We start from the raw sequence: 183,387 nt of genomic DNA on the forward strand, positions 1-183,387 counted from the left end.
CTGCCAGCAGCTCCTCCGCCGGCTCCGCTGCCAGCAGCTCCTCCGCCGGCTTCTCTGCCGGTGGCTCCTCTGCCGGTGCGAGGATCCTCGTCGCCGATGACGACGCGCGGCATGCCGAGGGGATCCGGCGCTACCTCGTCGCCGACGGGCACGACGCCGCCGTCGTCCACGACGGGCGGGCCGCCCTCGACGTCGCCCGCCGGGACCGGCCCGACCTGATCGTCCTGGACGTGATGATGCCCGGCCTGGACGGCCTGCACGTGTGCCGCACCCTGCGCGAGGAGTCGGACGTGCTGGTGCTGATGCTCACCGCCCGCAGCACCGAGAACGACATGCTGCTCGGCCTGGAACTGGGCGCCGACGACTACCTCACCAAACCGGTCAGCCCGCGCGAACTGGTGGCCCGCGTCCGTACCCTCCTGAGGCGCGCCTCCCGCGGAGACCCGGACGCCCCCGCCCGCCGCATCCGGCGCATCGGACGGGTCGGCATCGATCCGGCCGGCCATCGGGTGACCGTCGACGACCAGCCGGTCGACTGCACCCGCGGCGAGTTCGCGATCCTTGCCGCCCTGTCCGAGCAGCCCGGCCGGGTCCTCACCCGGGCGCAGCTGCTGCACCACACCCGGGGCATCGACCGCAGCTCCACCGAGCGCACCATCGACGTGTACGTGGTGAACCTGCGCCGCAAGATCGAGGCCGACCCGCGGCGGCCCCGGCTGCTGCTCACCGTGCACGGCGTGGGATACAAGATGGCGGCCGATCCCGGTGACCGCTGACCGTGTCCCGGTCCGGCACAGCCTGATCACCCGCCTGCTGATCACCTCGATGGTGATCGCGGTGGCGGCCATCGCGTCCACGGCGTGGCTGGCCGCGACCACCACCACCCGCGCGATCAGCCACGAGCAGGGTGGCGCGGCCGCCGATCAGCGAGCCGTCTACCAGGCGCTGCTCGGCTACGCGGCCACCCACCACGACTGGTCCGGCGCGGCCACCATGGTCCACTCCCGAGCCGAGGAGATCGGCCGCCGGATCACCCTGACCACCGACGACCGCCGGGTCATCCTCGACTCGCACACCGGCCCGGTGCCGGAGAACAGCCTCCCGGCGGCCGCCGTCGACCCGCTCGACGTCGACCTGGGCCTGACCGGCGGCGTCGAGCGCATCGACGAGCGGGCGGTCGGCCCCTACGTGGTGCCCGGCGAGGACCGGTACGTGATGAACGAGGAGGCCGAGAGCGCGCTCAGCTGCTTCCGCAAACTCGGCTACCGCGGGGTCGTCGACGTCGCGCCCACCGGCCGGCCCAGCATCCTGCTCACCAGCGCCGGCTCCCGATTCGGGACACCGGTGCCCGACCACTCCCTGGAGAGCTGCTCGACCGGCCTGGACAGCCTGGTCAGCGCCGGCGAGAAGAAGGCCCTGCAGGAGCTGGAGCAGATGACCGCCCGCTGCCTCGGCCTCGGCGACCGCGCCGACCGGCTGCGCATCACCCCGACCTTCCAGGCCTACCTCGGGACGAAACCGGTGGTCCGGACCAGGAACGACGACATCAGGTGGGCGATGCCGTCACAGCTGCGGCCGGCCGGTCCCGCCGACGTCGTGGAGCCGTGCGTCGCCTCGGCACGGCGCATGCAACTGCGGCCGTACGTGGCGCCGCGTGTCCTGCTGTTCGTCACCACGCCGGGCGACGACCGTACGACGCTGAGCCTGTCCGGCGCCGGGATCCGGCGGATCGCCGCGGTGGCCGCCGTCGTCCTGCTCGGCACCGTCGTGGTGACCGTGCTGGCCGGGTGGCGACTGGTCCGGCCGTTGCGCACGCTCACCGACGCGGCGGCGGCGCACGTGCCGGCCACGGTGTCCTCCCGCGATGAGATCGGCCGGCTGGCCCGCGCCCTGAACGACGCCACCCGCCGTCGCGAACAGGCCGACGAACAGCGCCGCACCATGGTCAACGACGTGGCGCACGAGCTGCGCACCCCGCTCGGCAACATCCGCACCTGGCTGGAGGCGGCCCAGGACGACCTCGCGCCCACCGACGCCCAGCTGCTCGCGCTGCTGCACGAGGAGGCGCTGCAGTTGCAGCACATCATCGACGACCTGGGCGACCTGGCCGCCGCCGACGCCGGCACGCTGCGCGTCGAGATGGAGCCGATCCCGCTGCGCGACGTGATCGTGCAGGTGGTCGACAGCCAGCAGGGCAGCGCCTACGCGGCCGGGGTGCGGCTGGAGGCGGACGTCACCGGCGATCCGGTGGTCACCGCCGACCAGGCCCGCCTGCGACAGGTGGTCGGCAACCTGGTCTCCAACGCGATCCGCTACACGGCGCCCGGCGGCTCGGTCACGGTCGGCGCGGCGGACACCACGATCTCGGTACGCGACACCGGCGCCGGCATCGCCCCGGACGATCTGCCGAAGATCTTCGACCGGTTCTGGCGTGCCGACGGCTCCCGCAGCCGGGCCACCGGCGGCAGCGGCCTCGGCCTGGCGATCGCCCGCCAGCTGACCGAGGCCCACGGCGGCACGATCGAGGTCGAGAGCGAGCCGGGCCGGGGCACCGTGTTCACCGTCCACCTGCCCGACCCGGCCGGGGCCTGACGTGGTTGGTGAGGGTCCACCCGACGGTGGACCTTCACCGGCAGGACGTCAGCCGAAGTCCTCGATCCGGGTGGTGACGCCCTTGAGCGGGTGCTCGCCGGTCAGCACCGGCTCGGCGCGGGTGTCGCCCTGCAACGCGTACGCATAGAAGGCCGTGAGGTAGTCGACCGCGAAACCCTGCTGCTGTGCCGCGGTCGGCCGGCCCTGTGCCGTGGGGCATTCGGTGTCGTCGCCGTCGCTCGGGCCGGGGCCGGTGGTCCACTCGGTGTTGAAGTAGTTGTGGTTGGCCTTGGCGATGTCGACCAGGAAACCGCGGGTGCCGTGGTGGTCCTTGGCCGCCTGGTAGAAGGCGTGGTCGCCGTCGCCCCAGCACTCGGCGGAGAGCACGGCCACCGGCGCCGTGGTGACGGTGATGTCGTTCATCCTGCTGTTGCGGGCGGCGACGGCGACGACACCCCGGATGCGTACGCCCGCGGGCAGTTCCCGGCGATGGGCGTCGGCCGCCTGGTAGTAGACGCCCTCACCGGCGACCGAGTGGCCGAGTGTCCCCACCCGTGTCAGGTCGAGGTGGCCGCGGAAGTCGACGGTGGACCGGCGTCCGGTGGCGGCGTCGGTGAACCGGCCGGCCAACGGTCCCCGCCCGGTGGTGGTCAGCTGCTGGAGCATCGTCAGGTGCCGGTTGAGCAGGTGGGCGCGTTCGGGGGCGGTGCCCATGTTCGCGTTGAGGCCGTTCGCGCTCACCGACACGACCACGAATCCCTTACGGACCAGCGCGTCGGCGAGGTAGTCGTAGCCGCGGTGACTGGGGTACGGCCGGACGCCGCGCGGGCACGGCCACTCCCAGTCGTCCTCGTCGGCGGAGTAGCAGCTCAGCTGCTGGCCGTGGAGCATGACGACGACGGGCAGCTTCCCGGCCATCCGGTCCGGGTAGTGCACGATCGCCTTCAGCTCCGAGGTGCCGCCCCAGTCCGGCGCGTCGGTGAAGGCGGCGATTCCCAGGTCGTACTCGACGGCGCGCACGGTGGTGGCAGCCGCTGTGGCCTCCGCCTCCGGCCCCCGTATCGCCATGACCGTGACCGCTGCCGCCGCGCTCAGCGCCAGCACCACCGCACCGGCGATCTTCCGTTTCCTCATGACGTCTCCCACGGATCATGGATCGATTCGCGGCAGACGGTAGAGCTCATTTGTCATGAAACTGTTTGCCCGGCCGGATCCGGGGAGGCGGGCAGCCGCAAGGTGAAGGTCGCGCCGTGTCCCGGCGTGCTGACCAGGGTGACGGTGCCGCCGTGTGCCTCCACCAGCTTGCGTACGATCGGCAGCCCGAGGCCGCTGCCCCCGGTCTGCCGGCTGCGTGACTTCTCCGCGCGCCAGAACCGCTCGAAGACCAGGGCCTGCTGGTCGACGGGGATGCCCGGGCCGGTGTCGGTCACGTCGATCACGAGCTGGTCGGCCTCCCGCCGGGCGTGCACGGTCACCGTGCCGCCCGCCGGGGTGTGCCGGACCGCGTTGCCGACCAGGTTGCCGACCGCCTGGCGCAGCCTGATCGGGTCGGCCGTGCACGAGCCCGCCCCGTCGGCCGAGACCAGCAGGGTCACCCGCCCGGGCGCCACCCCGGACACCGCCGCGTGCAGCAGCTCCCCGACGTCCACCGGCCGCAGGGTCAGGCGCAGCTCACCGGCGTCGGCGGCGGCCAGGTCCCGCAGGTCGTCGATCACGTGCTGCAGCAGCACCGCCTCCTCGAGCAGCGACGACACCAGCTCGGCGTCCAGCGGCACCACCCCCTCGTCGGCGGCCTCCAGCCAGCCGCGGATGTTCGTCAGCGGGGAGCGCATCTCGTGGGCGATGTCGTTGACCATGGCGCGCCGCAGCTCCTCGACGTGCCGGCGCTGCTCGGCCATGGCGTTGAAGGCGCTGCCCAGCCGCGCGATCTCGTCGTGCCCGCGCACCTCGACCCGGGTCGTCACCTCCCCGGCACGCATCCGGCCGGCCGCCGCGGTCAGCTCGTGCAACGGCCGGACCAGCCGCCGGCCGACCAGCACGGTCACCCCGATCGCCGCCAGCAGCACGAGCGCCGTGACGCCGGCGATGCGGGCCCGGCCGGCGGGGGAGAGGTCGAAGTGGCGGGTGTCCCGGGTGGCGTCCGCGTCGAGGAGGAACAGCCACGCGGCCGGCGCCACGTACCCGGTCAGCTGCTCGCGCTTCGCACCGGCCAGACAGGACTCGACGCTCCGGCCGTACTCGGCGGATCGGCTGTCCGACCGGGTGGTGACCCAGCCGCCGTCGAGGGTGATCGCGACGGCCGCCATGCCCTGCCGGGTCAGGCACGCGTTCGTGAGTGTCCGGAGCCGGTCCAGCGCCGCCTCCTCGGTGCCGGTCGGCTCGGCCAGCGCCCGCAGCTGCCCGGCGCAGACGCCGGGTTCGCCGTCGGAGGTCCGCACGTCGGGCCGCCCGCTCGGCCGGTACACGATCTCGGCTTGCGCCGCGGCGGGCACCGCACGGGTGGGGGCGGCGGGGGTCGCCGGGTGACCGCGCAGGCAGGAGAGGGCGTCGGCGGCGAGCGTGCCGAGCGCGGCCCGTTCGGTGTCCGGCAGCAGGAACGGCCCCACCGCACGCTGGTCGACACCGCCCGGCGACACGAGCGCGTCGACGGCGAGCGCGTCGAGCGGCGCCGACGCCTCGGCCGGCAACGGTCCGGCGTCCGTCGCCGCGGGGGAGGCGAGCAGCGTACGGCGGTCGCGATCGGTGATGACGATCCGGCGGCCGGTGTTCGCCGCCAGCGACTCGACGAGCGGCCCGGCTCCGGTCCAGTCGCGGTGCGTGGCGGCGTACCCGATCAAGGTGTCGTAGATCCTCGCGTCGTCGACCAGGACCCGGCCGGGCTGCTGCCGGATCGCGCTCGTGGTCGCGCGGACCGTCAGCCAGGCGGTCGCCGCCACGGACAGCATCGACACCACCGCGGAGACGGCGAGCAGCCGCAGGACCAGGCTGCTGCGGGGCCTAGCCATCGGCGAGCTTGTAGCCGACGCCCCACACGGTGAGCAGCCGTTTCGGCGCGGAGGGATCCGCTTCGATCTTCCGGCGCAGATTCAGGACGTGTACGTCCACGGTGCGCGCTGTCACGTCGGAGCCGAACCCGTGCAGCCGGCGCAGCAGCTGGTCGCGGGTGAACACCCGGCCCGGCTCGGCGGCCATCATCTCCAGCAGCAGGAACTCGCCCGGCGTACAGATGACCTCGACGCCGTCGGCCCACACCTCGTGCCGTGCCGGGTCGACCCGCAGCCGGCCCGCCCGCGGGTCCGGGACGCCCGTCCGCCGCAGCAGCGCGCGGACCCGGGCGGCGAGTTCCCGCGGGCGGTACGGCTTGGTCAGGTAGTCGTCGGCGCCCAGGTCCAGGCCGAGCAGCAGGTCCTCCTCGGCGCCGCGCGCGGTCAGCATCAGCACCGGCAGCCCGCTGTCGCGGCGCAGCACCCGGCACACCTCGAACCCGTCGATCCCCGGCATCATCACGTCGAGCACGAGCAGGTCGGGTGGCTGCCGCCGCACCAGGGCGAGGGCCGCCCGCCCGTCCGTCGCCACCGTCACCGTGTGCCCCTCGTGTTCGAGGTAGCGGCGCAGCAGCTCAGCCTGCTTCGGATCGTCTTCGGCGACGAGGACCTTGGCGTTCACGGCGGCGAGTGTAGGGCCGTCGTGCAGGGCGGGACCCGCTACGCGGGAAGAACCAGCGCCGAGTGCTCCGGGCGGGCGGCCTCGGCCGGCATCGCGGTCAGGCCGCGCAGCATGACGTTGCGTGCGGCCAGGGCCTCCGCGGTGGCCGGGAACAGGACCGAGCTGCCCTCGCCGGCCAGATTCTGGTTCAGCTCGACGAACGGCCGGGTGCTTCGTTCGTACTCCGCGAAGGCCGTTGCATGATCGGGCGCGGTGGCCAGCGCCCGGGCGAGCATGTAGGCGCCGGCCAGGCCCAGGCTCGTGCCCTGGCCGGTGAGGAACGACGGTGCGTAGGCGGCGTCGCCGACCAGCGCCACCCGGCCGGCCGACCAGCGCGGCAGCCGGATCTGGCTCACCACGTCGAAGAACAGGTCGTCGGCCGCCCGCATGACGGTGACCATGCGCGGGATCTGCCAGCCGGCTCCCTCGAAGACCGAGGCGACCAGGTCACGCTGCGCCGCCGGGTCGCGGAAGGCGTCGTACGGCGGGTCCGCCCGGTCGAACGTCAGGAATCCGTGGACCCGGTCACCGTCGCGGACGGCGTAGAGGGCGGCGCCCCGTCCCGGCTCGCACCAGGTGACACCCTCGTGGGAGAGTCCCAGGTCGTTGGGCATGGTGAAGCCGGCGAAGCAGTGCCCCAGGTACCGGTGATACTGCTCTTCCGGACCGAGGACCAGACCGCGGGTGTACGAGTGAAGCCCGTCAGCGCCGACGACCAGGTCGAAGGTGCGCTGCACGCCGCTGCGGAAGGTCACGTCGACCCCGTCGGGCCGGTCGTCGAGGGTGTCGATGCTGTCGCCGAAGAGGAACTCGACGTCGTCGCGGACCGTGCCGTACAGGATCCCGGTCAGATCGCCCCGCGGGATCTCCAGGTCGTGGCCCTCGACCCCGCGGACCACGGCGTCGGGTTTGATCGCGGTGATCAGGCTGCCGTCCGGGTTGAGGAAGGTGAGCCGTTCGGTGTTGATGTGCGCCTCCCGCAGCCGGGGGAGCAGGCCCATCCGCCGGACCACCTCGATCGCGGTGCCGCGGATGTCGATGGGGTATCCGCCGCCGCGTACGCCCGCCGCCTTCTCCACGACGGTTACCTCGAAACCGTGCCTGTGCAGCCAGTACGCCAGCGCGGGCCCGGCGATGCTCGCCCCGGAGACCAGTACCCTGTGCATGAGGTTCCTCCCTAGATGTGCCGTGCTCGTGCCCTGACCAAAATATATACCTAACTTAGGTATCGAATTGAGTGTGATGACCGACACCTCGAATGACGGCGAACTCGACCTGCTCGCCGTCCTGCCCCGGCTCTCCCAGCTCGGCACCGTCCTGAACCGCAGCCGGCTGATCGACCGGGCCACCGAGAGCGCCGGGCTCGGCCTGGACCGTCCTGGGCTTGGGGTGCTGGTCACGTTGCAGACCGGCGGGGGCCCGCTGCGGGTGGGGGAGATCGCCCGGCGCATGCAGGTCGTCGGCCCCCACGTGACCCGCCACGTTAACGAGCTGGAACGGCGCGGCCTGGTCCAGCGCGTCGCCGACCCGGACGATCGCCGCGCCCGCCTGGTCGAGCTGACCCCCGCCGGCAGCGAAGCGGTCGGCCGCTACATGCAGACGGTCCTCAGCACCCTCGGCGAGGCCCTCGCCGGCTGGTCCCCCGAGGACCGCCGCACGTTCGGCCGCCTGCTCGACCGCTTCGCCACCGACCTGACCACCCGCCTCAGCACCCTCGACGACTGACCCCCGCGCCCTCCGGTGTGGCGACCGGGCCCCGTGAAGACCGTCACCCGCGGGTGGTCCGGCGCAATCGCTCATCTACCGGGCCGGCCCGGCCGATGTGTGCAGGCGTCACACGGCCGACGAAGGGGGACCGCGATGGGCAAGTCCACTGCCGCGATCGCGCGCCGGATGCCCGGCCCGGCCGGTATCTGCGCGTTTCTCGCGCTCATGGCCCTGGTGGCCACCGCTGTCAACCTGGAGCATCAGCGCACGCCCACGGTGCTGCTGTGGATCACCCTGCCGGTCTCGGCGCTGATCGCCCTGGCCTCGCTGGTGGCGATCGCCCGCCGCGACGATCTCACCCCGGTCGCCCGGCGGTTCTGGCGGCACACGGCGATCGGCACCGCGTTCGCGGCGGTGGGCGCCACCGTCAACGCGTACGACTGTGTGGTCGGCGGCGCCGCGGCGGCGGACGTGTCGGTGGTCGCCGGCATCGGCTACGCCGGGGCGATCGTCGGGAACCTGTGGGCCATGGCGCGCCTGCCGCTGAAGGTCTCCGGCCGGGGCAGCATGCTGCGGGTGGGCCTGGACGGCCTGGTCGTGCTGCTCGCCACCGGCTCCTACTCCTGGCACTTCGTGACCCGCCCGGTCGTGCAGGAGGCCGGCTTCACCCCCGCCGCACTGGTCAGCGGGACGGTGTTCCTGGCGCTGAACCTGCTGGCCCTGATGGCCTTCGGCAAGGTCGCCCTCGCCGGGCGCAGCCACCTGGCCCCGGGTGTGCTGCCGATGATGGCGCTCGGCATGGCCTCCGGCATGGTGAGTTCGCTGCTGCTGCAGAAGTACGCCGTCGACCGCCCGTGGCTGGCCGCGTCGCAGGTGTCCGTCCCGGTGGCGATGCTCTGCGCGGTGCTGGCCGGTCGCGCGCAGCTCCGGGCGGTCGCCCGCGGCGCCGGGCCGACGCGGGCCGTGCGCCGGCTGCCGGTGTGGCTGCCGTACCTGGCGATCGTCGCGGTGTACGCCCTGCTGGTCCACATGGTCGCGGTCGGCGACTCGGACGCGCTGCTGTTCGTGGTGCTGGCCGGCGTGCTGACCGCCCTGGTCGCGACCCGGCAGCAGACGGTCTTCCGGGAGAACGCGAACCTGGTCGCCCGCCTCGACCACGGCGCCACCCACGACACCCTCACCGGGCTGCCCAACCGGGCCCTGTTCACCGAACGCCTCGACGAGGCGCTCGCGGCCAGCCACACCGGGCGGCCGGTCAGCGTCGCCCTGATCGACCTCGACGACTTCAAGGCCGTCAACGACACCCTCGGCCACGGCGTCGGCGACGCGCTGCTGATCGCGGTCGCCGACCGGCTGGCCGCCGCCGTCCGCAAGGAGGACACGGTGGCCCGGCTCGGCGGTGACGAGTTCGTGGTGGTGCTGGACGGCATGGACCCGGACAACGCCTCGGCGGCGGCCGGCCGGCTGATCGCCGCGCTGGCCGAGCCGGTGGTGGCCGGCGACCACGAGCTGCTGGTCCGTGCCAGCATCGGCGTCGCGGGCGGGCACAGCGGGGAGAACGCCGCGGACCTGCTGCGGCGCGCCGACATCGCGATGTACGCCGCCAAGCACCACGGTGGCAGCAACGTCGAGCAGTACACCGAGGGCATGGCCGCCTCGATCGCCGACTCCGCCGCCATCGGCGCCCAGTTGCAGCACGCCATCAACGAGGGCCAGATGTTCCTCGAGTACCAGCCGATCGTCACCCTCGACGGGGGCCGGCTCAAGGGCGTCGAGGCGCTCGTCCGCTGGAACCACCCGGCTCGCGGGATCGTGCCGCCGATCGAGTTCATCCCGGTCGCCGAGCGCACCGGCCTGATCGTCCCGCTCGGCGACTGGGTGCTGCTCGAAGCCTGCCGGCAGCTGGCCGCGTGGCGCGACGAGCTCGGCGACCTCGGCCCGGGCATCGTCAACGTCAACGTCAGCGCCCGGCAGCTGCGCGACCCCGGCTACGTCGGCCGGGTGGCCGCGACGCTCTCCGAGACCGGCCTGCCGCCGCACCGGCTCACCCTGGAGATCACCGAGAGCACCGCCGTCGCGCTCGGCGAGTCGGTCGGCGCGCTCGACGACCTGCGCCGGATGGGCATCCGGATCGCGCTCGACGACTTCGGCACCGGCCAGTCGACGCTCACCCTGCTCCACGAGCTGCCGGTGGACCAGCTGAAACTGGACCGCTCGTTCACCCAGGGCACCGACACCGGACGCCGTGACACCATGCCGTCCGCGGTGATCGCGCTGGCCGAGGCGGTCGGCCTGGACCTGGTCGCCGAGGGTGTGGAGAACCGGGACCAGGCGGATCGGCTGGCCGTTCTCGGATACCAGTACGCGCAGGGCTACCACTTCGCCCGGCCGCTGTCGCCGGACGCCGTCACCGCGATGGTGGCCGCGCTGCCCAAGCCGTCATCCGGCGAGACGGGCGCCGCGGACCTGACCGCCGCGCTCGTGTAGCAGCCACGTGTGGGTGGTGGTCTCCCAGACGGTGACGTCCGGGGCGGCCACCACCTCGACCAGCCGGTGCCCGGCGCCGTCGCGGCGCAGGGCCTCCACCACGGAGGTCACGCCGGTGGTGCGGCGGCCGTCCGGCCAGCACACGGTGGCCTGGTGGGACCAGCGGGCCCGGACGGGGTACGGCAGCGGCCCGCCCGCCAGGATCGCCGACGCCTCGGCATGGCGCAGGGTGGTCAGCGCCGCCGACTCGGCGTGCCGCTCGTCGCGGACCCGCGGCAGGATCGCCGCCAGTTGCCGCCGGGCCTCGCTGAGCCGGCTGCGGACCGTGCCGACCGGGATCACGCACAGGCCGGCGATCCGCTCGTAGGAGTTGCGCTCGGTGAAGTACCGCAACATCGTCACCGGCCGCAGCGCGGGCGACAGCCGGGCCATCGCGTGCCGCACCCAGTCGCGGTCGGCATACCGGTCCAGGTCGGCGTCGGCCCCGACGACCGGCTCCTCACCGGCGGCCTCCAGCGGCACGGCCCGCGGCTCCCGCAGCCGGGACCGGCAGATGTTGCGCACGATCGCGTGCAGCCAGAACCGCACGGCCGCCGGGTCGCGCAGCTGGCCGATCCGGGTGAGCGCCGTGATCGCCGCCTCCTGGCACACGTCGTCGGCGTCCGGCCCGGGTCCCAGGATCTGGCACGCCACCGACCGCATTCCGGCGTAGTGCGCCTGGAACAGCGTGGTGAGGCTGGCCACGTCACCCCGCTGGGCGGCGCGCACGAGCAGTTCGGTGTCCATGGCGCTCGAACCTAGGGACAGCCACTGGAGGATTTGTTGACGTCACGGACCGAACTTTCCGCTTCCACGGCCCGTCTGGTGGACGTGAACAATCCGCCCCCCGCCGCACACGTCCACTACGACAACGATGCCGACCTGTCGATCATCCAGGGCCGCAAGGTCGCGGTGATCGGCTACGGCAGCCAGGGCCACGCGCACGCCCTGTCGCTGCGTGACTCCGGCGCCGACGTCGTCGTCGGCCTCCCCGAGGGCTCGAGGAGCCGCCCGAAAGCCGAGGAGCAGGGCCTGCCGGTCCGGACCTCCGCCGGGGCCGCCGCCTGGGCCGACGTCATCATGCTGCTCGCACCGGACACCGCCCAGCGTGCCATCTACGCCGAGTCGATCGCCCCGCACCTGACCGCCGGCAAGGCGCTGTTCTTCGGCCACGGCCTCAACATCAGGTTCGAGCTGATCAAGCCGCCCGCCGACGTCACCGTCGCGATGGTCGCGCCGAAAGGGCCGGGACATCTGGTACGCCGCCAGTTCGCCGACGGCAAGGGCGTGCCCTGTCTCGTCGCCGTCGAGCAGGACCCCACCGGCGACGGCCTGGCCCTGGCGCTGTCGTACGCCAAGGCGATCGGCGGCACCCGCGCCGGCGTGATCGAGACGACGTTCACCGAGGAGACCGAGACCGACCTGTTCGGGGAACAGGCGGTGCTCGCCGGCGGGGTCAGCGCCCTCGTGCAGACCGGCTTCGAGGTGCTCACCGAGGCCGGCTACGCCCCGGAGATCGCCTACTTCGAGTGCCTGCACGAGCTGAAACTGATCGTCGACCTGATGTACGAGGGCGGCCTGGCCCGGATGCGGTACAGCGTCTCGGACACCGCCGAGTTCGGGGACTACGTCTCCGGCCCGCGCGTGATCAACGCGGCCGTCAAGGAGGAGATGCGGCGGATCCTCGACGACATCCGCTCCGGCGAGTTCACCCGGCAGCTGATCGCCGACGACGACGCGGGGCGGCCGCTGCTCACCGGGTTCCGCGAGCGGGCCGCCGAACACCCGATCGAGATCACCGGCGATCGGCTGCGGGCCATGATGAGCTGGGTGAACCGGCCGATCAGCGAGACGGCCCCGGCATGACCGGCACCTGCTTCGTCACCGTCGGCGGCACGCGTCTGGCGTACCACGTCGCCGGTGACGGCCCGGTGATGATCGTCCACCCGGGCGGCCCCGGCGTCGAGTACTCCTACCTGCGGGTCCCGCAGCTGGAGGAGACCTTCACCATGGTGTACGTGGAACCGGCCGGCACCGGCGCATCGGACCCGTTGCCGGAGCACGCCACCTACGCCGACACCTACGCCGACCTGCTGCACGGGCTCGTCGAGCACCTCGGCGTCCCGGCCGTGCACCTGCTCGGCCACTCGCACGGCGGGGTCGTCGCCCAGCGGTACGCGCTGCGCCACCCCGACCGGGTCGCCGGGCTCGTCCTCTACAGCTCCACCCCGGTCACCGACGCCGCGTTCTGGGCCGAGGGCACCCGGCAGGGGGCCGCCTACCCGCGGCGTCACCCGGAGATCCCGGAGGCGGCGGCCGCGGCCGCCGCCCTGGAGGAGCCCCCGACGGAGCAGACCGAGGCCGCCAAGTCGGCGTGGATGAGCGCCGTCCTGCCGGTGTACTTCGCCGACTTCTGGGGACGCCGCGCCGAGTTCGAGCCGTTGCGTGCCGGCATCCGGTCGTGGCCGGTCGACGTCGACTCGACGGCTGTCGACTTCCGGCCGCGACTGCCGGAGATCACCGCGCCGACCCTGGTGGTGACCGGTCGGCACGACTTCATCTGCGGACCCGGGTGGGCGGCGATGCTGCACGACGGCATCGCCGGGTCCCGGCTGGTGATCCTGCCGGACAGCGGGCACTTCGGGCACCTGGAGGAGCCGGAGGCGTTCGCCGCCGCGGTCCGCGAGCTGCGCGACGAGAGCTTCCGGGCCGGTGTGCGCGGCGCGTTCCGGCGGGGGGACACCGCCGAGGCGCGGCGGCTGGCCGAGGAGGAGCTGCGGCGGGACGGCGAGCCGGCGGGGCGGGTCGAGGCGTTGTACGCGCTGGCCCGTCTCGCCCTGCGCGACGGCGACCTGCCCGCCGCCGAGCGGCTGGCCTCCGCCGCCCTGGACATCGCCGTGGAAACCGGCGACCGCGCCCTCCAGGAGCGGCCCCGGCACGTGCTCGCCGCGGTGGCCCGGCTCGCCGGCGACCTCGACCTGGCCCGGGAACGCTACCTGGCCAGCATCGAGCTCAACGACGAGCTGAACCGGCCCGAGGTGGTCAACTCGGAGTTCTACAACCTGGCCTTCGTCGAGCTGCGCCGCGGCGACGTGGACCTGGCACGGGAGTTGTTCGCCGAGGTCGGGCAGCGGGTGTTCGCCAACGGCTGGCGCTCGTTCGTGCCCTACCTGGGTATCGCCGCCGCCGCGCTGGCCGCCGCCGACGGCGACCACACCCGGGCGGCCCGGATGATCGGGTTCACCGACAGCGCCTACGCCACGATCGGGCAGGTGCCGGACCCCGACGACGCGGTGGAGCTTAGCCGGGCCCGGGACGCCGCCGTCGCCGCGCTCGGCGAGGACCGGTTCGCGTTCGCCTACGCGGACGGGGCGGTGCTGGAGCCCGGGGCGGCGTTCGGTCTCGACTGGAGTGACGCCCGCACGTAGCGGGCGGCGTCGCCGGCGACCGAGGGGTGCGCAAGCCGCAGAGCACCGGCCAGCGACCAGGCGGTGTCCGCGTCACCACGGTCGGCTGCCACCCGTACCGCCTCGGTCAGCTCCTGCCGGTGTCCCGCGAACCAGGCGGCGGCCCGCTCCACGGTGACCGGGATGTCCGGTCGCGTGCCGGCCGGGACCGATCCGGTCCCGGCCGGTGCGAGCGCCGCCTGCGCGTCGAGGCCCGCGTCGAGGTAATGCCGCAGCAGCCGGCCCACCGCCGCCTCCCGCTCGGCCGGGCCGTCCACCGTGTCGAGAAGCTCCTCGGCGTACGCCCGGACCAGCACATGGACCACGAAACGCCCGTCGTCGTGCTCGTCGATCAGCGCCGCCGCGGCCAGCTCCTCCAGATCGGACCGGGTACGGGACGGATCGTCGCCGGTGAGCCCGGCGGCCGTCCCGGCGGTGACCGCCGGAGTGAACGCCGCCGACAGCAACCGGAACAGCCGGGCCGCACCCGCGCTGAGCTGCCGGTACGACCAGGCGAACGCGGTACGCGGGTCGGGCGTCCCGGTGCCGGCCGGGAAGGCCTGCAGCCGCCGGTCGCTGTCGCGCAGCTCGGCGGCGACCGACTCCAGTGACAGGGTGGGCCGGGCGGCCAGCCGCGCGGCCAGAATCGCCAGGGCCAGCGGCAGCCGCCCGCACAGCTCGGCGATCTCGTCCACCAGGTCCGCCGGCGCCGGGCCGGGAAGCCGCCGCAGCACCAACTCCTGCGCCGACGCCGGATCCGGCACGTCGACGCGGAGCAGGTGCGCGCCGTCGAAGGCGGCCAGCCCCAGCAGCGGGCTGCGGCTGGTCAGCAGCACCAGGCTGTGCGCCGAGTTCGGCAGCAGCGGGCGGACCTGGGCCGGATCGTGCACATTGTCCAGCAGCACCAGGATCCGCCGGCCCGCCGTCAGGCTGCGGTAGGCGCCCACCCGCGCGTCGAACGTCCCCGGCAGCTGCGCGGTGGGCACGCCCAGCCCGTACAGCAGGGCGGCCAGCGCGTCCCCGGCCAGCAGATCCTCGTCGTCGAGGTCGCCGCGCAGGTCCAGATAGAGCTGCCCGTCGGTGAACCGGCCGGCGTGCCGGTGCGCGACGTGCGCGGCCAGGGTCGACTTGCCGACGCCGCCCATCCCGTCGAGCGCCACGATCAGCGGGGCGGTACGGCCGTCACGGTCCATCCCGGCGACCAGCGTGTCGAGGGTGGCGATCTCCGGGGCGCGGCCCGCGAACGACGGCAGATCCGGTGGCAGCTGCGCCGGGCGTACCAGATGGGGGATCTCCCGGCCCGGAGGGCTGTCCGCCGGCGCGGGCAGATCCTGGGTGAGCACCCGCCGGTGCGCCTCCTCCAGAGTCTGGCCGGGATCGATGCCGAGGTCGTCGGCGAGGCGCTGCCGGATGGTGCGGTAGGTGCTCAGCGCCTCGGCCTGGCGCCCGGCCATGGCCAGCGCGGTGATCAGCCGGGCGTGCACGAACTCGTTCAGGGTGCCCAGCGTGGCGGCCAGCCGCAGCGGCCCGAGCACCGGCGCGGGCCGCCGCAACCGGAACGCGACGTCGGCTGCCGCGATCGCCGCGTCACAGAACTCGCCGTCGATCGCCGCGAACGTGGCCGCCGCCCCGGCGCTCTCGGCCAGCGCGTCACCGGCCGGGCCGTGGCACAGGCGCAGCGCGTCGGCGTAGCGGTCCAGCGCCTCCCCGGGCCGGTCCGTGCCGTCCAGCGCCCGGCTCTCGGCGATCAGCTCGCGGAACGCGGCCAGGTCGAGGACTTCCGGCCCGGCCGCGAGGCGATATCCGCCGGCGGTGCGCAACAGATAGGAGCCGGGGGTACGCAACGCCAGCTCCGGTTCGAGCAGACGACGCAGCGCGCCCACGTACTTGTGGATGACGTTCACGGCGCTCGGCGGCGCGCTGAGGCCCCAGATCGACGCGGTCAGGTCCGCCACGCTCACCGGATGGCCGACGTTCGCCAGCAGCACCGCGAGCAGGCAGCGCTGCTGACGCGGCCCCAGATCGATCTCCAGGTCGCCGCGCCACACCCGCAGCGGGCCCATGATCTGCAGTCGCAGCCCGGTCAACCGGTGAACTCCCTCAGCAGATGCGCGAACCGCTGCGGCTCCTCCAGATGCGCGAACCGGCCGCTGTCCTCGAAGATCGCGACCCGCGCGCCGGGCACCCCGGCCCGCAGCGCGGCCGCCGCCTCCGGCCCGAACACGACGTCCCGCGCCCCGGCCAGGATCAGCGTGGGCACGGTGATCGACGCGAGCCGCCCGCGCAGGTCCACGGCGGCGAAGTCGGACGCCGGCCGTGGCCAGCACCGGACCGCCGCCACCACCGGCGCGAACTCCGCCTCCCGCTCCCGGTAGTGCGCGAAGTGCGACGGCAGCACGCCGCGCAGCCGCCGGGTCGCCGACTCCTCGTCGTGCACGTCCTCGTCCGCGTCCCGGTGCAGGTTCCAGCGGGCCTGCGCCAGCATCTGCGCGTCGGCGACCGGGCCGGTCGCGTACAGGATCAGGCCGGCCACCCCGTCCGGCAGCCCGGCCACATAGCTCTGCGTGATGAAGCCGCCGTGCCCGTGCCCGAGCACGAACACCGGCTCGTCGGCGAACGCCCGCACCACCGCGTCCAGGTGAGAAACGTAGGTGTCCAGGTCGTAGGCGGCCCCGTCGGGCAGCGAGCCGGACGCCCCGGTGCCGGCCGGCTCCACGTAGATCATCGTGTGGTCGCGTTCGGCCAGCGGCATCCGCAGGTACTCCCAGTGCATGCCGGGGCCGGCCGGATGCGCCACGCATCGGGGACCACGCCCGCGGACATGACAGACCAGCGACAGGTCACCGACCCGGACCACGTGCCGGCTCTCCGTTCGCGTCACGCCGTCGATCATGCCCGACACGAGTGGAGGAACACTTGATCACGTACGGTCATCCGCCGGGGATGGTCCGTGCACGGCGGCGACCGGTGAGCCTGCCACCCGGGGAATTCCCGCACGAGGCCCGCTCGCACGGCACCCGCATCAGTTAAGACAGCGCCCGGAACCTCACATCGGGGGCCGCGCGGCCGACGGTAGGGCCATGGGAAATGGGGCCTGCCGATGAACCGCCTGCCGGTGCTGGTGTCGCCGTACGGCGCCTACGCAGGCCTTGCCCTGCACGTGCACGACCTGACGATCCGGGGTCACCACACGGAGACGCTGAGCGCCGCCGACGAGGCCGAGGCGATCCTGACGCAGCTCGGCGACCGGCGTACGCACCGGATCAGCCGGCTGGGGCGGATGTACGCGCTGAACGCGCTCGGCCGCCTCGACGAGGCGCTGCAGATCGGTGAGGAGCTGATCGCCGACCAGGAGTCGCTGGGCGGCCCCAAAGCCACCGATGCCAAAATCCTCGCCGACGTCGCCCGGGTGCTGATCCACCTCGGCCGCATCGACGACGGCCTGCACCACGTCGCGAGCGCGATGGCGCTGCTGGACGTGGCGCCGCGCAAGGGGCCCCGCTACTTCTCGGCGATGTCGTCGCTGGGCGAGGCGGCCCGCAGCGCCGACCTGTTCGAACTCTCCGACGAGGCGATGCGCCGCTGCCTGGAGTCGTTCGACTCGCCGGACGTGCTGTACCGGTCGGCCGCCGAGCTGACCCACACCGAGCTGTGGGTGGAGTGGGCGCTGCGCCTGGAGCAGGTCGGCCGGGACGAGGAGGCGGCCGGACTGATCAGCAGGAGCACGGCGGTCCTGGAGTTCTGGCTCAAGGAGGGCCTGGAGTCGCCGCTCGGCACCGCGCTGCTGGCCGTCTGCCACGCCAAGAGCGGCCGGATCGACGAGGCGCTGGCCATCATCGACGAGCTGCTGCCGCGGATGCACGCGGCCGGCCAGCACCACGAGTCCCGGCTGCTGCACCTGGCGCAGGGGCTGGCCATGCGCGCCACCGGCCAGTGGCGGGCCGCGCACCGCGAGTTCCGGGCCGGCCTGCAGCTCGCCGCCCTCAAGGCCGAACGGCTGCTCTTCCAGTACGAACTGGCGGTCACCGCCGCCCTAGAGGTGCCCGGCGAGGCCACCCAGGCGATGCTGGAGGCGCTGCGCACCCACGTCGAGGCGCTGTGGCAGCTGCGGCTGGACCGGCGCACCATGCTGCGCCAGGCGTACCGCCGGGTCGAGCTGGAGGCGGCGCGGACCTCCGCCGACCTGGCCGCCGCCTCGGACGCGCTGACCGGCCTCGGCAACCGGCGGATGTTCGACCGCCGGATCAACACCGTCGTCGACGGCGGCACCCTGCTGCTCATCGACGTCGACCACTTCAAGGACATCAACGACCGCTACTCGCACGGTGTCGGCGACCGGGTGCTCGGCGAGATCGCCGCGGTGCTGCGCTCGCACTGCCGTCACGACGAGGTGGCGATCCGCTTCGGCGGCGACGAGTTCGCCCTGTTCCTGGCCACCGGCGAGGCCGAGGCCCGCAAGGTCGCCGAGCGGATCCGCCGGGTCATCCAGGCCCGCGACTGGAACACGATCATGCCCGGCCTGAAGGTCACCCTCAGCATGGGCCTGGCCGCGTGCCGCCCCGGCGAGGCCGGCCGCGAGCTGTACGACCGGGCCGACGCGCACCTGTACGTCGCCAAACGCTCCGGCCGCGACCAGCTGGCCGCCGCCGCGGCCTGACCTACAGGCGCGCGCTGATCACCGGGGCGAGCCGGTCGGTGATCGCCTGGTGGCCCTTGTCGTTCGGGTGCACCGAGTCGCTCAGGCCGTCGGAGGGCAGCCAGCCGGTCGTGTCCACGTAGTACACCGCGGTGTCCCCGGCCCCGGCGCGGGCCTGCACCGCGGCCTGCGTCTCGGCGGCGTACCGGCCGATGAACGTGCGCAGCGCGAAGATCTTCGCGTTCGGGTACACCGAGCGGATCCGGGTCAGGAAGGCGGTGTACTTCGCCTGGAAGTTCGGGCCGGTCACGCCGTGGCTGCGGTCGTTGGTGCCCAGGTTGATCACCACCGCGTCGGCGGTGTAGCGGCTGAAGTCCCAGGCGGCGGTGCCGGCCTGGCCGCCGCTGGCCATCCAGTAGCGGGTCTCGTGCGCCCAGCACCCGTCGGACGTCTCGGACAGGCACATGCCGCCGATCGCGATCTGGGTGTGGTTCTGGCCGAGCCGTTCGCCGGTCTTGAAGCCGTAACCGGTGACCGCCAGCTGGCTGCTCGTCGTCCCGGCGGTGATCGAGTCGCCGATGAACTCGATCAGCCTGGTCCGGGCGGGCGGTTTGAACGTGGCCGCGCCGGCGTCGAGGGTGAGGCCCTGGAAGACGGCGTCGCCGGTGTACGAGCCGGCCACCTGCCGGTAGCTGACGATCAGCGTGTGGTTGCCCGCGGCCAGCGCCGTGGGGGTCAGGTTGATCGTGCCGGAGCCCTTGAAGGCGGTGAACGGCCCGCCGTCGATGGAGGCCCAGAGGTCGACGGTGTTGCGCTGACGCAGTTTCACGGTGCGGCCGGTGAAACCGGTCCGTAGGTAGGCCCCGGCCCAGTACGGCACGTAGGCCGAGGCGTTCGAGGTGTTCCAGCGCCCGGCGAAGCTGATGTTGGGGTCGCCCGGCGTGCCGTCACCGGCCGCGGCCCGGACGGGCGCCGACGGGGCGAGAAGGCCGCCGGTGACCAGCGCGACGACGAGCACGGCTGCGCGCAGACGACCTCGCATGACGACCCCTTTCGACGGGAGCGCTCCCAGTCAGGGTCGTATCGTCACTCGCGCGGCGATTGATGTCAATCAATGCATCACGGGCGAGCGGCGGGTCGGCGACGGCTGTGTGGACAGCCGGTGCGCGGCGGAGTTCGCCCGGTAGGCGGCCTTCGACGGCGCCCGCGCCGGGACGGTGACCGGCGCGGCCGGTGCGGCGGGTGGTGTCGCGGGCCGGGCCGGCGCGGGCGCCGCTTTTCGCCTGCGGTGCAGCCAGCGCAGTGCGGCGGTGACCGCGAACAGTGGCCGGCGGATCAGAGAAACAGAGATGACCTTCACGGTACGGCTACCTTCCGGTGATTGCACAGCGCCACGATTGGAAAGAACCGTAAGCTCTTACGGCTCTTTCAGTAATCGCTCGGAAGGGGCACGGTCGAGTGGATCTGTGCGACGGGTGCGGCAATGTCACAACAGACCCGAACATTTCTCATCGTCGCAGGTGAAGCCAGGTTGGGGCTTTCTACGAGACGGCTCGACGGTTCGTACTAACCCATTCGAATAATCCATTGAAGAAGGCTTGCCGGGCTATTCCTGAGCGCTGCTCGGGCGCTATACGGTGACCCGCGCCGCCGAGACAGGATTACCGGCATCCGACGAAAGACCGAAGGACTGACAAGTGTCGAAATCACGTCGAGCACCGTTCGCCGTCGCCCTGGTCGCCGTAGTGGCCGGCTCCATAGGGCTGGCCTCCACGATGAACGCCGGAGCGGAGGAGGTCCCGGAGCCGGCCCCCAGCGTCTCGTCCACCGGGTCCCCGGCGCCGGAGGAGTCCGAGGAGCCGGAGCTCAGCCCGCCGCCGACGCTGCCCTGGGGACAGACGCCGAACGACCTGGAGACCGGCTCCGACGGCGCCAGCAGCCAGGAACTCGGATCGGCCGGCCTGGACGCGGCCGCGCCCGACGACGAGCCCGAGGGGGGCCTCGGCGAATACGCCCCGAAAGGGAACTCCTCCCGATCCGGCGTCCTGGGATCGACGTCGACCGAACTCATTCCTCCCAAGCCGCCTGCCGTGAACCCGGCGAGCCAGGCGAAGCAGGCCGACCAGACCGTTCTCTTCCACTACAACGTCGGTTCCCAGGCCGCGGTTACTGACGGTGCCTATGCCAACTTCTCCATCAACAAGCCCAGCCTGGCCCTGACCGACTTCCACACCCTCGCCGAGCTGGCCGTGCAGTCCAGCAACGGAAATCAGATCGTCGAGGTCGGCTGGACCGTGGACCGGCTGGTCAACGGCGACTCCGACCCGCACCTGTTCGTCTACCACTGGGTCAACGGCGTGCCCACCTGCTACAACGGCTGCGGCTTCGTCCAGTACAGCGCGAACATCAGCCCCGGGGACACGCTCCCGGAGAACGCCACCAAGCGGCTCGGCATCCAGTACTACAGCGGCGCGTGGTGGATCGCCTACGACACCGAGTGGGTCGGCTACTTCCCGGGCACCCTGTGGTCCGGGAACTTCACCCAGAGCGGCATGATCCAGGCCTTCGGCGAGGTGGCCGGCATCAGCCTGCTGCCCTGCACCGACATGGGCAACGGCCTGAACGGCGCCACCAACAGCTCGGCGGCCCGCATCGGCAGCGTCAGCTACATCAACGGCCCCGCCGTCGACCTGTACGTCCGCAGCACCAGCCCCCACTACGACGTCGCCAAACTGAGCGGCCGAACCTTCCGCTACGGCGGAGACGGCGCCTGCTGACCCGGCCGGCCGGAGGACCGATGCCCGCTCCCGTCCCGGAGCGGGCATCGGGGCGGGCCGCACCCGGGCGCCGGATTGCTACGGTCGGGCGGGTGAGAGCCGTCGTCCACGACCGGTACGGACCGCCTGACGTGCTGCGCCTCGAAGACCTCCCCGTCCCGGCGCCCGCCGCCGGCCAGGTGCTGATCCGGGTCGCCGCGACCTCGATCAACCTCAGCGACTGGGAGACCCTGCGCGGCACCCCCTTCTACTCCCGGCTCGGCGGCCTGCGCGCCCCGGCCCGCCCGGTCCTCGGCTCGGACATCGCCGGCCGGGTGGAGGCGACCGGGCCCGGCGTCACCCGGTTCCGGGCCGGTGACGAGGTGTACGGCGACAACCTCGCCCTCAAGGGCGGATTCGCCGAGTACGCCGTCGCTCCCGAGCGCATGCTCGCCCACAAGCCGCCGGAGCTGGGGTTCGCCGAGGCGTCCACGATCCCGCAGGCCGGCGTGATCGCGATGCAGGGCGTGGCCGGCGCGCGGCCCGGGCAGCGCGTCCTGATCAACGGCGCGGGCGGCGGCTCCGGCGCCTTCGCGATCCAGCTCGCCAAAGCGGCCGGCGCCGAGGTGACCGGCGTCGACAACGGCGACAAGCTCGACTTCATGCGTACGGTCGGCGCCGACCACGTGATCGACTACCGGCGCGACGACTTCACCCGTACCGGACCGTACGATCTGATCCTCGATCTCGTCGCCCACCGCTCCGTCCTCGCCTACCGCCGGGCGGTGGCCCCCGGCGGCCGTTATCGCTGTGTCGGCGGATCGACGCGGACGCTGCTGCGCGTGCTGGCCCTGGGCCGTCTCACCGGCCGCCGCCTCGGCGTGCTGGCGGTCAAGCCGGGACCGGCGCACTTCACCCCGGTCGCCGACCGGTGCGTCGCCGGTGACCTGGCCGTCCACATCGACCGCACGTTCACCCTCGACCAGGTGCCCGCGGCGCTGGAACACGTCGGCGCCGGACGGGCTCTCGGCAAGGTCGTGATCATCCCGCGACCGTAGAAGTGCACCATCCTGGACTATTCTCTTGTGGTCCGATAGGGAATGGCCGGGGAGACGAGACATGCTGGGACGCACGGGAAAGGCGGCGCTTCTCGCGGCCGCCATGACGCTGGCCATCACGGGCTGCGCCAAGGAGGACACCGGCGGCACCACCGCGAGCGGTGTGCCGCTGATCAAGACCGGGGCGCTGACCACCTGCACCCACCTGCCGTATGCGCCGTTCCAGTCCAAGGACACGGCCGGCAAGGTGGTCGGCTTCGACGTCGCGCTGATCGACCTGGTCGCCACCAAGCTCGGCGTCACCCAGGAGATCGTGGACACGCCGTTCGAGGGCATCAAGTCCGGCGCCGACCTCAACTCCGGCAAGTGTGACGTCGCCGCGGCCGGCATGACGATCACCGACGAGCGCAAGAAGGTCCTGGACTTCTCCGACCCGTATTTCGACGCCACCCAGGCGCTCGCCGTGGTCACCGGCAAGGAGGTCACGACCCTCGAGCAGCTGGCCGGCAAGCGCCTCGGCGTGCAGGGCGGCACCACCGGCGAGGACTACATCAAGGCCCAGGTCGCCGAGAAGAAGCTGGACATCGAGGTGGTCTCCTTCAAGGACCTGGCCGCGCTGCAGCAGGCGCTCGCGACCAACCAGGTCGAGGCGGCCGTCAACGACCTGCCGGTCTGGAACGAGTACATCAAGGCCAACCCGGGCAAGGTCGCCGTCGCCGCCGGCTTCGACACCGGCGAGCAGTACGGCTTCGCCGTCAAGAAGGGCAACGCGGCGCTGCTCAAGGCGGTCAACGAGGCCATCAGCAAGGCCAAGTCCGACGGTACGTACGACAAGCTCTACGCCACCTGGATCGGGGCCAAGCCCGCAGCATGAGCATGAGTCCACGACGCCGGCGGCAGGTCTTCCGTGTCGCCGGCTACGTCCTGTTCGCCGCGGTCCTCGTCGCCGTGGCCGCCGCCGCCGACTGGGGGCGCCTGTCCGAGGCGTTCTTCCGGCTCGACGTCGCCCGGAGCATGTTCCCCGACGCGATCACCGTGGCGCTGCGCAACACGATCGTCTACACCCTGCTGGCCTTCGTCTTCGGCCTGACCCTGGGGCTCGTGCTGGCCCTCATGCGCCTGTCGTCGATCCTGCCGTACCGGTGGTTCGCGACGGCGTACATCGAGCTGTTCCGGGGACTGCCGGCCCTGCTCGTGCTCTTCATGGTCGGGTACGGCGTACCCCTGGCGTTCCCCGACCGGGAGATCCCCGGCGGCGTCTACGGCTCGGTGACCGTCGGCCTCGGCCTGACCGCCGCCGCCTACATGGCCGAGACCATCCGCGCCGGCATCCAGGCCGTCCCCAAGGGACAGCTGGAGGCCGCCCGCACCCTCGGCATGTCGCACCCCCGCGCGATGGTCTCGATCATCCTGCCGCAGGCGTTCCGGATCGTCATCCCGCCGCTCACCAACGAGATCATCCTGCTGACCAAGGACACCTCCCTGGTGTACGTGCTGGGTGTCACCTCGACCACGATCGAGCTGACCAAGTTCGCCGGTGACAGCCTCAACACCCGGGTCAACCCGACCCCGCTGGTGGTCGCCGGCCTGCTCTACCTGGTGATCACCCTGCCGTTGTCGCAGCTGGTCCGCGGGCTGGAACGCCGTGCCCGGAAGGAGAGGTGACATGTCGACCATCGAGATCAGCGGCCTGCACAAGTCGTTCGGCGCCCTGGAGGTGCTGCGCGGCATCGACCTGTCCGTCGAGGCCGGCGAGGTGGTGTGCGTCATCGGGCCCTCCGGCTCGGGCAAGTCGACGCTGCTGCGCTGCGTGAACCTGCTGGAGGAGCCGACGTCCGGCACGATCCGGGTGGCCGGGACCGAGGTCACCGACCCGGACTGCGACATCGACGCCGTACGCCGCGGGATCGGCATGGTGTTCCAGCAGTTCAACCTGTTCGGCCACCTGACCGTGCGGGAGAACGTGACGATCGCCCAGCGGCGGGTCCTCAGGCGCAGCCGCGCCGAGGCGGAGCGGGTCGCCACCGCCAACCTGTCCCGTGTCGGCCTGCTCGACAAGGCCGGGGCCTATCCGGCGCAGCTGTCCGGCGGGCAGCAGCAACGGGTCGCCATCGCGCGGGCCCTGGCCATGGACCCGCAGCTGATGCTCTTCGACGAGCCGACCAGCGCCCTCGACCCGGAGCTCGTCGGCGAGGTGCTCGCCGTCATGCGCGGGCTCGCCGCCGAGGGCATGACCATGCTCGTGGTCACCCACGAGATGGCGTTCGCGCGTGAGGTCGCCCACCGGGTGGTGTTCATGGACGGCGGTGTCGTCGTCGAGCAGGGGCCGCCGGCCGAGGTGTTCGGCTCGCCCCGTGAGGAGCGCACCCGCACCTTCCTGCACCGGGTTCTCGAACCGGCCCGGGTCAGTGAGAACGAGATCGGCGTCCAGCGCAAGGAGTGACGGGCAATCTGAGACGGCCGTCGCGCGAAACGGCGGCCGTTGAGCCTTCCCGCAGCTCCCGCCGTACCCCACACCGCATACCCATGGCGGAAAGGGTGAGGCAGATGGCTACAAAGAGTAGGCGTGTCGTGCTGTTCGGGATCAGTGCGGCGGTCGTCGTCGCGGGGGCGGTGGTGACGCCCCAGGCGTTCGCCGCCACCACCCCGGGCTTCGGCAGATTCGGGTTCTTCGGGTCCCGCAACAACGCGGGCGCCGGAAACAACGCCGGAGCCGGCAACAACGCGGGCGGCGGCGCCGCGGCGGGCAACGGCGACTGCACCGACGTGCAGCTCGTCTTCGCCCGCGGCACCGGCGAACCGCAGGGCCTCGGCATCGTCGGCCGGCCCCTGGCCCAGGCGCTCGCCTCCGAGCTGCCCGGCAGGACGGTCAGCTCGTTCGCGGTCGTCTACGCGGCGGCGGCCAACCAGCGCAGCGCCGGCCCCGGCGCGACGAACATGAGCCAGCACATCGCATCGGTCGCCGCGGCCTGCCCGGAGACACAGTTCGTCATCGGCGGCTACTCCCAGGGCGCCAGCGTCACCGACATCGCGATGGGCATCCGCGGCGCCGGGACGGCGGGCGAGGCGATCGACGCCGACCTGACCGGCCGGGTGTCCGCGGTGGTGGTCTTCGGCAACCCGCTCGGGCTGCAGCGGCGCACCATCGCCGGCAGCAGCGCCGAGTTCGGCCCGAAGGCCAAGGAGTTCTGCAACAACGGCGATCCGGTCTGCGGTGGCGGCAACAACTTCGCGGCCCACCTGGCGTACCCGCGTAACGGCACGGTCCAGCAGGCCGCCGAGTTCGCCGCCGGAAAGGTCGGCTGACCCTCTTCGCGGAGCCGGTGGGCCTTGCTGCGGGTTCACCGGTTTCGCATGGAGCGAGAGCGAGAGGCGCACGCCCGGATCGGCCGTACCCTCTTCGGCAAACTCCCGCCCCAGCGGCCGCCGCCCGCGGCGCCGCGCCGCGCATCGCCCCGAAGCCGTTTCACCCGGTGAGCGACGGCTGACGGAACGCGACCGGGCGGCCGCGCCGGTCAGCACTTACGATGGGCGTCGATTCGCGGGAGGCGCACAGTGAGTGCTGAGGTGTTCCGACGTCCGCCACGTCAGGCGGGGCCTCCGCCACCGGGTGCGGAGATGCTGCTGGAGTCGCGGGACCACCTGCGGTTCCTCGCCCAGCAGCGGACCGCTCTGCTGTGGCGGCATCCCGAGCCGGACACGCTCGCGTCGGTGGCCGCCTCCCCGCGGATGTGGGAGCGACGGCCCGGCGACGACGATTTCGCCGAGGTCCGCATCGCCGTCGACAGCCACCGGCTGCCGGCCGGCCTCGTCCTCCCCGAGGCCGCGCCGGCCGCCACCGGGCCGCTGCCGGGCCTGCCGGTGGCGGTGCGGCTGCGCGAGTTCCGCCGGCTGCTGCTGCGCGGCGACCGGGAGCCGGTGACCGGCCTGGCCAGGGCCGTGCTCGCCCAGCTCGCCACCCTGCACTCGCCGGACGAGCTGCGGCTCGCCGTGGTCGCCGCCCCCGAGCGGCGCGCCGGCTGGGACTGGGTGCTGTGGCTGCCGCACACCCGCGCCGACCCGACCGGCGGGCGCCTCGTCTTCGACTCCATGACCGATCTCGATCAGGCCCTCGCGGCCGAGGCCACGCCCGTGGTGGTCGTCCTGGACGGCGCCGCCCGCCCCGCCGAGATCCCGCAGACCATGACGGTGGTCGAGCTTTCCGGTCCGCCGACCGAGGATCAGAACCCGCGGTGGTACGAGGACGCGCGCTCCCTGCTACGACTCGACGTCGCCCCGTCGTCCCTCACCGTCGACACCGGCCTGTGGATCACCTCGCTGGGCCGCCCCGACGCCCTGACCACGATGCAGGCCGAGCGTACGGCGCAGGAGATCGCCCTCAACCACCTCTCCGACCCCTCCGCCGCCACCGCGGGTCCTTCCGCTACGTCCGGTCCCTCCGTTCCCGCCGCCCTCGAAGAGCCTCCGGTGGCGCCCTACGAGGACCTTTCGCCGGATCGCGAGCCGCTGCCACCGATCCCCGAAGACCCGTCGCTGGTCGTGGACCCCTCGCCCTCGGTGCCGCCGGTGGTGGAGCCCTCACCCTCGGTGCCGCCGGTCGCGGAGTCCTCATCCCCGCTGCTGGTCGCGGAGCCGCCGCCGCTGCGCAACGAGCTGACCGACCTCCTGAGCCTCGGTGATCTCGCCGACCTCGACCCCACCACCGTCCGCCGGGGCCGCGACGGGCTGCGCCTGCCGCTCGGCCTCGCACCGGACGGCGGCGTCGTCGAGCTCGACCTGGACACCATGGGCCCGCACGGCCTCGTCGTCGGCGCCACCGGCTCCGGCAAGAGCGAGCTGCTGCGTACCGTCGTCACCGCCCTCGCCGTGATCAACCGGTCCGAGGACTTCACCTTCGTCCTGGTCGACCACCGGGGCGGTGCGGCCTTCACCACCTTCGAGAAGCTGCCGCACATCAGCGCGATCATGGGCCACACCGACGAGCCGGCCGCCGTCGCCCGTCTCCACGACGCCCTCGCCGGTGAGCTGGCCCGCCGCGAGAGGGCGCTCGACGACGGGATCACGCTGCCCCGGCTGCTGGTGATCTGCGACGAGTTCACCGAGCTGCTGGAGCGGAGCCCGGACCTCGCCGACCTGTTCACCGAGATCGGCCGGACCGGGGCGGCGCTCGGCGTACACCTGCTGCTCGCCGCGCAGCGCCTGGAGGAGGGCCGCCTGCGTGGCCTCGACGGCCACCTGTCGTACCGCATCGCCCTGCGCACCTTCTCCGCCACCGAGAGCCGGATCGCCCTCGGTGTCCCCGACGCCTACGACCTGCCCCGGCGGCCGGGAACCGGCCTGCTGAAGGCCGGCGACGGCCCGCTCGTTGCGTTCCGTGCCGCCTACGTCTCCGGCCCTTACGTTCCTGACGCCGAACCTGACGCCCATGTCTCCGGCGCTTACGTTCCCGGCGCCTCTCCGGGCGCGGCCGCCTTCGACGCCGGTGCTGACGCCTATGTCCCCGGCGGCCGTCCCGGTGATGACCGGCGCAGCGTCGCCGAGGTGATCGTCGACCGGCTCGCCGGGCACGGGCGGCCCGCGCACCAGGTGTGGCTGCCGCCGCTGACCGACCCGGCGAGCCTCGGTGACCTGCTCGGTGACCTGCACGTCGTCGAGGGCCGCGGCCTGGTCGCCGAGAGCTGGCCGGGCGCCGGGCGACTGACCGTGCCGCTCGGTGTCGTCGACCGGCCGTTCGAGCAGCGCCGCGACACGTTCGTCCTGGAGATCGGCAACCTGGCCGTCGCCGGCGGCCCGCAGTCCGGCAAGAGCACCCTGCTGCGTACCGTGATCAGCGCTCTCGCTCTCACCCACAGCCCTCGCGAGGTGCAGTTCTTCTGCCTCGACTTCGGCGGAGGGGGACTGCACCGCCTCGACGGCCTGCCGCACCTGGCCGGCGTCGCCGCCCGCACCGAGGGCGACACCGTGCGCCGCATCGTCGCCGAGGTCGCGCAGCTGATCGAGGACCGCGATGCGCGCCGGATCGAGTCGATCGCCGCCTACCGGCGCAGCCGCGCGTCCGGCGAGGTGACCGACGACCCGTTCGGTGACGTGTTCCTGGTCATCGACGGGTGGGCGACGCTGCGCCGCGACTTCGAGGAACTGGAGCAGGCCGTCATCGAGATCGCCCTGCGCGGCCCCGGCCTCGGCGTCCACGTCGTGGTCAGCGCGGGCCGGTGGGCCGACGTCCGCCCCGCCATGCAGCCGCTGTTCGGCGCCCGGCTCGAACTGCACCTCGGCGAGCCCGGCGACTCGGTCATCGACCGCCGCGCCGCCGCCGACGTCCCCGCCGGAGCGCCCGGCCGCGGCCTGACCCCGGACCGGCTGCACTTCCTCACCGCCCTGCCCCGCATCGACGGCTCCACCGACGTGTCCGACCTCGCCGAGGGCGTCACCGACCTCGCCGGTCAGGTGAAGGCGGCCTGGCCGGACGACCCGGCGCCGCGGGTCCGGCTGCTGCCCGCCCTGATCCCGGCTGCTGACCTGGCCGGCGCACCCGGCCTGCCGATCGGCCTGAACGAGGCGAACCTGGCGCCGGTCTCCCTCGACCCGGCCGCCGACCGGCACCTGGTGATCTTCGGCGACGGCGCGTGCGGCAAGACCAACCTGCTGCGGCTGATCGCCCGTGGCGTCGTGGCGACCCATTCGCTGGCCGAGGCCCGGCTGGTGCTCGTCGACTACCGGCGGGGCCTGCGCGGCGCGATCGACGGCGAGCACCTGCTGGTCCACGCGACCACCAGCCAGCACCTGGCCGACAACATCGAGTCGATCCACGCCGCCATGTCCCGGCGGCTGCCCGGCCCCGACGTCACCGCCGAGCAGCTGCGCAACCGCAGCTGGTGGTCCGGTCCCGACCTGTACATCCTGGTCGACGACTACGACCTGGTCAGCGCCGGTGGCCACAACCCCCTGGCCCGGCTCGCCGAGCTGCTGCCGTACGCCCACGACATCGGCCTCCACCTGATCATCGCGAGGCGTTCCGGCGGCGCCGGCCGGGCCATGTACGAGCCACTGCTGCACCGCCTCCGCGAACTGGCCGTACCCGCGCTGATCATGTCCGGCGACCGGGAGGAGGGCCGCCTCTTCGGCAGTGTGCGACCAAGCCCACAGCCGCCCGGCCGGGGCTTCCTGGTGCGCCGCAGCGACGACGTCACCCTGGTCCAGACCGCCTGGAGCGACCCCGACACCCCGGCATAGCGAGACTGGAATCGATCAAAGAAGCGCGCTCCGGTAGCGCAAAGACGATGCATGTGGTTCGATTTGCAGTGAAAGGCCGGGCATCTTCCCCCGTGGATGCCCGGCCTTTTCTATGCACGATCCGCGGGGAAGGCAGGCCTCATGACAGTCCCCGGCAACCTCCACGCACAGCTCACCGGCAACGCCCCGCCCCGCCGCACGCAGCTGCCCGACGGCTCCCCGGTCTGGCTGGTCACCCGCTACGCCGACGTCCGCGCGCTGCTCGCCGACCCGCGTCTGTCGGTCGACAAGGCCAACGGTGACGGCTCCTGGCGCGGTTTCTCCCTGCCGCCGGCCCTCGACGCGAACCTGCTCAACATGGACCCGCCCCACCACACCCGCATCCGGCGCCTGGTCTCGCAGGCGTTCACCCCAGGCCGCGTCGAGGGTCTGCGCCGTTACCTCTCAGTGCGCTTTAGTTAGCACACGGTTGGTAGTCCTGCCTTGCGGTAGGACGGTCCCGGTCTGACCCGCTGGTGCGGTGCCGGGTTCACGCTTCACGGCCACCTGCCCGCTTGCGCGGGTCTTCTGGTCGGCTCCACGTGCTGCCACCGGGCCACTCCCGGCGGTGTCGAACTCGGCCGCGAGGGCGGCCAGGTTCAGTGCGGCGTTGCGGTCCCGGTCGATGACCAGGCCGCACGCCGCGCATTGGTATTCACGCTCGTGCTGGGCCAGCTTGGTTTTCACCGTGCCGCATGCCGAGCAGGTTTTCGAGGACGGATACCAGCGGTCAGCCACCAGCAACCGGCCGCCGTTCCACGAGGTTTTGTACGCCAACTGCCGACGGATCTCGGCGAAGCCGGCGTCGGCGATGTGCCGGGCCAGCTTGCGGTTGGCCAGCATGCCGGTCACGTTGAGGTCTTCCACCACGACCGTGCCATGCTCGGCCGCGAGGCGGGTGGTGAGCTTGTGCAGGCCATCACGGCGCAGGCTCGCCACTCGCGCGTGCGCGCGGCCGAGCCGGGCAGCCGAACGCTCCCAGCGTTTCGATGCCCGTCGCCCGGTACGCCGATCGGGGCCGGTCTTGCGTGACAGTGCCCGGCCGAGAGCGCGCATCCGCCGCTGCGCGGCCACGAGGTGACGCGGGTTGTCTACCAGCTCCCCGGTGGACAGCACCGCAAGGTGCTTGATCCCGACGTCCACACCGACCACCGATCCGGGCCGGGCCGGGGTGCGCTCGGCCCGCTCGACCTCGACGGTGAACGACACGTGCCACCGGCCGCCGTCGCGCCGCACGGTCGCGGACATGATCCGCGCGGTGTCGTTGTCCAGGCGGCGGGCCAGTTTGCGGGCTGACTCGTGCAGCTTCAACCGGCCCAGCCTCGGGAGAACCACGTGTATCTGGTCCGGCTCGACCCGGATCGCCCCGGTCGTGAACCGCACCGACGGTGTGGTGCGGCGGCGGGACTTAAACCGGGGAAACCCAACCGGCCGTCCTGCCCGTGTGCCTTTGCGGGAGCCGGCCCAGTTCTTCAACCCCCGGGCCAGGGCGTCCAGGCCGGTGTTGAAAGCCTCCTTGGACACCTCGCCCCACCACGGCGCAACCTGCGGTTTCGCCGCGTTCCATGCCTTACGCAGACCGGCTAGGGACCAGGACAGCGACGGCGTCAACTGCTCGTCGGGCACGCCGTAAGATCGTTCGGCGGCCCGCTGGTCCATGACCGCCTTGACCCGGGCCAGAGCCCAGTTGTGCGCGACCCGGGCGGCACCGGCGTGCGCCAGCACGTCGCGTTCCTGACCGGCGGTGAGGTCGAGGGCGAACCGGTACGCCTGGATCGTCTTCACGCCGGGTCCTCGGTCACGGCTTCGACGGCCCGGCGAACACGGTTCGCGGCGCGACGGCCGTACAGGCGGGCGCAGAGCGAGGTCAGGATCTCGGTCACGTCGCGGACTAGGTCGTCATCGACCTCGGCCGGGTCGACCACCAGCAGGCGCCGTCCCTGCGCGGTCAGCGCGGCTTCGACGTACTCGGCGCCGAACCGGGCGAACCGGTCCCGGTGCTCAACCACAATCGTCGACACGGCCGGATCACGAAGCAGCGCAAGAAACTTCTTCCGGTGCCCGTTGAGTGCTGATCCGACCTCGGTGACCACCCGGTCGACGCCGAGTTTCTGCCCGGTGGCCCACACGGTGACCCGGGCGACCTGCCGATCCAGATCCGATTTCTGATCAGCCGACGACACGCGGGCATACACCACGATCTGCCCCGTCCCGGCCGACGTCGCGGTGACCGGTTTGCCAACCATGATCAGACGGCCAATCCGGTAGGTGGGAACGGGCAGCGTCCCGGCCGCGTACTGCCGCCGAGCGGTGATGTACGCGATCCCGGTCGACGCCGCCCATTCCTTGAGGTTCACACGAGCACCATAGCTGCCCTAAGAGCGCTAAAGATGCATGACCCGCCAACAGTTGCCTACCCCCTGATCCGGCAGACCGCGGACACCCTCCTCGACCGCATCGCCGCCACCGTGGACACCCGTTCCGCACCCGGCGGCGAGGCCGATCTGATCCGCGACTACGCCGGCCCGCTGCCGGTCACCGTCATCTCCGAGCTGCTCGGCATCCCGGCGGCCGACCGCGACGCCTTCCGGGACTGGACCGGCACGATGCTGCTCCCGCCGGGCGGCGACCGGGCCGCGGCCGCCCGTGCGATCGGCGCGATCCACGCCTACCTGCAGCAGCTCATCGCCGCCAAACGCGCCGAACCCGCCGACGACCTGCTCTCCGCGCTGATCGCGGCCCGCGACGACGGCGACCGGCTCGACGAGGACGAGCTGACGTCCCTGGCGTTCCTGCTGCTGCTCGCCGGTTACGAGAACACCGTCCACGCCATCGGCACCGGCATCCTGACCATGCTGAGCCACCCCGGCCTGCCGCTCGACGTCGAGGAACTGCTCCGGCACGACCCACCGGCGACCGTCCTGCTGCGCCGGTTCCCCACCGAGGACGTCGAGGTGCCCGGTGCCGTGCTGCCGCGCGGGGAGACCGTACTGCTCGTGGCCGGCGCCGCCAACCACGACCCGGAGACCTTCGCCGACCCCGGCGAGTTCCGTCCCGGCCGCGCCGCCGGCCACCTCAGCTTCGGCCACGGCATCCACTACTGCGTGGCCGCCCCGCTGGCCCGCATCGAGCTGGAGATCGCCATCGGCGCCGTGCTGCGCCGCTTCCCGGCCCTGCGCCTGGCCGTTCCCGCCGCCGACCTGCCGTGGCTGCCGTCGTTCCGCGCCCGCGGCCTGGCCGCCCTCCCGGTCCTGCTCACGTGACCCTGCCGGTCAACCGGTTCGGCGGGGCGTGGGGCCGGGCCGGTCGCTGATGCGCCCGGCCGGTCAGGACCGCCACGGACTCGCGGCATGCCGCTCAGTCGCAGCAGCCGCGACGAGTACCCGGATCCCGCCGGTGAGAACGCGTGGGGAAGATCGACTGATGTTCAGAGGTCGCCTCGAACGCCGTCGCTCGGCCGGCGAAAGCCTTGGTCGTCGCCCGACCTCTACCGGGAGATCTCCCTCTTTGAAGAAGTGCCTACAGCAACCGCAGGAGAGCGTCCTGCCACTGGATGGAGTCGTCATTGGACAGCGCGACGAGGCCGGCGCCGTCAGGAAACCAGCCCACCAGTGACTTGTAGCCCGGGTTGTCGCCGGTGTGTAGCGCAGCGGGACGGCCGTCGAGGCTGCCGATGTAGTGTCCGTAGCCATAACCGGTCAGCTCGAGCCGCCTGTCGGGACTGCGGTCGGGCTCGAGGAATGTCGAGTGCTGGGTGCGCATCAGCGCCAGCGAGTCATGGGAGACGAGCTTGCCGGCGCGCAACGCGTCGGCGTATGCGATCAGATCCTCAGAGGTCGAGCAGATGTCGCCTCCTCCGATCATCGATGCAAGGTCACACGGCTCTACCGGATCGCCGGCGTGATGGCCTGCTACCACGACCTGGGGGCGGGACCCGCTGGCGGTCGATGTCAGGCCCAGTGGCTGGAGGATTTTCTCGGAGAGCAGTTCCGCATACGGCTTGCCTGTTGCCCGTTCCGCGACGATGCCGACGACGATGAAGGCCGGAGTGGAGTAGTGGAACCGCGTGCCCGGCTCGAACTGAAGGGGGGCTCGCACGATGAGCTGCAGCTGATCGTCTCGGGTCACTGCCACGGACGGGTCCAGGCCGGGCACCTCGGTCCCATGACCGATGCCCGAGCTATTGCTGAGGAGATGATGCAGAGTAACGGCATGCCATGACGGAGGCGCCTCGGGCAGCCAGTAGCCGATCGGCTGGTGAAGGTCGAGCAGGCCCTCTTCAACGAGCATCATCGTGAGCGTCGAGGTGAAGTTCTTGCTTACCGAGGCGATCTGGAATCGAGTCTTGGGTGTGCAGCCACCGCCCGCGATCGTGGTGACCGGCCGGCCGTCATGCGTGATGGTGACGACCCCGGACAGTCCTTCAATCTCTGGCACGCACGCGAGCCTAGCAATGCCCGTTGCACAAGGGCCCTGACAGCTCGCTGGCTGGTCAGTCAGCGGAGTTCGGGCGAACCGACCTCGGGATGCAGGTGGCGGAACGCCGTCAGCCGGGGGAACTTCCGGTCGATGATTTCTGGATCTCTTAGGTCCGTGCGCTCACCGATCAGGTCCTCGGGACCATCCGGGTCGTATCCCAACGGCCAGGTGCCGCTGACGACGATGTGTGCTTCGGTCATGAACTCGTCGAACCACAGCGCTCGGGCGTTGCTCGCGTCCGCGGCGAGTTCGACGAGGTTGTCCGAGTCCTCGATGATCCCTTCGACCGCTGTACGGCCGTACGAGATGATCCAGTCCTGGATCTGACACAGGTCTTCTTCTTCGACTGAGCCGAGCAGCAGGCAGACCGCATCGGTCACCGGCCATGAGGACAGGCGGGATCGTGCTCGTTCCCAGAGCCGGACGAACTCGGTCACGTCGGCGGGACTCAATGATCGGAGACGACGGAACAGGATGCGCGACGCCAGCTCGGTGTCGTTCGCGCTTTCCCGCCGGCAATCGGCGACGACTGCCCAGAACGTCTCCTCGTTCACCGACGTACCGTAGCAGCGGAGCGAATCGCCGCGGCTGTTGTCCATTGCGACCAGCCGCGGGGGCGCCGAGCGATCGGCTGTCAGAAGCGGACGCCGCCGTGGCGGTAGCCGCCCAGGGTGTCGGCGGTTTTGGCGACCAGGGCCGCCCCCAGGTCGACGCCCAGGTATTCGGAGAGTTCCAGGGTGCGGATCAGGATGTCGGCGAGTTCCAGGCTCAGCGCGTCGTCCGGCCGCCGGGCCGCCGGATCCAGATCGACCGTCCGATCGCGGATCTCCTGCAGCGCCTCCGCCACCTCGCTCTGCAGCAGCGCCATCCGGGTCGCCGCCACGTAGGCCCGCCCGCTCGGGTGGGCCCGCTCCACCTCGCCGGCTCCGGAGAACAGGTCGATCTCCCGGGCGTACGCGTGGGCGCTGCGCTGTGCCTCCGGGAGCAGCCGGGCCAGCGCCTCGATGTGCCGTAGAGCCTCGCTCACCAGGCGTCACCGTCCGTTTCCTGAGCATCCGCCGGTCGTCTTGGTCACAAACCGCTACCCACCTCGGGCATATCCACTTCAGCGGCTAGGTGGACATGAGGGCCGCTCGTATGATCCTCGCCATGTCAAACCCGCCCCACCTCGACGCGGCGACCGAGAAGATCCCGCTGCCGGAGCAAGAGCCGCAGCAGACGCAGGAGCCGCCCGCCAAGCACAAGAAGCCGAGCAGGCGCATGCGCTACGCCCTGATCGCTCTGCTGGTCGTCGTGCTGCTCGGCGTGGGTGGCGCGGTCGCCGGCGGTTTCTACCTGCGTTCCGTCGAGAAGGGCATCGAGCGTGTCGACGCCTTCGACGGCGTCCCGGAGCAGGAGCGCCCGCAGAAGGAGGCGACCGAGGCCCGCAACATCCTGATCCTCGGCAGCGACTCCCGCGACCCGGAGAACACCGGCGGCTCCCGCAGCGACACCCTCATCGTCGCGCACCTGCCGGCCGACCGGTCCAGCGCGCAGCTCATCTCGATCCCGCGGGACACCTGGGTGGAGGTGCCGAAGAGCAAGGACGGCAAGCACGGCGGCACCGAGGCGAAGATCAACGCGGCGTACGCCTGGGGCGGTGTCCCGCTGGTCGTGCAGACCGTCGAGAAGTTCACCGGCGTCCGGATCGACAACGTGGCGATCATCGACTTCGCCGGCTTCCAGGACATCGTCGACGCGGTCGGCGGGGTGGACATCGACGTGCCGCAGGATTTCACGTCCATTCACGAGCCGTTCCGCCGGTTCCGGGCGGGGGTGCAGCACATGGACGGCGCCACCGCCCTCGACTACGCCCGCCAGCGCAAGCAGTTCCCGGACGGCGACTTCGCCCGCATCCGCCACCAGCAGCAGGTGATCAAGGGCGTGCTGAACAAGGCCGTGTCCGCCGGCACCCTCACCAACCCGGGCCTGCTCACCGACCTGATCGAGGCCACCGCCGACGCCGTCTCGGTCGACAAGACCCTGTCGATCATCGACACCGCCACCGAGATGAGCGGCCTGCGCGGCGGCGACCTCTCCTTCATGACCAACCCCACCAGCGGCACCGGCACGGTGGGCACCGAGAGCGTCGTCTTCCCCGACGAGGACAGGACCAAGCAGTTGTACGCCGCCGTCAAGCGCGACTCCGTCCCCGACATCCTGAAGGCAGCGGGGGAGTGACGGGTCAGCCCCGGGATCTCGCCGCGGTCCGGTGCGCGTCGGCCACCTGAAGCACGAGCTGCCCGGCGAACTCGAGCGCCCCGACCCGTACCGCGAGGGCCCGGGTCGGGTGCGGGTGACCGTTGCGGGTGAGCCGGGCCAGCCAGCGTTTCTCCAGCTTGCGCCGGCCCACGACGGCCGCCACGGTGAGGCCGAGCAGCGCCGCGCCCACGACGGCCTTGCGCTTGTCGAACGGCACGGCCGGCTCGTCGCCACCGGACACCGGCTGCGGCTCGGACACGAGGAACGGCCGGTCGCCGACCACCAGCTCCCGCGTCTCCGGCTCCGCCTCGGTCTCGTCCGGCTCCGGTTCCTTCGGTGAGGTGACCCAGCCGATCGTGGTCACGGCGGCGGCCGTGCCGAACCGGGCCAGGCGTCGTTTCGCCGGGGGGAGTTCCCGCGCGGCGATCCAGGCGATGCTGAGTGCTGCCTGCATCGCCGCGACCGCGACGGCACGCTGATAGGAGACGGTAGCCATGGCGAAACGGTAGCCCCGCCGGTCAACGCGGCTGCGCTTCACCGTCGGCCTCCCCCAGGTCTGCGTCCCGGAGAGCGGCGGCGCGCACCGGGTTTCCGGCATCCGCTTCCGGAACCTCACGGTCGGCAACGTCACCCGCAACAACTCCATGCTGAGAATCAAAATCAGGATTCGGTACGGGTCTGCAGAGAACCGTGAGCCACACCGCGACGCAGGTGGCCCACCGGACCGCGACGCGGCCGCCGGGCTCATGCGGTGGTGACGGTGTGACCGGTTCCGCGGAGGGGACGGGTCACGCCCGTCCGGTCGTTCGTCGGGTGTCAATGGACTTACCGGCGCGCGTGTGAATCGGATAGCGGACATCCGATGAATGATGGTCATCGCATCGAATCCGGTAATGATGCATGCGGCGTACCGTTCGTTGAATGATCATTCGGAGATCGCATTCATGGCCGCTGACCTCAGCACCTCCGCCCGCCAGGCTCTGCTCACCCTGCTGGTGCGCGCGGACCGGGTGTCGAATCCGGAGCTCCGCAAGGATTACCGGATCGAGATCACGAAATCGGCCCGCGAGGAGCTCGCCGCCGCCAAACTGATCGTTTTCGGAAAAGGCCCACGGAATGCGATCTTCTACGAATTGACCGACCTGGGCTGGGCCCGCGCCCGCGCCGAGTTCCGCTCGCCCCCACCGGACCGGGTCGCCGGCGCCTGGCTGCTGCACTACGCCACCCTGCGTCACCTGGCCGCCCACCTGGACCGCACCGACCATCAGCTGGCCGACGTGTTCGCCGAGCCCGACCCGGGCCCATCCACCGGCGACACTTCCACCGACGGACCGGACACCGGCGGACCGGACAGCGGCGGACCGGACGGTGCGGGCTCTGTCGAGGACCGGATCCGCAGCGCGTACCACGAACTCGCCGCGGCCCCCGGCGACCTGGTCGCGCTCGCCGCGATCCGGCAGCGCCTGACCGGCGTCGACCGCACCGACCAGGACCGGGCACTGACCGACCTGGACCGCCGCCGCGAGATCCACCTCGACCCCGACCCGGCCCGTCACCAGCTCACCCCCGACGCCCGGGACGCGGCGATCCTCATCGGCGGCGAGGCCAAGCACCTGATCACGATCGGCCGCCCGTGATCGAGCAGGACCAGCGGCGCGCGCTGACCGAGCTGCGGCGTCTCGACTGGGCGCCCACCCCCGAGGACGTGTGGACCGACCTCGACGTGCACCTCGACGAGCTGAACGGGACCGCCGGCGCTGCGGTGCTGCAGGCTTTCGAGGAGGCCGAGGCCCGCCGCACCGGCAGCCCGCTGGGCCTGGTCGTCGAGGGCCAGCACGGCTCCGGCAAGACGCACCTGCTGCGCTGGGCGCGGGAGAAGGTCCAGCAGCGGGAGGGCTACTTCTTCCTGATGGGCATCGCCGACGGGCGCACCTTCTGGCCGAACATCGTGCACACCCTGCTGCGCGGGCTGCGCCGCTCCGGCTACTACCGGCACACCCAGCTCGCCATGTTCCTGGAGCGTCTCAGCGAGCGGGCGGAGATCCCGAGCGCGTTGCGCCGGCAGATCCGCGGGCAGGCGCCGCTCACCCCGGCCGCCCTCGACGCCTTCGTCACCGGGGTGCGGGTCGCCGATCCGGAGGCCGGCCGGGACTGCCGGTTCACGCTGCGCGCCCTGGTCCTGCTGGCGGCCACCGACCCCGAGGTCGCCGACCTGGGCGAGTCGTGGCTGCTGTCACTGGCCGAGCCGACGCCCGCCGACGCCGAGCGGTGGGGCCTGCCCCGGGTCGGCAAGTCCGAACAGGACGTGGCCGTGGAGATCTCCCGGCTGCTCGCCCTCACCGGCCCGAGCATGCTGGCGGTCGACCAGATCGACGTCATCTTCGCGCAGAGCGACCCCGGCCGTACCGCCGCGATCGCCGCCGACCTCGGCCACGGATTGATGGACCTGCGGGAGAAGCTGTTCCGGACGGTGACCGTGGTCGCCTGTCTCCCGACCTCGTGGGAACGGATCCGGCACGGCGCCCCCGGCGGCCGTTTCCGTCAGGAGAGCCGGCTGCGGCGGCTGCCGTCGCGGGACGTCGGGGAGCGGCTGATCGCCGCCCGGTTCGCGCCGCTCTTCGAGGCCGCCGAGTTCAAGCCGCCCTACTTCACCTGGCCGATCCTGCCGGAGGCGTTCGACGCCGCCCCCGACCACACGCCGCGGCAGCTGATCGAACGCGCCGACGAGCACGTCCGCTACTGCCTGGCCCGCGACGAGGTCGTGCCGCTGGCCGATCTCGCCGCGCACCGGGAGAGCGAGGCGCCGCCCGCCCGCCCGGCCGGCGGTGAGCAGCTCTCCCGCCTGGACGATCGGCTGCGGCAGCTCCGCGACGCCGCCGACGTGACCGCCGCGCTGGACCCGTCGACCGAGGACGTGGTCATGTCGCGGCTGCTGGAGGCCGGGTTACGGGCGTGGGCGGTCGAGCGGGGCGGCGGCCGGTACGCCGTGCAGCCGGTCGAGCAGGGCAACCCGTCGGCGCACGCCTGGCTCTGCGAGACCCTGGACTCGGAGATCGAGGACGAGGCCCACTGGTACTTCCGTGGTCTGGCGCACTCCAACGCCCGTGCGGTCCAGGCCCGGCTGGCCCGGTTGCGCAGCCTCGCCGGCCTCGACCCCGCGGTGAGCAAGCGGCGCGCGATCCTGCTCCGCAACGGCGACTGGCCGACCGGGCCGGTCAGCGCCCGGATGCGCACCGAGTTCCTCGGCCTCGGCGGCGTCATCACCCCCGTCGACCCGGCCGACCTGCGCACCTTCGCGGCCCTGGCCGTCCTGCTGGAGGAGAACGACCCGGCCCTGCCCGACTTCCTGCGCACCCGGCGCCCGGCGGGCCGGACCACCCTGTTCAGCGACGTTCTCGGCTCGCCCGCCACCGACGTGCCGCCACCGTCCGCCGTTCCCTCCGCCGCCACTGTCTCATCGGCCGCCGCCGTTCCCTCCGCCGCCGAGGTCTCCCCGATCCTCGCCGGTTCCGCCGCGGTCGCCGGTCCGCCCGCCGCCACTGTTCCACCCGGTGTCGCCGTCCCGCCTCCCACCGCACTCCCGGGCGCCGGGGTCGCGGAGGCGCCGGCCGGGGAGCCGTCGGTCCGGGCCGGTGTGGTCACCGAGTCCGGCGCGGCCGTCGAGCTGACCCTGGAGTCGCTGCGCAAGCACACCGTGATCTTCGCGGGCTCCGGCTCCGGCAAGACCGTGCTGATCCGGCGGCTCGTCGAGGAGTGCGCCCTGCACGGGGTGTCGGCGATCGTCCTGGACCCCAACAACGACCTGGCCCGCCTCGGCGACGCCTGGCCGCAGCCACCCGACTCGTGGACCGGCGACGACGCGGCCCGCGCCCGCGCCTACCTGGACGGCACCGACGTCGTCGTCTGGACCCCGCGCCGCGAGTCCGGCCGTCCGCTGACCCTGCAGCCGCTGCCCGACTTCGCCGCCGTCCTCGACGAGCCCGACGAGTTCGCGCTGGCCCTGGACGCGGCCGTCGCCACGCTCGCCCCGCGCGCCCGGATGGCCGCGAGCACCGCCAAGGCCGACCGCGGCCGGGCCGTGCTGCGCAAGGCTCTGGAGCACTTCGGGCGTGCCGGCGGGCGGGGTCTCGGCGACTTCACCGACCTGCTCACCGACCTGCCCGACGAGGCCACCACCCTGGGCCGGGCCCGGGAACTGGCCGCCGAGATGGCCGAGACCCTGAAGGCCGCCATGGTCAACGACCCGCTCCTGGCGGGCACCGGCACACCCCTGGACCCGGGCGTCCTGCTCACCCCGCCGGCCGGCCGCCGCGCACGGGTCTCGGTGATCAACCTGATCGGGCTGAACAACGACGACCAGCGGCAGAGCTTCGTCAACCAGCTGCAGATGGCGCTCTTCTCCTGGATCAAACGCCACCCGGCCGGTGACCGTCCGCTCGGCGGCCTGTTCGTGATGGACGAGGCGCAGACGTTCGCCCCGTCCGGCGCGCAGACCGCCTGCACCGAGAGCACGCTCGCCCTGGCCGGTCAGGCACGCAAGTACGGCCTGGGACTGATCTTCGCCACCCAGGCGCCCAAGGGCATCCACAACCGCATCGTCGGCAACGCCGCCACCCAGTTCTTCGGGTTCCTGAACAGCCCCGCCCAGATCGCCGCCGCCCGGGAGGTGGCCCAGGCCAAGGGCAGCGCCGTCCTGGACATCTCCCGCCTGCGGACCGGCCAGTTCTACGCCGTCACCGAGGGCCGCCCGTTCCGGAAGATCTCCACCGCGATGTGCCTGACCCATCACCCGAAGAGCGCCCTCACCACCGAGGAGGTACTCCGTCGCGCCCGGCCCTGACGCACAGCGACGGAGCGTACCGTCGACATCGTGCGCAAATTGGCCGTACCGCTGATCCTCGGTCTTCTGATCCTCGCCGGCGTCCCACTGCTGCGGAGGACCCCGGCCGACAGCGGCGTCGCGGCCCGGACGACCGTCGCGGCGGCCGCCCCGGCCGTCCGCAACGTCATCTTCGTCAACGGCGACGGCATGGCGGCCGCGCACCGGGAGGCCGGGCGGCTCTTCCTCGCCGGGCCCGGCGGCAGCCTCACCATGGACCGGTTCCCGTATTCGGGGCAGCTCAGCACCAGCCCCGCCGACCCGGCGTCGATCGTCACCGACTCGGCCGCCGGGGCCAGCGCGTGGGCCACCGGCAAACGCACCTACAACGGCGCGATCAGCGTGGACACCGGCGGCAAGGCGCTGCCGGCGCTGGGCGCCCAGGCGAAGAAGGCGGGCCGGGCCACCGGGCTGGTCACCACCTCACAGGTCACCGACGCCAGCCCGGCCGCGTTCTTCGCCAACGCCGTCGACCGGGACGCCGAGGACGACATCGCCCGTCAGTACCTGGAGGTGTCGAAGCCGGACGTGATCCTCGGCGGCGGCGAGGACTGGTGGCTGCCCAAGGGCAGGCCCGGCGCGTACCCCGACCGGCCCGCCGCCGACCCCACCGAGTTCAGCGTCGGCACCAAGGGCGACCTGATCGCGAAGGCCCGCAAGAACGGCTACCAGTACGTGTCGACCGCCGCCCAGCTCGCCGCGGCGAAACCCGGCAAGCTGCTCGGACTGTTCGCCAACGAGGAGATGTTCCAGCAGCGGAGCGAGGGCCGGGGCGACGTCTACCAGCCGGTCGTCGGCCTCGCCACGATGACGCAGAAGGCCCTCGGCGCCCTCTCCACCGACCCCGACGGGTTCTTCCTGCTGGTCGAGGAGGAGGCGATCGACGAGTTCGCGCACGCCAACAACGGCCGCCGGGTCCTGCAGGCGATGGGCGAGCTGGAGCGGACCGTCGCCGTCGTCCAGTCGTTCGCCGCCGCCCACCCCGGCACCCTCGTCGTCGTCACCGGCGACCACGAGACCGGCGGCCTGGCCGTCGCCGACCCGACCGGCGTCACCGGCGAGGACGGCCCGTTCCCGGTCAAGGGCACCGGACTCCGCTTCGCCATGAAGTGGACCACCGGCGGCCACACCGCACAGGACGTGCCGGTCTCCGCCTACGGCCCGCTCGCCGAGAAGTTCACCGGCAAGCACCCCAACACGTACGTCCACGAGGTCCTCGCCCCGATCCTGACCGGCTGAGGCGGCCCGCAGGCGGCGATCGGCGTCGCCCTCGCCGGACGAGGGCGAGACCCCCGACTGATCAGATCGTGAATCCGCCGTCCACGTTGACGGTGGCCCCGGTGATGTAGGCCGCCCGCGGACCGGCCAGGAACGCCACCGTCGCCGCCACGTCGTCCGGCTCCGCGTACCGGCCGAGCGCCGTGAACCCGGTGATGGTGGCGGCGTCGGGCCCGTCGGCCGGGTTCAGGTCGGTGTCGGTCGGGCCGGGGTTCACCAGGTTCACCGTGATCGAACGGGGGCCGAGCTCCCGGCCGAGCGACTTGGTCAGCCCGATCAGCGCGGTCTTGCTCGTCGCGTACAGGGAGAAGCCAGGGAAGACCGCCCGCTCGGCCATGTTGCTGCCGATGTTGACGATCCGCCCGCCGGCCGGCATGTGCCGGACCGCCGCCTGCGACGCCACGAACGGCGCCCGCACGTTCACGGCGATGGTCTGCTCGAATGCGTCCAGGCCCAGCTCCTCCAGCGGTCCCAGCAGGAACGTGCCGGCATTGTTGACCAGCACGTCGAGCCGCCCCGACCGGCCGGCGGCACGGTCCACGGCGGCGACCATCGCCGCGGGGTCGGCGCTGTCGGCCCGTACCGCGGTCGCCCGCCCGCCCGTCGCGCGGATCCGCCGTACCGTCTCGTCGGCGCTCCGCTCGTCCTGCTGGAATGTCAGCACCACGTCGGCGCCTTCCCGCGCCAGCCGTAGCGCCACGGCCGCGCCGATGCCGCGGCCACCTCCGGTGACCAGTGCGACCTTGCCCTCGAGCATGTTGTCCATGATTAGAGCCTGGTCGATGCCGGCGCCGTCGTCTGGCGGGGAACGGACGCCGCGTTCGGCGTTCACCAGGAGAACGGCCGGCCGTCGCCGTCGTAGCCGATCCGGTTGAGGCCGGCCGGCCCCTGGCAGCACTTTTCGAACGACACCCACAGGTAATGGTGGTCGCCGTGCCTGGTCAGGTAGGTCACCTCGGTCGCGGTGTCATCGCGGGCCGCCAGCCGGCCGGCGTCCCCGACGGGCGGCCGGGCGCCACGACCGCGGCGGAGCCGGCTGCGGGCGCACCCCGTCGCGCGCCCGCAGCGCCACCATGCCCGCCGCCACGGTGGCCACCAGCACGGCTGCGGCCAGGGCTCTTCGGCTCAGGGACAGTGCCAAGATGTTAACGGTCACATTGCCGCCGTCAAGGCTCCGGTGTGACCGGCTCTATATTTACGAACGGTCGGTCGTTTTGTAGGTTGGAGGGTATGACACAGGACGGCAGGCTGGTACGCGGGGAGCGGACCCGCAGCGCGGTGCTCGAGCAGGCTCTGCTGCTGGCCACCGTCTCCGGGCTCGACGGGCTGTCGCTGAGCCAGGTCGCCGACGCGCTCGGGGTCAGCAAGTCCGGGCTCTTCGCACATTGGCGGTCCAAGGAGGCGCTGCAGCTCGCCGTCATCGACCAGGCCCGCCGGCAGTGGACCGAGCTGGTCATCCGCCCGGCCATGACCGCCCCCGCCGGGGTGCGCCGGCTGTGGGCCGTGCACGACAGCCGGCTCGCCTTCTACGAGTCCGGCGTGCTGCCCGGCGGCTGCTTCTTCGCCAACGCCCACTTCGAGTTCAACGCCCGCCCGGGTGTCGTCCGCGACCGGCTCGCCGCCGAGCTGACCGACTGGATGACCTTCCTGACCGGGCTCGCCGCCGAGGCCGTCACGATCGGCGACCTGCCCGCCGGCGTCGACCCGGGGCGGCTCGCCTATCAGATCGAGGCGCTCGGGGTCTGCGCCGTCATGCAGTCCCCGGTCCTCGGCGCCGAGACCACCTGCCGCCAGGCGCGCAACTCCCTGCTGGAGCACCTGCGCACCGTCGCCACCGACCCCACGACACTCCCGGAGCCGCAATGACCACGCCGACCATCACCCACGGGGCCGTCGAGCACACCCCGGTTCACTTCGACGACCTGGACGCCATGGGCATCCTGCACAACTCCCGCTACGCGGTCCTGGTCGAGCGGGCCGTCGGCCAGTGGTGGGCCGACCGCGGCGTCTCCTTCACCGGCGGCCGTCCCACCTCACCCGACGCGTTCAACGCCGTCCGCGAGTACGGGATCACCTTCCACCGGCCGGTGACCTCGGTCGGCGACATCGCGGTCCACTTCTGGCTGGCCAAACTCGGCACCACCAGCGCCGACTACCGGTTCCGCGTGACCTCCCTCGACGGCGCCGACGTCTACGCCGAGGGCCGCCGCGTCAACATCCGCCTCGACCCGGCCACCATGCGCCCGGCCCCGTGGACCGACCACGCCCGCGGGCTCGCCGCCGCCCTGCTCGGCGCCTGACCCGCTACCGTCTCCCTCTCCGTACGGCCACCGCCACTGCGGCGATCACCAGCACGACGACGAGACAACAGAGCATCTCCCACGGTTTGATCGCTGTCACGCCTGCTGACCGTACCGACGGCGGTCAATATCGCCGGGCTCGGTCGCGATCGTGTCCACCTTTGCCGAGCCGGTCAGCTACGCCTCCAGGCCGATCGAGGCCGTCGGCTGACGGCTCTCCGGTCCCCTCGTCCGCGCCGGTTGCCGCCGGCTCGTCTGCCTCGGCTGTCGACTCCACCTTCACGACCGGTGGGCCGGCCTGTTCGTCCTCGGCGAGAGGGCGCGGGTCCCCGAAGTGATCGGCATGCTCCGCCTCGTCGAGGAGACCGAGGTGCAGGGCGCCCGTGCACCACCCCTCACGATGCCAGGGTGCGGCCGAGGGACGCCGTCGGTCCGATCGAGCGGCCTGCGGTGCTGACCGGAGGGCCGGCGGCGGGCAGGACCACGACCGGGGGCTGCTCGCACCCGCCACGTCGGCGATCTGCCGCCGGATGCTCCGCACTTGTCTGATGGTCCACCATCTCGGCGGGGCCCGGAACAGGGGGCCCGCGGCTACCGCCTCCGTCGCGTCACGGCCACCGCCACCCCGGCGATGACCAGCACGACAACGAGACAGAGGAGCAGTTGGTACGGCTTGATCGCGCCCATGGCCACGGACCGTACCGTGAATGGTCAAGGCGGACCACCGACCCGCCGGGCGCGCGGGGTCAGGGGCGCGAGGGCGCCGGATGGTCGTCGGGGCGGCGGCGGCCCCGTGCGAGCAGGCAGCCCAGTCCGCCGAAGGCCGCGAAGACCGGCGTCATGAGGATCGGGTAGAGGAATCCGAACACGATCAGCGGGTCGTTCCAGCCGCCGGCGATGTCCCGCAGTGCCACCAGCGCGGCCAGGACGAACTGGGGGACCGCCGCGCTCAGGATGATCCGGCTGGTGATCGCCGGTGAGTGCCAGCAGGCCACGGCGACCGGTACGGCCAGCAGGAACCCGGCCGGCCACAGATTCGGGTCGGCGAGTTCGACGTGGAAGTCGGACGGGCCGGTTCGGGTGACTCCGCTCGCGGCTGCAAGTGTTGTCACCACGTGGGCGACGGAGAGCGCGAACACCACGGTGAGCGCGGGCGGCCGGGTGCGGAGGTCGCGAAACATCCGGTCATCGTTGCAGGCCGTCGTCGATGGAGTCCACATTTCGGGGAGACGGGTGCGGGATGGGATCATGGCGCGATGACGGCTGGAGGGGAGCGCCCGTGACGCAGGTGGACGTGGCCGAGGCCGGCGCCGGAGTGCCGCGTGGGTGGATCAGGGCGGTGGTCGGCGTCCAGCTGTACGTGCTGGTGTCGTACGTGGCCACCGCTGTCGTTCCGTATCTGTGGGCGCCCCGGGCGTACCCGCCGCTCTGGCTCTGGGTTGTTCCCGGGTGGCTGCTCGGTGTGCCGGGCTACTTCATCACGACCGCGGGGGCCGTCCTCGCCGTGCCGCTGGCGGTGCTCGGTGTGGCCGTCGCGGTGGCCGCCCGGCGGCGGGGGTCGGCGCGCCTGGCCGGCTGGAGCGCCGGGGCCGCCGTCCTGACCACGCTGTACGCGATCTTCAGCCTGACCCCGCCGGGGCTGTACCTGATCGGGTTCGTGGCCGACTGACAGCGGATCGCGGACACCCCGGCGGTCGCGCCGCGGCCGGGACGGACCGCGGTGGTCGCGTCGTGGCCTGGGGAGCGGCGTGGGTCGTACCCCATCTCCGGCTTTGACCGGGCGCGGCGGAAACCGCGCCCGGCCCGCTGATCAGATGCGGTCGGCGGCGATGAGCAGGTAGTGGAAGCTGTTCTCCCGGTAGGCGGTCAGGAACGACTCCTCGATGCCGGTGGCGACGCCGGAGCGTGCGCGCAGCTCCCAGTACGGGATGGTCGCCGCGGTCAGGTCGATCACGTTGATCGGGACGAGGCCGTTCGCTGCGAGGGCCTTGAAGTACTGGCTGCGCGGGTGGATGTCGCACGTGTAGTGCTCGTTGATCCGGCTGACCGCCTTGGAGCGCAGGCCGGTCACGTCGTTGGCGCAGCCGGTGATGCACACGTAGCGGCCGCCGAAGCGGAGCAGGCGGGCGAACTCGGCGTACAGGTCGAAGAGATCGACGTACATCGTGGTCTCGTTGGTCCAGATCGCCTGCCGGGTGTTGCCGGGCAGCTGGGTCTCCAGCATGTTGCGGAAGTGGAAGCGGACCTTGTCGGCGATGCCGCGCCGCGCGGCCTGCTCGTTGGCGAAGCCGACCTGGTATTCAGAAATGGACACGCCGTCGACCTCGCAGCCGAACCGCTGGTGGGCCATGAAGCTGGTGCCGCCGCGGCCGGAGCCGCCGTCCAGGATCAGCTGCTCGGGGCCGACCGGGCCGAGATGGTCGAGCAGCAGGTCGGCCTGGGCGCTCTCCAGGCGGTGCAGCTCGGCGATGATCCGCTGCTCACGGGTGTCGGCCGGGCCGTCCAGCACGGTGGGGTCGTACGGGCCCACGCCGTAGTGGTGGTGGTAGAGGTCGTCGACCTCGCCGAGACGCAGGTTCACCGGGTCGTCCCGGTTGGTGTTCCAGTACGCGGCGACGGACTTCTCGAAGTCGGTGCGGAGGATCGTGCTGGTCATCTCAACTCCTCTGGTGGTATCGGCCGGTGGTGGCGTGCCAGCGCCGGCTGCCGCCGAGCCAGGCCCAGGTGTCCGCGAGGAACCGCCGCAGGTTCGGCGATCCGGTGGCGCTGAGCCGGCCCGCCAGGCCGACGAAGGTGTGCATCAGCTCGTTGTGGATCTCGACGGTGCGGGCCGTCGCTTCCCGGTGGCTCAGGCCCTCGTTGATCTGCAGCACCCGCGGCAGGTTGAAGTCGGTGTCCGACTCGGCCGGGCCGGAGTGCAGGTCGTTGACGAGGACCGCGGCGTTGCCCGCGGTGGTGTAGGCGCGCCGCACGTCCGGCAGGTAGAACTCGTGCGCCGGCAGCTCGTAGCCGGCCAGCACGTCGACCAGGATGATCGGCGGCAGATAGCTGTTGAGATGCCGCTGCACCAGGTACTCCCAGACCGGTGGGGTGCGCCGGTTGACGTGCCAGTCGGCCTCCTGTGTCCAGGCCAGGAAGAGGATCGCCATCTGGTGCTGGAAACGTCCGTACTGGGCCGGCGACGCGTAGACCGCCAGGTGCTCCATGGCCGTGCGGAACGCCTCCGAGATGGGCTGCAGCCGGTGGTAGGCGGCCATGTCGGTGGCGTACCGCGGGACCATCTGGGCCGGGTCGACCACCGAGATCAGCCGGGCCAGCCGCGACCCGACCACGGTGGGCTCGGCGCCCAGCTCCACCTCGTCGACGTAGTAGTCGTCCGCCGCCCACTCGGCGACCAGGCATTTCGTGGCCATGAGCAGGCGGTCGGCGTCGTGGACGGCGGGATGGGCGAGCATCATGAAACGGCCGAAGCCGTACGACCGGAGTTTGTCCAGCCGGCCGGGGTAGATGCCGACGTCTCTGGCCCAGGCGATCAGCGCGTCGTCGACGGCTTCGCCGAGTGCCGGATCGTCCCGGATCGCGTCCGGACAGAACAGCCGGCCCTCGGCGGGCGGCGTGATCAGCGGGCCCAGGAACGCGCGGGCCGCGGACATGCCCAGGGCGGGCAGGAACGAGCGGAGATCCGGCGACGGCGCATCACGCATATCAGAAATTACCGACATGTCAGTGCGAAAGTTCGACGTGGTCGAGGATGCCGAGCGCGTCCGGCACCAGCACGGCCGCCGAATAATAAGCACTGACCAGGTACGACATGACGGCCTGATCGTTGATGCCCATGAACCGCACGTTGAGCCCCGGCTGGTACTCGTCCGGGATACCGGTCTGGTGCAGGCCGATCACGCCCTGGTTCGACTCCCCGATCCGCATCGCCAGGATCGAGGTGGTGTGCGTGTGGCTGATCGGGATCTTGCCGGACGGCAGGATCGGCACGCCACGCCACGACGGAACCGTGTGCCCGTCCATGTCGACGGTCGGCGGGTAGATGCCACGTTTGGTGCACTCGCGGCCGAACGCGGCGATCGCCTGCGGGTGTGCCAGAAAGAACCGGGTGTTACGCCGCATGCTCAGCAGCTCGTCCAGGTCGTCGGGGGTGGGCGGGCCGCTGCGGGTGTGGATGCGCTGGCGCAGGTCGGCGTTGTGCAGCAGGCCGAACTCCCGGTTGTTGACCAGCTCGTACTCCTGCCGCTCGCGCAGCGCCTCGACGGTGAGCCGCAGCTGCTGCTCCAGCTGGTCCATCGGGTCGTTGAACAGGTCGGCGACCCGGGTATGGATCTTCAGGATCGTCTGGGCGACGCTCAGTTCGTACTCGCGCGGGTTGGTCTCGTAGTCGACGTAGGTGCCGGCCAGGGTGGGTTCGCCGGAGTGGCCGGCCGCCACGGCGATCGCCGCCTCGCCGTGCTTGTTCTGCGGGCGGCGCGACTTGTCCCGGAAACCCTCGACGTGCTCGCGGAGGTTCTCGCTGCGCGACGTCAGCTCGGCGAACGCCGTCCGGGGCAGCGCCAGGACGGTCACCGCGGTCATCGCCTTGGCGGTGTACGCCCAGATCGGGTCCTCGGCGACGAGCACCTGCTCGCCGAACGTCTCCCCGTCGGCGAGCACACCCAGGCTGAGCGGGTCGCCGTACGCGCCGACGCCGACCTTGTCCACCTTGCCGTGCGCGATCAGGTAGAGGTGGTCGGCGATCGACCCGAACTCGACGATCACCTCACCCGGCTGGTACTCCTGCTGGACGAACCGGTCGGCGATGCCGCGCAGCAGCTCCTCGTCCTCGATCCCGGCGAGCACCTCGATCTCCCGCAGCTCGCTCGGCACCACCCGTACCGCGGCGCCGGTGTTGGTGAAGGTCAGCCGGCCGTCGCCGAGCCGGTAGGTCATCCGCCGGTTCACCCGGTACGAGCCGCCCTTCACCTCGACCCAGGGCAGGGCGCGCAGCAGCCACCGGGAGGTGATCTCCTGCATCTGCGGGACCGACTTGGTGGTGTGGGTCAGGTTCCGCGCGGCGACGGTGCTGAGGCTCTGCCGGTACTCCTGGTCCTGTTCCTCACGGGTCTTGGCCGGTTTCACTGAACTGGTCACGGTTGTCAACGCCCCGTTTCATCCCGGAATATGGCTTACATCTAGCCCGTTTTATCCCAGAAAAACGCAGGTCAACGCAGGTTTGACGGTTTTGCCGAGTATCCGCCGCCCGGGGTCGTGCCCGGGCACCGGCCAGGGACTCACCCTGGGGCGACCCCGGGCGCCCGCGAGCGACAGTCGTCGGCGTAAGCGAACCAGCTAGGGAGCTGACGATGGTGGACTTCAAGATCGAGGTCGTGGTTCTGCCGGTCGCCGACGTGGACCGGTCCCGTGACTTCTACAAGAGCATCGACTTTCGCGAGGACGTCGACTTCACCGGCCCGGACGGCTTCCGGGTCGTACACCTCACCCCGCCCGGATCGGCCGCGTCGATCATCATCGGCGCCGGGGTCACCGACGCCGAGCCCGGCTCCGCCCGCGGCGTGCACCTGATCGTCGACGACATCGTCGCCGCCCACGACCTCCTGGTCGCGCACGGGGTGCCGGTCAGCGAGGTGTTCCACGACGCCGGCGGGGTCTTCCACCACGCCGGGACCACCGCCCGCGTCGGCGGCCCGCACCCCGGCCGGCAGTCCTACGGCTCGTTCCTGTCCTTCACCGACCCGGACGGCAACGAGTTCTTCCTGCAGGAGGTCACCGAACGCCGCCCCGGCCGGATCAGCCACGTCGTCTACGACTCGGCCGCCGCGGTCGAGGCGGCGCTGCGCGACGCGGCCATCGCCCACGGGGAGTACGAGGCCACCGTGCTCGACGGCAAACACGACGAGGACTGGCCGGCCTGGTATGCCGCGCACATGGCCCGGGCCGCCGGACTATGATGGCCGGAACCCGAATCACCGGTCCGGGAACCATGTCGCAGATGGGCCGGTGACCTCGACGAAACGAGGAGGGATGGGCGGCGCACCTGTTGCTGCCCACCTTTCGAAAGGTTCGTCATGGACATCGGTCTGGGTCTGCCCGTCGGCGCCCCCGAGCAGCTGCTCGACTGGGCCCGCGCCGCCGAGGCCCACGGTTTCAGCACGGTCGCCCTGCTGGACCGCCTCACCTACCACAATCCCGAGCCGCTGACCGCGCTCGCTGTCCTGGCCGGCGCCACCCGCCGCGTCCGCCTGCAGACCGAGGTGCTGCTCGCGCCGCTGCGGGAGACGGCACTGCTGGCCAAACAGGTCGCCACCCTCGACCGGATGTCCGGTGGCCGGTTCGTCCTCGGCGTCGGCATCGGTGGCCGCGACGACGACCACCGCGCCGCCGGAACCCCGATCAACCAGCGGGGACGCCTGCTCGACGCGCAGCTCGCCGCGGTGCGGCAGATCTGGGACGGGCAGCCGTACCGCGACACCGTCATCGGACCGCGACCGTCCACGCCGGGCGGGCCGCCGATCCTCATCGGCGGCTTCGCCCCGGCCGCGCTGCGCCGGATCGCCCGCCACGCCGACGGGTTCCTCTGCGCGGCCGCGCTCAGCTGGGCCGGCCCGCTCGTCGACCAGGTCCGTGAACAGTGGGCCGCGGCCGGCCGCCCCGGCCGACCCCGCCTGGTCACCCAGGTCAACGTCGCCGCCGGCAGCGCCGCCACGATCGAGCAGGCCCGGCGGGCCGTCGCCGGCTACTACGCCTTCACCGGCCGGCCCGGCTGGGGCGAGCCGATCAGCGACCCGGCCGAACTCGCCGACACGATCGCCGCACACCGCGAATTCGGCGCCGACGAGTTGATGCTCTACTGCTGGGGCGACGACCCCGGCCAGGTCGAACACCTGGCGGCTGTCGTGGGCTGACGACCGGCCCGGAACAACCGGCGCGCTGCTGAACAGCTCGCGCATCTGCGGGACCAGGTGCAGGTCGTGGAGGACGCGGGTCTCCACGACCGACTGTGGTTCAGACCTCGCGGCACCACATCGATCAGAGTTCTCTGTGGTCAATTCCGGGCCTCGACGGCCTTGATGGTCTGGTCCAGGGCCTTGCCGAGGAACGGCTTGGCCACCGTGCCCAGCAGGAACCCGACGATCCGGCCCTTGAGGTTCTTGCCGTCGCGTACCACCACCGCGTCCAGGACCGTGCCGCCGTCCGGCTGCCGGGTCAGGGTGTACGTGTGACCCGACGCCCCGCCCCACACGTTCGAGTCGGTGGTCCGCATCACCACCCGGTACGGGTCGGACCAGTCGTAGCTGAGCCGCTCCCAGACGCCGCCCCCGCCCTCGGTCACGTCCGCGTGCGTCGGCCCCAGGTCGTGCACCGTCAGGAACGCGTCCGAACTGTTGGCGAAGACCTTCTCCCGGCCCGGCCCGAAGTCGGTGATCGCGGCGACGAACTGCTCGGGGCTGACCGACATGGTCCTGTGGAAGTGAATCGTTGACATGTGACGAGCCTCGCCGGAAACGGCGGCGGTCGAACCCGGGGGAGACCCTGGCGGGCACCCTGGCCCCGGTAGTGTCCGGGCGGACACCGCCGGGGAAGGACGACATGGCACTCGAACTGCGGGGGCGGCACCGCGAGCGGGAGACCCTCGACCGGCTGCTCCGCGATGTACGGTCCGGGCGCAGCCGGGTGCTGGTGCTGCGCGGTGAGGCCGGGGTCGGCAAGACCGCGCTGCTCGACTACCTGGCCGAGCACGCCCCGGCCGGCCGGGTGGTCCGCTCCGCCGGGGTCGAGCCGGAGACCGAGCTCGCCTACTCGGCGCTGCAGCAGCTCTGCGCGCCGCTGCTGGAGCACCTCGGCCGGCTTCCCGAGCCGCAGCGTGACGCGCTGTCCACGGCGTTCGGCCTGAGCAGCGGCCGCCCGCCGGAGGGCCTGGTCATCGGGCTCGCGGTGCTCGGGCTGCTCGCCGAGGCGGCCGCCGAGCAGCCGCTGATCTGCGTCGTCGACGACGCCCAGTGGCTGGACCGGATGTCCGAGGTGATCCTCACCTTCGTGGCCCGGCGGCTGGACTCCGAGTCGGTCGCCCTGATCTTCGCGGTCCGTGGCCAGGTCCTCGACGGCCTGCCCGACCTGCGCCTCGACGGGCTGCCCGACGCCGACGCCCGCGCCCTGCTCGACTCGGTGCTGCCCGGCCTGGTCGACGCCCGGGTCCGGGACCGGATCGTCGCCGAGACCCGCGGCAACCCGCTCGCCCTGCTCGAACTGCCCCGCGACCTGTCCCCGGCCGAGCTGGCCTTCGGGTTCGGGGGACAGCCCGGCAGCGTCCCGGGGCGGGTCGAGGAGACCTTCCAGCGCCGGATCGCCGCCCTCCCCGAGGACTCCCGCACACTGCTGCTCGTCGCCGCCGTCGAACCGGTCGGCGACGTGCCGCTGCTGTGGCGGGCCGCCGCGCTGCTCGGCGTCGGCCCGGAGGCGGCCGGGCCGGCCGAGGCGGCGGGGCTCGTCGAGTTCGGGGCGCGGATCCGGTTCCGGCATCCGCTGGTCCGCTCGGCCGCGCACCGATCGGCCGGGCCCGCCCGGTTGCGGGCCGTGCACCAGGCGCTCGCCGAGGTCACCGACGCCGCCCGCGACCCCGACCGGCGCGCCTGGCACCGGGCGCATGCCGCGATCGGCCCGGACGAGCGGGTCGCCGCCGAGCTGGAGCACTCCGCGGGCCGGGCGCTGGCCCGGGGCGGACGGGCCGCCGCCGCGTCGTTCCTGGAACGGGCGGCCGAGCTCACCCTCGACCCGGAGGCGCGCGCCGCCCGTACCATCGCGGCCGCCCGTGCCCGTTTCGCCTCCGGCGGCGTCGCCGCCGTCCCCGAGCTGCTCGCCGCCGCCGAGCTGGGCCCCTACGATCCGGTACGGCAGGCCGAGATCGAACGGCTCCGGGCCCGTGTCGCGTTCGCCGTGAACTCCGGCCGCGCCGCCGTCGCCCCCCTGCTCGAAGCCGCCGGCCGGCTGTCCGCGCTGGACCCGGCGGCGGCGCGGGCCACCTACCTGTCGGCGATCGGCGCGGCCGTCAACGCGGGCCGGCTCGGCAGCGACGACCTGCGCCGCGCCGCCGAGGCCGCCCGCACCGTCCCGCCCGGCGACGAGCCGGCCGGCCGGCTGCTCACCGCGTTCACCACGTGGAGTCTCGACGGGCACACCGCCGCGGCGCCGCTGTTCCGCCGGGCCGTCGCGTCGATCACCGCGGAGAACGACCTCGACCTGCACTGGCTCGCCGGGATGGCCGAGCACGAGATCTTCGACGACACCGCGTTCCTGACCCGCACCGAGAAGGCGGTCGCGTTCGCCCGCCGCGAAGGGCTCCTCGCGCTGCTGCCCAGCGCCCTCACCTTCCGGGCCACCGCGCTGATCTATTCCGGACGGTTCGCCGACGCGTCCGACCTGCTCGACGAGGCCGAGGCGCTCGCGTACGCCACCGGGCCGTCACCGCACCCGGCCACCGCCGCGATCCTCGCCGCCCACCGCGGCCGGACCGGGCCCGCCCTCGAGGCGATCGACTCGCTGCGCGCCGACGCGCGGGCCGGCGGGGTCGGGTGGCTGCTCGGCGTCGCCGGGTACGCGCGGGCGGTGCTGCACAACGGGCACGGCGACTACCCGGCCGCGCTCGCCGCCGCCCGGGAGGCCACCGGGCACGAGGACCTCGCGGTGCTCCAGTGGGGGCTCGGGGAACTCGTCGAGGCGGCTGCCCGTACCCAGGAGATGGATCTTGCCAAGGCCGCGCGGGACCGCCTCGCCGAGCGGGCTGCCGCCTCCGGCAGCGGATGGGCCCGCGGCACGCTGGCCCTCGCCGACGCGCTCGTCGGAGCCGACGCCGAAACCGCCTACCGGGAGGCGATCGAGCAGCTCGCGGGCACCCGGCTCGACCTGCAGACGGCCCGCGCGCGGCTGCTCTACGGCGAATGGCTGCGCCGGGAGAACCGCCGGGCCGACGCCCGGCTCCAGCTGCGGCCGGCCCACGACGCCTTCGCGACGATGGGGGCGGAGGGCTTCGCCGAGCGGGCCTCGCGGGAGCTGCTCGCCACCGGCGAGACGGTGCGCAAGAGGACGACGGGGGTACGGGAGGAGCTCACCGCCCAGGAGGGGCAGATCGCCCGGCTCGCCGCCGCCGGCCGGACGAACCCGGAGATCGGCGCGGTCCTGTTCCTCAGCCCCCGCACGGTCGAGTGGCACCTGCGCAAGATCTTCGCCAAGCTCGGCGTCACGTCCCGCCGCGAGCTGGCCGCCACCGTCTGACCGGCGGGCACTGATCGCCGGCCCTCAGCGCGGAGAGCCGGCCGGGTTCGCAGAGCGGTGCGCGCTACGTGAGGAAGTCCTCGGTCAGTTTGCGGAACAGGTCGGGCTGCTCCACCCAGGGGCGGTGCCCGGATTCGGTCATCAGCTCGAAGCGGGCGTACGGGTGGGCGGCCGCCACCACGCGGGCCGGAGCGGTGCCGATCATGCCGTCCGAGGCGCCGGCGATCACCAGCACGGGGGCCAGGACCGGGCCCGGGCGGGCGGTGCCGGCGTAGAACTCGTCGCGGAGCCACGGCAGGCGGTTGGCGTGGCCGGGGACGTACTCGGTACGGCGTTCCGGTGTCCAGCGGTGCCAGTGGAACGGCGCCATCAGGGCCTGCGCGAACGGGCCCCGGGCGGTGGCGGCCTGCGGGTACCAGGGTTCGGCGGAGCGGGACTCACGGATCCGGGCCACCTCGGCCGGGTCGATGTCACGGCCGGCCCGGCCGATCGGGGTCACCAGGATCAGGCGGCGGATCCGGTCCGGGTGGGTGACGGCGTACTCCTGGGCGGTCAGGGTCCCGGCCGAGTGGGCCAGGACGTCCAGCCGCTCCAGGCCCAGGTGGCGGCGCAGGGCCTCCAGGTCGCGGGCCTGCGCGGTGAACGACACCGTGGAACGGTCGGCCGGCACCTCCGAGCGTCCGCCGGCGCGGGCGTCGGCCCGGATCAGCCGCCGGGTCGCCGACAGCCCGCCCAGGTCGCCGAGGTAGCGCACGTCCATGCCGGGGCCGCCCGGGAGCACCACGAGCGGCGGCCCGTCCCCGGCCACGTCGTAGAACAGGCGCAGGCCGTCGGGGGCGGCGTAGTACGGCATCCGGAGATCGTGCCACGCGTCCCGCGTACCGCCGAGGGGTCGTGACAATGAGCCGGATCGCGGGACGGCGGGGGAAGCGGGACGGCGGACGGCTGCGGCCGGGGGACGGATCCGGGGAGGTGGGGGAGGCGGTGGATTAGAGGCGGCGGCGTCGGGCAATCTTGGGAGGGTGAACTGGCTCGAATTCGCTCTGCTGCACGTGGACGAGGCCTGCACCGTGAAGGTGGAGGCGCCGGGACGGCGTGCGGTTCCCGTCGGTCCCTGTGTGATCGCCCGGCGGCCCGACGGGTTCACGGTGCTGTGCCCGCCGGACACGGTGGCGCCGCCCGGGTCGCGGGTCACCCTGCCCGCCGGGGACACCGTCGAGGTGGTGACCACGGTGTATCTGCCCGCGCACGGCACCCGGCTGCCCGAGCATCAGCAGCTCGACGTCGCCGGGCGGCCGGTGGGCCGGCGGTCCTGCCGCGCCACCGGACGGGCCGGCTGACCCGGGCGAGACGGGGGTAACACTCAAGACCGGTGGCCGGGTTCCGATAGGTCGGGCGTGTGGCGCCGATCGTTGTTCGCGGAGACGGCACGCCGTGAGCGCGTGGCGTGGTGGGTGCTCGGAGTCCTGGCGATCATCCAGGCGGTCCTCTACTTCGTGGGGCTCGACGACGGCCCGGCCGCCGGGCTGCTGCACAACATCCTGTACCTGATGCCGGGCCTGCTGGTGGTGTCCGCCGCCGGACGCGCGTCCGGCCGGGCCCGTACCGCCTGGGTGTTGCTCGCCGTGGCCCTGATCGCCTACGGCCTGGGCAATCTCTACTGGTGGCTGTTCGTCCGCGCCCTCGAACCGGAGCCGCTGCTCACCCCCGCGGACCTGTTGTTCCTCACCTTCTACCCGTGCGTGGCGGCCGCCGTGATGGTGATGCTGCGGCATCGGATGCCCCGGCTCAGCGCCACCGCCTGGCTGGACGGGGTGATCGCGGCCACCGCCGTCGCGTCGCTGGTGTCGGTGCCGGTCCTCGCCGTGGTCGAACCGGCCCCTCAGTCGACGCTGTTCGGGGTCGTGGTGAACGCCCTCTACCCGATCGCCGACATCGCGGTCACCGGCTGTCTGCTCGGGGTGTGGGCGATGCGCGGCTGGCGCGCCGACCGGGCCCTGGGGCTGCTGACCTCGGGGATGACGCTGTTCGCCGCCGCCGACACGGTCAGCATGGTGCTGCTCTGGGAGGGCGTCGAGGTCCCGGACGGCGTCGACATGACGTGGATTCTCGGCCTGTCCCTGCTGGCTCTGGCGACCCGGCAGCCGGTCGTGGCCGAGGCGCGACGGCCCAGCCTGTGGCTGAGCACCGCGGTTCCGGCCGTTCTGGCGGTCGGCTCGATGGGTCTGCTGCTGTGGGCGGCGTTGACCCGGGCGGCTATCGCGCCGGTCAGCAGCCTGCTCGCCGGGACGGCGGTGGCGGCGGCGATCGTACGGATGATGGTCAGCGTCCGCAGTGCGGAGGCGCTCGGCGCGGCCCGTCGCCTGGCCCGCACCGACGAGCTGACCGGGCTGGCGAACCGGCGGTTCTTCGTCGAGCGCCTGGAGCAGGAACTGGACCGGCCCGATCCGGCGCCGGCCGTCGCCTACGTGGACCTGGACCGGTTCAAGGAGGTCAACGACAGCTTCGGCCACGACGTCGGGGACACCCTGCTGCGGCTGGTCGGGGCCCGGATGCGCGCGTCGCTCGGCCCGGACGTGCTGCTGGCCCGGCTCGGCGGCGACGAGTTCGGGCTGATCATGCCGGACACCGGCCGGGAGCGGGCCGCCGAGATCGTCGCCGGGGTGCTGGCCACGCTACGGGAGCCGTTCGTGCTGCCGGAGGTGGATCTGCACGTCGACGCGAGCGTCGGCATCGCGGTCTGTCCCGACGACGGCGCCGACCGGTCGACGCTGCTGCGCCGCGCCGACGTGGCGATGTACGCGGCGAAGACCGGTCACGGCGGCGGCCCCGTTTTCGCGACCGGCCTCGACGACCACGCCCGGACCCGGCTCACCATGCTGGAGGAGCTGCGGGCCGGGCTGGACCGGGGTGAGCTGGTGCTGCACTACCAGCCGAAGGTGACGGTCGACGCGTCCGCCCGGGTCACCGGCGTCGAGGCGCTGGTCCGCTGGCAGCACCCGGTGCGGGGGCTGGTCTATCCGGACGCGTTCCTCTACACCGCGGAGAGCGCCGACCTGATGGGCCGGATCACCACGGTGGTGCTGGACCTGGCCTGCCGGCAGAGCCGCGCCTGGCACGATCAGGGCCTGCCGGTGTCGGTGGCGGTGAACCTGTCGGTGTCGAACCTGCGTGACCCCGGTTTCCCGGAGCAGGTCGGCGAGCTGCTGCGCCGCTACGATCTGCCGCCCGCCGCGCTGGAGCTGGAGGTCACCGAGAGTGTGCTGATGACCGACGCCGACAACGCGCTGCTGCTGCTCGGCCGGCTGCGGGACCTGGGCATCCGGCTGGCCGTCGACGACTACGGCACCGGCTATTCGAGTCTCAGCTATCTGCAGGTGCTGCCGGTCGACGACCTGAAACTGGACCGGGCGTTCGTGAGCCGCTGCGTCGTCGACCCGCGCAGCGCCGCGATCGTGCACAGCACGGTGCAACTGGCCCATTCGCTGGGCATGCAGATCGTCGCCGAAGGGGTGGAGGACGACGAGGTCTTCGATCGGCTGCGCGGGTACGGCTGCGACCTGGCCCAGGGCTACGGGATCGCCCGCCCGCAGGACGCCGGGTCGACCACCGGGTGGCTGCAGCAGCGGGAGATCGCCCACCGGGCCACGGTCTGAGCCACCGGATGCGGCCCCGGAAGATCGGGGCTAGGGTCGGTTCATGGGTGTCCGCACCTGGATCGAGGGCTGGCCGGTCTACCGGCAGCTGACCGGCACCGACCCGCTGGGCCGGGGCGCCGCCGCGCAGTCGCCGCGCTCCCGCGACCTGTCGGCGCGCACCGGGTCCGCGGACTCGATGGCCAGGTCGGTGTGCCCGTATTGTGCGGTCGGCTGCGGGCAGCGGATCTTCGTCAAGGACGGCGAGGTCGTCCAGATCGAGGGCGACCCGGACAGCCCGATCTCCCGGGGCCGGCTCTGCCCCAAGGGGTCGGCCAGCAAGAGCCTGGTCACCAGCGACCGGCGGGTGCGCGGCGTGCTCTACCGGCGGCCGTTCGGCACCGACTGGGAGGAGCTCGACCTCGACACGGCGATGGGCATGATCGCCGACCGGGTCGTCGCCGCGCGCGCCGCGACGTGGGAGGACGCCGACGAGGAGGGTCGTCCGCTGAACCGGACGCTCGGCATCGCCAGCCTCGGCGGCGCGACCCTGGACAACGAAGAGAACTACCTGATCAAGAAGCTGTTCACCGCGCTCGGCGCCCTCCAGATCGAGAACCAGGCGCGTATTTGACACTCCGCCACCGTTCCCGGTCTGGGGACCAGCTTCGGCCGTGGCGGGGCCACCGGATTCCTTCAGGATCTGGCCAACGCCGACTGCATCGTCATCCAGGGCTCCAACATGGCGGAGGCCCACCCGGTGGGGTTCCAGTACGTGGTGGAGGCGAAGAACCGGGGCGCCACGGTGATCCACATCGATCCGCGGTTCACCCGGACCAGCGCGCTCGCGCACACGTACGTGCCGATGCGGGCCGGGGCGGACATCGCGTTCCTGGGCGGGGTGGTCAACTACATCCTCAGCAACGAGAAGGACTTCCGGGAGTACGTGGTCGCGTACACCAACGCGTCGATGATCGTCGGCGAGGGGTTCCGGGACACCGAGGATCTCGACGGGCTGTTCTCCGGCTACGACCCCGAGCTGAACGTGTACGACCAGTCGAGCTGGCAGTACGAGGGGCAGAGCGACGAGGGCCAGCAGGAGGGTGAGGCGCACGCCGACCGGGAGACCGCGTCCGGCCTGGAGCAGGAGTCGCACGGCCCGCCCGTCCCCGCCGACGTGCCGCGGGATCCGACCCTCCGGCATCCGCGCTGCGTCTACCAGATCCTGAAACGGCACTACGCCCGCTACACCCCGGAGATGGTCGAGCGCGTGTGCGGCGTACCCCCGGAGAAGTTCCTGGAGGTGTGTGCGGCCTGGACCCGGAACTCGGGCCGGGAGCGGACGACCGCGCTGGTCTACTCGGTGGGGTGGACGCAGCACAGCGTCGGCGTGCAGTACATCCGCACCGGCGCGATCATCCAGCTGCTGCTCGGCAACATGGGCCGGCCCGGCGGTGGGGTGATGGCGTTGCGCGGGCACGCCAGCATCCAGGGGTCGACCGACATCCCGACCCTGTTCAACCTGCTGCCCGGCTACCTCCCGATGCCGCACCACCGGCAGCACGAGACGTTCCGGCAGTGGGTGGACGCGATCCGGCACCCGGAGCAGAAGGGCTTCTGGGCGAACGCCGAGGCCTACGCGGTGAGCCTGCTCAAGGCGTACTTCGGCGACGCGGCGACCGAGCAGAACGACTGGGGGTACGGCTGGCTGCCTCGCCTGACCGGCGACCACGGCACGTACCAGCAGGTCCTCGACATGATCGACGGCAAGATCAAGGGCTACTTCCTGCTCGGGCAGAACCCGGCCGTCGGGTCGGCGCACGGCCGGGCCCAGCGGCTCGGCATGGCCAACCTGGACTGGCTGGTGGTGCGTGACCTGTTCGCCATCGAGAGCGCCACGTTCTGGAAGGACGGGCCGGAGGTCGCCACCGGCGAGATCGTCCCCGAGCAGTGCCGCACCGAGGTGTTCCTGATGCCGGCCGCCTCGCACGCCGAGAAGGAGGGCACCTTCACCCAGACCCAGCGGCTGCTGCAGTGGCGGGAGAAGGCCCTCGACCCGCCCGGCGACTGCCGGTCCGAGCTGTGGTTCTTCCACCACCTGGGCCGGCTGGTCCGGGAGCGGCTGGCCGGGTCCACGCTGCCGCGCGACCAGGCGGTCCTGCGCCTGAACTGGCCGGACGAGGAGCCGTCCGGGGAGGACGTGCTGCGCGAGATCAACGGCTACGACGTGGCCACCGGCGCGGCGCTGTCCAATTTCACCGATCTGGCGGCCGACGGCACCACCGCCTGCGGCTGCTGGATCTACTCCGGTGTGTTCAAGGACGGCGTCAACCAGGCCGCCCGCCGCAAGCCGGGTGCCGAGCAGGACTGGGTGGCCCGCGAGTGGGGCTGGGCGTGGCCGTCGGACCGGCGCACCCTCTACAACCGGGCCTCCGCCGACCCCGAGGGCCGGCCCTGGTCGGAGCGGAAGAAATACGTGTGGTGGGACCCGGCCGCGGGGGAGTGGACCGGGTACGACGTGCCCGACTTCGAGAAGACGAAGCCGCCGTCCTACCGGCCGCCGGAGGGCGCGAGCGGCGTCGAGGCGATCGCCGGCGACGACGCGTTCATCATGCAGGGCGACGGGAAGGGCTGGCTGTACGCGCCGAGCGGTCTCATCGACGGCCCGATGCCGACCCACTACGAGCCGGCCGAGTCACCGATCGGCAACCCGCTCTACGGGCAGGGGGCCAACCCGGCACGCAAGCGGTACGACCGGGACGACAACCCGCTCAACCCGGCGTCCCCGGTGTACCCGTACGTGTTCAGCACCAGCCGGCTGACCGAGCACCACACCGCGGGCGGCATGAGCCGGCAGCTGGCGTACCTGTCGGAGCTGCAGCCGGAGATGTTCGTCGAGGTGTCGCCCGCCCTGGCCGCCGAGCGCGGGCTGGAGCATCACGGCTGGGCGCACGTGATCACCAGCCGCGCCGCGATTGAGGCCCGGGTGCTGGTCACCGACCGGCTGCGGCCGCTGCGCGTGGACGGCCGGGTCATCCACCAGATCTGGATGCCGTACCACTGGGGCAGCTCCGGCCTGGTCACCGGCGACTCGGCGAACGACCTGATCGGCATCGTCCTGGACCCGAACGTGCTGATCCAGGAGAGCAAGGTCGGCACCTGCGACATCCGGCCCGGCCGCCGGCCGGCCGGTGCGGACCTGCTGGCGTACGTGGAGGACTACCGCAGACGGGCGGAGGGCCATGACGGCTGACAACCTGGGTGGCTGGCCCGACCCGCAGCCGCGGATGGGGTTCTTCACCGACACCAGCGTCTGCATCGGCTGCAAGGCGTGCGAGGTGGCGTGCAAGGAGTGGAACGCGGTTCCCGACGACGGGTTCGAGCTGCTCGGGCACTCCTACGACAACACCGGCGGCCTGTCCGCGAACTCGTGGCGGCACGTGGCGTTCATCGAGCAGCCGGTGCCCACCGACGTGCTGGCCGAGGCCGAGGCCGGTCCGGGAGACATGCGCTGGCTGATGATGTCGAACGTGTGCAAGCACTGCACGCACGCCGGGTGCCTCGACGTGTGCCCGACCGGGTCGCTGTTCCGCACCGAGTTCGGCACCGTCGTGGTGCAGGAGGACATCTGCAACGGCTGCGGCTACTGCATCCCGGCCTGCCCGTACGGGGTCATCGACCAGCGTAAGGACGACGGGCGGGCGTGGAAGTGCACGCTCTGCTACGACCGGGTCGGCGACGGCCTGACCCCCGCCTGCGCCCAGGCCTGCCCCACCCGGTCCATCCAGTTCGGCGAGGTCGGCGAGCTGCGCGAACGGGCCGCCGCCCGGGTGGAGGCGCTGCACGGGCAGGGAGTGGGCGAGGCCCGGCTCTACGGCCACGACCCGGACGACGGCGTCGGCGGCAACGGCGCGTTCTTCCTGCTGCTCGACGAGCCCGAGGTGTACGGCCTGCCACCGGACCCGATCGTGCCGACGCGTGACCTGCCGGCCATGTGGCGGCGCGCCGGACTGGCCGGGCTCGCGATGGCCGCCGCCGTGGTGGTGTCCTTTCTGGGAGGTAGACCGTGAAAGAACGGGCCATGGTGCCGGAGGCCGACTTCCGGTCCTATTACGGCCGTCCTGTCGTACGGCCCCCGGTGTGGCGCCACGACATCGCCGCGTACCTGTTCACCGGCGGTCTGGCTGCCGGGTCGGCGCTGCTGGCCGCGGGCGGTGACGCCACCGGCCGTCCCGCGCTGCGCCGCGCCGGGCGCACCACCGCCCTCGGCGCTCTGATCGCCAGCACCTACTTCCTGATCAACGACCTGGGCCGGCCGTCGCGATTTCACCACATGCTGCGCGTCGCCAAGCCGACCTCGCCGATGTCGACGGGCACCTGGATCCTCAGCGCGTTCGGCGGCGCCGCCGGCGCGGCCGCGGTCGCCGAGGCCGCCCCGCTGCTGCCCGGCCCGCTGCGCCGCCCGGTGACCGTGCTGGGCACGGCCGGGCAGTACGGCGCCGCCGCGCTCGCGCCCGCGCTGGCCACGTACACGGCCGTGCTGCTCGCCGATACCGCCACGCCGAGCTGGCACGCGGCGTACCCCGACCTGCCGTTGATCTTCGCGGGCAGCGCCCTGGCCAGCGGCGCCGGTGTCGGGCTGATCGCCGCCCCGCCCGCGCAGACCGGCCCGGCCCGGCGGATGGCGGTGCTCGGCGCCGCGCTGGAGCTGTACGGCGCCCACCGCGTCGAGACCTCGAAGGGCATCCTCAGCGAGCCGTACACCACGGGCCGCGCCGGGCGGCTGCTGCGTGCCGGGCGGACGCTGACCGCGCTCGGTGTGGCCGGGGCGCTGCTGGGCCGGCGCAGCCGGGTGGTGTCGGCGCTGTCCGGGGCGTCACTGCTGGCCGCCGCCCTGGCCACCCGCTTCGGCATCTTCGACGGCGGCGTCGCCTCGGCGAAGGACCCGCGCTACACGATCGTCCCGCAGCGGGAGCGCCTGGCCGGTTCCTCGGGCTGAGACGGACGGCAGCCTGGCCGGCTCCTCACAGTGATACGGCCAGCGGCCTGGCCGGCTCCTCACAGTGGGACGGACGGCGGCCTGGCCGGCTTCTCACAGTGAGACGGCCGGCAGGCGGACGGTGAACGTGGTCGTCCCCGCCGCGGTGTCGTCCAGGGTGAGCGTGCCGCCGTGCTGCTCGACCACGGCCCGGGCCAGGCTCAGGCCCAGCCCGGCGCCCGGCACACCCCGGCGGCGGGCGTCGGTGCCCCGGTAGAACAGGTCGAACAGTCGGTCCCGTTCGTCGTCGCGGACCGCCGGCCCCACGTTGGACACCGACACCGACAGGGCCGTGCCCGGTGACCCCGCCGACAGCCGGACCCGCACCGGCGAGCCGTCCTCCGCCCACGCCCGCGCGTTGTCCAGCAGCTCGTCGACGACCTGCCGGAGCCGGACCGGGTCACCGTCGACCGGCGCCGTGGCCGGGGCGTCGACGCGGATCGGCCGGTCGCCGCGGCCCGCCGCCTCCCGGACGATCACCGCCAGGTCGGCGCGCTGCACGATCATGTCGAGGCGCCCGGACCGCAGCGCCGCGACGTCGAGCAGTTTCAGCACCACCGCGCGCAGCCCGGCCGCGTTGCGTTCGATCACGGTCAGCATGTGTCGCTGGTCGTCGGTCAGGCCCGGCTCGTCGAGCAGCAGGTCGGTGTAGGACTGGATGCTGGTGAGCGGGGTGCGCAGCTCGTGCCCGGCCAGCGCGATGTACTGGTCGTGGGCGCGGTCCAGCTCGGCCGCGAGCCGTTCGGCCCGGCGGCGCTCCAGGTAGGCGCCGACGCTCGGGGCGACCCCGGCGGCCAGGCCGGTCCGGACGTCGTCCGGGATGTCGCCGTCCGTGCGGCACACCAGCACCCCGAGCACGTGCGACCCGCTGGGCAGCGGCACGGCCAGCGCCGCCGGCTCGGTGGTGGTGGCGCCGTCCCGCCAGGCGCGGGCCGGCAGCTCCCGGTCCGGGGAGCCGTCCGGTGTCGTGGCCGCCGGGTCGGCCCACCGGGCGGTGAGCTGCGGCTGGCCCACGATGTCGTCACACGTCCAGAACTCGGCGACGGTGAACCCGATCGTCGTGCCGATCAGCTCGACCGCCTCGCTCAGCACCCGTTCGCCGGGCCCGCCGGCGGCCATCGCCTTCGCCACGGCCAGCTCGCACTCCCGCAGCCGGGCCGCCCGCCGCGACCGGGTGATCTCGTGGATGGCCACGACCGCGGCGACCTCCGAGCCGTCGACCGGCCGGCTGTGGACGCGGAACACCCGCTGGGCCCGGCCGGGTGCGCGGCGGACCACCTCGGCGTCGCGGACCCGCTCGCCGCGCAGCGCGCGCAGCAGCGGCAGATCGCCGCCGATCGGGCTGCCGTCCGGGTGCCGCAGGTGCAGCCGCTGCCCCCACTGGTCGGCCGGCATCTCGGCGATCCGGTCGCCGATCAGCGCCCGGGCCGCGTCGTTGTACAGCACCGGCAGGCCGCCCGCGTCGCTGCCGATCACGGCCACGTCGAGACTGTCGACGACCGCCTCCAGCACCTGCCGGCGTTCCTCCAGGCGCAGCCGGGCGAACATCTCCGCCTGGATCCGCTCGTCGCCCTCCTGGCCGGCGTGCACCCACGGGGTGACGTCCTCGACCCGGTGGACGATCCAGCGCAGCCGCCCGTCCGGCCCGAGGACCGGCGCGTTCAACGGCGCCCACCAGCGGGCCTCGAAGCCGCCGCCGGGCTCGGGGATGTCGTACCGCTGGATCGCCATCACGTCGGTGACATGCTCGGTGCGGACCCGGTCGAGCGAGGCGCCGAGCACCGCCACGCCGCTGGCGTCCGGGTCGTCCGGGTTGTCGGGGAACGCGGCGAAGATCGGGCGGCCCACCAGCGCCTCGCGGGTGGTCCCGGTGGCCGTCAGGTAGGCGTCGGTGGCCTCCACGATGTGCAGCTCCGGGTCGACGACCAGCATGGCGGCCGGAGCGCAGGCGAAAAGACCTCGATAGTCCACTTTTTCCGACATATCGCCCACGTCGTGACTTTACCTCGGCTGACCGTCGATCACGGGCAGACCGACGGCTCCTGGCCCTCGACGTGCCCGCCCTGCAGCACCTTCTCCACACACGCCGACAGCTCCCGCGGCACGAACGGCTTGAACAGCACCGCCGTCACCTGCGCCTGCACCGGCCGGGTGTCGCCCGGAGCCAGGCTCCCGCTGACGAACACGACCGGCAGCTCCCGGGTGGCCGGCTCGGCCCGCAGCGCCCGGGACAGCTCGACCCCCGACATCCGCGGCATGTCGATGTCACTCACCAGAATGTCCGGACGCTGCTCCCGGACCGCCTCCAGAGCCGCCGCTCCGTCATCCGTCTCCACCACGGTGTGCCCCGCGCGTCGCAGCACCCGTGTCATCACCTCGCGGATGTCCCGGTCGTCCTCGGCCACCACGATGAGCGCCATCGCACCGTCCAAATCCTCGCCGCCTGAACCTGCCGCACCCCAGATCGGCACCCGGCCCGCACCACTGAGGCGCTAGAGAATCACCGTCACGCCGTCGCGCGCGGGCAGCAGCTCGCCGATCACCGGATACCCCGGAACCTCACCGGCAATCAGCAGACCTCCGGACGTCTGGGCGTCGGCGAGCAGCAGCAACTCGTCCTCCGGCACGCTTCCGGGGTCGGTGTGCGGCAGCACCCACGCCAGGTTCCGGCGGGTGCCGCCACTGACGTACCCGTCCCGCAGCGCCTCCCGCGCCCCGTCCAGACAGGGCACCGCCGCCGGGTCGATCCGCGCGGTCACCCCACTGGCCCGGGCCAGCTTGTGCAGATGGCCCAGCAGCCCGAACCCGGTCACATCGGTGGCGCACACCGCGCCCGCCGCCAGCGCCGCCTCCGCCGCGGCCCGGTTCAGCGTCGTCATCGCCGCGACCGCCTGGCCGAACACCTCGCCGGTGGCCTTGTGCCGGCTGTTGAGCACGCCGATCCCCAGCGGCTTGGTCAGCGTCAGCGGCACCCCCGGCACGCCCGCGTCGTTGCGCATCAGCCGGGCCGGGTCGGCGACGCCGGTGACCGCCATGCCGTACTTCGGCTCCGGATCGTCGACACTGTGCCCGCCGGCCACGTGACAGCCGGCCTCCCGCGCCACCGCCAGGCCACCGCGCAGCACCTCGGCCGCCAGCTCCATCGGCAGCACGTCACGCGGCCAGCCCAGCAGGTTCACCGCGACCACCGGGGCGCCGCCCATCGCGTAGACGTCGGAGAGCGCGTTGGCCGCCGCGATCCGCCCCCAGTCGTAGGCGTCGTCGACCACCGGCGTGAAGAAGTCCGCGGTCGCCACCACCGCGGTGCCGGCCGCGATCCGCACGACCGCCGCGTCGTCCCCGGTGTCCAGGCCGACCAGCAGCTCACCCGGCCCGCGCGGCGGCTCGCCACCGACCAGCCCGGCCACCACGTCCTCCAGCTCGCCGGGCGGGATCTTGCAGGCACAGCCGCCGCCGTGCGCGTACTGCGTGAGCCGGACCGCCGCCGTCTGCGTCATGCCTCGCACTCTCGCACAGATGACGCGAACCGGCCCGGCGAGCGCGAATCGGGCAACGGGGATACGGTGATCGGCGGAGGCGTTCAGGTTGCTGGTGCTCCTCGCGGTCTTCAACACCGACGTGGCCCGGGATCCGGGTCAGGCGGGTTCGATTCCCGTCCGCCTCCGCCTTCGCGTTCTTCGACGATCAACACCCCTGCGGAGGTACGGGTGGAGCACGGCACCGTGGATCCCCGGCGGCGGGTCCCCCGTACCGACGAGGTCCTGAACGACCCCCGCCTGATCGCCGCCGCCGACCGCCTCGGCCGAGCCCCGGTCAAGGCCGCGGTGACCGCCGCTCAGCAACGCGCGCGGTCCGGTGACCTCGACCCCGCCGCCGTGGCCGGCGCCGCGCTCGCCGCCCTGCCCGGGTCGCCCGGCGGCCTGATCCCGGTCCTCAACGCCACCGGCGCCGTCCTGCACACCAACCTGGGGCGGGCCGCCCTGTCCGCCGCCGCCGTCGAGGCGATCACCGCCGCGAGCGGCCACACCGACGTCGAGTACGACCTGGCCACCGGACGCCGTGCCCGCCGCGGCCGGGCCACCCTCGCCGCGCTGGCCGCCGCCGTCCCCGGCGCCGAGGCCGTCCACGTGGTCAACAACGGCGCCGCCGCGCTCGTGCTCGCCGCGACCGCGCTCGCCGCCGGCCGCGAGATCGTCGTCAGCCGCGGCGAGATGGTGGAGATCGGCGACGGGTTCCGGCTGCCCGACCTGCTCGAGTCGACCGGGGCCCGGCTGCGGGAGGTCGGCGCCACCAACCGCACGACGGCCGCCGACTACGCCGCCGCGGTGGGTCCGGCCACCGGCTTCATCCTCAAGGTGCACCCGTCCAACTTCGTGGTCCGCGGCTTCACCGGCGCCGCCGGCATCGGCGAACTGACCGGTCTCGGTGTGCCCGTCGTCGCCGACATCGGCTCCGGCCTGCTCGCCCCCGACCCGCTGCTGCCCGCCGAACCGCACGCCGCCGGTGCCCTCAGCGCCGGCGCCGCCCTCGTCGTGGCCAGCGGCGACAAACTGCTCGGCGGCCCGCAGGCCGGACTCCTGCTCGGCGAGGAGGGCCTGATCGAACGGTTGCGCCGGCACCCGCTGGCCCGCGCCCTGCGGGTCGGCAAACTCACCCTCGCCGCCCTGCACGCCACCCTCGACGGGCCGGCCACCCCGACCCGGCAGGCGCTGCACGCCGACCCCGACGCCCTACGGGAACGCACCGACCGCCTTTGCGCACGGGTGGCCGCCGCCGGGGCCGATGCCACCGTCGTCGTGTCGGACGCGGTCGTCGGGGGCGGCGGGGCTCCGGAGGTCACGCTGGCGTCGTGGGCGCTGTCGCTGCCCGAACGGTACGCGGCCGCCCTGCGCACCGGCCGTCCCCCGGTGGCCGGGCGGGTCGAGAGGGGACGGCTGCTGCTCGACCTGCGCTGCGTCCCGCCCTCCGCCGACGACACGGTGGCCGCCGCGATCCTCGCCGCCCTCCCGCCGGCCGGACGCTGACGTGCGCGCCGCCGCCGTCCTCGCCGCGGGGTTCTGAGGATGCACGTCGTCGCGACCGCCGGGCATGTCGACCATGGCAAGTCGACACTGGTCCGGGCTCTGACCGGGATGGAGCCCGACCGGTGGGCCGAGGAGCGCCGCCGCGGCATGACCATCGATCTCGGGTTCGCCTGGACCACGCTGCCCTCCGGGGCGTCCGTCGCGTTCGTCGACGTGCCCGGCCACGAACGGTTCGTGCCGAACATGCTCGCCGGGATCGGCCCGGTCCCGGCCGCGATGATCGTGGTCGCCGCCGACGAGGGCTGGAAACCCCAGTCCGCGGAGCACCTGGCCGCCCTGGACGCGCTCGGGGTCCGGCACGGGCTGCTCGTGGTCACCCGCAGCGACCTGGCCGGCCCCGGCTCGGCTCTGGCCGACGCCACCGCCCGGATCGCCGCCACCTCCCTCGGCACGGTCGAGGCGGTCGCGGTCAGCGGGCACACCGGCGCGGGCCTCGACGACCTGCGTGCCGCCCTCGACCGGCTGACCGCCGCACTGCCCGCATCGGACACCACCGCCCCGGTCCGGCTCTGGATCGACCGGGCGTTCACCATCCGCGGCGCCGGCACCGTCGTCACCGGCACCCTCGGCGCCGGGCTGCTGCGCACCGGCGACGAACTGGAACTCACCGGCGCGGGCCCGCTGCGCACCGGTGGCGACCTGAAGCGCGGCGGCGCCGGCCGGCTGCGCAGCGACGACGACCTGAGGCTCAGCGGCCCTCCCCGGCGCGTCCGCGTCCGTGGCCTGCAGTCCCTCGGCGCGCCGGCCGGCGAGGTCGCCGCCGTCGCCCGGGTCGCCGTCAACCTGCGCGGCGTCGACCGCGACTCGGTCACCCGGGGCGCGGCGCTGCTCACGCCCGGCCGGTTCCGGCTCACCGGCCTCGTCGACGTGCGCGTCCACGGTGACGCCGTCGCCGACCTGCCCGCCACCGTCACCCTGCACACCGGCTCGGCGGCGGTCCCGGTCCGGGTCCGGCCGCTCGGCACGGACACCGCCCGGCTGCGGCTGGGCCGCCCGCTGCCGCTGCGCCTCGGTGACCGGGCGCTGCTGCGCGACCCGGGCCGTCACCACGTCGCCGGTGGCGTCACCGTCCTCGACGCCGACCCGCCCACGCTGGGCCGCCGGGGCGCCGCCGCCGGCCGCGCCGCCGACCTGACCGGCATGGGCGCCACCGCCGACCCGGCCGGTGAGCTGCGCCGTCGCCGTCTGATCCGCCGCGAGGACCTGCTGCGCCTGGGTGTGCCCGCCGACGTGGAGCCGGTCGCCGGGGACTGGCTCGCCGACCCGGCCCACTGGGACGAACTCCGCCGCCGTCTCGCCGACGAGGTCGCCCGGCACGCCACCGATCACCCGCTCGAACCGGGCGCGCCCCTCGACGCGCTGCGCCACCGGCTCGGGCTGCCCGACCGCGCGCTCGTCGAAGCCCTGGTCCAGCCACCACTGCGTCTCCGCGACGGCCGGGTCACCGCCGGCGACCCCGGCGTGCCGGCCGCTCTCGCCGGCGCGGTCCGGCGGGCCTTCGCCGACCTCACCGACCGGCCGTTCACCGCACCCGAGGCACACCGGCTCACCGAGCTGGGCCTCGGAACCCGCGAGGTGGGCGCCGCCGTCCGGGCCGGCCTCGCGGTCCGGCTCGACGGCAACGTCCTGCTTCCCCCGGACACCCCCACCCTGGCGGTACGGGTCCTGGCCGCCCTGCCCCAGCCGTTCACCCTGAGCGAGGCCCGCCGCGCCCTGGACACCACCCGCCGCGTCGCCGTCCCCCTGCTGGAGCTGCTGGACCGTACCGGCGTCACCGAGCGTCTCCCCGACGACCGCCGCCGGATCCGCCCCGCCGTCGGCCCTCAGTGATGCCGGCCTCCGGTGATGCCGGCCTTCGGTGATGCCGGCCTTCGGCGATGCCAGCCTTCCGTGACGCCCGGCTTTTCGTGACGTGACGCCGGTTGATTCGCCGTCGCACGGGTAGTCGGCGGGCATGGCGACGGAGCAGACGGTCTCGGACGTGGTGGTGCAACGGCTCACGGCCTGGGGTGTGCCACGGGTCTTCGGCTACTCCGGCGACGGCATCGACGGGGTTCTCGGCGCGTTGCGGCGGGCCGGGAAGCCGGAGTTCGTGCAGGCCCGCCACGAGGAGGCGGCCGCGTTCATGGCCGTCGGGCACGCCAAGTACACCGGTGGCGTGGGTGTCTGCCTGTCCACTCAGGGCCCCGGCGCCGTGCACCTGCTCAACGGCCTCTACGACGCGCGGCTCGACTCCCAGCCGGTCGTCGCGATCGTCGGGCAGCAGATGACCACGGTTCTCGGCAGCGCCTACCAGCAGGAGATCGACCTGGTCCGGCTCTTCGGTGACGTGTGTGCCCAGTTCGTGCAGGCCGCGCACACCGCCGAGCAGGTGCCGATGCTGCTCGACCGGGCGTTCCGTACCGCGCTGGCCACCCGCAGTCCGACCTGCGTGATCCTGCCGCACGACGTGCAGCAGGCGCCGGCGCCCGACCCGGAGGCCCAGGAGCACGGCGTGCTGGTGACCAGCCCCGGCCTGCGGCCCGCCCGCGTCGTGCCCCGCGACGAGGATCTGCAGGAGGCCGCGGCCGTGCTCGCCGCCGGCGAACGGGTGGCGATCATGGTGGGGCAGGGCGCGTACCGGGCCGCGGCGGAGATCGGCGAACTGGCCGACCGGCTCGGGGCGGGCATCACCGCGTCGCTGCTCGGCAAGCCGGTCCTCGACGAGAGCCTGCCCCGGCACACCGGCGTGATGGGGCACCTCGGCACCACCGCCAGCGACCAGCTGATGCGGCACTGCGACACGCTGCTGCTGATCGGCACCAACGACCCGTGGACCGAGTTCTACCCGAAGCCGGGCCAGGCGCGCGCCGTGCAGATCGACATCGACGGGCGGCGGCTCGGCATCCGTTACCCGGTCGAGGTGCCGCTGCTCGGGGACGCCGCGGAGACGGTACGCGCCCTGCTCGCCCTGCTGCCCGCCCGGGAACCCGGCGCCTGGGCCGGCCGGGTCGAGGAGTGGACCCGCCGCTGGCACATGATCGGCGCGTCCCGGGCCGCCGCCGTCGCCGAGCCGGTCAACCCGCAGCACGTGGTCCGGTCGCTGTCCGGGCGGCTGCCCGCCGACGCGCAGGTCGCCGTCGACGTCGGATCCGTCGTCTACTGGTACGCCCGGCACCTGTGCCTGCCCCGCGGCGTCCCGGCCCACCTGTCCAGCACGCTCGCGTCGATGGGGTGCGGGATCCCGTACGGCCTGGCCGCCAAGCTCGCCGAACCCGGCCGGCCGGTGGTCGTGCTCTCCGGTGACGGGGCGATGCAGATGAGCGGGATCGCCGAGCTCGTCACCGTCGCCGACCGGTGGCGGGACTGGGCCGATCCCCGGTTCGTGGTGTGCGTGCTCGACAACGGCGACCTGGCCGAGGTGAGCTGGGAGCAGCGGGAGACCGAGGGCGAGCCCCGGTTCCCCGGCTCGCAGCGGCTGCCCGGAGTTCCGTACGCGCGGTGGGCCGACCTTCTCGGTCTTCGCGGCGTGCGTGTCACCGGTCCGGACGAGATGGCCGCGGCGTGGGAGGACGCCCTCGGCGCCGACCGTCCCGTCGTCATCGAGGCCGTCACCGACCCGGCCGTGCCACTGCTTCCGCCGGGCCGGCCGTACGAGCAGGTGAAAGCGATGTATCAGGGCCTGGCCGCGGAGTCCGGGCCGATCGCCCGCCGCGCCGAGGCGCATCTGCGCCGGGAGCGGGCCGACGAGGGCTTCGACGACCCGGCCCTCACCGGCGCCGGACAGTGAGACGCCCCCGGCGTCGGCCGGGGGCGCCGCCCGGTCAGCCGACCGGGACGTTGCGGAGCTGGTGCTCGATCAGGCGGTTCGCGAAGATGACGACCTCCGCGTCGCGGCCCGCCGGGCTGAAGTCCCGGCCGGGCTGCCACTCGGCGACCCAGCGCTCCGACCGCTCCACCATCTTCAGCAGGTCGGTGACCGCGCCCGGGTGCCGCCGGCACAGGTCGACGGCGATCCGCAGCCGGCGCTCCGGGACGCCGCGCAGGAACTCCGGCATGCCGGCCCTCCAGGCGAGCGGGTGGACCAGGTAGCCGGCCGGCAGGTTGCCGGGGCCGCCCATCGGCGCCAGGATCCGCAGTGGATCGACGCGCAGCGGCGGCGCGGTGACCCCCATCCAGGCGAGACCGGCGAGGGCCAGCACGATCACCGCGAAGATCGCGGCGAGCGGGTTGCCGGTGCCCATCGCCAGGACGATCCCGAAACCGACCAGCACCAGGCCGCCGCCGATGATCGTCCCGCTGTTGCCGGTCCGGTCGCAGGCCTCCCGCTCGGCTTCGTCGATGTACTTCCGGATCACGTTCTCGAGTAGAGGGTTCGACGGCTTCCAGCGGTCTGCCCGTACCAGAAGGACGTTCGGTGGTGATGAGGTCATGGGGATTCGAGTCCTTCCCGCTCTTCCGTGTGCGGTTTCGCAGACCACGAGGCCCGGCCGTCCGTGGCCGGGCCTTCTCCGGTGGTGCCGCGAGAATCGGCACCCCGGCGCGGGACTTTAGGGTTGTCGCCCCACCCGGGTCAGACCAGCGGCTCGCTGCCGGGAACCGCCGTCGGCAGGCCCCGGCGGGACCGCTCGGCACGGACCGCCACCTCGGCGATGTCGTAGAGCGCACCGGCCACCGCGATGACGATGACGATGCCGGTCAGCCAGCGCAGCGGGTCGGCGCCGTCCCAGCTCAGGGTGGCCAGCCAGGCCGGGTTGAAGAACCGCTCGGTCGCGGCCAGCCAGACGATCGGCCCGGCCGACAGGACGGCCAGGGCGGCGTTGACCACGGTCACCGTCCGCGACCAGGCGCCGCGCCGCGACAGCCAGACCGCATAGAGAGCCTCGAAGATCAGGACCGCGATGAGGTACGGCCACCAGAACGACCAGTTCGCCGGATCCAGCACGGGCTCGGAGGTGAACGTGAACTGCTGCAGGACCAGGGCGGCGATCAGCAGCACCGGCCAGATGATCATCGACCACAGCTGGGCCGGCGTCAGGAAACCCGGCTCGTAACGGGGCAGGTCGTCCAGCGTCCACGGCCGGCGCGGCAGCCCCGCCCGGGTCACTCCGCCCCGCTCCAGCAGGGCGAACGTCAGCGTCGACCAGAACGCCATGTGCGCGCCGACGGTCAGGATCGTGGTGACGGCCGAGCCGACCACCTCGCCGAACGTGGCGTCGCCCAGCGCCCGCACCACCACCGTGAGCAGCACCACGATCGGCAGCACGACGGAGAGCAGCATGGTGATCAGCCGTTTCCACGCCGGGTAGACGGCCGGGCCGATCAGGTATCGGGGCCGGTCGGCGTAACCGTCGGCCAGCCGGTCGGGGTCGCCGAGCTCGGTCAGCGTCTGCTCGACGGCGGTGTCGTGGGCGGCCCCGGCGCCGACCCGGGCGTCGACCGCGTCGTCGATGGAGGTGCGCAGCTCGCGCTCGATGTCGGATCGCTGCTGCTCGGGAACCCGGCGCAGCACGGTGAAGACGTAGCGGTCGATGAGGGTGGTCACAGGTCGCTCCCTGATTCGGTGCCGGCGGGGGTGTCCAGGTCGCCGATCGCTCGGTCCAGCCGCGCCCACTCGCCGCGCAGCGCCGCCGCGATGGCGTCGCCCTGCTCGGTGGTGCGGTAGAACTTCCGCGGCCGTGCCTCGTCGGTGTTCCACTCACTGGTCAGCAGGCCCTGGGCCTCCAGGCGCCGCAGCAGGGGGTAGAGCGTGTTGGCCTCCACCTCGAAGCCGGCCGCGCTCAACGTCTCGAGCAGCGAGTACCCATACCCCGGCTCCCGGAGCACGGTGAGGCTCGCGACGACGACCGTGCCACGGCGCAGCTCCTGCAGATGCCCGGTGAGCGTCGCATCCATTGTCATGTCACTCACCATACTGTGTCTCACACACCATCGCAAGCCGCACAGTGTTGTGGGTCCGGTGGTGGACCGCCGCACCCGTGAGGCGCCTTGCGGTCCGGGCGTTCCGCACCGGTCGCGGGGCGCCCGCGGGACGGGATCGGTGCGGGTGGGGGAGGGTCTGTGCCGTACCGAAAATGGGCTGTGGTGTGCCTCGGGGTCGAGGAAGTTTCACTAGTAGGCTCGGGGCCGTTGTGATACCGGGGTTGGGCAGAGGGACGGATATGAGTGACGAGGCCGAGTTCCACGCGGACCGGACGCAGGAGTTCTACCTGCCGGCCGTGGTCCCGGCCGTGCCGCCGCAGCACGGTGGCGCCGAGGTGATCGAGGTCGCGGCGTTCCGGGGGGAGACCAAGTTCGAGCGGGAGGTGATCGAGAAGATCGCCTCGGCGGCGGCTCGGTCGGTGCCCGGCGTCGTGGAGCTCGGTGGCGATGTGGCCCGGTTCTTCAACTCGGTGCTCGACAAGATCGGCCTGGACAAGGTCGGCGACTCCACCCGCGGCGTGTGGGCCAAGGTGGACGGCACCGACGTGGAGATCACGGTGATCCTGGTGATCTCGGCGGGCGAGGTCGTCGCGGACGTCACCGCGGCGGTGCGCACGGTGGTGATCGAGGCGGTCGAGCGGTATGGGCTGCACGTCAGCGAGTGCACGGTCAAGGTCGACGACATCCGCTTGCCGGAGCACTGACAGTCCCGATCGTTTCCCGGGCGCGAGGCCGGTCGCGAGGCCGGGGCCGGGGCCGGGGCCGGGTGCGGGGCCGGGGCCGGGTGCGGGGCCGGGGCCGGGTGCGGGAAGCGGTTGGTGTCCCGGCATTTCGGATATTCCGGGAAACGCCGTTCGTGGGCCGGTAACGTGCGGTTCGTCGACGGCGTTTCACCGGGGGGAATGATGATCACCGTGCCGGCGGGGAGCAGTCTGACGCTGCGCTGCCCTGGTACGCAGCCGATCGTCCTGGTCTCCCTCGCCGAGGTGGCCGCGCCGTTCCTGGCCGACCTGCCGCCGATCCCGGTCCTCAGCCTCGACGGTCCCGGAGTCCGCCGCATCGGCATCCTGGAGCTGGTCACCTCCTCCGGCGTGACCTGGGTCGAGACCGAGCTCCGCAACGACCAGCTCACCGTGATCGGCGACGCCCCCACCGATGTCGTCCAGCGCCGCGCGTCGACCCGGCGCCCCGGCACCTACCCCGCCGTGGGCACCGCCCAGATCGAGAACCTCGACGGCCGCCACCTGATCCCGGTCACCGGCCGTGTCGAGGACATCTCCACCTCGGGCCTGCTGCTGCGCGCCACCACGGAGGACAATCTGCCGTCCCTGCCGTACGGCATAGAGCGAACCCTCCTGCACGTGACCATGCCGTGGGGCGAGCTGACCGCCGCGGTGACCACCGTCGACCAGCGGGCCGACCTGCTGCGCGGCACCTTCGAGTGGATAGACCCGAACGCCTCGGACGAGCTGCACCGCTTCTGCGGCACCCGCTGACACTCAGCCCGTCCCGGTCGCCCGCCGGATCCAGGCTCCCGGCACACCGATGTCGAAGTGCGCGGCCCGCAGGAGCGTCAGTTGGGCGGTGCGATCGCGGATGAGGTCGTCGAAGGCGGTTACCACCTCGTCGGCGAACGCCTGCTCGGTCCGGGCGCCGAGCGTCCCCTCCGCGATCTCGACCTGCCAGCGCGCGGCGCCGGAGAGGCTGATCCGCACCGCGTGGCCGGCGGATCGGCCGGCACACTCCAGCCGGCGCAGCTGCTCGGCGAACTCGCGTCGGCCCGGATCGTCATGACGCTGCCGGCTCTGCTCCGCCTCGCTGCGGCTCCGGCCCGACGCGAGCCGGATGACCTCCTCGCGCTGCCGGATCCAGGCCACCCACGTGACGGTGCCGAGGCCCGACAGCTGGCGGGACAGCCCGCGCTCGTCGTACCACCGATAGGTCCCCGGGCGGAAGCGCAGCGACAGCCGGTTGTCCCCGGTGACCGTCGCCCGGATGCCGCCGTCCGGGGATGTGGCGGTCACCGTCAGCGCGCGTAGCCGTTCGCCGAGATCGACCTCGCCGTTCCACATGTGATCCACGTTCTCCCAGCTTGATCAACACTTTTCATCGATTCAGGTGAACCTACCGGCGGGTTCCAGTGGTACACCTCGAATGTGATGAGGAAACGTGCCGCCGCCTTGGCGACTCTGGCGGCCCTGGCGCTCGGGGCGCCGGGTCCGGCGTTCGCGCAACCCGGCGGCGCCGCGCCGACGCTGGTGGCCGGTGCGGGGCGTGCCGCGTTCAGCGGAGACGGCGGGCCGGCCACCGAAGCCGCGCTGAACAAGCCGACGGCTGCCGTGGTCGGCGCCGACGGGACCCTGTACGTCGCCGACATGGTCAATCGCCGGGTCCGCGCGATCGGCCGGGACGGCGTCATCCGTACGGTGGCCGGGAACGGCACGTCCACGGTGCCGAAGCTGCCGCTGACGCCCGGCGCGACCGGCATCGGCATCGGCCTGGGATCCCCCAACGCGATCGCTCTCGCCGGTGACGGCACGCTCTTCATCGCCGACAGCACGGTGTCGCGGGTCTACGCGCTGGCCCCGGATGGCGCCGTCACCGTCCGCGCGGATCCCGGCGTCCTCGGAGGGCCGATCAACACCATCAACGGGCTCGCGGTGACCGGCGACGGCGTCCTCTGCCTAACCGACCGGGAGAACAATCGCATCGTCGAGCTTCCGCCCGGCGCCGGCAGCCGGCCGGTCTCCACACCCGTCGGCCTCCCCGTCGGCCTGGCCGCCGACGCTTCCGGCGACGTCTGGATCGTCAGCGCGTCGTCCATGCTGAGCCGCCTGCACGGTGGGAGAGTCGCGACGATCGTCGAGTCGGCGGGCGCCGGCTGGAGGGCCGACGAGGCTCGGCCGAACGCGTCGCCGTTCGGCGCCATCGCGGTCAGCGCCGGTGCGGACGGCGTCTACCTCGTCGACAACGCACGGCGGGCGGTCCGGCGGCTGCACGCCGACGGCACGGTCAGCACGGTGGCGGACCTGCCGGCGGATCCCTTCGGCGCCCGCGATCCGCTCGCCGTCGCCGCCGGCGCGGCACCGGCCGGCCCGCTCTACCTGGTCGACACCGTCGGCAGCCGGATCTTCTCGACGCCGGTCACGGCTTCCGGCCCGGCCGGCGACGAGGAGGCCGCCGGACCGATGTGGCGATGGGCGGCCGGCGGTGCGCTGGCGATCGTGCTCGTGGCTCTCCTCATCTGGATCGTCCGCCGGCGGCGGGCCTGACTGATCGAACGGGGTGACGACGACATGGCGGCCGAAGTGACCGGTGGTGATCTGTTCCGCCTGTGGCGGGTGTCGGAGGTGCATCTGCCGCGGGTGGCCGACGTCTTCTACGACGCCAACCGTCTGCTCGGTGGGTCGCGGGGCGGCGCCGGCACGTTCCGGGCGGGTGCGCCCGCCCATCCCGGTTCGAGTGTCATGACCAGCGCGATCGGCGGCGCCTGGGAGGTGATGCGCGCGGAGCTCCAGGCCATGACCGAGCACGTGGGGACCACGGTGCTGGACGCCGCCCAGGGAGTGCGCAACGCGACCCAGGCCTACCTCGACATGGACATCGCCAACGCCGATCTGCTGCGCGAGCACCTCGCCGATCCGCGGAATCTCGACACGGCGGATCCGGCCTCCAACCCGCCGCTGGCGGGTTCGGGCGAGGACCCCGGCGCGCCCTACCCGACGGCCTGAGCCGGACACGACCGGCCCGAAGGAGGCGTCATGGCGACAACCGATCTGGTCACCCCGGCCGACCTCGCCGGGCAGGCATTCGAGCGGGCGGTACGCGACAGGGCCGGCAAACTGAAGCGGGAGCTGATCCGCCAGACGCTCGAGGACGCCACGTCGTGGGCGCGGGCGGTGAACGACAAATGGGCGAACGCACACCCCGGTGAGTGGGACGGCATCCCGATCGACACGGCCGAGGTCGACCGGTACCGGCAGCAGGTCTCCACCCAGGACTACGAGTGGGTGGTGCCGTCGTTCGAGCGGTTCCTGGCACCCGACCCGGACGCGCTCGACCCGATCATCGACGCCCTCGCCACGATCGAGGGGTCACTGGACGGCGCCGCCAACGCCAACGGAGCCTGGACCGGGACCTCCCCGGCGCTCGCGCGGATCAACGACGTCCGCGACGACCTGAAGTTCTGGGACGGGGCGTTCAAGGACAACTTCATCGACAACTTCGTCACCCCGCTGGAGACGGTGATACCCAACCACCGAGAGGTGATCAGGTGCACGCGCCAGGCGATCGAGGGCGCGAAGATCATCCACATCCGGATGCGCCGCTCGGTGCTGAACATGCTCGATACCGGCATCAAGGCGACCCAGCAGCTCAGCAACGGCGCCTGTACCGGCGCCGACGTGATGAAGTGGGCCTCCATCGCGATGTGCGCGGTGGGCACCGCCGTCGGCGGGTTGGTGACCGGTCCCGCCGCGGTGCTGGCCGGCGCCGTGATCGTCGATGTCAGCGGAACCATCCTGAACGGCCTGGTGCCCCGGACGAGGAGAAGACGAAGCTGGAGCTGGCCGCGGAGACGGCCACGGGCGTCGCCGCCAACATCCTGAACGCCCAGAGCGTCCTCGGGAACGACACCTACATCGCGGAGGAGGACGTCGCCCGGTCCCTGCGAAGCCTGCACCGGCTCGTCGTCGAGGGGCGGCAGCCGACGCTCACATCGAACCGGTCGGGCCCGTTCGGGGTCGCCACGCCGGCGCTGGCCGACGCCACGCCCGCGCAGGTCACCGGCGGCTATTTCCGGCCGGTCCCCCGGTCCTGAGCCGAGTCAGGTCGGGGCGGCCGCCCGGGTGGCGGACGGTCAGGCCGGCGGCCCGCACCGCGAACCCCGCCGCCTCCTCCGGCGGGTCGCCGCGCAGCAGCGCCGCGGTCAGGGCCGCGGTGAAAGCGTCGCCCGCGCCGGTGGTGTCGGCCACCTTCTCGTCGGTGAGTGGCAGCACCAGCTCGCCGGCGCCCCACCGGCGGTCCCGCCAGGCGAACAGGTTGCCGTCCGGCAGGCCCAGCGCCACCAGGCCCGGGCCGGCGTCCAGCAGGTCGTGCGCCGCCGCCCGCAGGGCCTCGCGATCGTCGGCGCCGGTCAGCAGCCGGGCCTCCTGCTCGTCGGCACGGAGCACATCGGAGAGGGGCAAGAGCTTCTCATCGGGTACGCCGTCCAGCACCACGAGCGCATCCCCGGCCCGCCCGTGGCCGGCGGCGGCCGACACCGCCTCCGCGGGCTGCTGCAACTGGACGAGCACGGCCCGTGCCGACCGGAGCCGTCCGGCGGCGCGGTCGACGTCGGCGGCGGTGAGCAGTTCCGGCAGATGCTGCAGGTAGCGCCACTGCCCGTCGCTGTCGAGCGCCTCCACGATCAGCGCGGTCGTGGTGCCCGGGCGGCGTGTCACCGCCGACACGTCGACACCGTCCCGTACGGCCTGGGCCAGCAGCTCGTCGCCGGCCCGGTCGTCGCCGCAGACCGCGACGAGCGCCACCGGCACACCGAGCTGGGCGAGGCCGACGGCCTGGTTGGCGCCTTTGCCGCCGAGCATCTCCCGGCGCAGCCGCACGTCGGCGGCGGCCCCGGCCGGGGGCATCTCGTCGACTTGCAGCACCAGGTCGCGGGCCAGCTGCCCGACCACCACCACGTCCGGGGTCACGGCGAACGGCGTACCCGGGGAGGCCGCCCGGAAACGCGGTGATGGTGTGGTCACCCTGGGTTGCCATGGAGGGGCGGGAGGCCTATGGTGACCGCGTGTTGTCGACTGGTGTCGATATGTATTCGAGGCGCCGTGAGGTCCGGGCCGGCGGCGAGATCTTCTCTGTGCGGGCGTTCGACGAGGTCGTCGCGCTGGACGAGGGCTACCGGGTGCTGCGTGCGGACGCGCGGCAGGGCAGCGGGCGGGGCCGCGAGGTACGGCTCGTCCGGCTCGACGTGTTCCGGGGTGCGCCCGGCGCCGATCAGCGGCGGGCCGAGCTGAAGGTGGAGGCCCGTCTGCACGGCGAGGTGGCGGGGCTGCCGCGGGTCGTGTTCCGGTTCGAGGAGCGGGACGCGTTCACGTTCGCCACCGCGGTGCCGCCCGGGGTGGCGCTGACCGAGCTGTACGGGCGGCCGCCGCTGCCGGGGCGGGCCCTCGCCGCGGTGCTGCGTGGGTTTGCGCTGGTCGGGCGTACCCTCGAAGGTCTTCATCGAACGGGACGAGCGCATCGCGCGCTGCGACCGGAGGTGCTGTTCGCGTCGCGGGACCGGATGTGGCTGCGGGACGCGGGGCTGGCGGCGGCGCCGCCGGAGGCCGGCGAGGGTGTCGATGCCTACCGGGCGCCGGAGCAGCGACGCGCGGTGGTCGGTCCGGCGACCGATGTCCACCAGCTCGCGGCGATCGCCTATCACCTCGTGACCGGGGAGGCTCCGGGCGCGGACCCCCTGCCGGTGGCGCTGCTGCGGCCGGAGTGGGGCCGCCTGGACGAGATGCTGGCGGGGGCGCTCCACCCCGATCCGCGGCGTCGGCCCGCCCTCGGCGACCTCACGGCCGCACTCGCCCGCGCCGCATGAGGTTTCGGTGATTCGACCCACGGTGGCGGTGACGGGATGGCGGGCATCCGGCGACGTACCGTTGGCCGCGTGAGTGACGTATCCGCACCCGTCGTCGCCCTCGGCCACCGCTTCGCCGACGAGCTGCCCGAGATGGCGGTGTCCTGGCAGGCCGCGCCGGTGGCCGAGCCACGGCTGCTCGTGCTCAACGACGCGCTCGCCGTCGAGCTCGGCCTCGACCCCGCGTGGCTGCGCACCGGTGACGGGCTCGCGTTCCTCACCGGCAACCGGCTGCCGGAGGGCGCCGTTCCGGTCGCGCAGGCCTACGCCGGGCACCAGTTCGGTGGATATTCGCCACGTCTCGGCGACGGGCGGGCGCTGCTGCTCGGCGAGATCGGCGGCCGTGACCTGCACCTCAAGGGCTCGGGGCGGACACCGTTCGCCCGTGGCGGCGACGGGCTCGCGGCGGTCGGGCCGATGCTGCGCGAGTATGTGGTCAGCGAGGCCATGCACGCGCTCGGCATCCCGACGACCCGGTCGCTCGCGGTGATCGCGACGGGCCGGAGCATCGTCCGGGAAAATCTGGCGCCCGGCGCGATCCTGGTGCGCGTCGCGGCGAGCCACCTGCGGGTCGGCAGTTTCCAGTTCGCCCGCGCCACCGGTGACGACGCCCTGCTCGGGCGGCTGGTCGCGCACGCCGTGGACCGGCACCACCCGGAGGCGGGGGACGCGCTCGGGCTCTACCGGGCGGTCGTCGGCGCGCAGGCCGAGCTGATCGCGCGCTGGATGCTGACCGGGTTCATCCACGGCGTCATGAACACCGACAACATGACCATCTCCGGGGAGACCATCGACTACGGCCCGTGCGCGTTCATGGATGCGTTCGATCCGGCCACGGTGTTCAGCTCGATCGACGAGGGCGGCCGGTATGCCTACGGCAATCAGCCCGCCATCGCCCAGTGGAACCTCGCCCGCCTGGCGGAGGCCCTGCTCCCGCTCCTCGACGACGATCCGGAGCAGGCGATCACCAAGGCCACCGGGGCGCTGGAGGAGTTCCGCGGCCGGTATGCGTCGGCCACGCTCCACGGGTTCCGCGCCAAGCTGGGCCTGACCGGGAGTGCGATCGACGATGCCGCGCTGACGTCGCTCACCGAGGATCTGCTGGCGCTGCTCAAGGCCCACCGGACCGATTTCACGTCGTTCTTCCGCAACCCGGATGCGGCCGGCGACGAGTTCGGCGACTGGATCCGGCGGTGGCGGAGCCTCGACCCCGACACCGAGGCCATGAAACGCGTCAACCCGGTCTACATCCCGCGTAATCACCTGGTCGAGGAGGCCCTGGCCGCGGCCACGGACGGTGACCTCGGCCCGCTCCACCGGCTCCTCGACGCGATCACCTCACCGTTCGACGAGCGGCCCGGCCTTGCCCGTTTCGCGGAGCCGGCGCCACCGGAGTTCGGCACGTATCGCACGTTCTGCGGGACCTGATCCGGCCGGTCGGCGGGCGCAGCGGAGGCTCAGGTGTGGCGCCACCGCCGTGCCTGGCCGGCCGATGGCCGTCGGCCAGCGACGTCGAGGTTCCGGTGTGGCGTCACCGCCACGCCGGCCGGCCGATGTCGCCGGTCAGGCGCGGTAGAGGTTCAGGTACTCCGCGGCCACCGCCGGTAGTTCGTCCTCGTCGTCCTCGGCGAAGAAGATCTCGTTCTCCAGCCAGTAACGGCAGATGAACGCCTCGAACGACTCCGCACAGAACTCGATCTCGTCGGGATCCCCGGCCGGTTCCTCGCCGTGCTCGTAGAGGTCGACAGTGCAGACCACCGCGTGTTCGGAGCCGTCCTCGGTGAGGTAGAGATACCAGTACAGGCAGCCCTGCTGGTCGGCGAGGAACCGGACGAGGTGCCCCTTCCCGGTCGGTGACGGCACCGGGCCGACGTCCAGGTCCAGGTAGCAGGCGGTGGACGACCGGACTCGCTCCTGCAGGTGCGGGTCGCTCATGAACCGTACGAAGGAATCCGGCAGCGCCGGCCCGGCAGCCTCGCACGCGGACCGCAGAAGCGGAAGCTCCTCCTCCGTCCCGCCGTCGGCGTTGATCGCCCACTCCTCGTGGGCCCTCTGTTCGCGCAGCCACCCGAAGTCACCGCTCAACGCGAACGGCAGCGGCGGCAACTCCGCGAACGAGTACTTCCCGTAGGTCCCCACGTCGGGCCGGGCCGCCACGCCCGCCGACGCCATCCCGGTACCCCACCACGACGCCGGAAACGGCGCCTCCTCAGCCTTCATGCCCGCCATCCTGCCCGAGCCCGCCCGCGCCCCGGCGCCCCGGAGTCGCCGTTCCCCGTCGCACCTCCGCCGGCCCCGGTCGTGCCGCCCGAAGGCGATGACGGCTCGTTGCCCTCGGCCGGTTTGCCGTCGGAAGTGGTGGTGATTCGTTCCGGGCCGGGCGATGGGGTGTGTGGTGGTCTGCCGCGGTTCGCTGATCTCGGCCACCGGGGCGGTGGGCCGGCTGGGGCCGGGTGGCCCGACGGGTCGTGGCCGGCCGGGGTGTGCACCGGGTTCGATCACCGGGCGTGGTGCTGAATTGGTCAAGGCCGGGTGACCGGGACGACCGTGGCCAGGCGGCGGACGGCTTCGTCCATGGCGGACGGGGGCGCGGCGGCGTAGGTGAGGCGCAGGTGGGGGCCCGGGGGCTCGGCGGCGTGCCAGGGACGGCCGGGGAGGACGACCACGCCGGCGGTGGCTGCGGCGGTGGCCACGGCCACGTCGTCGGCTCCGGTGGGGAGTGGGGTCCACAGGTGCAGGCCGCCCGCGGGGACGGTGGGCGGGACCAGGTGCGGCAGGTGGCGGTGGAGGGCGGTGAGCAGGGCGTCGCGGCGGGTGCGGAGTTCGGTCCGTAGCGTGCGGCGGTGACGATGCCAGGCGGGGCTCGTGACGAATTCGAGGGTGGCCTGCTGCAACGGGCCCGCCACGAAGAAGTCGTCGAGGAGGCGGGCGGCGCGCAGGCGGGCGCCGGCCGGGCCGCGGGCGCCCAGCGCGGCGACCCGGAGGCCGGGAGCCGCCGACTTGGTGAGCGAACGCAGGTAGATCACGTGGCCGCCGGGGTCGGAAGCGGCCAGCGGCGGTGGCGGGTCGCCGTCGATCGTCAGGTCGCGGGCGTAGTCGTCCTCGATGAGGAACGCCCCGGCCTCCCGGAGGGCGGCCAGCACCGCGGGCCGCCGGGCCGGGGACAGGGTGGCGCCGGTCGGGTTGGCATACAGCGGCTGGCAGTAGAAGAGCCGCGCACCGGTCCGGGTGAACGCCGCCGCCAGCTGATCCGGTAGCACCCCGTCGCGGTCGGCGGGGACGGGAACCACCCGCAGCCCGGCGGCGTGCGCGGCGGCCAGCGCGCCGAGATAGGTGGGCGACTCGACGAGCAGCGTGTCGCCGGGCTCGGTCAGCGCACGCAACGTGGACGACAGCGCCGCCTGCCCACCGGAGCAGATCACCATGTCCTCCGCCCGGAGCCCGGGATCGGAGGGGATTGGGGTGGGTGCGGAGGTTTCGCGGGCGAACCAGGACCGGAGGTCTTCCCGGCCCTCGACGGGGCCCCGCTGCCAGGCGGCCGGCTGGCGGGCGGCCCGGGCGAGCGCCGCGCCCAGGGCGGCCGCCGGCTGAAGGTGCGCGTCCAGATAGCCGCCGGTCAACGGGATCGCGCCGGACGGCGGTAACGCCAGTAACGCCTGCATCTCCTCCTCGCCGAAGCGGCGGGGACCGAGCGCCACCGTCTGCCACGACATGTCCGGCGGTGACGACGGCGCGGCGGAGCGGGCCGCGACGAACGTCCCCCGCCCGGAACGTGTCTCCACCAGCCCTTCAGCAACCAGCTGGCGGATCGCGGCGGCGACGGTGACGGGCGAGGCCTGGTGTCGTGCGGTCAGCTCGCGCACCGACGGCAGTCGTGTCCCGGCCGGCGCGGCCCCCGCGAGGCCGCGCAGCTCTTGGACGACCCGCGCGGCTGCGTTACTGTTGAACATGAGAGACAAGAGTAGCGCTACCGCCGCCAGTGCGATAACACTCGGCGCGCTGGGAGTGCTCGCGTTCAGCATGTCGCTGCCGATGACCCGGGTCGCGGTGCAGCAGCTCGATCCGTGGTTCGTGGCGTTCGGGCGGGCGGTCGGGGCCGCCGCTCTGGCCGCGGGATACCTGTGGCTCAGCCGTGCGCCCCGGCCCACCCGGGCGCAGTGGCGACGCCTGACGGTCGTGGCGCTCGGGGTGGTGGCCGGGTTCCCGCTGTTCACGTCGCTGGCGCTGACCAGTCAGACCTCGGCGCACGGCGCGGTCGTCATCGCCCTGCTGCCGGCCACCACGGCGGTGCTGGCCGTGCTCCGGGCGGGGGAGCGGCCACGGCCGCTGTTCTGGCTCGCGAGCGGCGGCGGACTCGGCGCGGTGCTGACGTTCCTGCTGCTCAGCGGCACGGTACGCGGCGGCGTGACGGTCACCGACCTCTTTCTTCTCACGGCGGTCGGCCTGTGCGGGCTGGGTTACGCCGAGGGTGGCGTGCTGGCCCGGGAGCTGGGCGGCGCCCGTACCATCTGCTGGGCTCTGATCGTGGCACTGCCGGTGACCGTGCCGCTGACGCTCGCCGCGACCGCCGCCCGCCCGCCCCATGCCGGCCCGGCCGGCTGGGCGGCGTTCGGCTACCTCACCGTGGTGTCGATGTTCCTCGGTTTCTTCGCCTGGTATGCGGGGCTCGCCCGGGGCGGGATCGCCCGGGTCGGCCAGATCCAGCTGGCGCAGCCGGTGCTCACCCTGCTCTGGTCGGCGCTGTTGCTGAACGAGCGGGTCGGCCTCGCATCGGTCGCGGCGGCGCTGATCGTGCTGGTCTTCGTCGTGCTGACCCAGCGGTCCCGGGCGGTCCGGCCGGATGAGCCGGTGACGGTCGATGTCCGTCCGGGCACTGATCACCAGGTCGGGTCCGCCGCGTGACAGGACCTGCTGCAGCCGGTCCACTACCGGCGGATGCCGGAGGCGTGCGGGCATCGGGCCGCCGAACCCCGCGGGGCGATCTGCGGCCCGGAGCAACGGCATGCGGCGGCCCGGCCGGGCGATCCGGTCGCCGCCCGGCGACTGCTCGACCACACCGAGGACGGCGTACGGGCGACGCGCGCCGTCCGCCGATGGCTTAGGGTGCGGGAGTGAACCCGGTCCAGGCCATCGCCGCCGCCTACGCGCGGTGGATGACGCCTGACCTGCCGCTGTACGGCAACGACCACGACCGGGCCGACTTCGCTCCCTGACGCGCGCGCTGTTCCCCGCCACCCGTCAGCGTCGAATCTCCCGGAGCCGTCCGTCATGTCCCCACTCGGCATCGTGCTGCGCGCGAAACACGTGCGTGCCCTGCTCGTCTCCAGCCAGACCGGCCGTCTGCCGATGGCCGCCGCCCCGCTCGCCCTGCTCCTGCACGCCCGCGAGGCGCACGGCCTCACCCTCGCCGGGCTGGTCGTCGCGGCGTACACCGCGGGCATGGCGGTCAGCGCCCCGCTGCTCGCCCGGATCGTCGACCGGTGGCGGCAACCGCCGGTGCTGTGGGGGTCCGCGCTGCTGTCCGCGGCCGGGTTCGCCGCCGTCGCCGCGAGCGGCCACCACATCCCGGTCATGATCGGGGGCGCGATCGTCGCCGGGTTCGGGACACCGCCGCTGGAGGCGTGCCTGCGCGCCCTCTGGCCGGCGCTGGTCCCCGGCGAGCACGTGGCCGCGGCGTACTCGCTGGACCTGGCCGTCCAGGAGGTCATCTACGTGACCGGACCGCTGGTCACGCTCGCCGCCGCCGGTCTCGCCGGCCCGGCCGCCGGGCTCCTGGTGATGGCCGTGCTCCAGCTCGCCGGTGTCGCCGGGTTCGCCCTGACGCCCGTGGTGCGGACCTGGCGCGGCGAGGCGGGCGCCCGGCACTGGGCCGGGCCGCTGCGGGTGCCCCGGTTCGCCGTCATCGTCGCCGGGGTCGTCTGCGCGGGCGCCGCCGTCGGCAGCCTGCCGGTCGTCGTCACCGGTTACGCCGAGGCCGCCGGGAACCGTTCGCTCAGCGGTTGGCTGCTCGCCGCGCAGGCCGTGGGCGCCCTGACCGGTGGCCTGCTCTACACCCGGGTCCGGCCGGGCGGCCCGGGCCGGCTGCCGTTGACCGCGGCCGCGTTCGCCGCCGGATACCTGCCGCTGCTGCTCGTGCCGGGACCGGCGCCGATGGCGGTGCTGCTCGCGGTCAGCGGGTTGTCCCTGCCGCCGCTGCTCACCGCGGTCTTCCTCAGCGCCGACCGGCTCACCCCGCCGGGCACCGCCGTCGAGGCCTTCGCCTGGATCATCACCGCGTTCACGGTGGGCAGCGCGGCCGGAGCGGCCGTGGTCGGGCCGCTGGCCGGAGAGGGCCTCCGGCACGCGTTCGCCTTCGCCCCGCTGGCCGGCGCGGTGGCGGTGCTGGCGATGTCGGCGGCCTCGCTCCGCTCGTCCGCCCGGGACCGGCACAGGACGCCGGGCGGCCGGTCACGGGGTTGACGTGCGGCGTATCCGTGGATGTCACTGACCCGCTGCCCGCAGCTGCGAGCGTTCGACAGCGGTGGGGTTCGACGGCAGTGGGGGAGGAGCCGATGCCGCACGTCGATCTTCCGGCCCTGGGCGGCTGGGCGCTGGTGGCCGTGTTCACGCTCGTCGTGCTGGACGCGTTGCTGCCGTTCATGCCGGGCGAGACGATCGTGGTGGCCGGCGGGGTGGCGATGGCCGGGAACGGACGGCCGGTCCAGGTCCTGGCGCTGCTGGCGGCCGCGACCGCCGGAGTGCTCGGGGGCGACCTTCTGGCGTACCGCATCGGGGGTCGCAGTGGGCCGGCGGTGACCCGCCGCCTGCGGCGAGGCCGCCGCGGCGCCGCACTGCACGACGGGGTGGTCGCGGTGATGCGGCGGCACGGCCCGCTTCTGCTGGTCTTCGGCCGACATCTTCCGGGGGTACGATCGGTGGCCGCCTACACCGCCGGCGCGGTCGCCTTCCCGGTCCCGAGGTTCGTGGCGTGCACCCTGGCCGGCGGTCTGCTCTGGACCTGCCAGGCGGTGCTGCTCGGCTATCTGGGCGGTGTCGCGTTCGCCGGCAGTCCCCTCGCCGGCCTGTGCGCGGGCTGGCTGGCCGCGGCGGTGCTGACCGGCGCCGCGGTGCCGGCCCAGCGCCTGCTGGGCCGCCGTGCCGCCGAAAAGGTCGGCGGCGGGGTTTGACCTGGAGCGCGCTCCAGGTCCTAGCGTCGATGCCATGAGCACAACGCGTATCGGAACCATCGAACTGGGACGGACCGGCGAGCAGGTCAGCAGCCTGGCGCTCGGGGCGATGCAGATGGGCAGCGCCACCGCGGAGCCGGAGGCGGTCCGGATCCTGGATCGCTACCGGGAGCTGGGCGGTTCGTTCCTCGACACCGCGGACTGCTACGAGTGGTGGTCGACGCCGGGCAGCCGGGGCGGTGAGAGCGAGGAGCTGCTGGGCCGCTGGATGCGGGCGCGCGGCAACCGGGACGAGATCTTCCTGGCCACCAAGGGTTCGGCGGTGCCGGAGTTCTCGCCCGAGCTGTGGGCGGCCGACGGCACGGCGAACTGGGAGCTGGCGCGACGGACCTTCGCCGGCGCCGGGGCGGACACGCTGCGGCACGCGCTGGACGGGAGCCTGCGGCGGCTCGGGGTCGACCACGTGGACCTCTATTACGTGCACGTCGACGACCGGGCGACACCGCTGGAGGAGACGCTGGAGGCGCTGGCCGGCCTGGTGTCCGCCGGCAAGGTGCGCCACCTGGGCTGGTCGAACGTGCGGACCTGGCGGCTGGAGCGGATCCGGCAGCTGTGCGACCGGCACGGCTGGCCGGCGCCGGTGGCGCTGCAGCAGCAGCACTCCTACCTGCGGCGCCGGGCGGGCCTGAGCACCGCGTCGATCGTCGACGACGAGCAGATGGACTACCTGACCGAGCACCGTGACCTGACGCTGGTCGCCTACTCGCCGATCGTGAAGGGCATCTACGACGATCCGGCGCGGCGGGCCGAGCACTGGATGATGGAGTCCTACGCGGGCCCGGACGCCGACGCCCGCCTGCGGGTCGTCACCGAGCTGGCCGCCGAGCTGGGGATCACCCCGAACCAGCTGGTGCTGGCGTGGCTGCTGCACCGGTCGGAGCCGCCGGTGCTGCCGCTGATCGGGCCGCGTACCCCGGAGCAGTTCGAAAACCTGGTGCCCGCGCTGGGGGTGAAGCTCGACGCCGCCCAGTTGACGCGTCTCGACGAGGCGGGAGCCTGAATTTCCAGGTTTCGGCAGAGATTTCGGTATTGACTGGATACCGGGGGTGGGCCGATGGCGCGCAAGGGTGGCTGGGCTGATCTGCCGGTTCTGATGAAGGTGCTGTGCACGGTGCTGGTCGCCGCATTCGCGGCGGCCGTCGCCGGCACGGTCGGTGTCATCAAGCTGGGCGAGGTCGACGAGGCCGGTGGCGGCATCTTCGAGCGCAACCTGATCCCGGCGGTACGGCTGGCCGACGTCGACGGCCTCGCCAACGAGGTCCGGGCGACGATCCTGCGGCACGTCATCGCGACCGACCCGGCGGAGATGGCCGAGCGGGACCAGGAGATCACCCAGTTCCGTGAGGAACTGGAGACGGCGTGGTCCGAATACCTCAAGACGCCGGCCGCAGAGGGTGAGGCGGCGGTCCGGGAGCAGTTCGAGTCCGCGCTCGCCGAGATGTACGCGGCGGCCGACGACCAGGTGCTGCCGGCCAGCCGGGAGCAGCGGACCGCCGACGCGGCGAAGGCCGAGAACACCGTCTTCGACCCGGCTTTCGACAAGGTCAGTGACGCCCTCGGCGCGCTGGGGGAGATCCAGAAGAAGGAGGGCACGGCCGGCGCCGACCAGGCCCAGGCGGCGTACCTGTCGGCGCGTACGCAGTTGATCGTCATCCTGGTCGTCGGCATGGTGCTGGCGCTGGGAATCGGCTTCTACGTGGCCCGGTCGGTGAGCGGCGGGCTGTCCCGGGTGGTGGCCGCGCTGCGCCGGGTCGAGCAGGGCGACCTGACGGCGACCGTCGACGTGCACTCGAAGGATGAGGTGGGGCAGCTCGCCGCCGCCCTGAACGCGACCACCGGCCGGCTGCGGTCGGTGATCGGCGTCGACATGTCCCGGACCGCGGTCAGCCTGTCGGCGGCGGCCGAGGAGTTGGCCGCGGTGGCCGCGCAGCTGCAGGCCGGCGCGGGGGACGCGGCGAGCAAGGCGACCCACGCGTCGCGGGCCTCCGAGGAGGTCAACGCGGGGGTGCAGTCGATCGCGGCGGGCGCCGACGAGATGAGCGCCTCGATCACCGAGATCGCCTCGAACGCGGGGCAGGCCGCGCAGGTCGCCACCAAGGCGATGTCGGTGGCGGAGCGGACCAACGCGCAGGTCGCCGAGCTGGGGGAGGCGAGCGCCGAGATCGGTGAGGTGGTCAAGCTGATCACCAGCATCGCCGAGCAGACGAACCTGCTGGCCCTGAACGCGACGATCGAGGCGGCCCGCGCCGGTGAGCTGGGCAAGGGGTTCGCGGTGGTGGCCGGCGAGGTCAAGGAGCTGGCCCAGCAGACCGCGAAGGCGACCGAGGAGATCACCGCCCGGATCTCGGCGATCCAGTCGTCCAGCAGCGCCGCGGCCACCGCGATCGCGGAGATCACCGAGGTGATCGGGCTGATCGGGGACTACACGACCACGATCGCGTCGGCGGTGGAGGAGCAGACCGCGACGACGGCCGAGATGAGCCGGTCGGTGGCGGAGGCGGCCGGCAACAGCGGCGACGTGGCGGTCACCGTCGGCGGGGTCGCCGACGTGGCGGCCGCCACCGCGGACGGGGCCCGGACCACGCAGCAGGCGGCGGACGAGCTGACCCGGCTGGCGTCGGAGCTGACCGCGATCGTCGGCGGGTTCAGGCACTGACCGCGTCGGCCGCGGCGGCAGCGGTCAGGATCTCCAGGATCCCGGCGGCGTCGACCGGGTGGGAGAGCAGGTAGCCCTGGGCGTACTCGCAGCCGAGCTCGGCCAGGACGGCCAGGTCGTCGCCGTCGTCGACCCCCTCGGCCAGGGAGGACATGCCGAGCGCGTGGGCCATCCCGATCATGGCGTCGGCCAGGGCGCGGCGGGCCGGGTCGGCGGCTATGCCGTTCACCACCGTCTGGTCGATCTTGACGGTGTCCCAGGCGTGGTCGGCGACCCGGGACATCGACGAGTACCCGGTGCCGAAGTCGTCGACGGCGATCTGCACACCGGCGCGGCGCAGCGGGCCGAGCGCGGCCTCGACCGTCTCCGGCATGGCCAGGCCCATCTCGGTGAGCTCCAGGGTGAGCGCGGACGCCGGTGACCCGGCCCGGTCGAGGGCGGCCAGGACCACCTCGGCGGTGCCGGCGTCGAGCTGGCGCGGCGACAGGTTGACCGCGATCGGCACCCAGCGTCCGGTCCGGTTGTACCAGGTCCGCTGCTCGTGCAGGGACTCGTCGAGGACGACCGCGAACAGCTGGCCGACCGTGCCGGTGGCCTCGGCGACGCCGACGAACGCGGCCGGCGGCAGGACGCCCTCGGCCGGGTGCTGCCAGCGGGCCAGCGCCTCGACCGAGCTGAGGCTGCCGTCGTCGACCCGGAACACCGGCTGGTAGACGCAGAACAGCTCGCCCGGATGGGCCAGCGCCCGGCGGAAGTCGGCGTCCCGGCGCAGCCGCTGGGTGGCCTCGGTCCGGCTCTGCACGTCGAAGCGGATCATCCGGCCCCGTCCGGCCGCCTTGGCCTGGTACATCGCGGTGTCGGCGTCCTGGAGCAGGGCCTCCGGGTCGGCGTTGAGTTCGCCGGTGGTGCGCAGCCCGACGGAGAGCGACGCGAAGAACTCGCTGCCGTCGGCGAGGCGCATCGGCTGGGCCATCTCGGCGGCGACCCGCTCGGCGATCGCGGCGGCCTCGTCCTCGCCGACCGACGGCATCAGGATGACGAACTCGTCGCCGCCCAGCCGGCAGGCCACGTCACCGGGGCGGATCGCGTCCTGCAGCCGGTCGGCGATGGCGACGAGCAACTGGTCGCCGGCGTCGTGGCCGAGGCTGTCGTTGACGTTCTTGAAGTGGTCGAGGTCGCAGAAGAGCAGGCCGACCCGGGCCGGGCCGCCGACCGGCAGCGACGCGAGCGCCAGCGCCAGCCGGTCCATCAGCAGCGCCCGGTTCGCCAGGCCGGTGAGCGCGTCGTGGCCGACCCGGCGGGCCAGGTCGTGGATCGGGGTGATCAGCCGCAACGCGACCAGCGCGACCGACGCCCAGGTGCCGGCCACCAGCGGCAGGTCGTCGGCCGGCTCCCAGAACACGTGCAGGGTGGGCAGCAGCAGGGCCGCGCCGAAGAGGGTGACCGCCCGGGTCACGGTGAGCGTGGTGACGGTCGACCGGCGGGGCGTGGCGTAGACCATCGACGGGTGCAGGCCGGCCGTGGCGATCAGGATCGGCATGGCCATCCAGCCCAGGTCGATCAGCCGGCCCTCGACGTAGGTGCCGGTCAGGCTCTGGTGGGTGTAGAGGGCGTCCGAGACGAACCAGGCGATCAGGCCGCCGAGCAGCCAGCGCACGCCGGGGGCACGCAGCTCCACGCCGAGGGCCAGCGCCAGCGAGCAGTAGAGCACCACCAGGGTGCTGGCCGGGGCGGCCACCGCGACGAACTGTGCGAGCGGGGTGCCGTTGGTGCCGACCAGCGGGTTCACCACGAGCAGCCAGGCGATGCTGGCGAACGGGGCGAGGATGACCGCCGAGTCGAGGAAGGCGGTGCGCCCGGAGCGGGCGGCGAGCAGCGCGGCGCCGGCCGCGATGGCCAGGTGGGCGGCCAGGTAGAGCGCGTCGGCCACCGACGGGAAGGGCGCGTGCTCGCCCCGGGCGGTGTAGGACGCGAAGACGATGTCGCCGAGCCCGGAGAGCGCCAGCCCGGCCACGATGATCTGCCATCCGAGCCGCCGTTTGGGCGCGTTGCGGGTGAGCCCGATCCAGGTGGCGATCGGGGCGGTGCAGTTGAGCAGCACGTAGACCCAGCGGGTGGCGGCGTTGAACGGGGTCAGCACGTAGGCCGCGGCCGCCGCCGAGGCGAGGACCAGGTAGATCCACCACAGGTGGCGGAGGAACCCGCTCATACGCATGGTGGTCTGATCGGCCGCCGGACGGCCGAGACGAGGACTTCACGCCATCGACTGCCAGGCGGTGATCAGGGACTGGCGGAAGTCCGCGGCCTGCTCCGCGGTCAGTTTGGTGATCATCCGGGACTCCAGGTCACGGACCGGGGCGTCGACCGCCGCGAGCAGCGCCCGCCCCGCGCCGGTGAGGTGGATGAGCAGCTCGCGCCGGTTGGCCGGGTTGCGCTCGCGGCGGATCAGGCCGCGCGTCTCCAGGGCCCGGACCAGGTCGGCGATGGACTGGGCGGTGACGAACGAGTCGCGGGCCAGCTGGGCCGCGGACAAGCCGTCGTGCCGCTCCAGGACGGTGAGCGCCGTGTACTGCAGGGCGGTGATGCCGTGCCCGCGGACCACCTCGTCGAGGCGGGCGCGCACCGCGAGTTCGAGCTGTTTTACGAGGTAGAGCAGAGACGGCATGGGCGGCACGCTACACCATTGACAGGAAACCTGATCGTCCTCCAGGATCGGATCGGCAGGATTCCTGTTGATTGAGGAACCGAAGAATCCGTGAGAGGTTGATGAGCATGGATCTGACCGGCAGGGTTGCCGTCGTCACCGGCAGCGGCCGCGGGCTCGGCCTGGCCTACGCCGAGGCGCTCGCCGCGGCCGGCGCGTCCGTCGTCGTCAACGACGTGGACCAGGCCGTGGTCGACGCGGCGGTGGAGCGGGCCGGCGGGGCGACCATCGGCGTCGCGGCGACGGTCGGCGACACCGCGAGCGCCGAGCGGCTGGTGGCCGCGGCGGTCGAGGCGTTCGGCCGGCTCGACGTGCTGATCACCAACGCCGGCATCCTCCGCGACCGGGTGCTCTGGAAGATGACCGACGACGACTTCGACGACGTCGTCCGGGTGCACCTGCGCGGCACCTTCACCTGCGCCCGCGCGGCCGCGATCCGGATGCGGGAGCAGGGCCACGGCGGCCGGATCATCCTGGTCGGCTCGCCCGCCGGACAACGCGGCAACTTCGGGCAGACCAACTACGCCGCAGCGAAGGCCGGGATCGCGGCGATGGCCCGGACCTGGGCGCTCGAACTGGCCCGCAGCGAGATCACCGTGAACGCCGTGATCCCGATCGCCGCCACCGAGATGACCCGGACGATCCCGGCGTTCGGGCCGATCATCGAGGAGGCCGAGCGCGCCGGCACGCCGTACCCCGCCTGGCTCCGGCACGACGAGGGCCTCGGCACCGTGGCGGACGTCACCGGCCTGATCACGTTCCTCGCCTCGGACGCCGCGAAGGGCATCACCGGCCAGGCGATCGGCGTCGGCGGCGACCGGCTGGCCCTCTGGTCGCACCCCGCGGAGAAATCGGTCAAGTTCAAGGACGGCGGCTGGTCCGCCGAGGCGATCGAGGCGGAGTGGGACTTCGAGCAGGAGACCTACGGCATCCCGGCGCCGAAGGGGCAGTGATGGACGTTTCGCAACTGGTCGCCATCGACGTTCACACGCACGCCGAGGTCAGCCGGGACGGCCACGACTCGCTGAGCCCGGAGCTGCTCGCCGCCTCCGCCGACTACTTCAAGGCGCACGGCCACCGCCGGCCGACCATCGACGAGACCGCCGCCTACTACGCCGAGCGGAGGATGGCCGCCGTCGTCTTCACCGTCGACGCCGAGCACGCCACCGGCCACCCGCGGATCGCCAACGAGGAGATCGCCGAGGACTGCGCGAAGCACCCGGACACACTGATCCCGTTCGCGAGCATCGACCCGCACAAGGGCCGGGCCGGCGTCCGCGAGGCCCGCCGCCTGGTCGAGCGGTACGGCGTACGCGGCTTCAAGTTCCACCCGAGCATCCAGGGTTTCGCCCCCGACGACCGGCTCGCCTACCCGCTCTACGAGGCGATCGAGGAACTCGGCGCGGTCGCGCTGTTCCACACCGGGCAGACCGGCATCGGCGCCCGGGTCCGCGGCGGCGGCGGGATCCGCCTGAAGTACTCGAACCCGATGCTCGTCGACGACGTGGCCGTGGACTTCCCGGACCTGCGGATCATCCTGGCCCACCCGTCGTTCCCGTGGCAGGACGAGGCCCTGGCCGTCGCCACCCACAAGGAGCACGTCCACATCGACCTGTCCGGCTGGTCGCCGAAGTACTTCCCGCCGCAGCTCGTCCGGTACGCGAACAGCCTGCTGCAGGACAAGGTGCTGTTCGGCTCGGACTACCCGGTGATCACCCCGGACCGCTGGCTCGCCGACTTCGCGAAACTCGACGTCAAGGACACCGTCCGGCCCAGGATCCTCAAGGACAACGCCGCCCGCCTACTACTCCGGGAGCAGCCATGACCACCACCGTGAACGGACTCGACGGACTCCGGAGCCTGGCCGGCAAGGATCTCGGCCACAGCGACTGGCTGGAGATCACCCAGGAGCGGGTGAACACGTTCGCCGACGCCACCGGCGACCACCAGTGGATCCACGTCGACGTCGAGCGCGCCACGGCCGGGCCGTTCGGCGCCCCGATCGCGCACGGCTATCTCACGCTGTCGCTGGTCATCCCGCTCTTCACCCAGCTGCTGCAGGTGGAGGGCATCACGATGGGCGTCAACTACGGGCTGGAGAAGGTCCGTTTCCCCAGCCCGGTGAAGGTCGGCGCGCGGATCCGGCTGGCCGCCTCCGTGGTCGGCGTCGAGGACGTGGCCGGCAACGGCGTGCAGAGCGTCTTCGACTTCACCGTCGAGGTCGAGGGCTCGGCCAAGCCGGCCTGTGTGGCACGCCCGGTCTACCGCCACTACGCCTGATGCGGGACGCGGGCCTGGGATCGTGGCCGCGACGCCGGGCGGCCATGTCACCCGATGCGGTCGCCCTGATCTTCGCGGGACGGCGTACGACGTACGCCGAACTGCATGAACGCACCTCGCGCCTGGCCGCGGCCCTGCGTGCCGCCGGCATTCGCGACGGTGACCGGGTCGCCTACCTCGGCCCCAACCATCCGTCGTTCGTCGAGACGATGTTCGCGACCTGGATGCTCGGCGCGATCTTCGTGCCGCTCAACTTCCGGCTCACCCCACCGGAGATCGACTACCAGCTGCGGCACAGCGGGGCGGTGGCGCTGATCTCCGCGGCGCCGCACGACGCCGACCTCGGGATCCGGGTCGCCGTCGCCGATCTCGAGACGTTCGCGGCGGGGCGGGAACCCGTGGAGGCGACGCCCGCCGGGCTCGACGACGTCGCCCTCATCCTCTACACGTCGGGCACCACCGGGCATCCCAAGGGCGCGATGCTCACCCACGGCAACCTCCTCTGGAACTGCTACAACCTGCTCGTCTGCGTCGACGTCGCCGGCGACGAGATGACCCTGGTCAGCGCGCCGCTCTTCCACGTGGCGGCGCTCAACCAATGCCTGCTGCCGACGTTCCTCAAGGGCGGCACGTCGGTGATCATGCCGGGCTGGGACGTCGACGGCTGCTTCGACGCGATCGCCGAGCACCGGATCACCTGGATGTTCGGCGTCTCGCAGATGTTCGCCGGCCTCGTCCGGTCGCCCCGCTGGCCGGACGCCGACCTGACCTCGGTGCGCTGCCTGATGACCGGCGGCGCGCCCGTCCCGGAGGCGCTGATCCGTGCCTACCAGGAGCGGGGGCTGGCGTTCTGCCAGGGTTACGGCATGACCGAGACGGCGCCCGGCGCGACGTTCCTGGAGGCCCGGGAGAGCCGGGCGCACATCGGCTCGGCGGGCCTTCCGGTCTTTTTCACGGAGGTACGGGTGACCCGCCCCGATCTCACGCCGGCCGATCCCGGCGAACCCGGTGAGGTGCTGGTCCGCGGCCCGAACGTGACCCCGGGGTACTGGAACGACCCGGCGGCGACCGCGGCCGCGCTGACCGGCGACGGCTGGTTCCGCTCCGGCGACCTGGCGATCGTCGACGAAGCGGGCCACTTCCGGATCGTCGACCGCACCAAGGACATGTACATCTCCGGCGGCGAGAACGTGTACCCGGCCGAGGTGGAGGCGGCCATCTTCGAGCACCCGGGGGTCGCCGAGGCGGCGGTCGTCGGCGTGCCCGACGCGACGTGGGGCGAGGTCGGCCGCGCGTTCGTCGTCCCGGCGCCCGGCGCGTCGCTGACCCCCGGCGACATCCCGGAGTTCCTGACCGGCCGGCTCGCCCGCTACAAGATCCCGGTCTACGTCGACGTGGTCGACGACCTGCCGCGCACCGGCTCCGGCAAGGTGCGCAAGGGCCCGCTCAGGACCCGGCTGCTGCCCGCTCCGGCCAGGCCGCGCTGACCAGCTCGGGCAGCACGACCGCCGCGCTGCCGTGCAGGTTGATGGTGGCGACCGCGTCCAGCGGGGTGGGCTGCGGGTTCACCTGGATCACCGTGCCGCCGAACATCGACGCCACCTTCGGGATCTCGGCCGCCGGGTAGACCACCCCCGACGTGCCGACCGTCAGCAGCACGTCGCAGTCGGTCGCCGCCTGCACCGCCTCCTCCAGAGCCTCCTCGGGCAGCGCCTCGCCGAACCACACCACGCCGGGCCGGATCGCCCCGCCGCACCCGCAGCGCGGCGGGGCCAGCCGGCGGCCCTCCTCCGGCTCGTCGCCCGGACCCGGCTCGGCCGGCCGGGAGCAGGCGGCACAGCGCGGCGTGAACAGGCTGCCGTGCAGGTGGATCGGCGCCCGCGAACCGGCGCGCTCGTGCAGGTCGTCGACGTTCTGGGTGACGACGAGGGCGTGCGGGGCGTGGGCCTCGATCGCGGCGACCGCCTCGTGCCCCGGGTTCGGGTGGACCCGCCGGATCAGGCTGCGACGCCACTCGTACCACCCCCACACCAGGTCCGGGTCGTCCTCGAACGCCTGCGGGGTGGCCAGCGCCTGCGCGTCGTACCGCTCCCAGAGGCCGGTCAGCGCGTCCCGGAAGGTGGGCACCCCGCTCTCCGCCGAGATGCCGGCCCCGGTGAACACCACCACCCGCCGCGCTCCGGCCAGTGCCTTCGCCGCCTCACGCACGTCAACCATTCGTCTCCCCCAAGCCCGAATCCACCAGCACGGAAGAGTGTCCCAGAGTCCATTCCGCCGTTGGCTCGTTGAGCGGTCGAGTATGGAGGTGAAGGTTGTCGTCGTCGTCCCACCGGGAGAACGCCCGTCGCCGCCTGCGTCACGCCGGCGACCGGCTGCTGACCGTGGTCGGCGACTGGACCGCGCCGGGCGAGCGGCCCGCGTTCTCCGACAACAGCCTGAGCACCCTGGTCCGCACGGTGACCCTGGCCGCCGGCGGCGTCTTCCTGATCGCCATGCTGATCATCTGGCTGGTGCGCTGAGCACCGTCCGCGGCGTGGCGGTCGTGTGCTCAGTCGACCTTCCAGTCACCCGCCGCGGGCTCCCCGTAGCCGTTGCCCACGCGGACCAGATGGGGCCGCGCGTGCTCGTAGACCTGGAACACCACCCGGTGATCGAACTGCGCATCCGCGTCGATCCCGATCGCCCCGCCGTTCAGAGCCTGGGTCAGCCTGACATCGTGTTCGTACCAGGTGCCGTCCTCGTCGCACAGCCAGATCCTCGCGTTCTCGGTCAGCAGATACCCACCTCGCCCGCTGATGTCGTGCTCGCGCACCTCCACCGACACGAGTCGCCGTCCGGCTGACGGCTGCAGATTCGTGTCCGGCTCCATGTCGTTCGTACCCGTACCGAAACCTCGCGCGCCGCTTCGGAGGTGAAGGTGTCGCGGAGCTCGGCGACCTCGCCGACCGTGATTCGCGGTCCGCGGCGGGGCAGACTCTCGACCCGCGGCACGCGCCTCATTCCGGGCACGTCGGTGGGCGTCGTGGCCGGGGCCATCACCGGGCTCGACAGGCAGGCGTATCCGTCCAGCTCGCCGGCCACGACAGCGATGGTGCCGCCGGTGACGACCAGGACGGAGACGGCCAGTAGCACCCGCCGCCACGGGCGACGACGGAGTGCGGGCGTTGCCGGCGGCTCCACCACCGCCGGTGGCGGCTCGGGCTCCGGGGGCTGCGTGGGGCGGGCGCGCCGGCCCGCCCGGATCGCCAGCGCGACGGCGGAAGCAGCCACGGCTGCGTAGCCGAGGCGGCGTAACGTTCGGTTGCTGGGCCGGGGCACGGCCGCCGTCATCGGCGTACCCCGCCTCGACCTGAGGTTTTGTTCGGCTCGCCGCTCGGAAGCCCTGATCCGGCTCTCGGTCGGAAGGCGTCCACGCGCTGTCGTCTGGGCTCGGGCATCACGGCGTCCATGGACTCCGTCCCTGAGGTGCCCGGAACGCGTGAGGGCGCCGCGCCGTACGGCCCTGGTAAGGAGCGCTGTCCCGGTCGCGGCGGTCATCCGGCCGGTGGCGTCAGTGCGGCGAGGCATGCGGCCGGGTCGTCGGCGAACGGCAGGTGGCCGCAACCCGTCAGGGTGACGTGGCGGGCGTCCGGGAGCAGGGCGCGGGCCTGGCGCGACTGGGCGAAGGGGAGCACGGCGTCACGGGTGCCCCACGCGATCGTGACCGGGTGGCTCGTCCGCTCGTACGCCCAGGGGATCAGATCGCCGAAGGCGTCGCGGGCCGCGTCGAAACCGGGCGCCGCCGCCAGCGCGCGGGCCGCGGCCACCGCATCGCCCGGATCGAGCCGCCGCGGGCGGGCGTAGAACAGCGAGCAGAACGCGGCCCGGCCGGCCGGCGCCGCCATGATCGACGGGAGCCGGCGGTCGAGGCGCCCGGCGGCGATCCGGGCCGCGGTGACCACGCTCTGACACCAGCGGCGGCCCGCGCCGGACCAGAACCCGATCGGCGCGAACGCGGTGACGGCCGCGGCCCGGCCCCGGCGCCCCAGCTCCAGGGCGATGCCGCCGCCCAGCGAGCTGCCCGCGATCCCGGCGGTCGCGATGCCGAGCCGGTCCAGGAAGGACTCGACCTGGTCGGCGAGGTGGGCGACCGAGCCGGCGTGCGGGGCCGGCGCCCAGAGCGGTGACGCGCCGAAACCCGGCAGATCGACGGCGATCACGTCGTGGTGCCGCGCCAGGTCGCCGAGGATCGGTGTCCACACCTGGCGGTGGCTGCCCAGCCCGTGGATCAGCACCAGCGGCGGGCCGGATCCGCGGCGTTCGTACGACAGCTCGGTCATCCGTTCTTTATGAGACCGATTCGCGCTGGGCGCAAGACCCGGGAACACGTTGTTGACATGTTGCCAATAACGGTGTGATGGTACGGCGATGTCGTACGACTACGACGTCCTCGTCATCGGCTCCGGGTTCGGTGGCAGCGTGACAGCGCTGCGCCTGACCGAGAAGGGCTACCGCGTCGGCGTCCTCGAAGCCGGCCGCCGGTTCACCGACGAGCAGTTCGCCAGGACGTCCTGGCGGCTGCGCGACTACATCTGGGCGCCCGCGCTCGGTTGCTACGGCATCCTGCGCCTCACCCTCCTGAAAGACGTGATGATCATGTCCGGGGTGGGCGTCGGAGGTGGATCGCTCGGCTACGCGTGCACCCTCTACGAGCCGCCGGACACCTTCTACGCCGACCCGCAGTGGTCCGGCGTCACCGACTGGAAGACCGAGCTGGCCCCCTACTACGACCAGGCGAAACGCATGCTCGGCGTGACCGTCAACCCGGTCCCGACGGCTGCCGACGCCGTCTTGCGCACCGTCGCGGACGACCTCGGCGTCGGCCACACGTTCCGCCACACCCCGGTCGGTGTCCTCTTCGGCGACACCCCCGGCGCCCCGGTGGCCGACCCGTTCTTCGGCGGGGCGGGGCCGGACCGGCACACCTGCACGATGTGCGGCTCATGCATGACCGGCTGCCGCGGCAACGCCAAGAACACCCTGGTCAAAAACTATCTGTACCTGGCCGAGAAGGCCGGGGCCGAGGTGCACGAACGCACCGCCGTCCGGGAGGTGCGGCCCCTGCCGGACGGCGGCTACGCGGTCGGCACGCGGGGGCGGACGTTCACCGCCGAGCAGGTCGTCCTCGCCGGTGGGGCGCTCGGCACCCAGCGGCTGCTGCACCGGATGCGCGACCGGGGACACCTGCCGCACCTCTCGCCGCGGCTGGGCGAGCTGAGCCGTACCAACTCCGAATCGATCCTCGGCGCCCGCACCCGCCGCCGGGACCGTGACTACACGCACGGCGTCGCGATCACCTCGTCGATCCACCCCGACCCGGTCACCCACGTCGAGCCCGTCCGGTACGGCCCCGGCAGCAACCTGCTGGCCCTGCTCGCCACCGTCCTCGTCGACGAGGGCCGCCCCCGCTGGTGGCACGCCCTCAAGACACTCGCCAGAGCCGGCCGTGACCTGCGGCTCTACACGTCCCCGCGGAACTGGTCGAAGGAGACCATCGTCCTGCTCGCCATGCAGCCGCTGGACAACTCGATCACCGTGCACACCCGGCGCGGCCTGTTCGGGCGGCGGCTCAGCAGCCGGCCCGGCATCGGCGAGCCCAACCCGGTGTGGGTGCCGGCCGCCCACGACGTGGCCCGGCGGGTCGCGGCCCAGATCGACGGGGTGCCGACCGGCGCGTTCACCGAGATCGTCAACCGGCCGGTCACCGGGCACTTCATCGGCGGCTGCGCGATCGGCGCCACACCCGAGACGGGCGTCGTCGACCCGTACCACCGGCTCTTCGGCCATCCCGGCCTGCACGTCATCGACGGCTCGACGGTCGCCGCGAACCTCGGCGTCAACCCGTCGCTCACCATCACCGCGCTGGCCGAACGGGCGGTGGCGCTGTGGCCCAACGCGGGCGACGCCGACCCCCGGCCCCCGATGCACGACGGCTTCGTGCCGGTCGCCCCGGTGGCGCCCCGCAACCCGGTCGTCCCGGCCACGGCGCCCGGCGCGCTGCGACTCACCCTCGGAAGGCGGCCATGACCAGGGTCGCGATCATCGGCGCCGGCTTCGGCGGGGTGGCGGCCGCCGTCGAACTGCTCGCGGCCGGGTTCGGCGACATCGTGATCCTGGAGAAGGCGGACCGGGTCGGCGGGGTGTGGCGCGACAACACGTACCCCGGCTGCGCCTGCGACGTGCCCGCCCCGCTCTACTCGTTCTCGTTCGCGCTCAACCCCGACTGGTCCCGCCGCTACCCGCCGCACCACGAGATCCTCGCCTACCTGCAGCGGGTCGCCGACGAGAAGGGCGTGACCCCGCTCGTCCGGTTCGGCGCCGAGGTCGCCGCCGCCGACTGGGACGGCAGGTGGCGGATCACCCTGACCGGCGGCGGCACGATCGACGCCGACGTGCTGATCCCCGCCGTCGGCCAGCTGTCCCGCCCGGCGATCCCGCTGCTGCCCGGCGCCGAGACGTTCGAAGGCGTCGCCGTCCACACCGCACACTGGACGCCCGGCATCCCGATCGACGGCCGGCGGGTCGCCGTCATCGGCACCGGCGCCAGCGCCATCCAGCTGGTCCCCGCGATCGCCGGCCGTGCCGCGCACATCACCGTCTTCCAGCGCACCGCCCCCTGGACGGTGCCGAAACCCGACCGCCGCTACGGCCGGATCCGCCGCGCCCTGTCCCGCCGCGTACCCGCCCTGATGCGGCTGTCCCGGGGCGCGACGTGGCTGCTCACCCTGGTGCCCGGCGCTGCCCTGCACGGCAACCGGACGGTCAACGCGGGCGTCCGCGGATACGCCTGGATCCAGCGCCGCTGGCAGGTCCGCGACCCCACGCTGCTGGCCAAGGTGACCCCCGACGAGCCGATCGGCTGCAAACGGCTCCTCTTCACCAACGCGTGGCTGCCCACCCTCGCCCGCCCCGACGTCGACCTGGTCACCGAGAAGATCGTCACGGTCACCCCGTCCGGCGTACGCACCGCCGACGGCGCCGACCACCCGTGCGACGTCCTCGTCTACGGCACCGGTTTCGCCGCCACCGAGTTCCTCGTCCCGATCCGCGTCACCGGCCGCGACGGCCGCACACTGTCCGGCGAGTGGAGCGAGGGCGCCCACGCCTACCTGGGCCTGGCCGTCCCCGGCTTCCCCAACATGTTCCTGGTCTACGGCCCCAACACCAACACCGGCAACACCTCGGTCATCTACTTCCACGAGGCCCAGGCCCGATGGATCGCGCAGGCGGTGCGTGCGGTCGCCGCAGGCGACGATCTGGAGGTACGCCCGGAGGTGTCCGCCACCTACGACAGCGAGATCCAGTCCCGCTTGTCGACATCCGTCTGGACGGCGTGCCAGTCCTGGTACCGAACCGCCACCGGCCGCATCGTCACCAACTGGCCGGGCAGGGCAGCCGAATACCGCCGCCGAACCAGATCCCTGAACCGCTCCGACTTCCTGCCCCGCTGATCACCGTCGCCGAATGCGGAAGACAGAGCGCACATAGGCATGCAGGAGCATGATGGAGAATATGCCCGGCACCACCGCGATCAGGCCGACCAGTCCGCCGATCCAGGTGAACCACGGCCGGTGGGGCGTGTCCTCGCGAGCTAGCTCCAGGGTGTATCTGTGGGTGCCCAGATAGCCGACACGAACCGGGCTGCCGATGTCCGAGGACGTGAACGTGCCGTCGTCGGTCAGCCGGGTCGCCGTCCCGTCGTCCCATCCGATGGTGACCGTGCAACGCTCCCGGTAGCCGAGACCGCGATTGGTCACGGGGCCTCGCCTGTCGCAGGATTCCACGGTCGCCGAGCCGGTTCGCTGAGCGTCCCGGAAATCACGGCCCGCCATGCCGATCAAGGTCGTCGAGACGCCGACCAGCAGGAGACTCAGTACGACTATCCCGGCCAGGAACGCGGTGTCGCGTAGCCGGCTGGGCCTGCGCCGGTCGCCAGCTGCCGATCCATCTCCGGATACCGGGCCTTCGTGTTCAGCTCTCTCTTGCGCGAGTTCGGCTTCGACGGCCTCGAACTTCGCGCGATGCCTGGCGATCCTGTCCTCGTGGGAGCCCATTGTCTGTCCTGCCTCAAGACGGTAGGTCGATGGGTTTCGGGTCGGAGTTGTTCTTCGGGATGCTGTCGATCGTCGAACCGCTGTTCTGCGCGCTGTTCGACTCGGCCGCGGCCCGGCCGGTATTGATGAACACCTGGTGCGGAGCGCCGTAGACCCGGAAGTCGCCCAGGAAGAGATTCCCGAGACCTTTCGCGGGTCCGAACCAGCCCTCCCGCATCGATTCTGCAGCTGCGCTCCGGTGCGAGACGAGGCGCAGGACGTCCTGGTTGGCCTTGCCGATCCTGCTGAGCAGGAACTTCATCGTACTGACGGCCTTTCCGGCTTCACTGATCTTCGTGAATAGGCCTTTCAGTAGCCCGAGGATCTTCCGACTGGTGTCGAAAGCCAGGTTCGCCACCTTGACGAGGGCGCTCGGTATCAGGACGCCGGTGACCGCCTGCAGACCGATGGAGATGAGAGACCCGGCGAATTGCGCAAGTATGTCGCGGATCGTGTTACGAACCACGCCGACCAGGGCGCCCAGGCCATAGGTCAGCAAACTCATGCTGTCCGCGATCTTGCCCATCGACTGGAGGTTCAGCGCATGGTCGTGTGCACGTCGCTGATAAGCATCCGCCGACGCGGCCGTCCAGCCGGCTGTGGTGCCCTTGACCGCCATCACGTACCGGTCCGCGATCTCGTAGATGCGCGCCTCGATCCGCTTCCAGCTCTCGGCTTGACCCTCGATGGCTTTGGGATTGCCCAACAGCTTGTCGAACGGCTCACGGACGAAGTCCACATGCTCGATCAGCCAGCCGACACCGGCCGAGAACACGGTCTGCAGAGGGTCGGTGATCGCGCCGAGCGCCCCGAGCCCGGTCGCGACCAGGTTGCCGGTGGCGCCGCCGTAGTCCTGCTTGGCGATCCCCTCGGTCAGCCCGCAGACCGATTCGAAGATCCCCGCGCCTTCATAGACCTTCCGGTCGGCGTCCGGAGCGACCAATCCACCGTAGACGTCGCTCATCGTTCCGTCTCCCGATACCCGAGCAGGTGCGCGGCCTCGGCGTCCGTGAGGCTGATGTCGATGGTCAGCGCTCGCAGCAGATCCGCCAGGTGAGAGGTTGCGTCCGTTCCGGTGCGCATTTCGTGGACGGCGTTCTCCTGAGCGTCGTCGAGAAAGGGCAGGATCAGCTTGCTCGGCCACTCGCCGTAGGCGCCGTCCTGCCGGCCGAGGTGTGCTGCGGCAGCTGTCACCTCGGACAGTCTCTCCGCCATCGCGTCGACCTCGCCGGCATGACGGGTCACGGCATCGACATCGAGGTGGAGTCCGGGCTCGGCCATCACCGATCACGCCCCTGGCGGTCGTCGTCGGGGCGGGTCGAGAACTGCTTGGTGTAGGCGTCGGCTATGAAGGCCGTGGTGGGGGAGTCCCAGCCGTACAGGTTCTGGACCAGGTCGGACATGTTCTCGGCCAGACGCGACTGGGCCTGCCGGGTGGTCGCGAGGATCAGATCGGCCAGTTCGCCGGGAGGCCGCCGCAGCGCCTCCTCGGTCAGGGCCAACGCGGTCATGCCACCGGAATGATCGACGGTCACCGTCACGTCGCGGTCGGCGGACCGCGCGGTGGCGTCGACCCGTTCCATCCGGCGGCTCAGTTCCAGTGTGGCCTCGGTTCGCTGCTGGACACGCCACTGCCAGTCGGCGAGCAGGTCTTCCGGATCCTGTGGCATGACCCCTCCCCGCGGGGTGCGTACCGGCCGTGAGCCGGTGCCGGCTCCGGGGACGCGTGCGGCGTCCACATCGGTACACACCGCTCGGGCGCGGCTGGTTCAGGGCGGCGGGTGTCGTACCGCTGACATGCCGGAGGCCGCGCAGGCCCGGAGGGGACCGCGCGGCCGGGAGTGGGCAGGGGTTTTCAGGCGGGGGTGAGCGGGGCCGTGGGGATGCCGGGCAGGGTCGGGATGACGTCGGGGGGCTGGGGGCGGTTGAGGCCGAAACCCTGCAGCAGGTCGACGCCGGCGGTGGCCAGGTCGCGGGCGGTGGGCTCGTCCTCGACTCCCTCGGCCACGACGGTCAGGCCGAGGGCCTTCGCGATGGCGATCACCGAGTCGATGATCGTGGCGTGGGCGGGGGAGTCGTGCATGCGGATGACGAACGAGCGGTCGATCTTCAGCTCGTCGATGGGGAGCTGGGGGAGCAGGCCCAGGGACGTGTAACCGGTGCCGAAGTCGTCGATGGCGACCCGGATGCCGCGGGCTCGTAGCTGGGCCAGCTGGGCGGCCACCTGTTCCTGGTTGGTGAGGACGGCGGTCTCGGTGATCTCGACGGTGAGCATGGTGGCGGGCACCTGCTCCAGGTCGAGGAGGGTGAGGATGGTGCCGACGGCACGGTCCTGGGCCAGGTATGCCGGGGGCAGGTTGACCGACACCGGCAGGTGACAGCCCCGCGCGTGCCAGGCGGCGGCCTGGCGCAGCGCCTCGGCCAGCACCCAGTCGGTGAGTTCGAGGATGACGTCGGAGCGTTCCGCGTCGGGGAGGAACACGCCCGGGGGCAGCAGGCCGCGCTGCGGGTGCTGCCAGCGGACCAGCGCCTCCACGCCGTGCACGACGCGGCTGCCGGCGTCGTGCAGCGGCTGGTAGTGCAGGCGCAGGTGGCCGGAGCGCAGACCGGTACGCAATTCGGTGAGCTGCCGCAGGTCGACCCGCTGGTTGGTGTCGAGTTTCGGGGTCCACTCGACGACGCCGGTGCGCTCGTGTTTGGCACGGCGCATGGCGGCGGCCGCCCGGCGCATCAGCACCGTGACGTCGTGGTGGTCGGCGTGGCTGATGCCGATGCTGGCCTCGACGCTGATCGGCAGGCCGTCGACCGGGTGCGGGCCGCGGATGCCGGCGGCCAGGCGGCGGCCGACACTGTGTACGGTCTGGCCGGCCGGCAGCTCGGAGAGGAGCACCACGAACTGGTCGCCGTCGAGGCGGGCGGCCATGTTGCCGGCGCCCCGGGCGGCGCCGAGGGCGGTCGCGACCCGGTGCAGCAGGGTGTCGGCGCCGTGGTGACCGAGCACGTCGTTGGCGTCCTGGAAACGGTCCAGTCCCAGGTGGACGACCGCGATCAGGTCACCGTCGTCGAGGCGGCGCTGGCCCTCGGCCTGGATGGTGGCCCGGTTCGGCAGGCCGGTCAGCGGGTCGGTCCGGGACAGCCTCGCGAACCGCCCGGCCATCGCGGCGAGCAGGTCGACGATCGGCGCGATGCCGTGCCGGCCGTCCGGCCAGGACACCAGGACCGGCTCCTCGCGTTCCGCGGCCGGCCGGGCCAGGGCGGCCTCGGCGGCCACGTCGATGTCGGTGTCGGCGGGCAGCTCCAGTCCACCGGGCGCGGAGCCGGCGAGTTCCTCGGTGGTCAGGCCGGCCGCGCGGGCACGGTCGATCATCGCCCGGCTCAGCAGCAGGTATCCGTCTCCGGCGGAGACGATGACGCCGGGGGCGAGGCCGTCGGCGGCCAGCCCGGCCTCGATCTCGGCGATCGGGGTGGTGGTCGTCAACGGGCTCATCGGGATGCCGATCTCGCCCAGTTTGCGGGGCAGGCGGGGGCCGCTGGGCGCGGTCACGCCGGTCCGTCCAGCCGGAAGCAGGCGATGCTGATCTCGTCGGCGCCGCGGGGGCGAAGCCGGACGAGCAGGCGGCCGTCCCGCCCGGCGAGGATGCCGTCGGCCCGTTCGCGGCGCAGTGCCATGCGCCACAGGTCGCCCAGGGCTTCCTGATCGTCGTCGGTCACCAGTTGGGCGAGGGGGCGGGCCGGCTCGGTCTCGGCGGGCGCCGTGGCGGACAGGACGGCGAGGCGGTCGACCAGGTCGGCGAGATCGTGGCGAACGGCTTCCAGGTCGAGTTCGGTGTGGCGTTCCCTGGTCCGGTCGAGGAGCATGCCGTCCCAGACGACGGCGCCGTCCGCGTCGCGGTGCGGGCGGGAGACCCCGTACAGCCAGCGATGGGTGCCGTCCGGCAGGATCACGCTGCCGCGCCAGTCCCACGGCTCCAGGGTGCGTGCCGACTCGGCGACGCTGGCGGCGAAGCCCTCCCGGTCCTCCTCGACGATCCGGTCGAGGACCGTGCTCGCCGACGCGACGATCTGCTCGGGTTCGAGCTGGTAGATGTCCCGGCAGCCGTCGGAGACGAACGTGAACGAGGACTCGCCGGTCGGTTCCATGCGGAACTGGTAGAGCATGCCGGGCGCGTTGTTGACGGTGTTCCAGAACCGCTGCTCGCCGGCCTTGATCACGGCCTCGTCGCGGCGCCGCCGGGTGTCGTCGATGGCGATGGTGCACACCCCGTGGACGGAGCCGTCCGGGTCGGTCAGCGGCACCCGGGTGACCACGTACTGGCGGATCTCGTCACCGAACGGGAGCTCCTCCAGCACCGTCTTGGCGGCGCCGGACGCGATGACCTGCTCGTCGTGGCCGCGGCCGACGGCGGCGACCGAGGCGGACACCAGGTCGGCCTCGGCACGGCCCACCACGTCGGCGGCGGTGACCTGGAAGACGCGCTCGTACTCGCCGTTGACGAACAGGTAGCGGCCGTCCAGGTCCTTCGCCGAGATCATCGCCGTGGTGTGCTGCAGGATCGCGGTGATCAGGGTGTTGCTGCGCTGCAGCTCCTGCTGGGCCCGGTGCCCGTCGGTCCGGTCCGAGATGAACGCGAAGAACCCCTCGTCGCCGAGCGCGTCGACGGTCATCGAGATGCTCAGCTCGGAGCCGTCCCGGTGGACGGCCGGCACCTCCATCGGGTGGCCGAGGCCGCCGCTGTCGCCGCTGACCAGCCGGCGGGCGAACCCGGCGTTGTGCGCGGACCGCAGCGGCGCCGGGATGATCGTGTCCGCGAGGCGCCGGCCGACGATCTCGTCGCGGGTCCAGCCGAACAGCTTCTCGGCGGCCGGGTTCCAGTCCCGGATCACCCCGGAGCGGTCGATCTGGAGAAAGGCCAGGGCCGACGCGTCCACGGCACGGTCCCGGAGGCCGGCCGCCGGCGGGGCGGTGATCTGGGGGGCTTCGACGGTGAACACGCCCCGCTCTATCGACCCGGCGGCGACCGACTTGAGGGACCGGTGGGACAGCCGGAACGGTCAGACGGCGGCCGGAGCCGGGGCGGGCCGCCACTGCTCGGAGCCGAACACCTCGTACCGGATGCGCTCGTCCGGGATGCCGCGCAGGTGCAGGCCGGCACGGACCGCCTGCATGAACGGCGCCGGGCCGCACAGGTACACCTCGGCGTCCGGGTGGACCGGGATGAGGTCGGTGTCGATCCGGCCGGGGAACGTGTCCGGCTCACCGGACGGCTGCTCGTACCAGTACAGGCTGCGGAAGGCCCGCAGCCGGGCGCCGTTGGCGTTCATGTCGGCGCGCAGCGGGTGCCGGTCGGGGCTGCGGTCGGCGTGCACCGCGGTCACCTCCCGGGTCGGCTGGGTACGCGCGACGTGCTCCAGGATCGACGCCATCGGAGTGACCCCCACCCCGGCGCTGACCAGCAGCAACGGCGACGTCCCCGGGCGGAGCGTGAGATCGCCGTAGGGCCGGCTGAGCCGCAGCGTGTCCCCGGTGGCGACGTGGTCGTGCAGGAACCCGGAGACCACTCCGTCGGGCGCTCCGCCGGCGCCGCGCACCCGCCGGACGGTGATCCGCAGCGTGCCCCCGGTCGCGGCCTGCGACAGCGAGTACTGCCGGAGCTGGCGGCCGGTGCCGGGCAGGTCGGCGGCGACCGTCACATACTGCCCGGGGTGGAAGCCGGGGGCCGCCCCGCCGTCCGCCGGGACCAGCACGAACGACACCGTGTCGTGCGCCTCGGCGATCCGCTGGGCGACGGTGAACCCGCGCCACGGGTCGTCGCCGTCCACCCCCGCCTCGGCGTAGATTCGCGCCTCACGGCCGATCAGCCGGGCCGCGAACAGCCAATACACCTCGTCCCAGGCGGCGGCGACCGGTGGCGTGACGGCGTCGCCGAGCACCGTGCCGACCGCGCCGAGCAGGTAGCGGCCGACCATCGTGTACTGCTCGGGGCGGATGCCGAGAGCGCAGTGCCGGTGGGCGATCCGCTCGACGATGTGCTCGAACGCGGGCCCGTCCGGGCCGGCGCCGATCAGATGCATGGCGTACGCCGCGACGGCCCCGGAGAGGGAGCTGCGCTGCTCGCCGGTGGCCTGCGCGCTGCGGCTGAACAGGTTCAGCAGATCCGGGTTCTCCCCGATCATCGTCCGGTAGAAGACGTCGGAGATCTCCTCGAGGTGCTCGCCGACGACCGGCAGGGTGGCCTCGATGATCGGGGCGCTGGATGCGGACAGCATGAGGGATCTCCTCTACGAGAGTGTGAGCAGGACCTGGCGGACCGGTGGGGCGGCCAGGTCGCCGATCGTGATGGGGTCGAGCGAGGCGTAGAACGCCTCCTGTGCGGCGCGCAACGCTCCGCGCAGCCGGCAGCCGGCGTTGAGCGGGCAGGGGACGTCCCCGCCGCACTCCACGACCTCGGTGTCGCCCTCCAGGTCGCGGACCAGCCCGCCGACCGAGGCCTCGGACGCGCCGGCTGCGAGCCGGACACCGCCGTTGCGGCCGCGGACGGTCTCCAGCAGGCCGAGATGCTGCAGCCGCTGGACGACCTTGGCGAGGTGGCTGCGGGGGACCGCCACGGCGGAGGCCAGCCCTTCGATCGTGAGCAGATCGCCGGATCGGGCGGCGGCGAGCATGAGGACCCGGAGACCGATGTCGGTGGAGCGGTTCAGTCGCACGGGTCGACGGTACTAAAAGAGGAATATACAAGTCCTCTTTTGAGCCATAAATCACGGGGAGGGTCTGCACCCTCCCCGTGATCGGTCAGCTGAGCCTGAACACCGTGGCCCGGTCGGCCACGGTGAGCGCCCCGTTGCGGTGCTGCAGGAACCGGCCGGGCGCCACCCGTACCGTCACGCCGTCCTTGACCGCGATCCGGGTCACCGGGGTGCCCGTCGTGCTCAGGGACACCGAGCCGCCGCTGACGGTCAGGTACTTCGCGGGCTGGTCGACCGACTGGACCGTCTCGGTGCCGTCGGCCGCCTTGACGAACCGGAACTGGGTCAGCTCCAGCTCCCGCGGCGCGTGGTCGACCTGGAACGCGTCGCCCACGTGCTTGACGAACGAGCGCGGCCGGTCCGCCGGCGACAGGCGCACGATCGGCCCGCCCGAGCCAACCGGGACCCCGAACAGCGGCGTCCCGTCCTCGTGCCAGTACAGCTTCTGCACCCGGGTGTGCCGGTTGGGGTCGTAGAGCGGGTCGCCGGTGATCTGCTTGTAGTCACGGGCATGGTAGACGAGCACGTCCGTCCCGTCGGGGGTGACGGTGAAGGAGTTGTGCCCCGGCCCGAATCGGGAGGTGGCGTCATGGGTGGTGAAGATCGGATCGGGGCTCTTCGTCCAGCTCTCCCGGGCGAGGAGGTCGGCGGAGGCCGAGGCGGTGAGCAGGCCCATGCAGTAGTTGGCGTCGGTGGCGCTGGCCGAGTAGGTGATGAACACCCGGCCGTTGCGGATCAGCACCGCCGGCCCCTCGTTGACCTTGTACCCGATGATCTCCCAGCTCTTCGTGGGAGTGGTGATCCGGGTCGGTTTGGTCTTCAGCGTCCACGGGTTCGCCATCTCGGCGATGTAGAGGCTGGTGTTGACCGCGATCTCCGGTTCGCTCTGCGCCCACACCAGGTACTGCTTCCCGCGGTGGGTGAAGCTGGTGGCGTCCAGGGTGAACCCGTCCCACTCGGTGAGCAGCTGGCCCTTGAGGACCCAGCCGGCCGGGTCACGCGGGTCGTCGAGCGCCGACTCCATCACGTAGGTGCGGATCCGGAACACCTCACCGGCGTCACCGGCGGCGAAGTAGATGTACCACCGCCCGCCGATGCGGTGCAGCTCCGGCGCCCAGATGTGGCCGCCCATCCGCCCGCCGGCCGGGCGGCGCCAGATGACGCTCTCCTCGGCGGTGGCCAGGCCCTCGATGGTCGGCGCGCCCCGCACGACCAGGCGGTCGTACTCGGGTACCGAGCCGGTGAAGTAGTACTGCCCGTTCACCGGCTTGGTGATCCACGGGTCGGCACGCTGGCTGATCAGCGGATCCACGGTCGGCACGCCGTAGATCTCGGCATCGGGCCGGGCCTTCACGACAGGGGCGCCCTCGGCGCCCACGGGCAGGACGACGGCCATGGCGCCCACGGCGCCACCCGCCAGCACGGTTCGTCGGTTCATGAGCGGGCCCCTTACCGGGTCTTGATGCGGAGGAAGGTGACCGAGTTCGCCGGGAACTCACGGGTGAAGACCGGCGAGATGCCGTGCACGGTCGAGGTGACCGGCTGGATCGGCTCGGCCGAGCGGGTGTTCTGCTCGCCCGGGTCACCGGTGATCACGATCTGCTTCGCGGTACGCGCCACCTTGCGCCCACCCAGGTCGACCTTCGTGACCGCCGGGCTGTCCTGCGCGTTGACCACCTTCACGATGATCTCGCCACGCTTGGTGTCCTCGGTGACGACCTGCGCGAACGGCTCGGTGACCGCGTTGTCGTCGAACGAGCCCCACTCCACGCCGTCCAGGATCAGGGTGACCTTGGTGCCCCGTACCTGAATCTTGAGGTCGTAGGTCTTTCCGGTCGTGACGGTGTCGGGCTTGGTGAGGATCTGCTCCTTGGCGGAGGTGATCCCCTTCTCGATCGCGCCCTGGGTGTTGTTCCAGCCGCCCAGGTTCCACCAGTAGAACTGGCCGGTCTCCTGGATGCCGAACGCGACCAGGAAGCCCTCCGCGCCGGCCGTCTTGGTGGCCTTCAGCGTGTAGTCGTAATCGGTCTCGCCGATCGTCGCGGCCTTGACCATGGTGTCCTCGGTGTCCGTGGTCGTCTGGGTGTAGGCGCCGTTGGTCACCGCCCAGTTGCCGCGGTTGGTCACCGAGGTCCAGCCGTCGGCGTTGCCGTCGCCGAAGTCGTCGCTGTAGAGCACGGTGCCGTCCGGCCGGGTGACCTTGACGTCGTCGTAGACCGCGGCGGTACGCCAGGTGGAGAGTCCGATCGCGCCGGTGATCGGCTTCGGCTGCAGCACGTTGCCGGTGGCCGACGACGGCAGGACGCGATCGCCGACGTTGTTCATGAACAGCTTCTGCACCTGGTAGCTGGTGGAGCCCCACGACTCGTCGTTGTCGAACCAGATCATGTCCGGTTTCCACTGCACGTTGTCGATGTTGGCGAGCAGCGGCGCGTAGGACGCCATCTTCACCACGTCGGCGTTGCGCTCCAGGCCGGTCATGTACGCGGCCTCGGCGAGAGAGTTGTACAGCTTGTTGTCCAGTGACGCGTATTCGCCCAGGAAGACCTTGGGACCATTGCGGTCGTACGCGTCATAGCGCTTGTTGTTCTGCAGGAACCAGGCCGGGCTGTTGTAGTAGTGCTCGTCCACCATGTCCGAGCCGTGCTCGCGGTTCTTGGCCCACAGGTTCTCGAACGTGCCACCCTGGTCGTCCGGGCCGGAGTTGCTGACCACGGTGATCTCCGGGTGTTTCGCCTTGATCGCCGACTCGAACCTGAGGAAGTTCGCCCAGTACTCCTCGGGCAGGTTCTCCTCGTTGCCGACCGCGACGGTGGTCAGGCCGAACGGCTTCGGGTGCCCCGACTCGGCGCGCAGCCTGCCCCAGGTGCTGGTGACCGGCCCGTTGGCGTACTCGATCAGGTCGAGCGCGTCCTGGATGTGCCGCTGCAGCAGCGCCTCGTCCACGGTGGCCCGGTTCTGGCCACAACCGGTAACCAGGGCCGGCAGCACCGGCAGCGGCATGGCGCCGATGTCCTCGGAGAACTGGAAGTACTCGTAGTAGCCGAGGCCGTAGGACTGGTTGTAGCCCCAGAAGTTCTTGTTGGTGGCGCGCGTCTCGACCGGCCCGACGGTGTCCTTCCACTGGTAGGACCGGGCGCGCGGGTAGTTGTTCGCGGCGTCGTACGAGTACATGCTGCCGGTGTTGACCAGGCAGCCGCCGGGGAAACGGACGAAGCCGGGCTTCAGGTCCGCGACCTTCTGGGCCAGGTCCTTGCGCAGGCCGTTGGCGCGTCCCCGGTAGGTGTCCCGGGGGAAGAGGGAGACCTCGTCGAGCAGGACGCTGCCGGCGGTCCTGACGGTGAGCCGGGCGGCATCGCTGGTGGCGGTGGCCCGCAGCGTGCCGGTGTACTTCTTCCAGGCGTCGCCCGCGGCCGCGATGGTGACCGGGGCGGACAGGGCCGTGCCGTCGGCCGTGGTCAGGGTGGCCTCGATCGTTGTCGAGCCCCGCGCCCACACCGAGAAGTCGTACCGGTCGGACCTCCGGACCGCGAGCCCGGTGTTGTAACCCGCGTTGGTCAGGGTCGTCGCGCCGGTGACCGCGAGGTAGTTGCGATTGCGCTCGTTGAGCCGCTGGGCGTCGTTGGTGACCACGGCCGCGCCGGCGACCGTCCACGCGGTCAGTCCGTTGTATCCGGACGCATCGGTGGTGTTGAATTCGAACGAGCGGTTGCGGACCAGCTCGGCGTAGAGGCCGCCGTCGGCCGCGTAGTTGATGTCCTCGAAGAAGACGCCGTACATGGACCTGGGGATGGCGGCGCCGGTGGCGGCCGGATCGACCGTGATGGTGTAGTCCGGCTCGACCGCGTGCGCGGCGACCGGCGGCGAGACCGCGAGCGGGAGCGAGACCAGAACGGCGGCCACGCCCGCGAGGCGGTAGGGGATTGTGCGCATGAGGGGTCCTCCGGTGCGGATCGCAACGGTTTCAGAAGTGTTTCCGGTGGACTAGCTCAGCAATGTGTACGCAAACATCGACACCCCTGTCAAGAGTTCATGCTCGATGTTTGCAGCGCTGAAAGCCCAGGACGGCGAATTTTGTTAACGCTAACCAGCGAGAACCGGGCCCCGGGAGATCAGCCGCCGGCGACCGCGTCCAAGCCTTCCTCCTCGGCCAGTTCCTCGGCCACCGCCGACAGCGGGAACCCGCCCGCCCGCGCGCACACCACCGCCAGCGCCAGCGGCAGGCCACCACAGCGGGCGATCACCGCGTCCCGCGCCCGTGGCTCGGCGTCGACCAGCGCCGCGCCCAGCCGAGCCCGCAGATAGGCGGCCGCCTCGGCGGCGTCGAAGACGTCCAGCTCACACGTCGGCGCGCCCAGCTCGGCGAGCCGGTTGCGGCTGGTCACCACCACCGTGCAGCCGGGGGCGCCGGGCAACAGCGGCCGGACCTGCTCCGCGGTCTGCGCGTTGTCCAGCACGAGCAGCATCCGCCGGCCGTCCAGCAGCCCGCGGAACAGCGCCGACCGCTCCGCCTCGCCCGGCGGGATCCGCCGGCCCGGCACCCCCAGCGCGACCAGGAATCCGGCCAGCACGTCAGCCGGCTCCGCGGCCGTCTCCTCCGGCCCGAAACCGCGCAGGTCGGCGTAGAGCTGCCCGTCCGGATGCCGGTCGGCGACCTGATGCGCCCACCGGACGGCCAGGGTGGTCTTGCCGATCCCGCCCGGCCCGGTGATCACGGTCAACGGCGCGCCGCGCCCGGTCAGGACGGCCAGCTCGGCCTCCCGTGCGGCGAACGTGGCGGCGGTCCGGGGAAGCTGCGCCGGCCGTACGGTGAACTCGTCCGGCGCGTGCTCCGCCCCGACGTCGAGCAGCCGCTCCCGTACCTCGCCACGTCGCAGCCGGATCGCCTGCTCCAGCTCGGCCAGCGCCGGCTCCGGGTCCAGCCCCAGCTCCTCGGCGAGCAGCGCACGATGCCGGTTCAGCACCGTCAGCGCCTCCGCGTCCCGGTCGGCGGCCCACAGTCCCAGCGCGTACAGCCACCAGGACAGCCCCCGCAGCGGATGCTCCGCGGCCAGCTCCCCGGCGGCCGCGATCGCCGCCTCGGCGCGACCCAGCTTGAGCAGGCAGGCGATCGATCGCTCCCGGCCGGCCAGCCGTGCCTCACGCAGCCGGGTGGCCTCCGCCTGCGCCCACGGCGCCGTCCCGAACCCGGCGTACGGCTCGCCGGCCCACCGGTCCAGGGCGGCGCGCAGGATCGCCAGCGCCTGCTCCGCGGTCAGCTCCCGGGCCTGTTCCTGGACACTGTGCACCGCGCGTTCCAGGCACCACGCGTCGACGGCCTCCACGGGAAGGCTCAGCGAGTACCCCACCGGATCGCTGACCAGGACGGTGCCGGCGGCGCGCGGCGCGCGTCGCGGTTCCAGGAGCTTGCGCAACCGCGAGATGTACGCGTGCAGCGTGGCCAGGGCCGACGAGGGCGGACTGTCGCCCCAGAGCTCGTCGACGATCCGGTCCACCGGGACCGTCCGGCCGTTCGCGGCCACCAGCATCGCCAGCACGGCCCGCTGCCGGGGCCCGCCCAGCGCCACCGGCGCTCCGTCCACCAGCGCCCGCAACGGGCCCAGCACCCGGACCTCGATCACGACCCGGACCCCGAGCCCAGCACCGCACGCAGCCGGGCCACGTCGTGGTACCGGGCCGTCGATGCCAGCTCCTGCGCCTGCTCACGCACCCGCTCGGCGGCCGCACCGTCCCCGGCGCCGGTGTGCACCAGGTAGAGCCCGATCAGCGGGTCCATCCGGTGCTCGGCCACGTCACCGTGCTCGTCGAGCACCCGCTGGAACGCCGCGACCGCCCCGCCCGGGTCGCCCGCGGCCCGCCGCAGATAGCCCAGGTTCAGCAGCGCCTCCGCGGCGTGCTGACTGTTGCCGCCGGCCACGTGCTCGTCCACGGCCTCGCCGATCAGCCCCGCGGCCCCGCTCGCGTCACCGTCCTCGTAGAACCGCCACCACGCGATCGTCAGCATGGTCCGGGCCGTCCCGATGTGCGCCGTCGGGCCGTAGACCGGATCGTCCAGCGCGGCCCGATAATTCTCCAGAGCCTCCAGCGCGTACGGGTACGCCTCCCGTACGGCCTCCCGCTCCGGCGTCCCGATGTAGCCGGTGATCGACGTGACCAGCGCGATCAGCCCCTGCGCGATGCTGATCGGCAGACCGGCCTCCCGTGCCGACGCGATCACCCGCTCCAGCAACGGCCGGGCGGCGTCCCCCTCGTTGCGCCACAGGTGCCCCCGCGCCATCAGGAAGAGCAGGTACCGCTTCCACCATCCCAGCCCGTCCCGCTCGGCGACCGCGGCGGCCCGCCGGCACAGCTCGATCGAGTCGTCCACGAAGAACCGGAAATCCTGCTGGTACGGGCAGAGCACCCCGGCCAGTGGACCCAGATACCGATCGGGGGCGACCGCGGCCAGCGCCATCACGTTGTCGTAGGCGCCGGCCATCCACGCCAGCGCGGCCGCCGGATCGGCGAACTCCTCCGGGGCCACGTCCGCGGCCGGCTCACCGGCGATGTCCGGGATCGGGTAGGTCATGTACCGCTTGGCCGCGTTGTTCGCCGAATGCAGATGGTGCTCGACCAGCCGGCGGATCACGTCGTCACGGGCGGCGGCGTCGTCCTCCTCGTCCGCGGCCCGCGCCGCGTATGTCCGGAGCAGATCGTGGAAGACGAACCGGCCCGGCAGCCGTTCGTCGAGCAGGTGCGCGTCGGTGAGCCGGCGCAGCACCGCCCGGGTGGCCGGCCGGCTCGCCCCGCTCACACTGACCGCCGCCGCCAGCGTCACATCCGGCCCGGGATGCAGCGCCAACCGCCGGAACAGCTCCGCCGCCTCGCTCGGCAGCTGCCGGTACGACCAGGAGAACACCGACCACAGGTCGGGCAGCGACCCGTGCTCCAGATCCTCGGCCACCGCCGCCATTGGGAACCCGCCGGCCCGCGCGCACACCACGGCCAGCGCCAGCGGCAGCCCGCCGCACCGCGCCACGATCACGTCGCGTGCCGCCGGGTCGGCGTCCACCACCGCCGCGCCGAGTCGTTCGCGCAGGTAGGAGCGGGAGTCGGCCGCGTCGAAGACGTCCAGCGGTACGATCCGGGCGCTGTCCGACACCACCAGCCCGCTCATCCGGTCCCGGCTGGTCACCACCACCGCGCAGCCGTCCGCGCCGGGCAGCAGCGGACGGACCTGCTCCGCGTCGTGCGCGTTGTCCAGCACCAGCAGCACCCGGCGCCCGGCCAGCACACTGCGCAGCAGCGCGGTCCGCTCCGCCTGACCCGGCGGGATCCGCTGATCCGGCACGCCGAGCGCGGTCAGGAACCCGGCCAGCACCTCACCCGGCGCCGCCGGCACGCCTTCCGGGCCGAACCCGCGCAGGTCGGCGTAGAGCCGCCCGTCCGGATAGCGGGGCGCGACCTGATGCGCCCAGCGCACCGCCAGCGCCGTCTTGCCCACGCCGCCCGTCCCGGTGATCACCAGCAGGCCGTCGGGATGCCGGCTCAGCTCGGCCAGCTTCGCCTCCCGGGCCGCGAAGCCGACCGGCGCCCGGGGCAACTGCGCGGGCAGCACCCGCTCGGCCGGCGCCGTGCCGAGCACCTCGTGCAGCATCGACTGCCGCTGCTCCAGGATCGCCCGCTCCAGCTCGCCGATCGACGGATCCGGTGACAGGCCGAGCTCGGCGGTGAGCAGCCGCCGGTGCCGGCGCAGCGCGTGCAGAGCCTCGGCGGACCGGTGCGCGGCCCACAGCGCCAGCGCGTACAGCCACCAGGCGCGGCTGCGCAACGGCTCCGCCTCGGCGAGCCCCTGAGCGGCCGGCACGGCGTCGCCTGCGTGGCCCAGCCGCAGCTTCGCCAGCACCTCACGCTCCCGCGCCAGCCGGTGCACACCGGTCAGCCGGGTGATCTCGGCCCGCGCCCACGGCTCCCCGGCGAACCGGGCGAACGGGGCGCCCCGCCAGCGCGCCAGCGCCTTCCGCAACAGCGTGGCCGCTTCCTCGGCGTCCTCCACCGCCTCCGGCGCACCGTCGACGTCCCGGACGAACCCCCAGGCGTCCACGGCGTCCTCGGGCAGCCGCAGAGCGTACCCATTGCCGTCGCTGACCAGCACCCGGGCCGGCGTCCGCGGCGCCCGATCCGGTTCCAGCGCGCGGCGCAACCGGGAGACGTACGCCTGCAGCGAGGCCAGCGGCTGCGGAGGCGGGTCGCCCGCCCACACCTGAGCCACGATCCGCTCCACCGGCACCACCCGGCCGCGCGCCGCCACCAGCATGGCCAGCACCGCCTGCTGCCGGTGACCGCCGAGCGCGACGGGCCGCCCACCGACCAGCACCTCCATCGGGCCGAGCACCCGAATCTCGGTCTGCATCCGCCAAGCCCTCCGCTCGCGACCGCCGTCCCACGCCGCCCCACTGCCTCGCGCCGTCCCGCGCCGCGCTGCCGTGCGGGGGCGGCCGGTCCCGCAGCCGGACGGAACCTGACGCAGAGTCACCGCGGGCCGGTTCGTCCCGAGATCTTAGGCGCACTGACGAGTCGTTCCCGTTTCCGAAGCGGACAGCGTCGGGAACGCGACAATCTTCCCCGTCTCGGGGTTTTTCCATCGTCAATCGCCTGTCGACGCTTCTGTCCGGCAATGGAGCACGGGGCTCGCCGTGCACCGGCCGGGCGGGTCCCGCACGATCCGGCCGGGGAAGCGGGAGTCACAGAGCGTTGAGTGCGACATGGGTGCTGGCCGGTCTCGCGGCGGCGGCGTGGGGGTCCTCGGACTTCATCGCCGGGTTCTGCGCACGGCGGCTGCCGGTCCGCTCGCTGCTGATCGGCTCGAAACTGACCGGCATGCTGCTCGCCCTGCTCCATGTGGCCGGACGGGCCGAGCCACTGCCGGGCGGGGTACGTCTCCTGGCGCTCAGCGCCGTCGCCGGGACGATCGGGGTCCCTTCGATGGGGCTGCTCTACCGGGCCATGCGCGACGGATCCCTCACCGTGGTCGCCCCGGTCGCGGCCGGCGCGGCTCTGGTCCCGGTCGGGTGGGGCCTGCTGCACGGCGAACGGCTCGGCGCCGGCGGCGTGATCGGCGCGACCGCCGCCCTCACCGGGATCACCCTGGCCAGCTGGCCTGTCGACCACCCGGCGGGACCCCGGCGCCGGCCCGCGGTGTGGTGCGCGACCGGCGCCGCCGCCGGCTTCGGAACCTTCTTCGTGCTGCTGCACGAGGCCGCTCCCGACGATCCGTACACGGCCACCGCGTACGCCCTGATCTCCGGTGGTCTCGCCGGCCTCGCGCTGCTCGCCGTCACCGGCCGGCAGGCCCTGCGCCGTGTCCCACCCCGGTTGTCGATCTTCCCGGTCGTCGTCGGCGTGCTGGAGACGGCCGCTGACAGCGCGTTCGCCCTCTCCGCGGCCGGTGCGGCCATCGGCGCCGCAGCGATCGTCGCGTCCCTCTACCCGGCGGTGACCGTGCTGCTCAACCGGGTGGTCCTCGGGGAGAGACTGCCGGCCGTGCACCTGTGCGGGGTGGTGAGCGCACTGGCCGGAGTCGCGTGCCTGGCCGGCTGAGCGGGCGGCCGGGCACCGTGCCCACCACCGGATTCGTGGGGAGTCCGGCGGGCACGAGAAGCGGGCGGCCGGGTTCGTGACGACCCCGGCCGCCCGCCGCCACCCACGTTCAGCACACCGGTCAGCCGGCGCCCAGCAGGATTCGCTGGTGGAGGGCCTGCAGCTCGGGGGTGGGCTCCACGCCCAGCTCGTCGGCCAGGGTGCGGCGCACCTGGCGGTAGTGGGCCAGCGCGTCGGCCTGCCGCCCGCCCCGGTAGAGGGCGGTCATCAGCAGGGCGTGGCAGCGTTCGCGCAGGGGGTCCTCGGCGACCATGGCCCGCAGGTCGGCGATCGCCTCGGTGTGGCCGCCGGTCTCCACGGTCAGGGCCACCAGGTCGAGGGCCGCGCCGCGGCACAGTTCGGCGAGGCGGGCCCGCTGACCGTCCACGTAGCCGCCGGCCGCGCCGGACAGCGGGGTGCCCCGGTGCAGGTCGACGGCGGCCCGCAGGTGCGTGATGGCCTCCGGTTTGTCGTCGCGGCGCATCGCGTCGGCGGCACGGGCGGTGTGCTGCCGGAAGACCTCCACGTCCAGGGAGCCGGCGGGGGCGGTCAGCACGTAGCCGCCGCCGATCCAGTCGATGCGGACGCCGGTGGCGACCGGGAGCAGGCGGCGCAGCCGGGAGAGGTACGTCCGGACGGTCGCGACCGCGGCGACCGGTGGGTCCTCCGGCCAGATCGCGTCGATCAGCTCGTCCATGGTGGTCAGCAGGCCTTCGCGGAGCAGCAGCACGGCCAGGGTGGTGCGCTGCTGCGGCGACCCGAGCGACAACTCGGCCCCGTCCCGCCAGGCCCGGACCGGCCCCAGCAGGGAGAAGGCGATCATCGCGTCCCGCCGCGCAGCGCGGCCATCTGGCGGCGGTACTGCCGCTGCCCGAACAGCTTCCACAGCACCCGCCCGGGGGCCGGCACCTTGGCCAGGAAGAACGCCCGCTCCTCGTCGGTGGCCTCCTCCAGGATCGCCCCGAGCGCCAGGAACACCTTGTCCTTCGGCAGGTTCTCCAGGCCGGCCTTGCCGACCTTCTCCCACTCGTCGGGTTCGAGGTGTTCCTCGACCAGCGGCATGACCAGTTCCTCCTCGTCGTGGAGGTGTTCCAGCAGGACCCGCTGGTGGTCGGCGACACTGTCGGCCAGCAGGTCGCGCTCGGTCTCGCCGGCCGTCTCCTCCCACGCGCCGAGGCGGGCGGTGACCTCGGCGAGGGTGGCGTCGAGCGCGTGGTGCTGCATCTCCATCCGGTCGACGAGCTCCTGGTGGAGGGTGACCCGCTCGTGCAGCAGCGGCCAGATCAGGGCGTCCTCGGTGGCGTGGTGGTGGTGCAGCCCACCGATGTACTCGCGGGTCCACTGACCCAGCCGGCGCGCGCGGGCGACGTCCCCGGTCCCGGTGGTGCTGACGAAGCGCCGCAGCTGGGCGGCCTCGCGACGGAACACCCGGTGGATCATCACCATCTCGCGGGTGTACGGCCTGGTCGTGACGGGCACGGTATTACTCCTCGGTGGATCGTCGCGGAGAACCCCGGCCGATCGCGGCCGCTGCCTCACGGGGGTGGAGGCAGCGGCCACGACCGGCCGGGGGTTCCTGTCGCGGACAGTCTCACCGGAGCCACTTGACGGCCACTTGCAAAACTCGTCAGCGACGGGTCAAGCGCACCCGCAGCCCGGCCGGCGACACGGTGAACGCGACCCGCTCGCGGGGGCGGCTCGCCGGGTCCGGGGCGAGGTCGAAGTCCCGCACGATCAGGGCGACCACCAGCGTCGCCTCCAGCAGGGCCAGGCCGCGGCCGGGGCAGGACCGCGGACCGGCGCCGAACGGCAGGTGCCGTAGATCACCCTGGCGCGCGGCGGCCGGGTCGAGCCAGCGGTCCGGCCGGAACCGGCCCGGTTCGGGGAACCGGCGGGTGTCGCGGCGGGAGCCGTACGTCATCAGGGTCCAGATCGGGGTGCCCGGCCCGACGCGCAGCCGCGGGCCGTCGCCGCCGGGCAGCTCGGTCTCCTCGGCGGCCTCGACGACCGTCAGCGACGCGACCGGGTGCAGCCGCAGCGCCTCCCGCACCGCGCCATTGGTGTACGCGAGAGCCCGTACCGCCGAGGGGTCTGCCGGAGGACGGCCGCCGAGCGCGGCAGCCACCTCGGCCCGCAGCCGTCCCTGCGCCGCCGTGTCCGCCGCCAGGTGATGCAGCGTCCAGGCGATCGCCGACGCCGTGGTGTCCTCCCCGGCCAGCAACATGGTCAGCACGTTGCCGAACAGCTCCGCCGGGGTGAACGGCTCCTCACCGCCGGGTGTCGACACGAGCGATTCGAGAACCGTCCGCGGGGCCGCGCCGGACGTCATCCGCTCGCGGGCGGCCACGGTGCGTATGCGGATCAGCCGGTCCAATTCCCTCAGCATCGTGGCGAGCCGCCGGTCGGCGGGCAGGCGCACCCACCGCCAGTACGGCACCGGCACGCTCATCCGCCGGTTGATCGCCGGCAGCAGCGTCGGCAGCAGCGTGGCGAGGCGGCCCCTCGGGTTCTCCAGCGAGTTGAGGTCGTGGCCGCAGGCCGGCGCGAACGTCACGTCCAGGGTGTAGCGCCGCAGGTCGGGCAGGACCGCGACGCTGCCGCCGGGCGCCCACAACGAGGCCAGCCGGCCGGCCCCGGTGAGCAGGGCCGGGAAGTATCCGGCCAGGTGGGCCGGATGGAGACCCCGGTGCGGCCGGCCGTCGCGCATCAGATCGGGCAGGTTGCCGAGGGCGGGCAGCGGCGGCGGCCCGGGCAGGCCACGGACAGTCACGGTGGGGCTCGTCACGGGGGGCATCGTGCGGCTCGGGAATGGACGCCGGATAAACGTGACGGAGGTTCATGCCTCGTTCACCTTCGATCCACCCGGGCTGGGTGGTCGCCGTACACCTGGGCTTTTAGCGTCCGCTCGAGCCCGTCATCGCGAGGTGACGAGAGACCGAGGAGAACGAACCGATGCCAGACTTCAATCGCCGCCTGCTGCCGCTGCTGGGACACAGTGGCGGCAGCCGGGACGCGATGACCTGTCTGTACCGCTGTGGCAACGCCTGTGACCACCCCGCCCCGAACGGATCGGACAATCCGTACCTGGGCGACGTTGTCAACGCCGAGATGACCCGCCGTGGCGTGGTCCGCGCCGGCGCCGTCGGCGCCATGGTGCTCGGCTTCGGCGGCTCCGCGCTCGCGGCCGCCTCACCGGCCATGGCCGCCCCCGTCGAGACCGCCCCGCTCGGCGGCGCTCTCGGCCACGGCCACCACCCGCAGAAAGCCGGCAAGCTGACCTTCGAGACGGTCGCCCCGAACACCCTGGACCAGGTCAGCATCCCGGCCGGGTACCGCTCGTCCGTGGTGATCCGCTGGGGCGACCCGGTGGTGCCCGGCGCTCCCGCCTTCCAGATCGGCAACCAGACCGCGGCCGCCCAGGCGAAGCAGTTCGGCTACAACAACGACTTCGTCGGTGTCGTGCCGCTGCCGGGCTGCGGGGGCGACCGGGCCCTGCTCGTGGTCAACCACGAGTACACCAACGAGAACCTGATGTTCCCCGGCTTCACCACTCTGGACGCTCTCGGCGTCGAGCAGCTGAAGATCGCCATGGCGGCGCACGGCCTGTCGGTCGTGGAGATCGAGCGGGTCGGGCGTACCGGTGAATGGAAGCCGGTCAAGGGCCGCAAGCTGCGGTACAACCGCCGGATCACCGCGCTGGAGACCGAGTTCAAGCTGACCGGCCCGGTGGCCGGCTCGGCGCTGGTGCGGACCGCCGCCGACCCGGCCGGCAAGATCGTCATCGGTACGCTGAACAACTGCTCCGGTGGCGTCACCCCGTGGGGCACCGTGCTGTCCGGCGAGGAGAACTTCAACCAGTACTTCGTCGGCGGTGACGGCGCTCCGGCCGACGCCAAGCCGAAGCTGGCCCGCTACGGCATCTCCACCACGGCCCGCTACCCGAGCGACAGCCGCAAGTGGGACCGGGCACAGGAGCGTTTCGACCTGGCCAAGCACCCGAACGAGGCGAACCGGTTCGGCTGGATCGTCGAGGTCGACCCGTTCGACCCGGAGGGCCGCCCGCGCAAGCACACCGCGATGGGCCGGCTCAAGCACGAGGGCGCCAACGTCATCGTCGCCAAGAACGGCAAGGTCGTCGCGTACATGGGCGACGACGAGCGCTTCGACTACCTGTACAAGTTCGTGTCGGACAAGAAGTACATCGACAGCGACGCGCCGTGGGCCCGTAAGCACAACCTGACGCTGCTGGAGTCGGGCACCCTCTACGTCGCCAAGGTCACCGGCGACAGCGACCCGGCCGAGATCGACGGCACCGGCAAGCTGCCCGCCGACGGCAGGTTCGACGGCAAGGGCCAGTGGATCAAGCTGGTCTCCGGCAACACCTCGTTCGTGCCCGGCTTCACCGCCGTCGACGTGCTCACCTTCACCCGGCTCGCCGGCGACGCGGTCGGCGCCACCAAGATGGACCGTCCCGAGGACGTCCAGCCGAGCCTGCGTACCGGCAAGATCTACGCGGCGATGACCAACAACACCAACCGTGGTGTCGGCACGAACGCCAAGCCGGACGAGGCGAACCCGCGCAACGCGAACAAGCACGGCCACATCTTCGAGATCACCGAGGACCGCGGCGACCACACCGGCACCGGCTTCACCTGGCAGCTGCCGATCGTGTGCGGCGACCCGGCCGCCGCCGACACCTACTTCGGCGGCTACGACAAGACCGCGGTCTCCCCGATCTCCTGCCCGGACAACGTCGCCTTCGACAGCGCCGGCAACCTGTGGATCTCCACCGACGGCAACGCGCTCGGCAGCAACGACGGCCTGTTCGCCACGCCGATCGAGGGCAAGGAGCGCGGCCACCTGCGCCAGTTCCTGACCGTGCCCAAGGGCGCCGAGACCTGCGGCCCGTTCATCACCTCCGACGACAAGTCGGTCTTCGTGGCGGTCCAGCACCCCGGCGAGATCACCGGCGCGTCGGTCGAGAAGCCGGCGTCGGTGTGGCCCGACGGCGGCTTCGCCAAGCCCGGCGTCGTCGTCACCTGGCACAAGGACGGCCGCCCGATCGGCAGCTGACCCGGCACCCGGAGCGGCCGTGGCCCGGGCCACGGCCGCTCCGGCGTTTCCGGCGAGCCTCCGGCCGTACCCGGCGGAGATTTGTCCTCCGCCGCGTCGACCTCACGCGATCGTGCCAATCGCGTCGAATGGGGTTGGCTGGGCGAATCCCGGAGGCCAGGGTGGGTCGGGTACATGCGCCGAACACCGCGGGGGTGACGGATCGTGACCGAATCCTGGACCACGACCAGATCGAGGACTGCACCAGCACAGCGGACACCGTCGGACGGTCCACCGGCCGACGCCCCGCCATCGCCGCCCGGACGGGCGTCACCGCGCGACCTCGGGCGGTTCCTCCCTGTCGTGCCGGGCCTGCTCATGCTCGCGATCGCCCTGGTCGGCGCGGGCCGGCCGGTGCTCAGCTGGGACGAGGTCACCTCGGCGGAGGTCGCCTCCCGGTCGGTGCCGCAGATCCTCGACGTCATTCCCAACATAGACGCCGTATTCGGCCCGTACTACCTTTTCCTCCACTTCTGGACGGCGATCGCCGGAACCGGGGAGGTCACGCTGCGGCTGCCGTCCATCCTGGCCATGGCCGGCGCCGTCACCATCGCCGCCGAGATCGGACGACGACTCTTCACCCCGGCCACCGGCCTGATCGCCGGCGTGCTCCTGTGCTTCGTGCCGAACACCTCGCGGTACGCCGCCGAGGCCCGCCCCTACGCCTTCGCCTGCTTCTTCGCGGCGCTCGCGTTCCTCCTGCTGGCCGGAGCGGTCCGGCAGGGCGGCCGATGGCGATGGACGGGGTACGGCCTGAGCGTCCTGTTCCTCGGCCTCTCCCACCTGATCGCCCTCACCACGCTGGCCGCGCACGCCGCCTACCTCGCCGTCCACGCACGCGACCGGCTGCGGCCCTGGATGGTCACCGCCGGTGTGGCGGTCCTGCCGGTCCTGCCGATCGCCTACCTCGGCACCACGCAGGAGGACACCCAGCTGCACTGGGTCGCGCCGATCACGCTGTCCCGGATCCACGACATGCCCGGTGAGATCACCGGTTCCCGTGAGGTCGCGTGGCTGCTGATCGGCCTCGCCGTCCTCGCCGTGTGGCGGCCCGCCCGGCGCCTGCTGCCGGTCGCCGTCTACGCCGTCGCGCCGCTGGCCGTGGTCGCCGTCGTGTCGGCGCTGATCTCCCCGATGTGGGTCGCCCGCTACCTGCTGGTCGTCCTCACCCCGCTGGCGCTGCTCGCCGCCGTGGCCCTGCTCGCCGGAGAGCGGTCCCGCGCCACGATCGTGCGGGCCGTCGTGGTGGTGCTGCTCCTCGGGTTCGCCGCCGTCCCCGGTGAGCGGGCGGTGCGCCGGCCCACCGCCAAGAACGGCGCCGACTACCGGACCATCGCGAAGATCATCGGCGCGGACGTACGCCCCGGCGACATCATCGTCTACCCGGACGGCAACCGTGCCATCCGCGCCGGAACCGCCTACTACCTGCGCCGCCGGCCCGCCGCACCGGCCGACGTGCTGGTCGAGGTGCCGTCCGCGCGGACCGGATGGCTGATCGCCCACGAGTACGCGGACCCCGTGCCGAAGGTCACCGGCGCCCCGCGGATCTGGCTCGTCATCGCCGACCGGCGCCCCGACCCGCTCACCGCCCGGGCCGATCTGGCGCCGCTGATCACGTCGGGGTATCACCGGGCCGGGTTCTGGCAGCCGAAGAGCGCCACCGTCGCCCTGTACGAGAAGAACAGCTGACCGCTTGGCCCGTCCTCGGCGGGATGGCAGGCTGGCCGCCATGAAGGTTCTGCTGCCCGGCTCCGTCGCGCTCGACCCGGACCTGCCCGAGGGCGTGCACGGCGTCGTCTACGACGTGCACGCCCCGGTGCCGGAGCAGCACACCGACGCCGAGGTCTTCGTGGCCTGGGGCAACTCCGGCGACAACCTGGCCGACGCGGCGCGGCGGCTCAAGGCGGTCCGCTGGGTGCAGACGCTCGCCGCCGGGCCGGACGCGGTGCTGCAGGCCGGGTTCGCCGCGGACGTGGTCGTGACCGCGGGGCTCGGGCTGCACGACCGGACCGTCGCCGAGCACACCCTCGGGCTGGTGCTGGCCGCCGCCCGTCGTCTGAACCTGCTGGTCCGGGCACAGATCGGGCGACGCTGGGCGGGCGAGCTCGGCGGCCTGCAGCCGGTCCGGGACAGCGGATCCTTCCGTACGCTCGGCGACGCGAACGTGGTCGTCTGGGGATTCGGCGGCATAGCGGCCCGGCTCGCGCCCCTGCTGGCCGCCCTCGGGGCGCACGTCACCGGCGTGGCGAGGCATGCGGGGGAGCGGCACGGGTTCCCGGTCGTCACCGCCGGCGCGCTGCCGGAGCTGCTGCCCGCCACCGACCTGCTGATCAGTATCCTGCCCGCCACCCCGGCCACCACGGGCCTGGTCGGCGCCGGGGTGTTCGAGCTGCTGCCCGACCACGCCTGGGTGGTCAACGTCGGCCGCGGCGCCACCCTCGACGAGACCGCCCTGCTGGCCGCGATCCGTTCCGGCCGGCTGGCGGGCGCCGCCCTGGACGTCTTCGAGACCGAGCCGCTGCCGGTGACGTCCGGCCTCTGGGACGAACCCGGCGTGATCATCACCCCGCACGCCGCGGGCGGCCGTCCGGAGGGCGCGTCCGGGCTGCTCAGCGACAACATCGCCGCCTACCGGGAGGGCCGTCCGCTCCGCAACCTCGTCGCCCGCTGAGACGGCGGGTCAGCGCGAACGGGCGCGGACGTGCAGGCGCTCGCCCTGCGGCCCGAAGATGTTGATCAGCTCGGCGGGCTCCGGACCGGCGTTGCCGATCGAGTGCGGCAAACGCGTGTCGAACTCGGCGGCCTCACCCGGGCCGAGCACCAGGTCGTGGTCGCCGAGCAGCAGACGGACCCGACCGGACAGGACGTAGAGCCACTCGTACCCCTCATGGGTCTTCTGTTCCTGCCCGCACGGCGGCGGTCCGGGCGGCAGGATCTGCTTGAAGGCCTGTGGCCCGCCCGGACGGCGGCTGAGCGGGATGAACGTGTGCCCGTCACGCTGGACGGGCCGGGCCCGGACCCGGGGGTCGCCGGTGTCCGGCGCGTCGACCAGCTCGTCGAGGGTCACCTGGTAGGCCTCGGCGAGCGGCAGCAGCAGTTCGAGGGTGGGCCGCCGGGCGCCGGACTCGAGACGGGACAGGGTGCTCACCGAGATGCCGGTGGTCTCGGCCAGCCGGGTGAGAGTGAGGTCCCGCTGCTGTCGTAGTTCGCGCAGCCGGGGACCGACCGCGGTGAGCGCTTTTGCCATAACGGCAACGATAGTTGCCACCCGTCCGAGGTGGGAGCACGGTGGAGCGCAGAGAACGGACGGGCGAGAGAGGAACAACGCCGTGGAGAAGCAGTCGTACGACGTCGTGGTGATCGGTGGCGGCGCGGCCGGCCTGAGCGGGGCGCTGGCGCTCGCCCGGTCACGGCGATCAGTGCTGGTGGTGGACAGCGGCGAGCCGCGCAACGCCCCCGCCGCGCACATGCACAACCTGCTCGGCCGGGACGGGACGCCGCCGGGGGAGCTGCTGGCCGCGGGCCGGGCGGAGATCATCGGGTACGGCGCCGAGGTGGTGACCGGCCGCGCCGAGTCGGCGGCGCGTGACGGCGCCGGGTTCCGGGTGACGCTCGACGACGGCCGGGAGGCCCGCGGCCGGCGGCTGCTGGTCGCGACCGGCCTGGTCGACGAGTTGCCGGACATCCCGGGACTGGCCGGGCGCTGGGGCCGGGACGTGGCGCACTGCCCGTACTGCCACGGGTGGGAGCTGCGCGACCAGCGGATCGGCGTGATCGCCAACGGGCCGCTCAGCGTGGTGCAGGCGCAGATGTGGCGGCAGATCAGCCCGCACGTGCTGATCCTGCTCAACGGCGGCGAGGCGTTCGCGACCGGGCCCTCGGAGGAGCTGGCCGCACGGGGCATCCCGGTGGTGCCGGGCGTCATCGAGGGCCTGCAGCTGTCCGGTGACCGGCTCACCGGCGTACGGCTGGCCGGCGGCGACGTGGTCGCGGTGGACGCCGTCGTGGCCGGGCCGCGGTTCACCGCCCGCTCCGGGGTGCTGGAGTCGCTGGGCCTGGAGGCGGCCGGTTTCGAGATGCACGGCCACCTGCTGGGCCGGCGCATCTCCGCGGACGAGAGCGGCGCCACCACCGTGCCCGGCGTGTGGGTGGCCGGCAACGTGACCAACCTGGGCGCCACCGTGGCGGTCGCCGTCGCCGGCGGCCAGACCGCGGCGGCCGCCATCAACCTGGACCTGATCGCCGAGGACACCCGGGACGCGGTCGCCGCCTACCGGGACCGGATCGCCACCATGTTCACCGAGGACGCCTGGGAGGAGCGCTACCGCGGCAAGGACGCGATCTGGAGCGGCCGCCCCAACCCGGTCCTGGTCACCGAGGTGAGCGGTCTGGCGCCGGGCCGGGCCCTGGACGTCGGCTGCGGCGAGGGCGCCGACGCGGTGTGGCTGGCGAAGCAGGGCTGGGAGGTGACAGGCGTCGACATCTCCACCGTCGCCCTGGGCCGGGCGGCCGGCCACGCCGCCGCCGCGGGGGTCGGCGAGCGGATCACCTTCCGGCACGCGGATCTTCAGGAGGACCGGCCCGATCAGGGGTACGACCTGGTGAGCGCCCAGTTCATGCACCTGCCGCCGGAGCCGCGCCGGGACCTGTACACCCGCCTGGCCGAGGCCGTAGCCCCCGGCGGCACCCTGCTCGTCGTCGGCCACCACCCGTCCGACCTGGCGACCTTCGTGGGCCGGATGCACTTCCCGGACATGCTGTTCACGGCCGAGGAGATCGCCGCGCTGCTCCCGCCGGACGGCTGGAAGATCGTCACCGCGGAGGCCCGGCCCCGCCCGGCCACCGACCCGGAAGGCCGCGAGATCACCATCCACGACGCGGTCCTGGTGGCCCAGCGTCACGCCTGAGCCGTCGCCACGGCCGACCTGTCCGGGCTCCGGCCTGCCGAGGCCCGGACAGGTTGTCCCGCGCCGCCTCACCTGCCGGAGCGGCTGCCGGCCGAAGGTGGTCGCGGCCGTTTCACCTGCCGGAGCGGCGGCCGGGTGACGGTGGGAGCGGTCGCGGCCGTCTCACCTGCCGGAGCGGCGGCCGGGTGACGGTGGGAGGGGTCGCCGCCGCTTCACCTGTCCGGGCGACGGCCGGCGGACGGTGGGGCCGGTTCGGTGGCCGGATTACCCGTGTGAGCGACGGCCGGCCGAGCCTTGGCGGGCGATATGTACGGCTATTGGCCTACTGTTTGCGGGCAAATGGGCAACGTGGCCCTCATGGCCTTGCTGGAATGGGCTCATGCGGCCGGATGATGCTCAAGGATCTGCGGGCGATGACGTCCGGGCGGCGCTAGCGGCCTGGCGGGACGGGCTGATCGACCCCGGCGGCGCCAACCGCCTCATCGACCTGCCGCGCGGCGGCGCCGACCTGGTCGAGATCGTCGCCCCCGAGCCGGCGGGCGTGATCGCGGCGCTGCGCCACGGCCGGGACTGCCCGCTGACCGGCGCGGGAGCCCGCAAGACCGCCGGGGCGCTGCGGACCGACCTGCCGGACGGCGTGCTCACCCCGCTGCTGCGCCGCCTGCGCCGGCACGCCCAGCTGGAGCAGGCCGACCGGGGCGTGGACGTGCTGCACCTGGCCGTCGGCCTGCTGCACTGGCAGGAGCCGGACGGCGCCGATCACGCCAGCCCGCTGCTGCTGATCCCCGCCGAGCTGGTCACTCTCGGGCCGGGCGAGGTGCCGCGGCTGCGGGCCGGCGCCGGTGACCCGATCGTCAACCCGGCGCTGTCGGCCCGGCTGAGCCGCCTCGGCATCACCCTGCCCGAGGTGGACGACCTGCTCGACGGCGCCGACCTGGCCGACTTCGACGTGGCCGCGATGACCGCCGCGATCGGCGCCGCGGTGGGGCGGCAGCCCGGATGGCGTACCGCCCCGATCGTGGTCCTGGCGAGATTCGACCCGGCGGCCGAGGCGATCCACCGGGACCTGCTGGAGAACGAGGACCGTGTCCTGGCGCACCCGGTGGTCCGGGCGCTCGCCGAGGCGGACGGCGCGGCCGGGGCGTTCGTCTTCGAGCCGGCCGGCGCCGACGAGATCGACGTGCTGGCCCCGCCCGACGACGTGCCGCTGGTCCTGGACGCCGACGCCGCCCAGCGCGCGTGCGTGGCGGCCGCCTGCGAGGGACACAGTTTCGTCGTCGACGGCCCGCCCGGCACCGGCAAGTCACAGACCATCGCCACCATGATCGGTGCCCTGGCGCACGCCGGGAAGCGGGTGCTGTTCGTCTCGGAGAAGGCGTCCGCCCTGGACACGGTCCAGCACCGGCTGGCCGCCGCGGGGCTCGGCAACTACCTGCTCGACCTGCACGGGGCCCGCGCCTCCCGCAGGCAGGTGGCCGCCGCCCTGGCCGCGGCGCTCGACGCCGCCCCGCTGCCGGGACCCGGCATGGACGCCGACGCCCGTGAGCTGCTCCGGGAGCGGCGCGAGCAGCTCAACGCGTACGCCCGCGCGGTGAACGAACCGCGCCCACCGCTGAGCCGCAGCCTGGAGGAGATGATCGGGCGTTTCGCGCGCCTCGCCGAAGTGCCGGAGGCGCCCGCGCCGGCGTTGCAGCCCGGCGCGCTGACCGACGACGCCCTGGACCGGATCCGTGGCGCCGCCGAGCGCCTGGCGCACGCCTGGCGGCCGGCGAACGAGCGCAGCGGATTCCGGTGGCGGGAGGTCGCCGAACGGGAGCCGCTCGCCGGGGCGCTGCAGGAGGCCCTGCTGGCGCTGGAGAGCCTGGCCGGCGCGGCCGCCGAGCACACCGCCGTCACCGCCGCGTTCCACCTGCGCCTGCCGACCGACGCCGCGACTCTCGGGGAGATCGCCGAGCACGCCGCGCAGCGCCCGCCCGGTGTCGCCGACCAGTGGCTGACCGCGCCCAGCCTGCGCCCGGTCCGGCAGGCCGCCGAGGAGCTCGCCGAGCGTCTGGAGGTGAGCCGCCGCGCCGCCGAGGCGGTCCGGCACCGGGCCGGGGTCGCGTGGGAGGTGCTGGCCGCCCCGATGGACCTGAACGCGGTTCCCGAGCCGCCCCGGCTGGAGCCGCCCGCCGTCCGCACCGAGCCGCTCACCGCCGCCGAGGCGAAGGCGCTGGCCGGGCGGTTCGCCGCGGACGCCGACGAACTCGAGCACCAGCAGCGCAACCTGGACCGGGCGACCGCCCGCCTCGGGCTGCCCGAGGTGATCACCTTCTCCGACGTCGAGCTGGTCCACCTGATCACCGAACTCGGCGCCCGGCCGGACAAACCGGACCGGTCGTGGTTCGCGCCGGGCGCCCAGTCGGCCGTGCACACCGCGGCCGGCACACTGCGCCTGCACGTCGACGCGGTCAGCGCGGCCCGCGCCGGCGCCCACGAGATCTTCACCGAGGCCGCGCTCACCGCGCCCGTCGAGGACCTGGCCGAACGGTTCGCCACCGTGCACCGCGGCGCCCGCAAGCTGCTCGCCCCGCACCGGCGCGACAAGGAGGCGGTCGCCGGGTTCACCAGGCCGGGCGTCGGCGTGGAGGAGGCGGTCGCCGAGCTGGGGCTGGCCGTCGCCTGGCGCCGCGCCCACGAGGGCCTGATCGCCGCCGAGCAGCAGCAGGCCGCCCTGCTCGGCCGCTACTGGAAGCGTCTCGACACCGACTTCCCGGCGATCGGCCGGGCGCTGCAGACCGTCGCCGAGGTCCTGCGGGTCACTCCGCCGGAGGCGATCGGCCAGGTCGTCGACTACGTCTGTGCGCCGCACACGCCCGGCGACGAGTTGCACCGGGCGGTCACCGAGGCCCGGGACGTGTTCCGGCACTGGCGGTCCACGCTGCGCCCGGAACCCGAGCCGGCCGGCAGGCCCGAACTCGGCCACGGCCCGGTGCACCACGCGGTCAGCTGGATGCGCGCCCAGGTCGGCCCGCTGCGTGACACCGCCGCGCTGCTCCGGCAGCTCGGTGACGCCGTCGGCCGCGACCTCAACGTCGCCGAGGCGATCGGGGTCATCGAGGTACGCCAGGGCGTGATCGACGCCGAGCAGGCGTTCGCCGTCGCCACCCACGGCTACGAGACCATGCTCGGCCCGGCGTTCCGGGGCAAGCAGACCGACCTGCGGGCGCTGGAGGACGCGATCGAGTGGACGGCGCACGCCCGTACGCTGCGCACCGGCGTCGACGCCGCCCTCAGCAACGAGCAGGCCCACGCGCTGACCGGCGGCCGTCCCGCCCCGGATCTGGCCGGCCTGCTGGAGACGTGGCAGACGGCCCGGCAGCGGATCATCGACGCGTTCGGCCCGGCCCGGCAGGTCCGTCTCGGCACCGCCCTCGACCGCTACGAGACCGCCCGTGACCTGCTGCGCGACCTGCTCGACGACGACACCGGCCAGGCCGAGTGGTTCGACTACCTGGCCGCCCGCGGGGTGCTCGCCGAGTACGGCCTGGACACCGTCGTCGACTACTGCGCCGACCACGGCGTCGACGTGCACCGGCTGGGGGACGTGATCGAGCGGGCCGCGTACCGGTCGTGGATCGACGCGGTCCTCGCCGACGACGAGCGCCTGCAACCGCTCGCCTCGGCCGGCCGCGACGAGCTGGCCGCCGAGTTCCGCCGCCTCGACGCCGAGCTGACGCAGGACGCGGCCGGCGCCGTCGTCGAGGCGCTCAACGCTCGGCGCCCGGCGGTCACCGGCCCGGGCGGCCCGGCCCTGATCCGCGCCGAGGGCGACAAACGGGACGGCCACCTGCCGGTCCGTGATCAGCTGGCCGCCGCCTGGGACACCGTCGCCGCGCTCAAACCGTGCCTGGTCATGCCGCCGTCCGCGGTCAGCCGGCTGCTGCCCGCCCAGGCCGGCTTCGACGTCGTGGTGATCGACGAGGCGTCCCGGATGACCCCCGCGGCCGCGGCCGCCTGCGCCTACCGTGGCACGTCCCTGGTCATCGTCGGCGACGACGCGCAGCTGCCGCCGGCCGGCGACCAGCCGTCGGTGCTGGTGGTGGCGAACGACTGCGGCGCGTTCACCCGGCTCTGCCTGACCAACCACTACCGCAGCCGGCACGAGAGCCTGATCGCCTTCGCCAACCAGGTCTTCTACCAGGATCGGCTGGTCACCTTCCCGGCCGCTCAGGAGGCCGGGCCGGATCTGGGCGTGCGGCTCTACCCGGCGGACCCGGAGAGCGAGGCGGCCACCGTCGCCGAGCGGGTGCTGCACCACCTCACCACCCGGCCGTCGCTGTCGCTGGGCGTGGTCACGCTGACCGCTGACCACGCCGACGGCATCGCCGACGCGGTCGAGGCGGCCCTGGCCGGCCGCCCCGACCTGGAGGGCTTCCTCGGCGACTTCGTGGTCGAGGGCGCCGACGCCGCGCAGGGCGACGAACGCGACGTGATCATCCTGTCCACCGGCGCCGACCTGGGCGCGGCCGGCGGGCCCACCGGAGCGCGCCGCCTCGACGTGGCGATCACCCGGGCCCGGCAGCGGGTCGAGGTGATCTCCGCGATCGGCGCCGCCGACCGGGACGAGCCCGGCGGCGAGGGCGAACGACGGCTGGCCGCCTACCTGCACTACGCCGAACGCGGTGGGCCGGCGAGCGCGGCACGGCCGCTGACCCCGCTCGAGGAGTCCGTCCGGGACACCCTGCAGAGCTGGGGTCACGAGGTGGACGGGCTGTCGATCGGCGTCGGCGTCCGGCTCGGCGGGTCATACGTCCTGGGCGTCCGCTGCGACACCCCGGCCGGCGCTGCCCGCGACCGCGACCGGCTGCACGACCAGATCCTGCAGGGTCTCGGCTGGCGCCTGCACCGGGTGTGGAGCGTCGCCTGGCACACCGACCGGCAGACCGAGGAGGCGCGGCTGCGCGTGGCCGTCGAGAACGCCCTGGCCACCCCGGACGTCTTCGCCGACCTGCCGGAGGAGACGCTGACCGCCCGCCCCGCGCAGCGGCCCGAGTGGGCGCTGCCCTACGAGCGGGCCGAGGTGGCGCCGCTGCCCGCCGCGACCCGGCTCGACGACGCCACGGCCCGGCGGCTGCTCATCGGCACCGTCGAGCACATCGCCGAGGTGGAGGGGCCGGTGCACGTGGCCACCCTGACCCGCCGGATCCGCGAGGCGTGGGGCTTGGCCCGGATCACCCAGCAACTGCGGGCGGCCATCGACACCGCGATCACGGAGTCCAGGGCGGGTTTCGACGGCGCCTTCGTGACCGCGCCGGACGCGCCGATCCCCGCCGTCCGGGTGCCCGGCGACGGGGTGAGCCGCAAACCCGACCAGGTCGCCGACGCCGAGCTGCAGCTCGCCCTGGAGTATCTGGTGCTCGACGCCGGGCTGGTCGAGGGGGAGGACCTGCTCGCCGCGGCCGGCCGGCTCTTCGGGTGGAGCGGCAGCCGTACCGGCGCGGCGCGGCTCGCGGCGATGCTCGACGACCTGGTTTCGGCGGGACGTCTCATCGCCCACCGCAACGGGCTGATCGCGGCGCCGGAGACGGATCTGCTGGACCTGCCCGACCCGGCGAGCCTGCCCCGGCGCGACGAGGCCGGCGCCATGCGGATCGAGGTCAACCTTTGACGTAGTCGTCGTGCGGGATGCCGGCCGCCCACAGCGCGGTCCGCATCCGTACGCAGTGCCGTACGATCGCCGGGTCCTCGGTCATCGCCCCGCCGGTGCCGGTGCCGTCCGCGTCGAACAGGGTGAACACCACCCGCCGGTCGTCGAAGAGCCAGAAGTCGTCGTGGGCGGCCGGCAGCCCCTCCGCCGCGGCCCGGGGCAGCCAGCGGATGTCCTCACCGGCCTCCACGTTGAACCCGGAGATGCTCAGCAGCCAGCGCGTGTAGTCCCCGTGCGGCGTGGTGACCACCCGCAGCCGGCGCACGCTGCGGCCCGACTCGGTGACGTCACGCACCAGCTCCAGCCATGGCCGCTGCCAGCCGGGGCCGTCCGGCTCGCCGTCCAGGAACCGCTGGAACGGCGCGGCCTCCTCGGGCACCCGGTAGACGTCGCGTACCTCCAGGTGGAAGGCGGTCCGGTCGAAGGACCGGAACATGCCCTGGAACGTGTCGGCCCGCAGCAGCAGCATGCGTTCCACCCTGGCCACAGTGGACGCGATCGGTCCACTCGAAGGTCATGTTGGTGCAGGTGGGAGCAAAACTCGCGTTCAGAGTTCGCGTTTGACGACTTTGCCGGTGGCGTTACGCGGCAGCTCGTCGAGGAACGTCACGTCACGCGGCACACAGAACCGGGCCAGATTCCGGCGCACGTGCTCGCGTACCGCCTCGGCGTCGAGCCGCTCGCCCGGGCTCAGCACCAGGTAGGCGGCGAGCCGCTGCCCCCACTCGTCGTCCGCGACGCCGACCACCGCCACCTCGCGCACCTGCGGCAACGCGGCCAGCAGGTCCTCCACCTCACCGGGGAAGATGTTCTCCCCACCAGAGATGATCATGTCGTCGGCGCGGCCGTCGACGTAGAGCCGGCCCCGGTCGTCGAGATGGCCGAGGTCACCGGTGCCGACGACGTCACGGCCGGCCGCGTCCTGGCCGGTGTAGCCCTCGAACAGCATCCCGTTGCTGACGTGGATCTGCCCGTCGACGATCGTCACCCGCGTCCCGTGCGGCGGCCGGCCCGCCGTGGCAGGGGCCTCGCGCAGGTCGGCGGGGGTGGCGATGGAGACCCACGAGGCCTCGGTCGAGCCGTACAGGTTGTAGAGCACGTCGCCGTAGCGATCCATGAACCGGGTGGCGAGGCCACCCGGCAGCGCCGATCCGCTCACCGCCGCCACCCGCAGCCCACGGTAGGCGGCCGGGACGTCCATCAAATTCTGGAGCATCACCGGTACGGCCACCAGCGCCGTGACCTGCTCCTCCGTCATCGTCGCCAGCACGTCGGCCGGGTCGAAGCGGCGGCGCAGCACGATGGTCGCCCGCAGCGCCAGCGCGATCTGCATGCCGGCGTAGCCCCACGTGTGGAACAGCGGCGCCGCGATCATGATCCGTTCCCCGGCGCGCAGCGGGATCCGGTCGATCACCGAGCAGAGCGGGCCGAACCCGCCCGGCGTCGGCCGGCGCGCGCCCTTCGGCACCCCGGTCGTCCCCGACGTCAGCACGATCGTCCGGCCGGGCCGCTCCGGCGGGGCCGCGAGCCCGGCCGGAGTGCTCTCGATCAGCTCGTCGACCCGCTTCTCGCCGATCCGGCCGGGCAGGGTCGCCACCCGGTCCAGGAACTCGTCGTCGTGGATCAGCGCGGACAGGCCCTGCGCCTGCACCACCTGGTCGAGCTGGTGCCCGGACAGCCCGGTGTTGATCAGCACCGCGTCGGCGCCCCGGGTGGCGACCCCGATCAGCGCCTCCAGCATGCGGGCCGAGTTGCGGCACAGCAGCCCCACCCGGTCACCCGCCCGCACCGGCAGCGCGGCGGCCAGCCGGGACGAGCGGTCCAGCAGTTCGGCGTACGTCACCCGCCGCTCGTCGTCGACCACGGCGACCCGCTCCGGGCTGCGCGCCGCCGCCTGCCGCAGCTCGCCGGCCAGCCCGAAACCCCACCGCCCCAGCGACGCGAACTGCCGCGCCACCCGCACCGGGTTGCCCGGCGTGAGCAGCCCGCGCCGCGCCATCGTCGACGCGATGAACAGGGCCTCCATCAGCGGATCTGCACGCCGGAGACGGCTCGGGCGATGACCAGCCGCTGGATCTCCGAGGTGCCCTCGAAGATCGTGTAGATCTTGGCGTCCCGGTACATCCGCTCCACCGGGTGCTCCCGCAGATAACCGGCCCCGCCGAGGATCTGCACCGCCTTCTCGGTGACCGCGACCGCCACCTCACCGGCCTTGAGCTTCGACATCGAACCCTCACCGGCCTCGAACGGCTTCTCGTTGCGGCCCATCCACGCGGCCCGCCACACCAGCAGCCGCGCCGCGTCGATCTCGGTGCGCATGTCGGCCAGCGCGAACGCCACCGCCTGGTTCTCGATGATCGGCCGGCCGAACTGGACCCGCGTCTTCGCGTACTCCAGCGCGTACTCGTACGCCGCCCGCGCGATGCCCAGCGCCTGCGCGCCGACCGCCGGCCGGGACAGCTCGAACGTCCGCATCGCCGCCTGACCCGACCGCCGCTGCCCCTCCCGGGCCCGCGCCAGCCGCTTGTCGAGAGCCTCCTTGCCGCCGAGCAGGCAACTGCCGGGCACCCGCACGTCGTCGAGGAACACGTCCGCGGTGTGCGAGGCCCGCAGTCCCAGCTTCTTCAGCTTCCGTGTCCCGGCCAGCCCCTTCGTGCCCGGCGGCACGACGAACGCGGCCTGTCCCCGCGACCCCAGCGACGGGTCGACGCTCGCCGTCACCACGTGCACGTTCGCGATCCCGCCGTTGGTGGCGTACGCCTTCTGCCCGCTGATCACCCACTCGTCGGTCGCCTCGTGATAGACCGCACGGGTCCGCATCGCCGCCACATCCGACCCGGCCTCCGGCTCGGTGCTGCAGAACGCCCCCACCTTCGGATCGGCGGCGTCCCCGAAACACTGCGGCACCCATTCGAGCAGCTGATCCGACGTCCCCGAGCCGAAGATCGCCGCCACCGCCAGCGACGTGCCGGAGATCGCCATCCCGATCCCGCCGTCGCCCCAGAACAGCTCCTCGTTCGCGATCGGCAGACTCAGCCCGCTGCCGTCCGACCAGGTGTTGGCGAGGAACTCGAACCCGTACAGCCCGATCTTCGCCGCCTCCTGCAGAACGGGCCAGGGCGTCTCCTCGCGCTCGTCCCACTCCGAAGCGGCCGGCCGAATCACCGACGCGGCAAACCCGTGCACCCATTCGCGCAGCTCACGCTGCTCATCGTTGAGATCGAGCCAGAACTCCACGGACAGCCCTCCCGCCAGCAGGTTAACTCGCCGGTAACCTTACGAGCGCCCAACGGCGCTGACAACAGTCATCGATGAATTAAAAACCCCGCGGTGTTCTCCCTGTCGTGCTCGGCTCCGGTGTCGGAGTTCCGTGGGGGGCGGGTTGAATCTCGACGTGCGGGATGGGCTCCGCGCCGCATGCGGAGCGGCCGCGTGCCTCGTGATGATCATTAGCGAACTCGCTGGTCCCTGCTGCCGCCAACGGAGATCAGTGGCGATCCGTAAAATTCACAGTACGGGCAAATCTCCTGCATCTACTCGCTATTCGAGGATGCTCGGGCATGTCCTCCCAGGAATGCATTGCCAGGCGCCGCGGAGCAACTAGCATCGACGCCAGCGGTGGCCGCTACTGGGGTATGCGGGAGGTCGAATGAGTAAACTCCACGTTCGTCATGTCCGAGAGGCGCTGGAGCGCTCCTACCAGGATCTTATTGATCTTTCTGATGTCGATAAGGCTTCTGAGGCGCAGCGGAGCAAGAATTTCCTGACCCGATCCCTTGCTGCTTTCGGCATGGAACGCCTTGCAAAACTGACTCCCGCCGAGGCTGCGCAGACCGTTGTCGACGGCAGCGGCGACAACGGGATCGACGCCATTTATGTGGACCACGCGCAGTCGCGCATGTATCTCGTTCAGGCGAAGTGGGACGGAAACGGCACGGGGACGATCGGGCTCGGTGACTCCCGCAACTTCGTTGGCGGTTTCAATGACCTGACGAACGAGCTGTATGACCGCTTCAACTCCAAGATCCAAGCTCGTTGGGACGAGTTGTCGCGAGCTGTCGGTGAGTTCGGGATGAAGTTCACCCTGGCCGTGGTGACCACGGGAAGCACCGAGTTGGCGAAACCGGTGCTGGAAGTCTACGACGACTTTCTGGCTGAGATGAACTACGGCACCGAGGAGAATGCCGACTTCGAGATCCTCGGATTGCAGGAACTCCACTCCTCTCTGGCAAGGGGCACGGCGGGTGGCAGTATAGATCTCGACCTCACACTCGAGAACTGGGGAACCATCAACGAGCCGTACGAAGCATATTACGGAGTGGTCGACGCGTCCGTTATCGGTGAGTGGTACGAAAATCACGGCGACCGGCTCTTCGACAAGAATCTCCGTAACGCTCTCGGTCATACGGCGGTGAACGCCAGCCTGGTGGAAACCCTCACCTCCGAGGCGGAGCATTTCTGGTACTTCAACAACGGTGTCACCATTCTGTGCGGGAAGGTTCAGAAGAACCGGCGCGGAGCGAACACGCGGACATTCGGAGAGTTCGCTCTGACGGGGGCCAGCGTGGTGAACGGGGCGCAGACCGTAGCCAGCGTCAGCAGCGCCTTGAGGGCGTCGGGTGACAAGGTCATAGACGCCAAGATCTGGGTCCGGGTCATTTCCCTCGAAGGATGTCCGCCGGATTTCGCCACCGCCGTGACCCGCGCGACTAACACCCAGAACACCGTCGAGAGCCGCGACTTCGTCGCCCTGGACCCGGAACAGGATCGGCTCCGGATGGAGATGCTGTTGTCGCTGCAGAAGATCTACTCGATCAAACGTGGAGACCAGCCTCCGGTCCCGGCCACCGGATGCACCATCACCGACGCGACCGTAGCGCTCGCGTGTGCTTCCCGGGATCCCAACCTCGCTGTTCAGGCGAAAAGCACTCTCGGGCGCCTCTGGGAATCGACGGAGAAGCCTCCGTACACCCGGCTCTTCAACTCCGCGGTCACCGCCTACAAGGTCTGGCGATCAGTGGAGATCCTCCGAGCCGTCGACGCGGCGCTGGCTGCCGAGCGAAGCGTCCGGGACGGCAAGTCCCGAGCTGTCGCGGTCCAGGGCAATCGGATCGTTGCCCATCTGGTCTTCCGCATGATCGACCTTGCCCGCATCGACAACCCGGATGAACCCTGGGACAAACAGGTGGCATCCGTACCCGCTGCCACGAAGGTCGTGCTCGACTCACTCTCCAAGCATGTCGAGGACGCTTACGGGACCAACTACGTGACCAGCCTCTTCAAGAACGCAGGGCGCTGCCGGGACCTCGTGGAGCGGGTGCGTAAAGACCTGGAGAAGGATGGAGCTGTGGCTGCTGAAGCGCTGTGACGGTGCGCCCCGCTGGTCACGGCCCGTCCTCCCGCGTGATCACGCCGGTGAGATGTGTGTGGCGGGACGCCACCGAGACGGACCAGCCGTCGGGGGTGGGGACGGCGGTGAAGATCGCGCTTGCCGGTAGGAGCAGCGGCTTCCTGAAGGTGACGTCGACCGTGTAGGCCTCGGGCAGGCGGCCCTCCAGGGCGGCCAGGGAGCGGGCCTTGGTCCACATGCCGTGGGCGATCGGGCGCGGAAAGCCGAAGAGTCTCGCGCCCAGCCAGGAGGTGTGGATCGGGTTGCGGTCGCCGGAGACGGCCGCGTAGTCGGTGCCCACCCGGGCCGGCACCCGCCACACACTGCCCGCGGGCGGTGACGCGTCCGCCACGCTCGTGCGCCGCAATGCGTCACCTCCGGCGGGCTGCTGCCCGGAAGCCTGGCCGTCGGGCGGGCGCGGGCCGAGGCGCAGGTAGGTGGAGAGGCCGCGCCAGACCTCGGCGCCGTCGAGGGTCGCGGTGGCCACGATGTCGAACTGGCGGCCGCGCGGGTGGTCGCGGAGATCGGCGGCCCGGACCGACAGGTCGAGGGCTGCGCCGGCCGGGATCGGCCGGTGGACGGTGATCCGGTTGGCGACGTGGACCAGCCCGATCAGCGGCAGCGGGAAATCCGGGGCCGTCATCAATCGCATGGCCGGCGGGAACGCGAGCACGTGCGGGTAGGTGGCCGGCAGCGTGTCGGTCAGGCGGAACCCGCAGACCCGGTCGTAGGCGGCCAGGTGGGCACGGTCGACGGTGACGCCCCGCCGGCGGACCTCGACGTCGGGCAGGGTGGCGCCGGAGCGGGTGAAGCCGGGGACGAGGCTGAGGGCGGCGCGCGCGTACGCGGCAGTGGTGCCCGGTCCGGAGCTGAGTTCGACGACCGCGACCACGTCAGGCTCCCACGGCAGGGGGAACGACACGCCCGGGAGAGGCGAGGGCGGGCATGGTCAGGCTCCCAGGAGGCTCTGGCCGCAGACCCGGACCACGTTGCCGGTCACGGCGGCGGATCCGGGGGACGCGAACCACGCGATCGTCTCGGCGACGTCGACCGGCAGGCCGCCCTGCGACATGCTGTTCAGGCGGCGGCCGGCTTCGCGCAGGCCGACGGGCATCTTCGCGGTCATCGCCGTCTCGATGAAGCCGGGCGCCACCGCGTTGATCGTGATGCCGCGGCCGGCAAGCAGCGGAGCGTACGCCTGGACCTGCCCGATCACACCGGCCTTGCTGGTGGCGTAGTTGGTCTGGCCGCGGTTGCCGGCGATGCCGGCGATCGACGCGACCCCGACGATCCGCCCGCCGGAGGGGATCAGGTCGCGTTCGAGCAGCAGGTCGTTGACGCGTTCGGGGGCGGTCAGGTTGACGCCGATCACCGAGTCCCACCGGTCCTCGGTCATCCGGGCGATCGTCTTGTCGCGGGTGATGCCGGCGTTGTGGACGATGATGTCGACGGCGGCGTGCGGGCCGGCGGCCAGGTAGCCGGCCAGCCGTTCGGCCGCGGACTCGGCGGTCAGGTCGAGTTGCAGGGCCCGGCCCCGGGTCTCGTTGGCGACTCCGGCGAGCGCGTCGCCGGCGGCCGGCACGTCGAGGGCGATGACCTCGGCGCCGTCGCGGGCGAGGACCCGGGCGATGGCCGCGCCGATGCCCCGGGCGGCGCCGGTGACCAGGGCGAGCTTGCCGTCGAGGGGCCGTTCCCAGTCGGCGGGCGCGGACACCGGCCCGGCGCCGATCCGGATCACCTGACCGGACACGTACGCCGACCGGCCGCTGAGCAGGAACCGCAGCGTCGACTCGACCCCCGATTCGCCGCCGGGCGCCACATACACCAGCTGGGCGGTCGTACCGCGGCCGAACTCCTTGCCGATGCTGCGGGTCAGGCCTTCCAGGCTCCGCTGCGCGATCGCCTCCTTCGGCGATGCGGTGGCTTCCGGAGGCGTGCCGAGCACGATCACCCGGCCGGAGGTTTCCAGAGCGCGGGCGTACGGGTGGAAGAAGTCGTAGAGCGCGCGAAGCTGAGTGGAGTCGACGATGCCTGTTGCGTCGAAGACGAGCGCGCTGACCCGTACCCCCTCGGCGGTGACCTCCACGCCGGCCGTCTCCAGCAGCTTGCGGATCGGCTCGGCGAGCCGCCCGCCCGGGGTGGCGCCGAGCAGGACCGGCCCGGTGACCAGCGGATCTCCGGCCCGGTGGCGGCGCAGCCGGGGCGGATCAGGCAGCCCGAGTCGCTTGACCACGGTCCGGCCGAGGCCGGAGTTGGCGAAGTTCGCGTACCTGTCAGCCATACGAGTACCCTACCGGTGAGTAACCCTATGTACACGTCCACCTGCCGATGTGGAGGATAACCGTGCCGAACGTGCGCCGTGTGGCCGTGCTGGGCGGGAACCGGATTCCGTTCGCCCGGTCCAACAGCCGCTACGCCGAGGCGTCGAACCAGGACATGCTGACCGCGGCGCTGGACGGGCTGGTCGCCCGGTTCGGGCTGGCGGGCGAGCGGCTCGGCGAGGTGGTCGCGGGCGCGGTGCTCAAGCACTCCCGTGACTTCAATCTGACCCGCGAGGTGGTGCTCGGTTCGCGGCTCGATCCGCGGACCCCGGCCTACGACATCCAGCAGGCGTGCGGCACCGGCCTGGAGGCGGCGATCCTGGTCGCCGACAAGATCGCGCTCGGGCGGATCGACGTCGGCGTCGCCGGTGGCGTGGACACCACGTCGGATGCCCCGCTGCAGCTCAACGAGGACATGCGCCGGGCGCTGCTGGAGCTCAACCGGGCCCGGTCGCTCGGCGCCCGGCTCAAGGCGGTGGCGAAACTGCGCCCGCAGCACGCGCTCAAGCCGGAGCTGCCGCGCAACGCCGAGCCGCGGACCGGCCTGTCGATGGGGGAGCACGCGGCGATCACCGCGCTCACCTGGAACATCGACCGGGCCGCCCAGGACGAGCTGGCGCTCACGTCGCATCAGCGGCTGGCGGCGGCGTACGACAGCGGCTTCTTCGATGATCTTCTGACGCCCTATCTGGGGCTGACCCGTGACCAGAATCTGCGCGCCGACACGACCCTGGAAAAGCTTTCCACGCTCAAGACGGTGTACGGCAAGGAGAGCCCGACGATGACGGCGGGCAACTCGACGCCGCTCACCGATGGCGCGTCGGCGGTGCTGCTGGCGTCGGAGGAGTGGGCCGCGGCCCGGTCGCTGCCGGTGCTGGCGTATCTGGCCGATTCGGAGACCGCCGCCGTCGACTACGTGCACGGCGAGGAGGGGCTGCTGATGGCGCCGGCCTACGCGGTGCCCCGGATGCTGGCCCGTAACGGACTGACCCTGCAGGACTTCGACTACTACGAGATCCACGAGGCGTTCGCGTCGCAGGTGCTGTCCACGCTGGCTGCCTGGGAGTCGCCGTCGTTCTGCAAGGAGAAGCTGGGCCTGGACGCGCCGCTCGGCTCGATCGACCGGGCGAAGCTGAACGTCAACGGCTCGTCGCTGGCGGCCGGCCACCCGTTCGCGGCGACCGGCGGCCGGATCGTCGCGACCCTGGCCAAGCTGCTCGCACAGAAGGGCTCGGGCCGGGGCCTGATCTCCATCTGCGCGGCCGGTGGCCAGGGTGTGGTGGCGATTCTGGAGCGCTGACCGGTCCCGGGGCGCGGACGGGCGCCCCGGAACCGGCGTCTTTCAGCGGGCGCTGCAGGTGAGAGCGCCGGCCGGGGCGTTGCCGGTGCCCTGGAAGCCGAACTGGGTGCTCGCTCCGGCGGCGACCGTGCCGTTGTAGCCGACGTTGGTGAAGGACACCGCGCCGGTGCTGCCGCTCGCGGTGGCGCTCCACGTGTTGGTCACGGCGGCGCCGGTCGGCAGGGTGACACCGGCGGTCCAGCCGGTCAGCGGCGCCGAGCCGGCCTTGACCGTGACGGTGGCGACGAACCCGCCGGTCCAGGCGTTGACCGAGACGGTCGCCGTGCACGCGCCGGTGCCCTGGGACTGGCTGGGCGACACCGGCACCGACGGCGAGACCGAGCCGGAGTTGCCGGGCGACGGCGAGGTGGTGCCACCGCCGAGCGCGGTGAGGACGGCGGTGTACGCCTGCTTCGGATTGCCGTTGCCGTCGAAGAGCAGCGGGGTGCCGCTGGCCCGCCACGAGTCGGTGTCGCGGATGCCCCAGACGGTGATGCCGTTGCAGCGCGCCACGGCGAGGCAGTCACGCGTCACGTTGCCGTAGGCGGTGGCCTGGGTGGCGCCGGATCCTTCGATGTCGAGCTCGGTGATCTGCACGTCGACCCCGAGGGCGGCGAAGTTCTCCAGCGTGGTGCGGTAGTTGCCCGGGTACGGCGAGCCGCTGTTGAAGTGCGACTGGAAGCCGACGCAGTCGATCGGCACGCCGCGCGCCTTGAAGTCCTTGACCAGGTTGTAGACGCCCTGTGTCTTGGCCCAGCTCCAGTTGTCGGTGTTGTAGTCGTTGTAGCAGAGCTTGGCGGCCGGGTCGGCGGCGCGCGCGGTCGTGAACGCGTCCTCGATCCAGTCGTTGCCGGTGCGCTGCAGGTTGGAGTCGCGGCGGCCGCCGGTGCTGTCGTCGAAGGCCTCGTTCACCACGTCCCAGGAGTAGATCTTGCCCTTGTAGTGGGTCATGACCTGGGTGATGTGGTTCTTCATGGCGTTACGCAGAGCGGTGCCGCTCATGCTCTGCATCCAGCCGGGCTGCTGCTGGTGCCAGGCCAGGGTGTGGCCGCGGACCTGGGCGCCGATCTCGTTGGCGCGGGCGATCAGCCGGTCGGCGGTGGTGTAGTTGAACTGGTTCTGCTGCGGCTCGAGGGCGTCGATCTTCATCTCGTTCTCGGCCGTGAGCATGGTGAACTCGCGGTTGAGGATGGTCGAGTAGGTCGAGTCGCCGAGCTTGTTGAGCGAGACCGCGGTGCCGAAGTAGCGGCCCTTCTCGGCGGCGGCCGCGCCGAGTGTGGAGGCCGCCGCCTCGGCCGATGGGGAGAGGGCGACGAAGGATCCGGCGGCCAGCAGCGCGGTGGCCAGCACGCCGAGAACGGTACGGGGACGGGTCATGGGGATCTGCCTTCGGTCCAGTCGATCGGGGCATCGACGGGTGGCTCTGGGACGGCCGAAACTTTAATGATTCCGTCCGTGATCCACCAAGGCTGAATTGTCCTTTCTCCCCGGTAATGATGAGGATGGGAGCGCGCCCATGGCGCGCGACAGCTCCGTAAGTTTCGGAACTACTCGGCCGTACGGAGCACCTCGGCCACCGCGAGCGCGGCGAGGTGCGCGTCGTCGCCGGTGGCCCGGACGGTCACCGTGGCCCCGGCCGGCGCGCCCAGCGACATCAGCCGCAGAGCGCTGCGGGCGCCGGCGCACCGGTCGCCCAGGCATACCTCGACGTCCGCGGTGAAGGTCGACGCGGCCCGGACCGCCTCGGCCGCCGGACGGGCGTGCAACGCCGCGGGCAGCACGACCTCGACCTCAGAACTTGGGGACATCACGAGCCTCCCCGGCAGCCGCGGCCACGGTCGCCAGATCGGCGCCGGTCGACGCGAGCACCGCGGCGGCCACCGCGCCCTCCACGAACGGCGCGTCCACCAGCAGCGGCCCCGGTGGCAGCTCGGCCAGCACCGCGCGGGTGGTCAGCACGGCGCTGCCCAGATCGGCCAGGACCAGCACCCCGGCCCCGTCGTCGGCCGCCGCGACGGCCGCCTCGATCCGCTCGGCGCTGGTGCCCAGCGACCCGTCACCGGCGCCACCGGCCGGCTCGACCCGCACGTGCGGGCCCGCGACCTGGGCCAGCAGCTCGCGCAGACCGGCGGCGAGTGTTGAGCTGTGTGACACGAGCACGATCCCCACGTACGCCATGGGCCCGATCGTAGTCACGCCAAAGGCTTGGCCGAATCACGCAGCGCGACCATGCTGAGAGGACCGAGGCAAAGGAGCCGGCCGTGAAGAAATTCATCAACGAACCCGACGACGTGGTGGCCGAGGCGCTCGCGGGGCTCGCCGCCGCCCACCCCGAACTGCGTGTCGACGCGAACGAGCGGTATGTGGCCAGGTCGGACGCGCCGCGCCAGGGCAAGGTGGCGCTGGTGTCCGGCGGCGGCTCCGGCCACGAGCCGTTGCACGGCGGCTTCGTCGGCCCCGGCATGCTCGACGCGGCCTGCCCCGGCGAGATCTTCACCTCGCCGGTGCCCGATCAGATCCTGGCCGCCACGAAGGCCGTCGACGGCGGCGCCGGCGTGGTGCACGTGGTGAAGAACTACACCGGCGACGTGATGAACTTCCAGCTCGCCGCGGAACTCGCCGCCGACGAGGGCCTCACGGTCGAGACGGTGCTCGTCGACGACGACGTCGCGGTGGAGAACTCGACGTGGACGGCCGGCCGGCGCGGCACCGGCGCCACCCTGCTGGTGGAGAAGATCGCCGGGGCGCTCGCCGAGGAGGGCGGCAAACTCGGCGAGGTGGCGGCGATCGGGCGCGAGGTCAACGCCGCCTCGGCCTCGTTCGCGTACGCGCTGACCGCCGGCACCACCCCCGCGGCCGGCCGTCCCGGGTTCGACCTGCCGGCCGACGAGATCGAGGTCGGCGTCGGCATCCACGGGGAGCCGGGCCGCCGCCGGGAGAAACTGCGCCCCGCCCGCGAGCTGGTCCGGTCCGCGCTCGACGCCATCCTGGAGGCCAAGCCGGTGGACCGCGGCGACCGGGTGATCGTGCTGGTCAACGGTCTCGGCGGCACCCCGCTCATCGAGCTGTACCTGGTCTACGGCGAGGTCGCCACGGTTCTCGCCGAACGCGGGATCGAGATCGGCCGGCGCCTGGTCGGCAACTACGTGACCAGCCTCGACATGGCCGGCCTGTCGATCACCGTCACCCGGGCGACCGGCGAGATGCTGCGGCTGTTCGACGCGCCGGTGCGTACGCCGGGGCTGCGGTGGGGCGCCTGACGTGGACGTCGTCCTCGCCACCGCCTGGCTGCGCGCCGTCGCCGAGTCCGTCACGGCGGACGCCGACGAGCTGACGAAACTGGACTCCGCGATCGGCGACGGCGACCACGGGGTCAACCTGCGGCGTGGTTTCACCGCGGTCACCGCGCTGCTCGACGGCACCGCGTTCACCGGCGTCGGCGACGTGTTCGTCCGGGCCGGCGGCACCCTGGTCTCCCGAGTGGGCGGCGCGTCCGGCCCGCTGTACGGCAGCGCCTTCCGCGCCCTCGGCAAGGCGCTGCCCCCCGGCCCGGTGGTGAGCCTGCCCGACCTGGCCGGGGCGCTGCGGGCGGGCCTGGACGCGGTCACCCGCCTGGGCGGCGCGGCGCCCGGCGACAAGACCATCGTGGACGCCTTCCGTCCGGCGGTCGCCGCCTTCGAGGAGGCGGTGGCCGGTGGCGCCGCCCTGCCGGAGGCCGCGGCCGGCGCGGCCCGGGCCGCCGGTGACGGGGCGCGTGCCACCATCTCGCTGACCGCCCGTAAGGGCCGCGCCTCCTACCTGGGCGAGCGCAGCGCCGGCCATCAGGACCCGGGCGCCACCTCGACCTGGCTGATCTTCCAGGCGCTGGCCGACGTGACCGCCCCCTGACATCCCACCCGTCCCTCCCGTCAATCTGGGCGAGTGCGCCCGGCCGGGCCGTCCGGCCGGACAGACTGAGGACGGACGGCCCAACTCAATCCCGGACCCGCGGTGCCGATCCTGTGGTCGACGGCCGGACGACGAGGGATGGGAACACCATGGGGCTGAGCAGACTGATCGACGACCGCTCGCTGCGGGTCAAGATCGGGGCGGCGGCGCTGACCGCCACGATCAGCGGCCTCATCGTCGGCGCCCTGGCGGTGACGACGATCCACGACCTCAACGACGACGGCGCCGCGACGCAGCGGCGATCGCTGGCCATCGAGTCGGCGGTCGGGCAGTTCAGCACCAACATCGAGGCGTTCAGCGGCAACGTGTCCGCGATGCAGCTCTACCCGGCGCTCGCCGCCCGGATCAAGGAGGGCATGGCGGCGAACCAGGCCGCCGTCGCCGACGCCTTCACCGCGTTCGACACCCACCTGCCGGGCGACGAGACGGTGTCCAAGGCCAAGGCCGACTGGGACGACTACCTCGCCTTCATCAACGCCCCGCCGAAGCCCGGCGCCACTCAGGCGGAGTTCGCCGAGGCGGTCAAGCAGTACGACGCGCTGCGCGGCGCGCTCGCCGAGGACCAGACGGCGCTGCGCGAACGTGCCGTCCAGATGGCCGACAAGAGCATCACCGACGCCGAGGCGGCCGGCTCCACCGCGGCCTGGACGGTCGCGGCCGTGCTGATCGTCGGCATGGTGCTGAGCCTGCTCATCGGGTTCCAGGTGGCCGGGCGGGTGCGCCGGACCGTGCGGGAGGTGTCCCGGATCGCCGAAGGGCTGGCCGAGGGCGACCTCACCCGTACCTCCGGGGTCACCAGCCGCGACGAGATCGGCATGATGGCCGCCGCCCTCGACCAGGGTGTGGCCCGCCTCCGTGAGGACATGGCGCAGGTCGGCGGCAGCGTCGGCACCCTGCAGGACGCGGCCGGCCGGCTCGGCTCGGTGGCCGGCGGTGTGGACGCGGCCGCCAGCGAGGCGTCGGTGCAGGCCGGAACGGTGGCCTCGGCGGCCGACACGGTCTCGCACAACCTGCAGGTGGTCTCGGCCGGCTCGCAGGAGATGGGCTCGGCGATCCGCGACATCAGCGTCTCCACCTCGGAGGCGACCGAGGTGGCCGCGCAGGCCGTCCGGGTCGCCGCCGAGACCAACGCGATCGTCGGGCGGCTCGGCGCCTCGTCCGAGGAGATCTTCACCGTGGTCAAGGTGATCACCAGCATCGCCGAGCAGACCAACCTGCTGGCCCTGAACGCGACCATCGAGGCGGCCCGGGCCGGCGAGGTGGGCAAGGGCTTCGCGGTCGTCGCCGGCGAGGTCAAGGACCTGGCCCAGGAGACCGCCAAGGCGACCGAGGACATCTCCCAGCGGGTCCAGGCGATCCAGGCCGACACCAGCGGCGCGGTCACCGCGATCGGCGAGATCACCGAGATCATCGAGCGGATCAACGGCATCCAGCTGACCATCGCGTCGGCCGTGGAGGAGCAGACCGCCACCACCGCCGAGATGAACCGGACGCTCACCGAGGCGGCCAACGGCGCCGGCGACATCGCGATGACGATCGGCACGGTCTCCGAGGCGACCCGCCGGACCACCGACACGGTCGGCGAGACCCGGCACGCCGCCGACGACCTCGGCCAGACCGCGGCGCAGCTGCAGGCGGTCGTCTCCCGGTTCCGATACTGAGACATCGAGAGCGTTGAACGTACGCCCGCGGGGTGCCAGGGTGGTGACATGTACCCGCCCGAGCCCTGGCACCTGCGCGGTCAGATGTATCTGTCGGTCTTCCTGATCCCCCGCCGCAACATGCCGGCCCTGCCTCCGGCACTGGACGCCGCGGTCCGCCCGGTCACCGTCGGCGGCCGGGTCGCGGTCGGCGCCGCCTGGGTGTCGTACGAGCCGGGCGGTGTCCTGCACTACCGGGAGCTGCTCAGCGCGGTCCTGGTCCACGAGCGTGGCCGCCCGCGGGTCAGCATCACCGACATCTGGGTCGACAGCGTCGCCTCCCGCGAGGGCGGCCGCCGGCTCTGGGGCATCCCCAAGGAGCTGGCCGACTTCACCCTGGACGCGGAGACCGAGCCGCTGGTCGACGCCACCGTCACCGCGCCCGGCGGCCCGCCGATCGGGTCCGCGCTGGTCCGTCTCAAGCGGCGGCTGCCCGGGCGGTACCCGCTCGGGTTCACGGTGGCGCAGCAGCTCGGCGAGCAGGTCCGGCGTACCCCGGTCCGGGGCCGGGCCGGGCTGCGGACGGCCGCCGCGGCGTGGCGCCCCGAGCCGGACGGCCCGCTGGCCTACCTGGCCGGCCGCCGCCCGGTGCTGAGCCTGGCCGTCACCGACTTCTGGCTGACCTTCGGCCGCTCCGCCGAGGACCGGGCGAAGTCCCGCTCCGCCGGCTGAGGTGCCCGGCCGGTCCTCGGCCTGCTGAGGTGCCCGGCCGGTTCTCGGCCTGCTGAGGTGCCCGGCCGGTTCTCGGTCGGCTGAAGTGCCCGGCAGGCCGAGAACCCGGCCGGCCGAGGACCGGCCGAGGTGCCCGGGCGGCTGTCAGGGATGTCCCCGCGCTGCGGGGCCACCCCCTGACGCCGAGCCGGGGCCGAGGCGCTCCGGGTACCGTTCTCGCGCGGACGATCCAGCGAACGCGACGAGGAGCACCATGAGCGCCGACCACCGTCACCATGCCCACGGGGAGCTGCCGGAGCCTCCCGGGGCCAGGCGCCTCACCCTGCTGCTGCTCGTGCCCGCCGTGCTGGTCACCCTGATCGGGATGCTGCTGCTGTGGCCACGGGACACCCCGCGGGCCGAGGGCGCCCAGGGCGCGCCCGTGGTGACCGGCGAGGTGGTGGCGGTGACCGCGCGGGAGTGCCCGCCGGTGCCCGAGGGCGAGACCCCGCTGGAGAACTGCGGGACCGTGCAGGTGCGCCTCGACGACGGGGCGGTGATCTCCACCGACATCCCGAGCGGGCCGGGCGCGCCCGAGGTGGCCGCCGGTGACGACGTCACGATGCTGGCGCTCAACGACTCCGAGACGGGCGGCGTCAGCTACTCGATCTCCGACCACCAGCGCGGCGCCGAGCTGTGGCTGCTGGGCGCGGCGTTCGCGCTCGCCGTGATCGCCTTCGGCCGGTGGCGCGGGGTGACGGCGCTGGCCGGGCTCGCGGTCACCTTCGTGATCCTGCTCTGGTTCATCGTCCCGGCGATCCTGGACGGCCGGTCGCCGGTGCTGGTGGCGGTGGTCGGGGCCGCCGCGATCATGCTGATCGTGCTGTACCTGACGCACGGGCTGTCGATCACCACGACCGTCGCGGTCGCCGGCACCCTGGCCAGCCTGGCGATCACCGCGATCCTGGCCGCCGTCGCCACCGGGGCGGTGCATCTGACCGGGGTCGCCGACGAGACGTCGAACTTCCTGACCATCACCCAGGGCGACGTGAACATGCGGGGCCTGCTGCTGGCCGGCATCGTGATCGGCTCGCTGGGCGTGCTCGACGACGTGACGGTCACCCAGTCGGCCACGGTCGCGGAGCTGGCGCTGGCCAATCCGTCGTACGGGTTCCGCCGCCTCTACGGCGCGGCCACCCGGATCGGCCGCGCCCACATCGCCTCGGTGATCAACACGATCGTGCTCGCCTACGCCGGGGCGTCGCTGCCGCTGATGCTGCTGTTCGCGGCCGGCGACACCCCGCTCGGCGAGCTGCTCACCTCGCAGATGATCGCGCAGGAGCTGGTGCGCAGCGCGGTCGGCACGATCGGCCTGGTCGCCGCGGTGCCGATCACCACGGCCCTGGCGGCGCTGCTGGCCGCCCGCCGGTCCCGGCCGGTGGCAGCGCCGCCGCGGCGGGCGGAGCCGCGACCGGCCGGGGATCCGTGGGCGGCGTTCGTCGAGAAGGACGGGTGAGCGACTACTCGCCGCACTTCTTCCAGGCGACCCGGTAAAGCGTGTTGATCGAGGCGTCGGTCGAGTCCATCGACAGGAAGTTGGTGTGCTTCTTGGTGTCCGACCAGCCCCGGTTGACGCGCAGCTCGGTATTGATGTTCAGGTATCGCTGCTCACCGCACGGCAGGTAGCTGTACGACGCGATCGCGACCTGATCGGTGCGCTGCCAGGAATCCTCCATCGGGCCCTTGAAATTGTGCCGGCTACGGGCGGTCTGCGAGTGTCCCTGGAAGTAGTAGCTGGCCGCCTGCTGCCCCGTCGCGCCCGGGCGGAGGCTGGCATATCCGCGGTAGTCCGCGCTGGCGATGGCGAACGTGTACCCGGACGGCACCCTGATGTTCAGCGCCAGCTGGCAGTTCTTCCGGAAGTCCAGCGGCGAGGCCTCCGGCCCGACCGAGGCGGTGTACTGCGAGTAGGTCACCGTGAAGGCCGTGTAGTCGGGCGAGACCTGGATGTCCGCGCTGCCGCCCGGGCAGCCGGACCCGTTCGCGGAGACCACGTCGATCACCATCATCTTGTCCGGTTTCGGCGGTTGCGGCTGAGCCTGTGCCGGAGCGGCCGCCGCAAGAACACCGAGAAGTGCGGCGCCGACCGTCATGGAACGCAACATGAGCATTTCCCCCGTCAGTTTCGGGTTCCTTTCCCGAGACCGGAAAATGGCTCGGAAAAGGGCGCAAAGAATTGTTTACACGGCCCACACTAGCGAGATCGGGAAGTGTCGGGAGCGGTGCGCACAACAGCCGTACCAGCGTCCGGACAACAAAGCCATTCGGCCGGATTTCCGGAATCACCGCCCAGCCGGTGCCGCACTGTGGTAACGCGGTGGTCAGCCGAGCCGGCGGGTCAGGGCGGTGTGCCGGCGGCCCGCCCCGACCGTGCGCACCGCCGCGGCCAGCGCCCGGCGTGAGCCGACCAGCACGACCAGCCGCTTCGCCCGGGTGATCGCGGTGTAGAGCAGATTGCGCTGCAGCATCATCCAGGCGCTGGTGGTCAGCGGGATCACCACGGCCGGGTACTCCGAGCCCTGCGAGCGGTGGATCGTGATGGCGTAGGCGTGCGCCAGCTCGTCCAGCTCGTCGAAGTCGTAGTCGATCTGCTCGTCCTCGTCCGTGCGTACCGTCAAGGTCTGCTCCTCGGGCGACAGCCCGGTGACCACGCCGACGGTGCCGTTGAAGACCCCGGCCGCGCCCTTCTCGTAGTTGTTGCGGATCTGGGTGACCTTGTCGCCGACACGGAACACCCGCCCGCCCAGCCGCCGCTCCGGCAGGCCCTCGCGGTGCGGGGTGAGCTCCTGCTGCAGCAGCACGTTGAGGGCGCCGGCGCCGGCCGGGCCACGGTGCATCGGGGTGAGGATCTGGATGTCGCGGCGCGGGTCCAGACCGAACTTGCGCGGCATCCGGCGGCACGCGACGTCGACGGTGAGCGCCGCGGTGGCCTCGGTGTCGTCGCACGGGAACAGGAAGAAGTCGGTCAGCCCCTCGAACCGCGGCGGCCGGCCCTGGTTGACCCGGTGCGCGTTGGTGACCACGCCGCTCTCCGCTGCCTGCCGGAAGATCTGGGTGAGCCGCACCCGGGGGATCACGTCGGCGGCCAGCAGGTCGCGCAGCACCTCCCCGGCGCCGACCGACGGCAGCTGGTCGACGTCGCCGACGAGCAGCAGGTGCGCGCCCGGCGGAATCGCCTTGACCAGCTTGTTCGCCAGGATCAGGTCGAGCATCGAGGCCTCGTCGACGACGATCAGGTCGGCGTCGAGCGGGTTGTCGCGGTCGAAGGTGGCGTCCCCGCCGGGCTGCAGCTTGAGCAGCCGGTGCACGGTGGCGGCCGGGTGGCCGGTCAGCTCGGCGAGCCGTTTCGCGGCCCGGCCGGTCGGGGCGACGAGCTGGATCTTCGCCTTCTTCGCCGCGGCGAGTTCGACGATCGAGCGTACGGTGAAACTCTTCCCGCAGCCGGGCCCGCCGGTGAGGACCGCGACCTTCTCCGTCAGGGCGAGCCGGACGGCCTGTTCCTGCTCCGTCGCGAGCGTCGAGCCGGTGCGCTGGTGCAGCCAGCCGAGCGCCTTGCCCCAGTCCACGTCGTGGAAGTGCGGCATCCTGTCCGCCCGGTGCCGCAACAGGCTGACGAGGGTGGACGCCAGCGACTGCTCCGCGCGGTGGAACGGCACGAGGTAGATCTCGTCCTCCTCGCGCACCACGCCCTCCTCCTCGATCAGCTCGGCGAGGCAGGCGGGGATCAACGCCGCGGGAACATCGAGGATCTTCGCCGCGTCGGCCGTCAGATCCTCGACCGGAAGGAAACAGTGCCCGTTGTCGGTGGCCTGCGACAGGGTGTACTGCAGGCCGGCTTTCACCCGTTCGGGACTGTCGTGCGGGATGCCGACGGCCTGCGCGATCGTGTCCGCCGTCTTGAAGCCGATGCCCCAGACGTCCGCCGCCAGCTTGTACGGGCTGTTCTTGACGACCGAGATGGACGAGTCGCCGTACTTCTTGTAGATCCGCACCGCGATCGACGTGGACACCCCGACGCCCTGCAGGAAGACCATCACCTCCTTGATCGCCTTCTGCTCGGCCCACGCCGCGGTGATCTTCTTCGTCCGTTTCGGCCCCAGTCCGGCCACCTCGATGAGCCGCTCCGGCGCGGTCTCGATGATCTCCAGCGTGTCCAGTCCGAAGTGGTCCACGATCCGCTCGGCGAACACCGGCCCGATGCCCTTGACCAGCCCGGATCCCAGGTAACGACGGATGCCCTGGATGGTGGCCGGCAGCACCGTGGTGTACGAGACGACCTCGAACTGCCGCCCGTACTGCGGATGCGACGACCACCAGCCGCTCAGCCGCAGGCTCTCCCCGGGCTGCGCGCCGAGCAGCGCCCCGACCACGGTCAGCAGATCGGTGCTGCTCTTGTGCGCGACCCGGGCGACCGTGTAGCCGGTCTCCTCGTTCACATAGGTCAGCCGTTCCAGGACGGCCTCGAGAACGTGCGGGGGACGGGCGGCGGCTTCCGGTGGCACGCGCCCATCGTGCCCGCAAGGACTGGAGTCAGCCAACCCCAGGGCATAGCGTGATCACCATGGCGCTGTTTGACTTTCCTCTCCCCGAATTGCGCACGTATCAGCTCTCCCGGCCGGAGCCGGCCGGCTTCGACGACTTCTGGTCCGGCACGCTCGCCGCGGCACGCCGGGCCGCCCTGCCGCCGAAGCTGGTCGAGGTCGCCACGCCGCTGAAGGGCGTCACCACCTTCGACGTCACCTTCACCGGTTACGCCGGCCAGCCGATCCGGGCCTGGCTCAACCGTCCGTCCGCCGCCGACGGGCCGCTGCCGGTCGCCGTCGAGTTCATCGGGTACGGCGGGGGCCGCGGCCTGCCGATCGACTGGCTCACCTGGTCCAGCGCCGGGTACGCCCATCTGATCATGGACACGCGTGGCCAGGGCGGCGGCTGGCGCGGCGGCGACACCCCCGACCCGGACGACCACGGCGCCGGCCCGTCGACACCCGGTTTCCTCACCCGCGGGGTGCTCGCCCCGGAGACCTTCTACTACCGCCGGCTGATCACCGACGCGGTACGGGCCGTGGAGACCGCAGCCGAGCTGCCCGGCGTCGACGCCTCCCGGCTCGTGGTCACCGGCAAGAGCCAGGGCGGCGCGCTCGCCCTCGCGGCCGGCGGGCTGGCGCCCGGGCTGGTGTCGGCGGTGGTCGCCGGGGTCCCGTTCCTCTGCGACATCCAGCGGGCCGTCACGATCACCGACAGCTTCCCGTACGCCGAGGTGGTCAAGTTTCTGAGGGCCAACCCGCAGGCCGCGCAGCGGACCCTGGACACCCTCGACCACGTGGACGCGGTGCACTTCGCCCGCCGGATCACCGCGCCGGCCATCCTGTCGGCCGCGCTGATGGACGACGTGTGCCCGCCGTCCGGGGTGTTCGCCGCCTACAACGCGATCGACGCGCAGAAGGAGATCGAGGTCTACCCGTGGGACGACCACGCGGGCGGCCGCAGCTTCTTCGACACCACGGCCCTGGAGTTCGTCGACGACCGGTTGAGCTGACACACGCGGGATCCCCCGGAGCGGTCGCGGCCGCTCCGGGGCCTGGAGTCAGAGGATCGTGCGGACGATGCCGATCGTGATGAACACCACGATGAACGCCAGGTCGATCGAGACCCCGCCGACCCGCAGAGGTGGCAGGACCTTGCGCACCGGCGCGAGGATCGGCTCGGTGATGCGGTAGATCACGTCGAGGGCCTTGGCCCGTGCCGACCCCGGCATGGCGGGACCGGCCAGCATGACGCTCCAGTCGAGCGCCACCCGAACCAGCAGCACCAGCTGGACCAGCAACAACACGAAGCTGACCAGGGCGAGTAGACCCATCGGAACCTCCTGTGAGGGGTACGTGACCCCAGTGTGCTGCGGGTTCCTGTGAAGCTGCTTAACGATCCCTGTGGTGGTCACGGCGCCGAGGCGACCACCACAGGTCCGCCCGGACGATCAGTTTCCGCTCGGACGATCAGTTCCGCTCTGACGATCAGTTGAAGTGATCCGGATGCGGCCCGGTCCGGCCGTCGGACTCCAGCGCGTCGATCGCGGCCAGCTCGTCCGCGGTCAGCTCGAAGTCGAAGATCCGCAGATTTTCCGCGATCCGCGACGGGGTCACCGACTTCGGGATCACGATCCGGCCCTGCTGCACGTGCCAGCGCAGCACCACCTGCGCCGGAGTGCGGTCGTGGGCGGTGGCGACCCGCAGCACCGCCGGGTCGTCGAGCACCCCGGCCTGGGCCAGCGGACTCCACGCCTCGGTGACCACACCCAGCTCGGAGTTGGCCGCCTGGGCGTCCCGCTGCTGCAGGGCCGGGTGCACCTCGATCTGGTTGACCACGGGCACCGTGCCGCCGAGATCGGCGACCGCCCGCAGGTGCTCGGGCAGGAAGTTGGAGACCCCGATGGCCCGCACCCGGCCGTCGGACAGCAGCCTCTCCAGGGCCCGCCAGGTGTCCAGGTACTTCCCGCGCTTGGGGGTGGGCCAGTGGATCAGGTAGAGGTCGAGACGGTCCAGGCCGAGCCGGGCGGTGCTGGCGTCGAACGCGCGCAGCGTCTCGTCGTACCCCTGATCGTTGTTCCAGACCTTGGTCGTGATGAACAGCTCGTCGCGCGGCACCACGGCCGATCGCAGGGCGGCGCCGACACCCGACTCGTTGTGGTAGATGGCGGCGGTGTCGATGCTGCGGTAGCCCGCTTCGAGCGCGGTGGTGACCGCGGCCGCGGTCTGCGCCTCGGGGATCTGGAAGACGCCGAAACCGATCTGCGGGATCGTGACGCCGTTGTTGAGCGTGATGACAGGCGTGTCGCCCATGGAGAGTGCTCTCCCTCTTCAAGCGGTGCGGGCCGCCCGGCTCGCCGACGGTGACCGGCGAGGCGAGCGATGTGCCTCACTTGTACCCCGTGGAGAGGGCGGTCCCAACCCTCACATCGTCGCAGCCCACCGGGGGAGCGCGGGATCACCCGGCTTCGGTGAGATTCATGTGAAAAGCTGTGACATCGCGGTTAAAAGCCGGACGGATCCGGCGCGGGGTGGTGGGCGGCCCGGATGGGCCACCGGTGGTGGCGCAGCGTCACACCCATGACCGTTCGGTGCCCGGTTTGCGAGATTGGTCACGGTGCGCGATTCATTTTCGGGGGTACGCCCACGCGTCCCCCGGCCGACCGGAGTCCGCACGACCGTTCCCGTAAGCCCGGCGACAGCCTCCGGCCCCGGCCGTTCCCGTACCCGCCCACCGCGATGCGCCATCATCGCCAGCAGGCGTTCGGTGGTACGCAGCCGGCGTCCCCGCCCGCATCGTGCCCGGCAGGCCTGCCCGATCCTGGTCACCGCCCGCGGGCGATCGTCCGCAGTCTCGGGTCGGCCCTGGTTGTGTCGTCCCCGTCCGTCCCCCCTCGCCGCAGGCGGGCGGTTGTCCGGGGATTGTGGGCGGCCCTGGTCGTGTCGTCCCCGTCCGTCCCCCCTCGCCGCAGGCGGGCGGTTGTCCGCGGATTGTGGGCGGCCGTGGTCGTGTCGTCGCTGCTTGTCCCCCGTCGCCGCATATGGGTGGTTGTCCGCGGGCTCGGCGCGGCCTCGGTCGCGTCGTCGTGGTCGCCCGGCCGGACGTGCCGCCGGCCGTGTCGTGGCGTTCACAGGCCGACCACGCGGCGTGCGGCGACCGGGCCCCGGCGGCGTCCGGTGCGGCGGGTCACCGCGCCGTTGGCGCTGCGCGGGTCGACCGGAGGTCCGGTCCACCGCTCCGGGACCGCCGGCTCGGCGCGCAGGACCGGGAGCCTGTCCGGCGTGCTGTCCGGCCGTCGAAGGCCTCGATAGGGGGAGGGGGCGGGCGCCGGCGGGCGCACCGCCAGGGTGTTGCCACCACCGGCCGGCCGGGCCTGCGCGGTGGGGCCGGGAGCCGGCGGGGAGGCCGCCGGCTCATCGTCGCTGGGGGGCTCGGTCGTGCTCCGGGACCCGGCATCCGGTATCGCCTCGGCTCGATTCATGGCGCTCATTATTGATGAACGTGCATTTCGCGCAAGCCTCCCGGAGTGCCTGTAACGGCACGGAAACAACTTTCGTCAGATCGGGTACGCAGGCGGCCGGTCACGCTCCGTGACGGCGGCCGGGAGTCTCTGGCGCCGCCCCACTACCCTGCCCGGTGTGATCAAGCTGCTCGGGGTGCCGGCGTACGTCTGGTCCGCCATCTGCCTGCTCCTCGCCGTCGTCTGGATCTTCATCTGGCCGTCCGGGCAGGCCACGGGCACCTCCGGCTTCACCTGGCTCGCCCTGCGCTGGGGCCACACCGCGACCTGGCTCATCCTGGCGGCGGCCGCGCTCGCCGCCGCCGTCGGCGCCCCGGTCGCCGCCCAGCGCATCGCCCTGGCCGCCCTGCCTGCCTACGCCGCCTTCGTCTACGCCATGGTCACCACCGGCTGATCGCCCGCCTCGGGCGCCCCTGCCTCGGGCGCCCCTGCCTCCGGCGCACTCGCCTCCGCTTTTTGCTCGCCTCCGCTTTTCTCCTGGTGTCACCCCCTGTTCGCCTCCGTTTTTCGCCGGGCGTCAGTCCCTGTTTGCCTCTGCTCGTCGCCGGGTGTCAGTCCCTGTTTGCCTCCGTTTTTCGCCGGGCGTCACTCCCTTGCCCGCCGCCGTCCGCTCGCCGCGATTCCAGGCGGCGAGCCCCTCGGCCTTCCTCGACGAGATCCGTCAGACCTGCGCCGCCGGAGCGGTCAGCAGGGAGCCATTGTCGGGGCCAGGGGCTCGCCGATCAGGAAGGCGGCCAGCCGGGACGCCGCGGCCGCCGGTGTCGACGACGTCTCCCGGGCGGCCTCCAGGATCCCGGTCAGGGTGTCGCCGATGCCGGCGATCCGGGCGGCGACCCGATCCGGTGTCTCATGGTGCAGATCGGTCGCGACGGCGTGGATGACACCGCCCGAGCCGACCACCACGGCCGGCGCCCACAGGATGCCGCGCGCGTGCAGCAGGTCGGCGGTCGCCGGCTCGTCGAGCTGGGCGTTCGCCGGGCCGGCGACGGCGGCGCAGCGCAACGCGGGCACGGTGGCGGCGGTGAGCAGTCCGCCGAGAGCGGCCGGGACCAGCACGTCCACCTCGGCGGTGAGACAGCTTCGCGGATCGGTCCAGGTCGCTCCGCACGATGCGGCGACGGTACGCCGGGACGCGTCCACATCCGAGACGATCACCTCGCCGCCGGCCGCCGCGAGCAGGTCCACCACGTGCGTGCCGACCCGGCCGGCGCCGAGGACCGCGAAGCTCCGCCCCGACAGCGCGGGTGATCCGAAACGGTCAGCGACGACAGCCTGAATCGCGGCTACCACTCCCGCGGCGGTGGCTGCCGAAGAGCCGCCCGCCCGGCCCAGCACATGATCCGTCCGTTCGCCGAGGACCGCCATGTCACCGGGCCCGGTGCCGACGTCCGGCCCCGTTGCACAGGCGCCGCCGAGGCTGTCGATCACGTCGGCGACGTCGTGCAGGACCGCCCGCCGGTCCACCGGACCGTCCCCGGGCAGGGCGGCCACGGTCATGGCGCCCCCGTTCGGCAGGCCGGCCAGCGCCGCCTTCGACGTCATCGCCGCGGACAGGCGCAACGCGTCGTCGAGACCGTCCCGCCAGTCGCGGTAGACGGCCAGACGGCACCCGCCGACCGCCGGTCCGAGGGCGGTGGAGTGCACCGCGACGACGATCGGGAACCCGGACCGTGCCCCGCGTTCGACCACGACCCGCTGGTGGATCGGCATGCGCTTCTCCCGTACATCTGAAGGGGTTGTGGTTTTGAACCTAGAACGGGCATCGGACCGCAAGTGATCTCACCGAACGTCGTTCGGCAGGAAGGTCATAATGATGGCCGTGGATGACATTGATTCGGCGATCGTGCGGGAATTGCAGGCGAACGCCCGGCAGACCAACCGCGAGCTGGCCCGGGCCGTCGGCGTCGCGCCGTCCACCTGCCTGGAGCGGGTGCGGCTGCTGCGTGACCGGGGGGTGATCACCGGATACCACGCGGACGTCAGCCTCACCGCGCTCGGCCGGGAGGTGCAGGCGCTGCTGCACGTCCAGGTCCGCCCGCTCAACCGGGAGGTGATCGAGGGCTTCAAGTCGTACGCGTCCGGCCTCCCCGAGGTGCTCTCGGTCTTCGTGCTGGCCGGCGGCGACGACTTCCTCGTGCACGTGGCGGTGCCCAGCGTCGAGGGCCTGCACGCGTTCCTGATGGACCGGTTCTCCGCCCGCCGGGAGATCGTCGGCTTCCGCAGCTCGGTGATCTACCAGCACCACCGCAACCGGGTCATCGATCCGCTGGACCCCGCCGGAAGTGCCAGATGATCATCGTCGGCAGCCCGCCGGTGACCGCCTCCCAGACGTGCGGCAGCACGCCCGCCAGCGACCACGGCCACTGATCCCACGGCCCCGTCGCGCCGCCGGGAACCTCCGCGCCCGCCGCCAGCGGCGCCTCCGGGGCCATCCGCGGCTCGGCGCACGACACCACCGCGAACCCGGCCGGCAACGCCGCCCCCAGATAGTCGGACGCCCGGTGCCGATGCCCCGGCATCACCGCCGGGCGCCCGTCGTCGAGCCGTACCCGCGGGACCGAGCCCATCGCGATCCACTCCTGCGCGACATCCGAGATCACCAGGTGCCCGCCGGGCCGCAGCACCCGGGCGAACTCGGCGAACACCGGGCGCAGATCCCGCACATGGGTGAGGGCGAGCGCGCACACCACCGCGTCCGCCTGCCCGTCCGCGACCGGCAGCGACTCCAGCCGGCCCGCCCGGAAATCGGCGGCCGGCACCCGCGCCCGTGCCCGGTCCAGCATCTCCGGGGAGTCGTCCACCCCGATCACCCGAAGACCCCGCCCGGCCAGCCACTCGCTGTGCCGCCCGGTGCCGCAGGCCGCGTCGACGACCACCGCGAGCTCGCCGGCGACCCCGGTCAGGATGCCGTGGACCGCCTCCTCCTCCGGCGGGAACAGGCCGTTGCCCGGCTCGTCATAGGTCCGCGACCACACCCGGTAGCCGTCGGCCGCGGAGATCCGCTCGGCCGCCACCGGCTCCACGTCCAGCTCGGCCATCGCCAGTAATCGCCGCATCTCGGCCACACGGGCCCGGCCGAACCCCGGCGACGACTCCTCCACGAACGACCGCAACAGGGCGGTGCCCTCGAGACCGAGAAGGTACTCCACAGCTCGCTGATGAATCATCCATCGATTCTCACCGCTGCCGTGGGGGCGGCGCGAGCACATATCCCATTCCCGCGGCCCGGGCGGCGGCCACCCCCAGCTCGGTGTCCTCGAACACCAGGCAGTCCGCCGGGCCGGCGCCTCGGCGGGCCGCGCGCGTGGCACCGTGGTGAGATGGATTACCGCCGCACGTACCGATCGGCCGCCATCGCCTTCGCCGACCTGGTCTCCCGGATCCCGCCGGCCGCCCTCGACGGTCCCGGCCTCGGCGAGTGGACGCTGCGTGAGCTGCTCGGCCACACCGTCAGTTCGGCGCTGCGGCAGGTGCCCACGGTGCTCGCCGACCGTGCGCCCACCCTGCTGGTCCCGGCCCCCGAGGCGTACTTCGCCCTCGCCCGCCTGGCCCCCGCCGACCTGGTCGCCGCCGCCCGCAAGGCCTCCACCGACGACGCCCGCGCCACCGGCGCCACCCTCGGCGACGACCCGGCCGACGCGGTGAGCGGCTACATCGGCAAGGCCACCGCCGCACTGGCCGGAGTCGGCGACGACGACCTGGTCGCCACCCCGGCCGGCGGCATGCGCGTCGCCGACTGGCTCCCCACCCGAACCTTCGAACTGGTCGTCCACGCCTCCGACGCCGCCGTCGCCGCGGGCCTCCCGATCGCCTTCGACCACGACACCCTCGCGTCCACGGCGGCCCTGGCCGCCCGCACCGCGGTAGCCGTCGGCCAAGGCGTCCCCATCCTCCGGGCACTGACGGGCCGGGCTCCTCTGCCCACCTCGTTCTCAGTCGTCTAGCCCTTCTCCCGGTCAGTCCCGGCCGGCGCCGGCCGGGGTTGTGGGGGCGGTGTGTGCGAGTGGTGCGAGTTGGGTGAAGGAGGGCGTGGCCCGGCGGGCGGAGTGGTTCGGTTCCGGTATGACGTGGTTGAGGACGTTCGTGTACGCGGTCTACGCGCGGCGGCTCCGGAAGCGGCTCGACGGGGCGAACCTGCCGCGGCATCTGGCGATGGTGATGGACGGGAACCGGCGGTGGGCCCGGCAGATGGGGTTCGAGGATCCGCGGGTCGGGCACCGGTACGGTGCCGAGCACCTGGACGAAGTGCTCGGCTGGTGTGCGGAGATGGGGATCCGGCACGTCACGGTCTTCGTGGCCTCGGTCGACAACATGCGCAAACGGGACGCCGGTGAGGTCGGGAACCTGATGCGCATGATCGAGGAGGTCGTCGCCGAGCGGCTGTCCCGGCCGTCCAGCGTGTGGCGGCTGCACCTGGCCGGTCGTCTCGACGTGCTTCCGGACTCGACCCGGGACGCTCTGAAACTGGCCGCGGACTCCACGGTGGCCGGTGACGGCGGCTTTCACCTGAACATCGCGATCGGCTACGACGGCCGCGAGGAGATCGTCAACGCCATCCGCGCTCTGCTCGACGAGGAGGCGCAGGCCGGTCACAGTGTCGCCGACGTCGCCCAGCGGCTCACCGCGGACCGTATCGCCGAGCATCTGTACACGGGTGGCCAGCCCGATCCCGACCTGGTCATCCGGACCAGTGGCGAGCGGCGGATGTCGGGCTTCCTGCTGTGGCAGGCCGCCTACTCGGAGCTGCACTTCTGTGACGTCTACTGGCCGGGATTCCGCCGGATCGACTTCCTCCGGGCGCTGCGCTCCTACGCTGCCCGCAGCCGCCGCTTCGGCGCCTGACGCGGGACGCCCTCCGCGCTGGTGAGCAGTGCGGAGGGCGTACCGGACAGGAGTTTCAGAGGACGGCCTCGGCCAGGGGCAACGGGTTGCCGAATCGGTGGGCGGTGATGCTGATCGCCTGTTCGCGGAGGAACGGCAGCAGCTCCACGCGGCCGGCCTCGGTGACCGGGCCCGACCAGACGGCCAGGTCGGGGCGTCCGCCGGTGGCGGCGGCCAGCGCGGAGGCGTCGCCGCCGATGAGGCGGACCCGGCCCGCGGTGAGCCCGGCCGCGAACGTCGTGTCGTCCTCGACGGTCAGGCCGGGGCAGTGGGCGGCCAGCGCGTCCGGCAGCGGGACGGCGCTCGACACCCGCATCTCGGCGCCGGTGAGCAGACCGGCGGCGAGGACCCGGACCAGGTCGGCGACCGAGCCGCCGGAGGCGAGCCGGACGGTGACCGGGGTCGGCAGGTAGCGGAAGACGTTGCGTTCCACGGCGAGCCCGGTGACATCCGACGGTGTCTGGAAGTCGAAGGCGGCGTCACTGCGGGCGGCGCGTTCCACCGCGGCGAGAGCGTCGGCGTCGACCAGCGGCTGCCCGTCGGCCGGCTTCACGGCGGCGAGCAGGGACCGGACGCCGGGGTGGGTGATCTCGGTGGTGGCGGCGGACGGGCGGGGCGCCCAGCCGGTGAGGCCGACCAGGTAGTTGGGGCCGCCCGCCTTGGTGCCCGGGCCGACCGCCGAGCGCTTCCAGCCACCGAACGGCTGGCGCTGGACGATGGCGCCGGTGATGCCCCGGTTGACGTAGAGGTTGCCGGCCTGGACGCGGTCGAGCCAGGTACGGATCTCGTCCTCGTCGAGGGAGTGCAGTCCCGAGGTGAGGCCGTAGTCGACCTCGTTCACGATGTCGATGGCCGTGTCGAGGCTGTCGGCGGTCATGATGCCGAGGATCGGGCCGAAGTACTCGGTGCGGTGGTAGGCGGATCCACGCGCCACCCCGTCACGCACCCCCGGACTCCACAGTTTGCCCGAGTCGTCGAGCTTGCGGGGTTCGAGGAGCCACGTCTCGCCGGGGCCGAGTGCGGTCAGGCCGTCGAGCAGCTTCCCGGCGGCCGGTTCGACGAGCGGGCCCATCTTGGTACGCGCGTCCGCCGGGTACCCCACTTCGAGCGACGACACCGCGTCCAGCAGCTGGGTCCGGAACCGCTGCGACCGGGCGACACTGCCGACCAGCACGACCAGCGACGCCGCCGAGCACTTCTGGCCGGCGTGACCGAACGCCGACGCCACCACGTCCTTGACGGCCAGGTCCAGGTCGGCGCTGGGGGTGACGATGATGGCGTTCTTCCCGCTGGTCTCGGCGAGCAGCGGCAGGTCGGGGCGGAACGACCGGAACAGCTCGGCCGTCTCGTACGCGCCGGTCAGGATGACCCGGTCGACGAGCGGGTGCGCGATCAGCTCTCGGCCGAGGCTCCCCTCGTCGACCTGCAGAAGGGTGACCAGGTCGGGGTCGGCGCCGGCCGCGGAGAGCGCGTCGCGCAGGATCCCGGCGAGCACGGTGCCGCAGCGTTCGGCGGGCCCGGCCGGCTTGAGGACGACCGAGGAGCCGGCGGCGAGGGCGGCCAGAACCGACCCGGCCGGGATGGCGACCGGGAAGTTCCACGGCGGGGTGACCAGGGTGAGCCGGGCCGGAACCGGGGCGGCGCCGTCGGTCTGCGCCAGCTCGAAGGCCCGCTCGGCGTAGTAGTGGGCGAAGTCGATCGCCTCGGACACCTCGGGGTCGGCCTGGTCGACGGTCTTGCCGGCCTCGGCGGCCATCACCTCGAGCAGCGTGTACCGGTGCTCCTCGAGCGCGTCGCCGACGGCGTGCAGCACGGCCCGGCGGTCGGCGGCGCCCCAGCTGGCGGCGGCCGCCTTCTCCAGGGCCTCGTCGAGGTGCTCGCGGTCGCTGATCCGGGGCACGTCGACACCGAGCGCGGACGACTCGACCCGGCTCAGCACGTCCCGGACGCGCGCGCGGTTGACGGCGACGGCCGGGTCGGTGTCGGGGGTGCTGACGAACGAGCCGGGCGCCGACCGGGGGACCGCGGCGAACCGGTCGGCGACCCGGTGCGGCTGCGGGACCTCGGCGTCCAGGTCGGCGAGGGAGGCGAGGAACCGGTCCTGCTCGCGCTGGAACAGGGCCGAGTCACTGTGGAGCTCGAACACGGCGGACATGAAGTTGTCCTGGCTGGCGCCTTCTTCGAGACGGCGGATCAGGTACGCGATGGCCACGTCGAACTGCTCCGGGCGTACCACCGGCGTGTAGAGCAACAGGCCGCCGACCTCGCGCCGGACCGCCTCGGCCTGCCCCTCGGCCATGCCGAGCAGCATCTCGAACTCGATGCCCTCGCGGACGCCGCGCCGGCCGGCCAGGATCCAGGCGTACGCGACGTCGAACAGGTTGTGCCCCGCGACGCCCAGACGCACGTTGCCGATCCGGTCCGGGTGCAGCGCGTAGTCGAGGACCCGCTTGTAATTGGTGTCGGTGGCCTGCTTGCTGTCACAGGTCGCCACCGGCCAGCCGTGCAGCTCCGCCTCGACCCGCTCCATCGGCAGGTTGGCGCCCTTGACCAGGCGCACCTTGATGCCGGCGCCGCCCCGCTCGCGCCGGGACGCGGACCACACCTGCAGCCGCATCATGGCGCTGAGCGCGTCCGGCAGGTAGGCCTGCAGCACGATGCCGGCCTCCAGCCCGAGCAGCTCGGGGCGGTCGAGGAGCCGGGTGAAGACCGCGATCGTGAGGTCGAGGTCCTTGTACTCCTCCATGTCGAGGTTGACGAACTTGCGCTGCTCCGCGGCGAGCGTGAACAGCGGGAGGAGCTTGCCGGCGATCTCCTCGACGGCCTCGTCGAACGCCCACGGGTTGTGCGGGGCGACGGCCGAGGACACCTTGATCGACACGTAGTCGACGTCGGGGCGGGCGAGGAGCTTCTCGGTGCTCTGCAGGCGGTGGGTCGCCTCACCCTTGCCGAGGACCGCTTCGCCCAGGAGGTTCACGTTGAGCCGGACATTGCGCTTCTTGATCCGCTTGATCGCCTTGCCCAGGCGCCGATCACTCGCGTCGACGATCAGGTGTCCCACCATGTGACGCAACGCGCGCCGGGCGACAGGAACGACCACACCGGGCACGAGGGGTGCCAGAACGCCGCCGGCGCGCACGGCGAGCCGGAGATGCCCCGGTAGGAATGTCGGAATGTTGCGCGACAGGTCAGACAGATTGCGCGCGCTGACCCGGAGGTCCTCGGGCCGGATCACGCCGTCCACGAAGCCGACGGTGAAGGCCAGTCCACCGGGGTCGCGCAGAACACCCGCGAGTTGCGCAGCCGAGCCGCCGACGGGGATCGACGCCGCCTCGCGCAGCCAGCGCCGGACCAGGGCGATCGTCTCTTCGGCGATCTCAGACATCGGGATGCTCCTTCCGTAATGCGCAACAGTCTGCAGTCCCGAATCAGGTAAGGAAAAGCGATGCTTTATTAGTGGTGTAGTTAAGTTCGGCTAACGTGACGGGATGCTGGAGATCCGCCGTCTGATCCTGCTCCGCGAGCTGGCCGTCCGGGGCACGATCGCGGCGGTCGCCGAGGCGCTCAACTTCACCCCGTCCGCGGTCAGCCAGCAGCTCAGCCAGCTGGAGAAGGAGACCGGCACCCAGTTGCTGCGCAAGGCCGGCCGCCGGGTCCAGCTCACCCCGCAGGCCGAGGTCCTGGTCGCGTCGGTGGCCGAGGTGCTGGACACTCTGGAGCGAGCCGAGGCACGCCTGCAGGCCGCCGCGACCCGGGTCACCGGCCGGGTCCGGGTCGCCGTCTTCCAGTCCGCGGCGCTCGCCTTCATGCCCACCACCCTCCGCGCGATGGCCCAGCGTTACCCCGACGTGCGGGTCGAGATGGTCCAGCGCGAGCCCGAGGAGGCGCTGCGCGAGACCTGGGCCCGCGACTTCGACATGGTCATCGCCGAGCAGTACCCTGCGCACGCCGCGCCACACCATCCCGGCCTCGACCGGCGCGATCTGACAACCGACGCGATTCGCCTGGCCCTGCCCGCCGCCCACGAGTCGCTGCACCCGGTCGACTCGCTCGCGTCGGCCCGCCACATGCCGTGGGTGATGGAGCCGCGCGGCGCCGCCTCCCGCCATTTCGCCGAGCAGGTCTGCCGTGTCGCCGGCTTCGAGCCCGACGTCCGCTACGAGACCGCCGACCTGCAGGCCCACATGCGACTCGTCGAGTCGGGCAACGCGGTCGCCCTCATCCCCGACCTCATCTGGGCCGGCCGCGACACATCCGCGAGGCTCCTGCAACTCGCCGGATCCCCGCGCCGCACGATCTTCACGGCCCAGCGCACCGCGGGCGCCGCCTCACCCGCCGCCCGCGCCTTCCGCGACATCCTCGAACAGAAGGCGTCGGCGCCCGTCTCCCCGCTTCCGGACCCGGTCCGACCTGGGCGCTCGGAGGTGCCCTGACCGGTGGCGGCTCAGACGGGTTCGATATGACTCTGGAGCCACTCGCTGATCCCGGCTGCGCCGGCCCACGTCTTCCCGTCGTCGCGCACGGTGGCCGTATCGGGCTCAGAAGTCCGCACCGCGCGAGAGCTTCTCGTTCGCGCGCAGCTCCGCGAGTGCGTTCTCGTGCATCGCGACGACGACGTCGTAGCCGGAGTTGCCGAGCACGATCCGGTGCGGTGCGACGGGGGCGTTCATCGCGCTGATCACGGCCTGCACGCCACGGACGGGGTCACCCGGCTGCTTGCCGTCGGCGTCCACGAACGCCGCCTTGACGGCCTCGACCATCGGCACGTAGGCGTCGACGACCTCGTTCACCGGCTCGTTGCGGAAGTAGGAGAACGCGCTGGTACGGAACGCTCCCGGCTCCACCAGGAGCACGCGCACACCGAACGGCTCGACCTCCTGGCGCAGGGTCTCCGACAGGCCTTCCACGGTGCCGGCGGCCGACGCCGCCGAGCAGCTGTTCGCCGCCAACATCGGCATCACGCTCACCCTGATCAGCCAGCCGGAGCCGGATTTCGGGCTCTCCCGCCGGGTCCGCGAGGCCGCTCTGGCCGGCGTCCTGCACACACCTTCCACCGACAGCTCCACGACCCGGGCGAGTGCGGCGCTGACGTTGCGTGCCCTGGTCGACAACGACCCGGGTGACCTCACTCCCGGCGAACGCGGACTGCTCGGCGAGCTGCTGGAACGCCTGGCGCGCTAGAGCGCGAGGAGTTCATCGAGGGGCCGTACGTCCTCGTCAGGCGCTGACCCATCGGTACCGGTGCTCCGGCCGTCCGGGCACCGCGTACCGCAGCCGCACCTCGGCCCGTCCGCTGTCGCGCAGGTGCTCCAGGTACCGCCGGGCGCTGACCCGGGAGATCCCGATCCGGTCGGCGCACTCGGCGGCGGACAGCGTCTCGGCCGCCGACCGCAGCGCCTGCTCGACCAGCCGGGCCGTCTCCGGGCTGAGCCCCTTCGGCAGCCCGGCCGTGGGCGCGGACGCGCGGGCCAGCGCTCGGTCCACGTCGGCCTGATCGCGCACCCGGACCTCGCCGAGCCCGCTGCGGCGCCGCGCGTACTGTTCGAGCCGCTGCCGCAGGTCGTCCACGCCGAACGGTTTGAGCAGGTAGTTGACCACCCCGTGGCGGACCGCCCCGCGGACCGCGTCGGCCTCCTTCGCCGCGGTGATCACCATGACGTCGCAGTCGTGCCCGGCCGCCCGCAGCCGCACCACCACGTCGAGCCCGAACATGTCCGGCAGGTAGAGGTCGAGCAGGATCAGCTCGGGCGAGAGCCGGGCGGCGGCGTCGATCGCCTCCTGCCCGGTGTGCGCCGTCCCGACCACCCGGAAGCCGGGCACCTGCTCGACGAATCCGCGATGGATGCGCGACACCATGAAGTCGTCGTCGACGACCAGGACGCCGATCATGTCGTCACCCTCTCCGGGACGGTCAGCCGAGCGGTGAACATCGCGCCGTCCGGCGTGTTCGTGACGGCCACCTCGCCGCCGTGCCGTTTGCAGATCAGCCGGGTCAGCGCCAGCCCGATGCCACGCTCGCCGCCCTGCGCCGCCTTCGTGGTGAACCCGTGCGAGAACACCTCCTGCGCCAGCTCGGGCGCCACTCCCGGCCCGGAGTCGCGGACCACGATCTCCACAGCCGTGGTGTCCTGCCTCAGCTCGACCTCCACCCACGCGTCCCCCGGGTCGCCGGCGGCGGCCGCGTCGACGGCGTTGTCGACCAGGTTGCCGACGACGGTGGCCACGTCGGCGGACCGGTCGGCGGGCAGCCGCCCGAGATGCGTGTGCTCGGAGATGCGCAGCCGGACCCGCCGCTCGGCGGCCTGCGCCGACTTGGCCATCAGCAGCGCCGCCACCGCGGTGTCGTGGATCCGGCTGGTCAGCGTGAGGTCGAGCGACTCCCGGTGCCGGGCCAGCGCGTTCACGTAACGCACCACCTCGTCGTAGTCACGGATCTGGATCAGCCCCGAGATGGTGTGCAGCTGGTTGGCGAACTCGTGCGCCTGCGCCCGCAGCACCTCGGTCGTGCTGCGGAACGATCCCATCTCGCGTTCCAGCCGGGCCAGCTCGGTCCGGTCGCGCAGCGTGGTCACCGAGCCGAGCCGCCGCCCGTCCTTGGTGACGTCCATCCGGTTCATCACCAGCACCCGGCCGCCGCGCACCACCACCTCGTCGCGTTCGCGGGGCTCGGCGCCCGGCCCGCCGCCGGTCAGCACGTCGTGCAGCCGGCCGTCGACGCCCAGCTCGGCCAGGCTCCGTCCGGCACAGTCCTCAGGCAGGTCCAGCAGCGTACGCCCGACCGCGTTGACGAGCGTGATCCGGTGCTGCGGGTCGAGCGCGATCACCCCCTCGGCGATCCCGTAGAGCATCGCCTCCCGGTACTCGGCGAGCCCGGCGATCTCCCGCGGCTCCAGCCCGAGCGTCTGATGCTTGATCCGCCGCGCCTCCAGCCACGATCCGGCGATCCCGACGAGGCTGGCGATGCCCAGGAAGATGGCGAGGTTGCCGGCGCCGTCGCGGGCCCGCTGCCAGATCGTCGGCGACCGTTCGCCGATCATCACGGTGCCGAGCCGCTGCCCGAGCGTGCCCGGTTCGGCGCTGAGCACCGGCACCTGCGCCACCAGCTCCCGCGACCCGTCGACGACCAGCTCACCGGACCAGCCGCGGCCCTCGGCGACACCCGGGTCACCGAGCGACAGCAGGGTGCGGACCAGGATCGGGTCGGTCGAGCTGACGATCATCCCGCGGGCGTCGGCGATGGTCACCGACGTGACGTCCGACTGGGTACGGAAGGCCTGCACCACCGGCGCCAGCGTCTCGCCCGGCGCGGGCCGGGGGAGCCGGTCGCGCACGAGCGGGCTGTCGGCCAGTTGCTCGGCGAGCGCGGCCACCCGCCGTCCCTCGACGCTGCTGAAGGCGGCCGCCGACTGGGCGAGCGTCAGCGCCGCCACCGCCACCAGCACGACCAGGATGATCGTCACCTGCAGCCCGAGAAGCTGCCCGGCAAGGGTGGTCCGCCGGAAACTCACGACCACAATGAACTCAACCTCCGTTGTCGTCACAACGCAGACCGGGCGGCCGTCGAAGGGCCACCATCATCGCGCCGGACATCGACGAAACGAAAGAGAAACCGCGATGAAATCTGTGGCCAGGGCGTTCCTGGGGGTGGCGGCCGCCGTGACTCTGGCGGCGGCCGGCGGTTGCGGCGCGACCGCGGACAAGGGCGGCGACGGCGCGGACGGCGGTCCGGTCGCCGGGCTCCGCCTGATGGTCCCGAACAGCCCCGGCGGCGGGTACGACACCACCGCCCGCAGCATCGCCAAGATCATGGAGGACGACCGGATCGCCTCCGGGGTCGAGGTCTTCAACCTGTCCGGCGCCGGTGGCACCGTCGGCCTGCAGCGGACCGTCAACGAGAAGGGCAACGGCAAGCTCGCCATGCAGATGGGGCTCGGCGTGGTCGGGGCCTCGTACACGCAGAAGTCGCCGGCGAAACTCACCGAGACCACCCCGCTGGCCAAGGTGATCGAGGAGCCCGGCGCGATAGTGGTCGCCAAGGACTCGCCGTACCAGACCATCACCGACCTGGTGACCGCCTGGAAGGCCGACCCGAGGAAGCTCGCCGTCGGCGGCGGATCGTCGCCCGGCGGCCCCGACCACCTGCTGCCCATGCAGCTCGCGCAGGCCGTCGGCATCGACGCCCGGCAGGTCAGCTACGTCTCCTACGACGGCGGCGGCGAACTGCTCCCGGCCGTCCTCGGCGGCAAGATCGCGTTCGGCGCCAGCGGGGTCGGCGAGTTCCTCGACCAAGTGGAGGCCGGCCAGGTCCGGGTCCTCGCCGTCACCAGCGAGAAGCGCATCGACGCGGTCTCCGCCGTGCCCACGCTCAAGGAGTCCGGCGTCGACCTGGTCTTCACCAACTGGCGCGGCATCGTCGCCCCGCCCGGCATCTCCGACACCGACAAGCAGACCTGGATCGACGTGCTGACCCGCATGCACGGCACCGACGCGTGGAAGGCCGAGCTGGCCAAGCACGGCTGGACCGACGCGTTCGTCACCGGCGACCAGTTCGCCACCTTCCTCACCGCGCAGGACAAGGCGGTCGCCGACATCCTGACCGGGCTCGGGCTGGCATGACCATGAGCCAGCCGCCGGCCGGCTCGCCGGAGCAGGCCCCTCCTCCGGTGAGCGGGCGGGGCCGGGATCGCGCGCAGTACGGCATGTGCGCGTTCCTGGCCCTGGCCGGAGTCCTCGTCCTCGCCGACGCCCTCGGCACCGGCAGCGCCACCAGCAGCAACGACCCGATCGGCCCGCGCCCGGTGCCGATCCTGCTCGGCGCGCTGCTGCTGATCGCCGCCGTCGTCTACGCGATCGACGTGGCCCGCGGCGGCAGCGGCGAGCCGGAGGGCGGCGAGGACGTCGACCCCACCTCGTCGATCGACTGGCGCACCGTCGTGCTGGTGGCGATCGCCTTCGGGGTCAACGCGGTCCTGATCGAGCCGCTCGGCTGGGTGATCAGCGGGTCGATCCTGTTCTGGTCCACCGCGTTCGCCCTCGGCGCGCGCCGGCACCTGCTCACCGCCGTGGTCGCGGTCGCTCTCGCCCTGACCACCTTCTACGGGTTCGCGATCGGTCTCGGCGTGAATCTGCCCGCCGGAATACTCCAGGGAATCCTGTGATCAACGACCTGTCCCAGTTGCTCGACGGCTTCGGGCACATCCTCACGCCGATGAACCTGCTGGTGGCGCTGATCGGCGTCACGGTCGGCACCGCGGTCGGCGTGCTGCCCGGCATCGGCTCGGCGATGACCGTCGCCCTGCTGCTGCCGCTCACCTACGGTCTGGAGCCGACGCAGGCCTTCATCATGTTCGCCGGCATCTTCTACGGCGGCATGTACGGCGGCTCCACCACCTCGATCCTGCTCAACACCCCCGGCGAGTCGTCCTCGGTGGTCACCGCCATCGAGGGCAACAAGATGGCCCGCTCCGGGCGCGCCGCGCAGGCCCTGGCCACCGCCGCGATCGGCTCGTTCGTCGCCGGCCTGATCGGCACCCTGCTGCTGGTGCTGATCACCCCGATGATGGTGGCGTTCGCGATCGACCTGGGTGCCCCCGACTACCTGGCCATCATGATCCTCGGCTTCGTGGCGGTCAGCGCCGTCCTCGGCTCCTCCCGGGTCCGCGGCTTCTCCGCCCTGCTGCTCGGCCTGGTCATCGGCCTGGTCGGCATCGACAAGGTGACCGGCCAGCCGCGCCTCACCATGGACCTCCCGCAGCTCGCCGACGGCATCGACGTGATCGTGGTGGCGGTCGGCATCTTCGCCGTCGGCGAGACCCTGTGGGTGGCCGCCCACCTGCGGCGCCGGCCCACCGAGGTGATCCCGGTCGGTCAGCCGTGGCTGGGCCGCGACGACTGGCGCCGCTCGTGGAAACCGTGGCTGCGCGGCACCGGGCTGGGCTTCCCGTTCGGCGTGATGCCGGCCGGCGGCGCCGAACTGCCGACGTTCCTCTCCTACGCGCTGGAGAAGCGGCTCAGCAAGCACCCGGAGCAGTTCGGCAAGGGCGCCATCGAGGGCGTCGCCGGGCCGGAGGCGGCCAACAACGCCTCCGCCGCCGGGACGCTGGTGCCGATGCTGGCGCTCGGCCTGCCCACCAACGCGACGGCGGCGGTCATGCTGGCCGCCTTCCAGACGTACGGCATCCAGCCCGGCCCGCTGCTGCTGACCCGCGAGTCGACGCTGGTGTGGACGCTGATCGCCAGCCTCTTCGTCGGCAACCTGATGCTCCTGCTGCTCAACCTGCCGCTGGCCCCGGCGTGGGCCCGGCTGCTGCGGATCCCGCGGCCCTACCTGTACGCCGGGATCGTCTTCTTCGCCTCGATGGGCGCCTACGCCGTCAACGCCCAGCCGTTCGACCTGTTCCTGCTGCTCACCCTGGGCCTGCTCGGGTTCGCGATGCGCCGTTTCGGGCTGCCGGTGCTGCCGCTGATCGTCGGCGTCATCCTCGGGCCGATGGCCGAACGGCAGGGCCGGATGGCGCTGCAGCTCTCCGGTGGCGACCTGTCCGGCCTGCTCGGCGGCCCGGTGTCGTACGTCGTCTACGCGATCGTCGCGGTCATCCTCGCGTGGCCGCTGCTCCGGCGGTTCCTGTCGGTCCGGGACCGCAGCCGTTCGGGGAGTACTCCGGCCGTACCCCGACCGTGAAACGGCAGCCGAATGTCGCGGAAGCCACCCGGCGCCGGTCGAGGATCGCGTCGCCCTCGGGGCGAAGGCCCCGGTCGGTCCAGACGACTAGCTCGTCGAAAGCACGGCTGAGCTCGGCAGACGTGAACCCGCAGTGCGCCGCGGTGCGGATCGCGCGGGAGACGAAGAGGCGGGAGCGCCCGTTGGCGGCGGCCCGGCGGGCGTACTCCTGCTCCATCGAGATCGGCACGAACAGGTCACCCACCCCGTGCAGCGACAGGACCGGGACGCTGGGGCGGCCGTCCACGCGGGGGACACCGTCAAGACCGCGATCGGGGTACGCCGTACGCCCCACCCGCAGCACCGACGCGTTGAGCGCGCGTTCCGCCGCCGTCGGCCACCAGCGGTCGGTGGCCCGGTAGACGGTGCGCCGATTGTCGGTCAGGTTGCCGGGGGCGATGCCCGCGGTGCCGCCGCTGAGCCCCGGGTAGACGCTGAACAGGAACGGCAGCCCGCTCTGGCTCGCCGTGTTCCAGTAGGTGAACGCCGCCGGGAAACCGGGCCGCTCCCCGCCGCTGCGGCGTTCCAGCACGTCCGACCAGGTCTTCCCGGCCTCGGTGCCGGTGAGTGCCGCTTTGATCCGGGCGACCTGGCCGGCGAACCGGGCCGGATAGGCGGCGTCCGGCCGCAGCGGGAACTCGAACTCCACCCCGGCCAGCGCCGCCGCCGTCACGTTCGCGTCCAGGAACCAGTCGAACAGCTCCGCGTCACCGAGGACCCCGCAGTACGGCATCGCGCCGGCGAACGTCCGCGGGTACTCCTCGATCGCGACCGCCGTGACGTGCCCGCCCATCGACGCGCCACTGACGTAGACCTTGCCCGCCGACCGGCCGGTGACCTGCCGGAACAGGCCGACCAGCGCGTACGTGTCACGGACGCCCTGGCCCACGTCGTAGCCGTTGGTGGCGTAGCTGGACGCCGCCCACGCGTAGCCCCGGTCGAGGTAGTGCTGCCGCAGCTCCGGGCTGCTCACGTAGACCGTCGTGCCCGTCCCGCGGTAGCCGTGCGCGTAGACGACGAGCCGCCCGTTCCACTTCTTCGGGACCTCGATCCGGTACGCCGCGCCCGCCCGCACCCCGGTGTGCACGGTCGCGCCGGGCGACGCGGTGAACGGGGTGCCGTCCGGCTCACAGTCCGGATCGGCGACCAGATAGCCGGGTTTCGTGTCGCTCGGGACCGGCGCCGTGCACGACGGCGGCGCGGCGGCGGTGGCGGGCGCGCCGGACAGGAGCCCGGCGAGCAGGGTGGCGACGAGCAGGACACGGCGCACGATCATCGCGTTACCTCCCGGTAACACTTAATGGCCGTCATCGATCCCTGTCAAGAACCCCCTTCAGCGCCGCCCACTGCAGCAGCATGATCGTCTTGGCGTCGGCGATCTCCCCGGAGTCCACCATCGCCAGCGCCTCGTCGAACGGCAGCTCCACCGCCTCGATGTCCTCCCCGTCGTCGGCCAGGCCACCGCCCTCGCCGGTCCGGGACGCCGGCGAATACGGCGCCGCGAAGCAGTGCAGCCGCTCGGTCACCGAGCCCGGGCTGGTCCACGGCCGGAACACCGGGATCAGCTCGCCGACCGTCACCCCCCAGCTCCTCGGCCGCCTCCCGCCGGATCGCCGCCGCCGGGTCGTCGCCGTCGAGCAGCCCGGCGGCCGTCTCCAGGAACATCCCGTCGGGGTGGCCGTTCACATACACCGGGAACCGGAACTGCCTGGTCAGCAGCACGGTCCGCCGGTCCGGGTCGTAGAGCAGCACGGTCGCGCCGTCACCGCGGTCGTAGGTCTCCCGCTGCTCCCGCGCCCAGCTGCCGTCACGCCGCCGGTAGTCGTAGGTGGTCCGCCGCAGCACGTGCCACGCCGCCGCGAGCAGCTCGACGTCACGCACGATCACCGCCGGGTTGCCGGTGAGGTCGCGGCCCACCCGGTCCAGCCCGGTCCGGCCCCGGGCGTCCGGGACATCCAACCCTGGTGTGGTCATGATCGCGAACCTACACTCGGAAACGCGCAACAGTCGACAACAATGAGGAGAAACACGGAATGCTTGCCGCTGAGCGTCGTGATCTGCTGCTCGCCCGGCTCGCCGCCGACGGCAAGGTCGTCGCCAAGGACGTCGCGTCCGAGCTGGGCGTCGCCGAGGACAGCATCCGCCGGGACCTGCGCGAGATGGCGGCCGCCGGGCTGTGCCAGCGGGTCTACGGGGGAGCGCTGCCGATCTCGCCGGCGGTCGCCGACTACGCGACCCGGACCACCGTCGCCACCTCCAGCAAGCAACGGGTCGCGGCCGCCGCCGCCGCGCTGATCCGGCCCGGTCAGACCGTCCTGCTCGACGGCGGGACCACGGCGCTCGCCGTCACCGCGGCCCTGCCCCGCGACCTGCGGGCCACCGTCGTCACGCACAGCCCGACCGTCGCGGCCGCGCTCGTCGGCCATCCGGTGGTCGACGTCTACGTGCTGGGCGGCCGCCTCTTCAAGCACTCTGCGGTGACCTGCGGGGCGGCGGCCGCCGAGGCGGCACAGGCGGTGACCGCGGACCTGTTCCTGCTCGGCGTGACCGGCGTCCACCACGAGGCCGGCCTGACCACCGGCGACCCCGACGAGGCCGCCATGAAACGGGCCCTCGCCGCCCGGGCCGCCGACACCTACGTCCTGGCCAGCACCGAGAAGATCGGCGCCGCCTCGCGGTTCCTGGTCCTCCCGGCCACCGCGGTGACGGCCGTGATAACCGACGCCCCGCCTGCCCACCCCGCCCTCCGGGACATCCCGGTCCACCCCGCCTGACCTCGCTGCGGGCCGGAACACAGCGGGAACCCTGACGGCCGGCCGGCGGTGGGGATCCGGCCGGCGCTGCGGGCCGGAACTCAGCGGGAGCCCCGACGGCCGGAACTCGGCGGGAGCCCCCGGCGGCCGGCCGGCGGTGAGGATCCGGCCGGCCGTCAGGGCTGGGGAGGGTCGGTGACAGATCTCAGGATCAGCCGGGGTCAGATGCGGTGGACGCGGGCGGTGAGGGAGTCGCCGTGGTGGGTCAGGGTGGCACCGTAGCCGGGGGTGGTCACCACGACCCTGGTGAAGCGACCCCGGAGCCGGCGGGCCTTGAGGATCGGGAACGTGCGGGAGTGGCCGTCGATGTGGGGGATCGACAGTTCCAGGGTGGCGCCGGGGGCGATCGCGATCTCGTCGCCGGCGGTCAGCGCGGGCGCGCCGTGGGTGCGGGCGGACACGGCCAGGGCGCCGGCGGAGAGACGGACCGAGCCCGGCACGTGGACCTTCGCGGCGGTCAGGCGCAGCGTGCCGCCGGAGACCGTGACGTCGCCGTCGCCCAGGGCCTTGCGTGCCGCCGCGACCAGGGTGCCCCGGGCGACGGTGGTGCCGCCCCGGTAGCCGTTGTCGCCGGTCAGGGTCAGGGCGCCGGTGCCCAGCTTGATCAGGCCGCCGTGGCCGTCGATGTCGTTGCGCCAGGTGTCGGCGGCGGCGAAACCGGTGGCGGCCGCGTCCAGCGTGACGGCGACGGTGGTGTCGAAGGCGCCGTACCCGTCGGCGGCGGCGAACAGGTTGATCCGGCCCCACTGCTCGGGGCCGTCGAGGATCGGGTTGCCGGCGGCCAGGGCCGTGGTCCGGAGCACCTCGCGGCGCTGGGCGGCGTCGAGGTACGGCAGACGCGTCTCCAGCAGGACCTCCGCCCCGGCGGGGACCTCGAACCTCAGCTTCGACCGTCGCGCGGGCAGCCCGTACGTCTGCTTGGGTGTGACGATCGCGGCGTTGGCGTCCCGCTCGGCGCCGGACCGCGCGGCGACGGTGAGGTCCGGCCCCGCCTGCGCCTGGAAGAACGCCAGCGCCTGGGCCCGCGCCTCGGCCTTGAGGGTCGCGTTGGCCGGGTCGGCGAGGATCGCCGCGGTGAGCGCGGTGCCGAGGATGCGGCCGCCGATCACGTCGGCGGGGGAGTGCATGCCGGTGACGATCCGGGTGTGCGCCAGGTCGTAGGCGGTGGTGACGAGTTCCTGGAAACGTTCGGGCACGGCGTACGCGAACGCGAGCGCCGCCAGGAACAGCGCGTTGGTGTGCCCGCTGACGTAGCCGCCGTCCTCGGCCGGGTTGGTGCTGCGCTGGCGCAGCAGCTGCGGGGTGACGACGATGCCGGAGTCGTAGACCGGGTAGCCGAACTCGTCGACCGCGCCGGTGTCGACGACCTCGCTGTCCTCGGTCATCCGCCACGGGCGCGGGTACTGGTAGGCGAACTTGCTCGGGTTGCCGGAGGACCAGTTCCCGCGGACCGTGTTGACCAGGGTGACGACCTTGCCGAGGACGGAGGCCGGGTTGCCGGCGCCGAGCGTCGACCCGGCGGGCGCGCCGGCCGGGACGAAGTCGCTGACCGTGGTCGGCGGGGTGGTCGCGGGGGCGCCGGTGATGCCGGTGACCGCCTGCGCGCCGGCCTTGTACGCGTCGGCGAGCGGGCCGAGGCCGGCGATCACCGAGTAGCTCTGGTGCTGGCGGTCGACGATGAACGACCGGGCGGCCTCGGCGGCCGTGCGGTGGCGCGTGGTCCTGACGACGTAGCGGACGTTGGCGCGCAGGAACGCCTCGTCGAGGACGGTGCCGGTGTTCCAGGAGGCGCCGGTGCCCCATACCTTCCGGAAGCCGGAGAGGATGCGGACCGCGGCGTTGGTCTCGGCGGTCAGGTTCGCCGTGGTGTTGGTCTTGTAGGAGTCGACGAACGCGGCGGCGGTGGTGGCGGCGGCGGCAGCGGAACCGTCGAGAGAGGTCGGTCCGGCGACGAGGCCGGCCGCGCCGGCGATCAGGAGGGTACGGCGACTGACGTTCACGAGCGCCCAGCCTTGGTGGATCAAATGACCTAAAACGGAACGAGTGCTGTTGTGAACGTGAACAAAACTCGACGGACCTATCGGTTAACGCCTATCGATGGTTACCTTCCGGTAATGAAACGCGCTCTCGTGGCCCTCACCACAGTTCTGAGCCCGCTCCTGCTCGCGCCGGCCCCCGCCCACGCCGCGAGCGGATCGTTCAGTGTCCTCACCTACAACGTCGCCGGCCTGCCGGACATCATCTCCAGCGCCGAGGTCGACCGGCAGACCGCGCACACCGCGATCGGCCGGCGCCTGGACCCCTACGACATCGTGCACGTGCAGGAGGACTTCAACTACCACGCCTACCTGTACGCGGCCGACACCACGCACCCCTACCGCACTCCGACCAGCGGCGGCGCGGGCATCGGCTCCGGGCTGAACAGCCTGTCGAAGCTCGCCTACGACACTGACGACTTCGAGCGCGGCGACTGGGACTCCTGCCAGCTGGACTCCGGCGACTGCCTCACCCCCAAGGGCTTCACCTTCGCCCGGCATCGGCTCGCCGACGGCGTCTACGTCGACTTCTACAACCTGCACACCAACGCCGGGACCAACGACGGCGACCAGCAGTCCCGGGCCTCCAACCTCAACCAGCTGACGGCCTTCATCGCCACCCACTCGGCCGGCAACGCGGTCGTCGTCATGGGCGACACCAACACCCGATACACGCGTACGGCCGACACGATCCGTGACTTCGTGGCCGCGAACGGCCTGACCGACGCGTGGGTGAAGGTGGAGCGCGCCGGGACCCCGCCGGCCGCCGGGTCGGACGCGCTGCTCTGTGACGCGGCGGCGGTCACCGACACCTGCGAGGTGGTCGACAAGATCCTCTACCGGGGCAGCCGGTTCGTCACGCTGACCGCGACCGGCTACCACAACGAGGACGCCGGGTTCCGGACCGCCGACGGGAAGATGCTCTCCGACCACTTCCCGATCAGCACCTCGTTCACCTGGTCGACGAACGCGGCGTACGAGTTCAGCGAGCAGTTCGGCGGACCGCACGGCGATTACTACAACGACATCGACGCCGTGGTCGCGCGCCCGGCGACGGTCGGTCTGCGGGCCGGGTCCCGGGTGGACCAGGTCAGCCTCGGCGCCCTGACGCACGGCGGCGCCGGCGGCACGGCGCAGTCGCTGACCCTCGGCTCGTCGGAGTACGTGACCAGCGCGCTTCTGTGCCGGGCCGCGTACAGCGGGCACACCCGGATCTTCTACGCGAAGTTCACCACCAACCTGGGCCGCAGCATCGCCGGTGGCACGACCACCTCGGACTGCGTGACCAGGACCGCGCCGAGCGGTTTCCAGATCGCCGGCTTCCACGGACGTTCCGGGACGGCCGTCGACAAACTAGGGTTGATCTACAGCCGCCGCTGACTCGTAGGTCTCATTTCCGCGTCGGGCGGCACGTCGGGGGGTACCCGGGTGCCGCCCAACAAGCGTGGGAGGCGCACATGACTCTGTGGCGGCGTGTTTTCCTGACCGGTTTCGCCCTCTGGCTGCTGACCGTGGTGGTCACCTTCGTCACCGGCAACCCCAACCTCATCCCCACCCTGGTCCTGCTCGGCAGCTTCCTGGTCCCGGTCACGTTCGTGCTCTGGGCGTACACCCGGCGGCACAGCGGCGAGGTCACCGCCGAACTGCTGTTCAGCACGTTCGTCACCGGCGGTGTCCTCGGGGTGCTGGCCGCGTCGCTGCTGGAGACGTACCTGCTGCACCCGAACCCGCTGTTCTTCCTCGGCGTCGGCCTGATCGAGGAGGCCGCCAAACTCGCCGCGCTCGCCTTCCTCTGCCGCCGCCTGCAGCACAAGTTCGCCGTCGACGGGGTGATCCTCGGCGCCGCCGTCGGGTTCGGGTTCGCCGCCTTCGAGTCCGCGGGGTACGCCTTCACCGCCCTCTTCACCCAGCAGGGCCTGTCGCTGATGACGCTGGTCGAGACCGAGCTGCTGCGCGGGGTGCTCGCCCCGGTCGGGCACGGGCTGTGGACGGCGATCCTCGGTGGCGTGCTGTTCTCGGCGAGCGGGCAGCGGCACTTCGCGCTGACCGGGCGGCTGCTGGTGTCGTACCTCGGCGTCTCGGTCCTGCATGCCCTGTGGGACGGCTGGCAGAGCATCGCGCAGGTGATCACCGACATCGAGGGCGACCCGCACCTGTTCACCCTGCTGTCCTGGGGCGGTCTGATCGGCGTGTCGCTGATCGGCATCGCCTGGCTGCTGGTGGTCCGCCGTCGCGCCGACCGCGAGGTGGCCGTCCCGATGTGGCGGGTCCCGATCAGGTACTGAGCACTGTGCGGCTCTCACCGGTGCCCGGAGAGGCGTGGGACACCGGTGAGAGCCATACCGGGTGGGAACCCGGGCCGGACGGCGCGCGCGAGCCGGGGGACGGTGTCGGCCGGCGCGCTCGTCCACGATCGGCTCCCCGCCTTCGGGTGACGGGGAGCCGGTGGGTGGATCAGGTGGTGATGTTCCACTGCTGGCAGGTGTTGCCGAGCGCCGTCCACTGGCGGACCGCCACACCGTCGGCGCTGCCGCAGTTGGTGACGTCGAGGACCAGGCCGTTGCCCCGGTTCGCGATCAGGTACCCACCGCTGATCGGGGTGAGGCTCCACTCCTGGCAGGTGTTGCCGAGCGAGGCCCACAGGTTGAGGGCCGTGCCGTTGGCGGTGCCGCAGTTGACCGAGTCGAGGACGGTGCCGGAGTTGACGTTGGTGATCCGGTAGTAGTTGCTCGTCGTCCTGGTGAACGTCCACTTCTGGCAGTTGTTGCCGAGCGACGACCACTGGTCGATCGCGGTGCCGTTGGCGGTGCCGCAGTTGACCGCGTCCAGGACCTTGCCGCTGGCCTGGTTCGTCAGGCGGTACTGGGTGCCCGCGACCGGGAACGAGACCGTGCCGCCCGGGTCGCCCGACGGGGCGGTCAGGGTGGTGGCGAGCTTGTCGGGCGTACCCAGATCGGGGGTGTCGTCGCTGTTGAAGGTGACCTTCT

The 183,387-nt window shown here is 72.5% G+C and carries 156 protein-coding genes, 1 tRNA gene and 2 pseudogenes; 81 read left to right on the forward strand and 78 right to left on the reverse strand.

Going from position 1 to position 183,387, the window contains the following annotated elements; all coding sequences use genetic code 11:
* Positions 1 to 83 precede the first annotated feature (83 nt).
* Together BM290_RS22595 and BM290_RS22600 are read left to right on the forward strand one after the other, a co-directional pair.
* Positions 84 to 776, forward strand: coding sequence for a response regulator transcription factor (locus BM290_RS22595; protein WP_177319862.1), 693 nt, complete (start codon positions 84 to 86; stop codon positions 774 to 776).
* Positions 766 to 2,592: a sensor histidine kinase gene (locus BM290_RS22600; RefSeq protein WP_239143169.1), complete on the forward strand. Its 1,827-nt coding sequence runs from the start codon at positions 766 to 768 to the stop codon at positions 2,590 to 2,592. Before BM290_RS22595 ends, BM290_RS22600 begins: the two co-directional genes overlap by 11 nt.
* A 48-nt stretch (positions 2,593 to 2,640) precedes the next feature.
* On the opposite strand, the gene BM290_RS22605 is transcribed toward BM290_RS22600, so the two are convergent.
* From BM290_RS22605 to BM290_RS22620, 4 genes are read right to left on the reverse strand one after another with little or no spacing between them, the layout of a single operon-like run.
* Complete coding sequence (locus BM290_RS22605; protein ID WP_093617175.1) at positions 2,641 to 3,726, reverse strand: alpha/beta hydrolase; 1,086 nt, start codon at positions 3,724 to 3,726, stop codon at positions 2,641 to 2,643.
* 53 nt (positions 3,727 to 3,779) lie between these two features.
* Positions 3,780 to 5,597, reverse strand: a complete 1,818-nt coding sequence (locus BM290_RS22610) for a sensor histidine kinase (RefSeq protein ID WP_093617177.1) — start codon at positions 5,595 to 5,597, stop codon at positions 3,780 to 3,782.
* Positions 5,590 to 6,258: a response regulator transcription factor gene (locus tag BM290_RS22615; protein WP_093617179.1), complete on the reverse strand. Its 669-nt coding sequence runs from the start codon at positions 6,256 to 6,258 to the stop codon at positions 5,590 to 5,592. Before BM290_RS22615 ends, BM290_RS22610 begins: the two co-directional genes overlap by 8 nt.
* A gap of 38 nt (positions 6,259 to 6,296) precedes the next feature.
* Positions 6,297 to 7,463 carry an FAD-dependent monooxygenase gene (locus tag BM290_RS22620; protein WP_093617181.1) on the reverse strand — a complete coding sequence of 389 codons (1,167 nt, stop codon included), beginning with the start codon at positions 7,461 to 7,463 and terminating at the stop codon, positions 6,297 to 6,299.
* 76 nt (positions 7,464 to 7,539) lie between these two features.
* Between BM290_RS22620 and BM290_RS22625 the strand changes: the two genes are divergently transcribed.
* Positions 7,540 to 8,022, forward strand: coding sequence for a MarR family winged helix-turn-helix transcriptional regulator (locus tag BM290_RS22625; RefSeq protein ID WP_093617183.1), 483 nt, complete (start codon positions 7,540 to 7,542; stop codon positions 8,020 to 8,022).
* A gap of 135 nt (positions 8,023 to 8,157) precedes the next feature.
* Positions 8,158 to 10,491 (forward strand): putative bifunctional diguanylate cyclase/phosphodiesterase, encoded by a 2,334-nt coding sequence (locus tag BM290_RS22630; protein ID WP_093617185.1) that lies wholly within the window; start codon positions 8,158 to 8,160, stop codon positions 10,489 to 10,491.
* Here BM290_RS22630 and BM290_RS22635 read toward each other — a convergent pair.
* On the reverse strand, positions 10,444 to 11,277 hold the full coding sequence (locus BM290_RS22635; RefSeq protein ID WP_093617187.1) for an RNA polymerase sigma factor: 834 nt from the start codon (positions 11,275 to 11,277) through the stop codon (positions 10,444 to 10,446). The genes BM290_RS22630 and BM290_RS22635 overlap by 48 nt on opposite strands.
* Positions 11,278 to 11,361: 84 nt before the next feature.
* Between BM290_RS22635 and ilvC the strand changes: the two genes are divergently transcribed.
* The gene (gene ilvC, locus BM290_RS22640) at positions 11,362 to 12,396 is read left to right on the forward strand and encodes a ketol-acid reductoisomerase (protein ID WP_093617515.1); all 1,035 of its coding nucleotides are present in this window, start codon (positions 11,362 to 11,364) and stop codon (positions 12,394 to 12,396) included.
* Positions 12,393 to 13,958, forward strand: a complete 1,566-nt coding sequence (locus BM290_RS49955; protein ID WP_239143170.1) for an alpha/beta fold hydrolase — start codon at positions 12,393 to 12,395, stop codon at positions 13,956 to 13,958. Before ilvC ends, BM290_RS49955 begins: the two co-directional genes overlap by 4 nt.
* Here BM290_RS49955 and BM290_RS22655 read toward each other — a convergent pair.
* Together BM290_RS22655 and BM290_RS22660 are read right to left on the reverse strand one after the other, a co-directional pair.
* Positions 13,889 to 16,063 (reverse strand): AfsR/SARP family transcriptional regulator, encoded by a 2,175-nt coding sequence (locus BM290_RS22655; RefSeq protein ID WP_239143171.1) that lies wholly within the window; start codon positions 16,061 to 16,063, stop codon positions 13,889 to 13,891. The genes BM290_RS49955 and BM290_RS22655 overlap by 70 nt on opposite strands.
* Positions 16,060 to 16,857 (reverse strand): alpha/beta fold hydrolase, encoded by a 798-nt coding sequence (locus BM290_RS22660; RefSeq protein WP_177319849.1) that lies wholly within the window; start codon positions 16,855 to 16,857, stop codon positions 16,060 to 16,062. The genes BM290_RS22655 and BM290_RS22660 overlap by 4 nt, the downstream gene beginning before the upstream one ends.
* A gap of 219 nt (positions 16,858 to 17,076) precedes the next feature.
* Here BM290_RS22660 and BM290_RS22665 point away from each other — a divergent pair, with 219 nt between their 5' ends.
* The gene (locus BM290_RS22665) at positions 17,077 to 18,633 is read left to right on the forward strand and encodes a GGDEF domain-containing protein (RefSeq protein WP_239143172.1); all 1,557 of its coding nucleotides are present in this window, start codon (positions 17,077 to 17,079) and stop codon (positions 18,631 to 18,633) included.
* A gap of 1 nt (position 18,634) precedes the next feature.
* Here the strand turns inward: BM290_RS22665 and BM290_RS22670 are convergent, their stop codons facing one another.
* A complete protein-coding gene (locus BM290_RS22670) occupies positions 18,635 to 19,654 on the reverse strand; it encodes an SGNH/GDSL hydrolase family protein (RefSeq protein ID WP_093617195.1) in 1,020 nt (339 codons plus the stop codon).
* Positions 19,655 to 19,723: 69 nt separating this feature from the next.
* Positions 19,724 to 19,972, reverse strand: coding sequence for a hypothetical protein (locus BM290_RS22675; RefSeq protein ID WP_093617197.1), 249 nt, complete (start codon positions 19,970 to 19,972; stop codon positions 19,724 to 19,726).
* 337 nt (positions 19,973 to 20,309) lie between these two features.
* Between BM290_RS22675 and BM290_RS22680 the strand changes: the two genes are divergently transcribed.
* The 8 genes from BM290_RS22680 to BM290_RS22715 all read left to right on the forward strand — a co-directional run bounded on the left by BM290_RS22680 (position 20,310) and on the right by BM290_RS22715 (position 30,121).
* A complete protein-coding gene (locus tag BM290_RS22680; RefSeq protein ID WP_239143173.1) occupies positions 20,310 to 21,389 on the forward strand; it encodes a neprosin family prolyl endopeptidase in 1,080 nt (359 codons plus the stop codon).
* 92 nt (positions 21,390 to 21,481) lie between these two features.
* Entirely contained in the window at positions 21,482 to 22,426 is a 945-nt protein-coding gene (locus tag BM290_RS22685) for an NAD(P)-dependent alcohol dehydrogenase (protein WP_093617201.1), read from the forward strand.
* Between the two features lie 61 nt (positions 22,427 to 22,487).
* Positions 22,488 to 23,300, forward strand: coding sequence for a transporter substrate-binding domain-containing protein (locus BM290_RS22690; RefSeq protein WP_093617203.1), 813 nt, complete (start codon positions 22,488 to 22,490; stop codon positions 23,298 to 23,300).
* A 2-nt stretch (positions 23,301 to 23,302) separates the two neighbouring features.
* Complete coding sequence (locus BM290_RS22695) at positions 23,303 to 24,091, forward strand: amino acid ABC transporter permease (RefSeq protein WP_239143174.1); 789 nt, start codon at positions 23,303 to 23,305, stop codon at positions 24,089 to 24,091.
* A 1-nt stretch (position 24,092) separates the two neighbouring features.
* Entirely contained in the window at positions 24,093 to 24,869 is a 777-nt protein-coding gene (locus tag BM290_RS22700; protein WP_093617207.1) for an amino acid ABC transporter ATP-binding protein, read from the forward strand.
* Positions 24,870 to 24,973: 104 nt separating this feature from the next.
* Entirely contained in the window at positions 24,974 to 25,732 is a 759-nt protein-coding gene (locus tag BM290_RS22705; RefSeq protein WP_093617209.1) for a cutinase family protein, read from the forward strand.
* A gap of 312 nt (positions 25,733 to 26,044) precedes the next feature.
* A complete protein-coding gene (gene eccCb, locus BM290_RS22710) occupies positions 26,045 to 29,659 on the forward strand; it encodes a type VII secretion protein EccCb (protein WP_177319850.1) in 3,615 nt (1,204 codons plus the stop codon).
* Between the two features lie 141 nt (positions 29,660 to 29,800).
* Positions 29,801 to 30,121 carry a cytochrome P450 family protein gene (locus BM290_RS22715; RefSeq protein WP_203778998.1) on the forward strand — a complete coding sequence of 107 codons (321 nt, stop codon included), beginning with the start codon at positions 29,801 to 29,803 and terminating at the stop codon, positions 30,119 to 30,121.
* Here BM290_RS22715 and tnpB read toward each other — a convergent pair.
* Positions 30,104 to 31,483 (reverse strand): IS607 family element RNA-guided endonuclease TnpB, encoded by a 1,380-nt coding sequence (gene tnpB / locus BM290_RS22720; RefSeq protein WP_093617211.1) that lies wholly within the window; start codon positions 31,481 to 31,483, stop codon positions 30,104 to 30,106. The two genes, BM290_RS22715 and tnpB, sit on opposite strands and share 18 nt — an antisense overlap.
* On the reverse strand, positions 31,480 to 32,055 hold the full coding sequence (locus BM290_RS22725; protein ID WP_093617213.1) for an IS607 family transposase: 576 nt from the start codon (positions 32,053 to 32,055) through the stop codon (positions 31,480 to 31,482). Before BM290_RS22725 ends, tnpB begins: the two co-directional genes overlap by 4 nt.
* Positions 32,056 to 32,088: 33 nt before the next feature.
* On the opposite strand from BM290_RS22725, the gene BM290_RS22730 reads away from it, so the two are divergent.
* Positions 32,089 to 32,961: a cytochrome P450 gene (locus tag BM290_RS22730; protein ID WP_093617215.1), complete on the forward strand. Its 873-nt coding sequence runs from the start codon at positions 32,089 to 32,091 to the stop codon at positions 32,959 to 32,961.
* Positions 32,962 to 33,217: 256 nt separating this feature from the next.
* On the opposite strand, the gene BM290_RS22735 is transcribed toward BM290_RS22730, so the two are convergent.
* The 3 genes from BM290_RS22735 to BM290_RS22745 form a co-directional block, all read right to left on the reverse strand.
* Positions 33,218 to 34,135 (reverse strand): serine hydrolase domain-containing protein, encoded by a 918-nt coding sequence (locus BM290_RS22735; protein WP_177319851.1) that lies wholly within the window; start codon positions 34,133 to 34,135, stop codon positions 33,218 to 33,220.
* A 59-nt stretch (positions 34,136 to 34,194) separates the two neighbouring features.
* A complete protein-coding gene (locus BM290_RS22740; RefSeq protein WP_177319852.1) occupies positions 34,195 to 34,731 on the reverse strand; it encodes a DUF4240 domain-containing protein in 537 nt (178 codons plus the stop codon).
* An 80-nt stretch (positions 34,732 to 34,811) separates the two neighbouring features.
* On the reverse strand, positions 34,812 to 35,204 hold the full coding sequence (locus tag BM290_RS22745; RefSeq protein WP_093617221.1) for a nucleoside triphosphate pyrophosphohydrolase family protein: 393 nt from the start codon (positions 35,202 to 35,204) through the stop codon (positions 34,812 to 34,814).
* A gap of 122 nt (positions 35,205 to 35,326) precedes the next feature.
* Between BM290_RS22745 and BM290_RS22750 the strand changes: the two genes are divergently transcribed.
* Positions 35,327 to 36,397 carry an LCP family protein gene (locus BM290_RS22750; RefSeq protein WP_093617521.1) on the forward strand — a complete coding sequence of 357 codons (1,071 nt, stop codon included), beginning with the start codon at positions 35,327 to 35,329 and terminating at the stop codon, positions 36,395 to 36,397.
* Between the two features lie 4 nt (positions 36,398 to 36,401).
* Here BM290_RS22750 and BM290_RS22755 read toward each other — a convergent pair whose 3' ends face one another.
* Positions 36,402 to 36,914, reverse strand: a complete 513-nt coding sequence (locus tag BM290_RS22755; RefSeq protein WP_093617223.1) for a hypothetical protein — start codon at positions 36,912 to 36,914, stop codon at positions 36,402 to 36,404.
* A 448-nt stretch (positions 36,915 to 37,362) separates the two neighbouring features.
* Here BM290_RS22755 and BM290_RS22760 point away from each other — a divergent pair, with 448 nt between their 5' ends.
* The 3 genes from BM290_RS22760 to BM290_RS22770 are packed head-to-tail and all read left to right on the forward strand — an operon-like array spanning position 37,363 to position 42,536.
* On the forward strand, positions 37,363 to 38,055 hold the full coding sequence (locus tag BM290_RS22760) for a hypothetical protein (protein ID WP_143133883.1): 693 nt from the start codon (positions 37,363 to 37,365) through the stop codon (positions 38,053 to 38,055).
* Positions 38,052 to 41,258 carry a helicase HerA domain-containing protein gene (locus BM290_RS22765; protein WP_239143176.1) on the forward strand — a complete coding sequence of 1,069 codons (3,207 nt, stop codon included), beginning with the start codon at positions 38,052 to 38,054 and terminating at the stop codon, positions 41,256 to 41,258. Before BM290_RS22760 ends, BM290_RS22765 begins: the two co-directional genes overlap by 4 nt.
* 30 nt (positions 41,259 to 41,288) lie before the next feature.
* On the forward strand, positions 41,289 to 42,536 hold the full coding sequence (locus BM290_RS22770) for an alkaline phosphatase (protein WP_239143177.1): 1,248 nt from the start codon (positions 41,289 to 41,291) through the stop codon (positions 42,534 to 42,536).
* Positions 42,537 to 42,597: 61 nt separating this feature from the next.
* Here BM290_RS22770 and BM290_RS22775 read toward each other — a convergent pair whose 3' ends face one another.
* Positions 42,598 to 43,341 (reverse strand): SDR family NAD(P)-dependent oxidoreductase, encoded by a 744-nt coding sequence (locus BM290_RS22775; protein WP_093617525.1) that lies wholly within the window; start codon positions 43,339 to 43,341, stop codon positions 42,598 to 42,600.
* Between the two features lie 62 nt (positions 43,342 to 43,403).
* Positions 43,404 to 43,529, reverse strand: a complete 126-nt coding sequence (locus BM290_RS50725) for an arabinan endo-1,5-alpha-L-arabinosidase (RefSeq protein ID WP_143133884.1) — start codon at positions 43,527 to 43,529, stop codon at positions 43,404 to 43,406.
* A gap of 276 nt (positions 43,530 to 43,805) precedes the next feature.
* On the opposite strand from BM290_RS50725, the gene BM290_RS22780 reads away from it, so the two are divergent.
* A complete protein-coding gene (locus BM290_RS22780; RefSeq protein WP_093617229.1) occupies positions 43,806 to 44,441 on the forward strand; it encodes a TetR/AcrR family transcriptional regulator in 636 nt (211 codons plus the stop codon).
* Positions 44,438 to 44,875 (forward strand): acyl-CoA thioesterase, encoded by a 438-nt coding sequence (locus BM290_RS22785; protein ID WP_093617231.1) that lies wholly within the window; start codon positions 44,438 to 44,440, stop codon positions 44,873 to 44,875. Before BM290_RS22780 ends, BM290_RS22785 begins: the two co-directional genes overlap by 4 nt.
* A 746-nt stretch (positions 44,876 to 45,621) precedes the next feature.
* On the opposite strand, the gene BM290_RS22790 is transcribed toward BM290_RS22785, so the two are convergent.
* On the reverse strand, positions 45,622 to 46,056 hold the full coding sequence (locus BM290_RS22790) for a hypothetical protein (protein ID WP_093617232.1): 435 nt from the start codon (positions 46,054 to 46,056) through the stop codon (positions 45,622 to 45,624).
* A 98-nt stretch (positions 46,057 to 46,154) separates the two neighbouring features.
* Between BM290_RS22790 and BM290_RS22795 the strand changes: the two genes are divergently transcribed.
* Positions 46,155 to 46,544 carry a hypothetical protein gene (locus BM290_RS22795; RefSeq protein ID WP_093617234.1) on the forward strand — a complete coding sequence of 130 codons (390 nt, stop codon included), beginning with the start codon at positions 46,155 to 46,157 and terminating at the stop codon, positions 46,542 to 46,544.
* A 141-nt stretch (positions 46,545 to 46,685) separates the two neighbouring features.
* Here BM290_RS22795 and BM290_RS22800 read toward each other — a convergent pair whose 3' ends face one another.
* Genes BM290_RS22800 through BM290_RS22810 form a run of 3 tightly spaced genes read right to left on the reverse strand, consistent with a single transcriptional unit; the run spans position 46,686 to position 50,011 of the window.
* Positions 46,686 to 47,531: a geranyl diphosphate 2-C-methyltransferase gene (locus BM290_RS22800; protein WP_093617236.1), complete on the reverse strand. Its 846-nt coding sequence runs from the start codon at positions 47,529 to 47,531 to the stop codon at positions 46,686 to 46,688.
* 1 nt (position 47,532) lies between these two features.
* The gene (locus BM290_RS22805; protein ID WP_177319853.1) at positions 47,533 to 48,579 is read right to left on the reverse strand and encodes a family 2 encapsulin nanocompartment cargo protein terpene cyclase; all 1,047 of its coding nucleotides are present in this window, start codon (positions 48,577 to 48,579) and stop codon (positions 47,533 to 47,535) included.
* 19 nt (positions 48,580 to 48,598) lie between these two features.
* Positions 48,599 to 50,011: a family 2B encapsulin nanocompartment shell protein gene (locus BM290_RS22810; RefSeq protein ID WP_239143178.1), complete on the reverse strand. Its 1,413-nt coding sequence runs from the start codon at positions 50,009 to 50,011 to the stop codon at positions 48,599 to 48,601.
* A gap of 212 nt (positions 50,012 to 50,223) precedes the next feature.
* On the opposite strand from BM290_RS22810, the gene BM290_RS22815 reads away from it, so the two are divergent.
* Positions 50,224 to 50,829 (forward strand): VOC family protein, encoded by a 606-nt coding sequence (locus BM290_RS22815; protein ID WP_177319854.1) that lies wholly within the window; start codon positions 50,224 to 50,226, stop codon positions 50,827 to 50,829.
* 117 nt (positions 50,830 to 50,946) lie between these two features.
* The gene (locus BM290_RS22820; protein WP_093617238.1) at positions 50,947 to 51,783 is read left to right on the forward strand and encodes an LLM class flavin-dependent oxidoreductase; all 837 of its coding nucleotides are present in this window, start codon (positions 50,947 to 50,949) and stop codon (positions 51,781 to 51,783) included.
* Positions 51,784 to 51,923: 140 nt separating this feature from the next.
* Here BM290_RS22820 and BM290_RS22825 read toward each other — a convergent pair whose 3' ends face one another.
* Complete coding sequence (locus tag BM290_RS22825) at positions 51,924 to 52,364, reverse strand: hypothetical protein (protein WP_093617240.1); 441 nt, start codon at positions 52,362 to 52,364, stop codon at positions 51,924 to 51,926.
* Positions 52,365 to 52,468: 104 nt separating this feature from the next.
* Here BM290_RS22825 and BM290_RS22830 point away from each other — a divergent pair, with 104 nt between their 5' ends.
* Entirely contained in the window at positions 52,469 to 55,147 is a 2,679-nt protein-coding gene (locus BM290_RS22830) for an ATP-binding protein (protein WP_093617242.1), read from the forward strand.
* A 64-nt stretch (positions 55,148 to 55,211) separates the two neighbouring features.
* Here the strand turns inward: BM290_RS22830 and BM290_RS22835 are convergent, their stop codons facing one another.
* Positions 55,212 to 56,000 (reverse strand): alpha/beta fold hydrolase, encoded by a 789-nt coding sequence (locus BM290_RS22835; RefSeq protein ID WP_093617244.1) that lies wholly within the window; start codon positions 55,998 to 56,000, stop codon positions 55,212 to 55,214.
* Positions 56,001 to 56,169: 169 nt separating this feature from the next.
* Here BM290_RS22835 and BM290_RS22840 point away from each other — a divergent pair, with 169 nt between their 5' ends.
* The 5 genes and pseudogenes from BM290_RS22840 to nrfD all read left to right on the forward strand — a co-directional run bounded on the left by BM290_RS22840 (position 56,170) and on the right by nrfD (position 63,781).
* A complete protein-coding gene (locus BM290_RS22840) occupies positions 56,170 to 56,487 on the forward strand; it encodes a hypothetical protein (RefSeq protein WP_093617246.1) in 318 nt (105 codons plus the stop codon).
* 102 nt (positions 56,488 to 56,589) lie between these two features.
* A complete protein-coding gene (locus BM290_RS22845; RefSeq protein WP_093617248.1) occupies positions 56,590 to 58,803 on the forward strand; it encodes a putative bifunctional diguanylate cyclase/phosphodiesterase in 2,214 nt (737 codons plus the stop codon).
* 43 nt (positions 58,804 to 58,846) lie between these two features.
* Positions 58,847 to 62,017, forward strand: a pseudogene (gene fdh, locus BM290_RS22855) (formate dehydrogenase); the annotation flags it as partial.
* Positions 62,018 to 62,024: 7 nt separating this feature from the next.
* Positions 62,025 to 62,852, forward strand: coding sequence for a 4Fe-4S dicluster domain-containing protein (locus tag BM290_RS22860; RefSeq protein ID WP_093617254.1), 828 nt, complete (start codon positions 62,025 to 62,027; stop codon positions 62,850 to 62,852).
* A gap of 11 nt (positions 62,853 to 62,863) precedes the next feature.
* Positions 62,864 to 63,781: an NrfD/PsrC family molybdoenzyme membrane anchor subunit gene (gene nrfD / locus BM290_RS22865; RefSeq protein ID WP_093617256.1), complete on the forward strand. Its 918-nt coding sequence runs from the start codon at positions 62,864 to 62,866 to the stop codon at positions 63,779 to 63,781.
* A gap of 93 nt (positions 63,782 to 63,874) precedes the next feature.
* On the opposite strand, the gene BM290_RS22870 is transcribed toward nrfD, so the two are convergent.
* From BM290_RS22870 to selD, 3 genes are all read right to left on the reverse strand, one after another.
* Positions 63,875 to 65,803 (reverse strand): PAS domain-containing sensor histidine kinase, encoded by a 1,929-nt coding sequence (locus tag BM290_RS22870; RefSeq protein ID WP_093617258.1) that lies wholly within the window; start codon positions 65,801 to 65,803, stop codon positions 63,875 to 63,877.
* A 38-nt stretch (positions 65,804 to 65,841) separates the two neighbouring features.
* On the reverse strand, positions 65,842 to 66,240 hold the full coding sequence (locus BM290_RS50730; protein WP_093617531.1) for a response regulator: 399 nt from the start codon (positions 66,238 to 66,240) through the stop codon (positions 65,842 to 65,844).
* Between the two features lie 72 nt (positions 66,241 to 66,312).
* The gene (selD, locus tag BM290_RS22880) at positions 66,313 to 67,317 is read right to left on the reverse strand and encodes a selenide, water dikinase SelD (protein ID WP_093617260.1); all 1,005 of its coding nucleotides are present in this window, start codon (positions 67,315 to 67,317) and stop codon (positions 66,313 to 66,315) included.
* A 75-nt stretch (positions 67,318 to 67,392) separates the two neighbouring features.
* On the opposite strand from selD, the gene BM290_RS48540 reads away from it, so the two are divergent.
* The 4 genes from BM290_RS48540 to BM290_RS22895 all read left to right on the forward strand — a co-directional run bounded on the left by BM290_RS48540 (position 67,393) and on the right by BM290_RS22895 (position 72,673).
* Positions 67,393 to 67,485, forward strand: a tRNA-Sec gene (locus tag BM290_RS48540).
* Positions 67,486 to 67,527: 42 nt separating this feature from the next.
* Entirely contained in the window at positions 67,528 to 68,844 is a 1,317-nt protein-coding gene (selA, locus tag BM290_RS22885) for an L-seryl-tRNA(Sec) selenium transferase (RefSeq protein ID WP_239143179.1), read from the forward strand.
* 39 nt (positions 68,845 to 68,883) lie between these two features.
* On the forward strand, positions 68,884 to 70,734 hold the full coding sequence (gene selB, locus BM290_RS22890; RefSeq protein WP_093617262.1) for a selenocysteine-specific translation elongation factor: 1,851 nt from the start codon (positions 68,884 to 68,886) through the stop codon (positions 70,732 to 70,734).
* Between the two features lie 124 nt (positions 70,735 to 70,858).
* Positions 70,859 to 72,673, forward strand: a complete 1,815-nt coding sequence (locus tag BM290_RS22895; RefSeq protein WP_093617264.1) for a thiamine pyrophosphate-requiring protein — start codon at positions 70,859 to 70,861, stop codon at positions 72,671 to 72,673.
* Between the two features lie 34 nt (positions 72,674 to 72,707).
* On the opposite strand, the gene BM290_RS22900 is transcribed toward BM290_RS22895, so the two are convergent.
* The 3 genes from BM290_RS22900 to BM290_RS22910 all read right to left on the reverse strand — a co-directional run bounded on the left by BM290_RS22900 (position 72,708) and on the right by BM290_RS22910 (position 74,784).
* A complete protein-coding gene (locus tag BM290_RS22900) occupies positions 72,708 to 73,241 on the reverse strand; it encodes a hypothetical protein (RefSeq protein ID WP_093617266.1) in 534 nt (177 codons plus the stop codon).
* A 215-nt stretch (positions 73,242 to 73,456) separates the two neighbouring features.
* Entirely contained in the window at positions 73,457 to 74,428 is a 972-nt protein-coding gene (locus BM290_RS22905; RefSeq protein ID WP_093617268.1) for a permease prefix domain 1-containing protein, read from the reverse strand.
* Positions 74,425 to 74,784 carry a PadR family transcriptional regulator gene (locus BM290_RS22910; RefSeq protein ID WP_093617535.1) on the reverse strand — a complete coding sequence of 120 codons (360 nt, stop codon included), beginning with the start codon at positions 74,782 to 74,784 and terminating at the stop codon, positions 74,425 to 74,427. The genes BM290_RS22905 and BM290_RS22910 overlap by 4 nt, the downstream gene beginning before the upstream one ends.
* A 260-nt stretch (positions 74,785 to 75,044) precedes the next feature.
* Between BM290_RS22910 and BM290_RS22915 the strand changes: the two genes are divergently transcribed.
* Positions 75,045 to 75,509 (forward strand): Asp23/Gls24 family envelope stress response protein, encoded by a 465-nt coding sequence (locus tag BM290_RS22915; RefSeq protein ID WP_093617270.1) that lies wholly within the window; start codon positions 75,045 to 75,047, stop codon positions 75,507 to 75,509.
* A gap of 201 nt (positions 75,510 to 75,710) precedes the next feature.
* On the forward strand, positions 75,711 to 76,301 hold the full coding sequence (locus tag BM290_RS22925; RefSeq protein ID WP_093617537.1) for a hypothetical protein: 591 nt from the start codon (positions 75,711 to 75,713) through the stop codon (positions 76,299 to 76,301).
* 3 nt (positions 76,302 to 76,304) lie between these two features.
* Here the strand turns inward: BM290_RS22925 and BM290_RS22930 are convergent, their stop codons facing one another.
* On the reverse strand, positions 76,305 to 76,886 hold the full coding sequence (locus tag BM290_RS22930) for a YbaB/EbfC family nucleoid-associated protein (RefSeq protein WP_093617272.1): 582 nt from the start codon (positions 76,884 to 76,886) through the stop codon (positions 76,305 to 76,307).
* 99 nt (positions 76,887 to 76,985) lie between these two features.
* Between BM290_RS22930 and BM290_RS22935 the strand changes: the two genes are divergently transcribed.
* Genes BM290_RS22935 through BM290_RS22945 form a run of 3 tightly spaced genes read left to right on the forward strand, consistent with a single transcriptional unit; the run spans position 76,986 to position 79,412 of the window.
* Positions 76,986 to 78,077 (forward strand): NHL domain-containing protein, encoded by a 1,092-nt coding sequence (locus tag BM290_RS22935; RefSeq protein WP_093617274.1) that lies wholly within the window; start codon positions 76,986 to 76,988, stop codon positions 78,075 to 78,077.
* Between the two features lie 24 nt (positions 78,078 to 78,101).
* Positions 78,102 to 78,536, forward strand: coding sequence for a hypothetical protein (locus BM290_RS22940; RefSeq protein WP_093617276.1), 435 nt, complete (start codon positions 78,102 to 78,104; stop codon positions 78,534 to 78,536).
* 30 nt (positions 78,537 to 78,566) lie between these two features.
* A complete protein-coding gene (locus BM290_RS22945; protein WP_093617278.1) occupies positions 78,567 to 79,412 on the forward strand; it encodes a hypothetical protein in 846 nt (281 codons plus the stop codon).
* Positions 79,413 to 79,586: 174 nt separating this feature from the next.
* On the opposite strand, the gene BM290_RS22950 is transcribed toward BM290_RS22945, so the two are convergent.
* On the reverse strand, positions 79,587 to 80,552 hold the full coding sequence (locus BM290_RS22950) for a PfkB family carbohydrate kinase (RefSeq protein WP_239143180.1): 966 nt from the start codon (positions 80,550 to 80,552) through the stop codon (positions 79,587 to 79,589).
* A gap of 41 nt (positions 80,553 to 80,593) precedes the next feature.
* On the opposite strand from BM290_RS22950, the gene BM290_RS22955 reads away from it, so the two are divergent.
* Both BM290_RS22955 and BM290_RS22960 read left to right on the forward strand, forming a co-directional pair.
* The gene (locus BM290_RS22955) at positions 80,594 to 81,391 is read left to right on the forward strand and encodes a protein kinase family protein (RefSeq protein WP_143133885.1); all 798 of its coding nucleotides are present in this window, start codon (positions 80,594 to 80,596) and stop codon (positions 81,389 to 81,391) included.
* A 69-nt stretch (positions 81,392 to 81,460) separates the two neighbouring features.
* Positions 81,461 to 82,858, forward strand: a complete 1,398-nt coding sequence (locus BM290_RS22960) for a protein adenylyltransferase SelO (RefSeq protein WP_239143181.1) — start codon at positions 81,461 to 81,463, stop codon at positions 82,856 to 82,858.
* 135 nt (positions 82,859 to 82,993) lie between these two features.
* On the opposite strand, the gene BM290_RS22965 is transcribed toward BM290_RS22960, so the two are convergent.
* Positions 82,994 to 83,650 (reverse strand): hypothetical protein, encoded by a 657-nt coding sequence (locus BM290_RS22965; RefSeq protein ID WP_143133886.1) that lies wholly within the window; start codon positions 83,648 to 83,650, stop codon positions 82,994 to 82,996.
* Between the two features lie 302 nt (positions 83,651 to 83,952).
* Positions 83,953 to 85,380, reverse strand: coding sequence for an aminotransferase-like domain-containing protein (locus BM290_RS22970; RefSeq protein WP_093617285.1), 1,428 nt, complete (start codon positions 85,378 to 85,380; stop codon positions 83,953 to 83,955).
* Between BM290_RS22970 and BM290_RS22975 the strand changes: the two genes are divergently transcribed.
* From BM290_RS22975 to BM290_RS22995, 6 genes are all read left to right on the forward strand, one after another.
* Positions 85,379 to 86,332 carry a DMT family transporter gene (locus tag BM290_RS22975; protein ID WP_093617287.1) on the forward strand — a complete coding sequence of 318 codons (954 nt, stop codon included), beginning with the start codon at positions 85,379 to 85,381 and terminating at the stop codon, positions 86,330 to 86,332. The two genes, BM290_RS22970 and BM290_RS22975, sit on opposite strands and share 2 nt — an antisense overlap.
* 33 nt (positions 86,333 to 86,365) lie before the next feature.
* On the forward strand, positions 86,366 to 86,545 hold the full coding sequence (locus BM290_RS47475; protein ID WP_143133887.1) for a hypothetical protein: 180 nt from the start codon (positions 86,366 to 86,368) through the stop codon (positions 86,543 to 86,545).
* A gap of 153 nt (positions 86,546 to 86,698) precedes the next feature.
* Entirely contained in the window at positions 86,699 to 87,889 is a 1,191-nt protein-coding gene (locus BM290_RS22980; protein ID WP_093617289.1) for an MFS transporter, read from the forward strand.
* Positions 87,890 to 87,981: 92 nt separating this feature from the next.
* The gene (locus tag BM290_RS22985) at positions 87,982 to 88,596 is read left to right on the forward strand and encodes a DedA family protein (RefSeq protein WP_143133888.1); all 615 of its coding nucleotides are present in this window, start codon (positions 87,982 to 87,984) and stop codon (positions 88,594 to 88,596) included.
* A gap of 34 nt (positions 88,597 to 88,630) precedes the next feature.
* The gene (locus BM290_RS22990) at positions 88,631 to 89,656 is read left to right on the forward strand and encodes an aldo/keto reductase (RefSeq protein ID WP_239143182.1); all 1,026 of its coding nucleotides are present in this window, start codon (positions 88,631 to 88,633) and stop codon (positions 89,654 to 89,656) included.
* A gap of 54 nt (positions 89,657 to 89,710) precedes the next feature.
* A complete protein-coding gene (locus BM290_RS22995) occupies positions 89,711 to 91,312 on the forward strand; it encodes a methyl-accepting chemotaxis protein (protein WP_093617293.1) in 1,602 nt (533 codons plus the stop codon).
* Here the strand turns inward: BM290_RS22995 and BM290_RS23000 are convergent.
* Together BM290_RS23000 and BM290_RS23005 are read right to left on the reverse strand one after the other, a co-directional pair.
* Positions 91,302 to 93,521 carry a putative bifunctional diguanylate cyclase/phosphodiesterase gene (locus BM290_RS23000; RefSeq protein ID WP_239143183.1) on the reverse strand — a complete coding sequence of 740 codons (2,220 nt, stop codon included), beginning with the start codon at positions 93,519 to 93,521 and terminating at the stop codon, positions 91,302 to 91,304. The genes BM290_RS22995 and BM290_RS23000 overlap by 11 nt on opposite strands.
* 45 nt (positions 93,522 to 93,566) lie before the next feature.
* On the reverse strand, positions 93,567 to 93,977 hold the full coding sequence (locus BM290_RS23005; RefSeq protein ID WP_093617297.1) for a MarR family winged helix-turn-helix transcriptional regulator: 411 nt from the start codon (positions 93,975 to 93,977) through the stop codon (positions 93,567 to 93,569).
* A gap of 101 nt (positions 93,978 to 94,078) precedes the next feature.
* On the opposite strand from BM290_RS23005, the gene BM290_RS23010 reads away from it, so the two are divergent.
* Genes BM290_RS23010 through BM290_RS23025 form a run of 4 tightly spaced genes read left to right on the forward strand, consistent with a single transcriptional unit; the run spans position 94,079 to position 97,783 of the window.
* Positions 94,079 to 94,969, forward strand: coding sequence for an SDR family oxidoreductase (locus BM290_RS23010; RefSeq protein WP_425319641.1), 891 nt, complete (start codon positions 94,079 to 94,081; stop codon positions 94,967 to 94,969).
* Positions 94,969 to 95,841 carry an amidohydrolase family protein gene (locus tag BM290_RS23015; protein ID WP_093617301.1) on the forward strand — a complete coding sequence of 291 codons (873 nt, stop codon included), beginning with the start codon at positions 94,969 to 94,971 and terminating at the stop codon, positions 95,839 to 95,841. Before BM290_RS23010 ends, BM290_RS23015 begins: the two co-directional genes overlap by 1 nt.
* Positions 95,838 to 96,296, forward strand: coding sequence for a MaoC family dehydratase (locus BM290_RS23020; protein ID WP_093617303.1), 459 nt, complete (start codon positions 95,838 to 95,840; stop codon positions 96,294 to 96,296). Before BM290_RS23015 ends, BM290_RS23020 begins: the two co-directional genes overlap by 4 nt.
* A complete protein-coding gene (locus BM290_RS23025) occupies positions 96,296 to 97,783 on the forward strand; it encodes an acyl-CoA synthetase (RefSeq protein WP_093617305.1) in 1,488 nt (495 codons plus the stop codon). The genes BM290_RS23020 and BM290_RS23025 overlap by 1 nt, the downstream gene beginning before the upstream one ends.
* Here the strand turns inward: BM290_RS23025 and BM290_RS23030 are convergent.
* Positions 97,743 to 98,513, reverse strand: coding sequence for an SIR2 family NAD-dependent protein deacylase (locus BM290_RS23030; RefSeq protein WP_093617307.1), 771 nt, complete (start codon positions 98,511 to 98,513; stop codon positions 97,743 to 97,745). The two genes, BM290_RS23025 and BM290_RS23030, sit on opposite strands and share 41 nt — an antisense overlap.
* A 95-nt stretch (positions 98,514 to 98,608) precedes the next feature.
* Here BM290_RS23030 and BM290_RS23035 point away from each other — a divergent pair, with 95 nt between their 5' ends.
* Positions 98,609 to 98,815, forward strand: a complete 207-nt coding sequence (locus tag BM290_RS23035) for a hypothetical protein (protein WP_093617309.1) — start codon at positions 98,609 to 98,611, stop codon at positions 98,813 to 98,815.
* Between the two features lie 29 nt (positions 98,816 to 98,844).
* On the opposite strand, the gene BM290_RS23040 is transcribed toward BM290_RS23035, so the two are convergent.
* Positions 98,845 to 99,114, reverse strand: coding sequence for a hypothetical protein (locus BM290_RS23040; protein ID WP_143133889.1), 270 nt, complete (start codon positions 99,112 to 99,114; stop codon positions 98,845 to 98,847).
* Between the two features lie 715 nt (positions 99,115 to 99,829).
* Positions 99,830 to 100,615, reverse strand: a complete 786-nt coding sequence (locus BM290_RS23045) for an alpha/beta fold hydrolase (RefSeq protein ID WP_093617313.1) — start codon at positions 100,613 to 100,615, stop codon at positions 99,830 to 99,832.
* 88 nt (positions 100,616 to 100,703) lie between these two features.
* Between BM290_RS23045 and BM290_RS23050 the strand changes: the two genes are divergently transcribed.
* Positions 100,704 to 102,362, forward strand: coding sequence for an FAD-dependent oxidoreductase (locus tag BM290_RS23050; RefSeq protein WP_093617315.1), 1,659 nt, complete (start codon positions 100,704 to 100,706; stop codon positions 102,360 to 102,362).
* Positions 102,359 to 103,786 (forward strand): flavin-containing monooxygenase, encoded by a 1,428-nt coding sequence (locus BM290_RS23055; RefSeq protein WP_093617317.1) that lies wholly within the window; start codon positions 102,359 to 102,361, stop codon positions 103,784 to 103,786. Before BM290_RS23050 ends, BM290_RS23055 begins: the two co-directional genes overlap by 4 nt.
* Here the strand turns inward: BM290_RS23055 and BM290_RS23060 are convergent, their stop codons facing one another.
* The 12 genes from BM290_RS23060 to BM290_RS23115 all read right to left on the reverse strand — a co-directional run bounded on the left by BM290_RS23060 (position 103,787) and on the right by BM290_RS23115 (position 119,564).
* Positions 103,787 to 104,389 carry a DUF6346 domain-containing protein gene (locus BM290_RS23060; protein ID WP_093617319.1) on the reverse strand — a complete coding sequence of 201 codons (603 nt, stop codon included), beginning with the start codon at positions 104,387 to 104,389 and terminating at the stop codon, positions 103,787 to 103,789.
* A 13-nt stretch (positions 104,390 to 104,402) separates the two neighbouring features.
* Complete coding sequence (locus BM290_RS23065; RefSeq protein WP_143133891.1) at positions 104,403 to 105,392, reverse strand: hypothetical protein; 990 nt, start codon at positions 105,390 to 105,392, stop codon at positions 104,403 to 104,405.
* Positions 105,389 to 105,673 (reverse strand): hypothetical protein, encoded by a 285-nt coding sequence (locus BM290_RS23070; protein WP_143133892.1) that lies wholly within the window; start codon positions 105,671 to 105,673, stop codon positions 105,389 to 105,391. The genes BM290_RS23065 and BM290_RS23070 overlap by 4 nt, the downstream gene beginning before the upstream one ends.
* Before the next feature lie 35 nt (positions 105,674 to 105,708).
* Complete coding sequence (locus tag BM290_RS23075) at positions 105,709 to 106,098, reverse strand: YbaB/EbfC family nucleoid-associated protein (protein WP_143133893.1); 390 nt, start codon at positions 106,096 to 106,098, stop codon at positions 105,709 to 105,711.
* Positions 106,099 to 106,283: 185 nt separating this feature from the next.
* On the reverse strand, positions 106,284 to 107,972 hold the full coding sequence (locus BM290_RS23080; RefSeq protein ID WP_093617327.1) for a putative bifunctional diguanylate cyclase/phosphodiesterase: 1,689 nt from the start codon (positions 107,970 to 107,972) through the stop codon (positions 106,284 to 106,286).
* Complete coding sequence (locus BM290_RS23085; RefSeq protein ID WP_093617329.1) at positions 107,969 to 109,420, reverse strand: PAS domain-containing protein; 1,452 nt, start codon at positions 109,418 to 109,420, stop codon at positions 107,969 to 107,971. Before BM290_RS23085 ends, BM290_RS23080 begins: the two co-directional genes overlap by 4 nt.
* Positions 109,421 to 109,480: 60 nt before the next feature.
* On the reverse strand, positions 109,481 to 110,695 hold the full coding sequence (locus BM290_RS23090; RefSeq protein WP_093617331.1) for a globin domain-containing protein: 1,215 nt from the start codon (positions 110,693 to 110,695) through the stop codon (positions 109,481 to 109,483).
* A 12-nt stretch (positions 110,696 to 110,707) separates the two neighbouring features.
* Positions 110,708 to 111,133 carry an RrF2 family transcriptional regulator gene (locus BM290_RS23095; RefSeq protein WP_093617333.1) on the reverse strand — a complete coding sequence of 142 codons (426 nt, stop codon included), beginning with the start codon at positions 111,131 to 111,133 and terminating at the stop codon, positions 110,708 to 110,710.
* A gap of 85 nt (positions 111,134 to 111,218) precedes the next feature.
* Positions 111,219 to 112,610: a glycoside hydrolase family 43 protein gene (locus tag BM290_RS23100; protein ID WP_093617335.1), complete on the reverse strand. Its 1,392-nt coding sequence runs from the start codon at positions 112,608 to 112,610 to the stop codon at positions 111,219 to 111,221.
* An 11-nt stretch (positions 112,611 to 112,621) separates the two neighbouring features.
* Complete coding sequence (locus BM290_RS50735; RefSeq protein ID WP_093617337.1) at positions 112,622 to 115,105, reverse strand: alpha-L-arabinofuranosidase C-terminal domain-containing protein; 2,484 nt, start codon at positions 115,103 to 115,105, stop codon at positions 112,622 to 112,624.
* Positions 115,106 to 115,284: 179 nt separating this feature from the next.
* Positions 115,285 to 116,793 carry an AfsR/SARP family transcriptional regulator gene (locus tag BM290_RS23110; RefSeq protein ID WP_093617339.1) on the reverse strand — a complete coding sequence of 503 codons (1,509 nt, stop codon included), beginning with the start codon at positions 116,791 to 116,793 and terminating at the stop codon, positions 115,285 to 115,287.
* Positions 116,790 to 119,564: an AfsR/SARP family transcriptional regulator gene (locus tag BM290_RS23115; protein ID WP_093617341.1), complete on the reverse strand. Its 2,775-nt coding sequence runs from the start codon at positions 119,562 to 119,564 to the stop codon at positions 116,790 to 116,792. The genes BM290_RS23110 and BM290_RS23115 overlap by 4 nt, the downstream gene beginning before the upstream one ends.
* A gap of 341 nt (positions 119,565 to 119,905) precedes the next feature.
* Here BM290_RS23115 and BM290_RS23120 point away from each other — a divergent pair, with 341 nt between their 5' ends.
* Complete coding sequence (locus BM290_RS23120) at positions 119,906 to 120,751, forward strand: EamA family transporter (RefSeq protein ID WP_239143184.1); 846 nt, start codon at positions 119,906 to 119,908, stop codon at positions 120,749 to 120,751.
* 121 nt (positions 120,752 to 120,872) lie between these two features.
* Here the strand turns inward: BM290_RS23120 and BM290_RS23125 are convergent, their stop codons facing one another.
* From BM290_RS23125 to BM290_RS23135, 3 genes are all read right to left on the reverse strand, one after another.
* The gene (locus BM290_RS23125; protein WP_093617345.1) at positions 120,873 to 121,613 is read right to left on the reverse strand and encodes an AfsR/SARP family transcriptional regulator; all 741 of its coding nucleotides are present in this window, start codon (positions 121,611 to 121,613) and stop codon (positions 120,873 to 120,875) included.
* Positions 121,610 to 122,269 carry a hemerythrin domain-containing protein gene (locus tag BM290_RS23130; RefSeq protein WP_203779000.1) on the reverse strand — a complete coding sequence of 220 codons (660 nt, stop codon included), beginning with the start codon at positions 122,267 to 122,269 and terminating at the stop codon, positions 121,610 to 121,612. Before BM290_RS23130 ends, BM290_RS23125 begins: the two co-directional genes overlap by 4 nt.
* Positions 122,270 to 122,417: 148 nt before the next feature.
* On the reverse strand, positions 122,418 to 123,575 hold the full coding sequence (locus BM290_RS23135) for a cytochrome P450 (protein ID WP_177319856.1): 1,158 nt from the start codon (positions 123,573 to 123,575) through the stop codon (positions 122,418 to 122,420).
* A gap of 167 nt (positions 123,576 to 123,742) precedes the next feature.
* On the opposite strand from BM290_RS23135, the gene BM290_RS23140 reads away from it, so the two are divergent.
* The 3 genes from BM290_RS23140 (at position 123,743) to BM290_RS23150 (ending at position 128,573) form a co-directional block, all read left to right on the forward strand.
* Complete coding sequence (locus tag BM290_RS23140) at positions 123,743 to 125,863, forward strand: PhoX family protein (RefSeq protein WP_093617349.1); 2,121 nt, start codon at positions 123,743 to 123,745, stop codon at positions 125,861 to 125,863.
* A gap of 342 nt (positions 125,864 to 126,205) precedes the next feature.
* Positions 126,206 to 127,591, forward strand: a complete 1,386-nt coding sequence (locus tag BM290_RS23145; RefSeq protein WP_093617351.1) for a glycosyltransferase family 39 protein — start codon at positions 126,206 to 126,208, stop codon at positions 127,589 to 127,591.
* Between the two features lie 40 nt (positions 127,592 to 127,631).
* Complete coding sequence (locus tag BM290_RS23150; RefSeq protein WP_093617353.1) at positions 127,632 to 128,573, forward strand: phosphoglycerate dehydrogenase; 942 nt, start codon at positions 127,632 to 127,634, stop codon at positions 128,571 to 128,573.
* Positions 128,574 to 128,582: 9 nt separating this feature from the next.
* On the opposite strand, the gene BM290_RS23155 is transcribed toward BM290_RS23150, so the two are convergent.
* Positions 128,583 to 129,149: a helix-turn-helix domain-containing protein gene (locus BM290_RS23155; protein WP_093617355.1), complete on the reverse strand. Its 567-nt coding sequence runs from the start codon at positions 129,147 to 129,149 to the stop codon at positions 128,583 to 128,585.
* Between the two features lie 82 nt (positions 129,150 to 129,231).
* On the opposite strand from BM290_RS23155, the gene BM290_RS23160 reads away from it, so the two are divergent.
* Positions 129,232 to 130,809 (forward strand): bifunctional NAD(P)/FAD-dependent oxidoreductase/class I SAM-dependent methyltransferase, encoded by a 1,578-nt coding sequence (locus BM290_RS23160; RefSeq protein WP_093617357.1) that lies wholly within the window; start codon positions 129,232 to 129,234, stop codon positions 130,807 to 130,809.
* Positions 130,810 to 131,188: 379 nt separating this feature from the next.
* Positions 131,189 to 136,459 carry a DUF3320 domain-containing protein gene (locus BM290_RS23165; protein WP_093617359.1) on the forward strand — a complete coding sequence of 1,757 codons (5,271 nt, stop codon included), beginning with the start codon at positions 131,189 to 131,191 and terminating at the stop codon, positions 136,457 to 136,459.
* Here the strand turns inward: BM290_RS23165 and BM290_RS23170 are convergent.
* The 3 genes from BM290_RS23170 to BM290_RS23180 form a co-directional block, all read right to left on the reverse strand.
* Positions 136,449 to 136,967: a DUF6879 family protein gene (locus BM290_RS23170; RefSeq protein WP_093617361.1), complete on the reverse strand. Its 519-nt coding sequence runs from the start codon at positions 136,965 to 136,967 to the stop codon at positions 136,449 to 136,451. The two genes, BM290_RS23165 and BM290_RS23170, sit on opposite strands and share 11 nt — an antisense overlap.
* Positions 136,968 to 137,045: 78 nt before the next feature.
* Entirely contained in the window at positions 137,046 to 138,524 is a 1,479-nt protein-coding gene (locus BM290_RS23175) for an AMP-binding protein (RefSeq protein ID WP_093617363.1), read from the reverse strand.
* A complete protein-coding gene (locus tag BM290_RS23180) occupies positions 138,524 to 139,735 on the reverse strand; it encodes an acyl-CoA dehydrogenase family protein (RefSeq protein WP_093617365.1) in 1,212 nt (403 codons plus the stop codon). Before BM290_RS23180 ends, BM290_RS23175 begins: the two co-directional genes overlap by 1 nt.
* A 412-nt stretch (positions 139,736 to 140,147) precedes the next feature.
* Here BM290_RS23180 and BM290_RS23185 point away from each other — a divergent pair, with 412 nt between their 5' ends.
* Positions 140,148 to 141,866, forward strand: coding sequence for an AIPR family protein (locus BM290_RS23185; RefSeq protein WP_093617367.1), 1,719 nt, complete (start codon positions 140,148 to 140,150; stop codon positions 141,864 to 141,866).
* 16 nt (positions 141,867 to 141,882) lie between these two features.
* Here the strand turns inward: BM290_RS23185 and BM290_RS23190 are convergent, their stop codons facing one another.
* A complete protein-coding gene (locus tag BM290_RS23190) occupies positions 141,883 to 142,809 on the reverse strand; it encodes a MaoC/PaaZ C-terminal domain-containing protein (RefSeq protein ID WP_239143185.1) in 927 nt (308 codons plus the stop codon).
* Positions 142,810 to 142,836: 27 nt separating this feature from the next.
* Complete coding sequence (locus BM290_RS23195) at positions 142,837 to 144,168, reverse strand: 3-oxoacyl-ACP reductase (protein ID WP_093617371.1); 1,332 nt, start codon at positions 144,166 to 144,168, stop codon at positions 142,837 to 142,839.
* Positions 144,169 to 144,230: 62 nt separating this feature from the next.
* Here BM290_RS23195 and BM290_RS23200 point away from each other — a divergent pair, with 62 nt between their 5' ends.
* Positions 144,231 to 145,508 (forward strand): acetyl-CoA C-acetyltransferase, encoded by a 1,278-nt coding sequence (locus tag BM290_RS23200; RefSeq protein WP_093617373.1) that lies wholly within the window; start codon positions 144,231 to 144,233, stop codon positions 145,506 to 145,508.
* A 42-nt stretch (positions 145,509 to 145,550) separates the two neighbouring features.
* Here the strand turns inward: BM290_RS23200 and BM290_RS23205 are convergent, their stop codons facing one another.
* The 3 genes from BM290_RS23205 to dhaM form a co-directional block, all read right to left on the reverse strand.
* On the reverse strand, positions 145,551 to 146,924 hold the full coding sequence (locus BM290_RS23205; RefSeq protein ID WP_093617375.1) for a glycoside hydrolase family 10 protein: 1,374 nt from the start codon (positions 146,922 to 146,924) through the stop codon (positions 145,551 to 145,553).
* Between the two features lie 170 nt (positions 146,925 to 147,094).
* Positions 147,095 to 147,355, reverse strand: a complete 261-nt coding sequence (locus BM290_RS23210; protein WP_093617545.1) for an HPr family phosphocarrier protein — start codon at positions 147,353 to 147,355, stop codon at positions 147,095 to 147,097.
* Positions 147,339 to 147,725: a dihydroxyacetone kinase phosphoryl donor subunit DhaM gene (gene dhaM, locus BM290_RS23215; RefSeq protein ID WP_093617377.1), complete on the reverse strand. Its 387-nt coding sequence runs from the start codon at positions 147,723 to 147,725 to the stop codon at positions 147,339 to 147,341. The genes BM290_RS23210 and dhaM overlap by 17 nt, the downstream gene beginning before the upstream one ends.
* Before the next feature lie 83 nt (positions 147,726 to 147,808).
* On the opposite strand from dhaM, the gene dhaK reads away from it, so the two are divergent.
* From dhaK to BM290_RS23240, 5 genes are all read left to right on the forward strand, one after another.
* Positions 147,809 to 148,807 (forward strand): dihydroxyacetone kinase subunit DhaK, encoded by a 999-nt coding sequence (gene dhaK / locus BM290_RS23220; protein WP_093617379.1) that lies wholly within the window; start codon positions 147,809 to 147,811, stop codon positions 148,805 to 148,807.
* A gap of 1 nt (position 148,808) precedes the next feature.
* Complete coding sequence (gene dhaL / locus BM290_RS23225; protein ID WP_093617381.1) at positions 148,809 to 149,435, forward strand: dihydroxyacetone kinase subunit DhaL; 627 nt, start codon at positions 148,809 to 148,811, stop codon at positions 149,433 to 149,435.
* Positions 149,436 to 149,584: 149 nt separating this feature from the next.
* Positions 149,585 to 151,156: a methyl-accepting chemotaxis protein gene (locus BM290_RS23230; RefSeq protein ID WP_093617383.1), complete on the forward strand. Its 1,572-nt coding sequence runs from the start codon at positions 149,585 to 149,587 to the stop codon at positions 151,154 to 151,156.
* A gap of 48 nt (positions 151,157 to 151,204) precedes the next feature.
* On the forward strand, positions 151,205 to 151,867 hold the full coding sequence (locus tag BM290_RS23235; protein WP_093617385.1) for an acetoacetate decarboxylase family protein: 663 nt from the start codon (positions 151,205 to 151,207) through the stop codon (positions 151,865 to 151,867).
* Positions 151,868 to 152,120: 253 nt separating this feature from the next.
* Positions 152,121 to 153,362, forward strand: coding sequence for a YibE/F family protein (locus tag BM290_RS23240; protein WP_093617387.1), 1,242 nt, complete (start codon positions 152,121 to 152,123; stop codon positions 153,360 to 153,362).
* 4 nt (positions 153,363 to 153,366) lie between these two features.
* Here the strand turns inward: BM290_RS23240 and BM290_RS23245 are convergent, their stop codons facing one another.
* Positions 153,367 to 154,011 (reverse strand): DUF4360 domain-containing protein, encoded by a 645-nt coding sequence (locus BM290_RS23245; RefSeq protein WP_093617547.1) that lies wholly within the window; start codon positions 154,009 to 154,011, stop codon positions 153,367 to 153,369.
* Positions 154,012 to 154,227: 216 nt separating this feature from the next.
* A complete protein-coding gene (gene recD2 / locus BM290_RS23250; RefSeq protein WP_093617389.1) occupies positions 154,228 to 156,408 on the reverse strand; it encodes an SF1B family DNA helicase RecD2 in 2,181 nt (726 codons plus the stop codon).
* Positions 156,409 to 156,467: 59 nt separating this feature from the next.
* Here recD2 and BM290_RS23255 point away from each other — a divergent pair, with 59 nt between their 5' ends.
* The gene (locus BM290_RS23255; RefSeq protein ID WP_093617549.1) at positions 156,468 to 157,442 is read left to right on the forward strand and encodes an acetylxylan esterase; all 975 of its coding nucleotides are present in this window, start codon (positions 156,468 to 156,470) and stop codon (positions 157,440 to 157,442) included.
* Between the two features lie 48 nt (positions 157,443 to 157,490).
* On the opposite strand, the gene BM290_RS23260 is transcribed toward BM290_RS23255, so the two are convergent.
* The 3 genes from BM290_RS23260 to BM290_RS23270 all read right to left on the reverse strand — a co-directional run bounded on the left by BM290_RS23260 (position 157,491) and on the right by BM290_RS23270 (position 159,911).
* Entirely contained in the window at positions 157,491 to 157,763 is a 273-nt protein-coding gene (locus tag BM290_RS23260; RefSeq protein ID WP_093617391.1) for a YggT family protein, read from the reverse strand.
* 154 nt (positions 157,764 to 157,917) lie between these two features.
* Positions 157,918 to 158,742 (reverse strand): aldo/keto reductase, encoded by an 825-nt coding sequence (locus BM290_RS23265; RefSeq protein WP_093617393.1) that lies wholly within the window; start codon positions 158,740 to 158,742, stop codon positions 157,918 to 157,920.
* A gap of 815 nt (positions 158,743 to 159,557) precedes the next feature.
* On the reverse strand, positions 159,558 to 159,911 hold the full coding sequence (locus tag BM290_RS23270; protein ID WP_093617395.1) for a hypothetical protein: 354 nt from the start codon (positions 159,909 to 159,911) through the stop codon (positions 159,558 to 159,560).
* A gap of 157 nt (positions 159,912 to 160,068) precedes the next feature.
* Between BM290_RS23270 and BM290_RS23275 the strand changes: the two genes are divergently transcribed.
* Positions 160,069 to 160,344, forward strand: coding sequence for a hypothetical protein (locus BM290_RS23275; RefSeq protein ID WP_093617397.1), 276 nt, complete (start codon positions 160,069 to 160,071; stop codon positions 160,342 to 160,344).
* Between the two features lie 290 nt (positions 160,345 to 160,634).
* Here BM290_RS23275 and BM290_RS23280 read toward each other — a convergent pair whose 3' ends face one another.
* The gene (locus BM290_RS23280) at positions 160,635 to 161,660 is read right to left on the reverse strand and encodes a Glu/Leu/Phe/Val dehydrogenase dimerization domain-containing protein (protein WP_093617399.1); all 1,026 of its coding nucleotides are present in this window, start codon (positions 161,658 to 161,660) and stop codon (positions 160,635 to 160,637) included.
* Between the two features lie 103 nt (positions 161,661 to 161,763).
* On the opposite strand from BM290_RS23280, the gene BM290_RS23285 reads away from it, so the two are divergent.
* The gene (locus tag BM290_RS23285; protein WP_203779002.1) at positions 161,764 to 162,243 is read left to right on the forward strand and encodes an Lrp/AsnC family transcriptional regulator; all 480 of its coding nucleotides are present in this window, start codon (positions 161,764 to 161,766) and stop codon (positions 162,241 to 162,243) included.
* On the opposite strand, the gene BM290_RS23290 is transcribed toward BM290_RS23285, so the two are convergent.
* Positions 162,206 to 163,117: a class I SAM-dependent methyltransferase gene (locus BM290_RS23290; RefSeq protein WP_093617401.1), complete on the reverse strand. Its 912-nt coding sequence runs from the start codon at positions 163,115 to 163,117 to the stop codon at positions 162,206 to 162,208. The two genes, BM290_RS23285 and BM290_RS23290, sit on opposite strands and share 38 nt — an antisense overlap.
* A 153-nt stretch (positions 163,118 to 163,270) precedes the next feature.
* Between BM290_RS23290 and BM290_RS23300 the strand changes: the two genes are divergently transcribed.
* Entirely contained in the window at positions 163,271 to 163,894 is a 624-nt protein-coding gene (locus BM290_RS23300; protein WP_093617403.1) for a maleylpyruvate isomerase N-terminal domain-containing protein, read from the forward strand.
* A 118-nt stretch (positions 163,895 to 164,012) separates the two neighbouring features.
* Complete coding sequence (gene uppS / locus BM290_RS23305; protein ID WP_093617405.1) at positions 164,013 to 164,792, forward strand: polyprenyl diphosphate synthase; 780 nt, start codon at positions 164,013 to 164,015, stop codon at positions 164,790 to 164,792.
* Between the two features lie 55 nt (positions 164,793 to 164,847).
* Here the strand turns inward: uppS and BM290_RS23310 are convergent, their stop codons facing one another.
* A complete protein-coding gene (locus BM290_RS23310) occupies positions 164,848 to 168,216 on the reverse strand; it encodes a bifunctional proline dehydrogenase/L-glutamate gamma-semialdehyde dehydrogenase (RefSeq protein ID WP_093617407.1) in 3,369 nt (1,122 codons plus the stop codon).
* A gap of 103 nt (positions 168,217 to 168,319) precedes the next feature.
* On the opposite strand from BM290_RS23310, the gene BM290_RS23315 reads away from it, so the two are divergent.
* A complete protein-coding gene (locus BM290_RS23315; RefSeq protein WP_093617409.1) occupies positions 168,320 to 169,264 on the forward strand; it encodes a LysR family transcriptional regulator in 945 nt (314 codons plus the stop codon).
* A 105-nt stretch (positions 169,265 to 169,369) separates the two neighbouring features.
* On the opposite strand, the gene BM290_RS23320 is transcribed toward BM290_RS23315, so the two are convergent.
* The gene (locus BM290_RS23320) at positions 169,370 to 169,738 is read right to left on the reverse strand and encodes a Rossmann-fold NAD(P)-binding domain-containing protein (RefSeq protein ID WP_093617411.1); all 369 of its coding nucleotides are present in this window, start codon (positions 169,736 to 169,738) and stop codon (positions 169,370 to 169,372) included.
* 1 nt (position 169,739) lies between these two features.
* Here BM290_RS23320 and BM290_RS23325 point away from each other — a divergent pair, with 1 nt between their 5' ends.
* On the forward strand, positions 169,740 to 170,012 hold the full coding sequence (locus BM290_RS23325) for a hypothetical protein (protein WP_093617413.1): 273 nt from the start codon (positions 169,740 to 169,742) through the stop codon (positions 170,010 to 170,012).
* Positions 170,013 to 170,048: 36 nt separating this feature from the next.
* On the opposite strand, the gene BM290_RS23330 is transcribed toward BM290_RS23325, so the two are convergent.
* Positions 170,049 to 170,720, reverse strand: a complete 672-nt coding sequence (locus tag BM290_RS23330; protein WP_093617415.1) for a response regulator — start codon at positions 170,718 to 170,720, stop codon at positions 170,049 to 170,051.
* The gene (locus BM290_RS23335) at positions 170,717 to 172,339 is read right to left on the reverse strand and encodes a sensor histidine kinase (RefSeq protein WP_239143186.1); all 1,623 of its coding nucleotides are present in this window, start codon (positions 172,337 to 172,339) and stop codon (positions 170,717 to 170,719) included. The genes BM290_RS23330 and BM290_RS23335 overlap by 4 nt, the downstream gene beginning before the upstream one ends.
* Before the next feature lie 106 nt (positions 172,340 to 172,445).
* Here BM290_RS23335 and BM290_RS23340 point away from each other — a divergent pair, with 106 nt between their 5' ends.
* Genes BM290_RS23340 through BM290_RS23350 form a run of 3 tightly spaced genes read left to right on the forward strand, consistent with a single transcriptional unit; the run spans position 172,446 to position 175,512 of the window.
* On the forward strand, positions 172,446 to 173,447 hold the full coding sequence (locus tag BM290_RS23340) for a Bug family tripartite tricarboxylate transporter substrate binding protein (protein WP_093617419.1): 1,002 nt from the start codon (positions 172,446 to 172,448) through the stop codon (positions 173,445 to 173,447).
* 2 nt (positions 173,448 to 173,449) lie between these two features.
* Positions 173,450 to 173,989, forward strand: a complete 540-nt coding sequence (locus BM290_RS23345; RefSeq protein WP_093617421.1) for a tripartite tricarboxylate transporter TctB family protein — start codon at positions 173,450 to 173,452, stop codon at positions 173,987 to 173,989.
* Positions 173,986 to 175,512 carry a tripartite tricarboxylate transporter permease gene (locus BM290_RS23350; protein WP_239143187.1) on the forward strand — a complete coding sequence of 509 codons (1,527 nt, stop codon included), beginning with the start codon at positions 173,986 to 173,988 and terminating at the stop codon, positions 175,510 to 175,512. Before BM290_RS23345 ends, BM290_RS23350 begins: the two co-directional genes overlap by 4 nt.
* Here BM290_RS23350 and BM290_RS23355 read toward each other — a convergent pair.
* The 3 genes and pseudogenes from BM290_RS23355 to BM290_RS49980 form a co-directional block, all read right to left on the reverse strand.
* The gene (locus BM290_RS23355) at positions 175,424 to 176,827 is read right to left on the reverse strand and encodes an alpha/beta hydrolase family protein (protein ID WP_239143188.1); all 1,404 of its coding nucleotides are present in this window, start codon (positions 176,825 to 176,827) and stop codon (positions 175,424 to 175,426) included. The two genes, BM290_RS23350 and BM290_RS23355, sit on opposite strands and share 89 nt — an antisense overlap.
* 31 nt (positions 176,828 to 176,858) lie before the next feature.
* Entirely contained in the window at positions 176,859 to 177,131 is a 273-nt protein-coding gene (locus tag BM290_RS49975) for an NUDIX hydrolase (RefSeq protein WP_239143196.1), read from the reverse strand.
* Positions 177,132 to 177,192: 61 nt separating this feature from the next.
* A pseudogene (locus BM290_RS49980) lies at positions 177,193 to 177,525 on the reverse strand (NUDIX hydrolase); the annotation flags it as partial.
* Positions 177,526 to 177,584: 59 nt separating this feature from the next.
* Between BM290_RS49980 and BM290_RS23365 the strand changes: the two are divergent.
* Positions 177,585 to 178,325, forward strand: a complete 741-nt coding sequence (locus BM290_RS23365) for a DeoR/GlpR family DNA-binding transcription regulator (RefSeq protein WP_093617425.1) — start codon at positions 177,585 to 177,587, stop codon at positions 178,323 to 178,325.
* A gap of 200 nt (positions 178,326 to 178,525) precedes the next feature.
* Here the strand turns inward: BM290_RS23365 and BM290_RS23370 are convergent, their stop codons facing one another.
* Positions 178,526 to 180,364 (reverse strand): phosphatase PAP2 family protein, encoded by a 1,839-nt coding sequence (locus BM290_RS23370; protein ID WP_093617427.1) that lies wholly within the window; start codon positions 180,362 to 180,364, stop codon positions 178,526 to 178,528.
* Between the two features lie 114 nt (positions 180,365 to 180,478).
* Between BM290_RS23370 and BM290_RS23375 the strand changes: the two genes are divergently transcribed.
* Complete coding sequence (locus BM290_RS23375) at positions 180,479 to 181,780, forward strand: jacalin-like lectin (protein WP_093617429.1); 1,302 nt, start codon at positions 180,479 to 180,481, stop codon at positions 181,778 to 181,780.
* A 77-nt stretch (positions 181,781 to 181,857) separates the two neighbouring features.
* On the forward strand, positions 181,858 to 182,685 hold the full coding sequence (locus BM290_RS23380; protein WP_093617431.1) for a PrsW family intramembrane metalloprotease: 828 nt from the start codon (positions 181,858 to 181,860) through the stop codon (positions 182,683 to 182,685).
* Positions 182,686 to 182,854: 169 nt separating this feature from the next.
* Here the strand turns inward: BM290_RS23380 and BM290_RS23385 are convergent.
* On the reverse strand, positions 182,855 to 183,387 hold a 533-nt coding region (locus BM290_RS23385), incomplete at its 5' end, for an RICIN domain-containing protein (protein ID WP_143133895.1).

Origin of the sequence: Actinoplanes philippinensis, assembly GCF_900113015.1 — a bacterium.
Classification (GTDB): domain Bacteria; phylum Actinomycetota; class Actinomycetes; order Mycobacteriales; family Micromonosporaceae; genus Actinoplanes; species Actinoplanes philippinensis.

Coding starts and splice junctions, on each gene's coding strand:
- BM290_RS22605 (WP_093617175.1), bottom strand. CDS start 3,726: ATGAGGAAACGGAAGATCGCCGGTGCGGTGGTGCTGGCGCTGAGCGCG.
- BM290_RS22610 (WP_093617177.1), bottom strand. CDS start 5,597: ATGGCTAGGCCCCGCAGCAGCCTGGTCCTGCGGCTGCTCGCCGTCTCC.
- BM290_RS22620 (WP_093617181.1), bottom strand. CDS start 7,463: ATGCACAGGGTACTGGTCTCCGGGGCGAGCATCGCCGGGCCCGCGCTG.
- BM290_RS22625 (WP_093617183.1), top strand. CDS start 7,540: ATGACCGACACCTCGAATGACGGCGAACTCGACCTGCTCGCCGTCCTG.
- BM290_RS22630 (WP_093617185.1), top strand. CDS start 8,158: ATGGGCAAGTCCACTGCCGCGATCGCGCGCCGGATGCCCGGCCCGGCC.
- BM290_RS22635 (WP_093617187.1), bottom strand. CDS start 11,277: ATGGACACCGAACTGCTCGTGCGCGCCGCCCAGCGGGGTGACGTGGCC.
- BM290_RS49955 (WP_239143170.1), top strand. CDS start 12,393: ATGACCGGCACCTGCTTCGTCACCGTCGGCGGCACGCGTCTGGCGTAC.
- BM290_RS22665 (WP_239143172.1), top strand. CDS start 17,077: ATGAACCGCCTGCCGGTGCTGGTGTCGCCGTACGGCGCCTACGCAGGC.
- BM290_RS22670 (WP_093617195.1), bottom strand. CDS start 19,654: ATGCGAGGTCGTCTGCGCGCAGCCGTGCTCGTCGTCGCGCTGGTCACC.
- BM290_RS22690 (WP_093617203.1), top strand. CDS start 22,488: ATGCTGGGACGCACGGGAAAGGCGGCGCTTCTCGCGGCCGCCATGACG.
- BM290_RS22695 (WP_239143174.1), top strand. CDS start 23,303: ATGAGTCCACGACGCCGGCGGCAGGTCTTCCGTGTCGCCGGCTACGTC.
- BM290_RS22700 (WP_093617207.1), top strand. CDS start 24,093: ATGTCGACCATCGAGATCAGCGGCCTGCACAAGTCGTTCGGCGCCCTG.
- BM290_RS22705 (WP_093617209.1), top strand. CDS start 24,974: ATGGCTACAAAGAGTAGGCGTGTCGTGCTGTTCGGGATCAGTGCGGCG.
- eccCb (WP_177319850.1), top strand. CDS start 26,045: ATGCTGCTGGAGTCGCGGGACCACCTGCGGTTCCTCGCCCAGCAGCGG.
- BM290_RS22715 (WP_203778998.1), top strand. CDS start 29,801: ATGACAGTCCCCGGCAACCTCCACGCACAGCTCACCGGCAACGCCCCG.
- BM290_RS22730 (WP_093617215.1), top strand. CDS start 32,089: ATGCATGACCCGCCAACAGTTGCCTACCCCCTGATCCGGCAGACCGCG.
- BM290_RS22750 (WP_093617521.1), top strand. CDS start 35,327: ATGTCAAACCCGCCCCACCTCGACGCGGCGACCGAGAAGATCCCGCTG.
- BM290_RS22755 (WP_093617223.1), bottom strand. CDS start 36,914: ATGGCTACCGTCTCCTATCAGCGTGCCGTCGCGGTCGCGGCGATGCAG.
- BM290_RS22760 (WP_143133883.1), top strand. CDS start 37,363: ATGGCCGCTGACCTCAGCACCTCCGCCCGCCAGGCTCTGCTCACCCTG.
- BM290_RS22775 (WP_093617525.1), bottom strand. CDS start 43,341: ATGGACAACATGCTCGAGGGCAAGGTCGCACTGGTCACCGGAGGTGGC.
- BM290_RS22780 (WP_093617229.1), top strand. CDS start 43,806: ATGACACAGGACGGCAGGCTGGTACGCGGGGAGCGGACCCGCAGCGCG.
- BM290_RS22785 (WP_093617231.1), top strand. CDS start 44,438: ATGACCACGCCGACCATCACCCACGGGGCCGTCGAGCACACCCCGGTT.
- BM290_RS22790 (WP_093617232.1), bottom strand. CDS start 46,056: ATGTTTCGCGACCTCCGCACCCGGCCGCCCGCGCTCACCGTGGTGTTC.
- BM290_RS22800 (WP_093617236.1), bottom strand. CDS start 47,531: ATGACCAGCACGATCCTCCGCACCGACTTCGAGAAGTCCGTCGCCGCG.
- BM290_RS22805 (WP_177319853.1), bottom strand. CDS start 48,579: ATGCGTGATGCGCCGTCGCCGGATCTCCGCTCGTTCCTGCCCGCCCTG.
- BM290_RS22815 (WP_177319854.1), top strand. CDS start 50,224: ATGGTGGACTTCAAGATCGAGGTCGTGGTTCTGCCGGTCGCCGACGTG.
- BM290_RS22820 (WP_093617238.1), top strand. CDS start 50,947: ATGGACATCGGTCTGGGTCTGCCCGTCGGCGCCCCCGAGCAGCTGCTC.
- BM290_RS22825 (WP_093617240.1), bottom strand. CDS start 52,364: ATGTCAACGATTCACTTCCACAGGACCATGTCGGTCAGCCCCGAGCAG.
- BM290_RS22830 (WP_093617242.1), top strand. CDS start 52,469: ATGGCACTCGAACTGCGGGGGCGGCACCGCGAGCGGGAGACCCTCGAC.
- BM290_RS22835 (WP_093617244.1), bottom strand. CDS start 56,000: ATGCCGTACTACGCCGCCCCCGACGGCCTGCGCCTGTTCTACGACGTG.
- BM290_RS22860 (WP_093617254.1), top strand. CDS start 62,025: ATGACGGCTGACAACCTGGGTGGCTGGCCCGACCCGCAGCCGCGGATG.
- nrfD (WP_093617256.1), top strand. CDS start 62,864: ATGGTGCCGGAGGCCGACTTCCGGTCCTATTACGGCCGTCCTGTCGTA.
- BM290_RS22870 (WP_093617258.1), bottom strand. CDS start 65,803: ATGTCGGAAAAAGTGGACTATCGAGGTCTTTTCGCCTGCGCTCCGGCC.
- BM290_RS50730 (WP_093617531.1), bottom strand. CDS start 66,240: ATGGCGCTCATCGTGGTGGCCGAGGACGACCGGGACATCCGCGAGGTG.
- selD (WP_093617260.1), bottom strand. CDS start 67,317: ATGACGCAGACGGCGGCGGTCCGGCTCACGCAGTACGCGCACGGCGGC.
- selB (WP_093617262.1), top strand. CDS start 68,884: ATGCACGTCGTCGCGACCGCCGGGCATGTCGACCATGGCAAGTCGACA.
- BM290_RS22895 (WP_093617264.1), top strand. CDS start 70,859: ATGGCGACGGAGCAGACGGTCTCGGACGTGGTGGTGCAACGGCTCACG.
- BM290_RS22910 (WP_093617535.1), bottom strand. CDS start 74,784: ATGACAATGGATGCGACGCTCACCGGGCATCTGCAGGAGCTGCGCCGT.
- BM290_RS22915 (WP_093617270.1), top strand. CDS start 75,045: ATGAGTGACGAGGCCGAGTTCCACGCGGACCGGACGCAGGAGTTCTAC.
- BM290_RS22925 (WP_093617537.1), top strand. CDS start 75,711: ATGATCACCGTGCCGGCGGGGAGCAGTCTGACGCTGCGCTGCCCTGGT.
- BM290_RS22940 (WP_093617276.1), top strand. CDS start 78,102: ATGGCGGCCGAAGTGACCGGTGGTGATCTGTTCCGCCTGTGGCGGGTG.
- BM290_RS22945 (WP_093617278.1), top strand. CDS start 78,567: ATGGCGACAACCGATCTGGTCACCCCGGCCGACCTCGCCGGGCAGGCA.
- BM290_RS22965 (WP_143133886.1), bottom strand. CDS start 83,650: ATGAAGGCTGAGGAGGCGCCGTTTCCGGCGTCGTGGTGGGGTACCGGG.
- BM290_RS22975 (WP_093617287.1), top strand. CDS start 85,379: ATGAGAGACAAGAGTAGCGCTACCGCCGCCAGTGCGATAACACTCGGC.
- BM290_RS22970 (WP_093617285.1), bottom strand. CDS start 85,380: ATGTTCAACAGTAACGCAGCCGCGCGGGTCGTCCAAGAGCTGCGCGGC.
- BM290_RS47475 (WP_143133887.1), top strand. CDS start 86,366: ATGCCGGAGGCGTGCGGGCATCGGGCCGCCGAACCCCGCGGGGCGATC.
- BM290_RS22980 (WP_093617289.1), top strand. CDS start 86,699: ATGTCCCCACTCGGCATCGTGCTGCGCGCGAAACACGTGCGTGCCCTG.
- BM290_RS22985 (WP_143133888.1), top strand. CDS start 87,982: ATGCCGCACGTCGATCTTCCGGCCCTGGGCGGCTGGGCGCTGGTGGCC.
- BM290_RS22990 (WP_239143182.1), top strand. CDS start 88,631: ATGAGCACAACGCGTATCGGAACCATCGAACTGGGACGGACCGGCGAG.
- BM290_RS22995 (WP_093617293.1), top strand. CDS start 89,711: ATGGCGCGCAAGGGTGGCTGGGCTGATCTGCCGGTTCTGATGAAGGTG.
- BM290_RS23000 (WP_239143183.1), bottom strand. CDS start 93,521: ATGAGCGGGTTCCTCCGCCACCTGTGGTGGATCTACCTGGTCCTCGCC.
- BM290_RS23005 (WP_093617297.1), bottom strand. CDS start 93,977: ATGCCGTCTCTGCTCTACCTCGTAAAACAGCTCGAACTCGCGGTGCGC.
- BM290_RS23010 (WP_425319641.1), top strand. CDS start 94,079: ATGAGCATGGATCTGACCGGCAGGGTTGCCGTCGTCACCGGCAGCGGC.
- BM290_RS23015 (WP_093617301.1), top strand. CDS start 94,969: ATGGACGTTTCGCAACTGGTCGCCATCGACGTTCACACGCACGCCGAG.
- BM290_RS23020 (WP_093617303.1), top strand. CDS start 95,838: ATGACCACCACCGTGAACGGACTCGACGGACTCCGGAGCCTGGCCGGC.
- BM290_RS23025 (WP_093617305.1), top strand. CDS start 96,296: ATGCGGGACGCGGGCCTGGGATCGTGGCCGCGACGCCGGGCGGCCATG.
- BM290_RS23030 (WP_093617307.1), bottom strand. CDS start 98,513: ATGGTTGACGTGCGTGAGGCGGCGAAGGCACTGGCCGGAGCGCGGCGG.
- BM290_RS23045 (WP_093617313.1), bottom strand. CDS start 100,615: ATGACCGAGCTGTCGTACGAACGCCGCGGATCCGGCCCGCCGCTGGTG.
- BM290_RS23050 (WP_093617315.1), top strand. CDS start 100,704: ATGTCGTACGACTACGACGTCCTCGTCATCGGCTCCGGGTTCGGTGGC.
- BM290_RS23055 (WP_093617317.1), top strand. CDS start 102,359: ATGACCAGGGTCGCGATCATCGGCGCCGGCTTCGGCGGGGTGGCGGCC.
- BM290_RS23060 (WP_093617319.1), bottom strand. CDS start 104,389: ATGGGCTCCCACGAGGACAGGATCGCCAGGCATCGCGCGAAGTTCGAG.
- BM290_RS23065 (WP_143133891.1), bottom strand. CDS start 105,392: ATGAGCGACGTCTACGGTGGATTGGTCGCTCCGGACGCCGACCGGAAG.
- BM290_RS23075 (WP_143133893.1), bottom strand. CDS start 106,098: ATGCCACAGGATCCGGAAGACCTGCTCGCCGACTGGCAGTGGCGTGTC.
- BM290_RS23090 (WP_093617331.1), bottom strand. CDS start 110,695: ATGCTGTCCGCATCCAGCGCCCCGATCATCGAGGCCACCCTGCCGGTC.
- BM290_RS23100 (WP_093617335.1), bottom strand. CDS start 112,610: ATGAACCGACGAACCGTGCTGGCGGGTGGCGCCGTGGGCGCCATGGCC.
- BM290_RS50735 (WP_093617337.1), bottom strand. CDS start 115,105: ATGCGCACAATCCCCTACCGCCTCGCGGGCGTGGCCGCCGTTCTGGTC.
- BM290_RS23115 (WP_093617341.1), bottom strand. CDS start 119,564: ATGCAGACCGAGATTCGGGTGCTCGGCCCGATGGAGGTGCTGGTCGGT.
- BM290_RS23125 (WP_093617345.1), bottom strand. CDS start 121,613: ATGATCGCCTTCTCCCTGCTGGGGCCGGTCCGGGCCTGGCGGGACGGG.
- BM290_RS23140 (WP_093617349.1), top strand. CDS start 123,743: ATGCCAGACTTCAATCGCCGCCTGCTGCCGCTGCTGGGACACAGTGGC.
- BM290_RS23150 (WP_093617353.1), top strand. CDS start 127,632: ATGAAGGTTCTGCTGCCCGGCTCCGTCGCGCTCGACCCGGACCTGCCC.
- BM290_RS23155 (WP_093617355.1), bottom strand. CDS start 129,149: ATGGCAAAAGCGCTCACCGCGGTCGGTCCCCGGCTGCGCGAACTACGA.
- BM290_RS23165 (WP_093617359.1), top strand. CDS start 131,189: ATGCGGCCGGATGATGCTCAAGGATCTGCGGGCGATGACGTCCGGGCG.
- BM290_RS23170 (WP_093617361.1), bottom strand. CDS start 136,967: ATGCTGCTGCTGCGGGCCGACACGTTCCAGGGCATGTTCCGGTCCTTC.
- BM290_RS23175 (WP_093617363.1), bottom strand. CDS start 138,524: ATGGAGGCCCTGTTCATCGCGTCGACGATGGCGCGGCGCGGGCTGCTC.
- BM290_RS23185 (WP_093617367.1), top strand. CDS start 140,148: ATGAGTAAACTCCACGTTCGTCATGTCCGAGAGGCGCTGGAGCGCTCC.
- BM290_RS23195 (WP_093617371.1), bottom strand. CDS start 144,168: ATGGCTGACAGGTACGCGAACTTCGCCAACTCCGGCCTCGGCCGGACC.
- BM290_RS23205 (WP_093617375.1), bottom strand. CDS start 146,924: ATGACCCGTCCCCGTACCGTTCTCGGCGTGCTGGCCACCGCGCTGCTG.
- BM290_RS23210 (WP_093617545.1), bottom strand. CDS start 147,355: ATGTCCCCAAGTTCTGAGGTCGAGGTCGTGCTGCCCGCGGCGTTGCAC.
- dhaM (WP_093617377.1), bottom strand. CDS start 147,725: ATGGCGTACGTGGGGATCGTGCTCGTGTCACACAGCTCAACACTCGCC.
- BM290_RS23230 (WP_093617383.1), top strand. CDS start 149,585: ATGGGGCTGAGCAGACTGATCGACGACCGCTCGCTGCGGGTCAAGATC.
- BM290_RS23235 (WP_093617385.1), top strand. CDS start 151,205: ATGTACCCGCCCGAGCCCTGGCACCTGCGCGGTCAGATGTATCTGTCG.
- BM290_RS23240 (WP_093617387.1), top strand. CDS start 152,121: ATGAGCGCCGACCACCGTCACCATGCCCACGGGGAGCTGCCGGAGCCT.
- BM290_RS23245 (WP_093617547.1), bottom strand. CDS start 154,011: ATGTTGCGTTCCATGACGGTCGGCGCCGCACTTCTCGGTGTTCTTGCG.
- BM290_RS23255 (WP_093617549.1), top strand. CDS start 156,468: ATGGCGCTGTTTGACTTTCCTCTCCCCGAATTGCGCACGTATCAGCTC.
- BM290_RS23260 (WP_093617391.1), bottom strand. CDS start 157,763: ATGGGTCTACTCGCCCTGGTCAGCTTCGTGTTGTTGCTGGTCCAGCTG.
- BM290_RS23265 (WP_093617393.1), bottom strand. CDS start 158,742: ATGGGCGACACGCCTGTCATCACGCTCAACAACGGCGTCACGATCCCG.
- BM290_RS23270 (WP_093617395.1), bottom strand. CDS start 159,911: ATGAATCGAGCCGAGGCGATACCGGATGCCGGGTCCCGGAGCACGACC.
- BM290_RS23280 (WP_093617399.1), bottom strand. CDS start 161,660: ATGCCGATCCACCAGCGGGTCGTGGTCGAACGCGGGGCACGGTCCGGG.
- BM290_RS23285 (WP_203779002.1), top strand. CDS start 161,764: ATGGCCGTGGATGACATTGATTCGGCGATCGTGCGGGAATTGCAGGCG.
- BM290_RS23290 (WP_093617401.1), bottom strand. CDS start 163,117: ATGATTCATCAGCGAGCTGTGGAGTACCTTCTCGGTCTCGAGGGCACC.
- BM290_RS23300 (WP_093617403.1), top strand. CDS start 163,271: ATGGATTACCGCCGCACGTACCGATCGGCCGCCATCGCCTTCGCCGAC.
- uppS (WP_093617405.1), top strand. CDS start 164,013: ATGACGTGGTTGAGGACGTTCGTGTACGCGGTCTACGCGCGGCGGCTC.
- BM290_RS23310 (WP_093617407.1), bottom strand. CDS start 168,216: ATGTCTGAGATCGCCGAAGAGACGATCGCCCTGGTCCGGCGCTGGCTG.
- BM290_RS23315 (WP_093617409.1), top strand. CDS start 168,320: ATGCTGGAGATCCGCCGTCTGATCCTGCTCCGCGAGCTGGCCGTCCGG.
- BM290_RS23330 (WP_093617415.1), bottom strand. CDS start 170,720: ATGATCGGCGTCCTGGTCGTCGACGACGACTTCATGGTGTCGCGCATC.
- BM290_RS23340 (WP_093617419.1), top strand. CDS start 172,446: ATGAAATCTGTGGCCAGGGCGTTCCTGGGGGTGGCGGCCGCCGTGACT.
- BM290_RS23345 (WP_093617421.1), top strand. CDS start 173,450: ATGAGCCAGCCGCCGGCCGGCTCGCCGGAGCAGGCCCCTCCTCCGGTG.
- BM290_RS23355 (WP_239143188.1), bottom strand. CDS start 176,827: ATGATCGTGCGCCGTGTCCTGCTCGTCGCCACCCTGCTCGCCGGGCTC.
- BM290_RS23365 (WP_093617425.1), top strand. CDS start 177,585: ATGCTTGCCGCTGAGCGTCGTGATCTGCTGCTCGCCCGGCTCGCCGCC.
- BM290_RS23375 (WP_093617429.1), top strand. CDS start 180,479: ATGAAACGCGCTCTCGTGGCCCTCACCACAGTTCTGAGCCCGCTCCTG.
- BM290_RS23380 (WP_093617431.1), top strand. CDS start 181,858: ATGACTCTGTGGCGGCGTGTTTTCCTGACCGGTTTCGCCCTCTGGCTG.